This is a genomic window from Serratia sp. CY29653 (assembly GCF_052169255.1).
GTDB classification, from domain to species: domain Bacteria; phylum Pseudomonadota; class Gammaproteobacteria; order Enterobacterales; family Enterobacteriaceae; genus Serratia; species Serratia sarumanii.
In genome coordinates this window covers 2,082,574-2,304,581 of sequence record NZ_JBJNLC010000001.1, presented here as the reverse complement: position 1 = coordinate 2,304,581, position 222,008 = coordinate 2,082,574, and the positions used below count along the sequence as shown (strand labels likewise).

Sequence of the window (222,008 nt, the reverse complement as noted above, 5' to 3'; positions counted from 1 at the left end):
CCCCTGGATGGTGCCCGATCTCAGCGGAAAGCTGGTCGCCGTGCGTAATGAACGGCAGATCCGGGCCATGCCGGGCGTAGTGGAGCTGGTGCTGACCCGGCAGTGGTCGATGAACAACATGGTCGGATTGGATCACGATATGTCGCTCAATACGGTGATCGTGGTGGCGGCGAGCTACTGGCAGGCCAAAAAGGCGGCGGATTTGCTGGAGGTCGACTGGCTGCCGGGCGCTGGACAAGCGCTGTCCCGTAGCGCGATTGCGGCGGAGAATCTGGCGATGCTGGACGGCGATACCTTGGTGCCGGCGGTCAATCGCGGTGAGGCGTCGGCGTTGATCCATGACGCTGAGCAGGGTTCGCGCCTGCATGAGGCGCGTTACAGCGCGCCTTATGTGGCGCATGCCACCCTGGAGCCTTGCAACGCCACCAGCCATTATGAAGAGGGCCGTATCGAAACCTGGGGCCCTTTCCAGGGGCAGGACATGGTGCGCAACGTTCTGGCGAAAATGTTCGGGCTGAAGCCGGCGGATGTGGTGGTGAATACGACCTACCTGGGGGGCAGCTTTGGGCGCAAATATCTGCCGGATGCCGTAATGCATGCTACCGCCGCCTCCCGGGCGGTGGGGAAACCGGTCAAGGTGATCTATCCGCGCGAGATCGACATGCGGCATGAATATTATCGTCCGGCCTGCATCAGCCATTATCGGGCGCTGCTGGATGAAAACGGCTACCCGCAGGCGCTGTGGGCGCGCTATGCCGGGCAGTCGCTATTCTGGCAAATGCGGCGCGAAACGGTACACGAGGCCGGGGGATGGGATGAAAGTATGGTGGAGTGCGTTTACAGCACGCCGTATCGCATCCCTCATCTGAAGGTGGAGGCCGGCATCGTCGAACAGCCGATTTCCCTGAGCTATCTGCGCGGCGTCGGCAGCGTCGCCAGCCTGTTCTTTTTGGAAAGCTTTATCAGCGAACTCAGCCATAAGGCCAAGCGGGACGAGTATCAGTATCGGCGGTATCTGCTGCAGGGCAACCCAGAGGCGTTGCGCGTACTGGAGGCTACCGCGGCGGCGGCGGGTTGGCAGCGCGAACCGCCGCCGGGCGTTTATCGCGGGATGTCGTGCAATATTTGGCTCGGCCGCAATAACGCTTTCACCACTTACGTCGGTTTGGTGGTTGAAATCGCCATTCAGGAAGGGCGGCTGCGGGTGCTCCGCGCGGTATGTGCGATTGACTGCGGCAAGGTGATAAACCCAAATCTGGTGCGCGCCAACGTAGAGGGCGGCATCGGCTTTGCGCTGACCACCTGTCTGCACAGCGAACTGCACTTTGAACGGGGCGGCGTGGTGGAAGGGAATTTCGATCGTTATCCGCTGCTGGCGATCGCCGAAATGCCCAAGGTGGAAGTGGTGGTGCTCGACAGCGCGCGTGCGCCGCAGGGATGCGGAGAAGTGTCGACTGCGGTGGTCGCTCCGGCGATAGCCAGCGCGCTGCATAAGGCCACCGGCAAAACCTATCGTACGATGCCGTTCCCACGCGAGTTCTCCTCGGTGTAACGGCCCGCCGGCGATGGCCAGCCGGCGGCTGCCGCGCGGTCAGAGCTTCTTCAGCAGCGCCAGCAGCTGCGCTTCGCTTTTCTCCGCCAGCCCGTCGATGGCCAGCTTGATGATGTCGGAGCGGGTAATGCGCACGATGCCGCTGCGCGCCGCCTGCACGATCACTTCATCGATGGCTTCAATGTGGCTGTCCGTCAGGCTGACGGAAATCGCCTTATAGGTGCGCTTGCGGCCGGCCGGTTTGGCTTCCGGCGCGGGCGCCGCGACCGGCAGCGTGTGTGAGGTGGCGCTGTTGATGAATTCGTCTTCCGACATGCGGTGGGTGGGGGTGCGCTTCTTCACAGGATCACCTCTTTCACCAGGCATTCAATTTCGCTCTGCGCCTTTTCGTTGTTCGCCTCATGCACGGTGATGGCTTCGCCCCAGGCGTCGCGGTAAATCTTGCGGTCGCACAGGCGGTGGCTCACCAGGGTGAACTCCGGGTATTCGCTCAGCACCTGCGCCGCTTCGTTGGCTTCATTGATGAAGATGTTGGTCGGGCACATGTTCAGCACGATGTAGCCTTTGACCTTCTCGTTGTATTCCTGCGCGGTGGAGAACATCTCCGACAGATAGCCGATGGTGTCGAGATCCATCTGCGAAGGGCGCAGCGGCGAGAGGAACAGATCGGCGGCCAGCAGCCCGGAGCGCAGTTCGGCGCTGTCGCGGCCGGCGGTGTCGACGATCACGTAGTCGTAATGGCGATCCAGTTCCAGCAGCGTTTCCTTGATTTTGCCCGACGCGGCCACCACCGGAATGTGCGGCAGCCCCTCGACGTTCTGACGGTCGTTGTACCAGGTCATGATCGATTTCTGGTCGTCGGCATCGACGATGATCGCCGTCTTGCCTTGCTTAAGAATCAGATACCCGGCGATATTCACCGCTTTCGTCGATTTGCCGACGCCGCCTTTTTGCGAGCCAATCAGAACAATCATGCTGCCATCTCTCAAGTTATTAAGCTGATAACTTATTAAGTTAATGTGCTTATTAGGTTGATAATCAAACAGGTTAACAAGAACAACTCGCGAACAATATGCACCAACTGCGGCGGCTTGCCAAGCCAGTATGTCGTTAACTGCGCAGCTTATTTTGCGCTGGATGGCCCGGATGGGTAAGTAGGAATTCTCTGGGAAGTGGCGATGCGGAGGCGGGGTTTGTTAATTTAACAGCTTAATAAGTTAGTGGCTCATTAAGCTGTCGGTGGCGTTACTTCTTCATCATCGCCTTCAGGTTGACGAACGGGTTATGGGTGGCGACGCCGACATCTTTCTGCGCGTCTTCACCGGCCACCACCGTCGAACCGTATTGATCGGCCTCGGTGTATTTCGAGTGCTCGTGGTCGTGGCAGTACAGGCACAGCATTTCCCAATTGCTGCCGTCTTCGGGGTTGTTGCTGTGATCGTGATCGATGTGGTGCACCGTCAGTTCGCGCAGGTTGGAATAAACGAACTCGCGCGAGCAGCGCCCGCACACCCAGGGGAACAGTTTCAGCGCTTTTTCGCGGTAGCCGGTTTCCAGCTTCGCATAGTTTTTGGGGATATAGGCCATGGTGGTCGTCCGTCGTGAATCACTATGCGGCAAATAATACCACACTGCGTGCGGCGACAACGTGCGGCTCATCCTGTCGCTAGCGAAATGTCTCCACCGCCCAGTCGATAAACGCCCGCAGCTTGCCGCTGAGGTGGCGATTGGACGGGTACACCACGTACATCTGCTCCGGCGGCGGCTGCCAGTCGTGCAGCAGGCTGACCAGCTCGCCGCGCTCGAGGTGCGGCTGCGCCATAAACCGATAGATCTGGATGATGCCCAATCCGGCCAGGCTCGCCGCCAGCAGCGCGTTGCCTTCGTTAATGCTGACCGGGTAGCGCTGTTGAATGGCGATCTCTTTGCCGCGTTCGACATAGCGTTGCGGATGGATGCGGTCGTTGACCGGATGGCGGTAGTGCACCATCGGAAAACTCTGTTCCAGATCGCACGGGTGGCGTGGGGCGCCGTGGCGCGCCAGATAAGCCGGGGTGGCGCAGCTGACCCAATCCAGATCGAACAGACGCCGGGCTATCAGGCTGGAGTCGGCCAACGGGCCGCTGCGGATCACGCAGTCCGCGCTGTCGCTGATCAGATCGATAACGCGATCGCCGATGCTGAGATCGATCTGGATTTGCGGGTAGCGTTCCAAAAAGCCTGGCAGCGCCGGCAACAGCAGCTGGCGGGCGGTGCCGCTGCCGGTATCGATGCGCAGCACGCCCTGCGGAGAATTCTGTGACTCGGTCAGACAGCCCTCCATCTGCTCCAAATCCGCCAGCCATTTCACCGTATTCTGGTAATAGCATTCGCCTTCGCGGGTGACCGACACGCTGCGGGTGGTGCGCTGGAACAGCTTGGTCTGCAGGTGATCCTCCAGATTCTGGATCAGCTTGGTGACCGTCGCTTTCGGCATGCCCAGCGAATCGGCGGCGCGGGTAAAACCGCCGGTTTCCACCACGCGGTTAAATACCCGGATAGCGAGCAAATGATGGTCCATAGGTTCCCAACGTCATGCCCCGGCAGTGGCCGGGGCATGTTTCTGCAGATAGATAATGATTAACACTGTTTAGCGCCAATCGCGCCGGAGCGCAAGCTGAGGCCGAACACCAGCGTGGCGGAGAGGATCAGCGCGCCGCCGAACAGCATGGCGCTGCTGACGCCCTGCCAGTCCACCACCTCGCCGCCCAGCAGTGCGCCGGAGGCCAGTGCGATCTGGATGACGCACACCAGCAGCGCCTGGCCGGCTTCCGGCGCCTGCGGCACCGCGGCGAACATCCAGTTGGTGGCGCATACCGGCACGGCGCCGAACGCCAACCCCCAGACCAACACCATCAGCGTGGCGCCGGCGAGGCCGCTGAGCAGCGGCGAAACGATCAGAATACCCGCCAGCATGGCGGCGATCAGGATAAAGGTGGCGCGCAGGCTGTACTCCCCCAGACGCTCGCCGAGGAAGGTGCCCAGCAGACCGATGGCGCCATAGGCCAGCAGCTGCAGCGAGATCGCCGATGGGCTGAGCACGAACACCTGTTGCAGCAGAGGGCGCAGATAGGTATAGGCGGCGAAGTGGCCGATGAACAGCAGCACGATGGCAATCAGGCCGATGCGCGCCATCGGCAGGCGCAGCGGCAGCACCAGATCGCGCGGCGTAACCGGCCGGGAAGGCGGTACCGACGTGAGTAAACGCAGCTGCGCGAGCAGCACGCCGACCGCCAGCGCCGCCCCGCCGAAGAAGGCGGCTCGCCAGCCGAACAGATCGCCGATCAGCGCCCCCGCCGGCACGCCGCACACCGCGCCGACCGAGATGCCGCTGAGGATCAGCGCGGTGGCGCGGCCCTGGCTGGCTTCCGGCACCAGATGGCGGCCGTAGTTGGCGGCGAACGACCAGAAGCCGCCGACGCAGACGCCCAGCAGCACGCGGCCCAACAGCATCATCGGGAAGTTGACGGCCAGCGCCGCCACCAGGTTGGACACCATCAGCAGCAACGACAGTCCCAGCATTAGCAGGCGTCTGTCCAGCCGGCCGGAAGCCAGGCTCAACACCGGTGCGGCCACCGCCGCCACGATGCCGGGCATGGTGACCATCAGCCCGGCGGTGCCGGTGCTGACGCCGAGCGAAGGGGCGATGTTGGTCAGCAGGCCGATCGGCAGAAACTCGGTGGTGACCATGACAAAACAGGCGACCGTCAGCGAGAAGATCGCCGGCCACGGGGATGATGCAGGTTTATCTTTATTATTCAGCATAATGCCGCTCGTCTCAGGTGAATGCGCAGGCCGCGCTCGGGGCGCGGTGTGACCGAAGTCACAATCTACGGCAGGCCGAAGCCGCGGATAAATCCGTTTGCGGTGGTTACACTGTTTCTGAGGGGAAACAATCGCCGGCGGCGAGTGAAAACGCGGCTTGCGCCGCGCTGCGGGGGAAAGGAATAAAACGGCATAAGGTTATGACCGAATGCCGCTTGCGTTTAAAGCCCCGGCGCTTTCCACAGCGAGGTGGTCAGGCCGTTATCCACCAGCGTCAGCTGATCGGCGTAAACCTGCCGCCAGGTTTCTTTCTGTTCCTGATACAGCGCATGGTGGGTCATGTCGGGTTGATGCTCGCGCTCCCAGCGCACCAAGCGTTCGCCGGTTTCGGCCAGCGACTCGAACAGCCCGGCGCCGACGCCGGCGGCGATCGCGCAGCCCAGCGCGGTGGCTTCTTTCACCACCGGCACCCGCACCGTCAACCCGGTGACGTCGCTGAGGATCTGGCTCCACAGCTTGCCCTTGGCGCCGCCGCCAGCGAACACCAGCGAGCGCGCCTGCACGCCGGAGAAGGCGGCGATCTGCTCCAGGTTGCAGGCGGAGACGATGGCGGCGTTCTCCTCCAGCGCGCGGAACAGCGTCTGTTTATTGCAGCGCTCCGGGTCGATCGACATATTGATGAACGACGGCGCCGCGTGATACCAGGTTTTGAAATGCATGGCGTCGGAGAAAATCGGCATCACGCCGTAGGCGCCCGGCGGTACCCTGGCCGCCATCTCTTCCAGCAGGCTGTAGGCATCGACCCCCAGCCGCTCCGCCAGCAATTTTTCCTCCGCGCAGAAGGCGTCGCGGAACCAGCGCATGGTCAGGCCGGTAAAGAAGCTGATGGATTCCGCCTGCGCCATGCCGGGAATGACGTGGGGGTTGATGCGGATGTTCATCTCCGGATCGATGGCCGGCTCCGGCAGGTTGACGATCTGCTGCCAGAAGGTGCCGCCGAGCACCGCCGTCTGCCCGGCGCGCACGATGCCGAGCCCCAGGCTGCCGAGCTGCACGTCGCCGCCGCCCATCACCACCGGGGTGCCGCGCAGCAGCCCGCTCTCCTGCGCCGCCTGTTCGGTGACGCGCCCCAGCACGCTGCCGGTCTCTTTCACCGGCGACAGAATATCGGCGCGCAGCCCGGCCATGTCGAGCAGCGCCGGCCGCCAGTCGCGGCTGGTCAGATCCAGCATGCCGGTGGTGCCGGCGTTGGAAGGATCGACCGCCAGCTCGCCGCTGAGCATGTTGGCCAGCCAGTCGCTGATCATGGTCAGCGTCGCCGCCTGGCGGTAGATGTCCGGCCGATGGTGCGCCAGCCACAGCAGGCGCGGCATGGCGCTCAGCGCCAGCGTCTGGCCGGAGTATTGATACACCTCGCGTTCGAAGCCGTGGTTATGCAACTCTTTCAGCTCGCTGACTTCGTGGCTGGCGCGCGCGTCGACGTTGGCGCAGGCCCAGATCGGCACGCCGTTGCGGTCGTACAGAACGATGCCTTCACGCATCGAGCAGCAGGCCACCGCGCGTATCGCCTGCGCCGTCAGCCCGGCGCGCTGCAAGGCCTGGCGAATGCACTGGCAGGCCAGCTGCCAGTTGCGGCTGAGGTCAAACTCCATCGAGCCGGGCACGCCCGGCACCGCCAGGTGTTGCCACTCCGCCTGGCCGTGCGCGATCTGATTGCCCGCCAGATCGAAGATCACCGCGCGAATACTGCCCGTTCCTGCGTCCAGCGCCATCAAGTAGTTATCCATAGCCTATGCTCTCAGGGGGAGGAGTGTTAACTATAGATGCCGCCGCCTTACCCCGCCGGGGGAGGAGTGGGCGTCGCCGATGCGATTTGTGAGCCAGGCGGCAAAATTGCCGTTGCGGCAGGGCAATCGACGGGAATAAACCTATGGTTGGAAAGCGCCATGCTACGGCGCGCCGTTCAAACAAGGAGCTGTCATGCACGTCACATTGGTTGAGATCAACGTTAAACAAGACAAAATCGACGAATTTATCGATGTTTTCCGCGCCAATCACCTGGGGGCAATCGAAGAGCCGGGCAACCTGCGCTTCGACGTGCTGCAGGACGAACAGATTCCGACGCGGTTTTACATCTACGAAGCCTATCGCGACGAGCAGGCGGTGGCGGCGCACAAGCAGACCCCGCACTACCTGCAGTGCGTGGAGAAGCTGGAAGCGCTGATGACCGGCCCGCGCAAGAAGACCACCTTTATCGGCCTGATGCCGGAATAATCGCCGGCGTTTGCCGGTGTCCATACGCCCGGTTTGGTTGTAACCTGCAAGCTAAAGCGATTTTCAATGGGATAAGCGGGGCGAGGATGACATTGCGCGATCGGCTGTTGGCGCTGTTGGTGGTGGTGATCTGGGGCGTGAATTTCGTCGTGATCAAGTTCGGTTTACAGGGCATGCCGCCGTTTCTGCTGGCCGGGATGCGTTTTTTGCTGGTGGCGTTGCCGGCGATCTTCTTTATCCCGCGCCCGACGATCCCGTGGAAATGGCTGCTGCTGTACGGCATGACCATGAGCTTCGCGCAGTTTGCCTTCCTGTTTGTCGCCATCAAGGTGGGCATGCCGGCGGGGCTGGCTTCGCTGGTGTTGCAGGCGCAGGTGTTCTTCACCCTGCTGTTGGGTGTCGTGCTGATGGGCGAAAAGCTGCGCGTCAACCATTTCGTCGGCATCGCTATCGCCAGCGGTGGCATGCTGGTGCTGGCGCAGGCCAGCCTGCATAAGCCGGGCAGCGGCGCGGTCCCCCTGGCGGGCCTGCTGCTGACGCTGGCGGCGGCGTTTTCCTGGGCGCTGGGCAACCTGACCAACAAGAAGATCCTGGCCGGTTTCCCGCAGCGCAACATTTTGTCGCTGGTGGTGTGGAGCGCGCCGATCCCGGTCGTGCCGTTCCTGGCCTGCAGCTGGCTGTTCGACGGCCCGCAGGCGGTGCTGAGCAGCCTGGGCCATGTGCAGGTCGGCACCTGGCTGGCGGTTGCCTATCTGGCGTTTGCCGCCACGCTGTTCGGTTATTCGGTGTGGGGCAGCCTGCTGGGGCGCTATGAAACCTGGCGCGTTGCGCCGCTGACGCTGCTGGTGCCGCTGGTCGGGCTGTTCGCCGCCTGGCTGCTGCTGGATGAAGCGCTGTCGCCGGCGCAGTTCGGCGGCGCATTGCTGGTGCTGGGCGGCATGGCGGTCAACACCTTCGGGCTGCCGCGCCGCCGGGCGGCGATCGCGCGTTAAACCGAACAGGGCAATTCTGTTCAATACCTTGTCGACGGCGGTCGGCATTCTGGCGCCTGTGAATACTTTCTCAGGTGACCATCATGAATATCTACCTTTCCATGGCCGCGTTTGCGCTGGCGGCCTCCATCACCCCCGGCCCGGTCAACATCGTCGCATTGAGCGCCGGGGCGCAATTCGGCTTTGGCGCGGCCCAGCGCCACGTGTTCGGCGCCACGCTGGGGTTTACCCTGTTGCTGGTGCTGCTGGGATTGGGCATGCACCAGCTGCTGATCCTGTGGCCGGCGCTGACCCGCTTGATTCAGTGGGCCGGCGTGGCTTTCCTGCTGTTTATGGCCTATCGGTTGGCGTTTGACGACGGCAGGTTGGGCAGCGGCGCGGCGCGGGCGCCTTCCTGCCGCTACGGCGCGCTGATGCAATGGCTGAACCCCAAGGCGTGGCTGGCGTCGGTGGCCAGCCTCGGCGCCTTTGTCGGCGACGGCGACATCCGGCTGCTGTGGCAGTTCGCCGGGCTCTACTTCGTGATTTGCTATGCCTCGGTGGCCTGCTGGGCCTATGTCGGCGCGATGCTGCGCGGCCTGCTCAGGCAGGCGCGCAACGTGCGGCGTTTCAACCGCGTAATGGCGCTGCTGTTGGCGGCCAGCGCCTGCTATCTGCTGGCGGAGGGTTTTTGATACTGCCCCGGCGTGGCGGCCAGCAGCTGCTTGAAGGTGCGCTGGAAGTGCGCCTGATCGGCAAAGCCGCTTTCGCTGGCGGCCGCGGCGATCGGCAGGCCGCTTTTCAACAGCCGATGGCCGTGCTGCACGCGGCGGTTGACCAGATAGGCGTGCGGCGTCATGCCGTAACGCTGGCGGAAGGCGCGGATCAGGTAAGAAGGGGACAGCGCGGCGGCGCGGCAAATGTCGTCCAGCGTTAGCGGCCGGGTGCAGTGCGCGTCGATAAACGCCGCCGCCGCTTCCAGTCGGGTATGCGGCGGTGTCTCCGGTTGGCGGGCATCGCCCAGCCCGAGCTGCAGGGCGCTGAAATACTCCACCATGGCGATCTGTTTTTCCAGCGCGCTGCACAGCGGATCCGTCAGCAGCGCATAAAGCCGGTTCAGGCCGTGGAACAGCGCCGGATCGCGGCTCAGCGGCTGGCTGAACGGAACAAAACGGTCGCCGTCGCCGCCGAGCAGCTCCTGCTGCAGCGCGCCGAGCCAGGCGAGATCGAGATAGAACATGATGTACGACCAACGCCGATCGGCGATGGGGTTGCAGGCATGCGCCTGCTGCGGGTTGATGACAACCAAATCGCCGGCGCTGACCTGCATGCGCCGCTCGCCGTTGACATAGGTGCTGACGCCGCCGGTGATGGCGCCGATGGAAAAGAATTCGTGGCTGTGCAGGCTGTAGCACACCTGGCGGCCATCCGCGATGGCGCGGGCTTCGACGAACGGCAACTGCGGATCGCGCCAGAACTGCGGCGTTTTTTCACTCATACGCTTTCCTTTTCACTGCGGCGGCATCACAGTGTTATAGCCTGAAAGCGACGAGCGGGGGAATGGCGGATGATGATTTTTAACGTATTCGGCCGTCTGCTGGGCGTGAAGCGCATCGGGGACGAATGGCGGCTGTTCCGCGTGACGCTGCCGGAGCGCAAGTATGCTCCCAGCTGCGATATCGTGCTGCCGGCCGACCTGCGCGAAGAGGAGATCGCCGGCTATCTGGGGGATATTTATCACGAGGCGGCGACGCTGCAGCGGCCGGAGGTGTTTCGCGTCGAATAGCGCGGCGCGTTACTCTTCCGCGTTGCGCGCCATCATGCGGCGTTGATGTTCCTCGCCGGCGGCCTGGATCTCTTCCAGTACCGAGCCGACGTCGGCGCGTTTCAGGGTTTCGCTGAACCGGCCGCTGAGGACGCTGTCCGGCGTCAGGTTGCCTTCCTGATACAGCGCCCAAATCTCTTTGGCGTATTGGCTATCGCGCAGCTCCGGCGCGAACTGGCCATAATATTCCGCCAGATTGCCGATATCGCGCTCGAACATGCTTTTGGCGTGGTTGTTGGCGGCGGCGTCCACCACCTGCGGCAGATCGATGATCACCGGCCCGTCTTTATCCATCAGCACGTTGAATTCCGACAGGTCGCCGTGGACCAGGCCGGCGCACAGCATGCGCACCGCGTAGTTCATCATCAGGGCGTGATCGGCGCGCGCCTGTTCCGGCGTCAGGATGACATCGCTCAGGCGCGGCGCCACCAGGCCTTCTTCGTCGGTGATCAGCTCCATCAGCAGCACGCCGTCCAGGCAGATGTCCGGCTGCGGCACCCGCACCCCGGCCTTGGCCAGCAGATACAGCGCGTCCACTTCGGTGTTTTGCCAGGCTTCTTCCTGCTGCTGGCGGCCGAATTTGGAGCCTTTGCTCATGGCGCGCGCGTCGCGGCTATTGCGCACCTTGCGCCCTTCCTGATAGTGAACGGCCTGCTTGAAGTTGCGCTTCTCGGCCTCTTTGTACACTTTGGCGCAGCGGATCTCATCGCCGCAGCGCACGATAAACACGTCGGCTTCTTTGCCGCTTTTCAACCGGCGGATGACGTCGTCGATTAATCCGTCATCAACCAGCGGCTGGAGTCGTTTTGGAATTTTCATGCAGCCTTGTACCCTATTTAGGCTCCGGTGTGAATGGCTTGCGCAGTTGATAGCGTAAGTTAGACCCGAAAGGCAAACATTAGTTTTGCCGCCGCTGCATCATTGCGCGGCGGCGGGCGCTTACAGGCTGGCGGCCGGCACCCAGACGCTGACGCTGCCGGCGTTGACCGGGAAATGGGCGCTGCCCTGGTCGTCGGTGGTGATTTCCTCCTGACGGTTGCCGAGGAAATCGCGCCAGGCGGTGTGCGCCAGATCGGCGCCCAGCGCGACGGTTTTGCCGCTTTCGCCGCCGTTGGTCAGCACCACCACGCAGCCGGGGGCCTCGGCGGTGCCGGCGCGGCTGAAGGCCACGCAGTGGCTGTCGTCGAAGTAGTCGGTTTGCGGGCCGTTGGCGAAACGCTGGCGGGCGGCGATCAGCTTCTCCAGCTCCGGGATCGCCGGCATATCAATCTGGTACTCGCCGCCGTCGAGCCCCTTGTCGCGGTAGCTGGCGCCATACAGGTCGGGGTAAAACACGCAGGGCACGCCCTGTTCGCGCAGCAGGATCAGCGCGTAGGCCAGCGGTTTGAACCAGGGTTCCACCGGCGCTTCCAGCGACTGCAGCGGCTGGGTGTCGTGGTTGGCGACCAGCGTCACCGCGTGGGCCGGATCGGCGGCGGTCAGGGTATCGGTGAAGATTTGCGCCATGTCGAAGCCGTCGCCCTGTTTCGACGCCTGATGAAACTTCAGGTGCAGCGCCACGTCGAACAGCATCACCTTGCCGTCCACCAACTCGATGTATTGCTGCAGCGCGCTCAGATCGTGCGACCAGTATTCGGCAACGATCAGCAGGTCGCGCTGCGCGCTGTCGCGCACGTGATCCGCCCACTCTTTGAAGAACCAGGCGGGAATGTGTTTGGCGGCGTCCAGGCGGAAGCCGTCGCACGGCAGGCTTTCCAACAGCCAGCGCGCCCAGTATTTGAGCTCCTCCGTCACGGCGGTATTGCGGAACTCCACGTCGGCGCCCATCAGATAGTCGTAGTTGCCCTTTTCGTCGTCGACCTGATCGTTCCAGCCGTCGTCGCCATAGTCGTTGGCGATTTTGAAAACCCCTTTGTCGTCCGGTTGCTCAACGTAGTCGACGCCGCTGAAGCATTTGTAATCCCAGATAAACTCGGAATGCACGCCCTGGCGGCCGGGAAAGGTGAAGCGGGTGTAGGCCAGCGCGTCGAAGCCCTGGTCGTCGATGTCGTTGCGGTTGTTGGCGTCCACCTTGAACACGTGTACCTGTTCTTTCTCGTCCGCGCCGAGCTTGTGGTTGAACACCACGTCGTAGAGCACCCCCACGCCGTGTTCGCGCAGCGTATTGGCGGCGTGTTCGAGCGCCGCCTTGTCGCCGTATTTGGTGGCCACGCTGCCTTTCTGGTCAAACTCGCCGAGATCGAACAGATCGTAAGTATCGTAGCCGACGGAGTAGCCGCCGGAAGCGCCCTTGCAGGCGGGCGGCAGCCACAGATCGGTGATGCCCAGTTCGGCGAGGTGCGGCGCGCGCTCGGCGGCCTCCTGCCACAGTTTGCCGCCGTCGGGGTAGTACCAGTGGAAGAATTGCAGCAGGGTGGTTTTTTTCGTCATGAGCCAGCGTCCCGGTTAGCCAGAAGGAGAGGAGCAGTTGCCGTTAAAGCATGGGCTACTTTTGGCAAAAGGGACAAGTTTGGCATAGGCGGCCCGAGAAGGCCGCCCGAGAGACGGCTTAACGCTGGCTGGCGTAATGAGGTGAGCGTGGGCCATAAAGAATGGCGCCGTTCTGACCTGTCGCCGATAGCAGGCGGGTGTTGGCGATGGCGCCAACATCAAATCCTTTGTCGCTGATGGTATCGGCGATTTGCGAAATCGCGGCGCTGATCACCATGCCCAGCAGGCCACCGGAGTTGTTGTTGCCTTCGTTGCTGGATGCGGTGGCGGTGCCGGCCCACAGCTGTTTGCCGTTGCGCAGATCGACCAGACGAGCGGCTACGGTAACGCGGGTTTCGCTGCTGATCACCATGTAACTGGTGCCGTATTGCGTGACATCCAGGTACAGCACGGTGTCGGCGCCGAAAATCTGGTGCAGTTTTTTCGGACTGACGGCGCGGATGTCGTTGGCGTTGGTTAGGCCGTTTTGCAGGAAGGTTTCCTCCACTACAGCGACCGGCAACACATAGTAACCGGCCTCGGCCAGCGGCAAGGTGGCGCTGGCGAGCACGCTGTGGCTGGCTTTGACGTCCGGCGACTGGTTAACCGGCGGCAAGACCAGGATCGACTTCGGCTTGCTCTCATGGAACGCCGCATAGTCATAAGGCGTCTGCTTGGCACAGCCGCTTAGCAACAGGGTGGCGGCAACGGTGAGGAAAGTGAGTACACGTTTCATTTAAAGCTCCCTTTATCCCTGGCCATCAGGAAATTCATAAACGGCGCCGACTCCGGGAACAGCGTTTTTTCCGTGTTGAATTCATTCATGGCTTGTCCGTCGTTGCCGATTTTGCTGTACAGCAGCCCCAGCTGCGCATGCAGACCTGGCGGTACGGCTTTATCCTTGGCGCGGGATTTCTCGACGATCTCTTTCAGCGTGGCGATCTGCTGCTCAGGGCTTTGCCCCTCCTGCTGGTAGTATTGATAGAGAGAAGTCTGGTAGCCATCCCAATTGTAAAGCGTTTTCGGCGCGGCGCAGCCGGCCAGCAGGGTCGCTGCAAACAGCGCCCCGCCCATTCTTTTAGTTATCATCTTTCTGCTTCTATTCCGTTAGTTAGCAGGGCGCCATGCGCCGTTTTCGATACCGGTGACCAGGTTATTGACGGCTTCACGCACGGCCAGATCCAGCACCTTGCCGTTGAGGGTGGAGTCGTAGCTGGCGGTGCCCCCGAAACCGATGATTTCGCGATTGGACAGTTCGTATTCACCGGCGCCCTGAGCGGAATAGACGACTTCTGAGGTCTGTACGTTTACGACGTTCAGATTGACTTTGGCGTAAGCGACCTGTGATTTACCACGGCCCAAAATCCCCCACAGCTGATGATCGCCGACTTCTTTACGGCCGAATTCGGTGACATCGCCGGTAATCACATAGTTGGCGCCTTTCAGCGTTTGCGCCTTCCCTTTAATGCCGGCTTCAGTTTTCAACTCTTCCATGTTGGCGCGATCCAGCACGTTGAAACGGCCAGTCTGCTGCAAATGCGTGATCAGGATAGTCTTGGACTGATTGCCCAGCCGATCGACGCCATCGGAGAAGATGCCGTTCATGTAGCTGGATCGGTTGTCGAATTTGCCGACGGCGATAGGGCTGCGTGGGCCCTGATAAGTGGTGTTGTAGGAAGCCACTTTCGGCACTTCCAAAGAGCGGGAGGATTCGGTCGCGCAGCCCGCCAGCAAAGTGACGGAAAGGGCAACGGAACAGACGGCGAGTGATTTCTTCATTGGCATGCGATCTCTCCATGAGCATAAAACAGCGCGGGAGCAACCCGCGCCCGACGTTGACATAACTAACGTTGCCGCCGTTATGGAAACGCCGCGATCCTGCCATGAATATGTAACAAATTACAACAAGATATCGGCATTAATGTCGTTATTAACATTGTTGTAACCTATTGGAATTCAATGAATTAGTATCGATTTTCTCTTGTCATCACAGCGTTTTCCACGATTGTGCATTTTTTGTCTGGGTTATTGTCTTTTTAATCGCAAACATATGGCCATTAATCCTGAAATATTTTAACTAATCAGTTTGTTGTATTGAGTAATGTTACGTTTTGCATCAACTCCTGTGTTATGCCGGGGTTCATGGCGGCTTGATGATCCGTTAAGGTAGTGAAAATTAGGTAACACTATCAACCAAATGTCATTTTTCATCGGCAGCTAATCGGGGATATCAATTGTGAACATCAGGGATTTCAGAGCATTGGCGCGCAGTTTGGTCAGAGAATTCGGTATGTTGAACAAGCAGAGCAACGGCTCGCGCTTTTCGCCGCTGCAGATCCATCTGATGATCGAAGTCAGCGAGCAGCCGCTGGGCGTCACCGAGCTGGCGGCCCGGCTTTGCATCGACAAGGCCAGCGCCAGCCGGGCGCTGCGCAGCCTGGTGGCCGCCGGCGTGATAGAAACGGTGGATCATCCGGATGACAGGCGGCACAACCTGCATCGGCTGAGTAAAAAGGGCGGCAAGGCGCTGGCCGGCATCGAGAGCGACGCCGACGGTTTTATGCAGGCAGCGCTGGCGCAGTTGGACGACGATGAGCTGGCGAGCACCACGGCGGCGATGAAAAAGATGACCGCGGCGCTGCGCAGCGCGCGCAAACAGCGCGACGCCAACCTGCGGGTGCGGCCGATCGCCGCGCGCGACGATGCGGCGATGGCGGCGATCATTCGCGACGTGTTTCGCGAGTACGGCATGGACAAGATGGAAGGGGTCAGCCTGCACGATCCGGATCTCGATCGGCTGACCGGCTTGTATCGCGACAACGGCGGCCACTACTGGGTGCTGGAGCGGGACGGGCAGGTGGTGGGGGGCGTCGGCATGGCGCCGCTGGCGGGCGAAGAGCCCGGCTATTGCGAGCTGCAGAAACTGTTCTTCAAGCCCGGCGCGCGCGGGCTGGGCATGGCGCGATATATGGTGGTGCAGGCGCTTAAGGCGGCGCGGGCGGCGGGGTATCGCTACTGCTACCTGGAAACCACCGAACAGTTGAAAGAGGCGATCGGGCTGTACTACGCGCTGGGGTTCACGCTGTTGACGGAACGGCGCGGCAACACCGGCCATCACGGCTGCAACGTGTGCATGCTGAAAAATCTGCAGAACGACGATATGTGAGCGGTTTCAAGGTTAGCGCCCGCGCCTTGTGCCACCCTGTTAACCGTTTGATAACAATCACAACGTTTTATCAGGGAGGAAACTATGTTGGGGGATCCGATGGCGCTGTCCGCGCTGGTCACGCTGGTGGTCATCGCGCTATGGGCCAGCGCCCGCTTACCGGAGTATCTGGTCGCGCTGCTGTTCTTCGCGGCGGTGATGGTGTTGCAGCTGGCGCCCGCCGCAGTGACCTTTTCCGGTTTCGCGTCTTCCGCATTCTGGCTGGTGCTCAGCGGTTTCGTGCTGGGCACCGCCATCCGCAGCACCGGCTTGGCGGATCGCCTGGCCAACCGACTCTTGCCGCACCTGGCCGCGCCTGGTGGGCGGCGTGGTGGCGATAAGCTACGCGCTGGCGTTTGTCATGCCTTCCAACATGGGGCGCATTACGCTGTTGATGCCGATCGTCATGGCGTTGGCCGATCGCGCCGGTCTGGCGGAGGGCTCGCGCGGCCGCATCGGTTTGGCGCTGGCGGTGGGATTCGGCACCTTCCAGCTCTCCGCCAGCATCCTGCCGGCCAACGTGCCCAACCTGGTGATGAGCGGCGCGGCGGAAAGCGCCTACGGCAGCCACTTCGCTTATCTCTCTTACCTGCTGTTGCACGCCCCGGTGCTCGGGGTTGCCAAAGGCGCGCTGCTGACGCTGTGCATCTGCGGCCTGTTCCGTGCGCGGCCGCAGCCGGTGGCGGCCGAGGCGGCGCAAACCCCGCTCAGCGCCGCCGAATGGCGGCTGATCGCGCTGTTGGGCGCCACGGTGTTGCTGTGGATGACCGACAGCTGGCACGGCATCGCTCCCGCCTGGATCGGGTTGGCGGCGGCCTGCTTGTGCCTGTTGCCGCGTATCGGGTTTCTCAACGGCGAGCAGTTCGCCGCCGGGGTTAATGTGCGCACCTGCATCTACGTGGCGGGGATCCTGGGGCTGACGGCGCTGGTCAGCCACTCGGGGCTTGGCGATCGGTTGGGCGGTGCGCTGCTGGCGATGATGCCGGATCTGCATGGCAAACCGTTCACCGCATTCGGTTCGCTGGTGGGGATCACCGCGTTGCTGAATTTCGTGGTGACCGCCAACGGCGTGCCGGCGCTGTTTACCCCGCTGGCGCAGGCGCTGTCCGCGGGCAGCGGCCTGCCGCTGCTGACGGTGCTGATGACCCAGGTGATCGGTTATGCCACGCCGCTGCTGCCGTATCAGGCTTCGCCGATCGTGGTGGCGATGGGGATTGGCAAAGTGCCGGCGCGCGAAGGGCTGAAGCTGTGCCTGCTGTTGGCCGCGCTCAGCTTTGCGCTGCTGGTGCCGTTGGACTATCTGTGGTTCAGGCTGCTGGGGTGGATCCCGTAAACAGCCCCGCGCCGCCGGCAAAACAATCTTCGTCCAGCGTCAGGGTGGCGATTTTATGCACCGGTCCGCGCATGCTGACCTGAAAATCGCCGCTGAAGGCGATCTGCAGTTCGCCGCCCGGCATCCGCACGCTAACCCGATCGCCGACTCGTCCCAACTTGCGCATCACGCTGGCGGCGGCGCAGCTGCTGCTGCCGGAGGCGAGGGTAAAACCGGCGCCGCGCTCCCAGATGCCGATGCGCAGCGTCTGGCGATCGACCACTTCCACCAGTTGTACATTGGTGCGTTTCGGGAACAGCGGATGGCGTTCAATCTGCGGTCCGAGCCGATGCACCTGCGCCAGATCCAGTTTCTCCACCGGCACCACGCAGTGCGGGTTGCCCATCGACACCAGCGAAACGCTTAACGTCTCCTCCCTCAGGGGCAGGGGATAGTTCAGCGCCTCCGGCAGATCGATCAAGGCCGGCAGCGCCGCCGGGCTGAAATTGGCGCGCCCCATCTCCACGGTTATCTGATGCGCGTCTTCCGCCACTTGGCAACGCACGTCGCCGCCGGCGGTGTGCACCAGAAACGGCTGATGCCCCACGCGCTCGCTGTCGAACAGATACCGCGCGTAGATACGCAGGCCGTTGCCGCTTTTCTCCGCTTCGGAGCCGTCCGGGTTGATGATGCGCAGGGTGGGATTGACGGCGTCGCCGCTGTCGATCAGCAGGCCGTCGGAACCGATGCCATAATGCGGGTGGCACAGCAGGCGGATCTGTTCCTGGCTCAGACGATCGGCGACCGAACGGTGGCATACCAGGTAGTCGTTGCCCAGGCCGTGATATTTGTGAAACAGCAGGGGAGTCATGTCGTTGCTCGGCTCAGCAAAAAAAGGTTGCTACAGCTTACAACAGAACGTTGGCGTCAAAACAAACAAAAGGCGGCCTGAGCCGCCCTTTTGCACGATTACCTATCTGGCAATTAATTGTAGATGATCGCGGTACCGTGCAGTTTGTTGTCGCCGGTGGTGGCGATGATCTGGAAGGATTTGGCGCCGGCCGCGTCGGCTTTGGCCGCCAGTTTGTTTTCCAGGCTGCTCAGGTCGGAAGCACCGCTGACGGTAACGACGCCGGTTTTTTGCAGATCGGCCGGTTGAGCGTTGACCAGTTCGGCGGCGAAGCTGCCGAAGGAGACGGAGGCCAGTGCGATGGCGGCGATGGTCATTTTCAGGTTTTTCATGGTCTTATTTCCTATCTATGTTCTTTACGATGTTTGTTTTGTAAGGTCGTTAAATTAATTAACGATCGATAATTTAATGTTAGATGCCGGTTTCACGGATTGCAAGTATTTTTTTAATGCTCGTTAATTAGTTTTTTTTGATGCCCTGGCGTCGGGAGCAGAATTTCTCGCGATCCGCTGGATTAATGTCTTGTTATTGATAGATTTCTGCGGTGCCATGCAGCTGGTTGTTACCGCCGGCGCCGATGATGCGGAAGGATTTGGCACCCGCCTGATCGGCTTTGGCGGCCAGGCTGCTTTCCAGCGAGGTCAGATCGGACGCGCCGCTGACGGTGATGACGCCCACTTTCTGCTGGTCTGCCGGTTGGTTCTGGACTAAATCGGCGGCGAAGCTGCCGAAGGAAACGCTGGCCAGAGTGAGAGCTGCTAAGGTTAATTTTAAGTTTTTCATAATGTTAATTCCTTTCCGATAACGGTGAATAGAGGGTTTTAATCCGCTTCGCTAAATTATCTTAACGATCGATAACTAAATGCTAATCGGTTCTCGACGAAGGCGCAATATTTTTTTATAATGATCGTTAATTTATTTGTGCTAACCCTGCCGTGGAGCGGGATAGGAGAGGAACGATGAGCATCAATGAAGAGGTTTGCGGCAAGAAAAGCCGCGGCAGACCGAAACAATTTGATCGCGACCGGGCGCTGGAAAGCGCGCTCGATCTGTTCTGGCGGCACGGTTATGAAGCCACCTCGCTGGCCGATCTGGTGGAAGTGACCGGCGCCAAGGCGCCGACGCTGTATGCGGAATTCGGCAACAAGGAAGGAATGTTCCGCGCGGCGGTGGAACGCTATCTGCAAAAATACACCACCTGCACCAACCAACTGTTGGAGCAGGATCTGCCGGTGGCCGAGATCGTCGAGGCCTACGTACGCTCTTCCGTCGAAGTGTTTACCGACCCCGATACGCCGTCAGGCTGCTTTATGGTGTGCGCCTCGGCCGCGCTGTCGTCGGCGTCCGACGACGTCGCCCAGATGCTGCGCAGGAAACATCATGCGCAGGAAGCGGCGCTGAAGGCCTGCTTCGATCGCAAGGTGCAGCAGGGCGAACTGCTGGCGAAAACCGACACCACGCTGCTGGCGAAATACGTGATTTGCACCATTGAAGGCATGTCGGTGCAGGCGCGCGAAGGGGCAAGCCGGAGCGATCTGCTGCGGTTGCTGGAGGCGTTGATGCTGGTGTGGCCGCGGCTCAGCCAGATTGGCAATAAGGTATAACAACCGGCCCGGCTTTTACCGGGCCGTGTAACCCATTATTGATTGACCGGGATCACCGCGCCCTGATATTTCTCGCGGATAAAGTCCTGAATCGGTTTGGAGTGCAGCACCTTCACCAGCGCCACGATCTCCGGTTTGTTCACGTCGGCCTGGTGCACGGTGATGATGTTGGCGTACGGGTTGTTTTCGCCGCTTTCGACCGCGATCGGATCTTTGGTCGGGTTCAGCCCGGCGTCGATGGCGTAGTTGGCGTTGATCACCACCGCGTCGCCTTCGTCGTTGTTGTACATCTGCGGCAGCAGCGCGCCCTCAACGTTGGCCTGGAATTTCAGATGTTTCGGGTTTTCCACCACGTCGGTGATGCGCGCGTCCACCTTGCTTACCCCCGGCTTCAGCTTGATCACGCCTTCCCGTTCAAAAATAGACAGGATGCGGCCTTCTTCCGCCACCGCGTCGCGCATGATGATTTTGCCGTTTTCCGGCAGATCTTTCAGGCTCTTGTACTTCTTCGAGTAGATGCCGATAGGCTCAATATGGATCGCGCCGGCGCTGACGAAGTCGTAGCTCTTGTCGTCGGCGTGGTCTTTCAGCACCGAGTTCAGATAAGGCACGTGCTGGAAGTAGTTGGCGTCGATGTCGCGGCTGGCCAAGGCGGTGTTCGGCAGGATGTAGTCCTGGAAGCGCTTGATCTGCAGATCGATGCCTTCCTTCGCCAGTATCGGCTTGGCCTGTTCGAGGATCTCGGCGTGCGGCACGTTGGAGGCGCCGACCACCAGCTTGGTCGCCGCGGCGGCGCCGTAAGAGGCGAGGGTGGCGACGGAGGCGAAAGCCAACATCAGTAGGTGCTTTTTCATCATCATTTTCCTTGGTTAATTAACGTTTATCGAGCGTTCTTGTCAGGGTGTCGCCGATGAACTGAATGACGAAAACGATCAGCAGAATCGTCAGCGTCGCCACCAGCGTCACGTCACTGTGGTTGCGTTGAAACCCTTCCAGATAGGCCAGGTTGCCCAGGCCGCCGGCGCCGATCACCCCGGCCATCGCGGTGTAGCTCACCAGCGCGATCAGGGTGACGGTGATGCCGGAAACCAGCGCCGGCGAGCTCTCCGGCAGCAATACGCGGAAAATCAGGGTGCGGTTTTTGGCGCCCATCGAGCGCGCCGCTTCGATCACCCCTTTGTCGACCTCGCGCAGCGCGATCTCTACCAGCCGGGCGTAGAACGGCGCCGCGCCGACGATCAGCGCCGGCAGGGCCGCGTCCGCGCCGAGAATGGTGCCGATCAGCGATTTGGTGAACGGGATCAGCAGCACGATCAGAATGATGAACGGAATGGAGCGGAAGACGTTGACCAGTACGGAGATCAGCGAGTAGACCGCCCGGTTCTGCCACAGCTGGCCTTTCGAGGTTAAAAACAGCAGCACGCCGAGCACGATGCCCAGCACTAGCGTGGCCAAACCGGCGATGCCGGTCATGTACAGCGTTTCCCAGGTGGCGTCCCACAGTTGGTCCAGACGCAGGTGGGGGAACAGGGATTCAATCATGTTGGATAACCTCGACGGCGATGTCTCTTTCGTGCAGCAGGCTGAGCATGTCGGCGACTTGTTGTTCGTTGCCTTCGGCGTGAATGTACAGTTCGCCGAACGAACCGTTGAGGGTGTGGCTGATCTTGCCGTGCAGAATGTTGATGGTCAGGGCGTAGCGCCGGATCACTTCGGCGATCACCGCCTGATGGGTTTGCACGCCCACGAAGGTCAGCTTGAAAATCGCCCCCGGCAGATGGGCGGTGAGCAGCGGGTTGAAGCTCTCTTCGGTATCCGCATACTGCGACACCTGTTTGACGAACTGCCGGGTGATCGGCTGCTGTGGCCGGGTGAACACGTCGAGCACCGGGCCTTCTTCGACGATGCGGCCGTTTTCCATCACCGCTACGCGGTGGCAGATTTTGCGCACCACGTGCATCTAGTGGGTGATCAGCACGATGGTCAATTTCAGCTGGCGGTTGATGTCCAGCAGCAGGTCGAGAATGGCGTCGGTGGTCTGCGGATCGAGCGCCGAGGTGGCCTCGTCGCACAGCAGCACGCTCGGGTTATTGGCCAGCGCGCGGGCGATACCGACGCGCTGTTTCTGGCCGCCGCTGAGCTGCGAAGGGTAGGCGTCTTCACGCCCCTGCAGGCCGACCAGCGCGATCAGTTCCGCCACGCGCGGCGCAATCTGCGCCTTGGGCACGCCGGCGATCTGCATGGAAAATGCGATGTTTTGGCTGACGGTGCGCGACCACAGCAGGTTGAAGTGCTGAAACACCATGCTGACTTTCAGGCGCGCCTGGCGCAGGTGGCTGCCTTTGGCGCGGGCGATATCGAAGCCGCCTACGTCAATGCGGCCGCTGGTGGGCGTCTCCAGGCCGTTAAGCAGGCGGATCAGCGTGCTTTTGCCGGCGCCGCTGTAGCCGATGATGCCGTAAATTTGCCCGGCCTCTACCGCCAGACTGACGTTGTCTACCGCCACGACGCGGCCCTGTGTGCTGTCAAAAGTTTTGCAAACGTTCGAAAGAACGATCATAACGAAGCGGATCCTTATCGATACATCACAGCATTCCGTCCAGAGCGCGGTGCGCCGGACAGGGATCGTTCGGCTTTTCGGCGGGCACAACCCGGCGGGGAGTGGCGGACGGAACCTCTGTTGCGGGTGAATACCGGGCAATCCTACCGAGGGTTTATAGTGACAGGAAGAATGTAAATTCTATTACTTATTCTGATTTGATATATAAAACGGCGGGTGAAACAGGGGGGGAGAAAACCGGCCGCAGGGCGGCCGGCGGGAGGGCTAGCGTTTGTCCAGCTTCATGTGCAGCAACGGGAACGGGTTGCCCTGGCCGTCGAGCGGCGAGCGGCCGGTGATGACAAACCCGTAGTGGCGATAGAAACCGCTGGCCTGCGGATTTTGCTCGTTCACGTCCAGCTGCAGCTCATCGTGCAGCGTTTCCGCATGGGTCAGCAGCGCTTTGCCCACCCCTTTGCCGCGCTGATCGGCGTCGATAAACAGCATCTCCACCTTGTTGCCGTTCAGGCCGATAAAGCCGCAGGGGTGCCCCGGCCGCTCTTCGGCCACCCAGACGTTAACCGCCGGCAGGTAGTCGTTCAGCACCAGCGGGAACAGCTGCGCGATGTTGTCTTCGGTTAAAAAATGGTGAGTGGCGCGTACCGAACGCAGCCAGATATCTGCCAATTGCGCGTTGTCTTCCGCCGCGCGTGCTCTGATGGTAATCATCGAACTCTCTGCTATCTAAGTTGGAGGAAAAAAACTAGATAGAGGTTTTGTGGGGTTAGTGCCGAATTAACGTGGGTTAACGCCCTGCAAAGCGCCTCTGCAGTGGATCGAATAGGCCCGCCTTCTCGCAAGCGGTATAACAACTGTAATTCAGCAAGTTAATGCTTTCAACCGCCGCAGGGCGCAATGAGGCGTTCGTCGCGTGATACACTGGCCGCTGAACCAGCAAGAGGGCGGCAGGATGGAAGCGGTACGGGCAGCGATAGAAAAACAGGTGCTCAGCCTGACCGGGCTGGCGCTCGGCGGCGTCGATTTTGAGAACCCGCCGGGCGATCCGGGCTTGTTCGGCCCGCAGTCTGTCATCTGGCAGGTACATCGCGACTTCACCCCGATGCTGTGCGGCGGCGTCAGCGCCTTGCTGCTGCAAATGCTGCACCCGCTGGCGCTGGCTGGGGTGTGGGATCACTCCAATTTTCGCGAAGATATGATCGGCCGCCTGCGCCGCACCAGCCAGTTCGTGTCGGTCACCACCTTCGGCCCGACCGCCGAGGCGCAGCGGCTGATCGCCAAAGTCAAAGCCATCCATCTGCGGGTGACCGGCGTCGGCAGCGACGGCACGCCTTATGCCGCCAGCGATCCGGCGCTGCTGACCTGGGTGCACGTGGCGGAGAGCAGCCGTTTTCTGGCCAGCCACCTGCGCTACCGCAACCCGCACCTTTCCCGCGATTTGCAGGATCAATACTATCGTGAAGCGGCGCGCGTGGCCGCCGCGCTGGGGGCGACGGCAATTCCTCAGTCCTGCGCGGAGGTCGAAGAATACCTGCAGGCGATGCGGCCGCAGCTGGTGTGCGATGAACGCACGCAAGAGGTGGCGCGCATTCTGCTGAAGGCGCCGGCGCCGAGCGCATTGGCGCGCCCCCTCGGCGGGGTGGTGATGCAGGCGGGCATCGATCTGTTACCCGATTGGGCGCAGCGGCAGTTCGGTTTTCATCCGGGCGCGCTGCGGCGGCGGCTGGTGCGAACGGGCGCCGCCGGTTTGGGCAAGGTGCTGGGCGCGTCGATGCGCAACGGTTCCTATCAGCGTGCGGTGCGGCGCATCACTCAGCCGTCATGAGCCGCAGCCGCTATAATTAGCCTTTGTTTATCTTCGTTTACGGCCGTTTTTGAGACTTTTACGGGTGATCCGGCCAGTAATGCGTTTTACACTTGGGGCAAAGCCACATTCCATTTTTTTGGCGCGCAGCCGATTCTGCCGCGCCCTGACCCTATTGAGGTGATATGAACGAGTCATACGTACTTGCTGAAGTCAGCAATGAGAACCAGACGCTGGTCGCGGTGGTTCAGCAAGATCACCGGGCAGCCTATTTTTACATCTATCCCGCCGAAGCCTACAGCGATCGCTATCAGGTGCGCGCCTGTTGGCTGCGCAATCTGGCCGCCGCGCCGCTGCAGGAGGATCGCGCCGCGCTGGAGCAGGGGCAACCGCCGATGCTGGCGGCGGAATTTTGCCGCAACCTGGAAGGGGAAGCGCCGCTGAACCCGGAAGGGCTGATGGTGGTGTGGAGCGAAAGCGACGACGGCGCGGCCCTGTGGTATTACGGCCAATTGCTGGCGGTGATCCCCGGCTGGAGCCTGTATATCGACCATTCGGTGTGCTATTCGGCCAGCTGCATCAAGGAGAGCCCGTTGGCCTATCCGCTCGGTTCGGCCTCGACCAACACGCAATATGCGCAGGCGGAAAGCACCCGCCAGTTTTGGCGCAGCTGGCAGCGTGAAGAGGGCAATCCGTGGCCGAAGATGCAGCGCGATTTTCAGGCGCGCTATGAGCAGCATTTCGGCCCTTCGGTAAAATACTACGCCATCGATCAGGGCAAGTGGCCGCCGATGGCCATCACCCAGCACGAGCGCGACGGCATCTATTACTTCCTCACCATGGGGGTCAGCATCCGGCCGATGCCGTGGGTGGAGATCCTGTTCAACGACGAGGCTTCGCGCTATCGCCGTATGGAGATGGCGATCGCCATCGACAGCCAATACATGACCGAAGACAACGCGGTGCAGATGGCCAGCGCGCTGGCCGGTTTCGCGCATGCGCCGTGGGCGCGGCTGACCTGGATCGGCGAAGGGCATACGCTGGAGTCGGACGTGGCGCCGCTGGGCTACGAAGGCTATATTTTATCGTCGTCCTTCTATCCGCATAACGCGCACCTGACTCTGCCGCAGCAGTACGGCGATCCGGTGAACCTGTTTTGGGCCAGCCCGGTGTTTACCGCTGAGCGCCAGCTGGCGCACGCCACGCCGAACGGCGGGCACGATCTGGTGAACCGGCTGCGCGAGCAGGGCGTCGACCATATTTTCCGCCCGCGCCAGCCGGTGTGCTGACGCCACTTATCTTCTCTTCGGGAGCCGCCATGACCAGCGCGCTGTTGATTATCGATGTGCAGGAAGGATTGTTTACGCCGCCGCCGGCGGATGCCGCGGGCACCGTTGCGCGTATCAACCAACTGAGCGAGCGCGCCCGCCGGGCGGGCGTGCCGGTTGTCGTGATTCAGCACCATACGCCGGACGACGAACTGCCGCACGGCAGCGCCGCCTGGCAAGTGCTCGCGGCGCTGAAGGTGGCGCCGGGCGATCATCGGGTGGATAAAACCACGCCGGACTCGTTCCTGCGCACTTCGCTCGGCGCGTTACTGATTGCCAACGGCGTATCGCAGCTGGTGGTTTGCGGCTACTCCACGCCGTTTTGCATCGACACCACGGTGCGCAGCGCAGCGGCGCACGGCTATCCGGTGACGCTGGCGGCTGATGCCCACACCTGCCACGACAAACCCTATGCCGACGGTCTGCTGATCCGCACCCACCATAACGAGACGCTGTCGAATATCGACAGCTTCGGCGTGCCGATCCGTGCCGTGCCCACGGCGGACATCGTGTTCTGAGAACGGAAAAACGGGGGCTAACGCCCCCGTTCGTTATTTCAGGCCCGCCCGCCGCGCCGCCACCTTGGCCAGCGCCGCCCAGTCCAGATCCGCATCCCCCTGCGCCATCGCGTCGAGGAAGTTGTCTTTCAGCACCCCGGCGAACGGCATCGGCGTATGGCTGTCGGCGCCGGCGGCCAGCGCCAGCCCGACGTCCTTCAGCCCCAGCGCCAGCCGGAACCCGGCGGGGGAATACTTCTCGGCGGCGATCAGCGCGCCATAGCCCTGATAGGCCGGGGCGGCGAAGACGGTGCCGCCCAGCATCTGCAGGTAGTCGGCGCCGGACACGCCGTAGTTGCGCACCAGCGCGCTGCCTTCCGCCATCGCTTCAATGGCGCTGGCCAGCGTAAAGTTGGTGGCGATTTTGACCACGTTGGCCTGCGCCGGATCGGCGCCGAAGTGCCAGGTTTTCTGGCCGAGGGCATCGAACAGCGGCTGCGCTTGCTTTAGCCGCTCGCTATCGCCGGCCGCCAGAATATTCAGCTTGCCGGCGGCGGCCACGTCGACCCGCCCCAGTACCGGCGCGGCGAGATAGCCGATGCCGTGTTCCGCATGCAGCGCCGTCAAACGCTTGGCGAGTTCGACCGAGATGGTCGCCATATTGATATGCAGCGCGCCCGGTTTCATCCGTTGCAGCAACCCGCTGTCGACCACCACCTGTTGCGTGGCGGCATCGTCGGCCAGCATGGTGATCAGCACGTCGGCATCGGCCAGCTGTTCCGGCCGTTCTGCCTGCCGTGCGCCGGCGCTCACCAGCGGCTGCGCCGCCTGCGGCGAGCGGTTCCATACCGTTAAGGCGAAGCCCGCTTGCAACAGGTTGGCCGCCATGGCGCTGCCCATCCCACCCAGTCCGGCAAATCCGATCTTCATCATGCGCTCCTTTTTCAGGTTGAAGGTTTTACCCTAGCGCGCCAGGCCAGGAACGCAAATGCCGGAGTGTAACGCCGTCTTACGCGCTATTGACGCGTTGCCGCTGCGGGTATACCTTGATGCCATGAATATATCGATGCACTCCACCCACAATCAGTCATGGTGGCGCCTCTTCTGAGGCGGCACGAGTATTCACATCTCTTATTAATGCCGCCGGTTTGGCGGCATTATTTTTTGTGGCGTTGATCCGGCGGTCTACAGACCTTCAGGAGCACTGTCATGAGCTACACCATTCTTACCGGCGATCGCGCCACCGGCCCACTGCATTTAGGCCACTTCGTCGGCTCGCTGCGCCAGCGCGTGGAACTGCAGCACCAGCATAACCAAACGGTGATGGTGGCGGATCTGCAGGGTCTGACCGACAACGGTAACAACCCGCAAAAAATCAGCGCCAACGTGCTCAACGTGGTGGCCGACTATCTGGCGGTGGGCATCGATCCGCATAAGACCACGATCTGCCTGCAGTCGGCGCTGCCGGCGTTGGCCGAGCTGACGATGTACTACCTTAATCTGGTCAGCGTGGCGCGGCTGGAGCGCAACCCGACGGTGAAAAACGAAATCGCCGAGAAGGATTTCGCCCGCAGTTTGCCGGCCGGTTTTTTGATCTATCCGGTCAGCCAGGCGGCGGACATCACCGCCTTTGGCGCCACCCACGTGCCGGTCGGTGAGGATCAACTGCCGATGCTGGAGCAAACTAATGAGATCGTGCGGCGTTTCAACCACATCGTCGGCCAACCGATATTAACGGAGTGCCAGCCGCTGTTGAGCAACGTCGGGCGTCTGCCGGGGCTGGACGGGCAGGGCAAGATGTCGAAATCGCGCGGCAACGCCATCCAGCTTGGCGCCGGCGCCGACGAGGTGCACAAGGCGGTGATGAGCATGTTCACCGACCCCGGCCATCTCAACGTCAGCGATCCCGGCCGGGTGGAGGGCAACATGGTGTTCACCTACCTGGACGCCTTCTGCGAAGACGCCGCGCTGGTGGCGGATCTGAAGGCGCACTATCGGCGCGGCGGGTTGGGGGACGTGAAAATCAAACGGCTGCTGGAGGATTGCCTGCAGAGCCTGCTCGAGCCGATCCGCACCCGCCGCGCCGAATTCATCGCCGATAAAGGCGAGCTGACGCGCATCCTGCAGCACGGCACCCGCCGCGCGCATCAGGTCAGCCAGCAGACGCTGCAACAGGTCAAGACGGCGCTGGGGCTGGACTTCTTCACCCTGGCGTGAGGCGAACGCCGGGGCGGCACGCGTCACGCTCCGGCCATAAAACCATCATCCCACTGTCATAAACTTATCCGTTAATAGGTGCCCATAATGATTAGCCACTGAAACCAGAGAAATCATATGGCTCAGGCACTGTTAAAATTGGCACAGCACGACTTTCCAGGGCAGCACGCCGCCGCATCCCGCAAAGTATTATCGGTAAAGGGACTCGGCAAGGCCTACAAAGCGCAGCAGCGCGTGCTGGATGACATCAATTTCGATCTGCACGCCGGCGAATTCGTGGCGGTGATCGGCCGCTCCGGCGCGGGCAAGTCCACGCTGCTGCACACCCTGAACGGCACCATTCCTTCCAGCTGCGGCGAGATGCTGCACTTCGAAGACGATGGCGCGGCGCAGGATATCGCCCAGCTGGCCGGCCGCCAGATGCGCCAGTGGCGCGCGCGCTGCGGCATGATCTTCCAGGACTTCTGCCTGGTGCCGCGGCTGGACGTGATGACCAACGTGCTGCTGGGCCGCCTGAGCCACACTTCCACTCTGAAATCCTTCTTCAAACTGTTCGATGACGCCGACCGCGCGCGCGCCATCGAGCTGTTGCAGTGGCTCAACATGCTGCCGCACGCGCTGCAGCGCGCCGAGAACCTCTCCGGCGGCCAGATGCAGCGCGTCGCCATCTGCCGCGCGCTGATGCAAAACCCGCAAATCCTGCTGGCCGATGAGCCGGTCGCGTCGCTCGATCCGAAAAACACCCGCCGCATCATGGACGCGCTGCAGAAAATCAGCGAAGACGGCATCGCGGTGATGGTGAACCTGCACTCGGTCGAACTGGTGAAAGAGTATTGCTCGCGGGTGATCGGCATCGCCCACGGGAAGATCGTGTTTGACGGGCATCCTTCGCAACTGAACGAACGGATCCTGCACCAGCTGTATGGCGAAGAAGCCAATCAGATCCATTGAAGCACTTTTGACCTTTACCCTTTACACACAAGGCACACCTAATGAAAAAAGTATTGAGTCTGACCACCCTGATGGCCGGCGCGATGATGGTATTTAATGCTGCCGCAGCGGATGCGCCGAAAGAGCTGAACCTGGGCATTCTCGGCGGCCAGAACGCCACCCAGCAGATCGGCGATAACCAGTGCGTGAAGCAGTTCCTGGACAAAGAGCTGAACGTCGATACCAAGCTGCGCAACTCGTCCGACTATTCCGGCGTGATCCAGGGCCTGCTGGGCGGCAAGATTGACCTGGTGCTGAGCATGTCTCCGTCGTCGTTCGCCTCGGTCTACATCAAGGATCCGAAAGCGGTGGACATCGTCGGCATCGCGGTCGACGACGTCGACCAGTCGCGCGGCTACCACTCGGTGGTGGTGGTGAAGGCCGGCAGCCCCTACCAGAAACTGGAAGATCTGAAGGGCAAGGCCATCGGCTTCGCCGATCCGGATTCCACCTCCGGCTTCCTGATCCCGAACCAGGCGTTTAAAAAGCTGTTCGGCGGCACGGTTGACAACAAATACAACAACACCTTCTCCAGCGTCACCTTCTCCGGCGGCCACGAGCAGGACATCCTCGGCGTGCTGAACGGCCAGTTCGAAGGCGCGGTGACCTGGGCGTCGATGATCGGCGACTACAACACCGGCTACACCAGCGGCGCGTTCACCCGCATGATCCGCATGGATCATCCGGACCTGATGAAGCAGATCCGCATCATCTGGCAGTCGCCGCTGATCCCGAACGGCCCGATCCTGGTGAGCAACTCGCTGCCGGCCGACTTCAAGGCCAAAGTGGTCACCGCCATCAAGAAGCTGGATAAAGACGATCACCAGTGCTTTATCAAAGCGATGGGCGGCAAGCAGCACATCGGCGACACCACCCTGGCGGAATACCAGACCATCATCGATATGAAGCGCGAGCTGACCAAAGGCGACCGTTAATTCCCGGCTGCCTCGGCCGTCCGAATGAAGGGGTTCAGCGTGCTGAGCCCCTTGTTCCATAAAGATGGAAGACCTCTTTTGAATACCGATTTCGCACATTATTACCAACGGATCCGCAGCAAGCAAAAGCGCGAAGCGCTGCTGTGGTCGCTCGGGCTGGTGGCGCTGTACCTGGGCGCCGGCAACCTCGCCGAGTTCAACCTGCACACCGTTTGGGTGTCTATTCCGCACTTCTTCGACTACCTGGCCGAAACCATTCCGACGCTGCACTGGCCTCTGCTGTTCGCCGACGGGCGCACCGAGGGCTCGCTGGCCTACTGGGGTTACCGCCTGAATATCCAGCTGCCGCTGATCTGGGAGACCCTGCAGCTGGCGCTGGCGGCGACCATTTTCTCGGTGCTGGTGGCGACCGTGCTGGCGTTTCTGGCGGCCGGCAACACCTATACCCCGGCTTCGGTGCGGCTGGCGATCCGCACGCTGGTGGCGTTTTTGCGCACCATGCCGGAGCTGGCGTGGGCGGTGATGTTCGTGATGGCGTTCGGCATCGGCGCCATTCCCGGCTTCCTGGCGCTGGCGCTGCACACTATCGGCAGCCTGACCAAGCTGTTCTACGAATCGATCGAAACCGCCTCCAACAAACCGGTGCGCGGGCTGGCGGCCTGCGGCGCCACGCCGCTGCAGCGCATGCGTTTCGGCCTGTGGCCGCAGGTGAAACCGGTGTTTCTTTCCTACAGCTTCATGCGGCTGGAGATCAACTTCCGCCAGTCGACCATTTTGGGGCTGGTGGGGGCGGGCGGCATCGGCCAGGAGCTGATGACCAACATTAAACTCGACCGCTACGATCAGGTCAGCATGACGCTGCTGTTGATTATCGTGGTGGTTTCCGTGCTCGACTACGTGTCGGGCGAGCTGCGCAAGCGCGTGGTGGAGGGGGCAAAATGATAGCGGGCACTCCGGCGTCGGCGGAAACGCTGCGCCAGTTGAAACAGCAGCATCCGGCGATCTTCGCGCAGCAGGGGCGCTACCTGCGCACCGTTGGCCTGATCGCGCTGGCGATCGTGCTGTACTACGTGTTCTTCTTCCTGGTGTTCGGCATTACCTGGCCGCAGTTTATCAACGGCTGTCAGCAGCTGGGGCGCTATTTCCTGCGCATGTTCGTCTGGCACGACTTCGTCAACTGGCCGTTCATGTACTACTTCCAGCAGATCGGCATCACCATCGCCATCGTGTTCGCCGGCACCATTACCGCGTCGCTGATCGCGCTGCCGCTGTCGTTCTTCGCCGCACGCAACGTGATGTCGACGCCGCTGCTGCGGCCGATCTCCGTGCTGGTGCGCCGCTTGCTGGACGTGCTGCGCGGTATCGACATGGCGATCTGGGGGCTTATCTTCGTGCGCGCCGTCGGCATGGGGCCGCTGGCCGGGGTGTTGGCGATCGTGATGCAGGACGTCGGGCTGCTGGGCAAACTGTACGCCGAAGGGCACGAGGCGGTGGACAAGTCCCCCAGCCGTGGCCTGACGGCGGTAGGCGCCAACGGGTTGCAGAAGCACCGCTACGGCATCTTCACTCAATCGTTCCCCACCTTCCTGGCGCTCAGCCTGTACCAGATCGAGTCCAACACCCGCTCTGCGGCGGTGCTGGGCTTCGTCGGCGCCGGCGGCATCGGCCTGGTGTACGCGGAGAACATGCGGCTGTGGAACTGGGACGTGGTGATGTTCATCACCCTGATCCTGGTGGTGGTGGTGATGATCATGGATAAGGTCTCGTCGATGCTGCGCAACAAGTACATCATCGGCGAAGACATCCCGCTGTATCAGCAAAAAAGCCAAATCGATTGAGAAACCCCTTGCCGATCCCTATACTGCCGCACATTCAAGGTGTGTGGCAGTCATTTCGTTTCGCAATGTGCGCACGTCCCCGTTAGACAAATAAGGCAATGCAATCCCATGATGAACAACGACGTGCTGCGCAGCGTGCGCTATATGCTGAGCATTAACAACGCCAAAATGGTCGAGATTATCAAACTGGACGATTTCGAGGTGGCGGTGTCGGCGATGGACGCTTACGTGATCAAAGAAGGCGAGCCGGGCTACGAGAAGTGCCCGGACGAAGTGATGGCGCACTTCCTCAACGGCCTGGTGTTCTTCAAGCGCGGCAAGGACGACAAGTTCCCGGCGCCGGCGGTTGAGCTGCCGATCACCAATAACCTGGTGCTGAAAAAGCTGCGCGTGGCGTTTGAGCTGAAAGACACCGATATGCACCAGATCTTCACCGCGGTGGACTTCCGTATCTCCAAGCCGGAGCTGAGCGCGCTGTTCCGCAAAGAAGGCACCAAGAACTACCGTCCGTGCGGCGATCAGATGCTGCGCTACTTCCTCAAAGGGCTGGCGCAGCGCGTTCGCGGCGAGTAGCGCGCAGCGTTCATCGAACATCGGGCGCAATCGCAAGGTTGCGCCTTTTTTTTTGCCGCTCTCCCGCCCGCCGTTGTTGTACTGGCTCTCAACCATCCGCCATCGATGGAGGGCGGGCCGCCCCTCCGGTTACTTTTTTAGGGTTCGTTCAATGTCGATTGAAACGTCAAATCCAGAGGAGTAATTCAATGGCTCAAATGTCAAAAGAAGATCAGCAGTTCAACGCAGGAAATACCGCCGTTCAGGTCAATGACGGCGGCGAATTCGCTGAATATACCCCTGAACAGTTCGGTGCCGTAGGAGATGGTCTGGCCGATGATCGAGAGGCTGTCAGCGCCATGTTCGCTAAAGTGGCTATTGACGCCGCTAAATCGATAAAAAAACGTCAGGTCAGAATGGCGAATGTTTATAGATTGACGCTGGGTACGGCTTGGCAGCCTTTGCAGATCCCCAGCAACTGCCATGTTTATGGCGGTGGTGAAATTCACCTGGATGACGATACGCCTCAAATCAACATTTTTAATACCGTTGAGCAGTCGAATTTTATCGTAGAAGATCTGAGGATCACGAGAAAGGTGACTCAGAAAGATGCAGATCCTATTTGGTGGTACGCCACTCGCGCGTGTACCGGCATGGCTTTCACCCGTTGTGAAAACTTCACCGTGAGAAATTGCGTCATCAGTATGCATACTGATGCTTTGGGCCTTTCTGACTGTACGTCCGTTACCCTTGAGAACAATTTACTTAAAGATCTGGGAGAGGAACCTATCGCGGTTCGTGGAGGTCGCCATATCACGATCCAGAATAACGAGCTGACGAATCACCAGGGTGATGGGATCCTGCTGAAAACGGGCGTGAACAGAGAGGCTTATGACATATTAATCGTGAACAATCATATTCACGACGGGCACAAGCCTGCGAAACCGGCAGGGGCAGGGCACACGCAAAGAGGGGGCGGGGTGACGCTGAATAACGAGGTGACCGGCACGCCTCATTCATTCACTAACCTGACCGTTGCCAATAACCATATTGTTAATACCAGCTATGGCATCGCGCTGGGTGGAATCAGTGACATTAATATCTCTAATAACTACATCAAAACGATCGAAAGGTTCGGCATTCAGATAGACTATTCCTTAGTAAATAACCCCAGCAAAATCCCTACGAATAATTCCCGAATCATTGGGAATCACGTGGAAGATACCGTTGAGAATGGCATCGACTATCACGGCAATAACGATATTTCTGTCGCGGAGTCTGTTATCGCAGATAACTTTTTAAATTTCTGTGGTACCTCCACGGCGTCGGCCTTCAATGGCATTGCCGCAACGGAGGCGACCCTTTCAGGTAATATTATCAATAACTGTAAGGTCGCCTTGTTCGCCAATAGCTGCGTGATGACCGGTAACAAAATAACCAACTCCGGATGGACCAGTAGCCAGGTGTGGATCAAGCTCTATGGCGACCGCACGGTGTTTTCCGGCAATCGGGTAACGGACTCTGGTTTTGGTTATATCCGCTTTTTGAATGGGAAAAACGCCATTATTGAAGGGAATGTGATTAAGCTTGCCTCGCCTGCTCGTGCACTGGAGTTAGGCGGGGCATTTGACGAAACGACCCTCATTGGCAAGAACGTCTGGGATTGCGCTTTTAAATCGATTCTCTCTACGATTGCTGGGGTGACGGGCAATCGACTCATTCAGTATTCCTTCCCGAATGAAGGCGTGGCACACATTACCCCGCAGATGTTCGGCGCGAAGGGCGATTGGAATGATACAGCTGGTGTTGGTACAGATGATACGCAGGCGTTTAAACAGGCTATCGCTTATGCGATTAATCAAGGCTACAAGAAACTCTATGTTCCCGCTGGCAACTATTACATTACGGATACGTTAAATTTAGGGGGAGAAAACTACATCGGAGATAAAGGCATTGCGATAGAGGGGGAAAATTGGATTAGTACGAAATTCTTCTTTAAGCCGACGTCTAATGATCATGCGTGTTTTGAGTCGAAAGGCGGTTCCGGGATCCATACCAACAGATATATCAGCGACGTGACGATTACGCCGGCCAAGGGCGCGTTATATACGGGCACCGGCTATCGGATCAATGGTTCCTGCTTCATGCGGCATGAAAGACTGCTGATTATGAAGTTTTTTGTGAATCTACATCTGTTAAACGGCTATGCCGGTGCGTTTACCGAGTTCGTAAATTTTCACTCTTGCCGGTTCCACCGCGGCCTGTCCAACATATTGATGGAGAGCAATGGCGGGGATAGCTCCTTCCACGGCGTGGGGTTCCACGAAATTCAATGTCAGATAAAAGTTTCCGGCAATCCGGGCGATGGTGGCACAAATACGGATGCCGGCGTAGGGCTGGAGCTGAGAGGAAACGCCAACAGGGTGCGGTGGTACAACGGTTTCTGCTATATCCACCTGTTCGGCGGCGTCGGCGCTACGGCTATTAAACTCACCCGAACTGACACCGATAACATCTTGGGGCAGTTTACTTGCGAAGGTGAAACCATTCTTCAGAGTGATGGAAGCACTTTTGAATGCCGAGGCGGTTTCTATAATGTGAGTAATACCACTTACAATGTGGCGGCAGAGCCGGTAAACGGCATCGCGGCGGCATTTGTATTTGATAACATGATGAGCAATACGACAAGATTCGCCAACGCGGCAATCGCCGATATGGCTCCGAGGCAGCTTCCGTGGTCCTTGGCGGACAGAGCCAGCACTGGCGCTTATCCAGTCATTTTTCATGGCATCAAGGGTGAATCCGATAACCTGTTCTATGCCGCCAGAGGAGGGAATACCAACTACCATTACTTTGGCGGCATTTCTCCAGGCAAAAACCTTCAGGGATTTGAACCAGGCGTCAGGTTGGCTCAGGACGGGGCTTCTTTCATTAGTTTTGCACCTAAGTTTACGCTCGGCGCTAATAACAATACGACCAGCAGTGGCGTATCCATCTCCCCTGCGGATTTATCGCCGCAGAAGGATATCGCGACCGCCTTAGGACAACCTTCATTCAAATGGAGCGGGTTGTACACTAAGCAGTTAACGGTTGCGGATAATGGCATTTACCCGGCCGGCAACGGTGCTTATCCTATTGGCGGGCCGAATAACCAATTCTCCACTGGCCACATAAAAGTGTTGAATATTTATGATTCAGCGAACGTGAACGGAGATCCCATAGGTGTCAGAGTCGCCGTCCCCGCTTCGGCCGCCGCCCCCGGTAAAGTCGGTCAATGGTCGGCAGATTCCGCATTCTTTTATGTTTGCACGGCGGCCAATACCTGGAGAAGGATCGCGTTAGAAAATTGGTAGCAACCTGGCCTGCAACATATTGCGTATTGATCCACATCCCCCTCCCGGGGCGGCGAGCGTCGTCGCCCCGGTTTTCCTCTGCATCATCCCCTTATTGCACTCTTTTTGTTCTCCCGCTGCGCGCCGCTGGTGCAGGCCGTTCGCCGTCGTCGTCATAAGTTTTAATTATAATTTATTGAAATCATGAGATTAAAAATTGGCACGCCGGTTGCTATGTTGAATCCCATCTTGTGTACCAGATGGAATTCAGCCGATGAGCGACCCTGTTGAAACGTGCGGTTTTACCCTCAGTGAATGGCAGCACCATTATCAAACCCGTCCGGCGGGCGAGCGCCTCGCCTGCGTCAGCGCCACGATCGAAGCGCTGGTCGCCGATTTGGATTCAGACGACAACGCCTGGCTGTATCTCGCCACCCCGGCGCAGCGCGAGCGGCAGTATCGGCAACTGGCACAGAGGCTCGAAGCAGTCGCCGGCGATCTCAGCCGCCTGCCGCTGTTCGGCGTGCCCTTCGCCATCAAAGACAATATCGACGTCGGCGGCTGGCCGACCAGCGCCGCCTGCCCGGCGTTCACCTATCAGGCCGCGGCGGACGCCACCGTGGTTGCCAACCTGCGCGCCGCCGGGGCGATCGCCCTCGGTAAAACCAACCTCGACCAGTTCGCTACCGGGTTGGTGGGCACCCGCTCACCTTATGGCGCAGTGGTCAACAGCTTCGACAGCCGCTACGTCAGCGGCGGCTCCAGCTCCGGCTCCGCCTCGGTGGTGGCGCGCGGCCTGGTGCCGTTTGCGCTGGGCACCGACACCGCCGGTTCGGGCCGCGTGCCCGCCGGGTTCAATAACATCGTCGGGCTGAAGCCGACCAAAGGGCGGTTGTCCAACCGCGGCGTGGTGCCGGCCTGCCGGTTGAACGATACGGTATCGGTCTTCGCGCTGACGGTGGCCGATGCGGCGCAGGTGGCGGAACTGGCGAGTGGCTTTGACGCGGCAGATCCGTATTCCCGCCCCGATCCGCATACCGCGCCGGCGGATATTCCCGCCGCGCCGCGTTTCGCCATCCCCGCCCAGCTGGAGTTTTTCGGTGACGTTCAGGCCGAGCGGGCGTTTCACCGCGCGCTGGCGCAGCTGCAGGCGGGCGGCGCCACGCTGGAACCCCTCGATTTCGCGCCGTTTCGCACCCTGGCAGAGCAGCTGTATTACGGCCCCTGGGTGGCGGAGCGTACGGTGGCGATTGAGCAGGTGCTGGAAGCGAGCCCGCAGGCTATCGACCCGGTGGTGCGCGGCATCGTCGGCAACGGCCTGGGCTACAGCGCCTGCGACGCCTACAAAGCGGAATACCTGCGCGCCGAGCTGGCGCGGCAGATCGCCCAGCGGCTGGCGCCGTTCGACGCGCTGGTGGTGCCGACCGCGCCCACTATTCGCACCCTGGCGGAGATGGCGCAGGAGCCGGTGCTGTTCAATTCGCAGTTCGGCACTTACACCAATTTCACCAACCTGGCCGATCTGAGCGCGCTGGCGCTGCCGGGGCCGCTGCGCGAAGACGGGCTGCCGGCGGGCATCACCCTGATTGCGCCCGCTTGGCATGACCGGGCGCTGGCGGCGTTTGGCCTGCGCTGGCAACGGCAAAGCGCCTTGCCGCTCGGGGCAACCGGCCGGGCATTGCCGCCGCAGCCGGCGCCGGCCCCGTCTTCGGGACACGTGCGTCTGGCGGTAGTGGGCGCTCACCTCAGCGGTATGCCGCTCAACGTCCAGCTGACGCAGCGCGATGCGGTGCGGGTGGAGCAAACCGTCACCGCTCCCTGTTACCGCCTGTACGCGCTGGCCGATACCGAGCCGCCGAAGCCGGGGATGGCGCGTGTGGCGCAGGGAGCGGCGATCCGTCTTGAGCTGTGGGACATCCCGCTGGCCCGTTTCGGCGAGTTTGTGGCGGAAATTCCGGCGCCCTTGGGTATCGGCACGCTGCTGCTGGCGGACGGCCGGCGGGTGAAGGGGTTTATCTGCGAAGCCTGGGCGCTGGAAGGCGCCACGGATATTACCGAGTTTGGCGGCTGGCGCGACTATCTCGCCGGCGTTAAGGGGGCATGAACATGTTTACTACCGTACTGATCGCTAACCGCGGCGAAATCGCCTGCCGCGCCATTCGCACCCTGAAACGCCTGGGCGTCACCAGCGTGGCGGTTTATTCCGACGCCGACCGCAATGCGCCGCACGTCACCGAAGCCGACAGGGCGGTGGCGCTCGGCGGCGACAAGGCCGCCGACAGCTACCTGAGCATCGACAAGATCCTTGCGGCGGCGGCAGCCACCGGCGCGCAGGCGATCTATCCCGGCTACGGCTTTTTGTCCGAGAGCGCCGAGTTTGCCGACGCCTGCGAGGCGGCGGGCATCGCCTTTATCGGCCCGACGGCGGCGCAGATGCGCGAGTTCGGTCTCAAGCACCGGGCGCGCGAGCTGGCGGCGTTGGCCGGGGTGCCGATGACGCCGGGCACCGGCTTGCTGGAGAGCGTGGAGCAGGCGGTTGCCGCCGCCGCGCGCATCGGCTACCCGGTGATGCTGAAAAGCACCGCCGGCGGCGGCGGCATCGGCCTGACGCGCTGTGACGACGAGGCGGCGCTGCGCGAGGCGTACGACAGCGTCAAACGGCTGGGAGAGCAGTTCTTCCGCGACGCCGGCGCCTTTATCGAACGCTTCGTCGATCGGGCGCGTCACGTCGAGGTGCAGATTTTCGGCGACGGCCAGGGGCGGGTGGCGGCGCTCGGCGAGCGCGACTGCTCGCTGCAGCGCCGCAACCAAAAAGTGGTGGAGGAAACCCCGGCGCCACACCTGCCGGCGGCGACCCGCCAGGCGCTGCAGCGGGCGGCGGTGGCGCTGGGCGAATCGGTGAATTACCGCAGCGCCGGCACCGTGGAATTTATTTACGACGCCGCGCGCGACGAGTTTTACTTCCTCGAAGTGAACACCCGCTTACAGGTCGAGCACCCGGTCACCGAGATGGTCACTGGCCTGGATCTGATCGCCTGCATGCTGCAGGTGGCGGCGGGCGATGCGCTGGATTGGGCGGCGTTGCAACGCGCGCCGCAGGGCGCGGCGATCGAAGTGCGCCTCTATGCCGAAGATCCGCTGAAGAACTTCCAGCCCAGCCCCGGCGTGCTGACCGAGGTGCATTTCCCCGCCGACGTGCGCCTCGACGGTTGGGTGGCGACCGGCAGCGAAGTCTCGGCGTTTTACGACCCGATGATCGCCAAGCTGATCGTACACGGCGCTGACCGCGCGCAGGCGCTGGAAAAACTGCGCGTGGCGCTGGCGGCGACCCGTTTGCACGGCATCGCCACCAACCTCGATTATCTGCGGCAGGTGATCGCCACGCCGCAATTTCAGCGCGGCGACGTTTGGACGCGCCTGCTGGACGATTTGCGTTACCAGCCGCACTGCCTCGAAGTGCTGCAACCCGGCACCTACAGCAGCGTGCAGGACTATCCCGGCAGGCTCGGCTATTGGGACATCGGCGTGCCGCCGTCCGGCCCGATGGACGACTTCGCGTTCCGGCTGGCCAACCGCATCGTCGGCAACCACCCGGCGGCCGCCGGGCTGGAGTTTACCCTGCAGGGGCCGACTCTGCGCTTTCATTGCGACGCCATCATCGCGCTGACGGGTGCCAGCTGCCCGGCCGACCTGGACGGCGAAGCGGTCGCTTACTGGCGGCCGATCGCAGTGCGGGCTGGGCAGGTGCTGACGCTGGGGCGCGCCACGCACGGCTGCCGCACCTATCTGGCGGTACGCAACGGCTTTGACGTGCCGGTGTATCTCGGCAGCCGTTCCACCTTTGCGCTGGGCCAGTTCGGCGGCCACGCCGGGCGCACCTTGCGCGTGGCGGACATGCTGGCGATCGCTCAACCGGCGCTGGCCGCGAGCACCACGCCGGCGCCGATCGCCGCGCCGCAGGCGATGGACGACAGCCTGATCCCGCACTACGGCGATCAGTGGCATATCGGCGTGCTGTACGGGCCGCACGGCGCGCCGGACTTTTTCACCGCCGAATCGATAGAGGCCTTCTTCGCCACCGACTGGCAGGTGCATTACAACTCCAACCGTCTCGGCGTGCGCCTGGCGGGGCCGAAGCCCGAGTGGGCGCGGCAGGACGGCGGCGAAGCCGGTTTGCATCCTTCCAACGTGCACGACTGCGAGTACGCCATCGGTGCAATCAACTTCACCGGCGACTTCCCGGTGATCCTGACCCGCGACGGGCCCAGCCTCGGCGGCTTCGTCTGCCCGGTAACCATCGCCAAGGCCGAGCTGTGGAAAGTGGGGCAGGTGAAGCCGGGCGACCGCATCCGGTTCCATCCGATCGGCTTTCGCCAGGCGCAGTCGCTGGAGCAGGCGCAGCTTGGCAGCATCGAAGCGCTGGCGGCGGTGAAGGCCATCACCCTGCCGCCGCCGGATCTGGCCCCGGCGGAGACCGTTTCCGCCGCGGTGCTGGCGGCGCTGCCGGCGGCGGAAGGGCGCCCGGCGGTGGCGTATCGCCAGGCGGGGGACGGTTACCTCCTGATGGAGTACGGCGACAACGTGCTCGATCTGGCGCTGCGGCTGCGCATCCATCTGCTGATGCAGTCGCTGCGGCAGGAGGCGATATCGGGCGTGGCGGAGCTGGCGCCGGGCGTGCGTTCGCTGCAGATCCGCTACGACAGCCGGCTGATAAGCCAGGCCGACCTGTTGCAGCGTCTGCTGGCGCGCGAACGGGCGCTGGGGGACGTCAGCCGCCTGAAGGTGCCGACGCGCACCGTCTGGCTGCCGATGGCGTTCGAGGATTCGGCCACGCTGGGCGCGGTGGATCGCTATCAGCAGACGGTGCGCGCCTCGGCGCCCTGGCTGCCGAACAACGTCGATTTCATTCAGCGCATCAACGGTCTGAGCCAACGCGAGCAGGTGCGCGACATTCTGTTCGACGCCAGCTACCTGATCCTCGGGCTGGGGGACGTCTACCTCGGCGCGCCCTGCGCGGTGCCGCTCGATCCGCGCCATCGCCTGCTGAGCTCCAAATATAACCCGGCGCGCACCCACACCGCCGAAGGGACGGTCGGCATCGGCGGCATGTACATGTGCATCTACGGCATGGACTCGCCGGGCGGTTACCAGCTGGTGGGGCGCACGCTGCCGATCTGGAACAAGTTTCTCAAAAACTCGCAGTTCACCGCCGGTGAACCCTGGCTGCTGCGCTTCTTCGATCAGGTGCGCTTCTATCCGGTCAGCGAGCAAGAACTGGACGAGCAGCGCGAAGCGTTCCGTGAAGGGCGCATGCAGGTGCGCATCGAAGAGAGCGAGTTCGACTTCGCCGCCTACACCCGTTTCCTGGCCGACAACGCCGAGGCGATCGCCGGCTTCCAGCGCCGCCAGCAGCAGGCGTTCAGCGCCGAAGTGGCGCGCTGGCGCAGCGATGACGACGAGGCCGAGGCGCAGCTGTTGCCGCCGGAGGAAGAAGACGCCATCGACGGCGATCTGGTCAGCGCCGATCTGAACGGCAGCGTGTGGAAGATCCTGGTGGAGCCGGGGCAGGCGGTGGCGGCCGGGCAGCCGCTGATCGTGGTCGAGGCGATGAAGATGGAATTGGCGGTCACCGCGCCGCGCGCCGGGATCGTCAAACGCATCAGCTGCCGGCAGGGGCGGCCGGTCGGGCCGGGCGACGCCCTGCTGTGGCTGGAAAAAGCGATCTGAACGGAGGGGCGAAGATGCAAATCACCAACGGAGAGCACAAGGCGCGGCCGGAGGGGCTGGCGGAGCGCATTTATCTGCAGCTCAAGGCCGACATCTTCGAGTTTCGCCTGCTGCCGGGCGATCGCTTCAGCGAAAGCGACGTGGCGCAGCGCATGGCGGCCAGCCGCACGCCGGTGCGTCAGGCGCTGTTTCGACTCGAGCGCGAAGGCTATGTCGAGGTGCTGTTTCGCAGCGGCTGGCAGGTGCGGCCGTTCGATTTTGCCTACTTCGAAGAGCTGTACGACCTGCGCATCGTGCTGGAACAAGAGGCGGTGAAACGGCTGTGCGAATGGCCGGCCGGGGAAACGCCGGCCGCGCTGGCGGCGCTGAACCGTTTTTGGACCGAAGCGCCGCGTCTGGCGGACGGCCAGGTGGTGTCGCAGCACGACGAGCAGTTTCATCAGGCGTTGGTGGCCGCGGCGGGCAACGGCGAAATGGCGCGCATCCACCGCGAGCTGACCGAAAAGATCCGCATCATTCGCCGGCTGGATTTCACCCAGCAGGCGCGGGTGGACGCCACCTACCGCGAACACGCCGCCATTTTGCAGGCGATCCTGCAGCGGCAAAGCGGGGTGGCGCAAGCGCTGCTCGGCGAGCACATCGCCGTCAGCAAGGCAGAGGTACGAAAAATAACGCTGCACATGTTGCACCAGGCGCGGGCCCAGCAGCCGGCGCGCTCGGCGTAACGATTTTGATTTCACACACATCAGGAGTTTGAACTATGCAACGTCGTCGTTTTATCAAAGCTTTTGCGCTGTCCGCCGCCGCTGTCGGCCTGGGCCTGGCCTGGAGCGCGCAGGCCGCCGACACCATCAAGGTCGGCATTCTGAGTTCGCTCTCCGGCACCATGGCGATTTCCGAGACGCCGCTGAAGGATGTGGCGCTGATGACCATCGACGAGATCAACGCCAAAGGCGGGGTGCTCGGCAAAAAGCTGGAGCCGGTGGTGGTGGATCCGGCCTCCAACTGGCCGCTGTTCGCCGAAAAGGCGCGCCAGCTGCTGAGCCAGGACAAGGTGGCGGCGGTGTTCGGCTGCTGGACCTCGGTGTCGCGCAAGTCGGTGCTGCCGGTGTTTGAGGAGCTGAACGGACTGCTGTTCTACCCGGTGCAATACGAAGGCGAAGAGATGTCGCCGAACGTCTTCTACACCGGCGCGGCGCCGAACCAGCAGGCGATCCCGGCGGTGGAATACCTGCTGAGCGAGGACGGCGGCGGCGCCAAGCGCTTCTTCCTGCTGGGCACCGATTACGTCTATCCGCGCACCACCAACAAGATCCTGCGCGCCTTCCTGCACAGCAAAGGCGTGCAGGACAAGGATATCGAAGAGGTCTATACGCCGTTCGGCTACAGCGATTACCAGACCATCGTCGCCAACATCAAGAAGTTCGCCGCCGGCGGCAACACCGCGGTGATCTCCACCATCAACGGCGATTCCAACGTGCCGTTCTACAAAGAACTCGCCAACCAGGGCGTCAAGGCCACCGACGTGCCGGTGATCGCCTTCTCGGTCGGCGAGGAGGAGCTGCGCGGCATCGACACCAAACCGCTGGTGGGCAACCTGGCGGCCTGGAACTACTTCGAATCGCTGGATAACCCGACCAACAAACAGTTTGTCAGCCAGTGGAAAGCCTACGCCAAGGCGCACAATCTGCCGAATTACGCCACCGCGGTGACCAACGACCCGATGGAAGCCACCTACGTCGGCCTCCACATGTGGGCGCAGGCGGTGGAAAAGGCCGGTACCACCGACGTCGATAAGGTGCGCGCCGCGATGGCCGGGCAAACCTTCGCCGCGCCGTCGGGCTTCACGCTGACCATGGACAAGACCAATCACCACCTGCACAAACCGGTGATGATTGGCGAAATCGAGGGCAACGGGCAGTTCAACGTGGTGTGGCAAACCGAAGCGCCGGTGCGCGCGCAGCCGTGGAGTCCCTATATCGCCGGTAACGACAAAAAACCGGATTACCCGGTGAAAGGCGGCAAGTAACGTCACTCAGCGCCGGCGCGGCTCGACGCGCGCCGGCCCAACAGAAGAGGCAGCTGATGCAATCTCCGTTTTTATCCTTTTTGCGCGTCGGGCTGTGGCTGTTGTGCGCCTGGCCCCTGCTGGCGCAGGCCGGGCCGGCCGATGAGTTCGCGGCGGCCAATCGCGCGCAGCAGGCCAAACTGCTGCAGGCGTGGGCGGCCGAGCCGGACGCCGCTCGCCTGCCGTTGCTGCAGGGGCTGCAGCAGGAAACCGTGGCGATCGACGAGGCGAAGCGCGCCTTTATCCGCCAGGGCGACCGCTATCTGCCGCTTGAAGGTGAGGCGGCCCCGGTTGGCGAGCCGAAGAAGGTGTGGCTGAACAACCGGCTGCGCATTCTGATCGCCAACGCGCTGTCGGCGCAGCGGTTGGTCAGTGCGGACGCGGCGGTGCGGCTGCAGGCGGCGACCGCGCTGCAGCGCGAGGCGCAGGGCGAGCAGTTGCCGCTGTTGACCCGGCGGCTGGCGCAGGAGAAAGACCCACAGGTACGCGACGCGCTGAGCATTGCGCTGGCCAACCTGCAATTGGCCGACGCCAGCCCGCAGGTGCGCTTCAATGCGGTGCAACTGCTGGGGGAATCGGGCGAGCCGGAAACCCGCGCGCGGCTGCAGGCCTTGACCGACGCGGCCAATGAGCCGGATGCCGCGGTGCGCGCCGAGGCGCAACGCAGCCTGCAGCGCGTGCAGCACCGCCTGATGATCGGCGATCTGCTCGGCCAGGCGTTCAGCGGCCTGTCGCTCGGTTCGATCCTGCTGTTGGCGGCGCTTGGTCTGGCGATCACCTACGGCCTGCTCGGCGTCATCAATATGGCGCACGGCGAAATGCTGATGCTCGGCGCCTATTCGGCCTATCTGGTGCAGGGGCTGTTTCAGCAGTTTGCGCCGCAGTGGCTGGCGCTCTATCCGTTGGCGGCGCTGCCGGTGGCGTTCGCCATCACCGCCGGGATCGGCATGCTGCTGGAGCGCACGGTGATCCGCCACCTGTACGGCCGGCCGCTGGAAACCCTGCTGGCTACCTGGGGCATCAGCCTGGTACTGATCCAGCTGGTGCGGGTGCTGTTCGGCGCGCAGAACGTCGAGGTCGCCAACCCGGCGTGGCTGTCGGGCGGCGTGCAGCTGTTGCCGAACCTGGTGTTGCCGTGGAACCGCATCGCGGTGATCGCGTTCGTGCTGCTGGTGCTGGCGTTGACCTGGCTGCTGCTGAACAAAACCCGGCTCGGCATGAACGTGCGCGCGGTGACGCAAAACCGCGCGATGGCGGCCTGCTGCGGCGTGCCTACCGGCCGGGTGGACATGCTGGCCTTCGGGCTGGGATCCGGCATCGCCGGGCTCGGCGGGGTGGCGCTGTCGCAGCTGGGCAACGTCGGGCCGGAGCTGGGGCAAGGCTACATCATCGACTCGTTCCTGGTGGTGGTGCTCGGTGGCGTCGGCCAGCTGGCGGGGACGGTGGCTGCGGCCTTTGGCCTCGGCATCGTCAATAAGATCCTCGAACCGCAGATCGGCGCCGTGCTGGGCAAGATCCTGATCCTGGTGCTGATCGTTCTGTTTATTCAAAAGCGTCCGCAGGGGCTGTTCGCCCTTAAGGGCAGGGTGATTGACTGATGAGCCAACCATTGACCGTAACCGGCGTGCAGAAAGCGCCCCGGCTGGCGTTGAGCATCGGCGGGTTGGCGTTGCTGGCGCTGCTGGTGATGCCGTTCATGACGCTGTTGCCGGCGGATCATCCGCTGGCGGTGTCCACCTATACCCTGACGCTGGCGGGCAAGATCCTGTGCTACGCGGTGGTGGCGGTGGCGCTCGATCTGGTGTGGGGCTATGCCGGGCTGCTGTCGCTCGGCCACGGGCTGTTCTTCGCGCTCGGCGGCTACGCCATGGGCATGTACCTGATGCGGCAGGCGGCGGGCGACGGGCTGCCGGCGTTTATGGCATTCCTCTCCTGGAATGAGCTGCCGTGGTTCTGGAGCGGCACCCAGCATTTCGCCTGGGCGCTGTGCCTGATCGTGCTGGTGCCGGGCCTGCTGGCCTTTCTGTTCGGCTATTTCGCCTTTCGCTCGAAAATCAAAGGGGTGTATTTCTCGATCATGACCCAGGCGCTGACCTATGCCGGCATGCTGCTGTTCTTTCGCAACGAAACCGGCTTCGGCGGCAATAACGGCTTTACCGGTTTCACCACGCTGCTCGGCTTTCCCATCACCGCCGCCGGCACGCGGGTGGCGCTGTTCCTGGCGACGGTGCTGCTGCTGGCCGCCAGCCTGGCCATCGGCTTTGCGCTGGCGCGCAGCAAGTTCGGCCGGGTGCTGACCGCGGTGCGCGATGCGGAAAACCGGCTGACCTTCTGCGGCTACGATCCGAAGGGCTTCAAGCTGTTCGTCTGGACGCTGTCGGCGGTGCTGTGCGGGCTGGCCGGCGCGCTCTATGTGCCGCAGGTCGGCATCATCAACCCCGGCGAAATGTCGCCGACCAACTCGATCGAGGCCGCCATCTGGGTGGCGCTCGGCGGGCGCGGCACGCTGGTGGGGCCGCTGCTCGGCGCCGGCATCGTCAACGGCGCCAAGAGCTGGTTCACCATGGCCATTCCCGAATACTGGCAGTTCTTCCTCGGCCTGATGTTTATCGTCGTCACGCTGTTTCTGCCCAAAGGGGTGATCGGCCTGCTGCGCCGGAGGAAAACCTCATGAAAGCGATGCAAGTGACCGACGAGCTGTTTACCCACCCGCTGCCGGCGGATAAATACCGGCAGCAAACCGATCCGGTGCTGCAGCTCGACAACGTCAACGTCAGCTTCGACGGTTTTCGCGCGCTGACCGATCTGTCGCTGCGCATTGGAGTCGGCGAACTGCGCTGCGTGATCGGCCCCAACGGCGCCGGCAAGACCACGCTGATGGATGTGATCACCGGCAAGACCCGGCCGGACAGCGGCAGGGTGTTTTACGATCAGACCGTCGATCTGACCCGGCTGGCGCCGATGCAGATCGCCCACGCCGGCATCGGCCGCAAGTTTCAAAAACCGACGGTGTTCGAGGCGCTGACGGTGTTCGAAAATCTGGAGATCGCGCAGAAAACCCGCAAGTCGGTGTGGGCCTGCCTGCGCGCCCGCCTGAGCAGCGAGCAGCGCGACCGCATCGACGAGATGCTGAAGACCCTGCGGCTGGGGCATGAACGCCACCGGCCCGCCGGGCTGCTGTCCCACGGGCAGAAACAGTTTCTCGAGATCGGCATGCTGCTGGTGCAGGAACCGCACCTGCTGTTGCTCGACGAGCCGGCGGCCGGCATGACCGACGCTGAAACCGACTACACCGCTGAACTGTTCCGCGAGCTGGCGGGCAAGCATTCGCTGATGGTGGTGGAGCACGACATGGGGTTTGTGGAAACCATTGCCGATCGCGTGACGGTGCTGCATCAGGGACAGGTGCTGGCGGAAGGATCGCTGGCGCAGGTGCAGGCCGATGAACGGGTGATTGAGGTATATCTGGGGCGCTGAGGAGGCGTAATCATGCTGCAGGTAGAGGAATTGAATCAGTATTACGGCGGCAGCCACATTCTGCGCGGCCTGTCGTTCGAGGCGCGCATCGGCGAGGTGACCTGCCTGCTGGGGCGCAATGGCGTGGGCAAGACCACGCTGCTGAAATGCCTGATGGGGCTGATCCCGGCGCGCAGCGGCAGCGTCCGTTGGCGGGGCGAAACCATCACCGGTAAAAAGCCGCATCAGCGGGTGCAGGCGGGCATCGCCTATGTGCCGCAGGGGCGGGAGATTTTTCCGCGCCTGACGGTGGAGGAAAATCTGCTGATGGGGCTGGCGCGTTTTTCCGGCGCCGGCGCGCGCACGGTGCCGGATCCGATCTATGAACTGTTTCCGGTGCTGCGGCAAATGAAGGATCGGCGCGGCGGCGATCTCTCCGGCGGGCAGCAGCAGCAGTTGGCGATCGGCCGGGCGCTGGCCTGCCGGCCGCAGCTGCTGATCCTCGACGAGCCGACGGAAGGGATCCAGCCTTCGGTGATCAAGGAGATCGGCGCGGTGATCAAACAGCTGGCGGCGAAGGGCGATATGGCGATCCTGCTGGTGGAACAGTTCTATGACTTTGCCGCCGACCTGGCGGACAGCTATCTGGTGATGTCGCGCGGCAGCATCGTGCAGCGCGGCGCCGGCAGCAATATGGAACAGGACGGCGTACGCGGGCTGGTGGCGATTTGACGTTGGATCAGCTGAAAAAGGATCGGCTGAGCGGATCGCGGGAATGATTCAGCACTCTGATGATATTCACCTCCCGCCTGTGCTGACGAAAAGAAATCAGGTGGTTGGCGACGGGCAATACCCCTAGGCCGGGGCCGATTGCATCGATGTTTCTGCCGAGTTGGGGGTGGCTAAGGTTATCGAAAGCCTGATGCAGGTGGCGCAGATAATCTTCGGCCACCTGTAAGCCAAAGTGCGCCAATCCGTAAAAATAGATCTCTTCCATATCGCCAAGGCTTTTGGGCGGACGGTTACTTTCCTGCGCATCCTTTTGCTTTGCTCCGTATTCTTTCCATGAACACATCACGATCCCATTCGACGGCTTCGCCGCTGTGCTCTCCTTCGGCAATCAGGCGCCTAAGCTCTTCCAGTTTTGAGGCGGCGGTACGTTCGCGCAAAGTGCGCACGGATTCGCGGATGACTTCGCTGGGCGTGCGGTAATCGCCGCTGGCCACCAGGTCTTCGACGAAGCTACGCAGTTCGTCACCCAGATCAACCGTTAATGTTCTGCCCATTGTTCCCCCTCACTTTCGGCTATGCTGCGTCATTGTAAGATTAGTTCTTACATTGTGCACGTCAAACTCTCAGGATCTCGACTGCGGCACCGCCATGAGGGCGGAAGCCGCAAGTTTATTAATTAAGGATAACCCATGAACGAAATCACTGTGTCACGCCTCGGTTGCATCGTCCTGTCCCTGTTTCCGGCCCTGTGGGGGCTGTTCAGCCTGTTGAACAATACGGCGGATTTCGCCGGCACCGCGCGCAACGCGGTGGGTCCGCTGCTCGCCATGCAGGATACCTATCAGACGCCGGGGTTGATGTGGCGCGCGATCGGCGCCGACTGGGCCTGCATGTTGGGGTTGGCTGTCATCACCTCGCTGGAAACGCTGGCAGGCCTATTCGCGGCCGCAGGCGTGGTGCTGATGATCGGGCGATTTAAAGGCCCTTACGCCGCCTTCGCCAAGGGCAAAATCTGGGCGATGCTGGGGGCGCTTTGCGCGATCGCGGTGTGGGGCGTCGGCTTTATGGTGGTCGCCGGCGACTGGTTTATGGCCTGGCAGGCCAAGCAGGATCCGCTGGCGGTGCAGCTGGGGGCACTGATCTACCTGGCGCCCAATGCGTTTGCCTTGCTGTTCCTGATGCTGCAGCGGGAGCCGCGCTAAACGAAGGCGGAGCGGGGCGCGGTTACAGCGCCTTGCTCATATACCAGATGCCTATCGAGCCCTGGGCGCTGGTGTAGCAGGTCTCGCCACAAATGCTCAATCCCTGGCGCTGATAAAAGCGTTGGGCGCCGGTGTTGCGTTGCAGCACCTCCAGCCACAGCGTCTTCTGCCGGCGCTCGATGGCCCGCTGCTGCACCTGTTCGAACAGGCGCTGGCCATAGCCGTTTCCGGCATGGCCCGGCAGGAAATAGATTTTCTGCAGCTCTGCGCCGCAGGTTTGCGTTGGCGCCAGCAAGCTGTCGACGTTGAGCCGCGCATAGCCGACCAGGGCGTCATCCTCATAGGCCAACAGCCAGCACACGTCGGGATCGCGCAGCGTCCGTTCCAGCGCGGAGACGGCAAAATCCTCGGCCAGAAAGGCCTCCAGCTCGTGCGGGTAGCGCCACAGCTCACCGAAGTGCGCGCGATAGGTGCGGATGCCGATATCGCGCACCTGGGTTAAATCTTCCAGCAATGCCTGACGGACGGTGAACATCAGTGCCCCTTTGAGTAAGAAAAGTTACAGCCGTTGTTCCAGATGCCGGTGGGGCACCATCGCCTGATGCAAAATGGCAAGAACGGTGATGCCGGCAGGGCGGCTGCGGTAGTAGATCCTATGGCTGGCGTAAGGAAAACTGCGTATCTCTTCGCCCAGATCGTGAAAGTGGGCTTTACCCGCTTCCGGCATGTCCGCCAGATGATGCATGATCTCTCTCAACTGCTCAAGATAGCGGCGAGATTGCGTTTGGCCCCAGTGCTCGACGGTGAAATGGCGAATAGCCAGCAGATCTTGTTGGGCTTGCGGGGTGAGGCGAAACGCGGGCATATCAGTCGGTTTCATCGGTGAGCAGACGGTTGAAGAAGGCATCACCGTCTACCGCCTTACCGGCGTCTTCCTCGGCGGTAGCCTGCGCGATTTTTTGCTGCAGTGCGCGTAGTTTGAGATCTTCCAGCGCCTGGTAGTCTTCTACCGACATGACGACGGCGACCGGTTTGCCATTGCGATTGATTTGCACCGGCTCACGTTGCGCCTTGAGCAGCAAATCGCCGAATTGGGTTTTGGCCTCGTTCGCGCTGAGTGCGTACATTTAATCGCTCCAGTTAATTAAATCGTTCGATTTAACCATTATACGGTGCGATGAAAAAAGCACCAATGTTATTCCGGAGGGCAGGTTTCGTTGGACAGATGCCGCGGCGTTTCGCGGCGAAAACCCAGGCCGATGATGCGGCCGAACAGGCGCGGCAGCCAGCGGCTGTTGCCGACGCGGGCGATCAGGCGCGAACCGCCCGCTGCGCGGCGTTCGCCCGGCTTGCGCTGGCTCATTTTGATCTGCAAAAACTGGATGGCCCGGGTGGGGAATTCGCGCCGGCGCTGCACGCTCAGCAGATGCTTCAGCTGCAGCCGATGCTGGCGCAGCGGTGGGATCAGGGCGTTGGCGGCGGCCACCGCGTCCTGAATCGCCAGGTTGACGCCCACGCCGCCGATCGGCGACATGGCGTGCGCGGCGTCGCCGATGCACAGCACCCCCGGTTTGGCCCAGCGATCCAGACGATCGATGCGGATGCTCAGCAGCTTCACCTGATCCCACTCGACGATCTCCTGCAGGCGATCGTCCTGGAATGGCGCCACCTCGGCGAGGTGCAGCAAAAATTTCTCCAGGCCGCTGCGGCGGATCGCGTCGAAGCTGCCTTTATCGATCGAGTAGCCGCACTGCCAGTAGTCGCCGCGATCGATCATGATGAAGTTCTGCTTCGGCCCGGTATGGCCCATCGACCAGGCCGGATCGCCCGGCTGCTTGCTGAGCTTCATCCACAAGACGTCGCGCGGGGCGCCGAAGGAGCGGCTGCTGAGCGCCGCCTGCTCGCGCACCACCGAGTTGCGGCCGTCGGTGCCGATCACCAGCTGGCTGCGCACGCGGATCGGGCCTTCCGGCGTGTCGGCCAGCACGCCGCATACCTGGCCGCGGTCGTAGAGCAGCTTATGAACCTGCGTCGAGGTGAGCAGCCTGAAATGGGGGAATGCGGCGGCCTGCTGTGCCAAAAAGTTGAGGAACTCCCACTGCGGCATAAAGGCGATAAATTTGCAGCGCGTCGGCAGGCGGGTGAAATCCGCCAGCTTGATGTCGCGCCCGGCGACTTCGGCGTGCAGGGATTCGGCGCGCTGGTGCGGCAGCGCCAGCAGTTCGTCGAGCAGGCCCAGCTGGTGCATGACTTCCAGCGTCGACGGGTGAATGGTGTCACCGCGAAAATCGCGCAGGAAGTCGGCGTGCTTCTCCAGCACCGTCACGTCGATCCCCGCCCGCGCCAGCAGATAGCCGAGCATCAGCCCGGCGGGGCCGCCCCCCACGATGCAGCAGGTGGTGGCGTAAGGTGTGATCGGTGATGACGGCATGGCGGTTGACCCCGGAGAGCGGCCCGCATCCCGCGAACCGCAAATGAATGTTTAATGTTGATAATGATTATCAATATCAAGTTTGGCTGTCAACCCGCGGCGCAGTGTGGTCAAAGGGGACGGACAGATGGCCGACGCGGAACAGCTGGCCGTTGTGCGGCTGTGCCTGCGGCGGTTCACGCCATAAATCCAGCCGCACTAACCGCCACTTGGCGGGCTGCGTGCATCGCGAGCATAAGGATTCTCCGCAAAGACGTTGACCGGGAGAGCGTGACACGCCATCTTTATCAGTAAAATCGGTATTATTTTTATCGATGGTTCAGAAAATCAGGATGGTCAGCATGAGGCGAATAACGTTCGATCTCGAGGATTTGCGCAGCTTCGTCACCGGCGTCGAGCTGGGCAGCTTCGCCAAGGCGGCTGAACGGCTGGGGCGTTCGACGTCGGCGGTCAGCGCTCACCTGAAAAAGCTGGAACAGCAGGTCGGCGCGCCGATCCTGCGCAAGGCCGGGCGCGGCATGGTGATGACCGAGGCGGGGGAAACGCTGCTCGGTTACGCGCGCCGCCTGCTGGAGCTCAATGACGAAGCCGCCGCCGCGGTGCGCGGGTTGGATTTGCAGGGCACGGTGCGGCTGGGGCTGCAGGAGGATTTCGGCGAGACGTTTCTGCCGCAGGTGTTGGGCAGCTTCGCGCGCGCCAATCCAAAGGTGCGCATCGAGGCGCGCATCGCGCGCAATGCCGAGCTGATCGACTGGGTGCTGAAAGGTCAACTGGATCTGTCGCTGGCGTGGGATGGCGGTTTGAGCACGCCGTTTCATCTGGCGCTGGGGCAGCGGCAGCTGCACTGGATCGCCTCGCCCGGCTTCGCGCTGGCGCCCTGGCGAGAAGGGGATGAGCCGTTGCCGTTGGTGATGTTTGACGCGCCTTGCCTGATGCGCAGCGCGGCGACGCAGGCGCTGGATCGTGCCGGCATACCCTGGCGCATCGCCTTTACCAGCCGCAGCCTGAACGGCGTGTGGGCGGCGGTGAGCGCCGGATTGGGCGTCACGGTGCGCACGGCGGCGGGTTTGCCGCCCGGCCTGGCGCCGCTGGCCCCCGATCTGCTGCCCGCTCTCGGCCAGCTCGGCGTGGTGCTGCACCGCGCCGAGGATCAGCCTTCGGCCGCCGTGCAGCGGCTGGCGCAGATCGTGGTCGAGCGGATCGAAACTTAATCTTGGGCGATCGGCTGCTTGCCGCTCAGCTGGCCCCATTCGCTCCAGGCGCCGTCATACAGCTTGACCTGCGGCGCGCCGAGCGACAGCAGGCCGAACGCCAGCACCGCCGCCGTCACGCCGGAGCCGCAGCTGGTGATGATCGGGCCGTTGATATCCACTCCCTTGTCGTTGAAGGTTTGGCGCAGCGCCTCCAGCGATTTGAAGCGGCCGTTTTCCAGCAGCTCGCCGTACGGAATGTTGATGCTGCCGGGAATATGGCCGCGGTGCAGGCCGGGGCGCGGCTCCGGCGCTTCGGCATAAAAGCGCGGCGCGGCGCGCGCGTCGAGAATTTGCACCGGCGTGCCTAATGCCTGCTCCACTTGCCGCATATCCACCACCGCGTCGGCGTTGAACCGGGCGTTGAACGTCTGCGGGGCAGGCTGCGCCGGGCCGGTTGCCAGCGCCTGGCCCTGCGCGATCCAGCCGTTCAGCCCTTCGTCCAGCACGTAAACGCGCTCGGCGCCGAAATTGCGGAAAGTCCACCAGCCGCGCGGCGCGGAGAACTGGTTGCCCTCGTCGTAAATCACCAGGGTATCGCGTTCGCTGATGCCCAATTGGCCCGCCGCCGCGGCGAATTCCGCCGCTGTCGGCAGCATATGCGGCAGTGCGGTGCTTTTGTCCGCCACCTCGTCGATATCGAAATAGACCGCGCCGGGGATATGGCCGCGTTCGAACTCGGCAAGCATATCTTTCTTCGGCGTCAGCCCCACCGGCGACATCCGGACGTCGATCACCACCAGATTTTCATCGTTGATATGTTGCGCAAGCCATTGAGGGGTCACCAGAAACGGAGAATTCATCGTATTGTTCGCCTGTTGTGAAACGGATTTTCACTATACACCAGGCCGCGCCGGGATGGAGTATGATGTTCAGGCAACGGTATGGGCGGGAGACGGAAAACATGACGGATCGGGCGTTTGGCGGGGCCAAGATCGCGCTGCTGTGCGACGGCCGCCTGCTGGTTTACCAACGGGACGACAAGCCGGGCATTCCGTGGCCCGGGATGTGGGATCTGCCCGGCGGCGGGCGGGAAAACGGCGAGACGCCGCTGCAGTGCGTGCTGCGGGAAACGCAGGAAGAGTTCGGGGTGTTGCTCGCCGAACGCCAGGTTGTCTGGCAGCGGCGTTACGACGGTATTCAACCCGGCTACCCGCCGACCTGGTTTATGGCCGGGGTGATCACCCCGGCGCAGATCGCCGCCATTCGCTTTGGCGATGAAGGGCAGCGCTGGCGAATGATGCCGGTAGAGCAGTTTATTCATCACCCGCAGGGCATCGGTCATCTGCGCCGCCGGGTGGCGGAGTATTGGCTTCAGTCCGCCTGAGGTTGCAGCACGCCGCTCGGCATCAGTGCCTGGATGGTGGCGCCGACCCGCTGCACCGCCTGTTCGATCTCCGCCGTCAGCTTCGGCGCATAGTTGATGCGCAGGCAGTTGCGGTATTTGCCGGCGGCGGAAAAGATGCTGCCGACGGCGATCTGCACGCCCTGCTGCTCGAGATGGCGGTTCAGCCGCAGGGTGTCGAACGCCTCGTCCAGTTCGATCCACAGCATAAAGCCGCCGCGCGGCCGGCTGACGCGGGTGCCGGCCGGGAAGTGTTTCAGGATAAGGTCGGTCATGCGATCGCGGTTCTGCTGGTAGCGGGCGCGCATGCGCCGCAGGTGCTGCAGATAGTGCCCGCCGCGGATGAATTCGGCGATCGCCAGCTGCGGCTGGGTGGCGGTGGCGCCGGAGCCGATGAACTTCATGTGCAGCACCCGTTCCAGGTAGCGGCCGGGTGCGATCCAGCCCACCCGCAGCCCCGGCGCCAGCGTTTTGGAAAACGAGCTGCACAGCAGCACGCGGCCGTCTTCGTCGAACGACTTGATGGTGCGCGGCCGCGGGTAGTGATAGGCGATGTCGCCGTAGACGTCGTCCTCGATGATTGCCGTGTCGTGGCGCTGCGCCAGCGTCAGCAACCGCTGTTTGTGGGCGTCGGGCATGATGTAGCCCAGCGGATTGTTGCAGTTGGGCGTCAGCAGAATCGCTTTGATCGGCCATTGTTCCAGCGCCATCTCCAGCGCCGCCAGGCTGACGCCGGTGAGCGGATCGGTGGGGATTTCCAGCGCCTTGATGCCCAGGCCCTTCAGCGTCTGCATGGTGCCGTGGAAGCAGGGCGAATCGACCGCCACGATGTCGCCGAGTTGGCAAACGGCGCGCAGCCCGGCGGAGATCGCTTCCTGGCAGCCGGTGGTGATCAGCAACTGATCGGGGCCGATTTGGCAGCCGGAATCCAGCAGCAGGCGGGCGACCTGCTCGCGCAGCGCGGCCACGCCCTGAATGCTGTCGTAATACAGGCTGCGCAGATCGCCGTGGCGGGCGGCGTTGCGCAGGGCGACGATCAGCGGTTTCATCGTCGGCTCGGCGATATCCGGCATGCCGCGCCCCAGCTGGATCAGGCCCTCGCGCGGCCGGCTGCGCACCAGCTCCAGCACCTGCTCCCATTGCGAAATGTCCACCGGCCGCTGCACCGGCGCCGTCATGGCGGGCAGCTCGGCCTGCGCGCGCCGCGTATGCACGAAGTAGCCCGACTTCGGCCGCGCCTCCACCAGGCGCTGTTCTTCCAGCAGCCGGTAGGCTTGCTGCACCGTGCTGATGCTGACGCCGTGCTCCTGGCTCAGCGCGCGCACCGAAGGCAGGCGATGGCCGGCGGGATACAGCCCTTGCTGAATGCGTTGGCTGAGAATGGCGGCCAGAGTGGCGTAGCGTGTCATACAGAGGCCTCTTATCGGGATGCAGGATTAAAAAACCGGTACAGATGCTTTCAAAGTAAACCATTCAGCGGTTTTTTTGGCGCAGCTGTATGAAAAAAATAGCGCCAGCGTGAATCTGTATTGTTTTTCTCCCGGCGAGCATGATGACTGCAACGCAAAAACAGCAGGGAGAATAACAACATGGCACTGTTTGATGGCATGACGACGCGGCGACGGGTAGGCTGGTCACGCTGGCGTTGGTATTTGTTGCGCCGCAGTACGCGCAGAGAGTTACTGCTGCTGAACGACAGGCAACTGGCGGATATCGGCCTGACGCGGGCGGATGCGCGGCGCGAAGGCGATAAACCGTTCTGGAGAGGGTAAGGAAAGCGAATGCTGAAATTATTGGGCAAAGCCTCATCGATCAACGTGCGCAAGGTATTGTGGACCTGCCAGGAGCTGGGGTTGCCGCTGGTGCGGGAGGACTGGGGCAGCGGCTTTCGCTCCACGCAGGAGCCGGCGTTTCTGGCGCTGAATCCCAACGGCCTGGTGCCGGTGCTGATCGACGGCGAGCGGGTGCTGTGGGAGTCGAACACTATCTGCCGCTACCTGGCCGGACGGGAAGGGCGCCGCGATCTGCTGCCGCAGGAACCCGGCGCGCGCGCGGCGGTGGAGATGTGGATGGACTGGCAGGCCACCGATCTGAACGGCGCCTGGCGCTATGTGTTCATGTCGCGGGTGCGCGGGCATGCGGATTATCAGGATGCCGCCAGCCTGGCCGCCGCCGAGCGTGAGTGGAATCGGCTGATGGGGCTGCTGGACAAGCATTTGGCGCAGCACGGCCTTTATGCCGCCGGCGCGGCCTTCACGCTGGCGGACGTGGTGCTGGGGCTGTCGCTGAATCGCTGGCTGATGACGCCGTTCGAGCGGCCGAATTATGCGGCGCTGGCGGCCTATCAGCAGCGCCTGCTGCAACGCCCTGGCTACGTGCAGCACGGCGCCAACGGTTTACCTTGATATGAAATAAACGGTTCATTTTACCTCGTCCGGATACGGCAAGCCGTGTCCGGGCTTTCCCCGTTGCATCATCCCGTCAATGTTTCATGAACGGCATCACGAATGTGAACTTTATTTTCCTTTTTTCTTGTTGTTGAAATTTAAATTCCATATAAACCTGTTATCAGCCAGCGCGTTTCATTGAGCGGCGCCTGGTTCTACACAGGATTTCGATCACGGGAGAAAATGATGAAACAGGTACGCGTTGGGTTAATCGGCACCGGCTATATCGGGCGTTGTCACGCCATCGCCTATGCGCAGGCCGCCACGGTCTTTCCTCTGAAAGGGGAGCTGGTGCTGGAGATGCTGGCGGAAGTGACGCCCGAGCTGGCGGCGCAGCGCGCAACCGAGTTCGGCTTTGCGCGCTCGACCGGCGATTGGCGGCAGCTGGTGGCCGATCCGGCGATCGACGTGGTGGACATCTGCGCGCCCAACTTCTTGCACAAAGAGATGGCGCTGGAAGCGATCCGCCACGGCAAGCACGTGTATTCGGAAAAGCCGCTGGCGCTGGACGCCGCCGACGCGGCGGAGATGGTGCAGGCCGCCCGCGCCAAGGGCGTGAAAACGCTGGTCGGTTTCAACTACATGAAGAACCCGACCAGCCAGCTGGCGCGCGAGATCATCGCCAACGGCGAAATCGGCGAAGTGGTGCATTTTTACGGCACCCACAATGAGGATTATCTGGCCGACCCGCGCACGCCGCTCGACTGGCACTGCCGCCGCGCCAGCGCCGGGCTGGGCGCGCTGGGGGATCTGGCGGCGCACATCGTCAATATGGCGCACTACCTGGTGGGCGACATCGTGGCGGTCTGTGGCGATATGCAAACCGTGATCAAACAGCGCCCGGACCCGCAAGACCCGGCGCGCCTGCTGCCGGTGGAAAACGAAGATCAGGCCGGCGCGCTGCTGCGCTTCGCCGGCGGCGCGATGGGCACTATCGAAACCTCGCGCATTGCCTGCGGGCGCAAGATGGGGCTGACCTATGTGGTCACCGGCACCAAGGGCACGCTGAGCTATACCCAGGAGCGGATGGCGGAGCTGAAGCTGTATCGGCACGATGAGCCGGCGGAGCGGCAGGGGTTCAAAACGCTGCTGGTAGGGCCGAAACACCCGGACTACGCGGCGTTCTGCATCAGCGCCGGGCACGGCATCGGCTTTAACGATCAGAAGACGGTGGAGATCCGCGATCTGGTCAACGGCATCGCCGCGGGCGATCGCATGTGGCCGGACTTTGAAGAAGGCTGGAAGGTGTCCTGCGTGCTGGATGCGATAGCCGCCTCCGCCGAGCAGCGGCGCTGGCTGGAGATCAACCGCGATTGAAAATGAAATGGCGCTCTCCCGTGGGCAGCGCCATTAATTTGTTATGTTGCTAGCTTAATACCTTATTAAGCTAGTTGCATAATAAGTTGCTTGCCTGGCAACTTAGAACGAGAAGCATGAACAGCCGAACGCGCCCCAGAAGGCGTTTTCATCCGACACCGGGATGCTGGAGCGGCGCGCGATGTCATGCTGGTGCGCGTGTACGCCGCACGGGCCGCAGCATTGGTGCGCCTGGCTCAGCACGCCGACTTTGGCCGCCGCCGACGGCGGCGCGGAACGGTAGTGGCCCGGCACCTGGGTGACCGGCGACCACTCCGGCAGCACCGGCAGCGGCGGCGGCGCCAGCGGCGAGAAGCTGCCGGCGGCGTAGACCACCTTGCCGTCCACCACCGTCATTACCGACTCAATGCCTTTGATCTGCTCTTCCGGCACGCTGAAATAGTCCTGCGACAGCACCGCCACATCCGCCAGCTGGCCGACCTTGATCTGGCCTTTCTTGCCTTGCTCGGTGGAGAACCAGGCGCTGCCTTGCGTCCACAGCATCAGCGCCGTTTCGCGATCCAGCCGCGCGCTGTCGTCGTACATCGCCATGCCGCCGACGGTGCGGCCGGAGACCAGCCAGTACAGCGCTGTCCACGGGTTGTAGCTGGCGACGCGGGTGGCGTCGGTGCCCAGCCCGACCGGCAGCTCGGCCGCCAGCATTTTCGCCACCGGCGGCGTATGTTTGGTGGCTTCGATGCCGTAGCGCTCGGCGAAATATTCGCCCTGGAATGCCATGCGGTGCTGCACCGCAATGCCGCCGCCCAATGCCTTGACCCGTTCGATATTGCGTTCGGTAATGGTTTCGGCGTGGTCGAACAGCCAGTGCAGCCCGTTGAACGGAATGTCGCGGTTCACCTTCTCGAACACGTCCAGCATGCGGCTGATGGATTCGTCATAGGTGGCGTGCAGGCGGAACGGCCAGCGGTGCTCGACCAGATGGCGCACCACCCGCTCCAGTTCGTCCTCGGTGCCCGGCGGCAGATCCGGGCGCGGCTGCAGGAAGTCTTCGAAGTCGGCGGCGGAGAACACCAGCATCTCGCCGGCGCCGTTGTGGCGATAAAAGTCGGTGCCCTGGCCCGGCTTGAGCATGTCGGTCCACAGCTCGAAGTCTTCCAGCTCCTGCTTCGGCCGCTGGGTGAACAGGTTATAGGCAATGCGAATGGTCAGCTGCTTTTTCTCGTGCAGCTCGGCGATCACCTGATAATCCTCCGGGTAGTTCTGGAAACCGCCGCCGGCGTCGATGGCGCTGGTGAGGCCCAGACGGTTCAGCTCGCGCATAAACTGGCGAGTGGAGTTGACCTGCTGCTCCAGCGGCAGCTTCGGCCCTTTCGCCAGCGTAGCGTACAGGATCATGGCGTTGGGCTTGGCGATCAGCATGCCGGTCGGGTTGCCGTTGGCGTCGCGCTGGATTTCGCCGCCCGGCGGGTTCGGCGTGTCTTTGGTGTAGCCGACCACCTTCAGCGCCGCGCGGTTGAGCAGCGCGCGATCGTAGAGGTGCAGAATGAACACCGGCGTGTCCGGCGCCGCCTGGTTGATTTCGTCGAGCGTCGGCATGCGGCGCTCGGCGAACTGGAATTCGGTCCAGCCGCCGACCACCCGCACCCACTGCGGGTTCGGCGTGCGCAGCGCCTGTTCTTTCAACATGCGCAGCGCGTCGGCCAGCGAAGGCACGCCTTCCCAGCGCAGCTCCAGGTTATAGTTCAGGCCACCGCGGATCAGGTGCAGGTGCGAGTCGTTCAGGCCCGGAATGGCGGTGTGGCCGTGCAGATCGATCACCTGGGTTTCCGGCCCGGCGTGCTGCATGACTTCGCTTTCGCTGCCGACCGCCAGAAACTTGCCGTCGCGGATGGCGACCGCCTGCGCGGTGGGATTTTGGCGATCGACGGTGTGAAACTTGCCGTTGGTGATAATCAATGAAGCGTGGTGGTTCATAACATTCTCCCGGCGAACCGCCTAGCGGCGGGTCAGCCATTGATGAAAAACGCGGGTCACGATAGGCATCCACAGGTACACCACCAGGGCGACCACGGTGGCGTCATTGAGAAAATGGCCGAGCAGCGTGCCGTTCAGCTGCGGCAGTGCCAGCCCCCAAAACCAGGGCACCAGATTGGTGGAAGGGAAGATCACCAGCAGGGTGATGATGAACTGCTTCCACTGGGGCGGCTGGCGCACGCCGGGGCTGGGCGGGGTAAACCAGAACTCTGCGCCGGGGCGGATCTCGATATGGTCGCTCTCCAGCAACAGCGGGGTGACTTCTTCGATGTATTGCTTGCGCAGCGGCGAGTGGATCCAGCGGTACAGATTGTCGAGGTTGTCGAAGCGGACCAGCACCGTATAGGCCTGCTCGTCGCCGGAAGGGCGAATCACGTTGACGCCCAAATGGCCGGTGAAGCCCGCGGCGTCGGGCATGATGCGGTTCAGCCAGGCCTCATAGGCCTGCTCGTTCCCCGGCGCCAAACGGTGGGTGATCACCAGCGTGACATGCTGCGGATGGGCCATAAAACCGACTCCTGAAAATACCCCGGCGCGGGGCCGGGGCAAGGGGAATTATTTCAGCGTGCGGGCCGGTGCGTGGTGCACCATGGTGTAAGCGTAGTCGACGCCCATGCCGTACGCGCCGCTGTGCTCGCGCACCAGCGCCATCACCGCGTCGTAGGTGTCTTTGCGCGCCCAGTCGCGCTGGTACTCCAGCAGCACCTGCTGCCAGGTCACCGGCACGGCGCCGGCCTGCACCATGCGATCGATCGAACGCTCGTGCGCATCGACGGAGGTGCCGCCGGAGGTGTCGGTCACCACATACACTTCATAGCCGGCTTCCAGCGCCATCAGCGCCGGGAAGGTCAGGCACACTTCGGTCCACAGCGCGGAGATCACCAGCTTTTTGCGGCCGGTGGCTTCCACGGCTTTAACGAAGGCCGCGTCTTCCCAGGAGTTCATCGAGGTGCGTTCAATCGGGGTGATTTCCGGGTGTACCGCCAGCAGTTCCGGCCAGATATAGCCGCTGAAGCTTTCGGTTTCTACCGAGGTGAAAAGGGTTGGCACGTTGAAAATCTTGCCCGTCTTCGCCAAACCAACAACGTTGTTTTTCAGTTGCTGACGATCAATATTAGCCACGCCGAAGGCCATTTGCGGTTGATGGTCGATAAAAATCAGTGCGGAGTTGTCTTTATCAAGCAGTTGAAACTTGGACATAATTTACCTTCCCAGTGATATTTCGGTTGAACATCTGATGAGTGTAACGCCGATAAAACGCATGGTAGGCAGAGGGCGATTTCAAAGATACCGCAGAATTTTTGCCGACTTGTTGAGTTTTTTTATACACGGGAGAAAGCATGAGATTAAACCTGGAAGCGCTGCTGATTTTGGACGCGCTGGACCGGCACGGATCTTTCGCCGCCGCGGCCGCCGCACTGTTTAAAACCCCTTCGGCACTCAGCTATATGGTGCAAAAGCTGGAAAACGATCTCGACATCACCCTGCTGGACCGCTCCGGCCACCGGGCGAAGTTCACCGATACCGGCAAGCTGATGCTGGAAAAAGGGCGGGTGTTGCTGCGGGCGGCGCAGGATCTGGAGCAGCAGGCGCGCTACGTGGAGAACGGCTGGGAAAGCGAGATCACGCTCGGGATCGATGCCTCCTTCCCGTTTGCCCGCCTGTTGCCGCTGATCGACGAGTTCTATCGGCAGCATCACCATACTCGGCTGCGTTTCAGCCACGAGGTGCTGGCCGGCTCCTGGGAATCGCTGGTTTACGGCTGCGCCGACATTATCATCGGCGCCATCTGCGAGCCGCCGTCGCGGGTGGGTTATGCGTTCAGCCGCCTGGGGCAGTTGGATTACGTGTTCGCCGTCGCGCCACAGCATCCGCTGGCGGCGCTGCCGGAACCGTTGCCGAAAGATGAGATCCGTCAGCACCGGGCGGTGGTGGTGCGCGATACCTCGCGGGTCAACGCGCCGCAGAGCCTGAACCTGCTGGAAGAACAGGATACGCTGACGGTCTTCGGCTTCGACGCCAAGCTGCAGGCGCAGTTGGCCGGGCTGGGCTGCGGCTATCTACCGCGTTCTCTGGCGGAACCTTACCTGAACAGCGGCGAACTGGTGGCGAAACGCGTTGAATCTGAGCGCTGCAGCGACGTTGCCTATTTCGGCTGGCGGGAAAGCGCCAGCGGTCTGGCAGCCAAGTGGTGGCGCGAGCGGCTGCAGCGTTACGCGGATGACGGCGAGGCTTACCCGGCGGCGCAGTGATCGCCGTCATATAAGGATTAACAACCCAATAAGGATATAGGGAATGAAAAAGACACTAGGCCTGTTGGCGCTGTTGCTGTTAAGCGGCTGCGGTGCCGGGCGTCAGGCCGGCATCCCGTTGCCGCAGCCGCAGGCCGAGGCGCAGGCCACGGCGCCGCTCAGCTATCCGGTGCGGGTGCATAACGCGGTGAGCCGCGAGCTGCGTTTGCCTGAACGCGCGCGCGGCCAACGCTGCACCATCAGCATTCGGCTGCGACCGGACGACGGCAAGCTGGCGAGCAGCAAGATCGTAAGAGGCGACGCGCCACTGTGCGCAGCGGCGAGCGCGGCGGTGCAGCGCGCGCAGTTTCCGCCGATGGCCAACGCCACCGAGTATGCGCTGTTCAACGCCGTGGTGCTCGATTTCGTTCCCTGAAGATGTGACCGACGGGCCGCCTGCGCGGCCCGTTTTTTCGCTTTTACGCGTACGCAACCCGCTGAATTTTCACTTAGCTTTGCCATTTTCGTTATTTTGAATGCCGCTACGGCTCATGGATACTGGGAGAAAATCTCTTACCGCGAGCCGCAGCATGTCCCACGCCCACTATTTGCACCCCGAACAGCGCGAACGAATCAGGCAGCTTTATCGGCGCCGGCATTGGCGGCTGGAGCTGCCCACCTGGGGGATCATGGCGGCGGTGTACGGCGGCTGGTTCGGCGTGGCGCTGGGGTGGCAAACGCTGGGCCCGTGGCTTGGCGCGCCGCTGCTGATCCTGCTGACCACCTGGTACATGTCGTTGCAGCACGAGCTGATCCACGGCCATCCGACGCGCTGGCCGCGCGTCAATCAGCTGTTCGGCCTGTTGCCGCTGGCGGTGTGGTATCCCTACGGGCTGTATCGCGATTCGCATCTGCGCCACCACCGCAACGACCACCTGACCGATCCGCACGAAGATCCCGAAAGCTATTACTTCAGCGCCGCGCAGTGGCGGCGCTATCCCCGGTTGCTGCCGCTGCTGGCCGCCGTGCGCAATACGCTGATAGGCCGGGTGCTCCTTGGCCCGGCGCTGGATATCGCCGCGACCCTGGCCGGGGCGGTGAAAGCGCTTGCCGCCGGGGAGTGGCGCGCCTGGGCGAGGTGGTTGGTGCACCTGTCGCTGTTGGCGATGCTGCTCGACTGGCTGCAGGCGCAGGGTATCGGCGCGGCGTTTTACCTGCTGGCCATCAGCTACCCGGCGCTGGCGCTGACCAAGGTAAGATCGTTTTTTGAGCATCGCGCCGTGGACGCTCCGCAGGCACGTTCTATTATTAATGAGGCGGGTTGGCCGTGGCGGCTGCTGTTTCTCAATCTGAACTACCATTTAGTGCATCACGATCTGCCCGGCCTGCCCTGGTATGGTTTGCGCGAAGTCTATCTGGCGGAGCGTGAGGCGTACCAGCGCCGCAGCCAGGGATTTGTCGCGCAAGGCTACGGCGAGTGGCTGCGCGATTACGCCCTGACGCCGATCGACGTCGGTGTGCATCCGTTGCGCGCCGGTGAACCGCAGGGGGAGGGCGATGCCCTGCCGACGGAAAAATTTATTGCGCGCTGGAAGCGCGTTTCTCAGGATTTTCCAACCTAACCGGCCCATGAGCCGGAAAACGTATAACCAGAGGAAAAGTATGGCAATCACCTTATCACGCGGACGTTCCTTTGCCGTCGCGCTGGCCCTGCTGGCCACCGGCGGTCTGGCGCAGGCGGCCGACTCGGTGCGCGTCGGCTCCAAGATCGACACCGAAGGTTCGCTGCTCGGCAACATCATCGTGCAGGTGCTGGAAGCCAACGGCATCCAGACCACCAACAAGCTGCAGCTCGGCACCACCAAGGTGCTGCGCGGCGCCATCACCTCCGGCGAGATCGACATCTACCCGGAATACACCGGCAACGGCGCGTTTTTCTTCTCCGATGAGAAAGATCCGGCGTGGAAGAACGCCCAGGCCGGTTTCGAGAAGGTGAAGCAACTCGACTACGACAAAAACAAAATCGTCTGGTTGGACGCGGCGCCGGCCAACAACACCTGGACCATCGCCATTCGCCAGGACGTGGCGGAGGCCAATCACCTGAAGACGCTGTCGGATCTCGGCAAGTGGATCAACGGCGGCGGCAAGTTCAAGCTGGCGGCCTCGGCGGAATTTATCGAGCGGCCGGATGCGCTGCCGGCGTTCCAGAATGCCTACGGCTTCAAGCTGAATCAGGATCAGCTGCTGTCCCTGGCCGGCGGCGATACGGCGGTGACCATCAAGGCGGCGGCGGAGCAGACCTCCGGCGTCAACGCGGCGATGGCCTACGGCACCGATGGCCCGGTGGCGGCGCTGGGGCTGCAGACGCTGGCGGATCCGAAAGGCGTACAGCCGATCTACGCGCCGGCGCCGATCGTGCGCGAAGCGGCCCTGAAGGCGCATGCCAATCTGCCTGAGCTGCTGAAGCCGGTGTTCGCCTCGCTGGACGGGCCGACGCTGCAAAAACTCAACGCGCAGATCGCCGTGGAAGGCCAGGACGCCAAACAGGTGGCGGCCGCTTACCTGAAAGAGAAAGGGTTTGTTAAGGGATAATGCCGAGGTGCCCCCTCTGCCGTCGGGAGAGGGGGTAAACCGAGGGAACCGGAGCGTTTCTTTGACTATCGCCGTAAAACATCGCGTCTTGTTGACGCTGTTCATGCTGTTGCTGCTGGCCGCGTTCGGCCTGCCGTTCCTCAGTTATGCCCCCAATCGCCTGTTGTCGGGCAAAAGCCTCTCCTTGTTCTCCCTGCTGCACGGCCCGGCGCTGTGGCTGCTGTTGCCGCTGGCGGCATTGGCGATCCTCAGCCTGTTGCCGCCGACGCGGGGACGGGCGCTGCTGGCGGCGCTGGCCGCCTGCGGGGTGCTGACGCTGGCCTTCTGGATCAGCGGGCAGGCCGCCGGGCGTCTGGCGCAGGAGGGATCGCGCCTGGCGCGCACCTCCTGGGGCAGCGGATGCTGGCTGACGATGGCGCTGAGCCTGCTGATCGCCGCCGACGCCATGGCGCGCATCACCGCGTCGCACCTGTGGCGCATGCTGGGCAACGCGCTGGTGCTGGTGCCGCCGGCGCTGCTGCTGTTCGGGCATCAGCTCGATCAGCTGTCGCTGCTGAAGGAGTACCACAATCGCCAGGAGGTGTTTGACGCCGCGCTGCTGCAGCACCTGACCATTCTGCTGGCGACGATGGCGCCGGCGCTGGCGATCGGCGTGCCGCTCGGGGTGCTGTGTTTTCGCTCCGAGCGCTGGCAGCGGCCGATTTTCTCCGTGCTGAACATTATCCAGACCGTGCCGTCCATCGCGCTGTTCGGCCTGCTGATCGCGCCGTTGGCGGGGCTGGCGACGGCGGTGCCCTGGCTGGCAGAACACGGCGTCAGCGGCATCGGCATGGCACCGGCGATCGTGGCGCTGGTGCTGTACGCATTGTTGCCGCTGGTGCGCAGCGTGGTGGCGGGGCTGCAAAGCGTGCCGGCGGGGGTGATCGAATCCGCCACCGGCATGGGGCTGACGCGCGGGCAGATCTTCCTGCGCGTGCAGCTGCCGTTGGCGCTGCCGCTGTTCCTGACCGGCGTGCGCATTCTGGCGGTGCAAACCGTCGGCATGGCGGTGGTGGCGGCGCTGATCGGCGCCGGCGGTTTTGGCGCCATCGTCTTTCAGGGGCTGCTCAGCAGCGCGCTGGATCTGGTTCTGCTGGGGGTGATCCCGGTGGTCATGATGGCGGTCATCGTCGATTCGCTGTTTAAATTTTGGGTTTCAATCCTGGACGTATCGCGCCGATGATTCACTTTGAGCAAGTCAGCAAAATTTTTCAGGGCAAGCCGGCGGTAGACGATCTCACGCTGCACATCGCCGAGGGCGAATTCACCGTGTTGATCGGCACCTCGGGTTCCGGCAAGTCCACGACGTTAAAAATGATCAATCGCCTGATCGAGCACGATCGGGGCAAGATTCTCTTTGCCGGCGAAGAGATCCAGTCGTTCAAACCGCAGGATCTGCGGCGGCGCATGGGCTATGCGATCCAATCGATCGGCCTGTTTCCGCACTGGACGGTGGAGGAAAACATCGCCACCGTGCCGCAGCTGCTGAAATGGCCGCGCGCGCGTATTCGCGATCGGGTAACCGAACTGCTGGAGCTGTTGCATCTGGAGCCGGATCTGTTTCGCCGTCGCTATCCGCATCAGCTGTCCGGCGGGCAGCAGCAACGGGTAGGGGTGGCGCGCGCGCTGGCCGCCGATCCCGAGGTGTTGCTGATGGACGAACCGTTCGGCGCGCTGGATCCGGTCACCCGCGCGGCGTTGCAGGCGGAGATCGCGCGCATCCATCAGCTCTCCGGCCGCACTATCGTGTTGGTGACGCACGACATCGACGAGGCGCTGGGCTTGGCGGATCGCCTGGTGCTGCTCGATCAGGGGCGGGTGGTGCAACAGGGCACGCCGCTGGCGCTGCTGACCGCGCCGGCCAATGACTTCGTGCGGGACTTCTTCGGGCGCAGCGATCGCGGCATCAAGCTGCTGTCGCTGGGAACGGTGGCGGAGCGAGTGCGGCCCGGCGCCGCCGAGGGCGAACCGATCGCCGCCGCCATGAGCCTGCGCGAGGCGCTGTCGGTGTTTGTGGCGCGCGGCAGCGACTGCCTGCCGGTGGTGGATGAACGGGGCGAAGCGTTGGGGGTCTTGCACTTCAACGATCTGATCGCCGGGCAGGCGCTGTCATGAGCGGGCGCATCTGGCGCCTGCTGCGCGATCCGCTGCCCTGGACGCTGGCGCTGCTGTTGGCGCTGGTGTTCGGCATGGATCATCTGCGCGGCCTGTTTGCCGCCTGGTTCCCCGATCTGGAGCGGCCCATTTATCAGCAGGACAGCTTTATCGCGCTGGTGGGGGCGCATCTGTCGCTGGTGGCAATCTCCAGCCTGATCGCGGTGGCTCTCGGCGTAGCGGCCGGCGTGGCGGTAACCCGGCGCAGCGGCCGGGAGTTTCGTTCGCTGGTGGAAACGGTGGTGGCGGTGGGGCAGACCTTCCCGCCGGTAGCGGTGCTGGCGGTAGCGGTGCCGGTGATGGGCTTCAGCGAACAGCCGGCGATCATTGCGCTGGTGCTGTACGGCCTGCTGCCGATCCTGCAGGGCACGCTGGCGGGCATCGAATCGGTGCCGCCCGCCACGCGCGAGATTGCCCGCGGCGTGGGGATGAGCGCCTGGCAAATTCTGTGGCGGGTCGAATTGCCGCTGGCGGCGCCGGTGATCGTCGCCGGGATCCGCACGTCGGTGATCATCAACATCGGCACGGCGGCCATCGCTTCCACCGTCGGCACCAAGACGCTCGGCTCGCCGATCATCATCGGTCTGAGCGGCTTTAACACCGCCTATGTGATCCAGGGCGCGGCGGTGGTGGCATTGTTGGCTATTATCACCGATATGCTGTTCGAACGTTGGGTGCGTTATCTCACCGCCTGGCGTCAGCAGACGCTGGCGACCACTCCGGCGGGGTAAGGGGGAAATGATGCAGGTGTCTCTACCGATGTACGGCGTTGGCCGGGAGCAGGCCGAATCTTTCTGGCAGGTATTGCGCGACAAGCTGCTGCGCCTGGGGCTGCCGGCGGCGCCGGAGCGGCTCAGTTGGCCGGACGATTTGGCGCAGCACTGGCGGCGCGACGATCTGCTGCTCAGCCAAACCTGCGGTTATCCGTTGGTCAGCACTTTGCCGCAGGTGCAGCTGATCGGCACCTACCATTATCGGGTTGAGGGGTGCGACGGGCCGAATTACCGCAGCTGGCTGGTGGTGCGCGCGGGCGACCCCGGCGAACGGTTGGCGGATTTTCGCGGCCGGACGGCGGCCTATAACAGCACCGATTCCCAATCCGGCTACAACGGCCTGCGCGCGCTGATCGCGCCGCTGGCGCAGGACGGGAAATTCTTTGGTGCGGCGATTGCCTCCGGCGCGCATTATCAGTCGCTGAAGCTGATCCGCAGCGGGCAGGCGGATATCGCCGCCATCGATTCAATCAGCATGGAACTGCTGCGCCGGGCGCAGCCGCAGGCGCTGGAGGGGCTGAAAATCATCGGCCGCACGGCAGCGGTGCCCGGTCTGCCGCTGATCACCGCGGCGGGTACGCCGCCGGAACAGGTGGAAATCCTGCGCGCTGGCGCCCGGGCGATGCTGGATGAGGCGGTCAGCGACCGCCTGCTGATCGGCGATTTCAGCCTGGTGCCGCGTTCGGCCTACCAGATTATCACCGTGCTGGAACAGCAGGCCGCCGCGCAGGGCGTGACGGCGCTCTAGCCGCCGTTACAACAGGCCGCCGCCGTCGATGTCGATCGCGCTGCCGGTGACGAAGCCGTTCTCCAGCGCCAGCAGGTAACCCGCCGCGCGTTGGCCTGTATCAGGCACAGCGCGTCGTTTTTCTCCCCGGCGTGGGGAAAGCGGCTATGGCGTGGTGAGGAACTGCTCGAAGTGCCTGGTGCCCGCATTGCTCGCAGGTGTCGGAACGCGTCAGGCGGCTGCAGCGCTTTTTACAGCTGCGCTGCCAGCGCTGGCTGGACGATCACTTGGCCTGAAGGGTTTCGGTTTGCGCCGGCGTGGCGGCGGCATCCCCGGCAGGCGCGCTTTCTTCGTGCGGGGTGGTGGAACGGGTGTAGATGTTCAGCCCGGCGAGGAATACGCCGCCCAAAGAACCGAAGGCGCACAGGGCGATGACGATGACGAACGCTTTTTTCAGCATAGGAATAATTTCGCAGGTTGCTTGGAACAGCGGGAATTATAGCCCCTTCGCCGGGTGAAACAAGAATCGTTTTTAACGGCGGCCCGCAGACCGCCCTTTGCGATCGCTACCGTTCGCTGTCGATGGCCTGCACGCGGGCCGGGCGGGCGAACAGGTATTTTCCCAGCGTCACCAGCACCACCGCCGCCACGATGATCACCAGCGCCAGCCACTCGCGCGGCGCCAGCGATTCGCCGGCAAAGCCGATGCCGAGCAGCACCGCCACCACCGGGTTGACGTAGGCGTAGCTGGTGGCGACCGCCGGGCGCACGTTCTTCAACAAGAACATATAGGCGCTGATCGCCAGCATCGAGCCGAAGACGATCAGATAGCCCAGCGCCAGAAAGCCGCCGGTGCTCGGCATCTGAGTCAGACGCTCGCCGCTCAGCTGACTGGCTGCCAATAACACCACGCCGGCGACCAGCATTTCCGCCGCGCCGGCCATCGGCCCGGCCGGCAGCGAGATGCGCGATCCCAGTACCGACCCGAAGGCCCAGCTGGCCGACGCCAGCAAAATCAGCAGCGCGCCGGTCGGGTTGCCCACCAGGTTGTTGCCGGTATTAAGCAGCACGATGCCCACCAGACCGAGCGCGATGCCGGCCCATTCCAGTTTGGTGTTGCGCATCCCCCACAGCAGGCTGAAGCAGAGGGTGAACAGCGGCACCGTCGCCACCATCACCGCGGCGATGCCGGACGGCACGTGTTGGTGCTCCGCCATCGTCACCAGGCCGTTGCCCACCGCCAGCAGCAGAATGCCGATGGCGCCGGCGGCCAGCCACTGCTTCGGCGTCGGCAGCGCGTGGCCGCGCCAGGCCAGGAAACTGAACAGCACGATGCCGGCAACCAGAAAGCGAATGCCGGCCATCATCAGCGGCGGCCACTGCGCGACGCCGAGGCGAATGACGAAATAGGTGGAACCCCAAACGATATATAACGTGAACAACGCCCCGATCAACGGCAGGACGCTACGGCTTTGTTGGCTAAGCATAGGGATATGTTTTTGCAGGGGTGATTATTATTAGAACGCTCAGTAAACCCGATCGGGCAACCGATAAGCAATGGCTTTCGGCATTATTTTTCCCGGCCGCCGCCCGCCGTTCAGCTGTCCCGCCGCTTCCACTGCAGCCAGCTGACGGCCGGCAGGTAAATCGACCAGCCGACGGCTAGCAGCAGCAGCATGAACTCCGGCGGCACGCCGGGCAGCAACGCGTCCAGCTTCCAGGACACGGCGTAGGCGAAGGGGCCGACGGCGGCGCCCAGCACCGCCAGCGGCCAGGGGGCCGCTCTGACCACGTCCAGCAGCCAATACCACCAGCAGCCGAAGCCGATCCACAGCGCGATGGTCCAGAGCGGCAGGCCGTGTTGCCCGCTGTAGTGCAGCACGCCGCTGTAGCTCCACAGCCCATCCATGCCGATACCGCCCAGGGCGGCCAGGGCCGCGCCTTTGCGGCGGGCGGCCGGGGTAAAGATCAGCGCCAGCGCCGCGCCGGCCAGCAGGATGCCGTTGAGCCGATCGCGAGTCAGCAGCGCCAGCAGCCAGCAGACGCCCAGTCCCAGCGTCGCCAGCCAGAATCCGGCATGCGGCTTCTTCATCGTTCAACTCCCGTGGGGTTACTCTGCCGCTGCGCGCCAGGCGCCGACGGATTTGCCAGAGCGAGCGCGAGGCCCGCTGTTGGTCTGAATATGCGTTAATTCAACCTTAGAAGGGAAGGTGCGGGATGCACAAGCAGAATAATCTGTACCGGTTGAAAACGTGGGCAAAAACCGGTGTTAAAGGAGCGAAATCCGGTAGGCGCAGCGGCGCGAGCCGGCCAGAATGTGTTCGGCGCGCTCCACCTGCGCCTGCAGCACTTCGGTGAAGATGCTCAGCTCCGCCCGGCAGAAGCCCTGGCAGACGGTGGCGGCGGCGCAGATCGGGCAGTGGTTTTCCACCAGCAGATAGGAACCGTCTTCCTCCTGACGCCATTCGGCCATATAGCCTTCGCGGCAGCGGATTTCGGTCAGGCGCGCCACGCGCTCCTGCAGATCGGCGGCGCCGATCATCGCCTGCTTGTAGTTGATGCGGTTTTCCTGCTCGCGGGTCTCGATCAGCACGTCGAGCGCCTGTTCGCCCAGCTTGTCGCGCACGGTGCGCAGCAGCTGCACCGTCAGATCCGCATGGGTGTCGGGAAAGCGCGCGTTGCCGGCCGAGGTCAAATGCCACAGCTGCACCGGGCGGCCCACGCCGCGCGTTTCCGCCACCGCTTCGACCAGCCCCTCTTTCGCCAGCTTGACGAACTGCTGGCGGGCCGCCTCACCGGTGGTGCCGAGCACCTTTCCTGCGTCAGAAGCTTGCTGCGGGCCGCGGGTTTTCAATAGCGTCAGCAAGCGGTCACTGACCGATTGTGCGGTGCTGCCGCTATTTTCCAAGTTTATTCTTGACATATTTCTCCGCCTCGCCCTAACTTATTCCAAGATAACTCTTGTTAAATTTAACGCAATCTTATGACCAACTCAATGCCATTCCTCTGAAAACAGGACGACAACCGTGATAACCCATGACGATAGCCGCTGGAGCGACCTTTTCTCCGGCAAAAATGCGGCCAGTGCGATCGCGCTTTCGCTCGGCGTGGCGCTGCATGCCATCAATATTCTGGTCGCCACCACCATTCTGCCCTCGGTGGTGCAGGATATCGGCGGTCTGGATCTCTACGCCTGGAACACCACGCTGTTCGTGGTGGCGTCGATCCTCGGTTCCGCGCTGTCGGCCCGGCTGCTCAGCGGCTACGGCGCGCGCAGCGCCTATCTGGTGGCTTCGCTGTTCTTCATCGCCGGGGCGGCGCTGTGCGCGCTGGCGCCGAGCATGCCGGTGATGCTGATCGGCCGTACGGTGCAGGGCTTCGGCGGTGGGCTGATCTTTGCGCTCTCCTACGCGATGATCAACCTGGTGTTCGAGCAGCGTTTGTGGCCGCGCGCCATGGCGCTCATCTCGGCGATGTGGGGCATCGCCACCCTGGTGGGGCCGGCGGTGGGCGGCATTTTCGCCGAGTTGAACGCCTGGCGTTGGGCCTTCGGCATTCTGCTGCCGATCATGGTGCTGTACGCCGCATTTACCTTCCTGATCCTGCCCAAGGGTAAAGCGCAGCAGGCGGCCGCGCCGTTGCCGACCGCGCAGCTGCTGTTGCTGACCGTGGCGGTGCTGGCGGTGTCCGCCGGCAGTCTGGCGCACAGCGCCTGGATCAACCTGGCGGGCATCGCGCTCTCGCTGGTGCTGATGGCCTGGCTGCTGAAGCGCGAAGCGCACTCGCGCGCCCGCCTGTTGCCGCACGGCGCGCTGCGGCGCGGCTCATCGCTGGCGGCGCTCTACATCACGACCGCGTTGCTGGTGATCGGCATGACCAGCGAGATCTTCGTGCCCTATTTTCTGCAGCTGCTGCACGGCCAGTCGCCGCTGATCTCCGGCTATATTGCCGCCGCCATGGCCGCCGGCTGGACGCTGTCCGAGATCCTCAGCTCCGGTTGGCGCGGGGCGGGCATTCGCCGGGCGATCGTCAGCGGGCCGCTGTTTGTGCTGGTGGGGCTGCTGGCGCTGGCGATCCTGATGCCGGTGCCGTCCGGCGGCCACTGGCAGGCGCTGGCGCCGATCGTCATTGCGCTGTTGCTGGTGGGGTTCGGCATCGGCTTCGGCTGGCCGCACCTGCTGACGCGCATTTTGCAGGTGGCGCCCGAAGCGGACAAAGATATCGCCGGCGCTTCGATTACCACGGTGCAGCTGTTCGCCACCGCATTCGGTGCGGCGCTGGCCGGGATGATCGCCAATCTGGCGGGGCTGAACGATCCGGGCGGCGCGGCGGGCGCGGCGTCGGCGGCGCGCTGGCTGTTCCTGGCGTTCGCGCTGGCGCCGCTGCTGGCGGTATTCAGCGCCTGGCGCTGCGCGGCGATCGCGCCGCCGGGCGCCGAGACGGGCAATCTTGTACAAAACCCGCCCTCGCGCGAGTGCTAGAACGCTCCTCCTTCTTCGATAGTGTTTGCCGGTGATAGTGGCGTTCTTGCTGCGCAGTATGCTGGCGGTGGTGTTGCTGAGCATGCTGATATTCATCGCGCTGCGCGGCATTTTTTAAAATCCGCTTGCCATATCTCTAATTTGAGATTATTTCTCTTATATGGGATTTCAAGGCGGAGTGTGAGCGATGGATAACGGTTTGGAGACTGCCGACCTGAGGTTGGCGCAGCGGCTGGCGGATTTGCGCCAGCAGCAGGGGTGGTCGCTGGAGGAGCTGGCGCAGCGCACCGGCCTCAGCCGGGCGACGCTCTCGCGGGTGGAGCGCGCCGAAACCAGCCCGACGGCGTCGCTGCTGAACCGGCTGTGCGCCGCCTACGGGTTGACCATGTCGCGCCTGTTGAGCGACATCGAAGACGAACCGCCGGAGCTGTTGCGGCCACAGCAACAGCCAGTATGGGTCGATCGCGTCAGCGGTTTCCACCGTCGCTCCGTTTCTCCTCCCGCCGCGCTGTATAAGGCCGAGTTTATCGAAGCCCGGCTCGATGCCGGCGCGCAGATTGATTACGACCTGCCGTCGATACCGGCGCTGGAGCATCACCTCTGGTTGCTGTCCGGGCAGCTGGAATTGACGCTGGAAGGGCGCGTTTTCCGGCTGTCGCCCGGCGACTGCCTGCGCTACCGCCTGTTCGGCGCGTCCCGTTTCCATGTCCCCGGCGATGAGCCGGCTCATTACACGCTCGTTATCTGCAGGCCATAGCCATGATTGAATTGCAACAGTGGGGCGCCGACGCGGCGCAAAGCGCCATGGCCGACTTGGCCGAGATGCTGCACGCCAGCGTGGCGCACGGCGCCAGCATCGGTTTTGTCATGCCCTTTACGGTGGAGCAGGCGCGGGCATTTTGGCAGGGGCTGCTGCCGGCCCTGGCGAGGGGAGAGCGTGCGATGCTGGTGGCGCTGGCGAACGGTCGGCCGGTCGGCACCGTGCAGCTGCTGTTGGCGATGCCGGACAACGGCCGCCACCGGGCGGAAGTGGCCAAGCTGATGGTGCACCCGCAGGCGCGGCGGCAGGGCGTCGCCCGGCAGTTGATGCAGGAAGTGCAGGCGCTGGCGGCGCGTCATCGCCGCAGCCTGTTGGTGCTGGACACCCTGAGCGGCAGCGCGGCGCAGGGGTTGTACCGCCAATTGGGGTTCGAGGCGGCGGGCGACATTCCGCATTACGCCCGCGCCAGCGACGGCGGGGCGTTGGAAGCCACCTGCTATATGTACAAACTGCTGTGACTCTTCGGATACTATTAAGTGAAGTTGATAGCTCAGACGCGCTGACACTGATGGCGGAATTGTCGGTGCAACTGGCTGAGATCACCGGTGATAGCGGTACATCCTCGTTTGATCCTGCTGCTATACAAGCGGATGGAGGTTGTTTTATGTTGGTACGCAATGCTGCCGATGAAGCCGTAGCTTGTGGGGCGCTGCGTCGATTAACTTCTGGCGTTGCGGAGTTAAAACGGATGTATGTACGTGAGCCTGGCAATGGTATTGGTCGTAAATTATTACATGCTCTGGAACAACAGGCTCGATGGTTGGGGTATCGCCAACTGTGGCTGGAAACTCGAAGAGTGAACCTGCGTGCCATCAAGTTTTATCTGGCTCAGGGGTATCGGATACGCGAAAACTATGGCCGTTATCGAGGTAACCCGCAGGCGGTCTGTTTCGAAAAAGTTCTGGAATGATGTTGTAAGTCCCCATAGCCATTTGACCTTGAAATCCGTGCCTTGCTGCTTAGGTTACGGCCAGATTAAAGCAAAGAACGGATGCCGCTACGGTTTTCGGACGGTTAAAATCGAGAGGGTTAAGGGATGAACTACTCTGATATTGCTGAAAGGATAGTGAAAGTGCTTGCTTCACCGGGAAGCGTTGTGGGATTGGCTTCACAGGGCAGTGCCGATACCGATTTCTCACATTTCTTATACCCGCAATCAAAAATTTGAGCATACGCATTTCTTTATGTTCATGCCGCCGAGCCAATATCCCCATTGGTTCGGCGGCATGCTCCGTTAATCCCTTTTTGACAAAATATTAGGTTATATGGTTTTTTTCTCCCTATTCCTGAATCAGCGCCCGCGCCAGGCTTTGATCGCCTGTTGGCGCACCTGCAGCTTCTGCTGCGGCGTCAGCTTGTTGTAGTCGCGGGCCAGCCCGCTTTCCCAATCGCCGTACAGCGGGTTGGGCAGCACGATGAATTCGGTGCCGAACTTGTTCTGGTTCTCGCTGACGAACGCCCGGCGCTGCGCGTTGTCCTGGTGGTAAGTCGCGGCGCCGAAGTCGTTCAGGTTGTCGCCCGCGTACACCACGATGTCGTAGCCGTCTTGTTTGATGGCGTCGAAGCGCGCCTGCTTATTGGAGGTATCGGTGCTGAGCAGCACGGTCTTTTCCGACATGCCGGTGAAACCGAGCTTCTGCATGTTGGCCACCGTGGCGGCGTATTCACTCTGCTTGCGGTTCGACACGTAGAACATCGTGCCCTGATGGGCGTTGACGTAGCGGGCGAACGACACCGCGCCCGGCACCGCGCCGGCCTGTTCGGCCTGCGTCCATTTGGCCCAGGTGGCGCCGTCGTATGGCTGGCCCTGCTGCGCCTGCCAGCCGGAGTAGGCGCTGTTGTCCAGCATGGTTTCATCCAGATCGACCACCACCGCCTTTTTACGGCCCGGCGCGGCCCTGGCCTGATCGAAGGCGCGCTGCGCACTGTTGAACGCCTGATGCGCCAGCGCGCGGTATTCGCCGGACTGTTGGAACCAGTTCACCGCCAGCACCGACTGATCCGCCAGCCGCTGCTGGGCCTGCGCGTCGGTGTGCGGCGGCTGCGCGCAACCGGCCAGCGTCAGCAGCGCGACGCCAATCGCCGCGCCGAGGGTGAGTGTCCTTGCCTGTTTTCCTGCCATTGTTATCTCTCTCGGTTTTATTCTTGTGGGCTGTCCAGCAGCATATCCATCTCGAACTGGCGCAGGGGATCCTGCCGCCAGCCAAGATGCGTAAAGAAGGGGGCGGCCACCTCGGGCACAACGACGTTGGCAGTCAGCGGCAAAGGGGCGAACCTTGTTTGCAGGGCGGCCAGCAAGGCGCGCGCATGCCCCTGGCCGCGGTGCTGCGGCGGCACGTAGATCAGGCGCAGCCAGCAGTGCTCGGCGCCGGGCATCACCACGGCGTAGGCCTGACGATTGAGCGTATAGGCTTGCGGTTTGCCCGGCAGCTTGAACAGCGATTCGGGGGCGATCAGCCAGGGCAGATCGGTGGCGCCTTCCGCCGTCAGGCGATGGCTGACGGTCAGCGGATCGACCGCCTGCAGTTCCGCCGTGCCTGGCGGCGCTTCCGCCGGCGCCTGATGGCCGGTCAGGGTGCGCACGATGCGCAGCCCGGCGCGGTGGTACAGCGCCAGCGCGGCGTCGTTGCCTTCGATCACTTCCAGCGACAGCCGCCGGTCGCCGCGGTGGCGGGCGTCCGCCACCAGCCGCTGCATCAGCGCCTTGCCCAGGCCCTGGCCGCGCATCTCCGGGCGCACGGAAAAGGCCGCGACCCGGCTGTGCCGGCCGCGGCGGGCGATCAGCGCCACCGCCACCGGTTCATGGCGGTGGGTGACGATCAGGCTGTCGTTCAGGCTGAGATCTTCGGCGCCGAAACGGGCGGCGAAGGTCGGCCCGTCGACAACGAAGCGCACGATGTAGTTTTCAAAGCAGTGGCTGAGGATGTTCGCCAGTTCGTCGCTGCTGTAGCGCAGGGCGTTGTGGAAGTCGAAGCGTCCGTCGTTATGCATGGCTGATTTCGCTCGGGGAGAAAGCTATACATGTAGACCCGTTTTTTTTGCAAGGCAAGCGGGGGGATTGGACAGGGGGAAAATAAAAACAAAAAAGCCGGACGCAGCCGCCCGGCGAAATAAAACTCTGGGTATCAAGTGACGCTAAAGTTTGCAGTGGTGGTTATTCATTCATCACATCAGAACTGGTAGGTCAGGGCGACAACAACCACGTCGTCGTTTTTCAGACCCAGCTTGTTGTCGTCATCGAGCTGGTTGATTTTATATTCGACATAAGTGGACATGTTTTTGTTGAAGTAATAGGTTGCCGCTACGTCGAAATATTTCACCAGATCGACGTCGCCGATGCCTTCAATATCTTTGCCTTTCTGCTGAACGTAACCCAGCGATGGGCGCAGACCGAAGTCGAACTGATATTGTGCGACCAATTCAATCCCTTCCGCTTTATTGGCGAAGCCGCTAACGGAAGTGGCATTGTTATTGATGGTGGCGGTGCCGGAAATAGGCGCGATATTGCGGCTCTGCGAATAAGTCGCGGCCAGGTAGACGTTGTTGTTGTCGTATTTCAGACCACCGGCCCAGATATCGGCCTTGTCGCCTTTACCGAAGGTGCCCGCTTTTTGCGTGGTGGTGCGGTTGGAAGAGGCATAGGCGGCGCCCACGCTCAGGCCGTCGATGATTTCGTAGCTGGAGGAGAGGCCCCAGCCGTCGCCGTTCGCCTTGCTGGCGGAGCGGCCGTCGTTTTCGTTCTTGCCCTGGTACTGCACGGCAAATTTCAAGCCGTCGACCAGTCCGAAGAAGTTGTTATTACGGTAGGTGGCGACGCCGTTGGTACGGCCGTTCATAAAGTTGTCGGTCTTGATATAAGCATCGTCGCCGAATTCAGGGATCATATCCGTCCAGGCGCCGACGTCGTAAATGATGCCGTAGTTGCGGCCGTAGTCGAAGGAACCGAGATCCTTATATTTCAGACCGGCGAAGCCCAGACGCGTTTTGGTGTCTTTAGTGCCGTCGGATTCCGTGTGGTTGGCGGCGATCTGATATTCCCACTGGCCGTAGCCGGTCAGCATATCGTTAATCTGAGTCGCGCCTTTAAAGCCGATACGCACGTAGGTTTTATCACCGTCGTTGCCGGCATCATCGGAGAAATAATGCAGGGCCTTTACACGACCGTAAAAATCGAGTTTGTTGCCGTCTTTATTGTAGATTTCTGCTGCCTGTGCCGCTTGCGCAAGTAAAAGTGCCGGAATAATAACGGCCAGAAGATTACGTTTCATGGGTTACCCTGCTTTATTCGATTGAAAGACGCTTATCATCAGTTGCATTGCTGTTTTACTGTGCCGCCTGATTGTTGGCGGCGGAGAATTTTTACCGTAGTAATGTGATCTATTTATGACAAAAAATTCATTTTCATGTCGAACGATTAAAAAAGTCGCGTAAAGAGTGAATTTTTTCTTCGGCCGACGGTCGGCGGCTGGTCTACAGTTATCGATACCTTGTTCCGCTGCGGGAGGAATCATGCACGATACTTATACTTTGTTCGGCACGCAGGGCTGCGGCTCGACGATCGTGGCCGCCGCGTTGGTGTTGACCGCTTTCCCCTGGGGCTATGAGGAGGTGGACTACACGCAGGACGGCCCGGAGCGCGATCGCCTGCTGGCGCTGAACCCGTTGGGCCAGGTGCCCACCTTAGTGTTGCCCAATGACGAAGTGATGACGGAGAGTGCGGCGATCATTCTGTTGCTGCACGATCGCGCGCCGCACGCCGAACTGGCGCCGCCCGGCGGCTCGCCGCTGTTGCCGCGTTTTCTGCGCTGGCTGCTGTTCATCAACGCGGAGATTTACCCCACCTGCACCTATGCCGACCATCCGCATCGCTGGCAGCCGCAGGCGGCGGGGGCGGAACAGCTGAAAAACGCGGTAATGGATTATCGCGAGCGCTTATTGCGGCAGCTGAACGCCGCCGCCGGCGCTGCGGGCCCGTGGTTTCTCGGCAAGAGCTTCAGCGCGTTGGATCTGTACGTGGCGGTGATGTGCAACTGGCGGCCGGGCCGCGCGTGGTTCCGGCAACACTGCCCGCGGCTGTACGCCATCGCAGAGCGGGTGGAACAGCGGCCGGAGCTGAATGCGTTGCTGAGCGCCCATTTCGACGGTGTTGCCCCGCTGGAATCGTGATGCCTCCCCGCCGCCCGGCGGGGAACCCTCCCGTTTTTCTGAACCGAGACTGCTGAAAATCCCGATTTTCACTCGCTGCGGCGGCGGGTAGCGTAAGGCTATCCGCAACTGACAGGAGAGTGTGATGCCATCAGAATCCCAGGCCGGGCAGCAGGCGTTCGGCGATATTGCCCCCAAGCTGGCGCAGCTCAGCGACAGCGTTTTGTTTGACGATATTTGGCAGCGGCCGGCGCTGAGCCCGCGCGAGCGCAGCCTGATTACCGTCGCCGCGCTGGTGGCGCTCAACCGCGTGGAACAGCTGCCGTTTCACCTGCAGCTGGCGCAGCGCAACGGCGTGACGCGCCAGCAGCTGGCCGAGCTCATCACCCATCTGGCGTTCTACGCCGGCTGGCCCGCGGCGGCGTCGGCCGTGGCGCGCCTGCGTGAACTGGAACAGGAGGACAACCATGCCGTTTAGCCGCATCGCCCTGCATCAGGGCAAGTCCGCCGACTATCTGCAAACCTTGTCCGACAGCCTGCATCAGGCGCTGGTGGAGGCCTTCGAGGTGCCGCCGACGGATAAATTTCAGGTGATCGATCAATACCGCCCCGGTGAGCTTATCTACGATCGCGACTATCTCGGCGGGCCGCGCAGCGCGGATTTCGTGCTGTTTTACATCACCGCCGGGCGGCCGCGCGACACCGACACCAAGCGGCGCTTCTACGGGCGGCTGGCGGCGCTGCTGGCGGAAAACCTGCGGCTGCGCCCCGAGGATGTGATGGTGGTGATCACCACCACCCAGTTGGACGAGTGGTCGTTCAGCGCCGGGCGCGCCTCGATGATCGATCCGCAGGCGTAACTCGGGCTGACGCCGCGGGCGGTCTGTGGGACAATGGCGCCATCATTTCGTTTAGATAAGAGTTGAATGGCGCTCTCCTCCGCAGTTAAAGATCAGATTGGCCAGTGGTACAAAGCCCTGCAGCAGCAAATACCGGATTTCATTTCCCGTGCGCCCCAGCGCCAGATGATCGCCGAGGTGGCGAAGACGCTGGCCGGCGACTACCCGCGCCATCTGGCGATCGAGGCGCCGACCGGCGTCGGCAAAACGCTGTCATACCTGATCCCGGGCATCGCCGTCGGGCGGGCGGAGAGTAAACCGCTGGTGGTCAGCACCGCCAACGTGGCGCTGCAGGACCAGATCTACAGCAAGGATTTGCCGCTGCTGAAAAAGATTATCCCCGATCTGAAATTTACCGGCGCCTTTGGCCGCGGGCGTTACGTGTGCCCGCGCAATCTGGCGGCGATGAGCACCGACGTTAGCCAACAGGGCGATCTGACGCTGTTCCTCGACGACGAGCTGGCGCCGTCCAGCGGCGAAGAGCAAGCGCTGTGCCAGAAGCTGACCAAGGCGCTGGCCCGCTTCGAGTGGGACGGGCTGCGCGATCACTATCAGCAGAGCATCGACGATCCGCTGTGGGCCAAGCTGAGCACCGACAAGGCCAACTGCCTGGGGCGCAACTGCCACTACATTCGCGAATGCCCGTTCTATATCGCCCGCAAAGAGATCGAGAGCGCCGACGTGGTGGTGGCCAACCACGCCCTGGTGATGGCGGCGCTGGAGACGGAATCGGTGCTGCCGAACCCGAAAGAGCTGCTGCTGGTGCTGGACGAAGGCCACCATTTGCCGGAGGTGGCGCGCGACGCGCTGGAGATCGACGGGGAAATCACCGCGCTGTCGACCAACCTGCAGCTGGACATGATCGTGCGCCAGGTCGAGCAGTGCATGACGCAGTACCGGCCGAAGAATCCGCCGGGGCTGGCCAACAGCGAGCGGCTGAAAAACCATTGCGAGGAGCTGCGCGAGCTGGTGCAGATCTTCGAGCATCAGGTCAGTGCCTATCTGCCCGGTGACAGCGTGGCGGCCGAGCACCGTTTTGAAATGGGCGAGCTGCCGGCGGAGATGGTGGAGAGCTGCGCACGGCTGTTCAAACTGACCGATGCGCTGCGCGGGCTGGCGGAGTTCGTGCTTAACGATCTCACCGAGCAGACCGGCAAGCATGACATCGTGCGCCTGCACCGGTCGATCATTCAGATGAGCCGCACGCTGGGTTATCTGGAGGCGATGAGCAAGCTGTGGCGGCTGGCGGCGCTCGACAAATCCTCCAACGCGCCGATCTCCAAATGGGTCACGCGCGAGCTGCGCGATAACGTCACTCATCTTTACCTGCACTGCGTCGGCATCCGCGTCAGCGACCAGCTGGAGAAGCTGCTGTGGCGCAAGGTGCCGCACGTGGTGGTCACCTCGGCCACGCTGCGTTCGCTGAACAGCTTCGCGCGTTTGCAGGAGATGAGCGGGCTGAGCGAGAAGGCCGGCGATCGTTTCGAAACGCTCTCTTCGCCGTTCAATCACGTCGAACAGGGCAAGATTGTCATTCCGCAGATGCGCTACGAACCGGCTCTCGCCAACGAGGCGGAGCACCTTGAGGAGATGGCGCGATGTTTCCGCGCTGAGCAGGCGAGCGGCAAACACAAAGGCATGCTGATCCTGTTCAGCAGCCACCGGGCGATGCAGACTTTCCTCAGCTACGTGACCGATCTGCGGCTGATGCTGCTGGTGCAGGGCGACCAGCCGCGCTACCGGCTGGTGGAAGAGCACCGCAAGCGGGTGGAGAAGGGCGTCGCCAGCGTGCTGGTGGGGCTGCAATCGTTCGCCGAAGGGCTGGATCTGAAAGGCGAGCTGCTGACCCAGGTACACATTCACAAAATTGCGTTCCCGCCGATCGACAGCCCGGTGATCATTACCGAAGGCGAGTGGCTGAAATCGCTGAAGCGCTATCCGTTCGAAGTGCAGAGCCTGCCGAGCGCCTCGTTCAACCTGATCCAGCAGGTCGGTCGCCTGATCCGCAGCAACCAATGCTACGGCGAGATCGTGATCTACGATCGCCGGCTGTTGACCAAAAACTACGGTTCGCGGCTGTTGGCGTCGCTGCCGGTGTTCCCGATCGAACAGCGCGCGGTGCCGGAGGCCGACAAGGCGCATCTGGCGGCGTTGAAATCCGCCGCCGACGCGGCCAAAAAAGAGAAGAAGCGCGGCAACCCGTTCGCCCGCAAGCGGCGGCGTTAATCAGAGCAGCGGCGGCAGGCGGCGCTTGACCGGCGTGGTTTTCACGATCGAGGTGTTGCTCTGCGCATGCTCGGCCAGCCGATCGAGGGTGTGATCGAGCTGCGCCATCGAGTGCGCCACCAGCCGCACGATAAAGCAGTCTTCGCCGGTCACCTTATCGCACTCGACCACTTCCGGAATCGCCTGAATCAGCTGTTCAACCTTCTTCAGCATGCCCGGCAGCGGCTTGATGCGCACCAGTGACTCGAAGGCGTAGCCCACCGCCTGCAGATTGACGTTCAGGGTATAGCCCTGGATCACGCCGCTTTCCTCCAGCCGCCGCAGCCTTTCCGACGTGCTCGGCGACGACAGCCCCACCTGCGCGCTCAGCGTCTTCAACGACGCGCGCGCGTCCTGCGCCAAAAGAGTCAGGATCTGGCGATCGATATCATCCATAACGCCTCCGTTAGGTATTTTCTTTATTATAACTACGAGAAAAAGGCAGTTAAGCATATCTGCCTTTTTTATGCTATGGAAAGCCGCTCGGCGAAGCCGCAAGCTATGCCTCTGGGCAAGTTTGGAGGAACGCAGAATGAATGCAGAGATAAAACGCGGCTCGCTGGAGATGACGGCGGCGATGCTGATTTCCGGCTCCATCGGCTGGTTTGTGCTGATGTCCGGCCAGCCGGTGGTCAACGTGGTGTTTTGGCGCTGCGCGGTGGGGGCGCTGGTGCTGCTGGCGGTGTGCGGCGCGCTGGGGCAGCTGCGGCGCGATGTGCTGACGCGCGCCACGCTGCTGCTGGCGATCGCCGGTGGGGTGGCGCTGGTGATCAACTGGCTGCTGCTGTTTGCCGCCTATTCCTATGCCTCTATCTCCATCGCCACGGCGGTGTACAACACCCAGCCGTTTATGCTGGTGGGGCTGGGGGCGCTGTTTCTGGGGGAACGGCTGACCGCCCGCAAGCTGCTGTGGCTGGGGCTGGCGTTCGGCGGCATGATGCTGGTGGTGCTGGCGCAGCCGCGGCAGGCGGGGGAACAGAGTCATTATTTGGCGGGCATCGCGCTGGCGCTCGGCGCGGCGTTTTTCTACGCCCTGATGGCGCTGGCGGCCAAGCGGCTGAAGGGCACGCCGCCGCATCTTATTGCGCTGATCCAGGTGGCGGTAGGGGCGGTGATGCTGTTGCCGCTGGTGGATTTCCACGTTTCGGCCAGCGCTGGGCAGTGGGGCATGCTGGCGACGCTCGGCGTGCTGCACACCGGCCTGATGTACGTGCTGATGTACGGCGCGCTGCAGAAGCTGCCGACCAACCTGATCGGCTCGCTGTCGTTCATCTACCCGATCGCCGCCATGCTGGTGGATCGCCTGGCGTTTGGCCACCGGCTGTCGGCCTGGCAGCTGTTGGGCGCGGCGATCATCCTGCTGGCGGCGGCGGGCATGAACCTGCTGGGCGAGCGGCGAGCGCAACTGCTGCCGGCCTCGGACGGCCGGCGCGCTGGCTGATGCTCAGTTCGTTTTTTTCAGCCGGCGCCACAAGGTGGTGCGGCTGATCCCGAGCAATCGGGCGGCGGCGGCGTGGTCGCCCCTGCACCGCGCCAGCGCTTCGTGGGCGGAGACGGGCGCTGGCGGCGTCTCGGGCGGCGTGGCCGCCGCCAGCTCCGGCAGCAGCCAGCGCAGCGTCTCGCCGTTCGGCGCGGTGCCGGTGCTCAGCATCAGCGCCACCCGCTCCATCATGTTGCGCAGTTCGCGCAGGTTGCCGGGCCAGGCGTAATGACTCAGCGCGGCGTAACAACCGGCCAGGGCGGCGCGCAGCGGCTCCGTCAGCGGCACGTCGAGCGCCGCCAGCGACCGCTTCAGAAAGTGTTCCGCCAGCATCGCGATATCGTCGCCGCGCGCCCGCAATGGCGGCAGCTGCAGCCGCAGGGCGCTCAGGCGGTAGAACAGATCGGCGCGAAAACCGCCCCGTTGAATCGCCTGCTCCAGGTGGTTGTGGGTGGCGCTGATGACGCGAAAGTCGACCGCCATCGGCTGCTGCCCGCCGACCCGGGTGACGGCCTTCTCTTCCAGCGCGCGCAGCAGCCGGGTTTGCAGGTGCAGCGGCATTTCGCCGATCTCATCCAGAAACAGGGTGCCGCCGTTGGCGGTTTCCAACAGCCCGCGCCGGCCGCCGCGCCGTGAGCCGGTAAAGGCGCCTTCCTCATAGCCGAACAGCTCCGCCTCCAGCAGCGATTCGGCGATGGCGCCGCAGTTGATGGCGACGAACGGCGGCGTCGCGCCTCTGGCCGGCGCGCCGCGCCGGGAAAAGTATTCCCGGTGGATCGCCTGCGCCGCCAGCTCCTTGCCGGTGCCGGTTTCTCCCTCAATTAATACCGCCGCCGGCGAGCGGGCGTACAGCATGATGGTGCGCCGCGTCTGCTCCATCTGCGGGGAGTCGCCTTGCAAATCGCTCAGCCCGTAGCGCGGCTGCAGGGTATTGCGCGCGGCGTAATCGCCGCCGCGTTTGCCGCCGCCCAGCATCAGGCGCGTCACGTCCAGCGCATCGCTGAAGGCGGCGCGCAGGGTGGCGGCGGAATAGAGAAAAATGGCGGTGAGCCCGGCCTCTTCCGCCAACTCGCTGATGAGGCCCGCTCCAACCACGGCCTGAATGCCGGCGGCTTTCAGCTCGGCGATCTGGCCGCGCGCGTCCTCTTCGGTGACGTAGCTGCGCTGCTCCAGCCGCAGATCGAAGGTCTGCTGGAACTCCAGCAGCGCGGGCAGAGGGGTTTTATAGGTGATGACGCCGATCCGATCGGCGGTTCTGCGCGCCTTGCTCAGCGCCTGCAGCAGGTCGAAGCCGCCGGGCTTGACCAGGATGACCGGCACCGACAGGCGGCTTTTCAGGTAGGCGCCGTTGGAGCCGGCGGCGATGATGGCGTCGCAAGGCTCGGTAGCCAGGCGGGCGCGGATGTGCTGCACCGCCTCCTCAAAGCCGAGGTGGATCGGGATGATGGTTGCCAGATGGTCGAACTCGAGGCTGATGTCTCGGAACAGATCGAACAGGCGGGTGATGGAGACGGTCCAGATCACCGGTTTGTCCGGCGTGACGTGATCGCTCATGGTGGGTTACCGAATGGAAGTGGCTGCATTAGGTGTAGCCCGGTTTCAGTTATGTTTCAAATTTACTGCGTGAAACAGCGATTGAAACGTTAGCTGAAACGTTTTTTACCCCTTTGCCAGGCTAATGGCGCTGAATATGTTGTAACTCACTTATTTTTATCGATTTTAATTTTTCCCCTCACCGAAGCACAACCTGGCCCGCCCCTTGCTCTGTCTGTTTCATCTGGCTAATCGGAGAAAACGTCATGACGCTGCGCTCACCCGGGCTCGCCTTTCGTCAGGCCCTGAGTAAAGAAAAACCCCTGCAAATCGCCGGCGCGATCAACGCCAACCATGCGCTGCTGGCCCAGCGGGCCGGATTCCAGGCCATCTACCTTTCCGGCGGCGGCGTGGCGGCCGGTTCGCTGGGGCTGCCGGATCTGGGCATTTCGACCTTGGACGATGTGCTGACCGACATTCGCCGCATCACCGACGTTTGCCCGCTGCCGCTGCTGGTGGATGTGGACAGCGGTTTCGGCGCTTCGGCGTTCAACGTCGCCCGCACGGTGCGATCGGTGAGCAAGGCCGGGGCGGCGGCGCTGCATATCGAAGATCAGGTCGGCGCCAAGCGCTGCGGCCATCGCCCCAATAAGGCCATCGTTTCCACCGGAGAGATGGTGGATCGCATCAAGGCGGCGGTGGATGCGCGCAGCGATCCAGACTTCGTGATCATGGCGCGCACCGATGCGCTGGCGGTGGAGGGGCTGGAGGCGGCCATCGAGCGCGCTCAGGCTTACGTGGCGGCCGGAGCCGACATGCTGTTTCCGGAAGCGATCACCGAGCTGGGCATGTACCGCCGCTTCGCCGAAGCGACGCAGGTGCCGATCCTGGCCAATATCACCGAATTCGGCGCGACGCCGCTGTTTACCACCGACGAACTGCGCAGCGCCCAGGTGGATATGGCGCTGTATCCGCTGTCGGCCTTCCGGGCGATGAACCGCGCGGCGGAGCGGGTGTACCGCGCTTTGCGCGAGGAGGGCACGCAGAAAAGCGTCATCGACACCATGCAGACCCGCAACGAGCTGTACGAAAGCATCAACTACTATTTGTTCGAAGAGAAACTCGACGCCCTGTTCGCTCGCCAACGCGACGAATAGGCGCCATTCACGCACAAGCCAAACGAGGACGGTATGAGCCAAGCGATCCCCCCGCAAAGCCCGACTGGCGTTAAGCCGAAAAAATCCGTGGCGTTATCCGGCGTGCCCGCCGGGAATACCGCGCTGTGCTCCGTAGGGCGCAGCGGCAACGATCTGCACTATCGCGGTTACGACATTCTCGATCTCGCGCGCCACTGCGAGTTTGAAGAGGTCGCCCACCTGCTGATCCACGGCAAGTTGCCCAACCGCGATGAGCTACAGGCCTACAAACACCGTCTCAAAGCCCTGCGCGGCCTGCCCGCCAGCGTGCGCACGGTGCTCGAGGCGTTGCCTGCGGCGTCTCACCCGATGGACGTGATGCGTACCGGCGTCTCGGCCCTTGGCTGCACGCTGCCGGAAAAAGAGCAGCACGGCGCGGCCGGCGCGCGCGACATCGCCGACCGGCTGCTGGCGTCGCTGGGATCGATGCTGCTGTATTGGTATCACTACAGCCACAACGGCGAGCGCATTCAGCCGGAGACCGACGACGACTCCATCGGCGGCCACTTCCTGCACCTGCTGCACGGCGAAGCGCCTTCCGCCAGTTGGGAGCAGGCGATGCACGCGTCATTGATCCTGTACGCCGAGCATGAGTTCAACGCCTCGACCTTCGCCGGCCGGGTGATCGCCGGCACCGGATCCGACGTCTATTCGGCGATCGTCGGCGCCATTGGCGCGCTGCGTGGGCCGAAGCACGGCGGCGCCAACGAGGTGTCGCTGGAGATCCAGCAACGCTATGAAACGCCGGACGAAGCGGAGGCCGACATTCGCCGCCGCATCGACAACAAAGAGGTGGTGATCGGCTTCGGGCACCCGGTGTACACCGTCTCCGATCCGCGCCATCAGGTGATCAAAGAGATCGCGCTGCGCCTGTCGCGGGAGGCGGGGGCGATGAAGCTGTATGACATCGCCGATCGGCTGGAAAGCGTGATGCGCGACACCAAAAAGATGTTCCCCAACCTCGACTGGTTCTCGGCGGTGTCTTATCACCAGCTGGGGGTGCCCACCGAAATGTTCACGCCGCTGTTTGTCATGGCGCGGGTGAGCGGCTGGTCGGCGCACATCATCGAGCAACGGCAGGACAACAAAATCATTCGCCCGTCCGCCAACTATACCGGGCCGGAAGCGCGGGCGTTCGTACCGCTGGATCAGCGCTGAGCGCCGATCGCTATCGTGTCGTTTTCACTATGGAGCCTTTGGGAATCATGATGCTTGAGTCTGCCAATACCCGCCGTCCGCCGTTCGATCGCGAAATGGTCGATATCGTCGATTATGTGATGAAAGAGGCCGTCGATACCCCGGCGGCGTACCGCACCGCCCACTATTGCCTGCTCGATACCCTCGGCTGCGGGCTGGAGGCGCTGAGCTATCCGGCCTGCAAGAAACTGCTGGGGCCGGTGGTGCCGGGCGCCGAGGTGCTGAACGGCAGCCGGGTGCCGGGCACCCGCTTCCAGCTGGATCCGGTGCAGGCGGCGTTCAATATCGGCGCCATGATCCGCTGGCTCGACTTCAACGATACCTGGCTGGCGGCGGAGTGGGGGCACCCGTCGGACAACCTGGGCGGGATCCTGGCGGTGGCCGACTGGCTCTCGCGCCAGGCGGTGGCGGCGGGCAAAGCGCCGCTGACCATGCGGCAGGTGCTGATCGCCATGATCAAGGCGCATGAGATCCAGGGCTGCCTGGCGCTGGAAAATGCCTTTAACCGGGTGGGGTTGGATCACGTGCTGCTGGTGAAGGTGGCGTCCACCGCGGTGGTGGCGCAGATGCTCGGCCTGAGCCGGGCGGAGATCCTGAACGCGGTGTCGCTGGCGTGGGTGGACGGGCAGTCGCTGCGTACCTATCGCCATGCGCCGAACGCCGGCACCCGCAAATCCTGGGCGGCGGGGGATGCGACCGCGCGCGCGGTGCGGCTGGCGCTGATGGCCGCCACCGGCGAGATGGGCTATCCCTCGGCGCTGACGGCGCCGACCTGGGGATTCTACGACGTCTTGTTCAACGGCAAACCTTTCCGCTTCCAGCGGCCGTACGGCGCGTATGTGATGGAGAACGTGCTGTTTAAAATTTCGTTCCCGGCGGAGTTCCATGCCCAGACCGCCGTGGAAGCGGCCATGACGCTGCATCGTCAGATGCAGGCCGCCGGCAAAACCGCCGCCGACATCGCCGCAGTGAGCATCCGCACTCATGAGGCCTGCTTGCGTATTATCGACAAGCAGGGGCCGCTGGATAACCCGGCGGATCGCGATCACTGCATTCAGTATATGGTGGCGATCCCGCTGCTGTTCGGCCGGCTGACGGCCGCGGACTACGAGGATCGGGTGGCCGAGGATCCGCGCATCGATGCGTTGCGCGGCAAGATCCGCTGCCATGAAGATCCCGCCTTCACCCACGATTATCACGATCCGGAAAAACGATCGATCGCCAATGCGCTGACGGTGGAGTTTACCGACGGCAGCCGTCTGGATGAGGTGGCGGTGGAGTATCCTATCGGCCATGCGCGGCGGCGCGAAGAGGGCATCCCACTGCTGGTCGAGAAGTTCAAAACCAACCTGGCGCGCCAGTTCCCGGCTCTGCAGCAGCAGCGCATTCTCGAGGTGTCGCTGGACCGGCAGCGGCTGGCGCAGATGCCGGTCAACGAGTATCTCGATCTGTGGGTGATCTGACGCGAGCGGCGCTGACAAGCCACGTCGGCGCCGCTATGATGGACGCTCCATTCCCGTCCCTCTTCTTATCAGCTGATTCATGATTGATGCCGCAACGCTGTTGTTGTTTTCCGGTGCCTGCGTGGCGCTGGCGCTGACCCCCGGCCCGGATATGCTGCTGATCGCTTCGCGCAGCGTCAGCCAGGGGCGGCGCGCCGGTTTCGCTTCGCTGGCGGGCATTCAGCTCGGCACGTATTGTCACGCGCTGGCGGCGGCGCTGGGGTTGTCGCAACTGTTCGTCGCGGTGCCGCTGGCTTACGACGCGGTGAGAATGCTGGGCGCCGCCTATCTGCTCTATCTGGCGTGGAAAACGCTGCGATCCGGCAGCAGTTTGCAGGCTTCCGCCGGGTTGCAGGCGGTGCCGACGGCGCGCATCTTCCGCCAGGGGCTGTTCACCAATATCCTCAACCCGAAAATGGCGCTGTTCGTGCTGGCGCTGTTTCCGCAGTTTATCGATCCGCGTTCAGGCTCGGTGGTGGTGCAGATGCTGGCGCTGGCGACGGTGCTGAATCTGGTGGGCTTGCTGATTAACGGCGGGGTGATCCTGGCGGTCAGCGGCATGAAAAGCCGCTTTGCCGGCCGCCGCTTCAGCGCCCGCTGGCCGAACTATCTGCTGAGCGGGGTGTTCGCCGGGCTGGCCTGCAAGCTCATTTTCGACAGCCGCCGCTAACCCTCGTGCAGCAGTGCTTCAAACGCCGCGCTGGCCGGTTCGTCCGGCAGCGCGCTGTACATCACCAGCCGCAGGTGATTCTCTTCGTCGACGATGAAAGAGGCGTGGTCAAAGGTGACCGGGCCGATTTCCGGGATGGCGAAGCTGCGCCGTCCCTGGCAGCGCCCGTGAATGTCGTGCTGCCGCCAGAGCTGGCGGAACTGCGGCGACACCCGCTCCAGCGCCTGTACCCGTTGGCGCATCACCTCATCCTCCGGCGCGCGAGCGTAGTCGCGGCGGAAGCTGGCCAGGATTTGCGGCGCCTGCGCCCGCCACTCCAGCAGGCGTGCATTGAGCTGCGGATCGGCAAACAGCATCCACAACATGTTGCGCTCTTCCGGCGGGCGTTCGGCGATGGCGAACAGCCGCTGCGCCGCCGGGTTCCAGGCGATGATGTCCCAACTCAGGTTCATGACGTAGGCCGGCCGCAGCGCTAAATCGTCCAGCAGCCGCCGCACCAGCGGCGAGACCTGACACCACTGATGGCCGACCGGCACCGGCGGGCGCTGATGCGCCAATAAAAACAGGTGGTAGCGGCCGGCGGCGTCGAGCTGCAGCACCCGCGCCAGGTTTTCCAAAAACGCCACCGACGCATTGATTTCCCTGCCTTGTTCCAGCCAGGTGTACCAGGTAAGGCCGACGCCGGCCAGCGCCGCGACCTCCTCGCGCCGCAATCCCGGCGTGCGGCGGCGGCTGCCGCTCGGCAAACCGACCGCCTGTGGCGACAGCTGTTCTCGCTTTTGACGTAGAAAATCCGCCAGTTCGTGGCGAGTGCGCTCGAGGGTGCGTGGGGGCATGGCGGCCGTCCTGTTGCTGTTAGTAATAGTATAATTGGCTATATAGTAACAGTTTAAAACATGTTTCATACTGCGGCCATCATAATCTCTGGAGGTGGTATGGAACATTCATTATCTCGTGAACGGCGAGGGTTGGCCGGCCTGCCGGTGCTGCTGTTGGGCGGTTTTGTCACGGTGTTCGATCTGTTTGTGGTCAACGTGGCGGCGCCGGTGATCCAGCGAGAATTCGCCGCCGATTTTGCCGGCGTCGGGTTGATCGTCGCCGGTTATGAACTGGCGTTCGGGGTGCTGCTGATCGCCGGCGGGCGTCTGGGCGATCGCTTCGGACGTCGGCGTCTGTTCAGCCTCGGCATGCTGGGATTCACGCTGACTTCATTGCTTTGCGGGTTGGCGGGATCGCTCAGCCTGCTGATCGCCGCGCGTATTCTGCAGGGGGCGGCGGCGGCGCTGCTGTTTCCGCAAATTTACGCCTTGATGCGGGTGCTGTACGAGCCGCAACAGCGGCGGCGCGCCTTCGCCTGGCTGGGCATGACGCTGGGGCTGGCGGCAATCTTCGGCCAGATCCTCGGTGGTTTTATCATCGAGGCCAACCTGTTCGGCAGCGGCTGGCGCATGATCTTTCTGATTAATCTGCCGATCGGCGCGCTGGCGCTGTGGGCGGCGCGGCGCATTCCCGAATCGCGGATGGCGCAGGCGCAGCGGCTGGACGGCGTTGGCCTGGGGCTTGCGGCGACCGGCCTGTCGCTGTTGCTGCTGCCGCTGCTGGAAGGGCCGGCGCGCGGCTGGCCGTGGTGGATCGCGCCGATGTTGGCGCTGGCAATGCTGACGCTGTGGGGCTTCCTGCGTTGGGAGCGCCGTCTGGCGCAGCGCGGCGACGATGCGGTGCTCGATCCGGCGCTGTTCCGCCAGGCGGGCTTCGCGCCGGGTATGGCGGTGGTGCTGGCGATTTATGCCACCGCTTCCTCGTTTTTCTTGTGTTTCGCGCTGCTGCTGCAGGCGGGGGCGGGGCTGACGCCTTTTCAGGCGGGCAGCCTGTTCGCCCCGGCCAGCGCGGCCTTTATGCTGGCGTCGATGTTGGCGCCCCGGCTGGCGCTGCGTTGGGGCAACCGTGCGTTGAGCGCGGGCGTGGCGATTTACGCCGCCGGGCTGGCGCTGCTGATGGCGCAGGCGCTGTGGGGCGCGGCGCTGGCGCATCCGCTGCGGCTGCTGCCGGGGTTGGTGGTGCTGGGATTCGGCCAGGCGCTGAGCATGACGCCGCTGCTGAATCTGGTGCTCGGTTTGGCGCACGAGCGGCAGGCGGGCATGGCGGCGGGGCTGGTTGCCACCGTGCAGCAGGTGGGGGGCGCGCTGGGCATCGTGGTCAGCGGCGTCGGTTTCGTGCCGCTGCTGGCGCACGGCGGCGCGGCGGAGCGCTATGCCGAGGCCTTTGCCGGCGCCATGGTATTTAATCTGTTGGCGATGGGCGTCGCCCTGATCTTGTTAAACCGGATCACGCGAAATAGTCAGAAAGCGGATCTTAAGTAGGCCGCCGGCGGGTGCTTTACTGTCGTCATGATGAGAGAGCGTAAGGAGCCACACTGATGTTTCAACCCGCCGCATTTCGCGAAGACGATCTGGATGCCCAACTGGCGCTGGTGCGCGCCCACCCGTTGGGGCTGCTGGTCAGCCACGGCGAGCAGGGATTGACGGCCGATCCGCTGCCGTTTCTGGCCGATGTCGAACAGGGGCAGATCCGGCTGCGGGCGCACCTGGCGCGCGCCAACGAGCACTGGCGGCGGCTGCAGCACGCGGCGGAATGCCTGGTGATTTTTCAGGGGTTGGAGGGCTATGTGTCGCCCGGCTGGTATCCGAGCAAGCGCCAGACCGGCAAAGTGGTGCCGACCTGGAATTACAGCGTGGTACAGCTGTATGGCGTACCGACGGTAACGGACGACCCGGCCTGGCTGCGGCGCCAGATGATCGATCTGACCGCGCAGCAGGAAGGAGGGCGCCTGGCGCCCTGGCGGCTCGACGACGCGCCGGCCAACTACATCGCCGCGCAGCTTAAAGGCATCGTCGGTATCGAGATCGCCGTCACCCGGCTCGAAGGCAAATGGAAGATGAGCCAAAACCGCAGCGCCGACGATGCCGATGGGGTGATCGCCGGGCTGCGCGACGGCGATGAAACGCAGCGGCGGCTGGCGGAGGAGGTTGAGCGGCGGCGCGGATAGGGTATGCTAACCGAAGAGTGAGCAAGGGGAACCTTCGGATGGATTACACCAAAATTATCAAAGAAATAGGCCGCGGCAAAAACCATGCGCGCGACCTGGATCGGCAGACCGCATTTCAGCTGTATCAGGCGATGCTGGCCGGGGCGGTCCCCGAGCTGGAGCTGGGCGGCATTCTGATCGCGCTGCGCATCAAGGGTGAGGCCGAAGAGGAGATGCTGGGCTTCTACCAGGCGATGCAGCAGCAGGTGTTGCCGCTGCAGGCGCCGCAGGGGCGGCCGCTGCCGGTGGTGCTGCCGAGCTACAACGGCGCGCGCAAGCAGGCCAACCTGACGCCGCTGCTGGCGTTGCTGCTCGCGAAAGTGGGCCTGCCGGTGGTGGTGCACGGCGTGCTGGACGACAGCACCCGCGTGACCAGCGCCGAGATTTTCCGCGCCCTGGGGTTGCCGTGGTCGGAACAGGCCGTTCACGCCCAGCAGCGTCTCGATAACGGCGAGGCAGTGTTCATGCCGGTTTCCACGCTGTCGGCGCCGCTGGCGCGGCAGCTCGGGCTGCGTTGGCGCATGGGGGTGCGCAACAGCGCCCATACGCTGGCCAAGCTGGCGACGCCGTTCGGCGAACAGGATGCGCTGCGCCTCGCCAGCGTCTCACACCCGGAGTATGTCGGCCGGGTGGCGTCGTTTTTCCGCCAGATCGGCGCCCGCGGGCTGTTGATGCACGGCACCGAAGGCGAAGCCTACGCCAACCCGCTGCGCTGCCCGCAGATTCACTATATTGCCGGCGGCGAACAGCGCGTGTTGCTGGAGCGCACCTTGCAGGATGAAACGCCGACGTTGCCGGCGGCGAAAGACGCGGAAACCACCGCGCGCTGGATCGAGCGCTGCCTGGCGGGCGAGGTGGCGATCCCGCAGGCCATCCAGCGGCAGGTCGCCTGTTGCCTGGTGGCCGCCGGCGAGAGCGAAACGCTGGAGCAGGGGCTGCAGCGCCTGCATCAGGCCTGAGCGCGACTATACTGGGATATTTCCTCATCGGCTGAGAAGGACGGTTATGCAACAGGCTCTCGATTACTTCAATCAATTGAACCAGGATTACCTCGACGTACACCGCGCCAAAGAAGAGCTGTTCTGGCAAAACTACATGGGCACCGGCGGTGAAGAGGTGTCGGCGCGCTTTGCCGCCGCGGAAAGCGCCTATAAGCGCTTTATCGCCGAACCGCGCCGGCTGGCGGAGATCCGCAATCTGCTGGCCGGATTGGAAACGCTGCCGCAGACGGCGCAGCGCGAGGCGCTGATCCACGGCCTGCAAGGTTGGCTGCGTTTCTTCGACTGCAACGCCATTGAAGATCCGCAGGCGCAGGCGCTGTTGGATCGGATCATCCACGCTGAGTCCGATCTCTACGCGCGCCGCAAGGGCTATCAGGTTACGCATCTGAACACCGAAGGCCGGCGGGTGGCGGCCTCGCTCGGCGAGCTGTTGACCAACCAGGCGACCAACCCGAACGAAGACTACCGCCGCAGCTCGCAGCAGGCGCTGCGCGATCTGGAGCAATGGCTGCTGCATAACGGCCTGCCGGAACTGATTGGCCTGCGCAACCGCTTTGCGCGCCAGATGGGCTATCGCAACTATTTCGACTACAAGGTGAACAAAACCGAGCGCATGACGCCGGAGCAGCTGTTCGCCATTCTGGATCGCTTCGAGCGGGAAACCCGCGAGGCCAACGCGCGCAGCCTGCAGCAACTGGCGGCCGACAAGGGCAGCCAGGCGCTGGAGCCGTGGAACGTGCGCTTTGCCAGCGCCGGCGACGTCACCCGCCAACTGGATCCTTACTTCCCGTTTTCTCGTTCGCTGGAGCGCTGGGTCGACAGCTTCAAACGCCTGCACATCGGCTTTGGCGGCGCCGAGATGAACCTCGATCTGCTGGTGCGCAAAGGCAAGTATGAGAACGGCTTTATGCACGGCCCGGTGCCGCCGTTTGTGCGCCAGGGGGAATGGGTGCCGGCGCGCATCAACTTCACCAGCCTGGCGCAGCCGGGGCAGGTGGGCAGCGGGGCTTACGGGCTCAACACCCTGTTCCACGAGGGCGGCCACGCGGCGCATTTCGCCAACATTCGCCAGAATGCGCCGTGCTTCTCGCAGGAATTCCCGCCGACCTCGATGGCCTATGCCGAAACCCAGTCGATGTTCTGCGACAGCCTGCTGGACGACGCCGACTGGTTGAAACGCTATGCGAAAAACGCCGCCGGCGAAGCGGTGCCCGATGCGCTGATCGAAGCCGGTATCGCGGCGCGCCAGCCGATGCGCGCGTTCAACGAACGCCATATCCTGCTGGTACCGTACTTCGAGTGGGCGCTGTATCAGTGGGATGACGAGCAGCGCACGCCGGAAGCCATCACCGCGCTGGCGCGCGAGGTCGAGCAGAAGATCCTCGGTATCAGCGGCAGCCCGCGCCCGACGCTGGCGATCCCGCACCTGCTGTCGCTGGAGTCCGCCTGCTCTTATCAGGGTTATCTGCTGGCGATGATGGCGGTGGAACAAACCCGCCAGTTCTTCCTGCAGCGCGACGGTTACCTGACGGACAACCCGGCCATCGGCCCGGATCTGGCGCAACACTATTGGTTGCCGGGCAACAGCGTCAGCCATGATGACACGCTGCGCAGCCTGACCGGTGAAGGGTTCAACCCGGACTCTCTGGCGCAGGCCTGTAACCAGACGGTGGCGCAGGCGTGGCGCGAGGCGCAGCAGACGATGGCCGCCGCCGCCGCGCGCCCGCAGCCGCCGGCGGATTTCGATTTGGAGGCGCATATTCGGGTGGTGGACGGTGAGACGGTATTGGCGGACAATGCCGACGGCGACGAACGGATGTGTCGCGATTTCGCCGCGGCGATAGAGGCGCGTTTGGTTTAAGGCTGACAATAAAAAAATCCACGCGGCAGCGTGGATTTTATTTAATGATAAAATCTGGGCGTTATTTTATTCGAAATAGACGTCGGGATTATCGGCCAGGGAAACGAAGCTCTTGGTGTTTCTATCCAGCGTACGAATTTCGCCGCTTTCGATGTCGTACACCCAGCCGTGCAGGCGCAGCCCGCTGTTGCGCAGACCCACCGCCACAGAAGGGTGGGTTTTGATATTATTTAGCTGGGCGATAACGTTCTCTTCTACCATAGCGTTAACTTTGTCTGTTTCGCTATTCCAGGTTTTCTTCTCGACCACCGCTTTGGCCGCATCCGCGTAGTGCAGCCAGTGGGCTACCGCAGGCATGGGATCGAGGCATTGGCAGGACGCGATAGCCTTCATGGCGCCACAGTTCGAGTGGCCACAAATCACGATATCAGTGACGCCCAGCGCCACTACCGCGTATTCGATAGTCGCAGAAACCCCACCCGGCTCCGGGCCGAAGGAAGGGACGATGTTACCGGCGTTGCGGATAACGAACAGTTGCCCAGGCTCTTGCTGCGTCACCAGCTCCGGCACCAGGCGGCTGTCAGAACAGGAGATAAACAGCGCTTTGGGATTTTGGCTGGAGGCCAGGCTGCGAAAGAGTTCCTTACGCTGCGGGAAAATCTCTTTCTGGAAACTGAGGAAACCTTCAATGATATGTTGCATACAACGCTCTCTGCATCTGTAGTCTGCGTAATATGATAATCATCCTCTCCCGTTAGTCCAGCAATGGGGTGGTAAAAAAATGTGTGCTCATCCCCCCTGCAAACCCCATTAAATACGGGGTTTCTACCTATTTCCGGCAGCATTGTCCGGTTCGTTTACGCGTGGGTTGCTGACAAAGCAGACGGTAAGAAACTCGCTGTCGTACCCATTCGGCGCTAATACACTTGAACATGAAAAAGCCCGCCGGGGTGATAGCCGGCGGGCTTTTTGGCGTCTGGGGCGGTGATTATTTGTAGATAACCGCGGTGGCGTGCATCAGGTTGTTACCGCTGGTGGAAGTGATGGTGAAGGCCTTGGCGCCTGCCGCATCGGCTTTGGCGGCCAGTTGAGACTTCAGGCTACTCAGGTCGGTCGCGCCGCTGGCGACGATCACGCCGGCTTTTTCGAATTGGGCGGCATCCTGGGCGCTGACGTGTTCAGCGGCGAAAGTGGTGAAAGAAACGGTGGCCAGGGCGATAGCGGCAGCAAAAGTTTTGATGGTTTTCATGTTCGTCATTCCTGTCAAAGTGAATTAGGGAGAAAGGGGTTTGCCTTTCGATGGGAAAATTATTGCGCAGTGACAGGCGGGATGAAATCGGAGAGTGTTGATGGTTTTGTTCAGATTTTTTGATTATTTATTCCCCCGTTCATCTTCTGCCTAAACGGGGGAGACGATCAGCGCGTCGGGCGCGCCAGATCGAAACGGTGCTGTTCGGAAATGCCGTAGTAGGCGGTCGGGCCGCCGGCGCGCAGAATAGGTTCGGCAGCGGCGGTCTGGTAGACGCCGTGTTCGTCCAGCAGCGCCGGATCGAGGTGCACCGCCACCACTTCGCCCAATACCAGCCAGGTTTCCACCTGTTCGCCGGCGGCGGTTTGCAGCTGAATGCATTGGGTCAGCCGGCATTCGAAGTTAACCGGGCTTTCGGCCACGCGCTCGGCTTTGACCCGGCGCCCGGGCAGCGGCGTGACGCCGGCGAAGGCGAATTCATCCTCGCCGCGCGGCAGGGGGATGGAACTGTTGTTCATCGCTTCCGCCAGCGGGCGTGTCGCCAGGTTCCAGACGAATTCGCCGGTTTCCACGATATTCGCCACGCTGTCTTTCCAGCCGGTGCTGGCGAAACCGACGATCGGCGGACGGTAGTTGAAGCAGTTGAAAAAGCTGTAGGGCGCCAGATTGCGCAAGCCGGCGGCGCTGCGGGAAGAGATCCAGCCGATGGGGCGCGGGCCGACGATGGCGTTCAGCGGATCGTGCGGCAGGCCGTGGCCGGCGGCGGGTTCATAATAATAACGAGATTCACGGCTCATGGGGGATCCTGTGGTAATCGATGAGGTTTTCATTGTGCCGGGTTTCCCGCCGCTGCGCCATTGCGGGCGGGATGTGTTATCTTACGCGCCGGAAATACCTTCAAGAGAGCCCGTCACGGTGGAAAAAAAGAAAACCTTCCCGCAGCAGAAAAGCGGCCTGCATCCGCGCAACCGTCATCGTTCACGCTATGACTTCCCGGCGCTGATCGCCAGCTGCCCGGCGTTGGCGCCGTTCGTAAAACCGAACGCCTGGGGCAATGTTTCGGTGGACTTCGCCGATCCGGCGGCGGTGAAAATGCTCAACCGTGCGTTGCTTCAGCACTTTTACGGCATCGAACACTGGGATATTCCGGCGGACTACCTGTGCCCGCCGATCCCCGGCCGCGCCGATTATCTGCACCACCTGGCGGATCTGCTGGCGACCAGCAACGGCGGCGAGATCCCGCGCGGCAAGGGCGTGGCGATCCTCGACGTCGGCGTCGGCGCCAACTGCATTTACCCGATCGTCGGCCTGCGCGAATACGGCTGGCGTTTCACCGGGTCTGAAATCGATTCGGTGTCGCTCAACGCGGCCAAAATGATCGTCGAGATGAACCCGACGCTGCGCAACAGCGTGCGTCTGCGGTTGCAAAAACAGCCTGAGCTGATTTTTAGCGGCATCATCGGCGCGGCCGAGAAATTTGACGCCACCCTGTGCAACCCGCCGTTCCACGCGTCCGAGCAGGAAGCGCGCGCCAGCACCCGCCGCAAGCTGCATAAATTGGGCAAAGGGGAAGTGGCCGACAAGCCGGTGCAAAACTTCGGCGGCAAGAACAACGAACTGTGGTGTGAAGGCGGCGAAGAAGCCTTCGTGAGCAAGATGGTGGAAGAGAGCGTCGGCAAGGCCAACAACTGCCTGTGGTTCACTTCGCTCATCTCGAAAAACACCACGCTGCCGGCCATCTACCATGCGTTGAAGGTGGCGGGCGCGGCCGAGGTGCGCACCATCGAGATGGCGCAAGGGCAGAAGATCAGCCGCTTTGTCGCCTGGACCTTCCACGACGCCGAGCAACAGGCCGCCTGGGCAGCCGAACGCTGGCGCTAATCCTTCCGGCGCCGGTTATCCTGCCGGCGCCGACAAAAATCCGCATTTTGCCTTTCAATTTTCATCACTTACGTTATTCTCAATACGGAATTAATAATAAAAATCTTAGGCTGTTAGTTTATTTAAATTCGAATAATTACTTTACTGAATAAATAAATTCAATCCGGTTAATAGCAATAACCAGAAGGAACGGCGCTGCCCGTTCCTTCCGCGATGGCACGTCTGCGTGTGGGCGCGGCATGTGGCCAGGCAAAAATAAGAAAAGCGCCATCATCTGCCACAAGGACTACACCTTATGCTGTTACGATTCAGTCAGTTAACTACCCACAAAGGCGCCGAACTGAGCGCGATAGAACACGCCGTTCCGATGATCGTATTCTCGCCCGATGGCACGGTATTGCGTGCCAACGATCTTTTCCTCAACACGCTGGGATTTCAACGCGATGACGTGATTGGCCGGCATCACCGTATTTTCTGCGATCCGAACTATGTTGCCAGCCCGCTATACCGCAAACATTGGGAGACGCTGAATAAGGGCCAACCCATTACGGACACCATAAAGCGCATCGCGAAAAACGGCGAGGCGGTGTGGCTGCAAGGCACCTATGCGCCGGTGCTGAATAAACAGGGTAAGGTGGTGGAGATCGTCAAGATCGCCAGCGAAGTGACCGAGCGAGTGACCCAGGCGCAGGAGCATCGCAGCCTGCTGGCGGCGCTGAATCGATCGATGGCGATGATCGCTTTCACGCCGCAGGGCACCATCGTCAGCGCCAACGACAATATGCTGGCGCTGATGGGCTATCGGCTGGAAGAGGCGTGCGGGCAGTCGCATGCGGTGCTGTGCCCGCCGGAGTTCGCCAATTCCGACGATTATCGGCGGCATTGGCAGCGCCTGGCGCGCGGCGAGTTCATCACCGGGCGTTTTGAGCGCCTCAACCGGCGCGGCGAACGGGTATGGCTGGAGGCCAGTTACAACCCGATCCTCGACAACGAAGGCCAGGTGGTGAAGGTGGTGAAGATTGCCCAGGACATCACCCGGCTGATGCAACAGCAGCAGCATGAAGAAGAGATGGTGCGCAACGCGCATCATCTGTCGCTCGATACCGATCGGCAGGCGGCGCAGGGCGCGATCATCGTGCAGCAGGCGGTGAAAGGCATGCAGCAGGTCGAAGCGGCGGCGCGCGAAACCTCGGACGTGGTCACCGAGCTGGGCAAGTGTTCTCAGCAGATCGGCACCATCGTCGAAGCCATTCGTAAAATCGCTTCCCAAACCAACCTGCTGGCGATTAACGCCTCGATCGAAGCCGCCCACGCCGGCGAGCACGGGCGCGGTTTTGCGGTGGTGGCCAACGAAGTGCGCACGCTGGCGGAACAGTCGCGCAAGGCGGCGACCGAGATCGAACGCATGACCAAGTCTATCCAGCAAGGCGTGGCGGCGGCGATTGCCGGCATGGCGACCTGTGTGGAGCAGGCCGGCGGCGGCGTGGCGCTGACCCACGATGCCGGGGAAGTGATCAATCAGGTCAACATCGGCATGCACGACGTCGTGAAACTGATGCAGGCGTTTACGTCGGTGAAGCAGGGCGACGCGCTGCACTGAGTTTTCATCGCGCCGCCCGCCGAAAATGAGGGCGGCGTTTTTATCTTCCCACCGATTCACACGCCGTTGAGCCGCGGTTCAATTTTTCCAGCCTATGCTATTCTTAAATATGAACGAACGTTCGTTCATTAATTAATATTCATTCGATGGCGCCAGGCGCCCCCTTCACCGTTTCGGGAGTTGCCGATGGGAAACCGAGAAAAGATTGTCGAGGCTGCGCTGCACAGCTTTACCCACAGGGGATTTCACCAGACCAGCATGCGGGATATCGCGCAGGCGGCGGGCGTCAGCGTCGGCAACCTCTATAACCACTTTACCGGCAAGGAGGCGTTGATCGGCGAAATTGCGCTGCTGGAAAACGGCGTATTCGCCGAGTTTGCCGCCGGGCTGCGGGCCGACAGAACGCGGCCGAAACAGGCGCTGTCGGCCTTTTTCACCGCCTATCATGCCTTTGTCGCCGAACCGGCCAATGTGCAGCTGTCGGCGGAGATCGTGGCGGAGGTGGCACGCAACCCGGCGTTGGCCGAGCCGTTCAGCGCCAACCAGCGGCAGCTGATTGAGGCGCTGGCGACGGTTATCGCCGAGGCGCAGCAAACCGGTGAGATCGCACCGGCGATAGCGCCGTTGCCGCTCGCGCAGCTGGTGCTGGACGTGCTCGAAAGTCAGGCCTGGCGGCAGGCGATCTTTGCGTCGTCCGCGCCGGAGGAGACCACGCCGGTGCGGCTGTTGGAACAACTGCTCTACCGGCATCCCTAGTCGAGGTGGATATGCTGCACATTGAGCCGTACCGCGATGCTGACCGCCGGCAAACGGCGGCGCTGATCTACGCCGCGTTCTGCGACAAGTTCCAGCGCGCACGCCGTCTGAGCGCCCGCCTTCAGTGGCGTTTGTTCTATCGGCTATGGCGTTGGAAGCAAGGCGGCAGCCGGGAGCGCAGCTTCGTGGTGAAGCAGGATGAACAGGTGGTGGCGACCTTTGCCCTCAATGCGGCCGCTGGCGAGAACAACGCCAGGCGGCGTCCGCATGCCTTGCCGATTTGGCGGCTGTGCCGCCGCTATGGCTGGCTGAACGTTTGGCGCATGTATCTGCAAATGGCGGTGTTGCAGCACACCCCGGCGGCCAATGAGCTGTATCTCTCCTACCTGGCGGTGGCCGAGAGTCAGCGTGGCAAAGGGGTGGGCAAGCGGCTGCTGCAGTGGATGAACGACTATGCTGCTGAACAAGGCGCGGGCCGGCGTCTGAGTCTGCACGTCAGCCGGCGCAACGTGGATGCGCAGCGCCTGTACCGGCGCTGCGGTTTTCAGGTGCGGCGCGAAGAGCATTACGCTTCGTTAGGATGGCTGTTCGGTCAGGCCGACTGGGTGTTGATGGAGAGACGCTGCGGGGAGGCGACGTGCGCAAAATAGGACTGTGCTGCGTGGCGCTGCTCCTGCTGGCGCTCGGGTGGGTCATTTACGTCAACGACTTTCGTTTTGTCACCGAACCGGTCACGGTGACCGCCGGCGGCAACCGGCTGACCGGCACGCTGGTGTTGCCGCAGCATGCGCCGATCAAGCCCGGCGTCGTGGTGTTCGTGCACGGCGATGGGCCGGCCAACGCCAGCCGCGACGAAGGCTATTACGGCATTTGGGAGGCGATGGCGCAGCAGGGCTACGCGGTTTTATCCTTCGATAAGCCGGGCGTTGGCGGCTCCGGCGGCAACTGGCTGCATCAGACCATGGCGGATCGCGCGCGGGAAACCGCCGATATCATCGACTGGGCACGGCGGGACGGGCGCTTTGATGCGCGCTGCGTGGGGCTGTGGGGCACCAACCAGGCGGGATGGGTGATGCCGGAGGTGGCGCGTTTGCGCCCCGACATCGCCTTCACGCTGGCGCTGGCGCCGGCGATCAACTGGCTGCGGCAGGGGCGCTATAACACCCGGGCGGCGATGGCGGCGGCGGGGAACGATGAAGCGCAAATCCAGGCGCGCGAGGCGCATTGGCGCCATATCCAGACGCTGCTCGAGCAACCGGACGGCTACGCGCAGTACCGCCGCGAGTATGGCGCCGCCGCTGCATTGAGCGCCGACCGCTGGCGCTTTATCCGCGCTAACATGGCCAGCGACGCGACGGCGGGATTGCGGTATTTCACTACGCCAGTGCACCTGATCCTGGGCGGGCGCGACGTCAACGTGGACGCGGACGAAACCGAGCGCGTGTATCGGCAAACGATCCCGGCCTCGCTGCTGACGGTGACGCGCATCGACGAGGCCGATCATGTGATGATCAAACCGCTGTTCGCCCGCCATCCGTGGCTGATCAACGTGGTTGGCCTGTTTGCGCCGCGCTCGGTGCAATACGACGCCTACCGACAGGACGTGGCGGCCTTTCTGGCCGCTCAGCCCTGCGGGCGCTAACCGCCGGGGACCGAGGGCGGCGCCTGTTCTTCGTGCGGCTGCGGCGCGCGGGAGATCTGCATCGCCTGCTGCGGCATGCCGATGCCGGCCCGATCGAAATGGATTTTCACCAGCCGATCGAGGGCGTACTGGACCACCCACTGTTTCAGCGCCTGCGTGCGCACCGTCACGCGGGTGGTGAACGAGCGGTCGCCCAGCGCCACCACGCCGTTGAAGACCGGCTCGCCAATCAGGAAATGCTTCACCTGTTCATCTTGCTTCAGCGCCGCGATGGCCTGATGCAGCACTTCATTGACCCGATCGATATCCTCGTCGCGGCTGACGGTGTAGTTGGCGCGGTATACCCCGAATTCGCGCGCATAGTTGGCCAGCGTAGTGATCGAGGAGTACGGCACGATGTGGTAGACGCCGTAGTCGTCGCGCAGGCCGATCGAGCGAATGGTCATGCGCTCCACGGTGCCGGTGATGCCGCTGACGGTGACGTATTCGCCGGTGTTCATGCCGTTTTCGAACTGGATGAACACGCCGGTGATCACGTCTTTCACCAGCGTCTGGGCGCCGAAGCTGATAGCCAGCCCCAGCGCGCCGGCGCCCGCCAGCAGCGGCGCGATGTTCAGCCCCACCTGCGACAGCACGATCATCACGGTAATGGTGCTGATAACGATGGCCAGCACGTTGCGAAACAGCGTCAGCAGCGTGCGTTCGCGTGCGCTCGGCCGCACGCCGTTGCTCAGTTCCAGCGCCAGGCGGTGCTCGATGATGCTGGCCATCAGCGTCCAGCTGAAGACGGCGATCAGCAGGATCAGCAGGATATGCACCAGCCCGCCGAGCGTTCGCTGGCCATTTTCGCTGCCCGCCCACTGGTACAGGTTGATCAGGTGCCAGGCATCGAGCAGGAACAGCGTCACCGCCAGCACCACCATCACCCGCAGTATCTTCAGCCCGTTGGGGATGTAGGAGTTGATGCGCCGCTCGAGCATCGGATAGCGCAGATTAACGTCGGTCGGCAGCGAAATGCGGCGGAAAATCCAGCGGGTCAGCATGCCGGACAGCAGAGCGCCGACGCCGACCACCAGCAGGCTTTTCACCGTGGCGCTCATCATAAAGCGCAGGCTGTTGCCGATGTCGAACTGGGACAGCACGAACAACACCAGAAAATAGGCGATCGCCAGCAGATGCCAGATATGCCCCAGGCCGCGCAGGATCGCGCTGAAAAACGCCATCGACCGTTCGGCCAGCAGGTTGATCTGTTGCTGTATCGGCTTGCGGTTGTGCAGGATCAGCCAGATGGCGTACAGCGTCAGCGCCAGCATCACCACCAGATTGACGGCGGCGGCGGCCGGGTAGCTGATCTGCACCGCCACCACCGGCACCACCACCATCAGGCCGTAGCCGATCAGGCCGCTGAGCCAGGCGAGGCGCGTGTTCCAGTAGCGCGCGCTCTGGTCGCTGAAGGGGAAGGGGCGCAGGTAGTCGAAGTTGGGGGCGAAAATCAGCCGCAGCACCGCTTTGAAAAACTCAATCACCGCGAAGGCGCTGAGAAACAGGGTCTGCAGCCGCAGAATGGTGGCGCTGTCGGCGTGGACGTGGCGGGCGAACAGGTTGCCCGCCGCCAGCGCCAGCAGCAGCACCAGCAGATCGACGGCGAAAGCGCCGAGAATGGCGGCGGGGCGCTTATACCACGGGCCGCGCTGTAGCCGCGCGTTGTGCCCCCAACTGCCCATGCGTTTGTACAACGGCGCGATCAGCCGCCGGATCAGGTGGAACAGCGCAAAGGTGACCGCCACCGTCAGCAGAAAGTAACCCAGCGCGCGGAAAAAGCCGGCGGGATTGAAAACGCGCTTCGGACCGGAGTCGATCAGCTTTTGCAGCGCGCCGAGCTTCTGGTTAAAGGTGCCGATGCCCTCCTGCGCCAGCGAGTTCAGGCTGTCGCTCAGCGTGGCCGGCGTTGATTCCTCCGGCGTTGTTGGGGCGGCGGCGGGGGCGTCGCCGGCGGCCTGTTTCAGGTGGTTGATGAGTGCCGCGCGCGCTTTGTCGTCTTGCAGCAGATCGGCCAGCGCGGCGTAGGCGGCCTTCTGCTGCTCGCTCTTGTCGGCGGGCGCGGGCGGCGCGTTTTGCGCCAGCGCCGGTGGCGCGAAGACGTTCAGGGTCAGCAACAGCAGCAGGAAAAGCAGGTGTTCTCGCAGATGAGAACCTCGTCGGGAGTCTGCGTTTGGCGGCATTGTTCCTCTCTTTGGCGTTCTGTGATCGGCGGATGTCAGAGCAATACGATGAAAAACAATGAATATAGTAGGAAAGGTGGCGCGATGTGGCGTGGGAACGCGTGCGGAATGAAAGCGGCGGGCGCGTGGCGCGCCCGCCGTGAAACCGCCAGGATCAGGATACGTGCTGCAGGAACTCCTGCAGACGCGGGCTTGGCGGATGGTTGATCAGGTCGTGCGGGTTGCCGTCTTCGGCAATCCGGCCCTTATCGATAAAGATCAGGCGCGACGCCACTTTTTCGGCAAAGCCGACTTCGTGGGTGACGATGACCATCGTCATGCCTTCCTCGGCCAGATCCTGCATCACCTTCAGCACTTCGTGGCGCAATTCCGGATCGAGCGCGGAGGTCGGCTCGTCGAACAGCATCATTTTCGGCTTCACCGCCAGCGCGCGCGCAATCGCCACGCGCTGCTGCTGCCCGCCCGACAGTTCGGACGGATAGTGGTGGGCACGCTCCGCCAGACCGACCTTGGCCAGCAGCTCGCGCGCCAGCTTTTCCGCATCGGACTTCTTCGCGCCGCGCACGCGGATCGGGCCGAAGGCGACGTTTTCCAGCGCCGTCAGGTGTGGGAACAGGTAGAACTGCTGGAACACCATGCCGGCTTCCTGGCGGATCAACCGATCGTCCACTTTCGGATCGTTGGCTTTCAGGCCGTCGACGATCAGATCGCCGCTGGTGACCTCTTCCAGCTTGTTGATGCAGCGCAGCAGGGTGGATTTGCCGGAGCCGGACGGCCCGATGATCACCACCACTTCGCCTTTGTCGATCTTCAAATCGATGTTATGCAGCACCTGGGTTTGGCCAAAATGCTTGGAGACGTTTTTAAATTCAATCACAGGATTTTCATCCTTCTTTCCAGACGACGCAGCACGAAGCTCAGCACCAGGGTAATAATCAGATAGATAACCGCCACGGCGCTCCAGATTTCCAGCGCGCGGAAGTTACCGGCAATAATTTCCTGACCCTGACGGGTCAGCTCCGCCACGCCGATCACGATGAACAGCGAGGTGTCTTTGATGCTGATGATCCACTGGTTGCCCAGCGGCGGCAGCATGCGGCGCAGCGCCAGCGGCATAATGACGTAGCGGATGGTTTCGCGGCGCGACAGGCCGAGCGCCAGGCCGGCCTCGCGGAAACCGTTATGAATCGACAGCACCGCGCCGCGGGTGATTTCCGCAATGTAGGCGCCGGAGTTGATCATGATGGTCACCACCGCCGCGGTGAACGGATCGATGCGCAAATCGGTGAACGCCATCGGCAGGGCGAAGTAGATGAACATCACCTGCACCACGATCGGCGTGCCGCGGATCACTTCGATAAACACCAACGCGATGTGGTTGGCGATCCAACCGCCGTAGGTGCGGGCAAAGCCGGCGACGAGGCCGATGATCAGGCCGCCAATCAGACCGAGGACCGAAATCCACAGGGTCATTTTGGCGCCCTCTAACAAGATAGGAATGGCGGGCCAGATGGCGCTCCAGTCGAACTGCATGATATTTCTCCCGGTGATCCCGAACGTGGGTATCAGATACAACGAAGCGCAGGGGGGTAAGCGCCCCCTGTGCTTAAGTTAATAGCTTGCCAAATTCACAGCTTACTTAGGTTCGGTGCCGAACCACTTCTTGTAGATCTCGTTATAGGTGCCGTTCTCACGCAGGGTTTTCAGCGCGCCGTTCACCTTCTCGCGCAGCTCGTCGCTGCCTTTAGGGAAGGCGATGCCATACTGCTGTGCTTCCAGCGAATCGCCCACGGTTTTGAACTTGCCGGCGCCGGCCGTCTTGATGAAGTACAGGATGTTTGGCGTGTCGTGCAGCACCGCATCGGCGCGCTTGGTGCCCAGCTCCATGTAGGCGTTGTCGATGTTAGGGAACTGACGCAGATCCTTGGTTTTGATGTGCTGCTTGGCGTAATCCACCGAGCCGGTGCCGCTCTTCACCGCCACCACTTTGCCGTTCAGATCGTCGATGCTTTTCACGCTGTTGTTGTCGGCGTTGACCATCACCAGCAGGCCGCTCTTGTAGTAGCCGTCGGAGAAGTCGATGGCTTTCTTGCGCTCATCGGTGATGGTGATGCCGGCCAGCGCCAGATCGACGTTTTTGGTCTGCAGCGCCGGAATGATGCCGCCGAAGTCCATTGGCTTCAGGGTGTAGTCCAGCTTCAGCTCTTTGGCGACGGCGGCCCACAGGTCGATGTCGAAGCCGACGTATTTGTCGCCTTGTTTGAACTCAAAAGGAACGAAAGCGGTGTCGGTGGCGACCACCAGTTTGTCTGCTGCGTGGGAACTTACGGCAAAGGCCAGAGAGAGTGTGGCCAGGGAGACTTTAAAAATCGACTTCATGAGAGGAATTCCTGTACAGGTTGCGGATTACCCATTTTTTATATTGCAGTTGGTGCCATGAAAAAATCGTGCCATGTTTTCAACTACTATAAAAACAAAGAGTTATTGCGTGATGTTGTGCCGTAAAGGCGAATTGTTATGGTTATGCACCAACGTGAGGCACCAAAATGGTGCGTAAGAATTATCTTGGTGCACGGGGCTATCATTAACCAAACTTTGGCTGTGAAACAACCGTTCTTTAACGTTTTTGCTTCAATATTGATAACTAACTCTAACTTTCATGATGCACTGACGGTGCAAGCGGAGCCGCGAGCGGCGAAAAGGGGGGGCAGATAATGCTAGCGCAACTGGCTGTCTTTGCTGCCGCGCCGGTTATACAGGCTGGCGGCCGCGTGTTTTTTGTCTTGTTCGGTCTGGCAGGCGAGGCAAAAACGCACGCCGGTTAACGCTTTGCGGCGCGCCTCGGGGATCGGCTCTCCACATTCCTGGCAATAGCGCTCGCTCTCGCCGTGCCCGAGCGCTTCACGCGCGCGCTGCACCGCATCGTCGACGGTGGAATCAATCTGATCTTGTACGGCGCCGTCCGCCGCCCAGCCGCTGGCCATCGTTACCTCCTGACAAAGGAACCTTACCGTTTAATATGGGCCGTTTTTTGTACAATGCAACGGCCGCGCAAAAGAAAACAGGCCGGGCGAAGCCCAGCCTGTTCTGCCCGGAACGACGGGCGCTCTGCAACTTTTTAGCGTTATTCGATGTTGGATTCGATGAACCACAGGAACTTGTCCAGATCGCGCGAGGCGGCGGTGAACATGTCGGCAGTATCTTCGTCTTCCACTTCGGTAATGGCTTTACGGATGTCATTCGCGACCGCGCCGTAGCGATCGGCCAGCGCTTTCAGGTGCTCTTGCACGCTGTGGATATTGGTCGGATAGCTTTTCAGCGGCGTGCGATCGTTAACCACCTGTACGGTGCCCAGCGCCACGCCGCCCAGTTGCACCACGCGTTCGGCGAAGGTGTCCTGATGCTCGATGATGGCGGTGCGGAAGCCGTCCAGCATTTCATGGACCGCGATGAAGTTTGCGCCGCGCATGTTCCAGTGCGCCTGCTTGGTGATCAACGAAAGATCGATGAATTGCACGACCTGATGGTTCAGCGCCTTGATGGCGGCCAGTTTGACTTTTTCGTCCAGATCGTTACGGGTATACAGCAGATCAGAAGATTTCGTTTTCACCAGTTTAGCGGTACTCATATCAGATATCCTCTTGATTAGTCGTTGTCCTATTTCGTTACGGGATCAATTATAGCAGGGGTATTTATTTTTGCCGCACGAAAATGGCTATTGCACAAATAGGAATGGCCGAATGGCACTATTTTTATTTGTTTTTTGTTTTTGTGTAACTTTATGAAAGTTATTGTTATTTCAATTTAAGTTATTATTTATGTCAGTGAAGATTTACCCCTGTTATTTTATTTTCTGGCGGCATGCGGGTTCGGCTAAATATTTGCTTTGTTATCGGGGTGTTAATTTCAAGCCTATTCATATTGATAGCCGTAATTGATGCGGATAAAGTAAGGGAATTAACCCCGGTCTTTATTGGCGAATGATGAAAATTAACGTCGTCGGCACCAGCGGCAGCGGTAAAAGCACCCTGGCGCGTCAACTGGCGGAACGGCTTGACGTTCCCTATATCGAGATGGACAGGCTCTATTGGCGGCCCGAGTGGCAGGGGACGCCCGATGATGCGTTTCTGGCGCGGCTTGAGCAGACGCTGGCCGAAGCGGGAGGAGGCTGGGTGCTGGACGGCAACTACAGCCGCACGCAGGCGATCAAGTGGCGCGAGGTCGACTATATCCTGTGGCTGGACTACGGCTTCTGCCGCACGCTGTGGCAGGCCGTGCGCCGCGCGTGCCGGCGCGCGGCCAGCAAACGCGAGCTGTGGCCGGGCACCGGCAATCGGGAAAGTTTCCGCCGTTCTTTCTTCAGCCGCGAGTCGATCGTGCTGTGGACGATCCGCACTTACTCGAAGAACCGGCGAAAATACCTGGCGGAGATGGCCCGTACCGATGCAGGGCGCCGTTTCAAGCGCTTGCGCTCTCCCCGCCAGGCCGCCGATTTTCTACGGACGCTGCCGCAGGTTCACAGCAGCAGGCGGTGATGGATCCTCACCACCGCTTTCTTGATGTGCTGCGGCCGCTGCCACAGGCAGCCGGTTTTGTGCGCTTCCATCTGGAAAAAGATCGCGAACATGCCGTGCGTCATGTGCAGCGTTTGCGGGTGGCGTTTGATGTCCAGCAGCAGAAGGTCGCTATTTTCCGCGTGGGGATGTTCGCGGTGCCAGTCGCCCGCCAGGCCGTATTCGATGCGTTCTTCGCCGCTGATCAGCAGATGCAGCGCGATGTACTCCTGATGCATTTCGGCGCGCTTTTCCGCCGCCGGCACGGTGGTCAGCGTCATCACGTCCATAAAGATGTTGTCGCCGTCGATCGGGTGATGGCCCAGCGCCAGTTCGGGCAGGTCGCATCGGCGTAACTCGGTCAGGGTTGAAACCAGCGCCGGCGCGAGTCCGCGGCCGAAGCGGGGGTTGAACAGGCTGTTGTGAATCACTGTTATTCTCCATGTGAGCGAAAGTCCAAAGAGCCTGCGATACAGGCTAAGGGGAAGTATGCCGATTTGTCACGAGGAAAACAGTTAACCCGCCTGCATTCCGACGTTGCGGTCGGCAGGCGAGTCAGGCGATCAGGAAAGGCTTTCGAGGCGCGGCTTGGGGCGAATGGTCAGGGCGGAGCCCATGGAGGCGGCGATAATCGCCGCCAGCGCCAGCCATTGCACGCCGCTCAGGTGTTCGCCGAGGAACAGCATGCCGGACAGCGCCGCCATCGCCGGTTCGAGGCTCATTAAGGTGCCGAAGGTGCGCGCCGGAATTTTGGGCAGCGCGATGATCTCCAGCGAATATGGCAGCGCGGTGGAGAGGATCGCCACCGCCAGCGCCACCGGCAGAATATCGAGATTGAACAGCACGCTGCCGGTTTGCCAGGCGCCGATCGGGCAGAACACCAGCGCGGCGATCAAGGAGCCGAGCGCCACCGTACCGGGGCCGTGATCGCCGCCGGCTTTCTGGCCGAAGATGATATAGACCGCCCAGCAGGCGCCGGCGCCGAGCGCACAGGCGGCACCGAACGGATCGATCCCGCCCACGCCGTGGCCAAGCGGCAACAGGAACCACAACCCGGCGATCGCCAGTGCCACCCAAAGAAAGTCGATCGGCCGGCGCGACGAGAACATGGCCACCGCCAACGGGCCGGTAAACTCCAGCGCCACGGCGATGCCGAGCGGCACGGTGCGCAGCGACAGGTAGAACAGGTAGTTCATCGCGCCGAGCGACAGGCCGTAAATCAGCAGTGGCAAGCGGCTGCCGGCGACGATGCGCATACGCCACGGGCGGAAGATAATGAACAGAATCAGGGTGCCGATGAAAAGGCGCAGCGTCGTAATGCCTTCTGCGCCCACGATCGGGAACAGGCTTTTGGCCAACGAGGCGCCGCTCTGGATAGACACCATGGCGATGATTAACAGACAGATGGGCAGCAGCGCGGAGGGCGCTCTGCCGGAAGTAGATAACGACATCCTTAACGAGCCTTTTTTGCGCCGTTCCTCAGCCTTGAGAAAACGGTCGAAACGGAGATGCGAGCAGTGTAAATGAAATGGCGAAAATCTGTCTGAGAAAAGCGCGCATCGCGGTGAAATCCGCCGATCCTCGGATGAGATGTGGCGAATTTGGTCAAAAAGTGCGCTTTTTCTTAAGAATTATCTGGATATTAAATTGGTGATTTTTGTCACAGAAAGCCGTAGAATACGGCCGAAAATAGAGCGAAAAGAAGCAGATACACTGTTCTTGAAATCTTCTGTTACACGATATAAAGCTTTAGACACTCATTTCAAGGCAGAGTTTCACGCTAATTTTTGTTATATTTTCAAAGCATGAACAAATGGATGTACTTAATAATAAAACGCGTTTGAGGTGGTTATGAAAAAAATTGCATGTCTTTCCGCAGTAGCAGCTTGCGTATTAGCAGTTAGCGCAGGTACCGCATTCGCTGGTCAGAGCACCGTATCCGCTGGCTATGCGCAGGGTGATCTCCAAGGCGTTGCTAACAAGGCCGACGGTTTCAACCTGAAATACCGTTACGAGTTCGACAACAACCCACTGGGTGTGATCGGCTCCTTCACCCACCTGGAAAAAAATCGTTCTGAAAACGGTTTCTACAAGAAATCTCAGTACGATTCCATCACCGCAGGTCCAGCTTACCGCTTCAACGACTGGGCGAGCATCTACGGTGTGATCGGTGTTGGCTACGGCAAAAACATCGACAACGCCCAGGCTGGTGGTAACAAAGGTGGCAACAGCGACTACGGCTTCACCTACGGTGCCGGTCTGCAGTTCAACCCAATCGAAAACGTTGCCCTGGACGTTGGCTACGAGCAGAGCCGCATCCGCAGCGTGGACGTTGGCAGCTGGAACGTTGGCGTAGGCTACCGCTTCTAAGATTTCTTCATGCCTGCGGGCGTGAATGCGCGGCACAGGTTGCCGCGCGGATAAAAAATCCGCCTTCGGGCGGATTTTTTTTATCTGTCATTGGCCGCCGCGCCCCGTCGGCTGCGTCGAAAAGCGTGCGCTGCGGGCATCGCGCTCATAGCCTTGCGGTTCGGTCAGTAAACCGTACAGCTCGGGGCGGCGTCCGTAAATCCAGCGGCGGCCGGTGCTGAGCGGGATCAGCGTCAGATCGAGATCGGCGCTGACCATCCGGTCTTCCGCCGCCCATGTCTCCGCCACGATGCGGCCGTAGGGATCGAGGATCATCGCATTGCCGGTGCGTACCTCATCGTCATCGCGGCCCACGCCGTTGCTGAACAGCAAAAACAGCCCGTTGTCGTGAGCGCGCGAGGGCAGCCAGCGCATCAGCCAGCCGCGGCCGTGTTCGCCGCGAAAGGCGGCTTCTATCGCCTGCGGATCTTCCGCCCGCCGCTGCCACAGCGCCTGTGGGATCGGCTTCATGCCGTGCGGGCTGCGCGAATGGGTGCCGCCGGTCTGGTGCGGGGCCATCAACACCTCCGCGCCCAGCAGCGCCGTTGCGCGCACATTCTCCACCAGATTATTGTCCCAGCAGATCAATACGCCCACGCGCACGCCCCAGGGGGTGTCGAATACGGTATAGCGATCGCCGCTGGCGATAGCCGGGTGTTCGAAGGCGTGCAGTTTACGGTGCACATGCAGCGCGCCGTCCGGCAGGCATACGGCGTAGGCGTTGTAGCAACGGCCGTCGTCGCCCAGCTCGATCAGCCCGACGCCGATCGCCATGTTGTATCGCTCCGCCAGCGGGCGAATGCGCGCCAGCGAAGGGCTGGCGGCGATCGGTTCCGCTAGCGCCCGCACTTCGGCGTCGGACAGATGGCGCACGTGCCAATAGCCGGTGATGCACATTTCCGGGAAGGCCAGCAGCTGTACCTGCTGCTCGGCCGCCTGAGCGATAAAGCGCTCAATGATCGACAGGTTGTAATTCTTATCGTTGGCGCGATGCTGGAACTGCACCGTGGCGGCGCGCAATGAGATGGTCATGGTGTCTCTCCGGTTAGGGTCTGCGTTGATTACAGCAGGTGGATTGATTACTGTATAATCAATTAAATTCCCTATTTGATAACCTGATGGAATGGATATAAAACAACTGCGCGCCCTGGTGGCGCTGGCCGAGCAGGGCAACTATCGACAGGCGGCGAGCCGGCTGTGCATCAGCCAGCCGGCGCTGAGCAAGCAGATTCAGGCGCTGGAAACCCAGCTCGGCGTTCGATTGTTCGAGCGTGGCCGACAGGGCGCGGTGCTCACCGCCGGCGGGCAGCGGCTCTACCCGGAGGCGCAGGCGCTGGTGGAACAGTACCAGCAGTTTCAGCGGCGCGCCCGGCGGGTGGCGCTCGGGGAAGCGGGGCGGCTGGCGCTGGGATTTGGCCTCTCCAGCTTTCATCTGGCGCCGCAGCTGGTGGCGGCTTTTCGCCAACGGTTTCCCGAGGTGGCGATCGGCCTGGAGGACATCCCGTCGGAACGGCAGTATCAGTTGCTGTTACAGGGGGAGTTGCAGGCGGGGTTCGTGCGTTTGCCGGTCAATACGCCGCTGTGCGGCGTGGCAATGCTGAGTGACCGGTTGGTGCTGGCCGCGCCGGGCGCGCTGGCGCTGCGCGCCGACGATCTGATGGCGCGTTTCAATCAGCTGCCGCTGTTGCAGTTGACTCCGAAGCGCGGGCGCGGGCTGAGCGATCAGTCGCTGCGGTTTATCGCCGCTCACCGCTTGACGCCGAACGTGGTGCAGCAGGCTGGCGATATTCAGACGCTGTTGGCGCTGGTCGCCGCCGGCGTCGGCGTTGCGCTGCTGCCGCACAGCATCACGCATATCGCGCCGGCCGGCATCGACATTTTACCGCTGAGCGGCGAGGAAACGGAGTGGCAGGTCGGTATCGCCTGGGACCCGCAGCGCGCCGACGCGCTGCGGGACAACTTTGTTCAGACGGCGTTGGCGATGCAACGCGGTTAGGTTTTAGAGCGGGCAATGCATCACGACGATCGGGCTCTGGTGATACTCGCTGCGGCGGCTTTCGCTAAAGCCGACTTTTTTCGCCAGCGCCAGCGAAGCCTGGTTTTCCGGCGAGATGATGCAGACGGTTTTCTCCCCCGGCAGGTGCGTTTTACCCCAGGCCAGCGCCGCCCGCAGTGCCTCGGTGGCGTAGCCTTTGCCGTGCGCAGAACTCACCAGCGTCCAGCCCATTTCCGGCGCGTCGAGCGCCGGGGTGATATCGCACAGGCCGTCGAAGAAGCCGATGCTGCCGAGGTACTCGCCGCTCTGTTTGTCACGCACCGCCCAATTTCCATACCCCAACAGCGCCCAGTGGCCGGCGTAGCGCATCAGGCGCCCCCAGGAGTCTTCCAGGTCGCGCGGCGTGCCGCCGATATAGCGTACCACCAGCGGATCGGCCCACAATGCGGCCAGCGACTCGAAGTCGTCCAGCCTGTGCGCGTCCAGCCGCAGGCGTTCGGTGACAAGCGTTGGCGCGGTGTTGATTACGGTCATGTTGCTGCTCCTGCACAGGGTGAAAGGCGATGAAAAACAACGGCGTTCAGTATGCCAGAGAAATCACACCGCCAGCCACAACAGCCAGGTGAACAGAAAGCCGCTCAGGCCGAGCAGGGTGGTCAGCACCGTCCAGGTTTTCAGGCCGTCGGCCACCGACAGCCCCAGATAGCGCGTGACGATCCAAAAACCGGAGTCGTTGACGTGGGAAAGCCCCAGCCCGCCGAAACAGGTCGCCAGCGTCACCAGCACCAGCTGCAGCTGATTCAAGCCGCTGACCGCCTCCGACAACAGGCCGCCGGTGGTCAGGATCGCCACGGTGGCGGATCCCTGCGAAGCGCGCAGCGCCAGCGAAATGATAAAGGCGGCGGGCACCAGCGGCAGGCCGATGGCCGTCAGCACCTCCGCCAGCGCCTTGCCGACGCCGGATTCCACCAGCACCTTGCCGAACACGCCGCCCGCGCCGGTCACCAGGATCACCACCGCGGCGGTCGGCAGCGCAGCGCCCATCACATCGCTGGCGTGTTGCAGGCTCCAGCCGCGGCGCAGCGCCAGGAAGTAGAAGGCCAGCAGCAGGGCGATCATCAGCGCCACCGCCGGCGAGCCCAGCAGCGACAGCGTATCGCGCAGCGCCGAGCCGGCAGGCAACAGCGTGGCGGAGACGGTGCCGAGCATGATGATGGCGATCGGGATGACGATCAGCGCTGCCACCAGCCCGGCGCCGGGCGGGTTGATGCGATCGCTGAGCGGCGCTTGCCCTTCCGGACGCGGTTCCGGCGCCGCCAGCTGCAGCTGTTCCAGCACCTCTATCGATAACGGATAGGTTTTGCGGTTGAGGTAGTTGGCGGCGAAATAGCCGATCGCGCCGACCGGAATACAGATCGCGAGGCCGATGATAGTCAGCCAACCGATGTCGGCGTTGAGCAAACCGGCGGCGGCCACCGGGCCGGGGTGCGGCGGCAGCGCGACGTGAACCGTCAACATCACGCCGGCCATCGGCAGGCCGAACTTCAGCGGCGACACTTTGGCGACCTTGGCGAAGCCGTAGATAATCGGCGCCAGAATGATAAAGCCGACGTCGAAGAACACCGGAATGCCGAGGATAAACGCGGCGAGGGTCAGCGCGGCGACGGTGCGTTTCGGCCCCAGCCCCTGGCTGAAGCGCTGCGCCAGCGACTCGGCGCCGCCCGAGTGTTCGATCATGCGGCCAAGCATCGCCCCCAGGCCGATGATGATGGTCACCGAGCCGAGCACGCCGCCCATCCCGGCGGTCATCACTTTCATCACTTCACCGGTCGGAATGCCGCTGGCCAACGCCACCAGCAGACTGACCACCAACAGCGCGACAAAGGGTTGCACCTTCGCCTTGATGACCATCAATAACAGCAGCACCACGCCGAGTACGGCAATCAGCAACAGCAGAGAGGTAGACATGAAAAAAGCCTTTCGTTGGGTAAGCGTTGGGCACCGCGATCGCCGCGTGGCGATACGGGTGCGTTTCATTGTTATAAAATCGATTTCCTGGTGTCGGCGGCGGCGTTAGCGGTAAGGTTTCAGCCAGCCGAGCCCGGCGGCGGTGTCGCCGCGCGGCCGGTATTCGCAACCTACCCAGCCTTGATAACCGAGCGCATCCAGCCTGTCGAACAGCCACGGGTAATTCAGTTCGCCGTCATCCGGCTCATGGCGATCCGGCACCGAGGCTATCTGGATATGCGCGTAGCGCCCGGCCAGCGTTTCCAGCAACCCGCTGATATTGCCATCTACTAACTGCGCGTGGAAAAAGTCGAACTGAATGAACACGTTCGGTCTCTCGATAGCCGCCACCGCCTCCGCCGCCTGATATTGACTGGCGAACAGGTAGTCGGGCTTGACCGGTGGGCTGAGCGCTTCGATCAGCACCTTGACGCCGTGCGGGGCGAAGGCGTCGGCGGCATAGCGCGCATTGGCGATAAAGGTGTCGAGATAACGCTGCCGGTCCGCGCCCGCGGGCACCACGCCGGCCATCAGGTGCACACAGGGGCAGGCGAGGGCGATGGCGTAGGCCAGCGCGCGATCGATATCGGCGCGCGCATCCTGCTCGCGGCCCGGCAGCGCCGCCAGCCCCCATTCGCCGGCGGCGACATCGCCGGGCGCGGTGTTGAACAGCACCTGTTGCAGGCCGTGTTCGCGCAGTTTTTCCGCCAACAGCTCGGCGGGATGCTCGTAAGGGAACAGGAACTCCACCGCGTTGAAGCCTTGTTCGGCAGCGGCGGCGAAGCGCTCGAGGAACGGCACTTCGTTAAACATCATCGATAAATTGGCGGCAAATTTAGGCATGGGTCAGCTCCGTAATTCGGCAATTTCATCATCGGTCAAATAGCGGATCGGACGATCGCCGAGGGTGAAGATCAGCCGCGCCGCATCTTCCATCTCTTCGGTATTGTCCGCCGCCGCTCGCAGGTCTTTACCCGTCACCACCGGCCCGTGGTTGGCCAGCAAAAAGGCGCGGTGGGTGGGCGCCAGGCGGGCCAGATCCTGCGCCAGCCTTTCGTCGCCGGGGCGATAGTAGGGCACCACCGGCACCTTGCCGACGCGCATCACCACATAGGGGGTGAACGGTTTGATGGCGTTGTCGACGTCCAGCCCCTGCAGGCAAGAGAGCGCCGTGAGGTAGGTGCAATGCAGGTGCACCACCGCTTTGCATTCCGGGTTGTTCAGATACAGCGCGCGGTGAAAGCTGATCTCTTTCGACGGCTTGTCGCCGGACAGCCAGTCGCCGTTCAGGCTCACTTTAGACAGACGATCGGCCTGCAGCTCGCCGAGACAGGAGCCGGTCGGCGTCGCCAGCAGCGCGCCGTCCGGCAGCAACAGCGAGAGGTTGCCGGCTGAGCCGGTGGCGTAACCGCGTTGGAAAAACGAGGCGCCCAGGCGCACCATCTCTTCTCGTGCCTGCTGTTCGATGGTCGTGGTCATACTGGAAACTCCGTTTGCGCGCGCGCGAAGAAGGCTTCATCGCCAAAATTGCCTGATTTCAATGCCAGGGAAATGGCCCGATCGCTGGCGCGCACCCAGGGAACGCCGGGGGAAATGCTGGGGCCGATATGGAAGCCGCGAATGCCCAGCGCCTGCGTGACCACGCCGGAGGTTTCGCCGCCGGCGACGATAAAGCGGCTGAATCCCAACTGGCGCAGTTGCACTACCAGCTCGGCGAACAACGCCTCCACCGCCTCGCTGGCGGCGCTACCGTACTGCCGTTGCGTTTGCTGCAGCGCTTCCGGCGCTGCGGTGGCGTAGATCAGCGGGGCAAGCGCCTCCCCGGCGTGACGCTGCGCCCAATGCGCCAGCTCGGCGGCGTAGGCGGCGCGCGCCTGCGGATCGAGACAGCGGCCGATATCGATGGCCTGCGCCGCCGCGCGTTCGCGGTAGTGCGCCACCTGCCGGTTAGTCATGACGGAGCAAGAACCGGACAGCACCGCCGCTTTCTCGCCCTGCGGCGCGCCGGCCGCCTCTGCCGAACGCTCGCCGTTCTGCGCCCACTGCCGCGCCAGGCCGATCGCCAGGCCCGAACCGCCGGTCACCAGCTTCATCGTTTTCAACGCTTCGCCCTGGCTGAGCAGATGCCGTTCGTTGAGCGTATCCAGCACCGCGTAGCGCACGCCTTCCTGCGCCAATTGCCGCAGTTTCTCGCTGATCGCCCCGGCGCCGCGATCCATTTCCGCCGCCGTCACCAGCCCGCAGCGCCCGGTGGCCTGGGATTCCATCAGGCGCAGCAGGTTGCTGTCGGTCATCGGCGTGACCGGGTGATGACGCATGCCGGATTCGGACAGCAGCTGTTCCCCGACGAACAGGTGGCCCTGATAGACCGTGCGGCCGTTTATCGGCAACGCCGGAGATACCACAGTGAAACTTTCCCCCAGCGCGGCGAGCAGGGCGTCGGTCACCGGGCCGATATTGCCCTGCGCGGTGCTGTCGAAAGTGGAGCAGTATTTGAAGTAGAACTGGCGGCAGCCCTGTTTTTGCAGCCAGGCCAGCGCCTGCAACGACAGTTCGACCGCCTGCTCTGCCGAGCAGGAGCGCGATTTCAGGCTGATGACCGCCGCCTGCGCGCTGACCGGCGTTTCGTCTTGCGGCACGCCGTTCAACTGCACCGTCGGCAGGCCGTTTTGCACCAGAAAACTGGCGATATCGGTCGCGCCGGTAAAATCATCCGCGATTACGCCGAGCAGCATCAGATTGCCTCCTTTTTCTGCGGCAAATCGATGCCGGCAAAGATTTTGATTACCGCACTGTCGTCTTCTTTACCGTAACCGGCGTTGCTGGCGGCGGTAAACATGGTGAAGGCGGTGGAGGCCAGCGGCAGCGGGAAGTGCAGCGCCTTGGCGGTATCGGCCACCAGCCCCAGATCCTTGACGAAGATATCCACCGCCGATTTGGGCGCATAGTCGCCGTCGACCACGTGGCGCATGCGATTTTCGAACATCCAGGAGTTGCCGGCGGCGTGGGTGACCACGTCGTACATCACGTCCAGCGGGATGCCGACGCGGGCGGCCAGCGCCATGGCTTCCGCTCCGGCGGCGATGTGCACCCCGGCCAACAGCTGGTGGATGATTTTAACCGTCGCGCCCAGGCCGATCGCCTCGCCGATGCGGTAAACCTTGCCGGCGATGGCGTCCAGCACGGGTTGCAGGCGCTCGAAGGTGGCGTCGGCGCCGGCGGCCATCACCGTCATCTGGCCTTCCTCCGCCTTGGCCGCTCCGCCGGAAACCGGCGCATCCAGCATCGGCAGCCCGTAGTCCAGCAGCCGTTGCTCGATCTGTTTGGCGTCATCGGCGGAAATGGTCGAAGAGACCATCACCGCGGTGCCCGGCTTGAGCTTTGGCGCCAGGCCTTGTTCGCCGAACAGGATCTGCTTCACCTGGGCGGCGTTTACCACCAGCAGCAGCACGGCGTCCAGTTCGGCGGCGAAATCGCGCGCGCTGGTAGACGCGTGTTTTGCGCCGGCCTGTTGCAGCGCCGCCAGCGCCTGCGGATTCAGATCCGCCCCGTAGGTGGTCAATCCGGCGCGGAGGCACGAGCGCGCCGCGCCCATGCCCATCGCGCCCAGCCCAATGACGCAGACGGCATAATTCCCTGGGTGTGTCATACTGCACTCCTGTTAATTTTAGTGATAATTTGTTTTGTTGTGTTAAATGTAAGCGCTTGATGGCCGTTTATCCGCGATCGATATCACAATAATTAACAATGTGTGAGACGAATTCTTCGTACGGTTTCTGGCCTGCATCAACATTATTGTTATGTTTTTAAATAAGTTTATGTTTTTCTGGCGTCTCTGCGCGCGCCGTCACGCCGCGAAAAATTAGGGCTATCGGCGAACGAAAATTGACGTAAAATCACAATTATTATCACCGCAGCAACGAGAGGGAACCGTGATACCTGTAGAACGCCATCAACAAATTCTTGCGCTGGTATCCGAACGCGGCGTCGTCAGCATTGCCGAGCTGACCGAACGGCTGGGGGTGTCGCATATGACGATCCGCCGCGATTTGCAAAAGCTGGAGGAACAGGGCGCGGTGCAGTCGGTCTCGGGCGGCGTGCAGGCGCCCGAGCGGGTGGCGAGCGAACCTTCGCATCAGGCCAAAGAGGGGATGTTCAGCCGGCAGAAAATCGCCATCGGCCGGCTGGCGGCGCGGCAAATTCCCGCCAATAGCTGTATTTATCTGGATGCCGGCACCACCACGCTGGCGCTGGCGAAGCAGATCGGTGAGCGTGACGATTTGACGGTGGTGACCAACGATTTTGTCATCGCCGGCTTTCTGATCGAACACAGCCAGTGCAGAATCATCCACACCGGCGGCACCGTGTGCCGGGAGAATCGCTCCTGCGTCGGCGAAGCGGCGGCGCAGGCGCTGCGTGGTCTGTTTATCGATCTGGCGTTTATCTCCGCCTCTTCGTGGAGCATGCGCGGCCTGTCGACGCCGAACGAAGACAAGGTGATGGTAAAGAAGGCCATCGTCGAGGCCAGCCGCCGCTGCATTCTGCTCAGCGACACCTCGAAATACGGCAAGATCGCGACCTACCTGGCGCTGCCGATCGCCGCCTTTGACGCCGTCATTACCGACGAGGGGCTGCCCGCCGCCGCGCGGGAGGCAATCGAGCAAGCGGGGCTTGCGTTGCTGACGGCAGGGGAAGAAGAGTAAGAACGAACCGGAGTCAGGATGAAAGTTCGGTATCGATGCCACGTGCGGGCGGTTCACTTGCTTCAACGCCGCCGCGTTCACGCCATTCGCGGCGCCTTTGTTCCCACCACTCTTCGTGGAAGGCTTGCATCTCTTTCAGGCGTTGTTCCTTAACGTGCTGCTGGTAAGTATGGGGTGTTATGGGGGTTACGCGGGATTTCGATGACATAGAGGCCGTCCTTTATAAACTCTATTTTGTATGAATAATGCCCTTTTTCAGCGTGTTTTTTCAACAGGAAATCATAAATTTTAGCTAATGCTGGCCTTAACGGTGCACTGAAGATGATCCTGGCATGATACTGATAAGCAAACTTGAGAAGGGTTTCCCCGATGCCAACGACGAATAAACGTTCGCGTTGGAGAAGGGTGTAATGCATTGCGGTATAGGTATCGAAAGCTGAGCGCTGGTGCTTGCTTGCGTCGCTCAGCGCCTTAACATCATAAAACTCCAGAGAGAAAGCATTATCGAGGAGAGTAGTGTCCACATACACTGGGGCAAACCAATGGTGCATGTTTTGCCCAATTTTCTTGAAATCCAAATGATAGATGGCCGTTTTACCATCACTTTTTCTTACAGTAATCTGATACCTGTATGTGTCTGCTATCCCTGTGTGTGACTCCCTCACATCAATCTCCATGATGAAATCCTTTTTACTATTATTTTTCCTATAGTTATCCCCTTTGTGACGAACCGATTATTAACTGCGGCGGAGAAGATCCTCCAGCCGCCGATGGAGCTTATGCGCAGCGCCGCGCAAAACTAAATGCCGCTGAACCAGTTGTAGCCCTGATCTTCCCAATAGCCGCCCGGATTGACGTCGCTGACGAAGATGGCGGCGATATGTTTGGCGTTTTTGAACCCCAGCTTGGTGGGCACCCGCAGCCGCAGCGGGTAGCCATAGTCCGCCGGCAGCGCCTTGCCGCCGAAATCCAGCGCCAGAATGGTCTGCGGGTGCAGCGCGGTGGCCATGTCGAGGCTGGAGTAGTAGCGATCGGCGCATTTGAAGCCGACGTAACCGGCATTCAGATCCGCCCCGACGTGCTGCAGAAAGGTGCGCAGCGGCACGCCGCCCCATTGGCCGATGGCGCTCCAGCCCTCAATGCAGATCAGACGCGTGATCTGGCTTTGCTGCGGCAGCCGCTGCAGCTGTTCCAGCGTCCAGGGCGCTTTTTTCTCCACTTTCCCCGCGACCTCTAGCCGGTAGCCGGCCAGATCGATCTCGGGGACGTTGTATTCCGGGTAAAACGCGTTGAAGGGGAAAGGCTGGGTAATCTGATCGGGCCGGTAAGTTTGCGCCAGCCGCTGGCCGCTGAACAGCCAGGCCTGCACCCGGTCGTTCCAGCGCGACATGGCCCACAGCACCTTATCCACCCGATCGCCGTCTTGCAGGTTGCAACCGGTGAGCATGGCGATGCCGCCCAGCGTCAGGCCGGAGCGCAGCATCAGGCGGCGCTGCAGATTGACCAGCTGTTTTTTTTGGTCCGGTTCCAGTTTTGGCGCGGTTGCCCGCGGCTTTTTCTCATTCATGTTTGCCACCCGTTATCATCGCCCACAGCGTTTTGGGCACGACGATCACCATAAAGACGTGGATCGCCACGAACAGGCCGATGCCGACCATGGCGAAGAAATGCACGTAGCGCGCGAAATCGAAGCCGCCAAACAGGGCGACCAATCCCTGCAGCTGAACCGGCTTCCAAATCGCCAGGCCGGACAGCACCAGCAATAGGCCCAGCGCCAGCACGCCGAGATACATCAGCTTCTGAATGGCGTTGTAGTGGCCATGCCGGTGGCGCAGGCGCAGCGTCAACGCCAGCCAGATATCCTGCCGCAGCGCGCCGACGCGAAGCGGCAACAGATCGCGGCGAAAATGGCCGCTGAACAGGCTCCACAGCAGATAGCAGGCGGCGTTGAGCGCCAATAGCCACATCACCGCCAAATGCCAACCAATCGCGCCGCCCAGCCAACCGCCCAGCGTCATCTGCGGCGGAAAGCGGAAATCGAACAGCGGCGAGGCGTTATAGATCTCCCAGCCGCTCATAAACATGCACACCATGGCGAACAGGTTGATCCAATGAGTGATTCGAACCGGCCAGCGATGCACCGGCCGCGACGCGTTGGTTTTCATGGCTTTCTCCGGTTACATCGGCGGTACGGTGCCGTCTTTGCCGGCGGATATGCGGGTGGCGACGCGCTCGCCCTTATCGTTGGCGGCGGAGAACAGCACGATGTGCACGCCCGGTTTCAGCAGGCTCAGATCGTCCGGATCCAGCGTCACGATCGGCACGTCTTCCGGCACGACGACGGTTTTCTGCTGGTTGCCGTAGGTGACGGTCAGGGTGCGGCCGTTGGATTTCACCAGTTTGCCGACGGTGCCGTTGGTCATGGTGTCCACTTTGCCGTCGGCGGATTCCCAGGCCGAGTGTCCTTCGCCGGTGCCGCGCAGGCTGGCGGCGAACACGTGCACTTCCAGCGCTTTGAGCGTGCCGTCCGGCTGCGGCACGGCGGCGGTGCCGATAAAGCTGTCCGGTTTGATGTCGTCCAGCGTAGCTTTGGAAACGCTGAGCACTTTGGTCTGATCGTTCAGCTTGACGCTGAGTGTCTCGCCTTTGCGATCGGTCAGTTGCAGATTGCCGTCGGCAACCTGGCTGATGGTACCGCGCAGCGGCGCGATAACCTTGCCCGGCGTTTGGGCGGCGGCGGCCAAGCCGCTGGACAGCAGCAAGGTGGACAACAGTAAACCGGCTATGCGATGACGGGTAATCATAACGTTCTCCTGAAATGAGTTTGCCGGTTAAGCATGGTTGAGCTATTGGGTCAGCGCCATGGCCGTTTGATGACATTAATGTCATCAAGTTTGTCCGCCGAAGCTGCTAGTATTTTTGCAGACGTAACGAGGTGGCGAGCATGCGAATACTGGTAGTTGAAGACGATATCGGCACAGGGGATTACCTGAAGAAAGGGCTGGGGGAAGCGGGCTACGGCGTCGATTTGGCGCGCACCGGCACCGACGGGCTGTTTCGCGCGTTGGAGCAGGATTACGATGCGATCGTGCTCGATGTGATGCTGCCGGGGCTGGATGGCTGGCAGATCATCGAGGTATTGCGCAAGAAAAGCGACGTGCCGATTCTGTTTCTCACCGCCCGCGACGGCGTGCAGGATCGCATCCACGGTCTGGAGCTGGGCGCGGACGACTATCTTATCAAACCTTTTTCCTTTACTGAGTTGGTGTTGCGTTTGCGCACCTTGCTGCGCCGCGGGCCGGCGCGCGAAGCCGATCATTACGTCATCGCCGATTTGCAACTGGACGTGCTGCGCCGCAGGGCGGTGCGCCAGGATCAGGTGATCCCATTGACCAACAAGGAGTTCATGCTGTTGCATCTGCTGGTGCGGCGCGAGGGCGAAGTGCTGTCGCGCACGCAGATCGCCTCTCAGGTGTGGGACATGAATTTCGACAGCGACACCAATGTGGTTGACGTGGCGATCAAACGCCTGCGCGCCAAAATCGACCGGCCGTTCGACGTCAAGTTGATCCACAGCGTGCGCGGCATCGGCTATGTTTGCGAGCCGCGCTCGTGAGCGGGCGCACGTCACGTCGGCCGGTATCGCTGACGCTGCGCACCGCCACGCTGTTCGCGCTGGTGGCTGCTTTGGTGGTGAGCGGGACGGGCGGGTATTTGTTTAGCGCCATGCGCCAGGAAATGACGCTGCGCAGCGATCTGCAGGTGACCGGGCGCGTAGAGTATTTTCGCCATTTACTGGGGCAGCGCTTTCCTTTGGCGCGCCTGACCGCCAATAACGGCCTGTTTGAAAACATGCTGGGCAATGAACAGGACGTGCTGATTTTCCAAATCCCGGGGCAAAAACCGCTCATCAACGTGAACCCCGCCAGGGTGGCCCTGCCGCCGATCGCGCCGACGCCGCCTGAACAGGCGCAGACGCTGGCCGCCGTGCGCGGCGGGGAGACGGCGCAAGGGGTGCCGCTGCGCGCCGCTTCGGCGATGGTGCGTCTGGAAGACGGCAGCCTGTTGCAGATCTCCGCCGCGCACGTGATGGTCAACGAGCAGAAGATGCTGGCGCGTTACCTATGGCGCATCGTCGCGGCGGTGGCGGTGGCTTTCCTGTTGATTGCGCTGCTGGGGTATGGGGTCATGCGCAGGGGATTGAAGCCGTTATGGCGCATGGCGGCGCAGGCGTCGGAGATTGCGCCCAATACGTTGTCGACACGTCTCAGCGAGCAGGGGGCGCCGAAGGAGTTGCAGCAGCTGACCCGTTCGTTCAATGCGATGCTCGATCGGTTGAATGAAGGCTATCAGCGGCTGACGCAGTTTTCCGCCGATCTGGCCCATGAGATCCGCACCCCGGTAGGGGCGCTGATGGGCCAGTGCCAGGTGGCGCTTTACCAGCCCCGCAGCGTGGAGGAGTACGAAACCCTGCTGTCGAACAATATGGATGAGCTGGAGCGCATTTCCCGCATGGTGGAAAACATCCTGTTCCTGGCGCGCGCCGGGGAGGCGCAGTCTGCGCTGAACTACGGCCGTCTGGATGTGGCGCTGGAACTGCGGCGGGTGGCGGATTACTTCGAAGGGCTGGCGGAAGAACGCGGCATCGCGCTGAGCTGCGAAGGGGAAGGCGAGCTGAAGGCGGACGCGATGTTGTTCCAGCGGGCGCTGAGCAACCTGGTGGCCAACGCGGTGCGCTATGCCGATGAAAACAGCCTGATCGCGTTGCGGGCTGAACGGCGCGCCGATGCCTGGTGGGTGCAGGTTATCAATCAGGGGCCGCCGATCGCGCCGGCACAGCTGGAAAAACTGTTCGATCGTTTCTACCGCGCCGATCCCGCGCGCAGCGCCGGCAATCATGCCAGTGGGCTGGGGCTGTCTATCGTGCGCGCCATCATGACGCTGCACGGCGGTGAGGTGCGCGCGCAGTGTTCCGCTGGCCAGGATGCTGCTTGCTTGACCTTTAGCCTGATATTCCCTTCATCAGTTCAATGAACTGCGCGAATGTTTTCGCCTGTTGCGAATAATGCGACAGGCGTCATTCGTAAGCTTTTCCTTTCATTATTATTTCCCCAGCGCCTTGGCTGAACCTAAATTTTAACATTTGCGTCGCGGCAAGCGTGTTAATTCATCAGGCTAATGCGTATGCCGGCTATATGTGATTGCGCTCAACATTCACGTGTTATTATTTTTTTATTAAAATTTAGTTCTGCGACCATTTTTTGAGATGATTTTCCTTAAAGTTTGTAATCTGCGATATAAAAAACTAACTTTGTGGTTTTTATCGCGTCAATATATCAATGGGCGTGGTGATTGGTTAACCTTTGGTTATGGTTTGCAAGAAAAATCCTATATAACGGTGGTGAGGTGAAAAAGCGTATTTCGTGGCGTTGATTGCGTGGTTTTTCTTGCCTGCATTTGGGTGTTTTTGCGAATTAACCCGATTTAATATTTCATTAACATTTGACGCCAAACTATAAATTATCGCTATAGTGAAAACATGTGAATAAAATGAAATATAGATTTAATGACCATATTCTCTTTGACGCAGACACCAGAACCCTTAGCCCAACTGATTTTTCTGACGATCCCATATCCATATCCAGTCCTTCCAAGCGGTTGTTGCTGCTGCTGATTGCCCACCATGGCGAGGCCGTGGGGCGTGAATTGATATTCAAGAAGGTCTGGGACGATTACGGCATGGTTTCCAGCAATAATAATCTTAATCAGTGCGTCAGCAAATTACGTCGGGTGATTAAAAATCTGGGCGTCGAGGAAGAGGTTATTGTCACTGTCCCTAAAGTGGGTTTTATGCTGCGTGATGAGATTACCATCGAGTCTTATGAGGAAGCGGAAGATAGACACGATGCAGAACCCACCGCCTCTTTGCCGGAGCCTGCGCCCGAAGCGGCGATAAACCCGCCATCCGCAACCGTCATCAACCGGGCCACCTCTTTTTTCGGTGATTCCCGCCGCGGCTGGCTGATGATCTGTGCATTGGTCCTGGGGGGCATCCTCATGGCCATTGCTGTCACCGCCTATTTCAGCGGCTCGGAGGCCCGGCAGGAGAGCTACCTGGGAAAGTCCGGCAATTGTAAGGTTTTCATGTCATTGCCTGCCGCCTCGGCGTCGGTCAACGCCAGCCTGAATCGGGACATTCTGGCTTACGCCGCTCACCAAACGGGAGAATGCAGCGGCGATGAGTTTTTGCTGGTGGTGCGCAGCAATCAGGTCAGGGCTTACATTTCCGGCATTTCCCGCTTATTCCTGCTGCGCTGCAAGATTTTGCGTGAACATAAAATGGAGATCTGTTCCGGTTTGGAAAGCGACAATGCCGAGTTTATTAATTGACCATCGATAGCCGTCGGCCCAACGTGATTGAAAGGACGGTGGATATGACAAAAATATTACAGCATTGAAATTGAACGTTTGATTTTCATTTGGCGGGGTGCCGTGTGGCGTTTATCGAGAGGTATTTCCCTTTCTCTACCGCTTTCTACCTCATTATGGTGATTATGTATGGTTAAAGCCGATTTCGGTGATGCGCTGCTATTTTTTGAACCCAGCTATTTAGTGAGAACAGGAATGGAAGTATTTCTCGTTACCCGATCAAGTGACAGGTATTTTATCGATACCTTGAGCGAGCTGGAGGGAGCATTGAAAGGGGGGAAGCCGCGCGCGCTTATTATGGAGTTATATCATCAGAACGAATATTTGTATGATGTATTGCGGTTCGTTCTGACGGCAAAAAATGTCTGGCCGGAACTTCCCTTGGTGATTTTCACCGCGGTAGAACACCCCGGTATATTAGCGCTGTTAGCGACGGATGCGCGCATAGCTATAGTGGCAAAGGAGGAACCTTTGCATTGCCTGCGTGATGCCATTGCGGCTGCGGGTGAGTTCTCCGGCTATCGTTCCCCGCATATTCGCGCCCGGTTGGCCCATTCGCCTGTCGCATTATCTGACGGTGAATGGCGAGTTTTGGCCATGATGGCTGCCGGCGCATCTCCACGAAGCATTGCCAACCTGACCCGGCGAAGTTACAAAACCATCAGCTCCCATAAACTGAATATTATGCGAAAACTGGGTCTTAATCAGGCCGGTTTTATGCGGCTTATTCTTACCCTGAGAACCCGCTATCCTTCCTGAAATGTGGCAAGAGTCACCTCTTCTCTGCAGCAGTCGATCTTCATTGGCTGCTGCTCTCCTGAGTTAATCCAATCAATCTTCTCTCCTCAACGAATGATGCGGCGCTGAAATTCTGTACGGACATGGCAAGGATAAACAGGGCTGCTTTGTGGTTAAACAACAACCGCTTTGATGGGGGTAAACCACAATATGATTGTGCTTTCATCAAAGGCTTAATCCGTGTTTTAACGTGACTGGAGGTGGTTAAAACCTTAATTGCGGTATTTAAATCTAAATATTTGAACTTTAATAGTTAATGATTCTTTTTTGATCGGCTAGGGATATTCTTGTGGCGTCAAGCAGACTGGCTAAACGCAGTGATGCAAACGGCTGGCTGAGAATGGACGAAAGAAAGAAAACATATTCAACATTGAAGGGAGTTATACCATGAAGAAAATGACACTGGCTCTGGCGATCGTTTCCGCCTTTGCAGCGGTCAGCACTGCTCAAGCCGCCGACGTTACCGCTCAGGCGTTGGCAACCTGGTCTGCGACCGCCAAGAAAGACACCACCAGCAAACTGGTTGTGACGCCGATTGGCAGCCTGACCTTCAACTATGCAGAAGGCATTAAGGGTTTCAACAGTCAGAAAGGCCTGTTTGACGTCACCGTGGAAGGCGATACCACGGCCACCGCTTTCAAACTGACCTCAAAACTGGTCTCCAATACGCTGACTCAGCTGGATACTTCCGGTTCTACGCTGGAAGTCGGGGTGAACTACAACGGTGCTGCGGTAGAGAAAACGGCTGAAACCACCATGATCGACACCACCGCCGGCATTTTGGGCGGCAATCTGAGCGCCCTGTCCAACGCCTACAACCAGGCCGGCCGCACCAGCGCGCAGGATCAATTCACCTTCAGCATCATCGGCGCGACGTCAAACGGCACCACCGCCGTCACGGATTTCAGTACGTTGCCGGAAGGTATCTGGAGCGGCGACGTCAGCGTCGAGTTCAACGCGACCTGGACTTCCTAATCCCCCGAACGATCTGCACCTGGCAGGGGGGAGACCTCCTGCTATTTATCGCTCATCAACGCCAGTGGAATACCGCAATGACACGCTTTTCTCTCGCCGTCACCCTGATGTTAATGCTGCTGCGGCCGGCTTTGGCTCTCGATGTGGGTGAGATCAGCTCCTTCATGCCTGGTGACAGCGCGCGCCTGAGCAAGGAAATCAAAAACACCACCGACAGCGGCCGGCTGGTGAACATCAAGATCGAACGCATTTCCAGCCCTCTGGCCTCCGGTACGGCGATCCCGATGAGCAGCCGGGATGAAATGCTGCTGTCGCCTGCCAGCCTGATCTTGCCGGCCAACGCCAGCGACGTGATCCGCTTTTACTACAAGGGGCCGAACGATGCTCAGGAGCGCTACTACCGCATCGTTTGGTTCGATCAGGCGCTGAGCGAGGCGGGGCAAAACTCCGCTCGGCGTAATGCCATGGCCACCACGTCGGCGCGCATCGGCACCATTTTGGTGGTGGCGCCTCGGCAGGATCGCTTCGCCTATCAGTTCGCCAACGGACGGATCAAAAACACCGGCAACGCCACGTTCAAAGTGGTGGCCTACGGCAATTGCAGGAACAAGCAAGACGGCAGCGACTGCAAGGAGAACTATTTCGTGATGCCGGGCAAGGATCGCGCCTTCAGCAAGGTTGACGTCAACGATAAAAAAGGGCGCGTCGCGCTGTGGCACGGCGAACAGTTTATCCCGGTGAAGTAATGCGCGCGTTATCCACGATGGATGCAAAACAATCACGCAAGGAGTGGCATGTGAACGCTGTGCTGTTGAAAACGCTTCTGGCTGCCGGTGCGCTGGCGCTGCCGACGCTGTTGCCTGGCCGTATGGCGATGGCGGCCGGTTTGACGCAGATTAACGGCGTGCTGATCCCGCAAACCTTCAGCCTGGCGTTGCGCGAGGGGATGAGTATTCCGCTGTTGTTGCATTATGAAAAGAGCGATGGCGTCAAAGACGACAGCCGCATCGGCCATGCCTTTCTCTACCTGGATCAGGACAGGCTAACGATTCGTCGGGTGACGCTGGAGGATAACGACGATGGCGCCCGGCTGACGGCGGCGATTGCAGGCCAGCTGCAGGCTTTGCAGGATGCGCCATTCGATCGGCAGCAGCATATCCGGGTCGCGGACGACGCCTGGCTGGCGCTGGATTTCCGGCAGCTCAACCTGCAGTTGGTGGTGAAAGAATCCGCGCTCGGAACGGTGCTGCGCGCTCGCTCCAGCGACATCGGCGCGTCCAGCGTGGATGCCGTAAGCAGCACGCTGGATTATAACCTCGGGGTCTACGATAACCGGGCCCGCGCCAGCGAAGGCAATACCTCCAGTTATTTATCGCTCAACAGCGTTACCGCGTTGCGTGAACACCACGTGGAGTTGAACGGTTCCATCTACGGTATCGGCAGCGGCGATGAAAACGCCACGCTGTACAAAGCGATGTACGAGCGTGATTTCGCCGGCCGCCGTTTCGCTGCCGGCATGCTGGACAGCTGGAATCTGCAGTCGCTGGGGCCGGTCACCACCATCAACTCGAGCAAGATTTATGGTCTGTCCTACGGCAACCGCGCCAACTCGACGGTATTCGATAATTCCCAATCGCTGACGCCGATCGTGGTTTTTTTCCCCTCGGCCGGCGAGGTGCATTTGTCGCGCGATGGGCGGCTGCTCAGCGTGCAAAACTTCACGATGGGCAACCATGAAGTGGACACCGGCAGCCTGCCCTACGGCATTTATGACGTCGAGGTGGAGATCGTGGTCAACGGCAAAGTGGTCGATAAACGCATGCAGCGAGTGAATAAACTGTTCAGCCCCAATCGCGGCGCCAATGCGCCGCTGGCCTGGCAATTCTGGGGCGGGATGCTGCGCATGGACGACTGGCGCGGCGAACGGGAACGCCACCGCCCGGCAAAGGACTCTTATTTGCTTGGCGCTTCGGCTACCGGCAATCTGCAAACGCTTAATTGGGCGCTGTCGGGGTATTCGTTTGACGGCAACGCCGTCGGCGAGAGCCGCGTCAGCCTGCCGGTGACCGAGTCGATTCAGATCAACCTGCAAAATATGGCGGCCTCCGATCGCTCCTGGAGCCTGGTCAACAGCGTCAGCGCCGCGTTGCCCGGCGGCTTCAGCAGCGTATGGATCAATCAGGAGAAAACGCAGATTGGCGATCGTCTGTTGCAAAATGACGCCTATAACCGCGCCGTTGGCGGCAGCCTTAATCTGGGGGCGCTGTGGTCCCCGCTGGGCACCCTGAGCGCCAGCTACAACGACGATAAGAAGAACGACAGCCACTATTACAACGCCGACTATTACCAGAACATCTTTACCGGCCGCTTCGGCACGCTGGGCGTGCGTGCGGGCGTGCAACGCTACAACAACGGCAGCAGCAACGCCAATACCGGCAAGTACATCGCGCTCGATTTTTCACTGCCGATGGGCAACTGGCTAAGCGCCGGCGTTTCCAATCAAAACGGCTACACCACCGCCAACCTGGCGGCGCGCAAGGACATCAAGGACGGGCCGATCCGCACCCTGGGCGCCAACCTGTCGCGGGCGATTTCCGGTGATACCCGCGGCGACAACCGCTTCAACGGCGGTGGCTATGCGCGCTTCGACACCAAGTATTCTGCCGGCACGCTCAACGTCAGCAGCTCCGCCGACGGCTACGTTAACAGCAGCCTGACCGCGAGCGGCAGCATGGGCTGGCAAGGGCGTGATATTGCCATCAGCGGCCGCAACGAAGGCAACGCCGGGATTATCTTCAATACCGGCATTGAAAACGACGGCCTGCTGACCGCACGGGTTGACGGCCGGATGGTGAAGCTGAGCGGCAATAAGAATTACCTGCCGTTGTCGCCTTACGGTCAGTACGACGTTGAGCTGATGAACAACAAAAACTCGGCGGAGAGCTTCGACATCGTCACCAGGCGCAAGAGCAGGCTCACCCTGTATCCGGGCAACGTGGCGGTGATCTCGCCGGAGATAAAACAGATGGTGACGGTGTTCGGCCGCATCAAGGCGGAGGACGGCACGCTGCTGGCCAACGCCTATATCAAGAACCATATCGGCCGCACCCGCACCGATGAGAAAGGCGAATTTATCATGGACGTCGACAAAAAATTCCCGGTTATCGATTTTACCCACAGCGGCAATCAGACGTGCGAAGTGGATTTGGATCTCAGCAAGGCGCAAGGCGCGGTGTGGGTCGGCGACGTGATCTGCACCGGGCTGAAAACCTATGCGGGCAATCTGTCATCCGGGGAGTCTGACCATGAGAGCTAACGTTGCGTTGTTGTTGTTGGCGCTGGTCGCCCCCGCGCTGCAGGCGGCGGTCAGCCAGACCAACTGGCCGGATGCGGCGGTAATGAAATTTGTCTTCGTGGAGAACAACGCCGCCGACAACTTTTTCGTTACGCCGGCCGGCGGGCTGGATCCGCGCATGACCGGCGCCAACAAGTGGACCGGGCTGAAATACGGCGGTTCCGGCACTATTTATCAGCAAAGCCTGGGGTACGTGGATAATGGCTACAACACGGTGCTGAATGCCAACTGGCGCTATGACATGTGGCTGGAAAATGCGCCGATAAAGAATCCGTTCCTCGGCTTGCGTTGCATCAACTGGTATGCCGGTTGCAATATGGATACCAGCTTGATTCTGCCGCAGACCACCGACGAAAAGGGATTTTACGGCGCCGTGGTCACGCCCGGCGGCGCAAAATGGATGCACGGCATGATGTCGCCGAGCTTCTATCAGTATCTGAAGCAGATGGCGGCGGGTGACGCTTTCAGCATGCAGATCAACGGTTGCCAAACGTCGGTGGCTTACGACGCCGCGGCCGGCGGCCGCTGCCAGGATCAGGCCAGCGGCAGCTGGTACAAGCGCACCGTCACGCACAGCAAGGCCGCCCACCTGCGCTTTATCAATACCAACGCCGTATCGGAGGTGTTCGTCAACAGCGATGGGATGCCGATCATCGGCGAGGGCAATGCCGATTGCAAGAACCAGACTATCGGCGCCCGCTCGGGCATCATGTGCAAGATGGTCAGCTATGATTTGCAGACCGACGGCAGCGTCAGCAATACCTCGATTCATGTTTTCCCGGCGATTAACCATGCGGCGCTGTCATCCGCGGTGAACGCCGCCGACCTGCAGTTCAGTCTGAACGGCAACACCTGGAAAAACACGTCGGGCACCGGCAGCTACTATACCTTTAACGAACTGAAGAGCAGCAATGCCGTCTATGTGTTCTTCTCCAGTAACTTCTTCAAACAGATGGTTGCGCTGGGGATTTCCGACAGCGGCACCCGCGATCTGATCAATTTCCGTTTTCAGAACACCACCTCGCCGGAGTCGGGATGGTATGAGTTTTCCACCTCAAACCAGCTGATTATCAAGCCGCGTGATTTTAGCATCAGCATTATTTCCGATGATTACGACAACAGCCCACATCGTGAAGGTTATGTCGGCCCGGCGGAGCCGGCGCTGGAGTTCGGCTACCTGGTGACTACCAGCGGCAAAACCGCCGCCGATCAGGTGAGGGTGATGGCGACCGGGCCGACTCAGGCGATCAACGGGGTGAACTATTGCCTCTTTTCTTCCGCGGATAACAGTACCCAGGTGCCGTTTCCCGCCATCCTCGGCATCACCACCAGTACCAACGGCCAGCAGAGCTTCGCCGCCGGCTGCGATGGCCAGTGGCACGATATGACCAATGCGCTCTGGAGCAGCACCCCGTGGAATGATATCTCCGGCGAAGTGGGGGTGCTGAACAAGACCCGCGTGACCTTTAGCATTCCGATGAATAATCCGATCTCGCTGAGAACCGTCGACGGCAACGGTTGGTATGGCGACGTCAGCGCCGCCGGTGAAATTCATGTCGAAGCCACCTGGCGCAACATTAATTGAGGGCAGAGCGTGAAACTTGTGCTGATAGGGTTGCTGTGTCTGTCCTTCCCCTTTACTGCCGCCGCGATCAATGTCGGCACCCTGACGTTTGCCATGGATCAGGATCGCTCATTCACCGCCAAGCGGGTGTTGAATAACAACCGCAGCGCGCGCCTGTATCAGGTGAGCATTCGCGCCATCGATCGGCCGGGAGAGCGCGAGGTGCGCAGCCGGCCGGCGGATGGCGAGCTGCTGTTCGCGCCGCGCCAGCTGACGCTGCAGGCAGGGCAGGCGGAGTACTACAAGTTTTTCTACCGAGGGCCGCAGGATAATCGCGAGCGTTATTACCGGGTATCATTTCGCGAAGTGCCGACCCGATTGTTCGAGCCGGGGCCGCGTCGGGGCGCCGGCGTCAACCTGGAGCCGATCGTGGTGATGGACACCATTCTGGTGGTGCGCCCGCGTCAGGTAAACTTTGCCTATCGGCTCGATACCCAGCGCGGTACGCTCACCAACACCGGCAACACCTACTTCAAGTTCCTGCTCAAGCCGGGCTGCAACAGCACGGATGAAGAGGGCGTCACCGAATACCTGCGCCCCGGCGATACGCTGACCCATGCCGGTATTCGGCTGAAGGGGCAGAAATTCATTATTTATAACGACAAATTTATCAGCGTCGATCGCAGCTGCCTCGATTAACGCGGCGGAATGGCAAAGCGGAAGCAGGCGCCGCTTTGCGCTTGTTCGATCAGCTGAATATCGCTGTCGTGCAGCTGCAGAATGCGCCGCACGATCATCAGGCCCAGTCCGCCGGAAGGGCGCCGGGCGCCGCTCAGGACAGACGGGCGCACGAACAGATCGGCGCGCAGCGTCTGCGGAATGCCGGGGCCGCTGTCGCTGACCTGCACCATCACCCGATCGTCCTGCCGCCACAGCCGCACGCCGATGTCGCCGCCGGGCGGCGTATGGCGAATGGCGTTGTCCAGCAGGTTGGTCAGCACCCGTTCAATCATGCTGAGATCGGCGAACACCGGCGGAATGCCGGGAGCGATGTCGGCATGCAGCCGCTGGTTGCGCGCCTCCGCCGCCAGCTCGAACTTTTGGAACACGTCCTGCAACAGCTCGCTGAGGGAAAAAGGCTCTTTCTGTGGTTTCACCACGCCGTACTCCAGCCGCGCCAGCTCGAACAGCTCCTGCGCCAGCTTGCCCACCTTACGGCTCTGCGCCAGCGCGATCTCCAGATAGCGCCGCCGATCGGTGTCGCTCAGGGTGGCGGCCTTGACCGACAGCGTTTCCAGGTAGCCGTGCAGCGAGGTGAGCGGGGTGCGCAGATCGTGCGAGACGTTGGCGATGAATTCACGCCGCAGCCGATCCTGCTGCGCCAGCGTTTGCCACTGATCGGCAAGGCGCTGCGCCATGCGGTGGAAAGCCTGCTGCAGCTGGCTGACTTCGTCGCGCCCGGCCCGTACCGCCGGCAGCGCCGCGTAGGCCTGCACCGCCTCGATGCCGCCGCTGTCCAGCGCGCTGACCTGCCGGGTCAGGCGACGGATAGGGCGCGTTACCCAATAAAACGCGAAGCCGCCGGCCAGCAGGCTGAACAGCACCATCAGCCCGGAGGTCCACAGCGCCATCCTGACCGCCGAGTTGAACTGGGCGTTGCTGGCCAGCGCCGTGTACTCTTCGCCGAGCAGCACCACGTACAGATAGCCTTCGATCCTGCCATCGACCTTAAGCGGCGCGACGCTGAACACCTTGCGCCCGTCCACGCTGCGCGGATCGTCGCCATACACCGGCATCGGCGCGCCACCGAGCAGCGCCTGCAGCGGCGGCAACGCGACCCGCTGCCGCTTCAGATGCCCGGCCGGCGCGGCGTTGCCGATAATCGCGCCCTGCTTGTCGAGCAGGTAAACCTCAACGCTGGGGTTCACCGCCATCAGTTGATCGAACAGGGTATGTACCGCCTGCGGATCCGGCCCGTTCACCCCCAGCAGCGGGTTGCTGTCGGCGATATGCTGCGCCAGGTTGCCGGACAGGCGCTGGATCACCGCCTGGCTGTACTGGGTGCTGCTGCGCACCTGCATCCAGCCGGAAAAGGCGCAGCCGATGACGATCAGCAGCGCGAAGATCAGCGTGAGGCGTTGCGCTAACGTCAGGTTTTTCATGGCTCACTCTTGCGGCGCGGCCGCGAATTTATAGCCCATGCCCCACACCGTGAGGATGCGCTCGGGTTCCGCCGGGTTATGCTCGATCTTGATGCGCAGCCGGTTGATATGGGTGTTGACGGTGTGCTCATATCCCTCGTGCTGATAGCCCCAAACCTGATTCAGCAGGCTCAGGCGCGAGAACACCTGGCCCGGGTGGCGAGCGAAAAAGTACAGCAGATCGAATTCGCGCGGCGTCAGTTCGACCGGCTGCTGGTGCAGGTGCACTTCGCGGGCGATGGGGTCGATGGTCAGATCGTTGAAGCTGAGCACGCCGGCGTCCATGCGCAGGTTGCGGCTCATCGCTTCCTGGCGGCGAAACAGCGCCTTGACCCGCGCCACCAGCTCCAGCATGGAGAAGGGCTTGGCCAGATAGTCGTCGGCGCCCAGTTCCAGCCCCAGCACGCGGTGCACCTCGCTGGAGCGCGCGCTGGTGATGATGATCGGCGTGTAACGCGTCATGGTGCGCGCCCGGCGGCAAATCTCCAATCCGTCCACGCCCGGCAGCATCAGATCGAGGATGAGGGCGTCCCAGCCGCCCTGTTCCAGCATCGCCATGCCCCGGTTGCCGTCGGCGGCGTGGCTGATGGCGTAACCCTCGTCGCGCAGATGCAGCTGCAGCAGTTCGGCGATGTCGCCGTCGTCCTCGACGATCAAAATTCGTTTTGGCTTGTCCATTCTCATTACCGCTGATTGCCCGTTTCTCTCTGAAGTCTACACAACCCCCACCGGCGGAGTTATCACATTTTATTTAACTTTGCGTGAGGTCTTGGGGAACACATCCGGGGAATACTCGGCTCATCGCCTCATTGGTCGCCAGGAGTTCGCATGAGCCTCACTCTCACCCCGGAACAACGACAGACGGTGCATCCGCTGTGGCTGCGGTTGACGCATTGGCTGAATGCGCTGGCGATGCTGATCATGGTGACCAGCGGCTGGCGCATCTACAACGCCTCGCCGCTGTTCAACTTCAGCTTTCTCAATGAGCTGACGCTCGGCGGCTGGCTGGGCGGCGCGCTGCAGTGGCACTTCGCCGGCATGTGGCTGTTCGGCGTCAACGGGCTGTGCTACCTGCTGATCAACCTGGCCAGCGGGCGTTTCAAACGCAAGTATTGGCCGCTCAGCCCACGGCAGTTTCTCGCCGATGCAGGCGCCGCGCTGCGCGGCAGGCTGCAACACGCCGACCTGCGCCACTACAACATGGTGCAACGTGTGGCCTATCTGTCGGTGATGATCCTCGGCGTGATGAGCGCGCTGTCCGGGCTGGTGCTGTGGAAATCGGTGCAGTTTCCGCTGCTGCGCACGCTGCTCGGCGGTTATGAGGCGGCGCGCTATATCCACTTTTTTGCCATGTCGGCGCTGGTGGCCTTCGTCGCGATCCACCTGGTGATGGTGGCGCTGGTGCCGCGGACGCTGCTGGCCATGCTGCGCGGACGCTAAGGAGTGAATGATGGAAAAGGATAAACAGACCATGACGATCGGTGAAGGGCAGGCGATCGTCAAAGAAGTGCAGCGCTTGCTGACCGCGTCTTCGCGCCGCCGCTTTCTGCGCAATGGCTTGACGCTGGGCGGCATCGCCATGCTCACCGGTTGCGATCTCAGCGACAATGCCAACGTCGAGCAAGCGCTAAGCCGCATGTCGCGCTTCAACGATCGGGTGCAGGGCTGGCTGTTCAATGGCGATCGCCTGGCGCCGGTCTACCCGGAATCGATGATCACCCGGCCGTTCCCGTTCAACGCTTTCTACGCCGAGGAGAACGCGCCGGACATCAACGGCGACGACTACCGGCTGGAGGTGGCCGGATTGGTGCAGGACAAACGCGCCTGGAGCCTGCCGCAGCTGCACCGGATGGCGCAGGTCAGCCAGGTGACGCGCCATATTTGCGTCGAGGGTTGGAGCGCCATCGGCAAGTGGGGCGGCGTGCCGTTCGCAACCTTTCTCAAGGCGATTGGCGCGGATCTGAGCGCCCGCTACGTCAGCTTTACCTGCGCCGACGACTACTACACCAGCATCGACATGGCCACCGCGCTGCATCCGCAGACGATTATCGCGCTGACCTATGACGGGCAGATCTTGCCGCGCAAGTACGGCTACCCGATGAAGCTGCGCATGCCGACCAAGCTGGGCTACAAGAATCCGAAACACATTCAGGTGATCGAGGTCACCAACCGCTTCCCGGGCGGTTACTGGGAAGACCAGGGCTACAACTGGTTTGGCGGCAGCTGAGGTGGCCGCCGGCCATTCTCCGGCACTCCGGTGCCTTTGACATGACGGAAGGAAATACCATGAAAAAGTTATTCGCAATGATGATGTGCAGCGCGCTGATGCTGGGCGTAGCCGGCGCCAACGCCGCGGACGGCATGAGCAAAGACGCGATGAAAAAGGACGGCATGAGCCAGATGTCGCACGACGGCATGGCGAAAGATGGGATGAAGAAAGAATGCATGGGCAAGGAGTGCATGAAGAAAGACAAGATGGGCAAAGACGCCATGAAAAAGGATGGCATGGCGAAAGACGGTATGGCCAAAGACGGCATGAAGAAAGACGAAATGAAGAAGGACGCGATGGGGCACTAAGCCGCCGCACTCCGCGGCCGCCAGCGGGCGATCCGCGGCGGCCGTGGGCAACATAAGGAGAGAGGATGATGCTGGCGACATGGCTGCGGCGCTTTCAGCGCTCGAACGGGGACGTTATCTTTATGCGCGCGGCGCTGGTGGTGATCTTCGCCGCCTTCGGCTACGCCAAATGGTTTGATTACGAGGCGCAGGGGCTGGTGCCGCTGATCGGCAACAGCCCGCTGCTGAGCTGGATGCATCAGGCGTTCGGCATCCGCGGCGCCAGCTATGCGCTGGGCGTCGCTGAGTGGAGCTTCGGTTTGCTGCTGCTGGCGGGATTCTGGTCGCGGCGGCTGGGGTTGCTGGGGGCGATCGGTTCGACGGTGACCTACCTGACCACGCTGACGCTGATCTTTTCCACGCCGGGTGCCTGGGAGCCTTCCGCCGGCGGTTTTCCGGCCATGGCCGGCGCCACCAGCTTTTTGATCAAGGATCTGGTGTTGCTGGCCGGTTCCCTGGTGCTGCTGAAAGCCGATTTGCCGGCCGAGCAGGCATAAAAAAGGGCGTAGCCTGGCTACGCCCTCTGGTTATTGATCGACCGTCACATATCCGGGAAGGTCAGGGTGCCCCCCGGCGCTTCGCGATGAATGTGCAGGAAGTTCAGGTGCTTCTCGTACTGGTCGAGGATATCGCCAATCACCTGTTCTTTGCTGTAGTCCATCAGGTCGTTGCCCTGGGTGCCTTCCATCAGGAAGGTTTCCAGCCGGTAGTAGTGCGATTTACCGGAGCGGGCGCGGTAGGTGAAGCCCGGCACCGAGTAGCGCATCGGCCAGATCTGATAGATGAAGTTCTGTTCCTCGCCCAGGTGCACCAGCAGCTCCAGATGGTTCAGGCGCTCGTCTTCGGTCGGCGGCACTTCACTGAACTCCACTTTCGCGCCGCGCAGCTCCAGCTCGCGCGCCACGTCCTGCATCGCCGGGCGGCAGACTTTATCCAACATTTTCTGCGTGTACTGGGTGCCCGGGTAGTTCATCACCCGCGACAGGCGCTGTTTCCAGTTGAGCACGTCGTGGCTGGAGACCGGCACCGGCGCCAGGGTGCTGAGCGCGCTGGCCTTGCGGTAGTCTTCCACCCGCAGCGATTTATACAGCCCGGCCATCACGAAGAAGATCACGAAGCTGAACGGCAGGCCCATGATCACCGTGGTTTTCTGCAGCGCCGGCACGCCGTCGGTCATCAGCATGCCGATGGTCAGCAGGCCGATGGCCACCGACCAGAAAATCCGCAGCCAGTTTGGCGCATCATTATTGATGTCGGCCAGGCGCGAGGTGAAGTTGCCCAGCACCAGCGAGCCGGAGTCCGCCGAGGTGACGTAGAACAGCAGGCCGGTGATGGTGGCCACCGAGGCGCTGAAGGTGAAGCCGGGGTATTGCGCCAGCAGGCTGTAGAAGCCGCGCTCCGGGAACTGCATCACTTCCTGCGCAAACTCGGCGTTGCCGTGAATGATCTGGTACAGCGCGCTGTTGCCGAAGATAGACAGCCACAGCAGGGTGAACACGAACGGAATGATCAGCGTGCCGACCACGAACTGGCGAATGGTGCGCCCGCGCGAGATGCGCGCCAGGAACAGGCCGACGAACGGCGACCACGCCACCCACCAGGCCCAGAAGAACAGCGTCCAGTTGTTCATCCACTCCACCGGCCGATCGAAGGCGAAGCTGTTGAGCGTCATGCCCATAAAGCGGTTGATGTAATCGCCGACGTTGAGCACCAGCGCATTGAGCAGGAACTCGGTGTCGCCGAAGAACAGCACGAACAGGATCAGGCCCAGCGCCAGCAGCACGTTCAGCTCAGACAGGATGCGGATGCCCTTGTTGACGCCCGAGGTGACCGAGATGGTGGCCATGATCACCGACAGCAGGATCAGCGAGCCCTGCACCGTCAGGTTTTCCGGGATCTCGAACAGCACCTTGAGGCCGTAGTTGAGCTGCACCACGCCAATGCCCAGCGTGGTGGCGATGCCGAAGATGGTGCCGAGCACCGCGGCGATGTCCACGCTGTGGCCGATCGGGCCATTGATGCGCTTACCGAAGATCGGGTACAGCGCCGAGCGGATGGTCAGCGGCAGATTGTAGCGATAGCTGAAGTAGCCGAGGGCGATGCCCATCAGCGCATACATCGACCAGCCGGTCAGGCCGTAGTGGAACAGCGTCCAGACCATCGCCTGGCGCGCGGCCTCCAGCGTTTGCGCGTCGCCTTCCGGCGGCATCATGTACTGGGTCACCGGCTCAGCAACCGAGAAGAACATCAGGTCGATGCCGATGCCGGCGGCGAACAGCATCGCCGCCCAGCTCATCAGGCTGAACTCCGGCTTGGACTGCTCCGGCCCGAGCTTGATCGAACCGAAGCGCGAAGCGGCGATAAACACCACGAACACGATGTACAGCGTCGCCGCCAGCAGGTAGTACCAACCGAAGGTGGTCGACACCCAATTCAGCGTGCGGGTGATCCACTGCCCGGAGAAGTCGGTGAAAAAGATGGTCATCAGCGAGAAGGCCAGGATCAGCCCCGCCGAGGTGAAGAAAACCACAGGGTTGAGGCGGTCCTGCTGTGGTTTGGAGGAGGTTTCGCGTGTTGTCATCGTCATCCTCTGAACTGAGTAAAATCGTGCCGCTCCGCATTTCGGGGCGCGTTGGCGCCGCCGGAAAACGGGCGAATGAAGGCGGCGGCCACCCCATCAGGAGGGCCTGAGTGACGCCGCTTTCGCCTGTTAACGAAGCGCCGGCGCGCTTCGCGGCGGGAACCGCTTACAGCCACTGATTTTGGTCAGATTCGTTAATTACCTCACAAAAATCAGCCAGTTCCACAACCAGATAGTACAAATTTTTAACCAGGCGGCAATAAAATATATGCAATTTTTATTGAACGTTCAATCAAAAAAAAGTTTAATAGTCCCCATGATGACCTGAATCACGGGCGAAACGGCAGTGAAATTTGCCCGCTGAGATAAGGCCGAAGTCGGTTTTGTGAGAGTCGAAATATGCCAAAGGTAGGAATGCAGCCAATCAGAAGGCAGCAGTTGATTGATGCCACGCTCGCCGCGGTAAACGAAGTGGGAATGCATGACGCCACCATCGCGCAGATCGCGCGGCGGGCCGGCGTTTCCAACGGCATCATCAGCCATTATTTCAAGGACAAGAACGGCCTGCTGGAAGCCACGATGCGCTATCTGATCAGCCATCTGGGCGAGGCGGTGAAGCTGCGTTTGCAGGCGCTGACCGATAACAGCCCGGCGGCGCGGCTGCAGGCGATCGTCGCCGGCAACTTCGACGACAGCCAGATCAACAGCGCGGCGATGAAGACCTGGCTGGCCTTTTGGGCCAGCAGTCTGCACCAACCGCAGCTCAACCGGCTGCAGCAGGTGAACGGCCGCCGGCTCTATTCCAACCTGTGCGCCGAGTTTCGCCGCGTCATGCCGCAGCCGCAGGCGCGGTTGGCGGCCAAGGGGCTGGCGGCGTTGATCGACGGACTGTGGCTGCGCAGCGCGCTGCGCGGCTCGGCGTTCAATCAGGCGCAGGCGCTGGCGCTCACGACCGAATACATCACGTTCCAACTCCGGGGGCAGACGCCGCCCGGAGGATAACTCAAGGAGATCCTATGTCCCGTTTTGGCTTGCAGAAGCTCTATATTCATGGCGCCTATGTAGACAGCACCGCTGGAAAAACCTTCAACGCCATCAACCCGGCGAACGGCGAAGTTCTGGCGGAAGTCCAGGCCGCCGGCGCTGAAGACGTCGATCGTGCGGTGGCCAGCGCGGCCAGCGGGCAGAAGGTGTGGGCGGCGATGACGGCGATGGCGCGTTCGCGCATCCTGCGCCGCGCGGTGGATATTCTGCGCGAGCGCAACGATGAGCTGGCGGCGCTGGAAACGCTGGATACCGGCAAAGCGATGTCGGAAACCACCGCGGTGGACATCGTCACCGGCGCCGACGTGCTGGAGTATTACGCCGGCCTGATCCCGGCCATTGAAGGCGAACAGATCCCGCTGCGCGAAACCTCATTCGTCTACACCCGCCGCGAACCGCTGGGCGTGGTGGCCGGCATCGGCGCCTGGAACTACCCGATTCAAATCGCGCTGTGGAAGTCCGCGCCGGCGCTGGCGGCGGGCAATGCGATGATCTTCAAGCCGAGCGAAGTCACCTCGTTGACGGCGTTGAAGCTGGCGGAAATTTACACCGAAGCCGGCCTGCCGGACGGCGTCTTCAACGTGGTGACCGGCAGCGGCGCGGAAGTTGGGCAGTACCTGACTGACCATCCGGGCATCGCCAAAGTCTCTTTCACCGGCGGGGTGAAAACCGGCAAGAAGGTGATGGCCAACGCGTCGGGGTCGACGCTGAAAGAAGTCACCATGGAGCTGGGCGGCAAGTCGCCGCTGATTATCTTCGACGACGCCGATCTGGATCGCGCCGCCGATATCGCCATGATGGCCAACTTCTACAGCTCCGGCCAGGTGTGCACCAACGGCACCCGCGTCTTCGTGCCGGCGGCGCTGCAGGCGCAGTTTGAGGCGAAAATCCTCGAGCGGGTGAAGCGCATTCGCCTCGGCGATCCGACCGATCCGCAGACCAACTTCGGGCCGCTGGTCAGCTTCGCGCACATGGAATCGGTGCTGCGCTTTATCGAAAGCGGCAAGAACAGCGGCGCGCGTCTGCTGTGCGGCGGCGAACGCGTCACCCACGGCGAATTCGGCAAGGGCGCTTACGTGGCGCCGACGGTATTCAGCGACTGCCGCGACGACATGGAAATCGTGCGCGAGGAGATCTTCGGGCCGGTGATGAGCATTCTCAGCTACCAGAGCGAAGAGGAAGTGGTGCGCCGCGCCAACGATACCACCTTCGGCCTGGCCGCGGGCGTGGTGACCAACGATCTGGCGCGCGCGCACCGCGTGATCCACCAGCTGGAAGCCGGCATTTGCTGGATCAACACCTGGGGCGAGTCGGCGGCGGAAATGCCGGTCGGCGGCTACAAGCAGTCCGGCGTTGGCCGCGAGAACGGCCTGACTACGCTGGAACACTACACCCAGATCAAATCGGTGCAGGTTGAGCTGGGCGAATACGCCTCGGTATTCTGATCTTCCCGCCGTCTTTCAAGCCGCAGCCGCGTTGGCTGCGGCCGGCAATCTCTAGAGAGCCAAAATACACCGCCTGTTGCGGAGCCGCGCCTCGCGTTTTCGCATCGTGCAGGCCTATAAAAGTAAGGAGATAATGAATGGAATTTGACTACATCATTATCGGTGCCGGTTCCGCCGGCAACGTGTTAGCCACCCGATTGACCGAAGACGCCGACGTCAGCGTCTTGCTGCTGGAAGCCGGCGGCCCGGATTACCGGATGGATTTCCGTACCCAGATGCCGGCCGCGCTGGCGTTTCCGCTGCAGGGCCGCCGCTATAACTGGGCGTATGAGACCGATCCTGAGCCGCACATGAACAATCGCCGGATGGAATGCGGCCGCGGCAAAGGGCTGGGCGGTTCGTCCCTGATCAACGGCATGTGTTACATTCGCGGCAACGCGATGGACTTCGATAACTGGGCCAAGGCGCCGGGTCTGGAAGACTGGACCTATCTGGACTGCCTGCCGTATTTCCGCAAGGCGGAAACCCGCGATATCGGCCCGAACGACTATCACGGCGGCGAGGGTCCGGTGAGCGTCACCACGCCGAAAGCCGGTAACAACGAACTGTTCCACGCCATGGTGGAAGCCGGCGTGCAGGCGGGTTACCCGCGCACCGACGATCTGAACGGTTACCAACAAGAAGGCTTCGGCCCGATGGATCGCACCGTGACGCCGAAAGGGCGCCGCGCCAGCACCGCCCGCGGCTATCTGGATCAGGCGCGTTCGCGGCCGAACCTGAAGATCGTCACCCATGCGCTGACCGACCACATTGTGTTCGACGGCAAGCGTGCGGTGGGCGTCAACTATTTGCAGGGCGACAGCAATCAGCTGACCCACGCCAAAGCGCGGCGCGAAGTGCTGCTGTGCGCCGGCGCCATCGCCTCGCCGCAGATCCTGCAGCGTTCGGGCGTCGGCCCGGCTGCGCTGCTGAACAGCCTGGATATCAAGGTGGTGCACGATCTGCCGGGCGTCGGGGAAAACCTGCAGGATCACCTGGAGATGTACCTGCAGTACGCCTGTAAGAAACCGGTGTCACTGTACCCGGCGCTGCAATGGTTCAACCAGCCGAAGATCGGCGCGGAATGGCTGTTCAACGGTACCGGCGTTGGCGCCAGCAACCAGTTCGAGGCCGGCGGTTTCATCCGCAGCCGCGCAGAATTCGCCTGGCCGAACATTCAGTATCACTTCCTGCCGGTGGCGATTAACTACAACGGCAGCAACGCGGTAAAAGAGCACGGCTTCCAGGCGCACGTCGGCTCGATGCGTTCGCCGAGCCGCGGCCGGGTGCAGGTGAAGTCGAAAGATCCGCGCCAGCACCCGAGCATTCTGTTCAACTACATGTCGACCGAACAGGATTGGCAGGAGTTCCGCGACGCTATTCGCATCACGCGCGAGATCATGGCGCAGCCGGCTTTGGACGAATACCGCGGCCGCGAGATAAGCCCGGGGCCGGAGGTGCAGACCGACGAGCAGCTGGACGCCTTCGTGCGCGAGCACGCCGAAACCGCCTTCCACCCGTCCTGCTCGTGCAAGATGGGCGAGGATGAGATGGCGGTGGTCGATGGGCAGGGCCGGGTGCATGGCATGGAAGGATTGCGGGTGGTGGATGCGTCAATCATGCCGCTGATCATCACCGGCAACCTGAACGCCACCACCATCATGATCGCCGAGAAGTTAGCCGATCGCATTCGCCAGCGCGCGCCGCTGCCGCGCAGTACCGCCGACTATTACGTCGCCGGCGATGCGCCGGTGCGCAAACAGTAACCGACACGCCCTCTCGCCGTTGAGGGGGAGGGCCGCCGTAGCAAGCAACCCCTCTCCATATGCTCTTCCCCAAGGCGAGGGGGCAACTCTCTTTTTATTCCTTATCCCATCATGCCGCCGGCAGCGAGATCGCCTGATCGAAACTGGTGGGCGTCGCCATGCGCCACATGCGGGCGTAGAACTCGCTTTTGATCTCCGGCTGCAGCAGCGCGCCCGGCTCCAGGTAGTAATAGATATCGGCGTACACCTTGATCTCGGTCGGCGTGATGCGGCGCAGCATATGGTGCGAGGTCAGCTGCTCCGGGCGGCTGACGCCGGCCGCCGCCAGCATGTCCGCCAGCGCTTTCACCGTATTTTGATGGAAGTGGTAGACGCGTTCCGCCTTGTTCGGCACCACCAGCGCCTTTTGCCGCAGCGGATCTTGCGTCGCTACGCCGGTCGGGCAGTGGTTGGTGTGGCAGCTCTGCGACTGGATGCAGCCGACGGCGAACATAAAGCCGCGCGCCGAGTTTACCCAGTCGGCGCCGAGCACCAGCACGCTGGCGATGTCGAAGGCGCTGATGATCTTGCCGCTGGCGCCTATCTTGATCTGGTCGCGCAGGCCGCAGCCTACCAGCGTGTTATGCACGAACAGCAGCCCTTCGCGCAGCGGCATGCCCATATAGTTGGAAAGCTCAAGCGGCGCGGCGCCGGTGCCGCCTTCCTTGCCGTCCACCACGATGAAATCCGGCAGGATGCGGGTGTGCAGCATCGCCTTGACGATGGCGACGAACTCCCACGGGTGGCCGATGCACAGCTTGAAACCGACCGGTTTGCCGCCTGACAGCTCGCGCAGCTGTTGGATGAAATGCATCATTTCCAGCGGGGTGGTGAAGGCGCTGTGCGACGCCGGCGAGATGCAATCGACCCCTTCCGGCACGCCGCGGGTGGCGGCGATTTCCGCATCCACCTTTTTCGCCGGCAGAATGCCGCCGTGGCCGGGTTTGGCGCCCTGGCTGAGCTTGATTTCAATCATTTTCACCTGCGGGCTTTGCGCCTGTTCGGCAAAGCGCCGTGGATCGAAATGGCCGTCGGCGGTGCGGCAGCCGAAATAGCCGCTGCCCAGCTCCCACACCAGATCGCCGTTGTTTTCGCGGTGATAGCGGCTGATGCTGCCCTCGCCGGTGTCGTGGTAGAAATTGCCCTTGGCCGCGCCGAGGTTGAGCGCGCGAATGGCGTTGGCGGAGAGCGCGCCGAAACTCATGGCAGAAATGTTGAAGATCGACGCGGAGTAAGGCTGGCGGCAGTCGGCGCCGCCGATGGTGATGCGGAAACTGGTCGGGTCGGCGGCTTCCACCGGCCGCATGGAGTGGCCGATGCACTCATAGCCGGTTTGGTAGACGTCCAGCAGGGTGCCGAACGGTTTGTCGCCCATCTCGTTTTTCGCCCGGCGATACACCAGCGTGCGCTGGGTGCGCGAAAACGGGATCTCTTCATTATCCTGCTCGAGGAAATACTGGCGCAGTTCCGGGCGGATGAACTCGAAGAAGAAGCGCATGCGGCCGATGATCGGGTAGTTGCGGCAGATGGCGTGGCGCTGCTGGGTGAGATCGTAGATACCCAACACCATCAGGCAACCGCAGGCCAGGGCCGGCAGCCAGAACCACGGATAGTTGTGCATCATGATCAAGAAAGCCAGGGTGAGCAAGATGCTCAGTACAAAGCAGGTATAGCGGCTGAATAAGGACGACTTCATAACATCTCCTGATGTTTATTTTAATCCACACGACATGACTCACGGATAATCCGTGTGCGAATCGTAGCCAACAGGAGGAGATGTTGTGTGTCTGTTGCTGCTTTGTCGCCGGTTGTTACATTAATTTAACGTGGCGGCAGGGGAGACGGGTTGCCGCGCGGCGTACCGCGCAACAAGCCAGGATGTTTATTTGCCGGCGACGAAGATGGTGCTCATGCTGCGCAGCCGCAGCTTTTTCATCGCGCTGTATTTCTGCGAAAAGATGGTTTTTGGGTGCGTGCCGCGCTTTTCCGCAATGTGCAGCAGGCTGTCGCCGCGCAGCAGATTGAAGATCACGTCGCTTTCCGCCGGGCTGAGCTCGCGGGTTTTCTGCACTCTGATGCCGCCCGGCTCCTTGCTTTCCAGCAGCCGCTGGATTTTTTCCTGCAGCGAATAAAGCGGAATGCGGGTGGAGACCAACTCAACGGAAATCCCCAGGATCGACAGCAGTTTCACCACGCGCTCGTCGTCGTAGAACACCAACAGGCGCGTTTTGCTGTTGTACTGCTGGTGCAGGGACACCAGGCTTTCGATCACGTTAACGCTCTGCTCCAGGTTTTGCGAGGTGAAAATCAGCGCGATATCGTGCTTGGTGATCTTCTCTGCTTTGGCGCCGCCGTGCATGAAATCGGAAAACAGGCGGATATCGTACGCGCCGTAGTGTTTCTTCAGCAGCACCGACAGGCCAACATAGCTGTACTTACACTCACTAATCACAAGAACGTTGTTTTTAGACATAGGGCAAACACCAATACCGAGTTAAAAGTATTCAGCTGTAAGAAGCGAGTTCAAATCCTTGATGCTGGATTCCTTCCACAGCTTTCCCTGCAGTGCGTAATATGGCATTTCATCCAGCCATTTCTTGTGTTCGGGAGTTTCAACTCCTTCGATAATTACCTTGTAATGATTAAGGTAAAAGAAGCGCAGTAATGCGCGCATCAAGCCCTCGCCGCCGGACTTTTTCATGAAGTCCCAGAGCAGAAAACGGTCGAGCTTAACGAAGCGGAACTGGCTGTTGTACAACGCGGAAAAACCCGCATAGCCAGAACCAAAATCATCGAGCCAAAATGAATAACTATTCAATGACGGATCGCCGTGCACGCGATCTTTCACCAGCCGGGTTGAATTCTCGCTGATCTCGAAATGAATACAGCGCATGGCATTAATTCTTTCGGCAAAGTGAGTATTCGCCAGCGATTGCAGAGAATAATCGTCAACATTCAAAGTGGCTATCACTTGGTTTTCATGAAACCAGTGTTTGTATTTATCGATCAGATTGATCTGATCCATCAAAATCTCAATCCGGGTGGCGCTATCGGCGTGGCGAAAGAACTGTTCAGGAGAAAAATGAGCGTATTCGCTATTAAACGTAAAGCGAGACAGACATTCAACGGCCAGCAATTGTCCCGATTTCGCGAACATTGGCTGAAAAACATAATTAATGCCGTTATTTTTCTCTCTGAAAGAACCGCTCATTTCCCAATCCTTGGATTGATATTTAACTTGTTGATTTTAAATGGTTAAAAAGAAAGTTACTCCAGGTTTATTGGTAAATTTCTTATTTAAAGCGCCAGAATGGCCGAAGCGTGTCGACAGACCATTTAACGCGTAATTCGTGCCAAAGTCCAAATGTCGCAATCTGTTACTAAATGTAAATATTCGGGATAATATGCTGATTTTCAGACCTTAATGCAAAATCTTGAACTCTGCAGCTTTCCCAAACACAGATTATTCCTATTCATATGAATCGTCAACATCGATCGATAGGTATTCGCCGATAGTTTATTCCTATCAAGAGGGGGCTTATGAATGTTTTAAACGATTTAACATTAAGAATATGCTTAGTCTATATTTCGTCCGGCAATGAGTTCATCGAGGCAACGCTCCTTTTCAGCAAGGGAGTGCTATCGCTGAGTGTATGCTCAGTGGCGGCAATATATATAAGCCCGCCACTGAATCGATTATTTTATTGTTCTATGGAGCTGGAAATGAAAAAAGTATTATTGCCTTTGGCTGCCCTGGTATTGTCTGCAACTGCTTCCAACGCAATGGCAGCAAACGGCACTGTTAAATTCACCGGTGAAATCAAACAGTCTACCTGCCAGGTAACTAGCGATACTCAGAATAAAGAAGTTTACCTGGGTACTTACCCAACTTCTGCTTTCCCAACCGTGGGTTCTAAATCCGCTTCTAAAGCTTTCCAGATCTCTCTGGAAAAATGTGATGCCGGTGATTACAGCCTGCGTTTCGACGGTAACACCGTTGCCGGCAACCCAGACCTGCTGTCCGTAAGCAACGTTGGCGGCACCGGCGCTGCAGCTACCGGCGTGGGTATCGAAATCACCGATAACAACGGCAAGCCATTCGCTATCGGCGACGGTTCCAACATCAACGACGACGTAGCGAAAGTCACCATCGCTGCTGACGGTAAAGCGACCTTCAACCTGCAGGCTCGTTACCGTTCATTCGACAGCAACGTAACTGCAGGTCTGGCTAACGCCACCAGCCCGTTCACTATCGAATACAAATAATCGTCTTTCAGGACACACACGGCCAAGGATGGCCCGTAGAGGAAACCGATGAAAAAGTTCTTTGCTGCTCTGCTGATGCTGGGCACCTTTAACAGCTACGCCGGTATCCAGGTAGATGCCACTCGCGTGATCTATAAAGGCGACGACAAATCCGCCTCTCTGCCGATTCATAACGATGCTTCAGAAGCTTATATGGTGCAGACCTGGCTGGACACCGGTGACAGAAACCAAGTGCCGAAAAATCTGCCTGTCGTTGTCGTTCCACCGATTCTGAAATTGGACGCTGCCAAAACTGCAGTTCTGCGCTTTATCTATTCCGGTAATGGCTTACCTCAGGATAAAGAAACCCTGCTGTGGATTAACGTGCAGGAAATTCCGCCGGCGCCGAAGCAAGAAAACGTGCTGCAGGTTGCGGTGCGTACTCGAATCAAACTTTTTTACCGGCCGGTGGCGTTGAAAACGACGCTGGACGAGCAAGTACAAAACTTGCGTTGGCAGCGTGAAGGTTCACGTCTGCAAGTGATTAACGATGGCCCGCTGCATATTACCTTTGGGGCGCTGCATTTGAAAAACAGCGCGGGCAAGACCGTGGATGTGGACGCCAACATGGTGAGCCCGAAAGATCGCTTATCGATCAGCATCCCGGCGGGCGTCAGCGTCGGCAACAAGATTGCTTTCAGTTATATCAACGATTTTGGCGGTAGAACGGAAGTCAAGGACGTTCCAGTACAATAAGAGAGACAGGGAATGGCAAATCAACGAAAAGTAGCAGGCGGAACGACGCGGCTGACACAGCTGATCCGAATTGCAATCATTGCCGCCAGTGCGCCGATGTTCTGGAGTGAAGCGGCGCTGGCAGAGTTTAACATGTCGTTTATTCACGGCGATGAAAACCTGAGCAATGCGGAAGCGGTCGCTCAGGGCGATGCTTTGCAACCGGGCGTTTACCCATTCGACATCTACGTCAACCTGACTCAGGTCGATCATAAGGATGTTACTTTTCGTCAGGTTAAAGGCCAGACCGCGTCTCAACCCTGCCTGAAAGTTGAAGACCTGCGCAACTACGGCATCAAACTGCCGGAAACGCTGCAGGCCGGCAGCTGCGTTGATCTGCCTGCGTTGGTTAAAGACGCCACCGTCAGCTATGACGCGGCGGTGCAGCAGATCAACATTTCCGTACCTCAGACCATGATGGATCTGAGCGCTATCGGCGCGATCCCGCCAAGCATGTACGATGAAGGCATCAACGCGCTGTTCGCCAACTATAACTTCAACTACAACAAGAACAGCTATCGCAAAGATGACGCTGACGACAGCGAGTACATGTTCCTCGCGCTGAACAGCGGCCTTAACCTGGGCAGATGGCGCCTGCGCAACAACTCCACCTGGGACAAACAGAGTGGCAGCAGCAGCAACTGGACCAACGTCTCTTCCTGGGCCGAGACCGACATCGTGCCATGGCGCAGCCGTTTGGTGATGGGGCAGGCGAGCACCAACAACAGCGTGTTCAACAGCTTCCAGTTCCGCGGGGTACAACTCTCCAGTGTTGACGACATGCTGCCGGACAGCCTGCGCGGTTATGCGCCGGTGGTGCGCGGCGTGGCGGCGACCAACGCCCGCGTCGAGATTCGCCAGAACGGTTACGTCATTTACAGCACCAACGTCGCGCCGGGTCCTTTCGAGATCCACGACGTCTATCCGCATACCAACAACGGTGACCTGCAGGTGACCGTCAACGAGGCCGACGGTTCGCATAAAACGTTCAGCGTCGCCTACTCTTCCGTGGCCAACATGCTGCGCGAAGGCATTTGGAACTTCCAGCTGACCGCCGGTAAATACCACAACGGTAACGGTGGCTATCAGCCGAAGCTGATTCAGGGTACTGCGGCATACGGCATGAACTATGGCCTGACGCCGTTCGGCGGCGCCATCATTGCCGAGCACTACCGTTCCGCTGCCGTGGGTATCGGTAAGAGCCTGGGATCGTGGGGTGCCATCTCCGTGGACGGTTCGATCTCCGATACCGAGCTGGCGAACGGCGATCGCAAGCAGGGGCAGAGCTTCCGTTTCCTGTACTCCAAATCGCTCAACCAGATGGGCACCAACTTCCAGTTGGCGGGCTATCGCTATGCGACTTCCGGTTACTATGATCTCAGCGATGCGGTCCAGGAGCGCAACAGCTGGCGCAACGGCATTTATGCCAATGATTACTGGGATCCGAACGATCTGCAGCCGGGCCAGCCTTCCTGGAGCAACAATCAGAAACGCACTCGATACACCGCGCGCTACGGCAACAAGCGCGAACGCGTCGAGCTGTCGCTCAGCCAGCAGCTGTGGGCGGGGGCCAGCCTGTACGCCAACGTGAGCCATCAGAACTACTGGGGCGTATCCGGTAACGATCGCACGATTCAGTTGGGTTACAACGACGGCTTCAAGCGCATTTCCTACGGCGTTTATCTACAGGATACGCGCGGCCAGTACGGCTATTCCGATCGCAGCGTGAACTTCACGATGTCGATCCCGTTGGATTGGGGCCAGAGCAACAATTCGACCACTGCCAACTTCAGCGCGGCGCACAGCAAACAGAGCGGCGACAGCTACTCGACCGGCATCAGCGGCACCATGCTGGACGATCGTCGCATGAACTATTCGGTTTCCACCGGGCATACGCAGTCCTCCGGTCAGAGCAGCAACCTGAACCTGGGCTACAGCAGCAGCATCGGTAACATCGACGGTAGCTATGCCTACAGCTCGAAATACCGTCAGGAAGGGGTGGGCCTCTCCGGCGGCCTGCTGGTGCACTCCGGCGGCGCAACGCTGACGCAGCCGTTGCAGAACACTATCTTGCTGGTGGAAGCGAAAGACGCCAAAGGTGTGCGTCTGGAAAACCAGCCGGGCGTGACCATCGATCGCTTCGGTTATGCGGTTGTGCCGTCGGCTAACCCGTACCGCTACAACTATGTGGCGCTGCGCACCGAAGATTTCGGCCCGGGCCTGGATGTGCCGGTGGCCAGTAAGCAAGTGGTGCCGACCGAGAAATCGGTGGTGAAGGTGAGTTTCGATACCTTCAAGGGCGTCAGCCTGCTGATTCATGCTCGTCTGGGTGACAACGGTTATCCGGCCATCGGCGCCGGCGTGTTCAACGAGTCCGGCCGCAACAGCGGCACCGTGGGCCTGGAAGGCGCAACCTATGTTTCCGGCGTGAAAGCGGGTGAGAAACTGACGATCAAATGGGGTCCGAAAGCCGACCAGCAATGCGTACTGCCGATCCCGGCGGACGTGGGCGATAAACAAGCGGCCATGGGATATCAGGAACTGACCCTGCAATGCCAAAAACTGTAAGGTACACCATGAACTTGAGCAAATTAGCACGTAACACACTTCTGTCAGTGGTGGGGCTGGCGGGGTTGGCGATGGCGCAACAGGCGGCGGCGATGCAGTGCCGTTTCGGCAACTCGACCGGCAGTAGCAGGCCAACCGGCAGCGTGACGCAGGATATCGACGTCGGCCGCCCGATCGTGTTGGCTGCCAGCGACTTTGTTAAAGGCAACCTGATTTGGCGTTCGCAGAACTTTACCTCCACCTTTACCTGCTGGGATACCGACAACTACCCGCGTGGAGAGAACGCTTACATCTATTGGAACCCGCAGAACTCGTTCGGCGCACTGGATAAGTCGTTGGAGATTGGGGTGTCGATCAACGGGCGTGATTATGATGCGATCAACCTGAAGCAAAGTTCCAACCGGCCGACGGGCCCTGATTTGGGGCCGGGTACCAAACCGGGCAGTAATAGAAGGAAAGCCGATCCTCAGGCGGTGACCGCCACTTATTCGGTGTATATCAAAGCCACCGGGGTGAAACCGCCGGCGGGTAACTTCCCGCCGTTGGCGCGCGCGTCGCTGTTCCAAATCGATGGTGAGTTGGGCCTTAACGCCACCAAAGACAGCAACTTTAACGCCTATATTAAAGGGTTGGACAAGATCCGCGTGATCCAGTGCAATCCGCAGATCACCGTGTTGGCCAACAACGGTGCCAGCGTCGATTTCGGTGTGTTGACGACGTCCAGCGCCAAAACCGGCACTATCGCCAAGCAGGTGCCGTTCGATATCAAGGCGACCTTGAGCGGCGGCGAGTGTGCTGGCCAGTCTCTGCAGGCCAGTTTCAGCAGCACCAACGCCGATCCGTCAGATAACACGCAGATCCTGCCGACCACCAAACCGGGCGTGGCGATCTTCCTGACTCAGCAACGCGACACCAACAAAACGCCGATCCCACTGCAAACCAACGTGGATTTCGGCGGCGTGCTGCAGGATAAGCAGAACGAAGTGAAAGAGACCTTTATCGCGAACCTGAAGTGGTTGACCAATACGCCGAAGACCGGGGTGTTCAACGCCACCGCCAACGTTGACGTCACCTTCAAATAATCCGGTGTCGCTTCAATTAAAAAGGGTTCAGTTCGCGAGAACTGAACCCTTTTTACGTGTTATGCCGCGTTTATCAGCGCAGCCCCATCCAGGTGGTGCAAACGCCTTCCGGCGGTTTGCCTGCATACCAACGAGGCAGCGTGGGGGCATCGTGGCGCGCCTCCACTTCCACCGGCTGCGCCGGCCATTCCGCCACGTCCCAGCGGGTGGTGCGGCGATACACCGCCGGGGTTTTGCCGAACTGTTTCTTGAAGGCGCGTGAGAACGAAGGCTGAGAATCGAAATGGTATTGCAGGGCGATATCCAGGATCGGACGCGGGGTGGAGCGCAGCGCCTGCGCCGCCTGCGACAGGCGCCGCTCGCGGATATAGCTGCCGAGCGCGTGGCCGGTGGTGCTGCGGAACATGCGCTGCAGGTGCCATTTGGAGTAGCCCGACTTGGCGGCGACGTTATCCAGCAGCAGCGGCTGGTCCAGATGAGTTTCAATCCAGTCTAGTAAATCGTGAATGATATTGACGCGATCCATGGTTTTAGTTCTCCCGCAAAAACGACATTCAGGTCACAGTGACTTAGCTTAATTATCCAAGAATATACTTTGATAATAGGCGCGAGTGCGCCGTTACGCAAGGGTAAACCGGGGGGAAAAAGGTGACCAAAAATGCTCTTTGAATCGCAGGGGATAAAAGAAAGGCCGCATAAAGCGGCCTTTCCAGCAGGAAACGAGTGGAAAATCAGTTGGTTTCCGGTTTCACTTCAATGTAGTTCAGACCCAGCACGCTGCTGGTGTAGCCGCGGATCTTGTTGGTCATCTCGATATCGCCGTTCAGCTTGTGGCCGTAGGACGGGATGATCTCTTTCAGTTTGCTCTGCCATTCCGGCGTCGCCACTTTGTCTTTGAACACGGTTTCCATCAGGTGCAGCATGATTGGCGCAGCGGTGGAAGCACCCGGTGACGCGCCCAGCAGAGCGGCGATGCTGCCGTCTTCAGAGCTGACGACTTCGGTGCCGAACTGCAGCACGCCGCCTTTATCCGCGTCTTTCTTGATGATCTGCACGCGCTGGCCTGCGGTCCACAGCTTCCAGTCTTCCTGCTTGGCGTCCGGGAAGTACTCTTTCAGTGCGGCGAAGCGATCGTCGTCGTTCATCATCAGCTGGCCGACCAGGTATTTCACCAGATCGAAGTTATCCAGACCGACGTGGGTCATCGGCATCAGGTTCGAGGTGCTCAGCGAGTGCAGCAGATCGAACAGCGAACCGTTCTTCAGGAACTTGCTGGAGAAGGTGGCGAATGGCCCGAATAGCAGTACGCGCTTGCCGTCCAGCATGCGGGTATCCAGGTGCGGCACGGACATCGGCGGCGAACCTACGCTGGCCAGGCCATACACTTTGGCCAGGTGCTGGTTGGCGATCGCCGGGTTGGTGGTGACCAGGAACTGGCCGCCGACCGGGAAGCCGCCATAGCCGTCGGCTTCAGGGATGCCGGATTTCTGCAGCAGGGTCAGGGAGGCGCCGCCTGCGCCGATGAACACGAACTTGGCGTTAACGGTGGTTTCTTTACCGTCGCGGTTCAGATCGGCAACGGTCACGCTCCAGGTCTGATCGGCGTTGCGCTTGATGTCGCGCACTTCGTGGCTCAGGTTCAGCTTGAACTTGTCGCTGGTGCTCAGCGCGTCAACCAGCTGATGGGTGATCACGCCGAAGTTGACGTCGGTACCCAGCGGCATGCGGGTCGCGGCGATTTTCTGCGCCGGATCGCGGCCGTTCATCACCAGCGGCGCCCACTGTTTGATTTGCGCAGGATCTTCGGAGTATTCCATGCCGCGGAACAGGGTGCTGTGCTGCAGCGCCGCGTAGCGTTTACGCAGGAAGTTGACGTTGTCGTCGCCCCACACGAAGCTCATGTGCGGCACGCTGTTAATGAAGGATTTCGGATCTTTCAGGACATTGTTTTTCACCTGATAAGACCAGAACTGGCGAGAGATTTCGAAAGACTCGTTGACCTTCACCGCCTTGCTGATGTCGATGGTGCCATCGGCTTTTTCCGGCGTGTAGTTCATTTCGCTGAAGGCGGAGTGGCCGGTGCCGGCGTTGTTCCAGCCGTTGGAGCTCTCTTCCGCCACGCCGTTCATGCGCTCGTACATGTCGATGGTCCAGGTCGGCTCCAGCTCATGCAGATAGGTGCCCAAGGTGGCGCTCATAATGCCGCCGCCGATCAACACCACGTCGACGGTTTTATTCTTCTCTTCAGCCGCCGCCTGCTGCGTAACGCTAAACAGGCTGAGACTGAAAATCAGGACGAGTAATTTTCTCATTGAATTAAATCTCTTGTGTGTAAATTCTACTCATTGCAGGTGAAAGAATTTAGCGGGAGTTACCCTGGAAAATAGTGAAGCCGACCGCCCGGCGTGAGCCGATAGGCAGCGCTAATGCCTTTTTGTTAATAGGGTTTTTAACGAAAAGTGAACTATTGCAGGCCGTCCGGATGCAAATTGATCGGTTCACGTTACTGGCGGGGTATTATTGTTTGCGAGAATGTTAAAAACTACTTTTGTAACTAAAAAAAATGAATATAAGCAAAAATAGGCCGGTTGCTGTCGCAGGAATAAACAGAGAGGGGAGTAAGGCCATATAACCGCGTTATTTTCAGGGATTAATTGTCGCGTAATTAAACGTTATTTCGTTATCACACAATAATTGCGGTTAAATTGCAAATACGCATCGGTAACCAATAATAAACGGCCGCCGTTGCGGGCGGCCAGGATTCACAAGGCGGTTACTTGATGCCCATCGCATCGCGCATGGTGAAGAACAGATCGGTCTGATCGGTCAACCCCACCACGTTGGCGGCGTGCGGGCCGTAGGCCGCGACGCGCAGCTGGGTGCCGGTGTGCCCCTGCGATTCCTCTTCCGAGTTGCCGTAGCTGAGGGTCATCGGCGCGCCGTCTTTGGTGGTCAGTGTCTGGGTCAGGCCCGGCGCTTTGGCGTCGGCGGCGACGATCTGGCTGGAGTGCGCGTGGTCGGCGGTGACGATCACCAGCGTGTTGCCGTCGGCGCGGGCGAAGGCCAGCGCTTTTTGCACCGCCTCGTCCAGATCGACGGTCTCACCAATCTGCCCGCACGGGTTGGCGGCGTGATCCTGCTTATCGATCGACGCGCCCTCTACCTGCAGGAAGAAGCCGTTCGTGTTGTCTTTCAGCAGCGCGATCGCTTTTTCGGTCATCGCCGCCAGCGTTGGCGTGGCCGCGGTGCGAGCCGGGTTGTTTTCGCAGGTCACCGCCGGTTTGTCGAGGTTGCCGTGATAGCTGGCTTTCGGCCCCAGCCAGCGCACCGGCATGTTGCCGTCGGCGAACAGGCCCAGCAGCGGTTTTTGCTGATTGGCCAGGGTAACGGCCTGCAGTTCATCCGCGTTGCTCACCCACTGATAACCTTGCGTCGCCGCTTGATCTTTCAGCGATTTTCCTTGCCATTCGCCGCTTTTCGCCAGTTGGTTGAAGGATTTCGCGCCGCCGCCCAGCGTGACGTCGGCACGGGTTTTCAGCAACTGCTCGGTGATGGAACCGCGGCCGCCCTTTTCCAGCGCGTTAGCGGCGCATTTCTCGCTGGTTTCCTCCGGGCCGTAGCATTTGCGCGAGGTAACGTGCGACACCAGCGCCGCCGGCGTGGCGTCCTGCAGTTCGGCGGTGGAGACGTTGCCGGTGGCCTTGCCGGCCGCCTTGGCGATCTCCAGCAGCGTCGGCTGGTCTTTGCCGTTCACGTCCACGCCGAGCGCGCCGTTATAGGTTTTCACCCCGGTGGCCCAGGCGGTGGCGGAAGCGGCGGAGTCGGTTACGTAATCCGGTTTGTGGGTTTTCTTGTCCAGCGAGTAGTGGGTGTATTGCCCGGTCAGCGGCAGGGCGTCGATGCCCTTGAAGTAACCGCCTGCGCCCTCGGCATAGTTACGCGCGGCGGTGATCTCGGAATCTCCCATGCCGTCGCCAATCAGCAGGATCACGTTTTTCACCGTTTTGTCCGACAGCGACGCCTTCAGCGCGGCGGTCTGATCGCCGGCCAGACGACGGGCGCCGCCCGGTTCGGTGAGGGTGCCGCGCGCGGCGCGCTCGGTCAGGCCATCGGCATTGGCCGAGGTTTCCGCCGCGATGGCGGAGGAACAGAGCAGGGCGGACAGCACGGCGCCGGCGATCAGGGATACAGCAGGTTGCATGGGGCAAGCTCCTTGTCGTAATACAACAATGTAAATAACATCAAATTGTTACGTAAGGAGAGTAGAGCAGAGGGATGACAATTTTATGACAGCGGAATGCGGGACGGCCCGGCGGCCATCCCGTTTGACGATCAGGCCGCGCGCGCCGGTATAGTGAGCCCACGCTGCACCGCCGGCCGCGCCAGACCGCGCTCCAGCCACTGCGCGACGCGGGGGAAACTGTCGAACTCTACCAGTTCGCGCGCCTCATAGAAGCCGATCAGGTTGCGCACCCAGCCCAGCAGCGAGATATCGGCGATGGTGTAGTCCGAGCCCATGATCCAGTCGCGGCCTTCCAGGCGCGTTTCCAGCACGCCGAGCAGGCGTTTCGATTCGTTTTTGTAGCGCTCCAGCGGCCGCTTATCTTCATACTCGCGCCCGGCGAATTTGTGGAAGAAACCGAGCTGGCCGAACATCGGGCCGACGGCGGCCATCTGGAAGAACACCCACTGAATGGTTTCGTAACGCTGCGCCGGATCCTGCGGCAGGAAACGGCCGCTCTTTTCCGCCAGGTAGAGCAGAATGGCGCCGGATTCGAACAGCGGCAGCGGCCGGCCGCCGGGGCCGTCGGGATCGATGATCGACGGGATCTTGCCGTTCGGGTTCAGCGCCAGGAATTCCGGCGTCCAGGTTTCGTTGTTGCCGATGTCGATCAGGTGCGCCTCATAGGGCAGGCCGATCTCTTCCAGCATGATGGACACTTTGACGCCGTTCGGCGTCGGCAGGGAATAGAGCTGCAGCCGTTCCGGGTGCTGAGCCGGCCAGCGTTTGACGATCGGGAATTGGGTGGAATCGAGCATGGAAACTCCTCGGGTTGGCGGGGTGGCCTAAGCGTACCCCTTGAGTATTGCAGTAAAACTACCCCGCCGCCGGGTTACACCGTGAGCTCAAAATGTGCTGCCAGCGCTTTTTTACCGGCAGGGGTCAGCTGCAACTCGCGGCTGTCGAGCCGGCGGACGATCCAGCCGCGGTGGATAAAGGCGGCCAACAGCGCGGCGCCCAGCGCGCCGCCGAGGTGAGAGCGACGTTCGCTCCAGTCCAGGCAGCCGCAGGCGAAGCGGCGGCGGGTGGGGGCGGGGGAGCAATCGACGCCCAGCCGCGTCAGCGCGGCCTGACCGGCGTCGCTTAAGCGGTAGTCTTCCTCACCGCTCAGCCAGTTCAGCGCATGCAGCCGATCGTGCAGTTTCACCGCCACCTCGCCCGCCATATGGTCGTAGCAGGTGCGGGCATATTGCAGCGTGGTGGGCGTGCTGCTTTTCACCGACGTGCGCGGCACGCCCGCCAGCGCCATCAGGCCTTCCAGCGCCTCGGCCACCGGCTGACCGGCCAGCCGAAAATAGCGGTAGCGCCCCTGTTTGACGCAGGCGATCAGCCGCTGCTCCAGCAGTTTCGCCAGATGCGCGCTGGCGGTGGACGGGGCGACCTCGACCGCCGCGCTGAGCTCGGTGGCGGTGTAGGCGCGCCCATCCATCAACAGGCACAGCATGCGCGCCCGGGTGCGGTCGGCGATGGCGGCGCTCAGCGCCGCCAAACGATCTTCTAAGTTGATGTTATGCATACTTCGAGGTTAGACGAAGTATGACTGCGCGTCCATTGCTAACCTGTGGCTGTCGCATTCTGGTGCTGTGCGTCTGTGTTCGCTGGATATTGATGAGTGGGCGTTGGAATCGGTGCGGTGGCGCCATTCCTACAATGCGCGCGTACCTGAGTTTTACCGTTGAGAGGAGACGATAATGATCGCCGTGATTTTTGAACTGCAGGCCGCCGACGGGCAGCGCGATACCTATCTGGCGCTGGCGGCGGAGCTGAAGCCGCTGCTGGCGCAGATCGACGGATTCATCTCCATCGAGCGCTTTCAAAGCCTGGCCGATCCTGCGCGCCTGCTGTCGCTCTCCTTCTGGCGTGACGAGGCGGCGGTGCAGCAGTGGCGCAATCTCGAGCAGCACCGGGCGGCGCAGGCGCGCGGCCGTGGCGAGGTGTTGGCGCACTATCGGCTGCGGGTGGCGGAGGTGGTGCGGGACTACGGGCTGGAGAGTCGCGACCAGGCGCCGCAGGATAGCCGTTGTTATCACCGCACCTGAAGAAAGCCCGCCGGCGGCGGGCTTTCGTCCGTTATTTCGCTTCGCTGCCCACCTTCATTGCCCCGGCGTAGCTGGCGCCCATCCCCCAGGCGGCGCCGTGGTCGCGGGCGATCTGCAATACGCCTCCCGCCGTGGCTTTGCGGCTCCAGTCCTGCTGCCATTCCAGCATCAACGCCACCCAGTTGATGGGCGTGGCGCCCGCCTGTACCAAACGCTGCATGGCGTTGTTTTGGCTGTCTGGCGTAATGTCGCCGGTGACGTCCGACAGGATATAAACCTCATAACCCTCGCCCAGGGCGGACAGCGCCGGCAGCATCACGCAGTTGGCGGTCCACAGCCCGCCGATGATGATTTTCTTGCGGCCGGATTGTTTGATCAGATCCACCACGCGCCGGTCCTGCCAGACGTTGATGGCGGTGCGATCGTACACCTGCAGGTCCGGGCGTGCCTGCGTCACCGGCTGGAATACCGGCCCGGCGAAGCTTTTGGCGTTGGCCGAGGCCAGAATGGTCGGCACGTTGAACACCTTGGCGGCCTTGGCGATGCCGGTGGCGTTGTTGACCAGGTTGGTTTGATCGATAGAGGAAATGGTCATGCCGAACATGTCCTGCAGATCGACCAACAGCAACAGGCTGTTCTCGGCGGTCAGCGGCTGCACATAACCCGCCTGGCGGCTGTCGGCGGCGGGGGATTGCGCCAGCGCGGCGACGGGGGCGGCGGCGGCGCTCAGGCCGAGCATCAGGGCGAACAGGGTCTTTTTCATTATTAACTCCATGATTATCAGTAGATTAAATTCACCTCTCACTCAGGGAGGCGGTTGAATAAAGTCTACTGAGGTTGTTGAAGTTAATAATCTGTGTTTTATTGAATTTATAATTAACCATCAGGACATAATATGGACGTGCTACTGACGATGCGCGCCTTTCGTCGCGTGGTTGAGCGCAACAGTTTTTATAAGGCGGCGGAGGATCTGGCGATCACGCCGGCGGCGTTGAGCAAGCAGATTAAGCAGTTGGAAAACCGGTTGGGGACGCTGTTGCTGGTGCGCACCACCCGTAGCATGAGCCTGACCGAAGCCGGGCAGCTCTATTACCAGGAAGCCTGTCGGTTGCTCGGCGAGTTCGACGCGCTGGAGCAGACGGTTGCCGCCAGCGCGCAGCAGGTCTCCGGCACGCTGCGGGTCAATGCGCCGCTTTCGTTCGGCCTGACGGTGTTGTCGCCACTGCTGCCGCCGTTTATGCAACGTTACCCGCAGCTGCAGGTGGAGCTGACGTTGGACGACAGGGTATTGGACGTGGTGGCGGCCGGTTTCGATATTTCCTTGCGCATTCGCCGACGGCTGCCGGATTCTTCCCTCAGCGCCCGGGCGCTGGGTGAAGTGCACCAGCGAATTTGCGCCGCGCCCGGCTATTTGGCGCAGCACGGCGTGCCGCAAACGCCGAATGAATTGCAGCGACACAGCTGTCTGGCCTATTCCCTGGCGGAAAGGCCAGGGCAGTGGCAGTTCACCGCCGGCGAGGAGAGTCTGAGCGTGACGTTCACTCCCCGGTTGATCGCCAACAACAGCCTGATGCTGCGGGATATGCTGGTGGCGGGACTGGGCATCGGTTCGCTGCCGTCGTTCGTGGCGGATCCCGAAATCACCGCCGGCAGGCTGGTGCGGCTGTTCCCTGAACAGATTGCCGACGTGCATCAGGTTTTCGCGGTTTACCCGACGCGCCGGCATGTGCAGCAGAAAGTGAGTTTATTCACCGAATTTGTGCGAGAACAGGGATTGATGACGGCGAATTGACAACGGCGCACGATTGTCATATTCATTAGCTATGAAAAAATCCTACCGCCCATTCGCGCAAATTATTATCACCCTTCTCCAAAGGGTGGGATAGCGCGTGTGTCGCCAATAAAAACCCGCCGGCAGGCGGGTTTTTTTATCCCCTTCCGGCAACGACCGGAGAACGTCATGAAAACCTACCCTGCAGTTTTACACCTGATGTGTGGCAAGGTCGGCGCAGGCAAATCGACGCTGGCGCAGCGTTTGGCGCAGCAACCGCAAACGCTGTTGCTGGTCGAAGATGCGTGGCTGGCGACGCTGTATGAGCAGGAGATGACCAGCCTGCAAGACTATGCGCGCTGTTCCGACCGGTTGCGGCGGGCGCTGGGCGGGCACCTCGTTCAGCTGCTGCGCGGCGGCTGGTCCGTGGCGCTCGATTTCCCGATGAATACGCCGGACAGGCGGCGCTGGGCCAAAGCGTTGGCGGAGGAGGCCGGCGTTGCGCACTGTCTGCATTTTCTCGACGTCAGCCATGCGCAATGCCTGAGCCGGATAACGCTGAGAAACGCGCGCGGCGAGCACCCGTTTACACTGAGCGAAGCGGAGTTTGAGCGCCTGGCGCAGTACTTTGTTCCCCCGGCGGAAGAGGAAGGGATGACAGTCTTGCGTTATGGCGAACAGGACTGAAAACCGGCGCCATGACGGCGCCGGCAATAGGGTTAGGCTTCGGCGTTAAACGCGTTGTGGAAGGCGACTTCCGCGCACGGCAGCGCGGCCTGGAAGGCGATGGCGCGGAAGTAGATTAGAAAGGCTTGGTCGGCAGGTATTTGCCGTCCAGGGTGATCACCGCGCGTTCGCCGCCTTCCGGATCGGCCACCTTCTTGATATCCAGCTTGAAGTTGATGGCGCTGATGATGCCGTCGCCGAACTGCTCGTGCACCAGCGCTTTCAGCGTGGAGCCGTAAACCTGCAGCATTTCATAGAAGCGATAAATGGTCGGATCGGTCGGCACGCCGCCGGGAATGCTGCCGCGTAGCGGGATGGTTTGCAGCAGCTGTACCGCCTCTTCGTCCAGCCCGAGCTTGGCTGCCACGGTGCGTGCCGCTTGTTCCGGCAGCGCATGCTGCCCCAGCAGCGCGGCGGTGACGAACGCCAGGCTGAGTCCGGTGCCCTCAGCCAGCGCGTCGAAAGTCAGGTTATGGCGGATCTTGGCGGCCATGATGGTGTCGGTGAGCGCTGCGCGCGGGGCGGCGTTGTGCAGAGAGTGTGTCATGTTAGCTCCTTTTGTTGACTTAAAAACGGGCGTTCGCCGGAGTGGCGGTCACCTCGGGATGGGTGGCGAGCGGCACGAAGCGGCGGGTTTCGCCGTCCAGCGCGTCGATAGCGCCGCTGGCGATGTCATAGACCCAACCGTGCAGCGTCAGGCGTCCCTGATCCAGCGCCAGGGCGACGGAAGGGTGCGTTTTGATGTTGTTGAGCTGGGCGATGACGTTTTCGCGCACCATCGATGCGACCCGCGCCTTGTCCGAGGCGTGCGGATAAGCCTGATTGACCGCCTTCGCGGAATCGGCGTAACGCAGCCAGCCGGCGACCGTGGGCAGGTGATCCAGACACTGGCAGGTGGCGATGGCGGTCATTGCGCCGCAGTCGGAATGGCCGCAGATCACGATATCCTCCACGCCCAGCGCGGCGACGGCGTACTCGACCGAGGCGGTAACCCCGCCGGGTTCTGGGCCGAAAGAAGGCACGATGTTACCGGCGTTGCGGATCACGAACAGATCCCCCGGCTCGCGCTGGGTGACCAGCTCCGGCACCAGGCGGCTGTCGGAACATGAGATAAACAGGGTGCGCGGGTTTTGGCGGGTCGCCAACTGCTGAAACAGCGCCGTGCGTTCAACAAAGGCTTCGCGCTGGAACTTCAGGAAGCCTTCAATCACCTCTTTCATCCGTTTCTCCATTGGGTGTCGTTATGCGATGGCGGCATGATGAACGCTTCTGGCTATAGGGTCTAAGACCCATTTATAATGCCAGCTATAGGTTTTACTAATAACTGGGGCGTTATGCTGCTGCGACACATCCGTTATTTTCTGGCCGTTGCCGAACAGGGCAACTTCACCCGCGCCGCCGAAGCGCTGCACGTGTCGCAACCGACGCTGTCGCAACAGATCAAGCAGCTGGAAGACACATTGGGAGCGCCGCTGTTCGATCGCAGCGGCAGAGCCGTGCGTCTGACCGACGCCGGTGAGGCGTGGATGCGCTATGCGCGGCTGGCGCTGCAGGATCTGGATGCCGGCGCGCGGGCGATCCATGACGTGGCGACGCTGGCGCGCGGCCATTTGCGGCTGGCGATGACCCCCACGTTCACCGCCTATCTGGTGGGGCCGGCGATCGATGCCTTCTACCGCCGCTATCCGGGGATTACGCTGAGCATTGAGGAGATGGCGCAAGAGCGAATGGAGGCGTTGCTGGCGCAGGATAGGCTGGATTTGGGCATTGCCTTCGAGATGGCGCAGTCGGCGGAGGTGGAAGCGGCGCCGTTGTTCAGCGAGACGCTGGAGCTGATGGTCGGCGCCGATCATCCCCTGGCGTCTCATCGCCGGCCGCTGACGCTGGCGGAGTGGCAACATCTGCCGCTGGCCTTGCTGAGCGGCGACTTCGCCACGCGTCAGTTTATCGATCGCTACTGCACGCAGCTGGGTTTCCGGCCGCAGGTGGCGGTGGAGGCCAATGCGCTGGGCGCCATCGTCGAGATCGTGCGGCGCGGGCAGCTCGCCACGCTGTTGCCGGCCGCCATTGCGCGCGAGAACCGGCAGTTGAAAAAAGTGGCTTTGGCCAACGCCATGCCGGTGCGGCAGGCGGTATGGCTGCAGCGCAAAGGCGCTTACCGCAGCGCCGCCGCGCAGGCGTTTATTGCCCTCTTGCAGGAACAGGGCATTACGCCGGTGCCGGGCAGCCGATAGCCGCACGGCCCGGCAGCAGGCGCTATTCTTTATGACGTTCGCGGAACAGCAGAGTGGCGATCAGGCTGACGGTCAACATGCCGGTGACGTACCACGCCGGCGCCATCGGATTGCCGCTGACGTCCAGCAGCCAGGTGACGACCAACTGCGCCGAGCCGCCGAACAGCGTCACGCCAAAGGCGTAAATCATCGAGGTGCCGGTGGCGCGCACGTGGCGCGGCAGCGCCGAAACGATCAGCATGGTGCTCGACAGCATGTTGATGCCCAGCGCGCAGATCAGCAGGATGCGGAAAACGATCGCCAGCCACAGGGTTTGCGTGGCGCTGAGGAACCAGAAGGTCGGGTAAATCAGGAGCAACGCCGCAAAAATGGAGAACAGTAGCGGCCTTTTGTAGTTCTGCACCCGATCGACGTAACGGCCTGCGCAATAGACCGCGATGATCTGTACCACAGAGGCGATACAGCTGAACAGGTAGGCGGTCGGGCCGGCGATGTGATAGGTCTGCATCATGTAGGTCGGCATATACAGCAGCACCACGTAGACCATCACGGTGCCGGACATGATGATCAATACGCCCAGCAACAGATCTTTGGCATGATTGCTCACCAGATCCCATACCGGATTCAGCGGCGGCCGCGCGTGAGCCGGCGCTTCTCCACTGTAGGTCTCTTCCAGATGTTTGCGAATATAGATGCCGACGGGAATGATCAACAAACCGATGATGAACGGCACGCGCCAGCCCCAGGCATACAGTGCCTGCTCCGGCAGAAAATAGGTGAGAGCCAGGCCTAAAGAGGCGCCAAGCAGGGCGCTGATGCCCTGGCTTATCGCCTGCCAGCTGACGAAGAAGCCGCGTTGGTTGGCCCCTGCCGACTCCAGCAGCAGCGTGGTGGCCGAGCCCACTTCACCGCCGGCGGCAAACCCCTGAATCAGGCGGCCAATCACGATCAGCACCGGCGCCAGAACGCCGATTTGCGCATGGGTGGGCGCGAAGGCGATCAGGGCGGTGCCGACGCCCATCAGCACGATGGTCATCAGCATGGCAGCCTTGCGGCCGACCCGATCGGCATAGGCACCCAGCACCATGCTGCCCAGCGGGCGCATGATAAAGCCGACGCCGAACACCGCCACCGACATCAACAAGGAGCCGTAGGCGCTGTCGCTGGGAAAATAGAGTTTGCCGATAATGGCGGCAAAGAAGCTGTAGACGGTGAAGTCGAAAATCTCCAGGCCGTTGCCCAGGCTGGCGCCGACAATGACTTTGTAATTTACCGCGCCCTTCTCCGCCGTTTGGCTTTTGGGCAATGCGTTTTCAGCAGTGTTCATCGTTGTCTCTCGCGATAGGTGGACGGTGTGTTGTTATTATTTTCTGGCCGGGGTGGTGTTATCCGGGGCGGCGATAACCGAGCCCCGAAACGCCAACAAAACGGCAACGTCACGTTTACATATACTTGTATGTACAATCATATGCAATATGAGAGTAGTTAGCGCGATAACGGTGGTTTGATTTTTAAATCTTCCTGTATTTAATTGTTTTTATTTGGTTTTTCCTGTTATCTGAACGAATGTGCCATGTCGGTTTAGTGAGCTGTAACGCATTAATCCTCTAAAAAACCTTGGTATTTAAGAAGGCGGTCACAAAATGTCGCGTATAGCAGAATGTGTGGCGATAGTCGGAAAAAACTAGAATTAAATAGAGACGTATTGGCTGTATTAATGATTTTCATAAGGTGAACAGATACGATTTATTCGTGCCTGGGGCAGTTCTGAGGAGAATAAATGTCATTTTTAAGTTTAATTAATATATTTGGCGAATTGGTTTCAAATATTGTACGGCTTGCTGCGTGAAATCTCGCCGTGAATTTTATCGGTGTTATTCAACCCAACTATGACTCATTCGTCGTCACCGCTCAAAATGTCACCAAAACTTCCCGCGATCTCTTAACCCCGTTGTGGCATAATGCGCGCCAAATCACATTCCCTATGTATAAAGAGCGAGCGCTGTGTTAAGCACCAACAACATCACCATGCAGTTCGGCAGCAAGCCGTTGTTTGAAAACATCTCTGTTAAATTCGGCGGCGGCAACCGTTATGGCCTGATCGGCGCCAACGGCTGCGGCAAGTCCACCTTTATGAAAATCCTCGGCGGCGATTTGGCGCCGACCGGCGGCAACGTGTTCCTCGATCCGAACGAGCGCCTGGGTAAACTGCGTCAGGATCAGTTCGCCTTCGAACAGTACAGCGTGCTGGACACCGTGATCATGGGCCACACCGAGCTGTGGGCTGTGAAGGAAGAGCGCGACCGCATCTACGCCATGGCGGAGATGAGCGAAGAAGACGGCTATAAAGTGGCCGATCTGGAAGTCGCCTACGGCGAGATGGACGGTTACACCGCCGAAGCGCGCGCCGGTGAACTGCTGCTTGGCGTTGGCATTCCGGTGGAACAGCACTATGGCCCGATGAGCGAAATCGCGCCGGGCTGGAAGCTGCGCGTGTTGCTGGCGCAGGCGCTGTTCTCCGATCCGGAAATCCTGCTGCTCGACGAACCGACCAACAACCTGGACATCGATACCATTCGCTGGCTGGAGCAGGTGCTGAATGAACGCAACAGCACCATGATCATCATCTCGCACGACCGTCACTTCCTGAACATGGTCTGCACCCACATGGCGGATCTGGATTACGGCGAACTGCGCGTTTATCCTGGCAACTACGACGAATACATGACCGCCGCCACCCAGGCGCGTGAACGTCTGCTGGCCGACAACGCCAAGAAGAAGGCGCAGATCAACGAGCTGCAATCGTTCGTCAGCCGTTTCAGCGCCAACGCCTCCAAATCCAAGCAGGCCACCTCGCGCGCCCGCCAGATCGACAAGATCCAGCTGGAAGAAGTGAAGGCCTCCAGCCGCCAGAACCCGTTCATCCGTTTCGATCAGGACAAGAAGCTGTTCCGTAACGCGCTGGAAGTGGAAGCGCTCACCAAGGGCTTCGACAACGGTCCGCTGTTCAGCAAGCTGAACCTGATGGTGGAAGTGGGTGAGAAGGTTGCGGTGCTGGGCGCCAACGGCATCGGTAAAACCACCCTGCTGAAAACGCTGGTGGGCGACGCGCAGCCGGACACCGGCACCGTGAAGTGGTCGGAAAACGCCCGTATCGGTTACTACGCGCAGGATCACGAATACGAGTTTGACGATACCCTGACCGTGTTCGACTGGATGAGCCAGTGGAAGCAGGAAAAAGACGACGAGCAGGCGGTGCGCAGCGTGCTGGGCCGTTTACTGTTCAGCCAGGACGACATCAAGAAGAAAGTGAAGGTGCTGTCCGGCGGTGAGAAGGGCCGCATGTTGTTCGGCAAGCTGATGATGCAGCGCCCAAATATTCTGGTGATGGACGAACCGACCAACCACCTGGATATGGAATCCATCGAATCGCTGAACATGGCGCTGGAGATGTACGAAGGCACGCTGATCTTCGTCTCCCACGACCGTGAGTTCGTCAGCTCGCTGGCGACGCGCATTCTGGAAATCACTCCGAACAAGGTGATCGACTTTACCGGCAACTACGAAGACTATCTGCGCAGCCAGGGCATCGTCTAATCCTCGCGGCAACGAATCAGGGCGGGAATTATCCCGCCCTTTTTTATTCGTCATTCCCCGCCGCACACCGCGCAGTGCGGATCCTTCGGCAGCTTCATCTCGCGGAACTGCATGCTCATCGCATCGAACATCAACAGCTTGCCGCGCAGCGGCTGACCATAGTCGGCCAGCAGCTTGATGGCTTCCATCGCCTGCAGGGTGCCGATAGTGCCGACCAGCGGCGCCATCACGCCCGCTTCGACGCAGGTGAGGGCGCTGTCGCCGAACAGCCGGCTCAGGCAGCGGTAGCAGGGCTCGCCCGGCTGATAGGTGAACACGCTGAGCTGGCCTTCCATGCGGATCGCCGCGCCGGAAACCAGCGGCCTCTGCTGCGCGTGGCACAGGCGATTCAGGGCATCGCGCGCCGCCACGTTGTCGGTGCAGTCCAGCACCAGATCGCAGGCGGCGATCTCTGCTGCGACCGCGTCATCTTCCAAATGGCCGTCGATCGCGTCGATGCGGATATGCGGGTTGATGGCGCTCAGTTCCTGCCTGGCGGAGGCGACTTTGCTCTGGCCGATGCGATCGTCGCGGTGCAGGATCTGGCGCTGCAGGTTGGAGAGCGAGACGGTGTCGAAATCCACCAGCACCAGATGGCCGACGCCGGCCGCTGCCAGATATGGCGCGGCGGCGCAGCCCAGCCCGCCCAACCCGGCGATCAGCACGCGGGCGGCCTTCAGCTTCTCCTGGCCGTCGAAGTCAAAGCCGCGCAGCACGATCTGGCGGTTGTAGCGCAGCGCTTCGGCGTCGGTCAATTCCGGCAGCATGCTCAGCTCCTCAGCAGGGCGTTGAACGGCTCGATCTCCACCGTTTCGCCTACCGCCACCGAACCGCGTTCGCGCTCCAGCACGATGAAACAGTTGCCCTGGCTGTAGGAGCTGAAGACGTGCGAGCCCTGGTGGCCGGTGGTGCTGACCTCCAGTTCGCCCGCGGCGTTGCTGCTGAACACGCCGCGCTGGAAATCGAGGCGGCCCGGCGATTTCTTCAACGGGGTCAGCGCCCGTGCGCGCAGGCGCGGCGGCAGGCGCCAGTCGCTGTGGCCGGCCAGCTTCGCCAGCAGCGGTTGCACCAGTTGGTAGAAGGTCAGGGCGGCGGAAACCGGGTTGCCCGGCAGGCCGCAGAACCAGGCGTGGCCCAGTTTGCCGAAGGCGAAGGGTTTGCCGGGTTTGATCGCCAGCTTCCAGAAGCTGACCTGGCCCAGTTCGTCGAGCATTTGTTTGGTGTAGTCGGCCTCGCCGACCGAGACGCCGCCGCTGCTGATGACCACGTCGGCCTGGCTGGCTGCCTGTGTGAAGGCGGCGCGCAGCGCATCGCGATCGTCGCGGATAATGCCGAGATCGAGCACCTCGCAGCCCATCTGCTCCAGCATCAGGCGCACCGCGAAGCGGTTGGTGTCGTAGATTTGGCCCGCCTGCAGCGGCTGGCCGACCGGCTGCAGTTCGTCGCCGGTGGAGAACACCACCACCTTCAGCTTACGCATCACCTGCACCTCGGTGACGCCAAGCGAAGCCAGCAGCGGCAGCTGCGCGGCGCCCAGCTTCACGCCGGCCGGCAACACGCTCGCGCCCCGGCGAATGTCTTCACCCGCCAGACGGATATTCTGTCCGGCTTCAACCGGCGCGGTAAAATACACGCCCTGGTCGCTCACCTCGGCCTGCTCCTGCATCACTACCGCGTCCGCTCCGGCCGGGATCGGCGCGCCGGTCATGATGCGCACGCAGCTGTTGGCCGGCCATTGGCCGTCGAACGGCGCGCCGGCGAAGGCCTTACCGGCGACCGGCAGCGGCGCATTGGCCGCCAGATCGGCGAGGCGCAGCGCATAGCCGTCCATCGCCGAGTTGGCGAACGGCGGCACGTCGAGCGGTGAGACCACCGGCGCGGCGGTGATGCGGCCGGCGGCGGCGGTCAGGGCGATGGATTCGGTCTGCTGCAGCGGGGCGATCTGCCCGAGCATTTTTTCCAGCGCTTGCTCCAGGGAAATGAGATCGGAAGTATGGCAATGATCCATAAAGGGAACTCCGTAATCAGGGTGCGCTAAAATAGCGACAAAGTGCGGGTATTATGGCAGAGAACGCCGGGGGGGAGAACGGGTTATGCCCGCCATCTTTCGCACTGCGGCGCTGGGACGATCGGGTATAAACTGCGTAAAACAGAGGAGAATCATGATGCATAAACAGGTTATCGACTTCTGGTTCGACGAGATCGAACCGATCATGTGGTTCAAAAAGGACGACGATTTCGATCGTCTGCTGCACAGCCGTTTCGGCGAAATCTGGCGCGCGGCGGCGGCGGGGGAGTTGGCGCACTGGCGCGACACCATCGAGGGGCGGCTGGCGGAGGTGATCGTGCTCGATCAGTTCAGCCGCAACCTGTTCCGCGGCACACCGCAGTCGTTCGCCTGCGACGGCATGGCGTTGATCCTGGCGCAGGAGGCGATCCGCAGCGGCGAGTGCGAACGGCTGAGCCGCGAGCAGCGCGGTTTCCTTTATCTGCCGTTCATGCATTCGGAATCGCCGCTAATCCACCAGCAGGCGCTGGTGCTGTACACCGAGCTCAATAACGGCGACCAGCTGGAGTTCGAGCTTCGGCACAAGGCGATCATCGATCGTTTCGGCCGCTACCCGCATCGCAATGCGATATTGGGGCGCACCAGCACGCCGGAAGAAGAGGCTTTTTTACAGCAGCCCGGATCGGGTTTTTAATCTCGGATCATCTGCGCCCGGCCGGGGAAAAAACAGCAGGCCGGGCGCCGCAATAAGCGTTATTCAGCGCGAACGTTTATTTCCTTACGCCATGCCGCTATTTCCGCACGCGGAATTACCAATAATCTCGGCCGTACGATCGGCGGTTTACGGCTTTTTATAACCTGCTGTTTTTATTCCAATAAGCTATTTCAAGGTGCGAAACGGTCTAAGCGGACTACGCTAAAAGCGGGACGTGGACGTTATGCTGTACTTCCACTGTAGGACTAAATAGAGTCGAAAAAGACTGAATAATAATGATACCGCGCTCAGCTTATTCGCTGCGCAACGGCGGGATTAACACAGGGTGTCAGGCAAATGAGCAAACCAGTGATTGCCATTCATGGCGGCGCGGGCGCAATTACCCGGGCGGCGCTGAGTGCGGAAAAAGAACGGCAGTATATCCAGGCGTTGTCCGAGATCGTGACCGCCGGGCAGGCGATACTGGCGCAGGGCGGCAGCGCGCTGGACGCGGTGACCGAAGCGGTGCGGCTACTCGAAGAGTGCCCGCTGTTCAACGCCGGCAAAGGCTCGGTGTTTACCCATCAGGGCACTCACGAGCTTGATGCCTGCGTGATGGACGGCCGCACCTGCGATGCCGGCGCTGTCGCCGGCGTCAGCCGTATCCGCAACCCGGTGCTGGCGGCGCGCGCGGTGCTGGAAAACAGCGAACACGTGCTGTTTGCCGCCGAAGGCGCCGAGAAGTTTGCCGCCGCCCACGGCCTGGAAATGGTCGCTCCCGATTTCTTTTTTACCCAGGAACGTTTCGATCAGCTGCACCGCGCCCAGGCGGAGCAGGGACGGGTATTGCTCGATCACGACGGCGCGGCGCAGGCCGGCGATCCGCTCGATCCCGATCGCAAATTCGGCACCGTCGGGGCGGTGGCGCTGGATGCGCTGGGCAACCTCGCCGCCGCCACTTCGACCGGCGGCATGACCAACAAGCAGGCCGGGCGGGTAGGCGACACGCCGATTATCGGCGCCGGCTGCTATGCCAACAACGCCACCGTGGCGGTTTCCAGCACCGGCACCGGCGAAATCTTCATGCGCGGCGTGGCGGCCTATGATGTTTCCGCCCTGATCGAATACGGCGATCTGAGCCTGCAGGCGGCCAGCGATCGGGTGGTGATGGAGAAGCTGCCGGCCCTCGGTGGCAGCGGCGGCATGATCGCCGTCGATCGCCACGGCAATATCGCGCTGCCGTTCAACTGCGAGGGGATGTATCGCGGTTTTGGCTATGTCGGCGATGCGCCGTCCGTCGGGATTTACCGCTAAGCGTTCACCGGGAGGGTGCATGACCGACGTTTTACTTCGACCCGCCGCCAGCGGCGGGCCGTCATTGCCGCCGCAGCGGGTGCTGACGGTGCGCGATCTGAGCATCAGCTTTCCTCAACCGGACGGCGCCGTGGAAGCGGTGCGCAACCTGTCGTTCGATCTCGATCGCGGCGAGACGCTGGCGATCGTCGGTGAGTCCGGCTCCGGCAAATCGGTCACTTCGCTGGGGCTGATGCGGCTGGTGGAGCAGGGCGGCGGGCGCATCGTCGGCGGCGTCATGACGCTGCGCCGGCGCGACGGCGCGCTGCTCGATCTGGCGCAGGCCTCGCAGAGCACGCTGCGCACGGTGCGCGGCGCCGACATGGCGATGATCTTCCAGGAGCCGATGACCTCGCTCAACCCGGTATTTCCGGTCGGCGAGCAGATCGCCGAATCGCTGCGCCTGCATCAGGGCATGGATCGCCGCAGCGCGCGCCAGGAGGCGCTGCGCATGCTCGATCTGGTGCGTATTCCGGAGGCCAAAGAGGTGCTGGGGCGCTACCCGCACCAGCTTTCCGGCGGCATGCGCCAGCGGGTGATGATCGCCATGGCGCTCTCCTGCAAACCGGCGCTGCTGATTGCCGATGAACCCACCACCGCCCTCGACGTCACCATTCAGGCGCAGATCCTGCAGCTGATCCGCGTGCTGCAACAGGAGATGCAGATGGGGGTGATCTTCATCACTCACGACATGGGCGTGGTGGCGGAGATCGCCGATCGGGTGCTGGTGATGCGCCGCGGCGAGCAGGTGGAACAAAATCGGGTGCGCGAGCTGTTTGCCGCGCCGCAGCAGGCCTATACCCGGGCGCTGTTGGCGGCGGTGCCGAAGCTGGGGGCGATGGCCGATCGGCCGTTGCCGGCGAAGTTTCCGTTGCCGGGCGGCGAGGGGGATACGGCGCCGCAGGATACCGTGCCGCCCGGTGCCGCGCCGATCCTGCAGGTGGAGCATCTGGTTACGCGCTTTGATCTGCGCGGCGGGTTGTTCAATCGGGTCACTCGCCGGGTGCACGCGGTGGAAAACGTCAGTTTCGATCTTTACCCCGGCGAGACGCTGGGGCTGGTGGGCGAGTCCGGCTGCGGCAAGTCCACCACCGGGCGCTCTTTGCTGAAGCTGGTGGACAGCCAGAGCGGCACCATCACCTTCGCCGGGCGGCGGATAGATCAGTTGAAGGGGCCGGCCCTGCAGCACCTGCGGCGCGATATTCAGTTCATTTTTCAGGATCCCTACGCTTCGCTTGATCCGCGTCTGACGGTCGGTTTTTCCATCATGGAGCCGCTGCTGGTGCACAACGTGATGCGCGGCCGCGAGGCGGAGCAACGGGTGGCCTGGCTGCTGGAACGCGTCGGCCTGCTGCCGGAGCATGCGCGCCGCTACCCGCACGAATTTTCCGGCGGCCAGCGCCAGCGCATCTGCATCGCGCGCGCGCTGGCGCTGAACCCGAAAGTGGTGATCGCCGACGAGGCGGTGTCGGCGCTGGACGTGTCGATTCAGGCGCAGATCGTCAATCTGCTGCTCGACCTGCAGCGCGAGTTCGGCATCGCTTTTCTGTTTATTTCACACGACATGGCGGTGGTGGAGCGCATCAGCCACCGGGTGGCGGTGATGTACCTCGGGCAGATCGTCGAGATCGGCCCACGGCAGGCGGTGTTCGACAACCCGCAGCACCCTTACACCCGCAAACTGATGGCGGCGGTGCCGGTGGCCGATCCCGCCCATGCCCACAAACGGCAGCCGCTGCCGGCCGATGAGATCCCGAGCCCGGTGCGCGCGCTGGGCGATGAACCCGTTACCGCACCGCTGGTGCAGGTTGGCGCCGGGCACTTTGTCGCCCGCCACCCGATCGCCGGTGCTTTTTAAAGACCTCAGGAGAGACAAGCGACATGAAGCACACATTCAAACGCAATGCGCTGTTGGCCGCCGTACTGCTGGCGGCGGGAACCGGCCCGGTCTGGGCGGCGAAGGACGCGGTGATCGCCGTGGCCTCCAACTTCACCACCCTCGATCCTTACGACGCCAACGATACGCTGTCGCAGGCGGTGGCCAAGTCTTTCTATCAGGGGCTGTTCGGCTTCGACAAGGACATGAAGCTGGTGAACGTGCTGGCGGACAGCTATGAGGTCAGCAAAGACGGCCTGACCTACACCGTCAAACTGCGCCAGGGAATTAAATTCCACGACGGTACCGCGTTCAACGCCGAGGCGGTGAAGGTAAACCTCGATCGCGCCAGCAACCCGGACAGCCACCTCAAGCGCTACAACCTGTTCAAGATGATCGACAAAACCGAAGCGGTGGACGCCAATACGGTGAAGATCGTGCTGAAAGCGCCGTTCTCGGCGTTCGTCAACAACCTGGCGCACCCGGCGGCGGCGATCATCTCGCCGGCGGCGCTGAAGCAATACGGCAAGGAGATCGGTTTCCACCCGGTCGGCACCGGGCCGTATCAATTCGTCACCTGGAACCAGACCGATTTCGTCAAGGTGAAGAAGTTCGACGGCTACTGGCAGCCGGGGCTGCCGAAGCTCGACAGCATCACCTGGCGCCCGGTGGTGGATAACAACACCCGCGCGGCGATGCTGCAAACCGGCGAGGCGACCTTCGCCTTCCCGATCCCTTACGAGCAGGCCAAGGTGCTGGAAGGCAACGCCAAGCTGGACGTGGTGGCCGCGCCGTCGATCCTGCAGCGTTACATCAGCATGAACGTCACTCAGAAGCCGTTCGACAACCCGAAGGTGCGCCAGGCGCTGAACTATGCCATCAACAAGGACGCGCTGATCAAAGTGGCGTTCGCCGGGTACGCGGTGCCGGCGGAAGGGCCGGTGCCGCCGGCCATTGACTTCGCTGCCCGCTATAAGCCGTGGCCGTACGATCCGGCCAAGGCGCGCGAGCTGCTGAAAGAGGCCGGCTACCCGAACGGCTTCACCACCACCCTGTGGTCTTCCCACAACCACAGCACCGCGCAGAAGGTGCTGCAGTTCACCCAGCAGCAGCTGGCGCAGGTGGGGGTGAAAGTGACGGTGACGGCGATGGATGCCGGGCAGCGTGCGGCGCAGGTGGAGAGCGTCGGGGTGAAAGACACCGGCGTGCGGCTGTTCTACACCGGCTGGTCGGCCTCGACCGGGGAAGCGGACTGGGCGCTGTCGCCGCTGTTCTCCACCCAGGCGGCGCCGCCGAAGCAGTTCAACACCGCGTTCTACAGCAACCCGCAGGTGGACAAGGATCTGACCGACGCGCTGGCGACCACCGATCGCGCCGAGAAGCAGAAACTGTATCAGGACGTGCAGGATCGCATCTGGGCCGATGCGCCCTGGATCTTCCTGGCGACCGAACGTCTGTTGTCGGCCAACAGCAAACAGCTGAGCGGTTTCTACGTGATGCCGGATACCTCGTTCAACTTTGATAACGCCGATCTGAAATAAGGCGCCCATCCCCGCCTGCGGCCAAGCGTCGGCGGGCGGGGGAAGGAATGAGATGCTCAATTATTTTCTGAAACGACTGCTGGGCCTGATCCCGACGCTGCTGATCGTGGCGGTGCTGGTGTTCCTGTTCGTCCACCTGCTGCCGGGCGATCCGGCGCGGCTGGCGGCGGGGCCGGAGGCCGACGAGGCGGTGGTGCAGCTGGTGCGCAAGGATTTGGGGCTGGATCAGCCGCTGCCGCAGCAGTTCGCACACTTCTTCGTCAACGCGCTGCGGGGCGACTTTGGCATCTCGATGGTGTCCAAGCGCCCGGTGAGCGAAGAGATCGCCTCGCGCTTTATGCCGACCTTTTGGCTGACCGTCACCAGCATGCTGTGGGCGGTGGCGTTCGGCCTAGCGATCGGCGTGGTGTCGGCGGTGTGGCGCAACCGCTGGCCGGATCGCCTCGGCATGACGCTGGCGGTGTCGGGGATCTCGTTCCCGGCCTTTGCGCTCGGTATGCTGCTGATGCAGGTGTTCTCGGTCGAACTGGGGTGGCTACCAACGGTGGGCGCCGACAGCTGGCGACACTACATTCTGCCTTCGATCACCCTGGGGGCGGCGGTGGCAGCGGTGATGGCGCGTTTCACCCGCGCTTCGTTCGTCGAGGTGCTGCAGGAAGACTACATGCGCACCGCGCGCGCCAAGGGCGTGCGGGAAAGCGTGGTGGTGATGAAACACGGCCTGCGCAACGCGATGATCCCGGTGGTGACCATGATGGGGCTGCAGTTCGGCTTCCTGCTCGGCGGTTCGATCGTGGTGGAGAAGGTGTTCAACTGGCCGGGGTTGGGGCGGTTGCTGGTGGACTCGGTGGAGATGCGCGATTACCCGGTGATCCAGGCCGAGGTGCTGCTGTTCTCGCTGGAATTCATCCTGATCAACCTGCTGGTGGATATGCTGTACGCGGCGATCAACCCGGCGATTCGTTATCAATGAGGACGCGGCATGATTAAGCATTGGCGGCGCAACGCCGCACTGAAGGCGATGCCGCTTATCGATCCCAACGCGGTACGCACGCCGTGGAGCGAGTTTTGGCGGCGTTTTCGCCGCCAGCGGGCGGCGCTGGTCGCCGGTCTGTTGGTGCTGCTGCTGATTGCGGCGGCGCTGCTGGCGCCTTATCTGGCACCGTTCGATGCGGAAAACTATTTCGATTACGATCGGCTGAACGAGGGGCCTTCGCTGATGCACTGGCTGGGCGTGGATTCTCTCGGGCGCGATATCTTCAGCCGCATCCTGATGGGCACGCGCATTTCGCTGGCGGCCGGGGTGTTCTCGGTGCTGGCGGGCGGGGCGATCGGCACCCTGCTGGGGCTGCTGGCCGGCTACTATGAGGGCTGGTGGGATCGCCTCACCATGCGCGTCTGCGATGTGCTGTTCGCGTTTCCCGGTATTCTGCTGGCGATCGGCGTGGTGGCGATCATGGGCAGCGGCATGGCCAACGTGATCGTCGCGGTGGCGATCTTCAGCATTCCGGCCTTCGCCCGCCTGGTGCGCGGCAATACGCTGGTGCTGAAGCACCTGACCTATATCGAATCGGCGCGCAGCATCGGCGCCTCGGACTGGACCATCATCCTGCGGCACATTCTGCCGGGCACTCTGTCTTCGATCGTGGTCTATTTTACCCTGCGCATCGGCACCTCGATCATCACCGCCGCCAGCCTGTCGTTTCTGGGCCTGGGCGCCCAGCCGCCGACACCGGAGTGGGGGGCGATGCTCAACGAAGCGCGCGCCGATATGGTGATCGCGCCGCACGTGGCGATCTTCCCCAGCCTGGCGATATTCATCACCGTGCTGGCGTTCAACCTGTTGGGCGACGGACTGCGCGACGCGCTGGATCCTAAGCTGAAGGGGTGATGCTTTAACGTATGGCGCATATTTGAACGGGCTCAAATGACGTCTCAATGCTACTATCGTTCAATAAACCGTGTTGTTTGCACGAAAATGAGTGAGAGAGGTGCCGATGCCAGTAAAACAACGAACGACGCAAAGTGTGACCATGACGCTGGAACGCAGTTTGTTGAGCCGTGCGCGTGAGGCGGGGATTAATCTCAGCGCGACGCTAACTGCTGCTTTAGATGCTGAGTTACGTCAGCATGAGAGGATAAAATGGCAGGAAGAAAACCGAGAGGCGCTTGAAGCGCTTAACCGATTTAATGATGAGCATGGTTGCTTTAGCGACGAATACAGGACGTTTTAGCGATGCAATTTACGGTGTATGCGAATAGGGGGAACAGCGCGGTTTATCCCCTGCTGCTTGATGTGACGAGCGATATCATTGGGCAATTAAATCGTCGAGTTGTGATCCCTTTGTTGCCCGTTGAAAAATACCCGGGGAGTACGCGACCGGAACGCTTGATCCCGTTGATCAGATTGATTGATGACAACGAGTACGCCGTGATGACATATGAAATGGCCAGCATCCCGGTTCGGGCTTTGGGGGCCGAGTTTTGTGATGTTTCCCAGTATCGGACCAGGATAAAAGCCGCCATCGACTTTCTTCTTGACGGTATTTGAAGAAATCCGGGCGCTTTAATAACCGCCCGGATTTTTTTATCAGCGGAACAGGTGCTCGGCGTGGAAGCGCAGGTGATCTTCCACGAAGGTGGCGATGGTGAAGTAGCTGTGATCGTACCCCGGCTGAATGCGCAGCGTCAGCGGCCAGTCGCGCTGGCGCGCCAGCTCCGCCAACCGCGCCGGCTGCAGCTGGTCGGCCAGGAACTGGTCGTCGTCGCCCTGGTCGATAAGGACCGGCATTTTTTCCGCGCCGCTGGCCAGCAGATGGCAACTGTCGTACTGCAGCCACTGGCTTTCGTCGCTGCCCAGATAGGCGGTGAACGCCTTACGGCCCCACGGCACCTGGCACGGGTTAACGATCGGCGCGAACGCCGATACCGAGCGGAAGCGCTGCGGATTGCGAAACGCCATCATCAGCGCGCCGTGGCCGCCCATCGAGTGGCCGAAGATCGACTGACGATCGCTGACGCTGAAGTGCTGTTCGATCAGCGCCGGCAGTTCGGCGCTGATGTAGTCGTACATGCGGAAATGGCGATCCCACGGCGCCTGGGTGGCGTTCAGGTAGAACCCGGCGCCCTGGCCCAGATCGTAGCCTTCGTCGTTCGGCACTTCGTCGCCACGCGGGCTGGTGTCCGGCATCACCAGCACCAGGCCCAGCTCGGCGGCGATGCGCTGCGCGCCGGCTTTCAACGTGAAGTTCTCGTCGTTGCAGGTCAGCCCCGACAGCCAGTACAGCACCGGCGGCGGGTTGTCATCGCGCGGCGGCGGCAGGTAGATGCTGAATGTCATGTTGCAATTCAGGCTCTGCGCCGCGTGGCGATAGCGCTGCTGCCAGCCGCCGAACATGCGGTGCTCTTCGAGAAGTTCCAATGACAACGTCATCTCTGCCTCCTGGCTTATTGGTCGAAGTGGATGACGGAACGGATCGATTTGCCTTCGTGCATCAAATCGAACGCTTCGTTGATCTGCTCCAGCCCCATGGTATGGGTGATAAAGTCGTTCAGCGCGAATTCACCGTCCAGATAGCGTTCGACGATGCCCGGCAACTGCGAACGGCCCTTGACGCCGCCGAACGCCGAACCGCGCCAGACGCGGCCGGTGACCAGCTGGAACGGACGGGTCGAGATCTCTTCGCCAGCGCCCGCGACGCCGATGATCACCGATTCACCCCAGCCCTTGTGGCAGCACTCCAGCGCGGAACGCATCACGTTGACGTTGCCGATGCACTCGAAGGAGAAATCGACGCCGCCGTCGGTCAGCTCGACGATCACGTCCTGAATCGGCTTGTCATAGTCTTTCGGGTTGATCAGATCGGTAGCGCCCAGCTTGCGTGCCAGATCGAACTTGCTGGTGTTGATGTCGATGCCGATGATGCGGCCCGCGCCGGCCATCTGCGCGCCGATGATCGCCGACAGGCCGATGCCGCCCAGGCCGAAGATTGCCACGGTGTCGCCCGGCTGCACTTTGGCGGTGTTCATCACCGCGCCCATGCCGGTGGTCACGCCGCAGCCCAGCAGGCACACTTCTTCCAGCGGCGCTTCCTTGTTGATTTTCGCCAGTGAGATTTCCGGCACCACGGTGTACTCGGAGAAGGTGGAGGTGCCCATGTAGTGGAAGATCGGCTTGCCATCCTTGAAGAAGCGGGTGGTGCCGTCCGGCATCAGCCCTTTGCCCTGGGTGGAGCGGATCGCCTGGCACAGGTTGGTCTTGCCGGATTTACAGAATTTGCACTCGCCGCACTCCGGGGTGTAGAGCGGGATCACGTGATCGCCGACCGCCACGCTGGTGACGCCTTCACCGACCGCTTCCACCACGCCGCCGCCCTCGTGGCCGAGGATCGCCGGGAACACGCCTTCCGGATCTTTGCCGGACAGGGTGTAGGCGTCAGTGTGACAAACGCCGGTGGCGACGATCCGCACCAGCACTTCGCCTTTTTGCGGTGGCATCAGCTCGACTTCTTCGATCTTCAGCGGCTGGTTCGGGCCCCAGGCAACGGCGGCGCGGGTTTTGATCATCTCCATCATAGTCTCCTCAGTGGTTTTCTTTTTAAATCAGGCGATATCGACAACGTCTGATAAATCGTTGGGGGTGCTTTCATCAACAGCGGCGGTTTCCGTCTGTTCAATAATCAACTCTTTCAGCGCGCGCACGTTCGGCCCGAACGCGTCGCGGCGCCACAGCAACCAGGTGGCGGTGTCGGCCACGTCCGGCGGCAGGGGGTGAACCCGGACCCGCTCATGGCCCGGCAGCAGGCTCAGCACCGAATGCGGGATCATCGCCAGCCCGGCGCCGCTGGCGACGCAGGCCAGCATGGCGTGATAGGACTGGATCTCCATAATTTGCCCTGGCCGCGCGCCTTCGCGCTTGAACCAGGCCTCCAGCCGCAGGCGGTAGGAGCAGCTGGCGCGAAAGGCGAACAGCGTTTCGCCGTTGGCGTCTTTGGCGCTGTGGATCGGCGCGTGATCGAGACAGGAGATCACCACCATATGTTCAGGATAGGCGATACAGCCGTTCAACTCGTCATAGGGTACCGGGCCGTCGACCAGCGCCGCGGCCAGCGTGCCGGCGCGCACCCGATCGGCGATTTCGCCGGAGGTGCCGGTGGTCAGCGACAGCGAAACCTGCGAGAAGCGCTGGTGGTAAGCCGCCAGCAGCGAGGGCAGGCGGGTAGCGGCGGTGCTCTCCATCGAGCCGAGGGCGAAGTTGCCCGCCGGTTCGCCGGCGTGGGTGATGCTCATCGCCTCGTCGCTCAGCGCCAGGATGCGGTTGGCGTAGCACAGAAAGTTATGGCCCATCGGCGACAGGCGCAGGCGCTGTTTTTCGCGGATAAACAGATCGGCGCCCAGCTCCTGTTCGAGCTGGCGCAGCCGGGTGGTCAGATTCGACGGCACGCGGTGCAACTGCTCGGCGGCGCGGGCGACCGAGCCGGTTTCCGCCACGCAGCAGAACATGCGAAGCTGGGTCAGATCCATAATATTCTCGTTTCGTGATGAACTTGATTAGTATTATTCAGTTTTTGTGAGTTTAATACTGCGGCATGATACTGGCAACTTTCTTTTAACCTTTTGGATGCCGATATGGCTTTACGTATTGCCTTGAGCGGTTTTGCCGCGCTGATCGTTGCGATGGGCATCGGCCGCTTCGCTTTCACCCCCCAGGTGCCGCTGATGATCGCGGAACACCAGTTCACACTGACCGGCGCCGGGCTGGTGGCGGCGATCAATTATTTGGGCTACCTGTGCGGCGCCTACGACGCGATGCGCGCCACGCGCCACGTCGAGCGGCGCCTGTGGCTTGGCGTGTGGGGCGCGGTGGCGCTGACGCTGCTGTCGGCGCTGGCGCAGGATGAATGGACGCACGGTGCGCTGCGCTTCGTCATCGGCTGGGCCAGCGGCTGGGCGATGGTGCTGGTGGCGGCCTGGACCAACGAGCGGTTGGCGCACTACGGCCGGCCGGCGCTGAGCGCGGCGGTGTTCGCCGGGCCGGGCGCCGGTATCTTCCTCAGCGGCATGCTGGCGGTGGGCATCAACACGCTGGGGCTGACGGCGGCGCAGGCCTGGCTGGTGTATGGCGTGCCGGCGCTGGCGTTGGTGGGGGCGATTAGCGCCTTTCTGCCGCGCAGCGGCGAGCTGCATCGCCCGGACGTGGCCCCGGAACCGCTACTGCTGACGCCGGCGCTCAAACGCCTGGTGTGGAGCTACAGCCTGGCCGGGTTCGGCTACATCCTGCCGGCGACGTTCTTGTCGCAGATGGCGGCGGCACGTTTTCCCGGCAGCCTGTTCGCGCAGTTTGTCTGGCCGGTGTTCGGTGGCGCGGCGGTGTTGGGGATCGTTATCGGCATTTTGACTCGCCATCGGCTCACTACCCAGACCCGGTTGGCGATCACGCTGTGGATACAGGCGCTGGGCGTGCTGAGCGCCGAAGTGGTGCCGGGCGTGGCCGGCCTGGCGCTCGGGGCGTTGCTGACCGGCGGCGGTTTCCTCTGTGTGGTGCAGCTCGCCCTTCAACACGGCCGAGAACTGGCACCGCGCCATGCGCGCTACATGGCCGGGTTGCTGACCACCGGTTATGCGATCGGCCAACTGGTCGGGCCGATGCTGTCGGCGCTGTCGACCGCCTTGACCCATCGACTGGAGCCGGCGCTGTACGTGGCGGTGGCGGCGCTGTTGGTGGCCGGTGCGCTGGTGGTGAATACCCCGGCGCGGCGGTTGGCGCAAAAAACGGCGATGCGGTGATTGAAATCCATACAAAAAGCGTGGAATCCCGCAGCCGGCCTGATTGTGCTAAATGCGAATATTTCACCTGCGGATGAAGCACTATCACTGGATAATCGCCGCGCTCTCATCTACAGTGGGGGCAAAATCTTGACCGGGTTCACGTTATCCACCACGAAAACTCTGCCGTCACGAGAGCAAGCAATTCGCCGGCCGCACGCCCTACCAGGCCGCCGGCGGGTTCCGTCCGCAGGAGAACAAATACATGACATCATTAAGTAAAGAAGCCGCGCTGGTGCATGCGGCGCTGGAAGAGCGTGGTCTGGAGACGCCGCTGCGCGGGGAAGTGCTGGATCGCGAAACGCGCAAGCGCCGCATCAAAGAGCACATGACCGAAATCATGCAGCTGCTGAACCTCGATCTGTCCGATGACAGCCTGGCGGAGACGCCACATCGCATCGCCAAAATGTATGTCGACGAGATCTTCTCCGGGCTGGACTACGCCAACTTCCCGAAAATCACCGTTATCGAGAACAAGATGAAGGTGGATGAGATGGTGACGGTGCGCGATATCACGCTGACCAGCACCTGCGAACACCACTTCGTGACCATCGACGGCAAGGCCACCGTGGCCTATATCCCGAAAGACTCGGTGATCGGCCTGTCGAAGATTAACCGCATCGTGCAGTTCTTCTCCCAGCGTCCGCAGGTGCAAGAGCGCCTGACCCAGCAGATCCTGGTGGCGCTGCAGACCCTGCTCGGCACCAATAACGTGGCGGTATCGATCGATGCGGTCCATTATTGTGTCAAGGCGCGCGGCATCCGCGACGCGACCAGCGCCACCACCACCACTTCGTTGGGGGGGCTGTTCAAGTCCAGCCAGAATACCCGCCAGGAGTTCCTGCGCGCGGTGCGTCATCACCAGGGGTGATGGCGTTGCGGGGCGACCCGCACGACGACAACAGGCGCCTGCGGGCGCCTTTTTCATGAGCGGAAGACAGCGATAAAAAATGAACAGTCATCCTCTGCCGCGCATCGCCACGCTGGACTGCGTGCGCGGCATCGCCATCCTCGGCATTTTATTGCTGAACATCAGCGCCTTCGGCTTGCCGAAGGCCGCCTACCTCAACCCGGCCTATTTGGGCATGCCGTCATCGCGCGACGCCTGGACCTGGGCGCTGCTCGATCTGTTCGCCCAGGCCAAGTTCCTGGCGATGTTCGCGCTGCTGTTCGGCGCCGGGCTGCAAATGCTGCTGCGGCGCGGCAAAAGCTGGATCCGCGCGCGGCTGTCGTGGCTGCTGCTGTTCGGCCTTGCGCACGCCATCTTCCTGTGGGACGGCGACATTCTGCTGGCCTACGGGCTGATCGGCCTGGTGTGCTGGCGCATGATCCGCGAAGCCAAAGAAACCTTCCAACTGCTGAAAACCGGCGTGGTGCTGTATTTGATCGGCGTGGCGGTGCTGCTTTTGCTCGGCTTCGTCTCGCACGGTGAACCGGGCAGCTTCTGGCAGCCGGGCGCGGCGGAGCTGCAGTACGAGAAGTTCTGGAAGCTGCAGGGCGGTTTCGAAGCCTGGCGCAGCCGCGCCGATCTGCTCTCTTCCAGCCTGCTGGCCATCGGCGCGCAGTATGGCTGGGAGCTGGCGGGGCTGATGCTGTTCGGCGCCGGGCTGATGCGCAGTGGCTGGCTGCGCGGCAGTTATTCCTCCGGTTATTATTTGCGGCAGGCGGCGTGGCTGCTGCCGCTTTCGGTGCTGATCCAACTGCCGGCGGTGGCGCTGCAATGGCAGGTGCATTGGGACTATCGCTGGAGCGGTTTCCTGCTGCAGGTGCCGCGCGAGCTGGGCGCCCCGCTGCAGGCGATGGGCTATCTGGCGCTGTGTTACGGTTTCTGGCCCGCGCTGTCGCGCATGCGCATCGCCCACTGGCTGACCCTGGTGGGGCGCATGGCGTTGAGCAACTACCTGCTGCAAACGCTGATCTGCACCACGCTGTTTTATCGCTTTGGCCTCTATGAGCAGTTCGACCGGCTGCAGCTGTTGGCGTTCGTGCCGCTGGTCTGGCTGGCCAACCTGGCGTTTTCCGCACTGTGGCTGCGTTACTTCGAACAGGGGCCGATGGAGTGGCTGTGGCGCAAGCTGACGCAGCTGGCCGCCGGCGAAGCGGAACCCAAAACGCTGAAGTGAGCGCCCGCCGGCAGGTTAAAAAAATGTATGTAAACGTTTTCTTTCCTGTGACGTAATTCACGCAGAGCAGCGGGCCAATCGGGGTAGGATAGCGCCACCGGCCACTACCCCGATTTCAGGATCCCGCATGCCTCCAGTTCATCCGATCACCATCCGCGACGTGGCGAAACGCGCCGGGGTCTCCGTGGCGACCGTCTCCCGCGTGCTGAATCACAGCGCGCTGACCAGCAAGGAGACGCGCGAGCAGGTGCTGCAGGCGGTGGCAGAGCTGGGCTATCGCCCCAACGCCAACGCGCAGGCGCTGGCGACCCAAAGCAGCGATACCCTGGGCGTGGTGGTGATGGACGTCTCCGATCCGTTCTTCGGCGCGCTGGTGAAAGCGGTAGACACGGTGGCGCAGAAACACCACAAATACTTGCTGATCGGCAACAGCTATCATCAGGCGGACAAAGAGCGCCACGCGATCGAAGTGCTGATTCGCCAGCGCTGTAACGCCCTGATTGTTCACGCCAAAGCCCTGAGTGACGCCGAGCTGATCGGCTTTCTGGAGCAGGTGCCGGGCATGGTGCTGATCAACCGGATTATTCCCGGCTATGAGCCGCGCTGCGTCGGGCTGGATAACATCTGCGGCGCGGAAATGGCGATGCGTCTTTTGCTGTCGCAGGGCCATCGGCGCATCGGCTATCTGGGCTCCAATCACCCGATCGAAGACGGGCCGCTGCGCCAGCAGGGTTATGCGCAGGAGATGGCCGCCGCCGGGCTGGCCACGCCCGACAACTGGCGCGCCTACGGTTCGCCGGATCTGCAGGGCGGCGAGGCGGCGATGGTGGAGCTGCTGGGGCGTAACCTGCAGCTGAGCGCGGTGTTCGCCTACAACGACGCCATGGCCGCCGGCGCCATGGCGGTGCTGAAAGAAAACGGTATCACGGTGCCGCAGCATTTCTCGCTGATCGGCTTCGACGACATCCCCATCGCGCGTTACACCAGCCCCAAGCTTACCACGGTGCGCTACCCGATCGTCTCGATGGCCACGCTGGCCACCGAGCTGGCGTTGCAGGGCGCGGCAGGCCTGACTGAGCCGCAGGCCGCTCATCTGTTCATGCCGACGCTGGTGCGGCGCCATTCTGTCGCCCCCTGGCAAAGTGAGGCGACGGTCACTCTCTGACGATTTAATCTTGTGTAACCGTTTTCAATCTGTGAGAAAATTCACAGAATATTAACATCGCGCCGTCTATGCTCTAGGCGTTTTCCGGCGCAAAGGCCCTTGCCGCTGCAACCTTTACCTCGCGCTGACACAGCATTTCTCGGAAATAACAAAATCCACGGACGGCAGGTGTTGAGTGGAAATCGCCTGGCCTGGGGTGTGCGCACTGCCGGTGACCATTGGCTCAAAGACGAGTAATACCCTACACAGAACCGGAGACTGACAATGAATAAGAAGGTTTTCACCCTGGCCGCCATGGCCGCAGCCATGATGTTTGGCGCCGCAGCCCATGCTGACACCCGTATTGGCGTCACGATTTACAAGTACGACGACAACTTCATGTCGGTGGTGCGCAAGGCGATCGAGAAGGACGCCAAGGCTTCACCGGACGTCACCCTGCTGATGAATGACTCGCAGAACGACCAGTCCAAGCAGAACGATCAGATCGACGTGCTGCTGGCCAAGGGCGTGAAAGCGCTGGCGATCAACCTGGTCGACCCGGCCGCGGCGCCGGTGGTTATCGATAAGGCGCGCGCAAACGATATCCCGGTGGTGTTCTACAACAAAGAGCCTTCCCGCAAGGCGTTGGACAGCTATGAGAAGGCGTATTACGTCGGCACCGACTCCAAAGAATCCGGCGTGATCCAGGGCGAGCTGATCGCCAAACACTGGCAAGCCAACCCGGCCTGGGATCTGAACAAAGACGGCCAGATCCAGTTCGTGCTGCTGAAAGGCGAGCCGGGCCACCCGGATGCCGAAGCGCGCACCACCTACGTGGTGAAAACGCTGAACGAAAAAGGCATCAAGACCCAGCAGCTACAGATGGATACCGCGATGTGGGATACCGCGCAGGCGAAAGACAAGATGGATGCCTGGCTCTCCGGCCCGAACGCCAACAAGATTGAAGTGGTGATCGCCAACAACGACGCCATGGCGATGGGCGCGGTGGAAGCGCTGAAGGCGCATAACAAGACCACTATCCCGGTGTTTGGCGTCGATGCGTTGCCTGAGGCGCTGGCGCTGGTGAAATCCGGCGCGATGGCGGGCACGGTGCTGAACGACGCCGACAACCAGGCGAAAGCCACCTTCGAGCTGGCGAAGAACCTGGCGGCGGGCAAACCGGCCACCGAAGGCACCCAATATAAAATCGAAAATAAAGTCGTGCGTATTCCTTACGTCGGCGTAGATAAAGACAACCTGTCTCAGTTTGTTAAATAAGAATTGAGATCCCGCTAAGACCCCGCCTGCGGCGCCAACACCAGGAATACCGCCGGCGGGGATGTTTACGACTGCAAGACAGTTAAGCCAGGTGTATTTATGGCCGATAGCTCACGCGAATTTCTGCTGGAAATGACGGATATCTGTAAGTCATTTCCCGGCGTCAAAGCCTTGGACAATGTCAATTTACGCGTCCGCCCGCACTCGATTCACGCCCTGATGGGGGAGAACGGCGCGGGTAAATCGACGTTGCTGAAATGCCTGTTCGGCATTTATAAAAAAGACAGCGGCAGCATTGTATTTCAGGGCCGGGAAATCGATTTCAAGAGTTCGAAGGAAGCGCTGGAACACGGCGTTTCCATGGTGCACCAGGAGCTGAACCTGGTGCTGCAGCGCACCGTGATGGACAACATGTGGCTGGGGCGCTACCCGACCAAAGGCCTGTTCGTCGATCAGGAAAAAATGCTCAAAGACACCCAGGCGATCTTCGACGAGCTGGATATCGACATCAACCCGCGCGAAAAGGTGGGCAACCTGTCGGTGTCGCAGATGCAGATGATCGAGATCGCCAAGGCGTTCTCGTACGACGCCAAAATCGTCATCATGGATGAACCGACCTCCTCGCTGACGGAAAAAGAGGTCAATCACCTGTTCACCATCATCCGCAAGTTGAAAGAGCGGGGCTGCGGCATCGTCTATATCTCGCACAAGATGGAAGAGATCTTCCAACTGTGCGATGAGATAACGGTGCTGCGCGACGGCCAGTGGATAGCCACCCAGCCGCTGGAAGGGCTGGATATGGACAAGATCATCGCCATGATGGTCGGCCGCTCGCTCAGCCAGCGCTTCCCCGACAGGCAGAACACGCCGGGTGAGGTGATCCTCGAGGTGAAAAACCTGACGTCGTTGCGCCAGCCCTCGATCCGCGATGTGTCCTTCGATCTGCACCAAGGCGAGATCCTCGGCATCGCCGGGCTGGTGGGCGCCAAACGCACCGATATCGTCGAGACGCTGTTCGGCATTCGCGAAAAGGTGGCGGGCACCATCAAGCTGCACGGCAAAGCGATCGATAACCATAGCGCCAACGAAGCGATCAACCACGGTTTTGCGCTGGTGACCGAAGAGCGCCGATCCACCGGGATTTACGCCTACCTCGACGTGGGCTTCAACTCGCTGATCTCCAATATCCGCAATTATAAAAACAAGCTCGGCCTGCTGGATAACGCGCGGATGAAGAGCGACACCCAGTGGGTGATCGACGCCATGCGGGTGAAAACGCCGGGGCATCACACCCATATCGGCTCGCTGTCCGGCGGCAATCAGCAGAAGGTGATCATCGGCCGCTGGCTGCTGACGCAGCCGGAGATCCTGATGCTGGATGAACCGACGCGCGGCATCGACGTGGGCGCCAAGTTCGAGATTTATCAGCTGATGACCGAACTGGCGAAGAAGGGCAAGGGGATCATTATCGTCTCGTCCGAAATGCCGGAGCTTTTGGGGATCACCGACCGTATTTTGGTGATGAGCAATGGTCAGGTTGCGGGCATCGTTAACACCAAACAGACCTCGCAAAATGAAATCTTACGTCTCGCCTCCCTGCACCTTTAAGGATCGGAATTATGAACGCGCTAAATAAAAAAACCTTATTTACCTATTTCAAGGAAGGCGGCATTTACGTGGTGTTGCTGGTGCTGTTGGCCATCATCATCATTCAGGATCCGACTTTCCTCAGCCTGATGAACCTGAGCAACATCCTGACGCAGTCTTCGGTGCGCATCATCATCGCGCTGGGCGTGGCGGGGCTGATCGTGACCCAGGGCACCGACCTGTCCGCCGGGCGGCAGGTGGGGCTGGCGGCGGTGGTGGCGGCCACGCTGCTGCAGTCGATGGATAACGTCAACAAGGTGTTCCCGCACATGGAAACCTGGTCGATTCCCCTGGTTATCCTGCTGGTGTGTGCGGTCGGCGCGGTGATCGGCCTGGTTAACGGCCTGATTATCGCCTATCTCAACGTGACGCCGTTCATCACCACCCTGGGCACGATGATCATCGTCTACGGCATCAACTCGCTGTATTACGACTCGGTCGGCGCTTCGCCGGTGGCGGGCTTCGATCCGAAGTTCTCCACCTTTGCCCAGGGCTTCTTGCGCTTCGGCGACTTTAAGCTGTCGTACATTACCTTCTATGCGCTGATCGCCATCATATTCGTCTGGATCCTGTGGACCAAGACCCGCTTCGGCAAGAACATTTTCGCCATCGGCGGCAACCCGGAAGCGGCCAAGGTGTCCGGGGTCAACGTGCCGTTGAACCTGATCATGATCTATGCGCTGTCCGGCGTGTTCTACGCCTTCGGCGGCCTGCTGGAAGCGGGGCGCATCGGCAGCGCCACCAATAACCTCGGCTTTATGTACGAGCTGGACGCCATCGCCGCCTGCGTGGTGGGGGGCGTCTCCTTCGCCGGCGGGGTGGGTACGGTGTGGGGCGTGGTGACCGGGGTGATCATCTTTACCGTCATCAACTACGGCCTGACCTATATCGGCATCAACCCGTACTGGCAGTACATCATCAAGGGCAGCATCATCATCTTCGCCGTGGCGCTGGACTCGTTGAAATACGCCAAGAAGAAGTAGATTTACCGCAGTACAGACGACAAGGCCGGCAAAATATGCCGGCCTTTCTGTTGGGCGTTTGCCGCGTCAGGGCTGTTTGGCTTTCTGCTTCTCTTCTTTCAGCTTGTGCTCCAGCTCGACCAGCTGTTCCGGCGAAACGGCGGGATAGCCCTGGGCGTCTTCCGGTACGGTGTGCATGGCGGAAATCGGGATCAGCGGGCCGAGGAAGCGCGGTTCGCGCTTGAGGATATAGAGATCGGTCAGTGCGCCCAGGCGGGCGAAGATCTCGCGGGCGCGCACCGTCATCATGTCTTTCGGCGACGGCACCGCGTAGCACTGCGCCTGAATGCCCATGTGCAGGGCGATGAACAGCGCGCGCTCGCAGTGGAAGCGCTGGGTGATGATGATGAAATCGTTGGTGTCGAACACCTTGCGGGTGCGCACGATGGAGTCCAGGGTGCGGAAGCCGGCGTAGTCCAGCACGATATCGCTCGGCGCCACGCCGGCGGCGATCAGATCGCGGCGCATGGTCATCGGCTCATTATAGCTTTGCTGGGCGTTGTCGCCGCTCAGCAGCAGGTATTTCACCTTGCCGCTGTTATAGGCGTTGATCGCTCCCTGAATGCGGTAACGGTAGTACTGGTTGATCACCCCGGTGCGGTAATACTTGGCGGTGCCGAGCACCACGCCGACCTGGCGGTGCGGCAATGCCTGCAGTTCGTCGTAGACGTAAGGCGCGGTTTTCCAGCTGATCCAGCGATCGAGCGCAATAGCCGAACCCATCAACACCGCAATGAAGATGAACAGGCTGATGATCAGGCGTTTCCACATGTTGTTGCCTTACGCGCGCCGGGCTGAAAAAGATGGATCAAGGCTACTTTACCTGACCGACCTACGCAAGACGTGAACCGCCTGAAGCACGCGCGCCGCCGCATTTTTCGGCGTTTTTGTCGCACAAAAAAGCCCGGCGGAGCCGGGCTGGGTCATTTCAGCGCGCCATTCAGAACGAGGTGCGCTTGTAGCTGCGGTATTGCGGCCGCCAGAAGTTGTGTTCGATGGCTTTCGACAGCGCGTCTTCGGAGGTGACGATCGCCACGCCCTGCAGCTGCGCGGCTTTACCCACTTCCATGGCGATGCACTTCGACACGCCCTGAATATCGTCGATATTCGGCAGCAGCGCGCCGTGGCCGTCGGTGGCCAGCGGCGAGCAGTCCGCCAGCGCGCGGCTGGCGGCCATCAGCATGGCGTCGGTGACGCGGGTGGCGCCGGAGGCCAGCACGCCGAGGCCGATCCCGGGGAAGATATAGGAGTTGTTGCACTGGGCGATCGGGTACAGCTGATCTTTATAGCTCACCGGCGCGAACGGGCTGCCGGTCGCCACCAGGGCGGCGCCGTCGGTCCAGTTGATGATGTCTTCCGGACGGGCTTCCACGCGCGAGGTCGGGTTGGACAGCGGCATCACGATAGGGCGTTCACAGTGTTTGTGCATCTCGCGGATCAGCTCTTCGGTAAACAGCCCCGGCTGGCCGGACACGCCGATCAGAATGGTCGGCTTGGCGTTGCGCACCACGTCCAGCAGCGAGATGGCGTCGCTGGCGGTTTCCCAGCCGGCCAGGTTGTCGCTCTTCTGCACCAGCTTGCTCTGGAAGTCGAGCAGGTTCGGCAGTTTGTCGGTCAGCAGGCCAAAGCGGTCGACCATGAACACGCGGGCGCGCGCTTCGTCTTCGCTCAACCCTTCGGACTTCATCTGCGCGATGATCTGCTCGGCGATGCCGCAGCCGGCGGAACCGGCGCCGAGGAAGGTGACGGTCTGATCGCGCAGCTGGCTGCCGGCGGCGCGGCTGGCGGCGATCAGGCTGCCGAGGGTGACCGCGGCGGTGCCCTGGATGTCATCGTTGAAGCAGCAGATCTCATCGCGGTAGCGATTCAACAGCGGGGTGGCGTTGTTCTGCGCGAAGTCTTCGAACTGCAGCAGCACGTTCGGCCAGCGGCGTTTGACCGCCTGAATAAACTCTTCGACGAAGGCGTGGTACTCCTCGCCGGAGATGCGCGGATGGCGCCAGCCCATGTACAGCGGATCGTTGAGGCGCTGCGGGTTGTTGGTGCCGACGTCCAGCACTACCGGCAGGGTATAGGCCGGGCTGATGCCGCCGCAGGCGGTATACAGCGACAGCTTGCCGATCGGGATGCCCATGCCGCCGATGCCCTGATCGCCCAGACCGAGAATGCGCTCACCGTCGGTGACCACGATCACCTTGACGTTCTGCTTGGTGGCGTTTTGCAGCATGTCATCGATGCGATCGCGGTTCGGGTAGGAGATGAACAGCCCGCGCGCGCGGCGATAGATATCGGAGAAGTGCTCGCAGGCCTCGCCGACGGTCGGGGTGTAGATGATCGGCATCATCTCGCTCAGGTGCGAGTCCAACAGGCGGTAGAACAGGGTTTCGTTGGTGTCCTGGATGTTGCGCAGGTAGATGTGCTTGTCGTTATCGTTCTTGAAATCCTGATACTGACGGTAGGCGCGTTCCACCTGTTCTTCGATGGTTTCCACCGCTTCCGGCAGCAGGCCGTGCAGATTGAAGTGGCTACGTTCTTCCTCGGTGAAAGCGCTGCCTTTGTTCAGCAGCGGAAATTCCAGCAGAATCGGGCCGGCGTAAGGGATGTAGAGCGGGCGTTTGCTTTCGTATTCTAGTTCCATCAGTTTTACTCTTCACGTATCAGATAACTTTATTGCCGACGATCCTAAGAGATAAAGAGCAGATGTACAGCATTTGTTGCCAGATGATGAACCAGGTTGGCGTAATTATCGACAATCAAATGATTTTTTAACTAAAGAAAGTGTCTCCGGCGGCGTCGGGGCATTGTACTTGGCGGGCGGGGCTGTTAGCGGCGGAACCGGATGGCTCCGCCGTTGAGCGCTTAGAACGCGGCGCGGCTGACGTTTTGGCAGCCCAGCGCCGCCAGGGTGACGCGGGTGGCGTCCCATTGGCTGATGATCGCCTCCTGCGGTTCGGCCAGCACGGCGCGGCGGATGTTCAGGCAGTCGCCGCCGGAGATGTTCAGCAGGATCAGCGCGGCCTGCAGCGGCGGCAGGCTCGGGTTGAAGGCGGCGTTTTCCGCATAGCGGCCAGCGTAGATGATGCCGTCCGCCGTTTCCAGCGCCACGCCGCTGTGGGCGTTGCTGTACGGCGCGTGGCTTCGGTTGGCCGCCGCCAGCGCCGCTTGTGCCAGCGCATCGTTCAGCGCCAGCTGATGGCCATGATCGACCTCGTCCATCAGCAGCGAGGCGACATCCAGATCTTTCGGGCCGAAGGCGTCCGGCAGATAGTCCGCCAGCGTGGCCGGCGCGCGGCCCGGCAGACGGATCTGCAGCTCGCCGCCGCTGTTCAGTTCATTCATAAACTGGCGGCAATGGCCGCACGGCGTGTAGTTGACGGTGACCGAGGCCAGCGCTTTTTCGCCGCGCAGCCAGGCGTGCGTTACCGCACTCTGTTCCGCATGCACGGATTGCTGCAGCGGCGCGCCGCTGAATTCCATATTGGCGCCGAAATAGAGGTTGCCGCTTTGCCCGCGCGCGATGGCGCCGACGTGGAAGTGCGATATCGGGGTTAACGAGCAGGCCGCCGCCAGCGGCAGCAGCGCGAATGCCAGCGCATCATCGTCCAGCCCGCAGCTTGTGCGGATCGCCGCCGCTTGCTCGGCCGTGAACATCGCCGGAAAGTCAGGCGCGTCCAGATAGGGCTGCAGGGCGGATTGCAGTGTCGCGGGCAGTGCGCTGAACGCGGTGTGAAAACGCGGGTGCATAGAAAGTCTCTCTACAGGTTAACGGGATAACATTCTAGGCAGGCCAGAGACATTAAAGTGTGATTAATGTCTCTTAATTGATGAAATTAGTGCAATGAGATACATAAATGCGAGATGTATCGCAAGTTTTACCCTATTCAACTGAACAGGTGCAGCAGCACCGGGAACAGGAACGGTGCCAGCAGCGAGGTGATGATGCCGCAGATCACCAGCGCCAGCGAGCCGAAAGCGCCTTCCTGGTAGTCCATCTCCGCGCAGCGTGCGGTGCCCAGCGCGTGGGACGCGGTGCCCATCGCCAGGCCGCGCGCCGAGTGGGTGGTGATTTTCAACAGGTTGAACAGCGTATGGCCGAACACGGCGCCGAGGATACCGACGAAAATGACGCAGACCGCGCTGATCGCCGGAATGCCGCCGAGTGAGTCCGCGACGGCCATGGCGATCGGCGTAGTGACCGATTTCGGCAGGATAGAGGCGGCGATTTCCGGCGTGGCGCCCAGCCACAGGGCGATGGCGCCGCCGCTGATCATGGCGGTCAGGCTGCCGATGAAGCACACCGCGATAATCGATTTCCAGCGCGCGCGGATCTGGTGCAACTGCTCATACAGCGGGAAGGCCAGCGCGACGACCGCCGGCTGCAGCAGATCGTTGAGGATTTTGCTGCCCAGGAAGTAACGCTCATAGGGGATGCCGGTGAGCAGCAGCAGCGGGATGATCACCGCCATGGAAACCAGCAGCGGGTTGAGCAGCGGCATATTCAGCTTGCGCGCCAGCCAGCGCGCGGCGAAATAGACCGCCAGCGTCAGCGGCAGCGACCACCAGATTTCATGGATCATGAGTTACCCTCCGTGTCGTCGGGTTTGCCGGCGATGCGGCGCTCGCGATGAAAATAATGTGAGGTATAGCCGACCACCACCAGCACCATCAGCGTACTGATCAGGCAAGAGATAACCAGCGGGCCCAGATGCGCGACGATCTGGTCGTAGTATTTCATCACCCCGACGCCGATCGGCACGAACAGCAGCACCATGTAGCGGATCAGCAGATGGCAGCCGGGTTTAACCCATTTGGCCGGCATAATCTGGGTAGAGAGCAGGGCGAACAGCAGCAGCATGCCGAGAATGCTGCCGGGAATGGCGAACGGCAGCAGCGCCGCCAGCGCGTTGCCAACGAACAGACAAAGGTAGATGAGGAGCAGAGCCCTCAGGTATTTCCAGCATAGTGTGAGCACGTTGGCCATTGTCTTTTCCCGTTTAACCGATGCATTCATCATACAATTAAACTGTGAGCCATGCCACAGATCGCGCCATGAATTCTCGCTATGGGCGCCATGCCCGATCGGCGGGTTGACAGCCCGGAATGGCCGCTACGCGCGGATTCAGCGCGCGTCTTCGGCGGTTGCCGCAGCCTGTTCTGCCAGCCGATGGCCAAGGAAGAAAAACAGCAGGCTAAGCAGCGCGCAAACGATCAACATCACGAACATCAACGGCGGCGCGGCATAGCTGAGCAGCATACCGCTCAGAACCGGGTTGATGGCGCCGCCCAGCGCGCTGAGGTTCTGTACCCCATAGTAGCTGCCTTTCAGATGCGGCGGCGCGATAAAGTCGATGAACATGTATTCCACCGGAATGACGATGATTTCGCCGAGGGTAAACACCGCCATCGCCACCATCCACAGCCAGACCGCCTGGCCGGCCATCATGAAACCGAGCAGCCCGACGATGAAAAACAGCGTGCCCAGCACCAGCCAGCGCAGCATGTTTTCCTGGCGCATGCCGCGGCTGAGCAAGTATTGCAGGGCGATAACGATGCCGGCGTTGACGATCATTACCAGCCCGATGATTTTGTAGGCGAACTCGGCGCTGGAGACGGTGATCAGGTACTGCGACAGATAGCCGGTGAACTGACCGAACACCACGGCGCCCAGGGTGCTGCCGAGAGTGAAGTAGATAAGCCGCCGATCGCTGCGCAGGATAGTCACCGTCTGGCGGAAGTTGGGGAGCGCCGCCGGTGCGGCGGCGGTTGGCGCCGGGCGCTGTTCCCGGCCGCGCAAGCGCAGGCTCAGCGCCGCCACCGTCGCCAGCGCCAACCCGCCCGACAGATAAAATGGCAGCAGCGGGCTAAGCCCGGCCACCAGCACGCCGAGCGCAGAGCCGATCGCCCAGCCGACGTTGACCAACGTGTAGTTGATAGAGAAAGCCTTGATGCGCTGCTCGACCGGCAGCCAGTCGGCGAAACAGGCCTTGATGGTGATACTCAGCACCGAATAGCAGGTATGCAGGATCGCCAGCACCACGATGACGCCGCCGGGGCGCGGGATCCAGGGAATGGCGAAGAAGCTCAGCGCAAACAAGACAATCGACAGCAGGATCAGGCGGTTTTTGCTGAATTTGTCCACCAGATAGCCGCCGTACAGGCTGGCAAGGATGCCGAGGGTCAGGCTGACGCCCAGGATCACGCCCACGCTCTTCGGCAGCAGATGGAAATGCTCGGTGAGGTAGATGGTGATGAACGGCAGCGTCACGCCGCGGCCGATGGTCAACACCAGTGAACTGGCCAGCAGTACGTTGATCAGCGAGGGGAATCCCTTCATTCGAAGCCTGTTTATGCATACAGTTATGGGCGATGCAGATAACATAGCGTATTTTGGCGAGGACGGAAGGGGAAAGCCGATAATTAGGTTAAAAACAGAGGCTGCGTCGCCAGCCTCGTCAAAAACAGCACTATTTACCGTGTTCGGCCTGCAGCGTGGCGAACCACGGCTGGACGAAATCGCTGCTGCTGCCCCAGCCGGGGATGATCTTCGCCAGCCCGGCGACGTTGACCGGCCCCGGCTGCGCCAGCAGCAGCGCTTGCGGAATGACCGTCGCTTTGAACTGATAGCTGTCCGGCGTGCTTTCCCCGGCGATCTTGTTGGCCACCAGGCGCAGGTTGACTGCGCCGATAAGCTTCGGATCCACCGCCACGCTGACCTGCCACGGGCTGCCGGCCTCGCGCATCAGCTGCAAGTCCTGGTTGGAGATATCGATGCTGTACAGCTTGATTTCGGTGCGGCCGTTCTCTTTCAGCGCCTTGTAAGCGCCCTGGGTGAAGGCATCCCAGGTGCCCCAGATGGCGTCAATCTTGCCTTTCGGGTATTTCGCCAGCACCGCGCCCACCTTGTTGGCGGTATCGCCCTGCACGTCGGAGGAGACCGCGCCGATCGATTCCAGCTCGTGAATGCCCGGATGCTGTTTCAGCAGCTGCTGATAGGCGGCCTGGCGGCGTTCCATCGGCGGGAAGCCGGCTACCCAGAGTTTGATGATGTTGGCCTGGCCGTTGAAATCCTTCACCAACTGGCCGAAGGAGGCATTGGCCAGCGAAGCGTCGTCCTGTTGCGAGACGGTGACGCCGGGAACGCTGCCGCTGACGTCGGTATCGAAAGCCGCGACGGCGATGCCGGCCGCCGCGATGCGTTTGACCAGCTCGGTGGAATAGGGGGCTCGCCCCTGCGAGAGAATGATGCCGTCATATTTCTGGCTGATAGCCTGGTTGACGAAGTCCTGGAAGCGCGCGTCGTCGCCGTTGCTGAGGAAAGTGTCCACCTTGAAGCCAAGCTTGCGCCCTTCCTGAATGGTGCCCGCCAAGAATTGCGTGGTGTTGTCGTCGGAGCCGAGGTTGCGGATCACCGCGATGCGCACCGGCCCCTGATGCTGAGCGATGGCGGCAGGCACGGCGGCGGTTTCCGCCGCCTGCAGCGGCAGGGCGGCCAGCAGGCTGAGGGCGAGCAGTGAAGTCTTGAGGTTTTTCATTATTATAGGCTCCAAAAAAGCGGGTAAAGGGTCCCGGTGAAGGTCTGTTATAGCAGTCTTTCTGTCTGGACGTCTATTTGTTGTTGCTGAGCATCATAGCGGGATACGGCGGGCGAGGGAATCAGAGCGGTTATGACGTTTTCTTACTGTTTATAACCTTGGGTTTGAGGCATTAAAAAGGGCCGAGCAAGCTCGACCCTTGATGTAACGCGCCGGCGCGGTTACTTGACCTGCATGCCTGGCTGCGCGCCGCTGTCCGGGCTCAGCAGGAAGATCTCTTTCCCGCCGGGGCCCGCCGCCATCACCATGCCTTCCGAAACGCCGAAGCGCATTTTGCGCGGCGCCAGGTTGGCGACCATGATGGTCAGGCGGCCTTCCAGCGCTTTCGGATCCGGGTACGCGGAGCGAATGCCGGAGAAGATCTGGCGCGATTCGCCACCCAGATCCAACTGCAGCTTCAGCAGTTTGTCGGAGCCTTCGACAAAGTCGGCGCTCTTGATCAGGGCGATGCGCATGTCCACCTTGGCGAAGTCGTCAAAGGTGATGGTTTCCTGAATAGGATCATCGGCCAATGGACCGGTCACCGGCTTGGCGGCGGCCATGTCTTCTTTTGAGGCGTTGACCATCTCGCTGACCTTGTCCAGATCGATGCGGTTGAACAGCGCTTTGAAGGCGTTCACCTGATGGCCCAGCAGCGGTTGCGGGATTGCGTCCCAGCTCAGCTCGGCGTTGAGGAACGCTTCGGCGCGCTCGGTCAGCGAAGGCAGCACCGGCTTCAGGTAAGTCATCAGCACGCGGAACAGGTTGATGCCCATCGAGCAGATGGCCTGCAGATCGGCGTCGCGGCCTTCTTCCTTCGCCACCACCCAAGGTGCCTGCTCATCCACGTAGCGGTTGGCCAGATCGGCCAGCGCCATGATTTCGCGGATCGCGCGGCTGAACTCGCGGCCGGCGTAAGCTTCGGCAATGCTCTGCGCCGCGTCGACGAAGGTCTGGTACAGCGCCGGATCGGCCAGGCTGTCGGCCAGCTTGCCGCCGAAGCGCTTGTTGATAAAGCCGGCGTTGCGCGACGCCAGGTTCACCACCTTGTTGACGATATCGGCGTTTACGCGCTGCACGAAGTCTTCCAGATTGAGATCGATGTCATCAATGCGTGAAGAGAGCTTGGCGGCGTAGTAATAGCGCAGGCAGTCGGCGTCCAGATGCTGCAGGTAGGTGCCGGCCTTGATGAAGGTGCCGCGCGATTTGGACATTTTGGCGCCGTTCACCGTCACGTAGCCGTGCACGAACAGGTTGGTCGGTTTGCGGAAGTTGCTGCCTTCCAGCATCGCCGGCCAGAACAGGCTGTGGAAGTAGACGATGTCCTTGCCGATAAAGTGATACAGCTCGGTGGTGGAGTCTTTGCGCCAGAACTCGTCGAAGTCCAGATCGCCGCGCTTGTCGCACAGGTTCTTGAAGGAGCCCATGTAGCCGATCGGCGCGTCCAGCCAGACGTAGAAGTATTTGCCCGGCGCATCCGGGATCTCGAAGCCGAAGTAAGGCGCATCGCGGGAGATGTCCCACTGCTGCAGGCCGGATTCGAACCACTCCTGCATTTTGTTCGCCACCTGCTCTTGCAGCGCGCCGGAGCGCGTCCACGCCTGCAGCATTTCGCTGAAGGCCGGCAGGTCGAAGAAGAAGTGCTCGGAGTCGCGCATCACCGGTGTCGCGCCGGAAACCACGGACTTCGGATCGATCAGTTCCGTCGGGCTGTAGGTGGCGCCGCACACTTCGCAGTTATCGCCGTACTGATCCGGCGATTTGCATTTCGGGCAGGTGCCTTTCACGAAACGATCCGGCAGGAACATGCCTTTCTCCGGATCGTACAGCTGAGAAATGGTGCGGTTCTTGATAAAACCGTTTTCTTTCAGGCGGCTGTAAATCAGGGTGGACAGCTCGCGGTTTTCATCGCTATGGGTCGAATGGTAGTTGTCATAGCTGATGCCAAAGCCGGCGAAATCCTGTTGGTGCTCCTGGCTCATCTCCGCGATCATTTCTTCCGGTTTCACGCCCAGCTGCTGCGCTTTCAGCATGATCGGCGTGCCGTGCGCGTCGTCCGCGCAGATGAAATGCACTTCGTGGCCGCGCATTCGTTGGTAACGCACCCAGATATCCGCCTGGATGTGCTCGAGCATGTGGCCGAGATGGATGGAACCATTTGCGTACGGTAGCGCGCACGTCACCAATAATTTTTTCGCGACTTGAGCCATAGTGAGAACTTGCTTTCTGTAATGAATAAAAGGGCCTTCGATGTTAACCGATCGCGCCCTTCGCTGCTAGGGCGGTTTCTTGCAGGTTATATGCGTCAGCGGCAGCGCAGTTCTGATATGCTTAGCCGGAAGCTACCCATTCAAAATCAAGGAGCCGGGATGAACGCAAAATCCCCTGAGCAGACCAACCCCGAAGTTCTGCGCGCCCTGGTGACCGGTGTACTGGCCGCCTTTGAACACCCGACGTTGAAAAACAACCTGACCGCATTGAAGGCCATTCATCACTGCGCGTTGCTGGACGATGTGCTGCATATAGAACTGACGATGCCGTTTGCCTGGCAGAGCGGTTTTGAGGCGCTGCAGGCGAGCGTCGGCCCCGAATTGCTGCGCGTGACCGGCGCTTCCGCCATCGACTGGAAGCTGAAACACGACATCACGACGCTGAAACGCGCCAACGGCCAGGCCGGCATCAAAGGCGTGCGCAACATCGTCGCCGTCAGCTCCGGCAAAGGTGGGGTGGGCAAATCCAGCACCGCCGTCAACCTGGCGCTGGCGCTGGCCGCCGAGGGTGCCAAGGTCGGCATTCTGGACGCCGACATTTACGGCCCGTCGATCCCCAACATGCTGGGCACCGAACATGAGCGGCCGACTTCGCCGGACGGTCAGCACATGGCGCCAATCATGGCGCACGGCCTGGCGACCAACTCCATCGGCTATCTGGTGACCGACGACAACGCCATGGTGTGGCGCGGCCCGATGGCCAGCAAGGCGCTGATGCAGCTGCTGCAGGATACGCTGTGGCCGGATCTGGATTATCTGGTGCTGGATATGCCGCCGGGCACCGGCGACATCCAGCTGACGCTGTCGCAGAACATTCCGGTAACCGGCGCGCTGGTGGTCACCACGCCGCAGGATATCGCCTTGCTGGATGCCGCCAAGGGCATCGTGATGTTCGAGAAAGTGCATGTGCCGGTGCTGGGCATCGTGGAGAACATGAGCGTGCATATCTGCAGCAACTGCGGCCACCATGAGCCGATCTTTGGCACCGGCGGCGCCGAGAAGCTGGTGCAGAAATACCACAGCCGTCTGCTGGGGCAGATGCCGCTGCATATTTCGCTGCGCGAAGACCTGGATCGCGGTACGCCGACGGTGATCAGCCGCCCGGACAGCGAATTCGCCGAGATGTATCGTCAACTGGCCGGCCGCGTGGCCGCGCAGATGTATTGGCAGGGCGAGGCGATCCCGACGGAGATCGCGTTCCGCGCGCTGTAATCTGCCTATCGCACTGCAAGAACCCGGCTCAAGCGCCGGGTTTTTTTATGGGATGCGGGTGGGGTTGTGCAAATCTGCCCGGGTATAAGGGCGTTCGATCTGCGCCAGCGTTTTGGCGATATGCTCCAGCAATCCCTGGGTGGGGGCCGGCTGCCGCTGCCCCATCAGCGCCAAGGGCAAGGCCAGCGCGATGGCGAAGTGCGGCCAGGAGAGATGCGGGCGCGCTTTGTTCCGTTGCAGCCGCAGGAACAGTGCGCTGGCCAGGTAGCCTAAAATCAGCCCGCTGATCACCTCTGATACCGAGTGCACGCGAATTTCCAGCCGCGACACGCCGATGGTAAAAGGCAATATCCACCCGGTCAGCAAAGCGATGCTGCGTATCGGGTGGGAAAATCGGCCGCTCAACGTCCAGAGCAGTGGCGGCCAGATGCTGGCCGCGAGGGCTGAATGGCCGCTGAATCCGGTGAAATCAAAGCGCTCGCTGCCGATGCCCCAGCCCATAAAGGCCAGTTTGGACAGGCAGACCACCCCGCCGGTGAATCCGAAGATCAGCGCCCACTGCCAACCCGCCGCGCGGGTGGCGGGAGACATGAGCAGCAATAAAAACAGAATCAGCGCGCAGGGCAGCAACAACATGCTGTCGCCGAAAAAAGTCAGAAAATACCAATCCAGCACATCAATCTCCGATGAAAGGGGGGCGGGGAGCAAAAGTCAGCGCCGGGGAGTGTAACCCGTTACGGCGCGTTGCCCTAGCCGCGAGATTCTTAAAATGCCGCGTGCCCGTGGCGTGGCAGCCCGAATTCGCTCGCCGCCGCGCAATATACAGTGGCGCAATCCCCGGCGACTCCCTATAATTGTCGCGTTTTAGTTCCCCCCCTTCACAATACGAAATCAGGTCTTTAATTTTATGACTGACAATCCGCATCAGTGCGTCATTATTGGTATAGCTGGCGCATCTGCCTCCGGAAAAAGCCTTATCGCCAGCACGTTGTACCGCGAACTCCGCGAGCAGGTCGGCGATGAGCACATCGGCGTTATTCCAGAAGACAGTTACTATAAAGACCAGACTCACCTGACCATGGAAGAACGGGTCAAAACCAACTATGACCACCCGAGCGCCATGGATCACAACCTGCTGTTCCAGCATCTGCAAATGCTGAAAGCCGGCAAGGCGATCGAGCTGCCGCTGTACAGCTACACCGAGCATACGCGCAAGAAAGAAACCGTCCATCTCGAACCTAAAAAAGTGATCATTCTGGAAGGCATCTTGCTGCTGACGGATATCCGCCTGCGCCAGGAGATGAACTTCTCGATCTTTGTCGACACGCCGCTCGATATTTGCCTGATGCGCCGCATGAAGCGCGACGTCAATGAGCGCGGCCGCTCGATGGATTCGGTGATGGCGCAATACCAGAAAACCGTGCGCCCGATGTTCCTGCAGTTTATCGAACCTTCCAAACAATACGCCGATATCATTGTCCCGCGCGGCGGCAAAAACCGCATCGCGATCGATATTCTGAAAGCCAAAATCAGCCAATTCTTTGAATAATGCCGCTTACATGGCCGGAAATGCGCATTTCCGGCCGGCGGCCAACTATTTGCACCCCGACGTAGACCTTTCGCCCGTTGTGTGGCAATTTTTGTTTAGTTACGCGTTTTGATGGAGAAGAAAGACATGAGACTGTGCGACCGCGATATAGAAGCCTGGCTGGATAGCGAGAAACTGGTGATTTCCCCGCGCCCGCCGCTCGAACGCATCAACGGGGCCACAGTAGATGTCCGTTTGGGCAATCAGTTCCGCGTGTTCCGCGGCCATACCGCGCCTTTTATCGATCTTAGCGGGCCGAAAGATGAAGTCAGCGCCGCGCTGGATCGCGTGATGAGCGACGAGATTGTCCTGCCGGAAGGCGAGGCGTTCTTCCTTCATCCCGGCGAACTGGCCCTGGCGGTGACGTTCGAATCCGTGACGCTGCCGAACGATCTCGTGGGCTGGCTCGACGGCCGTTCTTCTCTGGCGCGTCTGGGGCTGATGGTGCACGTGACCGCGCACCGTATCGATCCGGGCTGGCACGGGCGCATCGTGCTGGAGTTTTACAACTCCGGCAAGCTGCCGCTGGCGCTGCGGCCGGGGATGCTGATTGGCGCCTTGAGCTTTGAGCCGTTGTCCGGCCCGGCGGCCCGGCCATACAACAGCCGGCAGGACGCAAAATATCGCGATCAGCAGGGCGCAGTAGCCAGTCGAATCGACAAGGACTAACGGCGCGGGATGCACCGTCGGTGTGGCGCTGACAAGAGGGTGGCATGAGAAGATTACTGACGACATTGGCGATTTTACTGGTGGTCGTGGTGGCGGGGATGTCCGCGCTGGTACTGCTGGTCAATCCGAATGATTTTCGCGGTTACATGGTCAAAAAGGTCGAGCAGAAGAGCGGCTACCAGCTGACGCTCGAAGGCGACCTGCGTTGGCATATCTGGCCGCAGCTCAGCATTTTGGCCGGGCGCATGACGCTGACCGCGCCGGGCGCCAAGGCGCCGGTGGTGAGCGCGGAAAACATGCGCCTTGACGTCAAACTGTTGCCGCTGCTGTCGCATCAGCTGTTTGTGAAACAGGTGATGTTGAAAAACGCCGTCATTCGCCTCACCCCCGACAGTGAAGAGCACTCGCAAGTGGACGCCCCGATTGCGCCGGCCGGCAGCGGCGCTGATGCGGCAGACGCGGCCTGGAAATTCGATATCGATAACCTGCGCGTCGTGGACAGCCTGTTGATTTGGCAGCGCGCCGACAACGAGCAAATCAATGTCCGGGACATCAATCTTACCCTGCAGCAAACGGAGAAACGGCAGGCGCGGCTGGACATCTCCAGTCGGGTCAACCGCGATCAGCGCGACCTGGCCTTCAGCATGGCGGCCGATATCGATCTGCAGCAGTTCCCGCACCAGATCGGCGCCAAGGTGACCCAGTTCAATTACCAATTGGCGGGGGCGGATATTCCGAACGGCGGTATTCAAGGCGAGGGCAATGCTCAGGTGGTCTATCAGCAGACGCCGGCGCAGATTGCCGTCAGCCAGCTGAACGTCAGTGCCAATAACAGCCAGTTGACCGGCGATATCAGCGCCAGCCTGGGGGCGGTGCCCGGCTATGTGGTGAACCTGAATTCGGCTAATCTCGATCTCGACGCGCTTTCCGGTTGGCAATCCAGCACCAATACCGCCGAGCAGCCCGCCGTGACCGCCGCGCCGGTGATCGCCAGCCAGGTTGACGATCGGCAGCAGAACCTGGAAGCGCTGCGCGATTTCAATGCACAGCTGAATCTGCAGGCGGCGCAGTTGACCTACCGCGGTATGAACGTTACCCAGTTGGCCGTCGCGGCGGATAATCAACGCGGCCTGCTGACGCTGCATAAACTTGCCGGGCAATTGGCCGGCGGCGATTTTTCCTTGCCGGGAACGCTCGACGCTCGCGGCAATAAACCGGTGATAAACGTGCAGCCGACCCTGAACCAGGTTGAGCTCGGCACGGTGCTCAAAGCCTTCGACATGCCGCAGATGCTGACCGGCAAATTCAGCATGAAAGGAGATTTGACCGGCGATCGCCTTTCTTCACAGTCATTTGAGCACCGTTGGCGCGGTACGGCGCAGTTGGCAATGCAGGATGCGCAGTTGCACGGCCTGAACATTCAGCAATTGATCCAACAGGCGGTGGCGCGCAACGATAACAGCGTGCGCGGGCAAGACAGCTATCAGCGCTATACCGAAGTCAAAAGCGTCTCGGCGCGGGCCAGCCTGAGCCAGGGCACTGTCAAGCTCAGCAGCCTGACGGCGGATTCGCCTTTGCTGGCGTTGACCGGCGCCGGCAGTATCGATATGCCGGCAAAACAGTGCGATATGGCGCTTAACGTGCGCGTCACAGGCGGCTGGCAAGGGCGCGGCGAACTGATCGAGCAACTGCAAAAAACGCCGATCCCGCTGCGGGTTTACGGGCCGTGGCAACGGCTGAATTACCAACTGCAGGTCGATCAGGTGCTGCGCAAAACGCTGCAGGATCGGGCTAAAGATGCGCTGAACAAATGGGCTGAAAAGAACAAGGATTCGCGCGAAGGCCAGGATCTGAAAAAGCTGCTCGACAAGCTGTAATCCCTCCTGACGCGGGCCGTTTTACGGCTCGCGTCAATATCGGCGTTTCCCGCGATAATTTCCCTCCGTTACCTTGATGAAGGTCATGAAGACTCACGCTCGATTTGTGCAGAGTAAGAGCATATTTTGCTATGACTATGCGCCTGAGCGCGAAAACATAACGAGTTGAGGAAACATGATAGAGCTTCTTATTGGCGCGGCGGTGGCGGCGGGCGTGGGCCGTTACATCATCAAAGGATATTCCGCCACCGGCGTCTTGATGGTGGGCGGGTTGCTGCTGCTTGGCATCAGCGCCCTGATGGGGAAAACGCTGTTGCCGTCCGGCGCCGCGTCTACCGGCTGGCGCACGACCGATATTATCGAATACGTCAAGATCTTGCTGATGAGCCGCGGTGGCGATCTGGGCATGATGATCATGATGCTGTGCGGTTTCGCCGCCTACATGACGCATATCGGCGCCAACGACGTGGTCGTCAAGCTGGCCTCGCGCCCGTTGCAGATGATCAACTCGCCTTATCTGCTGATGGTGGCGGCCTATTTTGTCGCTTGCCTGATGTCATTGGCGGTCTCTTCCGCCACTGGTCTCGGCGTATTGCTGATGGCGACGCTGTTCCCATTGATGGTGAACGTTGGCATCAGCCGCGGGGCGGCGGCGGCCATTTGCGCTTCGCCGGCGGCGATTATCCTGGCGCCGACCTCCGGCGACGTGGTGCTGGCGGCCAAGGCGGCGGAGATGCCGCTGGTGGACTTCGCGTTCAAAACCACGCTGCCTATCTCGATTGCCGCCATCGTCTGCATGGCCGTGGCGCACTTTTTCTGGCAGCGTTATCTCGACAGGAAGAGTGATGAACAGCATCACATCGTGGACGTCAGCGAAATCAAAACGCATGCGCCGGGGTTCTACGCGATACTGCCGTTTACGCCGATCCTCGGCGTGCTGATCTTCGACGGCAAATGGGGGCCGGAGCTGCACATCATTACCGTGCTGGTAGGGTGCATACTGTTGGCGGCATTGATTGAGTTCGTGCGCAGCTTCAGCGCCAAACAGGTATTCAGCGGCCTGGAAGTGGCGTATCGCGGCATGGCGGACGCATTCGCCAGCGTAGTGATGCTGTTGGTGGCCGCGGGCGTCTTCGCGCAGGGGTTGAGCACCGTCGGCTTTATCAGCGGATTGATCGGGTTGGCGCAGTCGTTCGGCACCGGCGGTTTGATCATGATGCTGGTGTTGGTGGTGATTACCATGCTGGCGGCCATGACCACCGGCTCCGGCAATGCGCCGTTCTATGCGTTTGTCGAACTGATCCCGAAACTGGCGGCGCAGATGGGCGTGAATCCGGCCTACCTGGTGATCCCGATGCTGCAGGCGTCTAATCTCGGCCGCACGCTGTCGCCGGTCTCCGGTGTGGTGGTGGCGGTCTCCGGCATGGCGAAAATCTCGCCGTTCGACGTGGTGAAGCGCACTTCGGTGCCGGTGATTGTCGGGCTGGTGGTGGTGATCGTGGCGACGGAGCTGCTGGTTCCCCAGTAACACAAAGGCCGGGCAATGCCCGGCCTTTGTGTTAAACCTCGTAGTCCTCCGCTGGGAGAGGCGGGGTGATCTTCACTTTAAGGATGCGGTGGCTGTTGACCTCCAACGGCTCGAACAGGTAGTCACCGATCCTGATTTGTTCGCCTTCTTGCGGCACGCGCTGGCTGTGTTCCATCAATAGCCCCGCCAGCGTGTGGTATTCGCGCTTTTCTTCCAGCGGCATCGGCAAGTACAACACCAGATCTTCCAGCGGCATATAGCCGTTGGCGATCCAGCTGCCGTCCTCGTTTTGCTGAATGTCGTGGCGTGCGTCCACCTCTTCGCCGGCCTCCGGCAGGTTGCCGGCGATGGTTTCCATCACGTCCGTCAGGGTGACGACGCCTTCGACGGAGCCGAACTCATCGACCACAAAGGCAAAGTGCGTCTGCGCCTGGCGGAATTGTTCCAGGGCGCTTAACAGCGTGAGCTGTTCCGGGAAGATCAACGGTTGGCGTATCAGCGCACGCAGATCCAGCGGCGCTTGCGCCAGCTGCTGTTTGAGGACGTCGATGGTGTGGATCACGCCCAGCGGCTCATCGCTGGCGCTGCTTTCCACCACCACGATGCGCGTGTGCTGATTACGCTCCAGCAACTGCGTCAGCTTTTCCTGCGGATCGTTCAGCTCAAGGTATTCGACGTCGTGACGCGAGGTCATGATGCTGCTGACGGTGCGCTGCGCCATGCCCAGCACGCGTTCGATCATGCGCCGCTCTTGCTGGTTGAAGATCTCGCCGTTTTCGCTGTCGCTGTCCGCCAGCAGGTTGGCGGAATGGCTGTCGACCTCCGCTTCTTCATGTTTGCCGCTCAGCATGCGCAGCACAGCCTCGGCGGTGCGCTCGCGCAGTGGCCGCACCTTTGACAGGAAACGACGGCGGTTGAACTGCGCCAGTTGGTTCAATGCCTCGATCATTACCGAGAAGCCGATCGCCGCGTAGAGATAGCCTTTCGGAATGTGGTAGCCGAAGCCCTCCGCCACCAGGCTGAAACCGATCATCAGCAGGAAGCTCAGGCATAGAATAACGATAGTCGGGTGAGCGTTGACGAAACGCGTCAGCGGTTTGCTGGCCAGCAGCATCAGGCCGATGGCGATACAGACCGCGATCATCATCACCGCCAGGTGATCGACCATCCCAACGGCGGTGATCACCGAGTCGAGCGAGAAAACGGCGTCCAGCACCACGATTTGCGCCACCACCAGCCAGAAACGTGCGCCTTTGCGCGCGCCGTGCTGCTCTTCATCCTTGCCTTCCAGCCGCTCATTAAGCTCCATGGTGGCTTTGAACAGCAGGAATATCCCGCCGACCAGCATGATCAGATCGCGGCCGCTGAAGGGGTGCTCCGCGACGATGAACATCGGTTTGGTCAGCGTCGCCAGCCACGAGATGGAGGCGAGCAGCGCCAGACGCATGACCAGCGCCAGCAACAGACCGACGACACGGGCCTTATCTCTTTGTTGTTTTGGTAGTTTGTCCGCCAGAATGGCGATGAAGACAAGGTTGTCTATACCCAGCACGATTTCCAGCACGACCAACGTGGCCAGGCCGGCCCAAATTGTTGGATCAGCGATCCATTCCATACGCCCAATTTCACCTGTAAGTTCTACGGCTTATGCCGCTCGGGAATGATGGGCGTTGAGGCGGCAAAATTCAACTTTAATCGGGAGGACGTGGATCAGAACAGGAGGATTGCCGCAAACATCGATCGGCGCCGAGTGGCCAACGGAGCCAGGGGCCGGAGGGCGCAAATATCTACCGGGATGTATGCGCTCAGAAAAGAAACGCCTTATTAAATTTATTTAAATCAAAACATTAAAACAATTTTCCTTGACTATGATTCTTATCGGTATCAGGCATGAGTAGTCTTATTCTGAAAACGGCTGGCTGGGGGGATCTAAGGCTTGTATCACTTAGACATTAGTATAAGAATCTTAGTCATATAACGGCAGTAACTAGCATTGTTTGGTTATAAAGGCACCGGTTTTTTTACTTTTTTGTGAACGGCATGGCAGTTCAAACGAAGAATGAGAGCCGTTTTGCATAAAAATTGTTTGGCTCATGCAATGACGTGGTGGATACGTCATAACAGTACTTTGGTAGCTGCAAGCCAAGGGCGGTAGCGTGCCCGATTGAATCCCTTTGTTCACGCTGCGCAGGTGAATGCAGCGCTACGATGAATTGGAATGAAAATGCAAACAAGACTCAAGGCAGTGATCCCCGTTGCGGGGTTGGGAACCCGTATGTTGCCGGCGACCAAGGCGATTCCTAAAGAAATGTTGCCCGTGGTCGATAAGCCCTTAATCCAGTACATTGTTGCTGAATGCGTGGCGGCGGGGATTAAAGATATCGTATTGGTTACGCACTCATCGAAAAACGCGATTGAAAACCATTTTGACACTTCGTTTGAGCTGGAGGCCATGCTCGAAGCGCGTGTGAAACGCCAGCTCCTGAGTGAAGTGCAAAGTATTTGCCCGCCGGACGTTACCGTGATGCAGGTGCGTCAGGGACAGGCGAAAGGGTTGGGGCATGCGGTGCTGTGCGCCAAGCCAATGGTGGGTGATTCTCCTTTCGTTGTGCTGTTGCCCGATGTTTTATTGGATGATTCTACGGCGGATTTGCGTAAGGAAAATCTGGCTAAAATGATCCAGCGTTTTGGTGATACGGGTTACAGCCAAATCATGGTTGAACCGGTGCCGGAACAAGATGTGTCCAAATACGGTGTGGTAGATTGCGCTGGCGCGACGATCGCGGCAGGAGAAAGCGCGCCGATGACGGCGGTGGTTGAGAAGCCGGCCCGCGAGGATGCGCCTTCCAATCTGGCCGTCGTCGGCCGATATGTGCTTGCCGCCGATATTTGGCCGTTACTTGAGAAAACCCCTCCCGGCGCGGGCGATGAGATTCAACTGACCGATGCGATTGCGATGTTGATGGATGAGCAAACGGTGGAAGCATTCCATATGAGCGGCAAGTCCCACGATTGCGGCGACAAGTTTGGCTATATGAAGGCGTTTGTGCAGTATGGTCTGCGTCACGGTACGGAAGGTGAGAATTTCAGCCGCTGGTTGAAGCAGACGTTAGGAAAGTAACAGGTTGTCGCCACCGCGGCTGAAAGCGATCACGAGATTGAATGAGGTCTACCATGACGAAGTTGAAAGCGGTTATTCCCGTTGCCGGATTGGGCATGCGTATGCTGCCGGCGACCAAAGCGATTCCGAAAGAGATGTTGCCAATCGTTGATAAGCCGTTGATTCAATACATTGTCAACGAATGCGTCGCGGCGGGGATTAAAGAGATCATCCTGGTGACGCATTCTTCCAAGAACGCCATTGAAAACCATTTCGATACCTCATTCGAGCTGGAGGCGATGTTGGAGGCGCGCGTGAAACGGCAATTGCTGGATGAGGTGCAGTCGATAACGCCAAAAGGCGTGACGCTGATGCACATTCGCCAAGGGCAGCCTAAAGGACTGGGACATGCCGTTCTCTGCGCTAAGCCGTTGGTCGGTGATTCGCCGTTTGTTGTTCTGTTACCGGATGTATTGCTTGATGATGCTAAGGCTGATCTGAGAAAAGATAATTTGTCGCATCTTATTTCTCGTTTCGAAGAAACGGGCCATAGCCAGATACTGGTTCAAACTGTCGACGAGTATACTCTGCGTGAATATTCTGTTGTCGAGTGTGAGAATAACGCACTGCAACCTGGCGATTCTTCGCGTATCAGTTCAATAATCGAGAAGCCGGGACGCGATGTTCCGCTAAAATCAAACTACTCAGCCGTTGGGCGATATGCGCTATCTGCGGATATTTGGCCTATTCTCGAGAAAATTGAGCCGGGCGCTTGGGGACGCATTCAGCTGACAGATGCTATTGCTGAGCTGACTCAGCAGCAAATAGTAGAGGCCACTGAATTGGTTGGTGAGTCGTTCAATTGCGGTGAGAAAATGGGCTATCTGCGGGCGTTCGTGACTTACGGGTTGCGCCATCCTACGCAGGGAAAAGCCTTCCGTGAGTGGGCAGAAAAGTTGGCATTTTAAGAGGTTATAAATCATGATACTGAGGGTTGAGTCTTAAACGCCAGCATTTCGCATGATTGATTTTTATATTAAAATCTTCCAATGGTCGGTATTGTTTAGATTCTTTCCACCCTGAGTTTGTAGCAGATTGAAAGAGATATCGACCAAACGGCAGTTCGTAGACTTCAGATGCGAATGCCAGTGTTAGACGTAGTACTTGATTTGCCAGGATGGCCACCTGTCTTCCCATACCATCCTAATACTACCTTCTGACACTTCAACGATAGCTCAATGACGAGAGAGTGCACGTCTTGATGAATGTTACAGAGCAAGAGCAGAATTCACATGACTTTGTGCTTGGAATTTTCGTTAGATTGCAAATCAGCTGCCAAGGTTAGATAGGATTATCTTGTCAGCTTTGCTGAAACACATACTTGAAAGTGATGATAACTCGATGGCAAAAAGAAAATTGAAAATTATATCGATACTTGTATCCGTCGGTATCCTCAGTGGCTGTACTATCCTTCCCGGACAGCATTTACACACCTCAGGAAAAGAAACGGTAAAACAAGAGGATAGTGATTTTAATATCGATGAACTGGTGAATGTGTATCCGGTTACGCCAAAGTTGATTGACAAGCTTCGTGCCCCACGAGTAGTCGCTCAGCCGAACGCGTTGCTTGAACAAGCACTTCGTAGTTACGAATATCATATCGGTATTGGTGATGTCCTTAATGTAACCGTGTGGGATCACCCGGAGTTGACTACACCAGCAGGCCAATACCGAAGCGCAAGCGATACGGGGAACTGGGTCCAATCGGATGGTACAATTTTTTATCCTTATATTGGTAAAGTTCGTGTAGCGGGAAAAACTGCGACCCAGGTTCGTTCAGAAATAGCAAGTCGGCTTTCTCAATATATTGAAAGCCCTCAGGTCGATGTCAATATAGCTGCGTTTCGTTCGCAGAAAGCATACATTACTGGTGAGGTATCGAAGTCAGGGCAACAAGCTATCACTAATGTTCCCTTGACGGTACTTGATGCAATTAACGTCGCGGGCGGCCTGACGGAAAATGCCGATTGGCGCAATATCGTGCTCACCCACAATGGTAAAGAAGAGCGCCTATCGTTGCAGAAAATGATGCAAAACGGCGATCTTACACAGAACAGATTATTGTACCCGGGTGATATTCTTTATATTCCTCGAAATGACGATCTTAAGATATTTGTTATGGGTGAGGTTAAAACACCAGCGACACTGAAAATGGATCGGAGTGGTATGACACTCACGGAAGCCTTAGGCAATACCAATGGGATAAGCCAAACGACCGCAGATGCAACCGGTGTGTTTGTCATCCGACCTCTCCATGGTAGACAGGGTAGCAAATTAGCTGATATCTATCAGTTGAACATGGCTGATGCGACAGCCATGGTTATGGGGGCAGAATTCCAACTTCAGCCTTATGATATCGTCTATGTCACTGCTGCACCAATTGTCCGTTGGAATCGTGTTATCAGTCAGCTGGCACCTACAATATCGAGCTTCAATGACCTGACTGAAGGTACATTGCGCATTCGTAATTGGCCATAGGGCATAGAGTATGTTTGATTCCATTTTGGTAGTTTGTGTAGGCAACATCTGCCGTTCACCGACGGCCGAGGCTTTGCTTAAAAAACTGTGTCCGGCTAAAAATATTGCCTCCGCAGGTATACATGCTTTAGCTGGGCACAGTGCTGATAATCAAGCGGCACTGATAGCCAGTAAGAACGGTATTTCTCTTGAGGGTCATGTGGCACGGCAGCTTACAAAGAGTATGTGTCAAGAATATTCTCTCATTCTTGTAATGGAAAGGGGACATGTAGATGCTGTATGTAGGCTCATTCCTGAAGTAAGAGGGAAGACAATGCTTTTTGCACACTGGCAAGGGCAAAAAGATATTCCTGATCCTTACAGGAAAAGTCCTGAGGCATTTGAATATGCCTACAATTTGCTTGCAGAATCAGCTCAGAAATGGGCTGATGCTTTAAACCGTTGAATAGAGAACAACATGACTAACAACAGTAAAGCTGGCCAGCTTCCAGCTAGCCAAAGCAATGATGAGATAGATTTAGCCAGATTGATTAGCATCCTTTTTGATCATCGCTGGTTGATTTTAGGGTTCACAACGTTGTTTTGTGTGTTGGGGCTCCTATATAGTCTTTTTGCCACTCCAATATATAGAGCCGACGCATTAATTCAGGTGGAAAGGAGCGATGGTAATTCGCTTGTTAATGACCTGACTCAAATGCTTCCTGATGCACAGCCTGCGTCGTCAACCGAAATCGAGCTGATAACTTCACGGATGATTTTGGGTAAAACGGTAAGTGATCTGCATCTAGATACGATCGCGAATCAGAAATATTTTCCTATATTCGGACGCGGTTGGGCTAGACTGATGGGAGAAGAACCTGGGCAGATCGCATTATCGCGGTTAAATGTACCACCTGAGCTATCTGATGCTAATCTCGAATTGACAGTAGTCGATAAAGAAAACTATACCATTTCAAAGAATGGTGATTTTTTATTTAAAGGACAAGTGGGACAGTTGGCGTCAGGTGATAATATATCTCTACTTGTCAGTGGAATAGAGTCCGCTCCAGGAGTTGTTTTTGAAATTGAAAAATTGTCAAAACTGTCCGCAACATTAAACCTTTTAGATAATCTGACAGTTGAGGATAAAGGAAAAGACACAGGTGTTTTATCTATAAGTTATAATGGTGATGATCCTGTTCAAATTAAAAAAATTGTAGATAGCATAAGCCGTAATTATCTTGAGCAAAACGTAGAAAGAAAATCAGAAGAAGCCGCTCGTAGTTTGGCATTTCTGAAAGATCAATTGCCATTAGTCAGAGAGTCTTTAAATTCTGCGGAGGATAAGCTTAATAGTTTTCGCCAAAAGAATGATTCTGTCGATTTATCTTTAGAGGCAAAATCTGTTCTTGATACAATTGTTGGTGTGGAAGCTCAATTAAATGAGCTTACTTTCAAAGAGGCTGAAATATCCAAGCTTTATACGAAAGAGCACCCAGCATATCGAGCATTAATGGAGAAACGCTCGACATTGCAGCAAGAAAAAGATAAGTTGAATAAACGTGTTAGCAAGATGCCTCAAACCCAGCAGGAAATACTTCGTTTAACACGAGATGTTGATGCTGGGAAAGAAATCTATATGCAATTGTTGAATAAACAGCAAGAGCTCTCGATCACTAAAGCCAGTACCGTTGGTAACGTCCGCATTATTGACTCTGCTGAGGCTGCCCCTAAACCGGTAAAACCGAGAAAAGTGCTAATCATAATTATTGCTACTTTATTTGGCGGTGTGCTTTCAGTTGTTGTAGTAGTCTTGAAAAATATGCTTCACAGAGGGATAGAAAGTCCTGAGGAACTTGAACAGCAAGGCATTAATGTGTATGCGAGTATTCCTCTCTCTGAATGGCAACAGAAGAAAGATAGCTCTATCCTTAATAAGGGACAAAGAAAGAATCAAGCTAATGTTGACTCGTTGCTTGCTGTAGGCAACCCAGCAGACCTTGCTATTGAGGCTGTACGTAGTCTACGTACCAGCCTGCATTTTGCGATGATTGAAGCTAAAAATAATGTGCTGATGATATGTGGCGCTAGCCCGAATATCGGTAAGACGTTTGTAAGTTTAAACTTAGCCGCTGTTGTTTCACAGGCTGGGCAAAAAGTCCTCCTTATAGATGCTGATATGCGTAAAGGGTATGCGCATAGCCTGTTAGGTTGTGAGTTAGGTATGGGGCTATCAGATTTCTTATCCGGTCAAACGTCTGTCGAGAGCGTAATTAAAAAGACAGAGTTGTCTAGTCTAGACTTTATTTCTCGGGGTAAAGTCCCACCAAACCCATCTGAGCTATTGATGCATAAACGGTTAACCGATCTCTTAACATGGGCAAGCGAACACTATGACATAGTGCTTGTTGATACGCCGCCTATCCTTGCGGTTACGGATGCAGCTATTGTTGGGCGAAACATAGGCACAACATTACTTGTTGCGCGTCATGGTATAAATTCATTGAAAGAAATTGAAGTGAGTATTCGTCGTTTCGAACAGAATGGTACCGAGATTAAAGGTGTTATTCTTAATGCCGTTGAAAATAAATCCGGTGACGCTTACGGCTACTACGCTTACGAGTATAAGTAATTTTTTCCTCTCTTAAAGTAATAAAGCTCCTCGATATCTCGATATAGAGGAGCTTTTAGTTCAATAAAGAATTAATAATACAGGATATTTGGAGAAAAAATGAGTAATCTTGCAATTATTCCGGCAAGGGGTGGGTCGAAAGGTATTCCCAAAAAAAATATTAAAGAAATTGCAGGTAAACCATTAATCGCTTGGAGCATAGAGCAGGCATTAAATTCTTCGAGTATTGATCGTGTTATTGTTTCTACAGATTGTGAAGATATCGCTGCCGTAGCCAGAGAATATGGCGCGGAAGTCCCGTTCATGCGTCCGGCCCATCTGGCGAACGATACCGCTGCGACTGAGCCCGCGCTTTTGCATACGCTGGAGTGGTTGGCTGAACATGAGAGTTACCACCCTGAGTATACCGTCCTGTTGCAGGCTACTTCTCCTGTTCGCAAAGATGATGCGATTGATTCTGCAATCAGAAAGATTATTGAAAAGAAAGCCGATTCACTGCTGAGCGTATGTGAGTTTTGGCATTTCTTGTGGGAAAATGAAGATAATCCGAAAGCCTATTACGACTACTTAAACCGTCCGCGTCGGCAAGATATTAAGCCTGAAAATATCAAACTTAAAGAAAATGGTTCAATTTACGTTACGAAAAGCGAAATTCTCCTCAGTACCGGTAATCGTCTTGGTGGCAAAGTTGTAGCGCATAAGATGTCGGAAGAGGAAAGCTTTGAAATTGACACCATGCTGGACTGGGCGGTTGTTGAAGTAATTTTGAAAAATTGGAGTGGGAGATAATTTATGTTAATTCAGAAAAAAATATCTGACTTTTTAGTGTTTGAAACCGAATCAATCATTAAAGCCTTAGAAAAAATCAACTCGAATAAAAAACGCATTATTTTTGTTGTCACCGAAGACGGCAAGCTGTGCGGTTCTTTCTCAGACGGTGATTTCCGTCGTTGGATCACTAACGGCGACTTCGATCTGAGCCGCGAAATGTCGGAAGTGATGAATCAGAACGTCCGCTATAAAAAAGTGGATGCGCCACGCAATGAGATTGAATCGCTGTTTTCGAATGGCGTTGACGTTCTGCCGCTGGTTGATGATTATCGTCGTTTGGTCGCCGTTGCGCTGCAAAGCGAAAAAGGCCTGACGATTGGCAAACACACTATCACGGAAACCTCGCCGACTTACATTATTGCTGAAATTGGCAACAACCATAATGGCGATATTAAGCTGGCTAAGCATCTGGTTGACCTGGCGGTTGACGCGGGCGCCGATTGCGTCAAGTTCCAAATGCGCGATCTGAGCTCTTTGTATAAGGGCGGCAACGATAAAGACAAATCCGCCGATCTTGGCGCACAGTACACGCTGGATCTGCTGAGAAAATTCCAGCTCAGCAATGAAGAACTGATTGAAGTGTTCGATTATTGCAAGGAGAAGGGGCTGACCCCGCTGTGTACTCCTTGGGATCTGAAGAGCCTGGAAGTGTTGGAAAACTACGGCATGGAAGGTTATAAGGTCGCTTCCGCTGACTTCACTAACCACGAAATGTTGGCCGCGTTGGCCGCTACGGGCAAACCGCTGATTTGTTCTACCGGTATGTGCAGCGAAGCAGAAATCAAAAGCTCGGTAGATTTCTTGAAATCGAAAGGTGCCGAGTTTGTGATCCTGCATTGCAACTCTACGTATCCGACGCCGTTCAAAGACGTCAACCTGGCCTATATCAAACGTCTGCAGCAGGTGACGGGCTGCTTGGTCGGCTATTCTGGCCATGAGCGTGGCATTTCAGTGCCGATCGCCGTGACCGCGCTGGGCGCAAGAGTAATCGAAAAACACTTCACCATCGACAAATCCATGGAAGGCAACGACCACAAGGTGTCGTTGTTACCCCCTGAGTTCAAAGAGATGGTCGTACGTATCCGCGAAGTTGAAGAGTCCATGGGCAACGCCGGCGAACGTACTATCACCCAAGGGGAAATGATCAACCGCGAAACTCTGGCAAAAAGTTTGATTATCAATCGCGATCTGAAAAAAGGTGAAATCATCACTCGCGAGATGGTTGAAGTGAAGAGTCCGGGGCAGGGTCTGCAGCCTCTTTATCTGGAGCAATTGGTCGGTAAGAAAGCCAATCGTGACCACGAAAAAGGCGGGTATTTCTATGAGTCGGATCTAAATGATGTGGCGATAGAAGCCAAGGACTATGATTTCAATCGTCCGTTCGGCATTCCAGTGCGCTACCACGATTACGGCAAGTTGAAGAATAAATCCAATCTGGACTTCGTCGAGTTCCATCTGAGCTATCAGGATATGGAACTCGATTTGACAGAATTCTTCTCCGGCGCTGAAAATATCGGTTTTGCGGTACATAGCCCCGAGCTGTTCGCCAACGATCATATTTTGGATCTGGCGACGGATGATCCCGTTTATCTTGCTCATTCGATCAAACAGCTGCAGCGTGTCTGCGATGTGACTCGCGCGTTGAAGCAATATTTCCCGAAAACTGAGCGTCCGGTCATCGTGGTGAATGCAGGCGGTTTTAATACCACCGGTTTCTTGCCAAAAGAATCACGTCAGGCGATGTACGAACGCATTGGCGCCGCTCTGGGTGAAATCAATCAAGAAGGCGTTGAAATCATCATCCAGACGATGCCTCCGTTCCCATGGCACTTTGGTGGTCAAAGCTACCATAACCTGTTTGTCGATCCGGACGAGATTAAAGCGTTCTGTGAGAAATACGGCTACCGCATCTGCTATGACACGTCGCATTCCATGATGGCTTGTAATTACTACCAATGGGATCTTCATGAGTTTACCCAGAAGGTCGGCCCTTACACCGCACATATGCATATTGTTGATGCTTTGGGAGTGGATGGTGAAGGGGTACAGATCGGTAAAGGCGATGTGAACTTTGACGAGCTGGCTGATGATCTGCGGCGTCATGCGCCGGAAGCGCAGTTTATTCCTGAAGTGTGGCAGGGGCACAAAAACCAAGGGGAAGGGTTCTGGCATGCGCTTAACTTCCTGGAAAAGTATCTGTAAATGAGTAAAGCCATTATGGGGGCTGCGGCCTTGTCGGTAGGGGACATTCTCGGCAAGGTCATCGGCTTCATCATATTGCCTTATTTGACAGCACACCTAGGCGCGTCGGGGTACGGCGCGCTGACTCTTTATTTGTCCGTTATTCAGATCTTGATCATTTTCATTTCGTTCAGTGGTCAAGGTCTGTTGCCGGTCAAATACATGCAGGAGGGGGAAGGGAGCTCCCTGGTGTTCCGCAGAGATAACATCGCCTTGGCTTTCGCGTCGAGCGCGCTACTGGTGGCTATATTCTACATTGTCACACTGGTCACCAAGATCTCTGTTTCTTTCAGCGACGGTTTTCTGGTTGTTTTGGCATCTCTGGCGCAGGCGCTGAACTTTATCAATTTATCGCATTTGCGCATTAGTCAGACCTATAAAGTTGCCGCTATCGGCCAATTTTTGCTTTCCGCATTCAACGTTTTATTCACTATCGCTCTTTTTGAAATGATAGCGTCGACGCCAGGACAACGTTTGATAGCGATCGCGGCATCATTTTTCAGCATTCAGCTGGCCTACGAGTTCTTTGTTTACAGAAAAATAGCGGTTGAACGCAGCGTGCTCCAACAGTTGCGTAAGCGTTATAAGGAAATCATTAGCTACGGGGTATCCCTATTGCCACATCATGGCAGTTATTGGATTAAATCCTCGGTGGATAGATTCTTCATAGCGCATTACATGAGTACGGCGGTAGTCGGGGTTTATGGCTTGGCGTTTCAGCTAACCTCTATCGTTATGCTCTTTTTCGGCGTAATCAACCAGGCGTTCCAACCTTTCATTTATCGCAAGCTTAAAGCGAACGATTTTAGAGGGGTCGAGCTCATTCAATATGGTTACACAGCTCTGGTTATCGTTTCGTGCATTATTTACTTCTTTATTTTGCCATTTGCTTTCCCGTATCTGTTTAATGCTGAGTTCAATCGCGCTATTTATTACTTCAACATTCTTTTGCCTGGAACTGCATTTTTATCGATTTATTATATTTTTACGCACTCACTGTTTTACTATCGTAAAAATAAATTAATCTCAATTATTACCATGGGTTCGATGATAACGCATTTGATTGGTATATTTGTCATCACCATGACAGAAATCAAAGTTGAGTATTTCTGCCTGGTTTATGCAATTTCCAGTTTTTATGCGTGTGCAGTGACTTTTTATTGTGGCAAGCGACAGTTCAGTATTGAGAGGAAAAGATGATAGCAAGTCTTAAACGATGGTTGCGAAACTTACGTAAGCAGCGTTATCGTTCAAAAGTTATCAGAATGGCTGAAAGATGTGGTCAAGATCCGAAAATTAACTTTTTAACTATCGTTAATAATAAAACCCGACTTGGTGATAACTTTAACTCCAATGGTTTGACGGTGGTTGGAAAGGGCGGTGTTACTATCGGCGATAATTTTCACTGTGGTTTTGGTTGTGTATTGATCACAGAAAATCACAATCATCATGGGAATGCGATTCCCTACGATAACACTTATGTGATTAAGGATACGCATATCGGGGATAATGTTTGGCTTGGGATCAATGTGATTGTTCTGCCCGGGGTTACAATTGGTGAGGGTGCAATCATACAGGCAGGTAGCGTCGTAATTAAGCATGTTCCGGCGTTTGCTATTGCTGGAGGACATCCGGCAAAAGTGTTTTCTCAACGAGATGTTGAACATTATATAAAGTTGCGTGATGAGAAAAAATTCCACTGATATATCTGAAGGCTTTAAATAACAATTGAATGAGTGCTATGGTGAAATAATTATGGATACTTATATTGCGTATATCGAATCGCCATTGCAGGCGTTTAATTTAATAGAGTTTTTGGATGTTAAAAACATAAGTCTGGAGATCTTGATCATCAATAAAAAAACAGAAAATTCTGCGCTTAATTATAATCAGATCATGAACATAGTGGATATGATTAAGTACAAGAAATTGGTTGTTATTGATGTCGAAGGAACTCTAAAAAACTCATTAAAGATCAAAAGTGCTCTTAAAGGGATTGGTGGTGGAGGAATAAATAAAAACAGAGTCACTCTTATTGCGGGCGAATATCGTGCGCGCGTTTTCTGGATGCTAGCCGGAAAATTTAAAAAAAGAAGCATTGTTCTTCTTGATGATGGGACGGCGACGCTAAGAATAAATCGAGAGGAGGGAATTAGTCCGCGAAAAATCATTAAGTCTTTATTCTTGAAATCCATTGGCATGGTTAACAATGAGTTCGAAAAAATCACATTTTTTTCCGTATATAACATTGGGGAAAAAGTCAAAAAGAGTGATACTGTCATAAGGCACTGTTACGAAAATTATAAAAAAAAGCTAGCAAGCTTACCCAGTGACAATAATAAAGTGTTCATTATTGGGGCGCCGCTTTTTGAGGCAGGAGTAACATCGGTTGATGATATTCAATTAACATTAAATATGATAAAAGACTTATTAAAATCAAAACCTGAATCTGTTTTTTATTATGTGCCACATCGCAGAGAAAGGACTGAAAAAATAAAAATAATATCAGAGCTTGTTAAAGTTAAAAGATTAGATTTTCCTTTCGAAGTATATCCTTTAATGGAAAAAGAAAACGTGTCTTCCATTGCTGGATTTTACTCTTCTTTATACGACAATTTGATCATGATCTATGGGGATAAGATAAAAATAACGTCTTACGTAATCAATGAGGCTAATTTATCGCCAGAGTGGAAATCTTTTGTCGGCTGTATATACGATAATTATTCGCGATATAATAATGCCAATATTGAACTGATTAACAAGGTGCTTTGATTAAACACTTCCACGCTTAAATAGGTAGGCTATGAAAATTGTCATGATCAATACACTTTATGCTCCTTATAAAGTCGGTGGTGCTGAAGTTTCTGTTCAACTGCTGGCAGAGGAGTTAATCAGTAATGGTCACGATGTGACTGTCTTTTGTTTGCACAATCATAGTGAGATGTTAGAAGAGACACTAAATGGTGTTCGCATTTTTTATTTCCCTCTAAAAAATATTTACTGGCCATTCGCTAATGGTAGGAAAGGGCGATTGAAGAAGCTTGTATGGCATCTCATTGACATGTACAACCCCTGGATGATGTCACTTGTTGGTAAAGAGTTGGCAAGGATAAAACCCGATGTTGTACATACAAATAACTTAAGTGGCTTTTCAGTTTCTGTTTGGAAAGCAGCTAAAAAAGAAAACATAAAAATAGTCCATACAACGCGAGATTACTATCTTTTTCATCCTAATAGTACATTGTTTAAGTCGGGAAATAATATTGATGTTAATAGTATTGGTGTAAAGCTTCTTTCTGCTGTGAAAAAAAATTGCAGCAGAAATGTTGATTGTTTTGTAGGTATCAGTGAATATATCTCTAAACTTCATAAGTCAAATAAATTTGGCATTAGCGCTGCTCATGCATATATCTATAATCCTATTTCACATATTGATTTTAAAAAAGATGATAGTGGTCATGAAAATGTACGAGTGGGCTTCATTGGACGATTGACTAGAGACAAAGGGTTTGATGATTATTGTTTGTTAGCTGAAAAATATAGAAATACAAAAGGTATCGATTTCTATGCTGCAGGG

The 222,008-nt window shown here is 60.3% G+C and carries 213 protein-coding genes and 4 pseudogenes (2 of these 217 only partly in view); 122 read left to right on the top strand and 95 right to left on the bottom strand.

The window, feature by feature from the left end; translation table 11 throughout:
* A protein-coding gene (locus ACJ8HN_RS11090) for a molybdopterin cofactor-binding domain-containing protein (RefSeq protein ID WP_442523423.1) crosses the window boundary here: on the top strand, nt 1-1,552 show its 3' portion. It extends 692 nt beyond the left edge of the window; 1,552 of the gene's 2,244 nt are visible here — the last part of the coding sequence; the start codon falls outside the window, past its left edge; its stop codon occupies nt 1,550-1,552.
* Nucleotides 1,553-1,591: 39 nt separating this feature from the next.
* On the opposite strand, the gene ACJ8HN_RS11085 is transcribed toward ACJ8HN_RS11090, so the two are convergent.
* The 6 genes from ACJ8HN_RS11085 to lsrK all read right to left on the bottom strand — a co-directional run bounded on the left by ACJ8HN_RS11085 (nt 1,592) and on the right by lsrK (nt 7,143).
* A complete protein-coding gene (locus tag ACJ8HN_RS11085; protein WP_033637563.1) occupies nt 1,592-1,894 on the bottom strand; it encodes a hypothetical protein in 303 nt (100 codons plus the stop codon).
* Nucleotides 1,891-2,526, bottom strand: coding sequence for an AAA family ATPase (locus tag ACJ8HN_RS11080; protein WP_033637564.1), 636 nt, complete (start codon nt 2,524-2,526; stop codon nt 1,891-1,893). Before ACJ8HN_RS11080 ends, ACJ8HN_RS11085 begins: the two co-directional genes overlap by 4 nt.
* A gap of 271 nt (nt 2,527-2,797) precedes the next feature.
* Nucleotides 2,798-3,139 (bottom strand): HNH nuclease YajD, encoded by a 342-nt coding sequence (yajD, locus tag ACJ8HN_RS11075; RefSeq protein ID WP_442523422.1) that lies wholly within the window; start codon nt 3,137-3,139, stop codon nt 2,798-2,800.
* A gap of 79 nt (nt 3,140-3,218) precedes the next feature.
* Nucleotides 3,219-4,112: a LysR family transcriptional regulator gene (locus ACJ8HN_RS11070; RefSeq protein WP_060438968.1), complete on the bottom strand. Its 894-nt coding sequence runs from the start codon at nt 4,110-4,112 to the stop codon at nt 3,219-3,221.
* Nucleotides 4,113-4,171: 59 nt separating this feature from the next.
* Nucleotides 4,172-5,356, bottom strand: coding sequence for an MFS transporter (locus tag ACJ8HN_RS11065; protein ID WP_033647027.1), 1,185 nt, complete (start codon nt 5,354-5,356; stop codon nt 4,172-4,174).
* Nucleotides 5,357-5,577: 221 nt separating this feature from the next.
* A complete protein-coding gene (gene lsrK / locus ACJ8HN_RS11060; protein WP_033637567.1) occupies nt 5,578-7,143 on the bottom strand; it encodes an autoinducer-2 kinase in 1,566 nt (521 codons plus the stop codon).
* 193 nt (nt 7,144-7,336) lie between these two features.
* On the opposite strand from lsrK, the gene lsrG reads away from it, so the two are divergent.
* The 3 genes from lsrG (at nt 7,337) to ACJ8HN_RS11045 (ending at nt 9,296) form a co-directional block, all read left to right on the top strand.
* Nucleotides 7,337-7,630: a (4S)-4-hydroxy-5-phosphonooxypentane-2,3-dione isomerase gene (lsrG, locus tag ACJ8HN_RS11055; RefSeq protein WP_004939559.1), complete on the top strand. Its 294-nt coding sequence runs from the start codon at nt 7,337-7,339 to the stop codon at nt 7,628-7,630.
* Between the two features lie 86 nt (nt 7,631-7,716).
* Nucleotides 7,717-8,622, top strand: a complete 906-nt coding sequence (locus tag ACJ8HN_RS11050) for an EamA family transporter (protein WP_033647025.1) — start codon at nt 7,717-7,719, stop codon at nt 8,620-8,622.
* Nucleotides 8,623-8,705: 83 nt separating this feature from the next.
* Nucleotides 8,706-9,296 (top strand): LysE family translocator, encoded by a 591-nt coding sequence (locus tag ACJ8HN_RS11045; RefSeq protein ID WP_033647484.1) that lies wholly within the window; start codon nt 8,706-8,708, stop codon nt 9,294-9,296.
* Here the strand turns inward: ACJ8HN_RS11045 and ACJ8HN_RS11040 are convergent.
* Complete coding sequence (locus ACJ8HN_RS11040) at nt 9,272-10,099, bottom strand: AraC family transcriptional regulator (RefSeq protein WP_047568720.1); 828 nt, start codon at nt 10,097-10,099, stop codon at nt 9,272-9,274. The two genes, ACJ8HN_RS11045 and ACJ8HN_RS11040, sit on opposite strands and share 25 nt — an antisense overlap.
* Nucleotides 10,100-10,168: 69 nt before the next feature.
* On the opposite strand from ACJ8HN_RS11040, the gene ACJ8HN_RS11035 reads away from it, so the two are divergent.
* The gene (locus ACJ8HN_RS11035) at nt 10,169-10,387 is read left to right on the top strand and encodes a DUF7661 family protein (RefSeq protein WP_060420028.1); all 219 of its coding nucleotides are present in this window, start codon (nt 10,169-10,171) and stop codon (nt 10,385-10,387) included.
* A gap of 9 nt (nt 10,388-10,396) precedes the next feature.
* Here the strand turns inward: ACJ8HN_RS11035 and ACJ8HN_RS11030 are convergent, their stop codons facing one another.
* The 5 genes from ACJ8HN_RS11030 to ACJ8HN_RS11010 form a co-directional block, all read right to left on the bottom strand.
* Nucleotides 10,397-11,245, bottom strand: a complete 849-nt coding sequence (locus tag ACJ8HN_RS11030; RefSeq protein WP_033637570.1) for a PA4780 family RIO1-like protein kinase — start codon at nt 11,243-11,245, stop codon at nt 10,397-10,399.
* A 120-nt stretch (nt 11,246-11,365) separates the two neighbouring features.
* Complete coding sequence (amyA, locus tag ACJ8HN_RS11025; protein ID WP_432504587.1) at nt 11,366-12,856, bottom strand: alpha-amylase; 1,491 nt, start codon at nt 12,854-12,856, stop codon at nt 11,366-11,368.
* 118 nt (nt 12,857-12,974) lie between these two features.
* Complete coding sequence (locus tag ACJ8HN_RS11020; RefSeq protein ID WP_086579422.1) at nt 12,975-13,631, bottom strand: DUF799 domain-containing protein; 657 nt, start codon at nt 13,629-13,631, stop codon at nt 12,975-12,977.
* Entirely contained in the window at nt 13,628-13,984 is a 357-nt protein-coding gene (locus ACJ8HN_RS11015; RefSeq protein ID WP_103798818.1) for a DUF4810 domain-containing protein, read from the bottom strand. The genes ACJ8HN_RS11020 and ACJ8HN_RS11015 overlap by 4 nt, the downstream gene beginning before the upstream one ends.
* Nucleotides 13,985-14,002: 18 nt before the next feature.
* Nucleotides 14,003-14,674 (bottom strand): CsgG/HfaB family protein, encoded by a 672-nt coding sequence (locus ACJ8HN_RS11010; RefSeq protein ID WP_033647014.1) that lies wholly within the window; start codon nt 14,672-14,674, stop codon nt 14,003-14,005.
* 481 nt (nt 14,675-15,155) lie between these two features.
* On the opposite strand from ACJ8HN_RS11010, the gene ACJ8HN_RS11005 reads away from it, so the two are divergent.
* Together ACJ8HN_RS11005 and ACJ8HN_RS11000 are read left to right on the top strand one after the other, a co-directional pair.
* The gene (locus ACJ8HN_RS11005) at nt 15,156-16,061 is read left to right on the top strand and encodes a bifunctional helix-turn-helix transcriptional regulator/GNAT family N-acetyltransferase (RefSeq protein WP_033647012.1); all 906 of its coding nucleotides are present in this window, start codon (nt 15,156-15,158) and stop codon (nt 16,059-16,061) included.
* Between the two features lie 84 nt (nt 16,062-16,145).
* Nucleotides 16,146-17,433, top strand: a pseudogene (locus ACJ8HN_RS11000) (SLC13 family permease).
* Here ACJ8HN_RS11000 and dapF read toward each other — a convergent pair.
* From dapF to bhsA (ACJ8HN_RS10985), 3 genes are all read right to left on the bottom strand, one after another.
* On the bottom strand, nt 17,408-18,283 hold the full coding sequence (dapF, locus tag ACJ8HN_RS10995; RefSeq protein ID WP_033647009.1) for a diaminopimelate epimerase: 876 nt from the start codon (nt 18,281-18,283) through the stop codon (nt 17,408-17,410). The pseudogene ACJ8HN_RS11000 and the gene dapF sit on opposite strands and share 26 nt — an antisense overlap.
* Before the next feature lie 113 nt (nt 18,284-18,396).
* Nucleotides 18,397-18,654: a multiple stress resistance protein BhsA gene (bhsA, locus tag ACJ8HN_RS10990; protein WP_033637577.1), complete on the bottom strand. Its 258-nt coding sequence runs from the start codon at nt 18,652-18,654 to the stop codon at nt 18,397-18,399.
* A gap of 193 nt (nt 18,655-18,847) precedes the next feature.
* Nucleotides 18,848-19,105 (bottom strand): multiple stress resistance protein BhsA, encoded by a 258-nt coding sequence (gene bhsA, locus ACJ8HN_RS10985; RefSeq protein ID WP_033637578.1) that lies wholly within the window; start codon nt 19,103-19,105, stop codon nt 18,848-18,850.
* 176 nt (nt 19,106-19,281) lie between these two features.
* On the opposite strand from bhsA (ACJ8HN_RS10985), the gene ACJ8HN_RS10980 reads away from it, so the two are divergent.
* Complete coding sequence (locus ACJ8HN_RS10980; protein ID WP_033637579.1) at nt 19,282-19,926, top strand: TetR/AcrR family transcriptional regulator; 645 nt, start codon at nt 19,282-19,284, stop codon at nt 19,924-19,926.
* A 35-nt stretch (nt 19,927-19,961) separates the two neighbouring features.
* On the opposite strand, the gene ACJ8HN_RS10975 is transcribed toward ACJ8HN_RS10980, so the two are convergent.
* From ACJ8HN_RS10975 to ACJ8HN_RS10960, 4 genes and pseudogenes are all read right to left on the bottom strand, one after another.
* Nucleotides 19,962-20,780: a MetQ/NlpA family ABC transporter substrate-binding protein gene (locus ACJ8HN_RS10975; protein WP_033653453.1), complete on the bottom strand. Its 819-nt coding sequence runs from the start codon at nt 20,778-20,780 to the stop codon at nt 19,962-19,964.
* A gap of 19 nt (nt 20,781-20,799) precedes the next feature.
* Nucleotides 20,800-21,468 carry a methionine ABC transporter permease gene (locus tag ACJ8HN_RS10970; RefSeq protein ID WP_033637581.1) on the bottom strand — a complete coding sequence of 223 codons (669 nt, stop codon included), beginning with the start codon at nt 21,466-21,468 and terminating at the stop codon, nt 20,800-20,802.
* A pseudogene (locus ACJ8HN_RS10965) lies at nt 21,461-22,486 on the bottom strand (methionine ABC transporter ATP-binding protein). The gene ACJ8HN_RS10970 and the pseudogene ACJ8HN_RS10965 overlap by 8 nt, the downstream one beginning before the upstream one ends.
* Before the next feature lie 264 nt (nt 22,487-22,750).
* Nucleotides 22,751-23,194, bottom strand: coding sequence for an acetyltransferase (locus ACJ8HN_RS10960; protein ID WP_015377088.1), 444 nt, complete (start codon nt 23,192-23,194; stop codon nt 22,751-22,753).
* A gap of 241 nt (nt 23,195-23,435) precedes the next feature.
* Between ACJ8HN_RS10960 and ACJ8HN_RS10955 the strand changes: the two genes are divergently transcribed.
* The 3 genes from ACJ8HN_RS10955 (at nt 23,436) to ACJ8HN_RS10945 (ending at nt 26,133) form a co-directional block, all read left to right on the top strand.
* On the top strand, nt 23,436-24,308 hold the full coding sequence (locus ACJ8HN_RS10955; RefSeq protein WP_004939498.1) for an oxygenase MpaB family protein: 873 nt from the start codon (nt 23,436-23,438) through the stop codon (nt 24,306-24,308).
* Between the two features lie 164 nt (nt 24,309-24,472).
* A complete protein-coding gene (locus tag ACJ8HN_RS10950; RefSeq protein ID WP_308414472.1) occupies nt 24,473-25,576 on the top strand; it encodes a suppressor of fused domain protein in 1,104 nt (367 codons plus the stop codon).
* A gap of 29 nt (nt 25,577-25,605) precedes the next feature.
* Nucleotides 25,606-26,133, top strand: a complete 528-nt coding sequence (locus ACJ8HN_RS10945) for a cysteine hydrolase family protein (protein ID WP_060426465.1) — start codon at nt 25,606-25,608, stop codon at nt 26,131-26,133.
* Nucleotides 26,134-26,166: 33 nt separating this feature from the next.
* Here ACJ8HN_RS10945 and ACJ8HN_RS10940 read toward each other — a convergent pair whose 3' ends face one another.
* Nucleotides 26,167-27,042 (bottom strand): NAD(P)-dependent oxidoreductase, encoded by an 876-nt coding sequence (locus ACJ8HN_RS10940; RefSeq protein WP_049212844.1) that lies wholly within the window; start codon nt 27,040-27,042, stop codon nt 26,167-26,169.
* 279 nt (nt 27,043-27,321) lie between these two features.
* Here ACJ8HN_RS10940 and trpS point away from each other — a divergent pair, with 279 nt between their 5' ends.
* The 15 genes from trpS to urtE all read left to right on the top strand — a co-directional run bounded on the left by trpS (nt 27,322) and on the right by urtE (nt 47,959).
* Complete coding sequence (gene trpS, locus ACJ8HN_RS10935; RefSeq protein ID WP_046686640.1) at nt 27,322-28,329, top strand: tryptophan--tRNA ligase; 1,008 nt, start codon at nt 27,322-27,324, stop codon at nt 28,327-28,329.
* A 117-nt stretch (nt 28,330-28,446) separates the two neighbouring features.
* Nucleotides 28,447-29,280, top strand: coding sequence for a phosphonate ABC transporter ATP-binding protein (gene phnC, locus ACJ8HN_RS10930; protein WP_038880081.1), 834 nt, complete (start codon nt 28,447-28,449; stop codon nt 29,278-29,280).
* A gap of 41 nt (nt 29,281-29,321) precedes the next feature.
* The gene (phnD, locus tag ACJ8HN_RS10925; protein ID WP_025302014.1) at nt 29,322-30,254 is read left to right on the top strand and encodes a phosphonate ABC transporter substrate-binding protein; all 933 of its coding nucleotides are present in this window, start codon (nt 29,322-29,324) and stop codon (nt 30,252-30,254) included.
* 78 nt (nt 30,255-30,332) lie between these two features.
* Nucleotides 30,333-31,196, top strand: coding sequence for a phosphonate ABC transporter, permease protein PhnE (gene phnE, locus ACJ8HN_RS10920; protein WP_033637590.1), 864 nt, complete (start codon nt 30,333-30,335; stop codon nt 31,194-31,196).
* Complete coding sequence (gene phnE / locus ACJ8HN_RS10915) at nt 31,193-32,092, top strand: phosphonate ABC transporter, permease protein PhnE (protein WP_033637591.1); 900 nt, start codon at nt 31,193-31,195, stop codon at nt 32,090-32,092. Before phnE (ACJ8HN_RS10920) ends, phnE (ACJ8HN_RS10915) begins: the two co-directional genes overlap by 4 nt.
* Nucleotides 32,093-32,200: 108 nt before the next feature.
* Nucleotides 32,201-32,665 carry a DUF1456 family protein gene (locus ACJ8HN_RS10910; RefSeq protein ID WP_004939471.1) on the top strand — a complete coding sequence of 155 codons (465 nt, stop codon included), beginning with the start codon at nt 32,201-32,203 and terminating at the stop codon, nt 32,663-32,665.
* Nucleotides 32,666-32,853: 188 nt separating this feature from the next.
* Complete coding sequence (locus ACJ8HN_RS10905) at nt 32,854-35,997, top strand: right-handed parallel beta-helix repeat-containing protein (protein ID WP_442523420.1); 3,144 nt, start codon at nt 32,854-32,856, stop codon at nt 35,995-35,997.
* A 253-nt stretch (nt 35,998-36,250) separates the two neighbouring features.
* Entirely contained in the window at nt 36,251-38,080 is a 1,830-nt protein-coding gene (atzF, locus tag ACJ8HN_RS10900) for an allophanate hydrolase (RefSeq protein ID WP_442523419.1), read from the top strand.
* 2 nt (nt 38,081-38,082) lie between these two features.
* Nucleotides 38,083-41,703: an urea carboxylase gene (uca, locus tag ACJ8HN_RS10895; RefSeq protein WP_442523418.1), complete on the top strand. Its 3,621-nt coding sequence runs from the start codon at nt 38,083-38,085 to the stop codon at nt 41,701-41,703.
* 14 nt (nt 41,704-41,717) lie between these two features.
* A complete protein-coding gene (locus ACJ8HN_RS10890) occupies nt 41,718-42,428 on the top strand; it encodes a GntR family transcriptional regulator (protein WP_033646979.1) in 711 nt (236 codons plus the stop codon).
* A gap of 35 nt (nt 42,429-42,463) precedes the next feature.
* Nucleotides 42,464-43,732, top strand: a complete 1,269-nt coding sequence (gene urtA, locus ACJ8HN_RS10885) for an urea ABC transporter substrate-binding protein (protein ID WP_025302020.1) — start codon at nt 42,464-42,466, stop codon at nt 43,730-43,732.
* Nucleotides 43,733-43,788: 56 nt separating this feature from the next.
* Complete coding sequence (gene urtB, locus ACJ8HN_RS10880; protein ID WP_197668482.1) at nt 43,789-45,369, top strand: urea ABC transporter permease subunit UrtB; 1,581 nt, start codon at nt 43,789-43,791, stop codon at nt 45,367-45,369.
* Complete coding sequence (gene urtC, locus ACJ8HN_RS10875) at nt 45,369-46,445, top strand: urea ABC transporter permease subunit UrtC (RefSeq protein WP_016928582.1); 1,077 nt, start codon at nt 45,369-45,371, stop codon at nt 46,443-46,445. Before urtB ends, urtC begins: the two co-directional genes overlap by 1 nt.
* Entirely contained in the window at nt 46,442-47,248 is an 807-nt protein-coding gene (urtD, locus tag ACJ8HN_RS10870; RefSeq protein ID WP_015377102.1) for an urea ABC transporter ATP-binding protein UrtD, read from the top strand. Before urtC ends, urtD begins: the two co-directional genes overlap by 4 nt.
* A gap of 12 nt (nt 47,249-47,260) precedes the next feature.
* Nucleotides 47,261-47,959, top strand: a complete 699-nt coding sequence (gene urtE, locus ACJ8HN_RS10865; protein ID WP_442523417.1) for an urea ABC transporter ATP-binding subunit UrtE — start codon at nt 47,261-47,263, stop codon at nt 47,957-47,959.
* Nucleotides 47,960-47,966: 7 nt separating this feature from the next.
* Here urtE and ACJ8HN_RS10860 read toward each other — a convergent pair whose 3' ends face one another.
* Together ACJ8HN_RS10860 and ACJ8HN_RS10855 are read right to left on the bottom strand one after the other, a co-directional pair.
* Nucleotides 47,967-48,302 carry a type II toxin-antitoxin system RelE/ParE family toxin gene (locus tag ACJ8HN_RS10860; protein ID WP_442523416.1) on the bottom strand — a complete coding sequence of 112 codons (336 nt, stop codon included), beginning with the start codon at nt 48,300-48,302 and terminating at the stop codon, nt 47,967-47,969.
* On the bottom strand, nt 48,250-48,513 hold the full coding sequence (locus ACJ8HN_RS10855; protein WP_033646967.1) for a type II toxin-antitoxin system ParD family antitoxin: 264 nt from the start codon (nt 48,511-48,513) through the stop codon (nt 48,250-48,252). The genes ACJ8HN_RS10860 and ACJ8HN_RS10855 overlap by 53 nt, the downstream gene beginning before the upstream one ends.
* Nucleotides 48,514-48,648: 135 nt before the next feature.
* On the opposite strand from ACJ8HN_RS10855, the gene ACJ8HN_RS10850 reads away from it, so the two are divergent.
* Nucleotides 48,649-49,161, top strand: coding sequence for a DUF2165 family protein (locus ACJ8HN_RS10850; RefSeq protein ID WP_442523415.1), 513 nt, complete (start codon nt 48,649-48,651; stop codon nt 49,159-49,161).
* Nucleotides 49,162-49,183: 22 nt separating this feature from the next.
* Here ACJ8HN_RS10850 and ACJ8HN_RS10845 read toward each other — a convergent pair whose 3' ends face one another.
* The 5 genes and pseudogenes from ACJ8HN_RS10845 to ACJ8HN_RS10825 form a co-directional block, all read right to left on the bottom strand.
* Nucleotides 49,184-49,696 (bottom strand): GNAT family N-acetyltransferase, encoded by a 513-nt coding sequence (locus ACJ8HN_RS10845; protein ID WP_442523414.1) that lies wholly within the window; start codon nt 49,694-49,696, stop codon nt 49,184-49,186.
* Between the two features lie 24 nt (nt 49,697-49,720).
* Nucleotides 49,721-50,026, bottom strand: coding sequence for a type II toxin-antitoxin system RelE/ParE family toxin (locus ACJ8HN_RS10840; protein ID WP_033637605.1), 306 nt, complete (start codon nt 50,024-50,026; stop codon nt 49,721-49,723).
* 1 nt (nt 50,027) lies between these two features.
* Nucleotides 50,028-50,288 (bottom strand): type II toxin-antitoxin system Phd/YefM family antitoxin, encoded by a 261-nt coding sequence (locus tag ACJ8HN_RS10835; RefSeq protein WP_033637606.1) that lies wholly within the window; start codon nt 50,286-50,288, stop codon nt 50,028-50,030.
* Between the two features lie 68 nt (nt 50,289-50,356).
* Nucleotides 50,357-51,592 (bottom strand): FAD-dependent oxidoreductase, encoded by a 1,236-nt coding sequence (locus ACJ8HN_RS10830; protein ID WP_041034061.1) that lies wholly within the window; start codon nt 51,590-51,592, stop codon nt 50,357-50,359.
* A 76-nt stretch (nt 51,593-51,668) separates the two neighbouring features.
* A pseudogene (locus ACJ8HN_RS10825) lies at nt 51,669-51,809 on the bottom strand (DUF4865 family protein); the annotation flags it as partial.
* Nucleotides 51,810-51,933: 124 nt separating this feature from the next.
* Here ACJ8HN_RS10825 and ACJ8HN_RS10820 point away from each other — a divergent pair.
* On the top strand, nt 51,934-52,803 hold the full coding sequence (locus ACJ8HN_RS10820; RefSeq protein WP_033637609.1) for a LysR substrate-binding domain-containing protein: 870 nt from the start codon (nt 51,934-51,936) through the stop codon (nt 52,801-52,803).
* Here ACJ8HN_RS10820 and sseA read toward each other — a convergent pair.
* Nucleotides 52,800-53,645, bottom strand: coding sequence for a 3-mercaptopyruvate sulfurtransferase (gene sseA, locus ACJ8HN_RS10815; protein WP_193145956.1), 846 nt, complete (start codon nt 53,643-53,645; stop codon nt 52,800-52,802). The genes ACJ8HN_RS10820 and sseA overlap by 4 nt on opposite strands.
* 101 nt (nt 53,646-53,746) lie before the next feature.
* Between sseA and ACJ8HN_RS10810 the strand changes: the two genes are divergently transcribed.
* Complete coding sequence (locus ACJ8HN_RS10810; protein WP_033646950.1) at nt 53,747-54,169, top strand: NUDIX hydrolase; 423 nt, start codon at nt 53,747-53,749, stop codon at nt 54,167-54,169.
* On the opposite strand, the gene ACJ8HN_RS10805 is transcribed toward ACJ8HN_RS10810, so the two are convergent.
* Nucleotides 54,157-55,596 (bottom strand): aminotransferase-like domain-containing protein, encoded by a 1,440-nt coding sequence (locus ACJ8HN_RS10805; protein WP_442523413.1) that lies wholly within the window; start codon nt 55,594-55,596, stop codon nt 54,157-54,159. The two genes, ACJ8HN_RS10810 and ACJ8HN_RS10805, sit on opposite strands and share 13 nt — an antisense overlap.
* A 180-nt stretch (nt 55,597-55,776) precedes the next feature.
* Here ACJ8HN_RS10805 and ACJ8HN_RS10800 point away from each other — a divergent pair, with 180 nt between their 5' ends.
* The 3 genes from ACJ8HN_RS10800 (at nt 55,777) to ACJ8HN_RS10790 (ending at nt 57,951) form a co-directional block, all read left to right on the top strand.
* A complete protein-coding gene (locus ACJ8HN_RS10800; RefSeq protein WP_072265259.1) occupies nt 55,777-55,959 on the top strand; it encodes a DUF1127 domain-containing protein in 183 nt (60 codons plus the stop codon).
* Nucleotides 55,960-55,968: 9 nt separating this feature from the next.
* The gene (locus ACJ8HN_RS10795; RefSeq protein ID WP_442523412.1) at nt 55,969-56,592 is read left to right on the top strand and encodes a glutathione S-transferase family protein; all 624 of its coding nucleotides are present in this window, start codon (nt 55,969-55,971) and stop codon (nt 56,590-56,592) included.
* 228 nt (nt 56,593-56,820) lie between these two features.
* Entirely contained in the window at nt 56,821-57,951 is a 1,131-nt protein-coding gene (locus ACJ8HN_RS10790) for a Gfo/Idh/MocA family protein (protein ID WP_041034068.1), read from the top strand.
* A gap of 102 nt (nt 57,952-58,053) precedes the next feature.
* Here ACJ8HN_RS10790 and ACJ8HN_RS10785 read toward each other — a convergent pair whose 3' ends face one another.
* Genes ACJ8HN_RS10785 through ACJ8HN_RS10775 form a run of 3 tightly spaced genes read right to left on the bottom strand, consistent with a single transcriptional unit; the run spans nt 58,054 to nt 61,185 of the window.
* The gene (locus ACJ8HN_RS10785; RefSeq protein WP_033653428.1) at nt 58,054-59,925 is read right to left on the bottom strand and encodes an amidohydrolase; all 1,872 of its coding nucleotides are present in this window, start codon (nt 59,923-59,925) and stop codon (nt 58,054-58,056) included.
* Between the two features lie 21 nt (nt 59,926-59,946).
* Nucleotides 59,947-60,492, bottom strand: coding sequence for an antibiotic biosynthesis monooxygenase (locus ACJ8HN_RS10780; protein ID WP_033637617.1), 546 nt, complete (start codon nt 60,490-60,492; stop codon nt 59,947-59,949).
* A gap of 48 nt (nt 60,493-60,540) precedes the next feature.
* Complete coding sequence (locus ACJ8HN_RS10775; RefSeq protein WP_442523411.1) at nt 60,541-61,185, bottom strand: hydrolase; 645 nt, start codon at nt 61,183-61,185, stop codon at nt 60,541-60,543.
* Nucleotides 61,186-61,325: 140 nt separating this feature from the next.
* Here ACJ8HN_RS10775 and ACJ8HN_RS10770 point away from each other — a divergent pair, with 140 nt between their 5' ends.
* The 8 genes from ACJ8HN_RS10770 (at nt 61,326) to ACJ8HN_RS10735 (ending at nt 68,522) form a co-directional block, all read left to right on the top strand.
* Entirely contained in the window at nt 61,326-62,237 is a 912-nt protein-coding gene (locus tag ACJ8HN_RS10770) for a LysR substrate-binding domain-containing protein (protein WP_033646934.1), read from the top strand.
* A 43-nt stretch (nt 62,238-62,280) separates the two neighbouring features.
* Entirely contained in the window at nt 62,281-62,652 is a 372-nt protein-coding gene (locus ACJ8HN_RS10765) for a cell envelope integrity protein TolA (protein ID WP_060438953.1), read from the top strand.
* Between the two features lie 154 nt (nt 62,653-62,806).
* Nucleotides 62,807-63,838, top strand: coding sequence for a fatty acid desaturase (locus ACJ8HN_RS10760; RefSeq protein WP_094859701.1), 1,032 nt, complete (start codon nt 62,807-62,809; stop codon nt 63,836-63,838).
* A 40-nt stretch (nt 63,839-63,878) separates the two neighbouring features.
* Nucleotides 63,879-64,808 carry a glycine betaine ABC transporter substrate-binding protein OsmF gene (gene osmF, locus ACJ8HN_RS10755; RefSeq protein WP_033637621.1) on the top strand — a complete coding sequence of 310 codons (930 nt, stop codon included), beginning with the start codon at nt 63,879-63,881 and terminating at the stop codon, nt 64,806-64,808.
* A 61-nt stretch (nt 64,809-64,869) separates the two neighbouring features.
* Nucleotides 64,870-66,030, top strand: a complete 1,161-nt coding sequence (locus ACJ8HN_RS10750) for an ABC transporter permease (protein ID WP_060425540.1) — start codon at nt 64,870-64,872, stop codon at nt 66,028-66,030.
* Nucleotides 66,027-66,962 carry an ABC transporter ATP-binding protein gene (locus ACJ8HN_RS10745; protein ID WP_033637623.1) on the top strand — a complete coding sequence of 312 codons (936 nt, stop codon included), beginning with the start codon at nt 66,027-66,029 and terminating at the stop codon, nt 66,960-66,962. Before ACJ8HN_RS10750 ends, ACJ8HN_RS10745 begins: the two co-directional genes overlap by 4 nt.
* A complete protein-coding gene (locus ACJ8HN_RS10740; RefSeq protein ID WP_033637624.1) occupies nt 66,959-67,732 on the top strand; it encodes an ABC transporter permease in 774 nt (257 codons plus the stop codon). The genes ACJ8HN_RS10745 and ACJ8HN_RS10740 overlap by 4 nt, the downstream gene beginning before the upstream one ends.
* Before the next feature lie 28 nt (nt 67,733-67,760).
* Entirely contained in the window at nt 67,761-68,522 is a 762-nt protein-coding gene (locus ACJ8HN_RS10735) for a phosphate/phosphite/phosphonate ABC transporter substrate-binding protein (protein ID WP_080289897.1), read from the top strand.
* 6 nt (nt 68,523-68,528) lie between these two features.
* Here ACJ8HN_RS10735 and ACJ8HN_RS10730 read toward each other — a convergent pair.
* The 5 genes and pseudogenes from ACJ8HN_RS10730 to ACJ8HN_RS10710 all read right to left on the bottom strand — a co-directional run.
* Nucleotides 68,529-68,609: pseudogene (locus tag ACJ8HN_RS10730) on the bottom strand (SDR family oxidoreductase); the annotation flags it as partial.
* Between the two features lie 175 nt (nt 68,610-68,784).
* Complete coding sequence (locus tag ACJ8HN_RS10725) at nt 68,785-68,961, bottom strand: hypothetical protein (protein WP_016928550.1); 177 nt, start codon at nt 68,959-68,961, stop codon at nt 68,785-68,787.
* Between the two features lie 106 nt (nt 68,962-69,067).
* Nucleotides 69,068-69,988: a drug/metabolite exporter YedA gene (yedA, locus tag ACJ8HN_RS10720; protein ID WP_442523410.1), complete on the bottom strand. Its 921-nt coding sequence runs from the start codon at nt 69,986-69,988 to the stop codon at nt 69,068-69,070.
* Between the two features lie 110 nt (nt 69,989-70,098).
* A complete protein-coding gene (locus ACJ8HN_RS10715) occupies nt 70,099-70,593 on the bottom strand; it encodes a DUF2878 domain-containing protein (protein ID WP_033637629.1) in 495 nt (164 codons plus the stop codon).
* A 177-nt stretch (nt 70,594-70,770) separates the two neighbouring features.
* Nucleotides 70,771-71,424, bottom strand: a complete 654-nt coding sequence (locus tag ACJ8HN_RS10710; protein WP_033653420.1) for a helix-turn-helix transcriptional regulator — start codon at nt 71,422-71,424, stop codon at nt 70,771-70,773.
* Nucleotides 71,425-71,527: 103 nt separating this feature from the next.
* Between ACJ8HN_RS10710 and ACJ8HN_RS10705 the strand changes: the two genes are divergently transcribed.
* The 4 genes from ACJ8HN_RS10705 to ACJ8HN_RS10690 all read left to right on the top strand — a co-directional run bounded on the left by ACJ8HN_RS10705 (nt 71,528) and on the right by ACJ8HN_RS10690 (nt 74,712).
* On the top strand, nt 71,528-72,982 hold the full coding sequence (locus ACJ8HN_RS10705; protein ID WP_442523409.1) for an MFS transporter: 1,455 nt from the start codon (nt 71,528-71,530) through the stop codon (nt 72,980-72,982).
* A 187-nt stretch (nt 72,983-73,169) separates the two neighbouring features.
* Nucleotides 73,170-73,739, top strand: a complete 570-nt coding sequence (locus ACJ8HN_RS10700) for a helix-turn-helix domain-containing protein (protein ID WP_126192624.1) — start codon at nt 73,170-73,172, stop codon at nt 73,737-73,739.
* A gap of 2 nt (nt 73,740-73,741) precedes the next feature.
* Entirely contained in the window at nt 73,742-74,260 is a 519-nt protein-coding gene (locus ACJ8HN_RS10695) for a GNAT family N-acetyltransferase (RefSeq protein WP_049212860.1), read from the top strand.
* Between the two features lie 50 nt (nt 74,261-74,310).
* Nucleotides 74,311-74,712 (top strand): GNAT family N-acetyltransferase, encoded by a 402-nt coding sequence (locus ACJ8HN_RS10690; RefSeq protein ID WP_050498665.1) that lies wholly within the window; start codon nt 74,311-74,313, stop codon nt 74,710-74,712.
* A 381-nt stretch (nt 74,713-75,093) separates the two neighbouring features.
* Here ACJ8HN_RS10690 and ACJ8HN_RS10685 read toward each other — a convergent pair whose 3' ends face one another.
* The 3 genes from ACJ8HN_RS10685 to ompC form a co-directional block, all read right to left on the bottom strand.
* The gene (locus ACJ8HN_RS10685) at nt 75,094-75,924 is read right to left on the bottom strand and encodes a 5'-nucleotidase, lipoprotein e(P4) family (protein ID WP_442523408.1); all 831 of its coding nucleotides are present in this window, start codon (nt 75,922-75,924) and stop codon (nt 75,094-75,096) included.
* Nucleotides 75,925-75,941: 17 nt separating this feature from the next.
* The gene (locus ACJ8HN_RS10680; RefSeq protein WP_043146974.1) at nt 75,942-76,793 is read right to left on the bottom strand and encodes a GNAT family N-acetyltransferase; all 852 of its coding nucleotides are present in this window, start codon (nt 76,791-76,793) and stop codon (nt 75,942-75,944) included.
* A gap of 179 nt (nt 76,794-76,972) precedes the next feature.
* On the bottom strand, nt 76,973-78,070 hold the full coding sequence (gene ompC, locus ACJ8HN_RS10675; RefSeq protein WP_033646909.1) for a porin OmpC: 1,098 nt from the start codon (nt 78,068-78,070) through the stop codon (nt 76,973-76,975).
* A 241-nt stretch (nt 78,071-78,311) separates the two neighbouring features.
* Between ompC and ACJ8HN_RS10670 the strand changes: the two genes are divergently transcribed.
* From ACJ8HN_RS10670 to dinG, 4 genes are all read left to right on the top strand, one after another.
* The gene (locus tag ACJ8HN_RS10670) at nt 78,312-78,968 is read left to right on the top strand and encodes a glutathione S-transferase family protein (RefSeq protein WP_060419984.1); all 657 of its coding nucleotides are present in this window, start codon (nt 78,312-78,314) and stop codon (nt 78,966-78,968) included.
* Nucleotides 78,969-79,092: 124 nt separating this feature from the next.
* The gene (locus ACJ8HN_RS10665; protein WP_033653414.1) at nt 79,093-79,425 is read left to right on the top strand and encodes a carboxymuconolactone decarboxylase family protein; all 333 of its coding nucleotides are present in this window, start codon (nt 79,093-79,095) and stop codon (nt 79,423-79,425) included.
* Nucleotides 79,415-79,807 (top strand): tautomerase family protein, encoded by a 393-nt coding sequence (locus ACJ8HN_RS10660; RefSeq protein ID WP_033646903.1) that lies wholly within the window; start codon nt 79,415-79,417, stop codon nt 79,805-79,807. Before ACJ8HN_RS10665 ends, ACJ8HN_RS10660 begins: the two co-directional genes overlap by 11 nt.
* 66 nt (nt 79,808-79,873) lie before the next feature.
* The gene (gene dinG, locus ACJ8HN_RS10655) at nt 79,874-82,072 is read left to right on the top strand and encodes an ATP-dependent DNA helicase DinG (protein ID WP_033637643.1); all 2,199 of its coding nucleotides are present in this window, start codon (nt 79,874-79,876) and stop codon (nt 82,070-82,072) included.
* Here dinG and ACJ8HN_RS10650 read toward each other — a convergent pair whose 3' ends face one another.
* Complete coding sequence (locus tag ACJ8HN_RS10650) at nt 82,073-82,507, bottom strand: Lrp/AsnC family transcriptional regulator (RefSeq protein ID WP_033646897.1); 435 nt, start codon at nt 82,505-82,507, stop codon at nt 82,073-82,075.
* A 136-nt stretch (nt 82,508-82,643) separates the two neighbouring features.
* Between ACJ8HN_RS10650 and ACJ8HN_RS10645 the strand changes: the two genes are divergently transcribed.
* The gene (locus ACJ8HN_RS10645; protein ID WP_041034093.1) at nt 82,644-83,552 is read left to right on the top strand and encodes a DMT family transporter; all 909 of its coding nucleotides are present in this window, start codon (nt 82,644-82,646) and stop codon (nt 83,550-83,552) included.
* Nucleotides 83,553-83,555: 3 nt separating this feature from the next.
* On the opposite strand, the gene prpR is transcribed toward ACJ8HN_RS10645, so the two are convergent.
* Nucleotides 83,556-85,145: a propionate catabolism operon regulatory protein PrpR gene (prpR, locus tag ACJ8HN_RS10640; protein ID WP_442523406.1), complete on the bottom strand. Its 1,590-nt coding sequence runs from the start codon at nt 85,143-85,145 to the stop codon at nt 83,556-83,558.
* Between the two features lie 245 nt (nt 85,146-85,390).
* On the opposite strand from prpR, the gene prpB reads away from it, so the two are divergent.
* From prpB to ACJ8HN_RS10620, 4 genes are all read left to right on the top strand, one after another.
* Nucleotides 85,391-86,281, top strand: a complete 891-nt coding sequence (gene prpB, locus ACJ8HN_RS10635; protein WP_033646893.1) for a methylisocitrate lyase — start codon at nt 85,391-85,393, stop codon at nt 86,279-86,281.
* A gap of 33 nt (nt 86,282-86,314) precedes the next feature.
* Nucleotides 86,315-87,478 carry a bifunctional 2-methylcitrate synthase/citrate synthase gene (gene prpC / locus ACJ8HN_RS10630; protein WP_033646891.1) on the top strand — a complete coding sequence of 388 codons (1,164 nt, stop codon included), beginning with the start codon at nt 86,315-86,317 and terminating at the stop codon, nt 87,476-87,478.
* Nucleotides 87,479-87,528: 50 nt separating this feature from the next.
* Nucleotides 87,529-88,980, top strand: coding sequence for a bifunctional 2-methylcitrate dehydratase/aconitate hydratase (locus tag ACJ8HN_RS10625; RefSeq protein WP_308365672.1), 1,452 nt, complete (start codon nt 87,529-87,531; stop codon nt 88,978-88,980).
* A gap of 79 nt (nt 88,981-89,059) precedes the next feature.
* A complete protein-coding gene (locus ACJ8HN_RS10620) occupies nt 89,060-89,689 on the top strand; it encodes a LysE family translocator (protein ID WP_048321374.1) in 630 nt (209 codons plus the stop codon).
* Here ACJ8HN_RS10620 and ACJ8HN_RS10615 read toward each other — a convergent pair.
* Nucleotides 89,686-90,525 carry a helix-turn-helix transcriptional regulator gene (locus ACJ8HN_RS10615; RefSeq protein WP_033646888.1) on the bottom strand — a complete coding sequence of 280 codons (840 nt, stop codon included), beginning with the start codon at nt 90,523-90,525 and terminating at the stop codon, nt 89,686-89,688. The genes ACJ8HN_RS10620 and ACJ8HN_RS10615 overlap by 4 nt on opposite strands.
* 99 nt (nt 90,526-90,624) lie before the next feature.
* Here ACJ8HN_RS10615 and ACJ8HN_RS10610 point away from each other — a divergent pair, with 99 nt between their 5' ends.
* The 4 genes from ACJ8HN_RS10610 to ACJ8HN_RS10595 are packed head-to-tail and all read left to right on the top strand — an operon-like array spanning nt 90,625 to nt 95,636.
* A complete protein-coding gene (locus ACJ8HN_RS10610) occupies nt 90,625-92,049 on the top strand; it encodes an MFS transporter (protein WP_103773800.1) in 1,425 nt (474 codons plus the stop codon).
* Nucleotides 92,050-92,105: 56 nt separating this feature from the next.
* The gene (locus ACJ8HN_RS10605) at nt 92,106-92,735 is read left to right on the top strand and encodes an FMN-binding negative transcriptional regulator (RefSeq protein ID WP_442523405.1); all 630 of its coding nucleotides are present in this window, start codon (nt 92,106-92,108) and stop codon (nt 92,733-92,735) included.
* A 38-nt stretch (nt 92,736-92,773) separates the two neighbouring features.
* Nucleotides 92,774-93,733 carry a DNA-binding protein YbiB gene (gene ybiB, locus ACJ8HN_RS10600; protein WP_043146986.1) on the top strand — a complete coding sequence of 320 codons (960 nt, stop codon included), beginning with the start codon at nt 92,774-92,776 and terminating at the stop codon, nt 93,731-93,733.
* Nucleotides 93,734-93,779: 46 nt separating this feature from the next.
* Nucleotides 93,780-95,636 (top strand): M3 family metallopeptidase, encoded by a 1,857-nt coding sequence (locus tag ACJ8HN_RS10595; protein WP_442523404.1) that lies wholly within the window; start codon nt 93,780-93,782, stop codon nt 95,634-95,636.
* Nucleotides 95,637-95,702: 66 nt separating this feature from the next.
* On the opposite strand, the gene ACJ8HN_RS10590 is transcribed toward ACJ8HN_RS10595, so the two are convergent.
* The 3 genes from ACJ8HN_RS10590 to ACJ8HN_RS10580 form a co-directional block, all read right to left on the bottom strand.
* A complete protein-coding gene (locus tag ACJ8HN_RS10590) occupies nt 95,703-96,338 on the bottom strand; it encodes a carbonic anhydrase (protein ID WP_004939270.1) in 636 nt (211 codons plus the stop codon).
* A 286-nt stretch (nt 96,339-96,624) separates the two neighbouring features.
* Entirely contained in the window at nt 96,625-96,885 is a 261-nt protein-coding gene (bhsA, locus tag ACJ8HN_RS10585) for a multiple stress resistance protein BhsA (RefSeq protein WP_015377148.1), read from the bottom strand.
* A 167-nt stretch (nt 96,886-97,052) separates the two neighbouring features.
* Nucleotides 97,053-97,682, bottom strand: coding sequence for a flavin reductase family protein (locus ACJ8HN_RS10580; RefSeq protein WP_033646882.1), 630 nt, complete (start codon nt 97,680-97,682; stop codon nt 97,053-97,055).
* A 118-nt stretch (nt 97,683-97,800) separates the two neighbouring features.
* Between ACJ8HN_RS10580 and rlmF the strand changes: the two genes are divergently transcribed.
* From rlmF to ACJ8HN_RS10555, 5 genes are all read left to right on the top strand, one after another.
* Nucleotides 97,801-98,766, top strand: a complete 966-nt coding sequence (gene rlmF, locus ACJ8HN_RS10575; protein ID WP_442523403.1) for a 23S rRNA (adenine(1618)-N(6))-methyltransferase RlmF — start codon at nt 97,801-97,803, stop codon at nt 98,764-98,766.
* Nucleotides 98,767-99,061: 295 nt separating this feature from the next.
* Nucleotides 99,062-100,366 carry a methyl-accepting chemotaxis protein gene (locus ACJ8HN_RS10570; protein WP_033653405.1) on the top strand — a complete coding sequence of 435 codons (1,305 nt, stop codon included), beginning with the start codon at nt 99,062-99,064 and terminating at the stop codon, nt 100,364-100,366.
* Between the two features lie 186 nt (nt 100,367-100,552).
* Complete coding sequence (locus ACJ8HN_RS10565; RefSeq protein WP_439927519.1) at nt 100,553-101,122, top strand: TetR/AcrR family transcriptional regulator; 570 nt, start codon at nt 100,553-100,555, stop codon at nt 101,120-101,122.
* A gap of 11 nt (nt 101,123-101,133) precedes the next feature.
* Nucleotides 101,134-101,772: a GNAT family N-acetyltransferase gene (locus tag ACJ8HN_RS10560; protein WP_442523402.1), complete on the top strand. Its 639-nt coding sequence runs from the start codon at nt 101,134-101,136 to the stop codon at nt 101,770-101,772.
* Nucleotides 101,760-102,764: an alpha/beta hydrolase family protein gene (locus ACJ8HN_RS10555; protein ID WP_442523401.1), complete on the top strand. Its 1,005-nt coding sequence runs from the start codon at nt 101,760-101,762 to the stop codon at nt 102,762-102,764. Before ACJ8HN_RS10560 ends, ACJ8HN_RS10555 begins: the two co-directional genes overlap by 13 nt.
* Here the strand turns inward: ACJ8HN_RS10555 and ybiO are convergent.
* The 6 genes from ybiO to dps all read right to left on the bottom strand — a co-directional run bounded on the left by ybiO (nt 102,761) and on the right by dps (nt 108,614).
* Complete coding sequence (gene ybiO, locus ACJ8HN_RS10550; RefSeq protein WP_039566892.1) at nt 102,761-104,986, bottom strand: mechanosensitive channel protein; 2,226 nt, start codon at nt 104,984-104,986, stop codon at nt 102,761-102,763. The genes ACJ8HN_RS10555 and ybiO overlap by 4 nt on opposite strands.
* A 154-nt stretch (nt 104,987-105,140) precedes the next feature.
* Entirely contained in the window at nt 105,141-105,863 is a 723-nt protein-coding gene (gene glnQ, locus ACJ8HN_RS10545; protein ID WP_004939230.1) for a glutamine ABC transporter ATP-binding protein GlnQ, read from the bottom strand.
* A complete protein-coding gene (glnP, locus tag ACJ8HN_RS10540) occupies nt 105,860-106,519 on the bottom strand; it encodes a glutamine ABC transporter permease GlnP (protein WP_004939229.1) in 660 nt (219 codons plus the stop codon). The genes glnQ and glnP overlap by 4 nt, the downstream gene beginning before the upstream one ends.
* A gap of 102 nt (nt 106,520-106,621) precedes the next feature.
* Complete coding sequence (gene glnH, locus ACJ8HN_RS10535; protein WP_442523400.1) at nt 106,622-107,365, bottom strand: glutamine ABC transporter substrate-binding protein GlnH; 744 nt, start codon at nt 107,363-107,365, stop codon at nt 106,622-106,624.
* Nucleotides 107,366-107,703: 338 nt separating this feature from the next.
* On the bottom strand, nt 107,704-107,970 hold the full coding sequence (locus tag ACJ8HN_RS10530) for a DksA/TraR family C4-type zinc finger protein (RefSeq protein WP_033637659.1): 267 nt from the start codon (nt 107,968-107,970) through the stop codon (nt 107,704-107,706).
* A gap of 140 nt (nt 107,971-108,110) precedes the next feature.
* The gene (gene dps / locus ACJ8HN_RS10525; RefSeq protein ID WP_004939215.1) at nt 108,111-108,614 is read right to left on the bottom strand and encodes a DNA starvation/stationary phase protection protein Dps; all 504 of its coding nucleotides are present in this window, start codon (nt 108,612-108,614) and stop codon (nt 108,111-108,113) included.
* 355 nt (nt 108,615-108,969) lie between these two features.
* On the opposite strand from dps, the gene ACJ8HN_RS10520 reads away from it, so the two are divergent.
* Entirely contained in the window at nt 108,970-109,521 is a 552-nt protein-coding gene (locus tag ACJ8HN_RS10520) for an AAA family ATPase (protein ID WP_033647478.1), read from the top strand.
* Here the strand turns inward: ACJ8HN_RS10520 and ACJ8HN_RS10515 are convergent.
* Together ACJ8HN_RS10515 and rhtA are read right to left on the bottom strand one after the other, a co-directional pair.
* Entirely contained in the window at nt 109,503-109,970 is a 468-nt protein-coding gene (locus ACJ8HN_RS10515; RefSeq protein ID WP_033646871.1) for a YhcH/YjgK/YiaL family protein, read from the bottom strand. The two genes, ACJ8HN_RS10520 and ACJ8HN_RS10515, sit on opposite strands and share 19 nt — an antisense overlap.
* A gap of 132 nt (nt 109,971-110,102) precedes the next feature.
* Nucleotides 110,103-110,990, bottom strand: coding sequence for a threonine/homoserine exporter RhtA (rhtA, locus tag ACJ8HN_RS10510; protein WP_004939202.1), 888 nt, complete (start codon nt 110,988-110,990; stop codon nt 110,103-110,105).
* Nucleotides 110,991-111,390: 400 nt separating this feature from the next.
* Between rhtA and ompX the strand changes: the two genes are divergently transcribed.
* Nucleotides 111,391-111,909, top strand: a complete 519-nt coding sequence (ompX, locus tag ACJ8HN_RS10505) for an outer membrane protein OmpX (protein ID WP_033637662.1) — start codon at nt 111,391-111,393, stop codon at nt 111,907-111,909.
* 87 nt (nt 111,910-111,996) lie between these two features.
* Here the strand turns inward: ompX and ACJ8HN_RS10500 are convergent, their stop codons facing one another.
* Nucleotides 111,997-112,980, bottom strand: coding sequence for a nitrilase family protein (locus ACJ8HN_RS10500; protein ID WP_033637663.1), 984 nt, complete (start codon nt 112,978-112,980; stop codon nt 111,997-111,999).
* Nucleotides 112,981-113,071: 91 nt separating this feature from the next.
* Here ACJ8HN_RS10500 and ACJ8HN_RS10495 point away from each other — a divergent pair, with 91 nt between their 5' ends.
* Nucleotides 113,072-113,944 carry a LysR family transcriptional regulator gene (locus ACJ8HN_RS10495; RefSeq protein WP_060428004.1) on the top strand — a complete coding sequence of 291 codons (873 nt, stop codon included), beginning with the start codon at nt 113,072-113,074 and terminating at the stop codon, nt 113,942-113,944.
* A gap of 3 nt (nt 113,945-113,947) precedes the next feature.
* Here the strand turns inward: ACJ8HN_RS10495 and ACJ8HN_RS10490 are convergent, their stop codons facing one another.
* The 6 genes from ACJ8HN_RS10490 to ltnD form a co-directional block, all read right to left on the bottom strand.
* Nucleotides 113,948-114,478: a GNAT family N-acetyltransferase gene (locus tag ACJ8HN_RS10490; RefSeq protein ID WP_442523399.1), complete on the bottom strand. Its 531-nt coding sequence runs from the start codon at nt 114,476-114,478 to the stop codon at nt 113,948-113,950.
* Between the two features lie 63 nt (nt 114,479-114,541).
* Complete coding sequence (locus ACJ8HN_RS10485) at nt 114,542-115,912, bottom strand: GntP family transporter (RefSeq protein ID WP_033646865.1); 1,371 nt, start codon at nt 115,910-115,912, stop codon at nt 114,542-114,544.
* 105 nt (nt 115,913-116,017) lie between these two features.
* A complete protein-coding gene (locus ACJ8HN_RS10480) occupies nt 116,018-116,794 on the bottom strand; it encodes an HPr family phosphocarrier protein (RefSeq protein WP_047568602.1) in 777 nt (258 codons plus the stop codon).
* A 3-nt stretch (nt 116,795-116,797) separates the two neighbouring features.
* A complete protein-coding gene (gene otnC, locus ACJ8HN_RS10475) occupies nt 116,798-117,430 on the bottom strand; it encodes a 3-oxo-tetronate 4-phosphate decarboxylase (RefSeq protein ID WP_033637668.1) in 633 nt (210 codons plus the stop codon).
* Nucleotides 117,427-118,686 (bottom strand): 3-oxo-tetronate kinase, encoded by a 1,260-nt coding sequence (otnK, locus tag ACJ8HN_RS10470; RefSeq protein WP_442523398.1) that lies wholly within the window; start codon nt 118,684-118,686, stop codon nt 117,427-117,429. The genes otnC and otnK overlap by 4 nt, the downstream gene beginning before the upstream one ends.
* Complete coding sequence (gene ltnD, locus ACJ8HN_RS10465; RefSeq protein ID WP_442523397.1) at nt 118,686-119,600, bottom strand: L-threonate dehydrogenase; 915 nt, start codon at nt 119,598-119,600, stop codon at nt 118,686-118,688. Before ltnD ends, otnK begins: the two co-directional genes overlap by 1 nt.
* Nucleotides 119,601-119,883: 283 nt before the next feature.
* Here ltnD and ygbI point away from each other — a divergent pair, with 283 nt between their 5' ends.
* Nucleotides 119,884-120,654 carry a DNA-binding transcriptional repressor YgbI gene (gene ygbI, locus ACJ8HN_RS10460; protein ID WP_033637671.1) on the top strand — a complete coding sequence of 257 codons (771 nt, stop codon included), beginning with the start codon at nt 119,884-119,886 and terminating at the stop codon, nt 120,652-120,654.
* 149 nt (nt 120,655-120,803) lie between these two features.
* Here ygbI and ACJ8HN_RS10455 read toward each other — a convergent pair whose 3' ends face one another.
* From ACJ8HN_RS10455 to ACJ8HN_RS10440, 4 genes are all read right to left on the bottom strand, one after another.
* Entirely contained in the window at nt 120,804-121,331 is a 528-nt protein-coding gene (locus ACJ8HN_RS10455; protein ID WP_342181085.1) for a hypothetical protein, read from the bottom strand.
* A gap of 122 nt (nt 121,332-121,453) precedes the next feature.
* Nucleotides 121,454-122,221, bottom strand: a complete 768-nt coding sequence (locus ACJ8HN_RS10450) for a molybdopterin-dependent oxidoreductase (RefSeq protein WP_033637672.1) — start codon at nt 122,219-122,221, stop codon at nt 121,454-121,456.
* Complete coding sequence (locus ACJ8HN_RS10445; RefSeq protein ID WP_033637673.1) at nt 122,214-122,819, bottom strand: cytochrome b/b6 domain-containing protein; 606 nt, start codon at nt 122,817-122,819, stop codon at nt 122,214-122,216. Before ACJ8HN_RS10445 ends, ACJ8HN_RS10450 begins: the two co-directional genes overlap by 8 nt.
* 12 nt (nt 122,820-122,831) lie before the next feature.
* Nucleotides 122,832-123,458 (bottom strand): hypothetical protein, encoded by a 627-nt coding sequence (locus tag ACJ8HN_RS10440; RefSeq protein ID WP_442523396.1) that lies wholly within the window; start codon nt 123,456-123,458, stop codon nt 122,832-122,834.
* Between the two features lie 140 nt (nt 123,459-123,598).
* Here ACJ8HN_RS10440 and ACJ8HN_RS10435 point away from each other — a divergent pair, with 140 nt between their 5' ends.
* The 9 genes from ACJ8HN_RS10435 to ACJ8HN_RS10395 all read left to right on the top strand — a co-directional run bounded on the left by ACJ8HN_RS10435 (nt 123,599) and on the right by ACJ8HN_RS10395 (nt 134,474).
* Nucleotides 123,599-124,270 (top strand): heavy metal response regulator transcription factor, encoded by a 672-nt coding sequence (locus ACJ8HN_RS10435; RefSeq protein ID WP_442523395.1) that lies wholly within the window; start codon nt 123,599-123,601, stop codon nt 124,268-124,270.
* Nucleotides 124,267-125,688 carry a heavy metal sensor histidine kinase gene (locus tag ACJ8HN_RS10430; RefSeq protein ID WP_442523394.1) on the top strand — a complete coding sequence of 474 codons (1,422 nt, stop codon included), beginning with the start codon at nt 124,267-124,269 and terminating at the stop codon, nt 125,686-125,688. The genes ACJ8HN_RS10435 and ACJ8HN_RS10430 overlap by 4 nt, the downstream gene beginning before the upstream one ends.
* Nucleotides 125,689-126,204: 516 nt before the next feature.
* On the top strand, nt 126,205-127,044 hold the full coding sequence (locus tag ACJ8HN_RS10425) for a winged helix-turn-helix domain-containing protein (RefSeq protein ID WP_442523563.1): 840 nt from the start codon (nt 126,205-126,207) through the stop codon (nt 127,042-127,044).
* Between the two features lie 168 nt (nt 127,045-127,212).
* Nucleotides 127,213-127,842: a helix-turn-helix transcriptional regulator gene (locus ACJ8HN_RS10420; RefSeq protein ID WP_442523393.1), complete on the top strand. Its 630-nt coding sequence runs from the start codon at nt 127,213-127,215 to the stop codon at nt 127,840-127,842.
* Nucleotides 127,843-128,268: 426 nt separating this feature from the next.
* Entirely contained in the window at nt 128,269-128,856 is a 588-nt protein-coding gene (gene ecpA / locus ACJ8HN_RS10415; protein ID WP_033646847.1) for a common pilus major fimbrillin subunit EcpA, read from the top strand.
* Nucleotides 128,857-128,933: 77 nt separating this feature from the next.
* Nucleotides 128,934-129,602, top strand: a complete 669-nt coding sequence (locus ACJ8HN_RS10410; protein ID WP_047568587.1) for a hypothetical protein — start codon at nt 128,934-128,936, stop codon at nt 129,600-129,602.
* 50 nt (nt 129,603-129,652) lie between these two features.
* Nucleotides 129,653-132,172, top strand: a complete 2,520-nt coding sequence (locus tag ACJ8HN_RS10405) for a CS1-pili formation C-terminal domain-containing protein (RefSeq protein WP_442523391.1) — start codon at nt 129,653-129,655, stop codon at nt 132,170-132,172.
* Entirely contained in the window at nt 132,162-133,796 is a 1,635-nt protein-coding gene (gene ecpD / locus ACJ8HN_RS10400; protein WP_442523390.1) for a fimbrial adhesin EcpD, read from the top strand. Before ACJ8HN_RS10405 ends, ecpD begins: the two co-directional genes overlap by 11 nt.
* 9 nt (nt 133,797-133,805) lie before the next feature.
* Nucleotides 133,806-134,474 carry a fimbria/pilus periplasmic chaperone gene (locus ACJ8HN_RS10395; RefSeq protein WP_060438937.1) on the top strand — a complete coding sequence of 223 codons (669 nt, stop codon included), beginning with the start codon at nt 133,806-133,808 and terminating at the stop codon, nt 134,472-134,474.
* Here ACJ8HN_RS10395 and ACJ8HN_RS10390 read toward each other — a convergent pair.
* Both ACJ8HN_RS10390 and ACJ8HN_RS10385 read right to left on the bottom strand, forming a co-directional pair.
* Complete coding sequence (locus tag ACJ8HN_RS10390) at nt 134,471-135,937, bottom strand: HAMP domain-containing sensor histidine kinase (protein ID WP_442523388.1); 1,467 nt, start codon at nt 135,935-135,937, stop codon at nt 134,471-134,473. The genes ACJ8HN_RS10395 and ACJ8HN_RS10390 overlap by 4 nt on opposite strands.
* Nucleotides 135,938-135,940: 3 nt before the next feature.
* A complete protein-coding gene (locus ACJ8HN_RS10385) occupies nt 135,941-136,654 on the bottom strand; it encodes a winged helix-turn-helix domain-containing protein (protein ID WP_442523387.1) in 714 nt (237 codons plus the stop codon).
* Nucleotides 136,655-136,804: 150 nt separating this feature from the next.
* Between ACJ8HN_RS10385 and ACJ8HN_RS10380 the strand changes: the two genes are divergently transcribed.
* From ACJ8HN_RS10380 to ACJ8HN_RS10365, 4 genes are all read left to right on the top strand, one after another.
* The gene (locus tag ACJ8HN_RS10380) at nt 136,805-137,416 is read left to right on the top strand and encodes a cytochrome b/b6 domain-containing protein (RefSeq protein WP_038880891.1); all 612 of its coding nucleotides are present in this window, start codon (nt 136,805-136,807) and stop codon (nt 137,414-137,416) included.
* Between the two features lie 10 nt (nt 137,417-137,426).
* The gene (locus ACJ8HN_RS10375) at nt 137,427-138,203 is read left to right on the top strand and encodes a molybdopterin-dependent oxidoreductase (RefSeq protein ID WP_442523385.1); all 777 of its coding nucleotides are present in this window, start codon (nt 137,427-137,429) and stop codon (nt 138,201-138,203) included.
* A 59-nt stretch (nt 138,204-138,262) separates the two neighbouring features.
* Nucleotides 138,263-138,553, top strand: coding sequence for a pentapeptide MXKDX repeat protein (locus tag ACJ8HN_RS10370; RefSeq protein WP_060436890.1), 291 nt, complete (start codon nt 138,263-138,265; stop codon nt 138,551-138,553).
* Between the two features lie 65 nt (nt 138,554-138,618).
* Complete coding sequence (locus ACJ8HN_RS10365) at nt 138,619-139,089, top strand: YkgB family protein (protein ID WP_033637683.1); 471 nt, start codon at nt 138,619-138,621, stop codon at nt 139,087-139,089.
* A gap of 44 nt (nt 139,090-139,133) precedes the next feature.
* Here the strand turns inward: ACJ8HN_RS10365 and ACJ8HN_RS10360 are convergent, their stop codons facing one another.
* Entirely contained in the window at nt 139,134-141,173 is a 2,040-nt protein-coding gene (locus ACJ8HN_RS10360) for a choline transporter (RefSeq protein ID WP_033653535.1), read from the bottom strand.
* Nucleotides 141,174-141,572: 399 nt separating this feature from the next.
* Here ACJ8HN_RS10360 and betI point away from each other — a divergent pair, with 399 nt between their 5' ends.
* From betI to betA, 3 genes are all read left to right on the top strand, one after another.
* Nucleotides 141,573-142,175 (top strand): transcriptional regulator BetI, encoded by a 603-nt coding sequence (gene betI, locus ACJ8HN_RS10355; protein ID WP_004939107.1) that lies wholly within the window; start codon nt 141,573-141,575, stop codon nt 142,173-142,175.
* A 14-nt stretch (nt 142,176-142,189) separates the two neighbouring features.
* The gene (gene betB / locus ACJ8HN_RS10350) at nt 142,190-143,662 is read left to right on the top strand and encodes a betaine-aldehyde dehydrogenase (protein WP_033653381.1); all 1,473 of its coding nucleotides are present in this window, start codon (nt 142,190-142,192) and stop codon (nt 143,660-143,662) included.
* A gap of 137 nt (nt 143,663-143,799) precedes the next feature.
* A complete protein-coding gene (gene betA / locus ACJ8HN_RS10345; RefSeq protein ID WP_033646828.1) occupies nt 143,800-145,467 on the top strand; it encodes a choline dehydrogenase in 1,668 nt (555 codons plus the stop codon).
* A gap of 109 nt (nt 145,468-145,576) precedes the next feature.
* On the opposite strand, the gene ACJ8HN_RS10340 is transcribed toward betA, so the two are convergent.
* From ACJ8HN_RS10340 to ACJ8HN_RS10330, 3 genes are all read right to left on the bottom strand, one after another.
* A complete protein-coding gene (locus tag ACJ8HN_RS10340) occupies nt 145,577-147,202 on the bottom strand; it encodes an FMN-binding glutamate synthase family protein (RefSeq protein WP_049196260.1) in 1,626 nt (541 codons plus the stop codon).
* A gap of 186 nt (nt 147,203-147,388) precedes the next feature.
* Nucleotides 147,389-147,979 carry a LuxR family transcriptional regulator gene (locus tag ACJ8HN_RS10335; RefSeq protein WP_004939094.1) on the bottom strand — a complete coding sequence of 197 codons (591 nt, stop codon included), beginning with the start codon at nt 147,977-147,979 and terminating at the stop codon, nt 147,389-147,391.
* Between the two features lie 21 nt (nt 147,980-148,000).
* Nucleotides 148,001-148,717, bottom strand: coding sequence for an EAL domain-containing protein (locus tag ACJ8HN_RS10330; RefSeq protein ID WP_033637688.1), 717 nt, complete (start codon nt 148,715-148,717; stop codon nt 148,001-148,003).
* 512 nt (nt 148,718-149,229) lie between these two features.
* Here ACJ8HN_RS10330 and ACJ8HN_RS10325 point away from each other — a divergent pair.
* The 4 genes from ACJ8HN_RS10325 to ACJ8HN_RS10310 are packed head-to-tail and all read left to right on the top strand — an operon-like array spanning nt 149,230 to nt 154,196.
* Entirely contained in the window at nt 149,230-149,772 is a 543-nt protein-coding gene (locus ACJ8HN_RS10325; RefSeq protein WP_033647475.1) for a fimbrial protein, read from the top strand.
* A 48-nt stretch (nt 149,773-149,820) separates the two neighbouring features.
* Nucleotides 149,821-150,507 carry a fimbrial biogenesis chaperone gene (locus tag ACJ8HN_RS10320; RefSeq protein WP_033646826.1) on the top strand — a complete coding sequence of 229 codons (687 nt, stop codon included), beginning with the start codon at nt 149,821-149,823 and terminating at the stop codon, nt 150,505-150,507.
* Nucleotides 150,508-150,519: 12 nt separating this feature from the next.
* Nucleotides 150,520-153,114 carry a fimbria/pilus outer membrane usher protein gene (locus ACJ8HN_RS10315; RefSeq protein WP_033646825.1) on the top strand — a complete coding sequence of 865 codons (2,595 nt, stop codon included), beginning with the start codon at nt 150,520-150,522 and terminating at the stop codon, nt 153,112-153,114.
* A gap of 14 nt (nt 153,115-153,128) precedes the next feature.
* Nucleotides 153,129-154,196, top strand: a complete 1,068-nt coding sequence (locus ACJ8HN_RS10310; protein ID WP_033647471.1) for a fimbrial protein — start codon at nt 153,129-153,131, stop codon at nt 154,194-154,196.
* A 73-nt stretch (nt 154,197-154,269) separates the two neighbouring features.
* On the opposite strand, the gene ACJ8HN_RS10305 is transcribed toward ACJ8HN_RS10310, so the two are convergent.
* From ACJ8HN_RS10305 to ACJ8HN_RS10285, 5 genes are all read right to left on the bottom strand, one after another.
* Nucleotides 154,270-154,722, bottom strand: a complete 453-nt coding sequence (locus tag ACJ8HN_RS10305) for a helix-turn-helix domain-containing protein (protein ID WP_049233496.1) — start codon at nt 154,720-154,722, stop codon at nt 154,270-154,272.
* A 205-nt stretch (nt 154,723-154,927) separates the two neighbouring features.
* Nucleotides 154,928-156,508 (bottom strand): malate:quinone oxidoreductase, encoded by a 1,581-nt coding sequence (locus tag ACJ8HN_RS10300; protein ID WP_033637693.1) that lies wholly within the window; start codon nt 156,506-156,508, stop codon nt 154,928-154,930.
* A gap of 461 nt (nt 156,509-156,969) precedes the next feature.
* On the bottom strand, nt 156,970-158,397 hold the full coding sequence (phoA, locus tag ACJ8HN_RS10295; RefSeq protein WP_442523383.1) for an alkaline phosphatase: 1,428 nt from the start codon (nt 158,395-158,397) through the stop codon (nt 156,970-156,972).
* Between the two features lie 131 nt (nt 158,398-158,528).
* Nucleotides 158,529-159,236 carry a glutathione S-transferase N-terminal domain-containing protein gene (locus tag ACJ8HN_RS10290; protein ID WP_103829692.1) on the bottom strand — a complete coding sequence of 236 codons (708 nt, stop codon included), beginning with the start codon at nt 159,234-159,236 and terminating at the stop codon, nt 158,529-158,531.
* Nucleotides 159,237-159,310: 74 nt separating this feature from the next.
* Nucleotides 159,311-159,994, bottom strand: coding sequence for an ArsR/SmtB family transcription factor (locus ACJ8HN_RS10285; RefSeq protein WP_442523381.1), 684 nt, complete (start codon nt 159,992-159,994; stop codon nt 159,311-159,313).
* Nucleotides 159,995-160,169: 175 nt separating this feature from the next.
* Between ACJ8HN_RS10285 and ACJ8HN_RS10280 the strand changes: the two genes are divergently transcribed.
* Nucleotides 160,170-160,517, top strand: coding sequence for an antibiotic biosynthesis monooxygenase family protein (locus ACJ8HN_RS10280; protein ID WP_033637697.1), 348 nt, complete (start codon nt 160,170-160,172; stop codon nt 160,515-160,517).
* Between the two features lie 31 nt (nt 160,518-160,548).
* Here the strand turns inward: ACJ8HN_RS10280 and ACJ8HN_RS10275 are convergent, their stop codons facing one another.
* Nucleotides 160,549-161,280 carry an isochorismatase family protein gene (locus ACJ8HN_RS10275; RefSeq protein ID WP_442523379.1) on the bottom strand — a complete coding sequence of 244 codons (732 nt, stop codon included), beginning with the start codon at nt 161,278-161,280 and terminating at the stop codon, nt 160,549-160,551.
* Nucleotides 161,281-161,412: 132 nt separating this feature from the next.
* Between ACJ8HN_RS10275 and ACJ8HN_RS10270 the strand changes: the two genes are divergently transcribed.
* On the top strand, nt 161,413-162,309 hold the full coding sequence (locus ACJ8HN_RS10270; protein ID WP_442523377.1) for a LysR substrate-binding domain-containing protein: 897 nt from the start codon (nt 161,413-161,415) through the stop codon (nt 162,307-162,309).
* Between the two features lie 168 nt (nt 162,310-162,477).
* Nucleotides 162,478-162,975 carry an AAA family ATPase gene (locus ACJ8HN_RS10265; RefSeq protein ID WP_442523376.1) on the top strand — a complete coding sequence of 166 codons (498 nt, stop codon included), beginning with the start codon at nt 162,478-162,480 and terminating at the stop codon, nt 162,973-162,975.
* A gap of 115 nt (nt 162,976-163,090) precedes the next feature.
* Here ACJ8HN_RS10265 and cynS read toward each other — a convergent pair whose 3' ends face one another.
* Nucleotides 163,091-163,561 (bottom strand): cyanase, encoded by a 471-nt coding sequence (gene cynS, locus ACJ8HN_RS10260; RefSeq protein ID WP_033637703.1) that lies wholly within the window; start codon nt 163,559-163,561, stop codon nt 163,091-163,093.
* Between the two features lie 19 nt (nt 163,562-163,580).
* On the bottom strand, nt 163,581-164,234 hold the full coding sequence (locus tag ACJ8HN_RS10255) for a carbonic anhydrase (RefSeq protein ID WP_342176122.1): 654 nt from the start codon (nt 164,232-164,234) through the stop codon (nt 163,581-163,583).
* 114 nt (nt 164,235-164,348) lie between these two features.
* On the opposite strand from ACJ8HN_RS10255, the gene cynR reads away from it, so the two are divergent.
* Entirely contained in the window at nt 164,349-165,248 is a 900-nt protein-coding gene (cynR, locus tag ACJ8HN_RS10250) for a transcriptional regulator CynR (protein WP_442523374.1), read from the top strand.
* Nucleotides 165,249-165,270: 22 nt separating this feature from the next.
* Here the strand turns inward: cynR and ACJ8HN_RS10245 are convergent, their stop codons facing one another.
* Nucleotides 165,271-166,575: an MFS transporter gene (locus tag ACJ8HN_RS10245; RefSeq protein ID WP_342176121.1), complete on the bottom strand. Its 1,305-nt coding sequence runs from the start codon at nt 166,573-166,575 to the stop codon at nt 165,271-165,273.
* Nucleotides 166,576-167,252: 677 nt separating this feature from the next.
* Between ACJ8HN_RS10245 and ACJ8HN_RS10240 the strand changes: the two genes are divergently transcribed.
* Nucleotides 167,253-168,845, top strand: coding sequence for an ABC-F family ATPase (locus ACJ8HN_RS10240; RefSeq protein ID WP_049233478.1), 1,593 nt, complete (start codon nt 167,253-167,255; stop codon nt 168,843-168,845).
* Nucleotides 168,846-168,895: 50 nt separating this feature from the next.
* Here ACJ8HN_RS10240 and moeB read toward each other — a convergent pair whose 3' ends face one another.
* Nucleotides 168,896-169,651, bottom strand: a complete 756-nt coding sequence (gene moeB / locus ACJ8HN_RS10235) for a molybdopterin-synthase adenylyltransferase MoeB (RefSeq protein ID WP_442523373.1) — start codon at nt 169,649-169,651, stop codon at nt 168,896-168,898.
* Between the two features lie 2 nt (nt 169,652-169,653).
* Complete coding sequence (gene moeA, locus ACJ8HN_RS10230; RefSeq protein ID WP_442523372.1) at nt 169,654-170,892, bottom strand: molybdopterin molybdotransferase MoeA; 1,239 nt, start codon at nt 170,890-170,892, stop codon at nt 169,654-169,656.
* Between the two features lie 157 nt (nt 170,893-171,049).
* Here moeA and ACJ8HN_RS10225 point away from each other — a divergent pair, with 157 nt between their 5' ends.
* The 8 genes from ACJ8HN_RS10225 (at nt 171,050) to ACJ8HN_RS10190 (ending at nt 178,907) form a co-directional block, all read left to right on the top strand.
* The gene (locus ACJ8HN_RS10225; protein ID WP_033646798.1) at nt 171,050-171,586 is read left to right on the top strand and encodes a DUF924 family protein; all 537 of its coding nucleotides are present in this window, start codon (nt 171,050-171,052) and stop codon (nt 171,584-171,586) included.
* Between the two features lie 357 nt (nt 171,587-171,943).
* Nucleotides 171,944-172,900 carry an isoaspartyl peptidase/L-asparaginase family protein gene (locus ACJ8HN_RS10220; RefSeq protein WP_033646796.1) on the top strand — a complete coding sequence of 319 codons (957 nt, stop codon included), beginning with the start codon at nt 171,944-171,946 and terminating at the stop codon, nt 172,898-172,900.
* 19 nt (nt 172,901-172,919) lie between these two features.
* The gene (locus ACJ8HN_RS10215; protein WP_442523370.1) at nt 172,920-174,797 is read left to right on the top strand and encodes a dipeptide ABC transporter ATP-binding protein; all 1,878 of its coding nucleotides are present in this window, start codon (nt 172,920-172,922) and stop codon (nt 174,795-174,797) included.
* Between the two features lie 23 nt (nt 174,798-174,820).
* The gene (gsiB, locus tag ACJ8HN_RS10210; protein ID WP_442523369.1) at nt 174,821-176,356 is read left to right on the top strand and encodes a glutathione ABC transporter substrate-binding protein GsiB; all 1,536 of its coding nucleotides are present in this window, start codon (nt 174,821-174,823) and stop codon (nt 176,354-176,356) included.
* A 52-nt stretch (nt 176,357-176,408) separates the two neighbouring features.
* A complete protein-coding gene (gene gsiC / locus ACJ8HN_RS10205) occupies nt 176,409-177,329 on the top strand; it encodes a glutathione ABC transporter permease GsiC (RefSeq protein WP_033637716.1) in 921 nt (306 codons plus the stop codon).
* Nucleotides 177,330-177,338: 9 nt separating this feature from the next.
* Nucleotides 177,339-178,247: a glutathione ABC transporter permease GsiD gene (gene gsiD, locus ACJ8HN_RS10200; protein WP_049233469.1), complete on the top strand. Its 909-nt coding sequence runs from the start codon at nt 177,339-177,341 to the stop codon at nt 178,245-178,247.
* Between the two features lie 106 nt (nt 178,248-178,353).
* Nucleotides 178,354-178,590, top strand: coding sequence for a type II toxin-antitoxin system CcdA family antitoxin (locus tag ACJ8HN_RS10195; RefSeq protein WP_029988820.1), 237 nt, complete (start codon nt 178,354-178,356; stop codon nt 178,588-178,590).
* Nucleotides 178,591-178,592: 2 nt separating this feature from the next.
* On the top strand, nt 178,593-178,907 hold the full coding sequence (locus ACJ8HN_RS10190; RefSeq protein WP_019454426.1) for a CcdB family protein: 315 nt from the start codon (nt 178,593-178,595) through the stop codon (nt 178,905-178,907).
* Between the two features lie 39 nt (nt 178,908-178,946).
* Here the strand turns inward: ACJ8HN_RS10190 and fghA are convergent, their stop codons facing one another.
* The 3 genes from fghA to ptrR are packed head-to-tail and all read right to left on the bottom strand — an operon-like array spanning nt 178,947 to nt 181,879.
* On the bottom strand, nt 178,947-179,789 hold the full coding sequence (fghA, locus tag ACJ8HN_RS10185) for an S-formylglutathione hydrolase (RefSeq protein WP_015377214.1): 843 nt from the start codon (nt 179,787-179,789) through the stop codon (nt 178,947-178,949).
* Nucleotides 179,790-179,803: 14 nt separating this feature from the next.
* A complete protein-coding gene (locus ACJ8HN_RS10180) occupies nt 179,804-180,928 on the bottom strand; it encodes an S-(hydroxymethyl)glutathione dehydrogenase/class III alcohol dehydrogenase (RefSeq protein ID WP_060436884.1) in 1,125 nt (374 codons plus the stop codon).
* 30 nt (nt 180,929-180,958) lie between these two features.
* The gene (gene ptrR, locus ACJ8HN_RS10175) at nt 180,959-181,879 is read right to left on the bottom strand and encodes a putrescine utilization regulator PtrR (protein WP_033654969.1); all 921 of its coding nucleotides are present in this window, start codon (nt 181,877-181,879) and stop codon (nt 180,959-180,961) included.
* Nucleotides 181,880-181,984: 105 nt separating this feature from the next.
* Between ptrR and ACJ8HN_RS10170 the strand changes: the two genes are divergently transcribed.
* The 7 genes from ACJ8HN_RS10170 to mglC all read left to right on the top strand — a co-directional run bounded on the left by ACJ8HN_RS10170 (nt 181,985) and on the right by mglC (nt 190,356).
* Complete coding sequence (locus ACJ8HN_RS10170; RefSeq protein ID WP_033654978.1) at nt 181,985-183,142, top strand: YbfB/YjiJ family MFS transporter; 1,158 nt, start codon at nt 181,985-181,987, stop codon at nt 183,140-183,142.
* 244 nt (nt 183,143-183,386) lie between these two features.
* On the top strand, nt 183,387-184,052 hold the full coding sequence (folE, locus tag ACJ8HN_RS10165; RefSeq protein ID WP_004938969.1) for a GTP cyclohydrolase I FolE: 666 nt from the start codon (nt 183,387-183,389) through the stop codon (nt 184,050-184,052).
* A gap of 79 nt (nt 184,053-184,131) precedes the next feature.
* On the top strand, nt 184,132-185,304 hold the full coding sequence (yeiB, locus tag ACJ8HN_RS10160; RefSeq protein ID WP_074026871.1) for a DUF418 domain-containing protein YeiB: 1,173 nt from the start codon (nt 184,132-184,134) through the stop codon (nt 185,302-185,304).
* Between the two features lie 127 nt (nt 185,305-185,431).
* Entirely contained in the window at nt 185,432-186,469 is a 1,038-nt protein-coding gene (gene galS, locus ACJ8HN_RS10155; protein WP_442523367.1) for an HTH-type transcriptional regulator GalS, read from the top strand.
* Nucleotides 186,470-186,733: 264 nt separating this feature from the next.
* The gene (gene mglB, locus ACJ8HN_RS10150) at nt 186,734-187,726 is read left to right on the top strand and encodes a galactose/glucose ABC transporter substrate-binding protein MglB (RefSeq protein WP_033637723.1); all 993 of its coding nucleotides are present in this window, start codon (nt 186,734-186,736) and stop codon (nt 187,724-187,726) included.
* A 99-nt stretch (nt 187,727-187,825) separates the two neighbouring features.
* Nucleotides 187,826-189,334 carry a galactose/methyl galactoside ABC transporter ATP-binding protein MglA gene (mglA, locus tag ACJ8HN_RS10145; protein ID WP_033637724.1) on the top strand — a complete coding sequence of 503 codons (1,509 nt, stop codon included), beginning with the start codon at nt 187,826-187,828 and terminating at the stop codon, nt 189,332-189,334.
* Nucleotides 189,335-189,345: 11 nt separating this feature from the next.
* On the top strand, nt 189,346-190,356 hold the full coding sequence (gene mglC, locus ACJ8HN_RS10140) for a galactose/methyl galactoside ABC transporter permease MglC (RefSeq protein WP_004938953.1): 1,011 nt from the start codon (nt 189,346-189,348) through the stop codon (nt 190,354-190,356).
* 66 nt (nt 190,357-190,422) lie between these two features.
* Here mglC and sanA read toward each other — a convergent pair whose 3' ends face one another.
* From sanA to metG, 8 genes are all read right to left on the bottom strand, one after another.
* Complete coding sequence (gene sanA / locus ACJ8HN_RS10135) at nt 190,423-191,166, bottom strand: outer membrane permeability protein SanA (RefSeq protein WP_033637725.1); 744 nt, start codon at nt 191,164-191,166, stop codon at nt 190,423-190,425.
* 169 nt (nt 191,167-191,335) lie between these two features.
* Entirely contained in the window at nt 191,336-193,033 is a 1,698-nt protein-coding gene (locus ACJ8HN_RS10130) for an NAD-dependent malic enzyme (RefSeq protein WP_033637726.1), read from the bottom strand.
* Between the two features lie 221 nt (nt 193,034-193,254).
* A complete protein-coding gene (cdd, locus tag ACJ8HN_RS10125; protein ID WP_442523365.1) occupies nt 193,255-194,139 on the bottom strand; it encodes a cytidine deaminase in 885 nt (294 codons plus the stop codon).
* 137 nt (nt 194,140-194,276) lie between these two features.
* Nucleotides 194,277-194,972, bottom strand: a complete 696-nt coding sequence (locus ACJ8HN_RS10120) for a CidB/LrgB family autolysis modulator (protein WP_033646779.1) — start codon at nt 194,970-194,972, stop codon at nt 194,277-194,279.
* Nucleotides 194,969-195,376: a CidA/LrgA family protein gene (locus ACJ8HN_RS10115; RefSeq protein ID WP_033654965.1), complete on the bottom strand. Its 408-nt coding sequence runs from the start codon at nt 195,374-195,376 to the stop codon at nt 194,969-194,971. Before ACJ8HN_RS10115 ends, ACJ8HN_RS10120 begins: the two co-directional genes overlap by 4 nt.
* 138 nt (nt 195,377-195,514) lie before the next feature.
* Nucleotides 195,515-196,729 (bottom strand): MFS transporter, encoded by a 1,215-nt coding sequence (locus ACJ8HN_RS10110; RefSeq protein ID WP_033646776.1) that lies wholly within the window; start codon nt 196,727-196,729, stop codon nt 195,515-195,517.
* 130 nt (nt 196,730-196,859) lie between these two features.
* A complete protein-coding gene (locus ACJ8HN_RS10105) occupies nt 196,860-197,927 on the bottom strand; it encodes a sugar ABC transporter substrate-binding protein (RefSeq protein WP_442523364.1) in 1,068 nt (355 codons plus the stop codon).
* A 221-nt stretch (nt 197,928-198,148) separates the two neighbouring features.
* Nucleotides 198,149-200,176, bottom strand: coding sequence for a methionine--tRNA ligase (metG, locus tag ACJ8HN_RS10100; RefSeq protein ID WP_033637732.1), 2,028 nt, complete (start codon nt 200,174-200,176; stop codon nt 198,149-198,151).
* A gap of 159 nt (nt 200,177-200,335) precedes the next feature.
* On the opposite strand from metG, the gene apbC reads away from it, so the two are divergent.
* On the top strand, nt 200,336-201,448 hold the full coding sequence (apbC, locus tag ACJ8HN_RS10095) for an iron-sulfur cluster carrier protein ApbC (RefSeq protein WP_033646773.1): 1,113 nt from the start codon (nt 200,336-200,338) through the stop codon (nt 201,446-201,448).
* A gap of 45 nt (nt 201,449-201,493) precedes the next feature.
* Here apbC and ACJ8HN_RS10090 read toward each other — a convergent pair whose 3' ends face one another.
* On the bottom strand, nt 201,494-202,123 hold the full coding sequence (locus ACJ8HN_RS10090) for a phosphatase PAP2 family protein (protein WP_060451424.1): 630 nt from the start codon (nt 202,121-202,123) through the stop codon (nt 201,494-201,496).
* Between the two features lie 232 nt (nt 202,124-202,355).
* Here ACJ8HN_RS10090 and udk point away from each other — a divergent pair, with 232 nt between their 5' ends.
* The 4 genes from udk (at nt 202,356) to dcuC (ending at nt 207,110) form a co-directional block, all read left to right on the top strand.
* The gene (gene udk, locus ACJ8HN_RS10085) at nt 202,356-202,997 is read left to right on the top strand and encodes a uridine kinase (protein WP_004938922.1); all 642 of its coding nucleotides are present in this window, start codon (nt 202,356-202,358) and stop codon (nt 202,995-202,997) included.
* Nucleotides 202,998-203,123: 126 nt separating this feature from the next.
* Nucleotides 203,124-203,705, top strand: coding sequence for a dCTP deaminase (gene dcd, locus ACJ8HN_RS10080; protein WP_004938917.1), 582 nt, complete (start codon nt 203,124-203,126; stop codon nt 203,703-203,705).
* A 44-nt stretch (nt 203,706-203,749) separates the two neighbouring features.
* Nucleotides 203,750-205,582, top strand: coding sequence for an outer membrane assembly protein AsmA (gene asmA, locus ACJ8HN_RS10075; protein WP_442523363.1), 1,833 nt, complete (start codon nt 203,750-203,752; stop codon nt 205,580-205,582).
* A 175-nt stretch (nt 205,583-205,757) separates the two neighbouring features.
* Nucleotides 205,758-207,110, top strand: a complete 1,353-nt coding sequence (gene dcuC, locus ACJ8HN_RS10070; protein WP_442523362.1) for an anaerobic C4-dicarboxylate transporter DcuC — start codon at nt 205,758-205,760, stop codon at nt 207,108-207,110.
* A gap of 31 nt (nt 207,111-207,141) precedes the next feature.
* Here the strand turns inward: dcuC and ACJ8HN_RS10065 are convergent, their stop codons facing one another.
* Nucleotides 207,142-208,725 (bottom strand): TerC family protein, encoded by a 1,584-nt coding sequence (locus ACJ8HN_RS10065; RefSeq protein WP_033654958.1) that lies wholly within the window; start codon nt 208,723-208,725, stop codon nt 207,142-207,144.
* A 609-nt stretch (nt 208,726-209,334) separates the two neighbouring features.
* Between ACJ8HN_RS10065 and galU the strand changes: the two genes are divergently transcribed.
* The 11 genes from galU to ACJ8HN_RS10010 form a co-directional block, all read left to right on the top strand.
* Nucleotides 209,335-210,231: a UTP--glucose-1-phosphate uridylyltransferase GalU gene (galU, locus tag ACJ8HN_RS10060; RefSeq protein ID WP_033638708.1), complete on the top strand. Its 897-nt coding sequence runs from the start codon at nt 209,335-209,337 to the stop codon at nt 210,229-210,231.
* Nucleotides 210,232-210,284: 53 nt separating this feature from the next.
* Nucleotides 210,285-211,178 (top strand): sugar phosphate nucleotidyltransferase, encoded by an 894-nt coding sequence (locus ACJ8HN_RS10055; RefSeq protein WP_033654957.1) that lies wholly within the window; start codon nt 210,285-210,287, stop codon nt 211,176-211,178.
* A 433-nt stretch (nt 211,179-211,611) separates the two neighbouring features.
* On the top strand, nt 211,612-212,748 hold the full coding sequence (locus ACJ8HN_RS10050) for a polysaccharide export protein (RefSeq protein WP_442523562.1): 1,137 nt from the start codon (nt 211,612-211,614) through the stop codon (nt 212,746-212,748).
* A gap of 10 nt (nt 212,749-212,758) precedes the next feature.
* Nucleotides 212,759-213,193 carry an arsenate reductase/protein-tyrosine-phosphatase family protein gene (locus ACJ8HN_RS10045; RefSeq protein WP_072008443.1) on the top strand — a complete coding sequence of 145 codons (435 nt, stop codon included), beginning with the start codon at nt 212,759-212,761 and terminating at the stop codon, nt 213,191-213,193.
* A 12-nt stretch (nt 213,194-213,205) separates the two neighbouring features.
* The gene (wzc, locus tag ACJ8HN_RS10040; RefSeq protein ID WP_342181062.1) at nt 213,206-215,359 is read left to right on the top strand and encodes a tyrosine-protein kinase Wzc; all 2,154 of its coding nucleotides are present in this window, start codon (nt 213,206-213,208) and stop codon (nt 215,357-215,359) included.
* A gap of 99 nt (nt 215,360-215,458) precedes the next feature.
* Nucleotides 215,459-216,148 carry an acylneuraminate cytidylyltransferase family protein gene (locus tag ACJ8HN_RS10035; protein ID WP_033637742.1) on the top strand — a complete coding sequence of 230 codons (690 nt, stop codon included), beginning with the start codon at nt 215,459-215,461 and terminating at the stop codon, nt 216,146-216,148.
* Nucleotides 216,149-216,151: 3 nt separating this feature from the next.
* On the top strand, nt 216,152-218,392 hold the full coding sequence (locus ACJ8HN_RS10030; RefSeq protein WP_164025168.1) for an N-acetylneuraminate synthase family protein: 2,241 nt from the start codon (nt 216,152-216,154) through the stop codon (nt 218,390-218,392).
* Nucleotides 218,393-219,631, top strand: coding sequence for an oligosaccharide flippase family protein (locus tag ACJ8HN_RS10025; protein WP_442523360.1), 1,239 nt, complete (start codon nt 218,393-218,395; stop codon nt 219,629-219,631). It abuts the gene before it with no gap.
* The gene (locus tag ACJ8HN_RS10020; RefSeq protein WP_072008442.1) at nt 219,628-220,134 is read left to right on the top strand and encodes an acyltransferase; all 507 of its coding nucleotides are present in this window, start codon (nt 219,628-219,630) and stop codon (nt 220,132-220,134) included. The genes ACJ8HN_RS10025 and ACJ8HN_RS10020 overlap by 4 nt, the downstream gene beginning before the upstream one ends.
* Nucleotides 220,135-220,186: 52 nt before the next feature.
* Nucleotides 220,187-221,203: a polysialyltransferase family glycosyltransferase gene (locus ACJ8HN_RS10015; RefSeq protein WP_442523359.1), complete on the top strand. Its 1,017-nt coding sequence runs from the start codon at nt 220,187-220,189 to the stop codon at nt 221,201-221,203.
* Nucleotides 221,204-221,246: 43 nt separating this feature from the next.
* Nucleotides 221,247-222,008 carry the 5' portion of a glycosyltransferase gene (locus tag ACJ8HN_RS10010; protein ID WP_442523357.1) on the top strand. It continues 357 nt past the right edge of the window, so only the first 762 of its 1,119 coding nucleotides appear in the window; its start codon is at nt 221,247-221,249; its stop codon lies beyond the right edge, outside the window.

What these genes read in the sequence shown, in the direction of transcription:
- ACJ8HN_RS11080 (WP_033637564.1), bottom strand. Translation starts at nt 2,526, where the DNA reads ATGATTGTTCTGATTGGCTCGCAAAAAGGCGGCGTCGGCAAATCGACG.
- yajD (WP_442523422.1), bottom strand. Translation starts at nt 3,139, where the DNA reads ATGGCCTATATCCCCAAAAACTATGCGAAGCTGGAAACCGGCTACCGC.
- ACJ8HN_RS11070 (WP_060438968.1), bottom strand. Translation starts at nt 4,112, where the DNA reads ATGGACCATCATTTGCTCGCTATCCGGGTATTTAACCGCGTGGTGGAA.
- ACJ8HN_RS11065 (WP_033647027.1), bottom strand. Translation starts at nt 5,356, where the DNA reads ATGCTGAATAATAAAGATAAACCTGCATCATCCCCGTGGCCGGCGATC.
- lsrK (WP_033637567.1), bottom strand. Translation starts at nt 7,143, where the DNA reads ATGGATAACTACTTGATGGCGCTGGACGCAGGAACGGGCAGTATTCGC.
- lsrG (WP_004939559.1), top strand. Translation starts at nt 7,337, where the DNA reads ATGCACGTCACATTGGTTGAGATCAACGTTAAACAAGACAAAATCGAC.
- ACJ8HN_RS11050 (WP_033647025.1), top strand. Translation starts at nt 7,717, where the DNA reads ATGACATTGCGCGATCGGCTGTTGGCGCTGTTGGTGGTGGTGATCTGG.
- ACJ8HN_RS11045 (WP_033647484.1), top strand. Translation starts at nt 8,706, where the DNA reads ATGAATATCTACCTTTCCATGGCCGCGTTTGCGCTGGCGGCCTCCATC.
- ACJ8HN_RS11040 (WP_047568720.1), bottom strand. Translation starts at nt 10,099, where the DNA reads ATGAGTGAAAAAACGCCGCAGTTCTGGCGCGATCCGCAGTTGCCGTTC.
- ACJ8HN_RS11035 (WP_060420028.1), top strand. Translation starts at nt 10,169, where the DNA reads ATGATGATTTTTAACGTATTCGGCCGTCTGCTGGGCGTGAAGCGCATC.
- ACJ8HN_RS11030 (WP_033637570.1), bottom strand. Translation starts at nt 11,245, where the DNA reads ATGAAAATTCCAAAACGACTCCAGCCGCTGGTTGATGACGGATTAATC.
- amyA (WP_432504587.1), bottom strand. Translation starts at nt 12,856, where the DNA reads ATGACGAAAAAAACCACCCTGCTGCAATTCTTCCACTGGTACTACCCC.
- ACJ8HN_RS11020 (WP_086579422.1), bottom strand. Translation starts at nt 13,631, where the DNA reads ATGAAACGTGTACTCACTTTCCTCACCGTTGCCGCCACCCTGTTGCTA.
- ACJ8HN_RS11015 (WP_103798818.1), bottom strand. Translation starts at nt 13,984, where the DNA reads ATGATAACTAAAAGAATGGGCGGGGCGCTGTTTGCAGCGACCCTGCTG.
- ACJ8HN_RS11010 (WP_033647014.1), bottom strand. Translation starts at nt 14,674, where the DNA reads ATGAAGAAATCACTCGCCGTCTGTTCCGTTGCCCTTTCCGTCACTTTG.
- dapF (WP_033647009.1), bottom strand. Translation starts at nt 18,283, where the DNA reads ATGACTCCCCTGCTGTTTCACAAATATCACGGCCTGGGCAACGACTAC.
- bhsA (WP_033637577.1), bottom strand. Translation starts at nt 18,654, where the DNA reads ATGAAAAACCTGAAAATGACCATCGCCGCCATCGCACTGGCCTCCGTC.
- bhsA (WP_033637578.1), bottom strand. Translation starts at nt 19,105, where the DNA reads ATGAAAAACTTAAAATTAACCTTAGCAGCTCTCACTCTGGCCAGCGTT.
- ACJ8HN_RS10980 (WP_033637579.1), top strand. Translation starts at nt 19,282, where the DNA reads ATGAGCATCAATGAAGAGGTTTGCGGCAAGAAAAGCCGCGGCAGACCG.
- ACJ8HN_RS10975 (WP_033653453.1), bottom strand. Translation starts at nt 20,780, where the DNA reads ATGAAAAAGCACCTACTGATGTTGGCTTTCGCCTCCGTCGCCACCCTC.
- ACJ8HN_RS10970 (WP_033637581.1), bottom strand. Translation starts at nt 21,468, where the DNA reads ATGATTGAATCCCTGTTCCCCCACCTGCGTCTGGACCAACTGTGGGAC.
- ACJ8HN_RS10960 (WP_015377088.1), bottom strand. Translation starts at nt 23,194, where the DNA reads ATGATTACCATCAGAGCACGCGCGGCGGAAGACAACGCGCAATTGGCA.
- ACJ8HN_RS10955 (WP_004939498.1), top strand. Translation starts at nt 23,436, where the DNA reads ATGGAAGCGGTACGGGCAGCGATAGAAAAACAGGTGCTCAGCCTGACC.
- ACJ8HN_RS10950 (WP_308414472.1), top strand. Translation starts at nt 24,473, where the DNA reads ATGAACGAGTCATACGTACTTGCTGAAGTCAGCAATGAGAACCAGACG.
- ACJ8HN_RS10945 (WP_060426465.1), top strand. Translation starts at nt 25,606, where the DNA reads ATGACCAGCGCGCTGTTGATTATCGATGTGCAGGAAGGATTGTTTACG.
- ACJ8HN_RS10940 (WP_049212844.1), bottom strand. Translation starts at nt 27,042, where the DNA reads ATGAAGATCGGATTTGCCGGACTGGGTGGGATGGGCAGCGCCATGGCG.
- trpS (WP_046686640.1), top strand. Translation starts at nt 27,322, where the DNA reads ATGAGCTACACCATTCTTACCGGCGATCGCGCCACCGGCCCACTGCAT.
- phnC (WP_038880081.1), top strand. Translation starts at nt 28,447, where the DNA reads ATGGCTCAGGCACTGTTAAAATTGGCACAGCACGACTTTCCAGGGCAG.
- phnD (WP_025302014.1), top strand. Translation starts at nt 29,322, where the DNA reads ATGAAAAAAGTATTGAGTCTGACCACCCTGATGGCCGGCGCGATGATG.
- phnE (WP_033637591.1), top strand. Translation starts at nt 31,193, where the DNA reads ATGATAGCGGGCACTCCGGCGTCGGCGGAAACGCTGCGCCAGTTGAAA.
- ACJ8HN_RS10910 (WP_004939471.1), top strand. Translation starts at nt 32,201, where the DNA reads ATGATGAACAACGACGTGCTGCGCAGCGTGCGCTATATGCTGAGCATT.
- ACJ8HN_RS10905 (WP_442523420.1), top strand. Translation starts at nt 32,854, where the DNA reads ATGGCTCAAATGTCAAAAGAAGATCAGCAGTTCAACGCAGGAAATACC.
- atzF (WP_442523419.1), top strand. Translation starts at nt 36,251, where the DNA reads ATGAGCGACCCTGTTGAAACGTGCGGTTTTACCCTCAGTGAATGGCAG.
- uca (WP_442523418.1), top strand. Translation starts at nt 38,083, where the DNA reads ATGTTTACTACCGTACTGATCGCTAACCGCGGCGAAATCGCCTGCCGC.
- ACJ8HN_RS10890 (WP_033646979.1), top strand. Translation starts at nt 41,718, where the DNA reads ATGCAAATCACCAACGGAGAGCACAAGGCGCGGCCGGAGGGGCTGGCG.
- urtA (WP_025302020.1), top strand. Translation starts at nt 42,464, where the DNA reads ATGCAACGTCGTCGTTTTATCAAAGCTTTTGCGCTGTCCGCCGCCGCT.
- urtB (WP_197668482.1), top strand. Translation starts at nt 43,789, where the DNA reads ATGCAATCTCCGTTTTTATCCTTTTTGCGCGTCGGGCTGTGGCTGTTG.
- urtC (WP_016928582.1), top strand. Translation starts at nt 45,369, where the DNA reads ATGAGCCAACCATTGACCGTAACCGGCGTGCAGAAAGCGCCCCGGCTG.
- urtD (WP_015377102.1), top strand. Translation starts at nt 46,442, where the DNA reads ATGAAAGCGATGCAAGTGACCGACGAGCTGTTTACCCACCCGCTGCCG.
- urtE (WP_442523417.1), top strand. Translation starts at nt 47,261, where the DNA reads ATGCTGCAGGTAGAGGAATTGAATCAGTATTACGGCGGCAGCCACATT.
- ACJ8HN_RS10860 (WP_442523416.1), bottom strand. Translation starts at nt 48,302, where the DNA reads ATGTGTTCATGGAAAGAATACGGAGCAAAGCAAAAGGATGCGCAGGAA.
- ACJ8HN_RS10855 (WP_033646967.1), bottom strand. Translation starts at nt 48,513, where the DNA reads ATGGGCAGAACATTAACGGTTGATCTGGGTGACGAACTGCGTAGCTTC.
- ACJ8HN_RS10850 (WP_442523415.1), top strand. Translation starts at nt 48,649, where the DNA reads ATGAACGAAATCACTGTGTCACGCCTCGGTTGCATCGTCCTGTCCCTG.
- ACJ8HN_RS10845 (WP_442523414.1), bottom strand. Translation starts at nt 49,696, where the DNA reads ATGTTCACCGTCCGTCAGGCATTGCTGGAAGATTTAACCCAGGTGCGC.
- ACJ8HN_RS10840 (WP_033637605.1), bottom strand. Translation starts at nt 50,026, where the DNA reads ATGCCCGCGTTTCGCCTCACCCCGCAAGCCCAACAAGATCTGCTGGCT.
- ACJ8HN_RS10835 (WP_033637606.1), bottom strand. Translation starts at nt 50,288, where the DNA reads ATGTACGCACTCAGCGCGAACGAGGCCAAAACCCAATTCGGCGATTTG.
- ACJ8HN_RS10830 (WP_041034061.1), bottom strand. Translation starts at nt 51,592, where the DNA reads ATGCCGTCATCACCGATCACACCTTACGCCACCACCTGCTGCATCGTG.
- ACJ8HN_RS10820 (WP_033637609.1), top strand. Translation starts at nt 51,934, where the DNA reads ATGAGGCGAATAACGTTCGATCTCGAGGATTTGCGCAGCTTCGTCACC.
- sseA (WP_193145956.1), bottom strand. Translation starts at nt 53,645, where the DNA reads ATGAATTCTCCGTTTCTGGTGACCCCTCAATGGCTTGCGCAACATATC.
- ACJ8HN_RS10810 (WP_033646950.1), top strand. Translation starts at nt 53,747, where the DNA reads ATGACGGATCGGGCGTTTGGCGGGGCCAAGATCGCGCTGCTGTGCGAC.
- ACJ8HN_RS10805 (WP_442523413.1), bottom strand. Translation starts at nt 55,596, where the DNA reads ATGACACGCTACGCCACTCTGGCCGCCATTCTCAGCCAACGCATTCAG.
- ACJ8HN_RS10800 (WP_072265259.1), top strand. Translation starts at nt 55,777, where the DNA reads ATGGCACTGTTTGATGGCATGACGACGCGGCGACGGGTAGGCTGGTCA.
- ACJ8HN_RS10795 (WP_442523412.1), top strand. Translation starts at nt 55,969, where the DNA reads ATGCTGAAATTATTGGGCAAAGCCTCATCGATCAACGTGCGCAAGGTA.
- ACJ8HN_RS10790 (WP_041034068.1), top strand. Translation starts at nt 56,821, where the DNA reads ATGAAACAGGTACGCGTTGGGTTAATCGGCACCGGCTATATCGGGCGT.
- ACJ8HN_RS10785 (WP_033653428.1), bottom strand. Translation starts at nt 59,925, where the DNA reads ATGAACCACCACGCTTCATTGATTATCACCAACGGCAAGTTTCACACC.
- ACJ8HN_RS10780 (WP_033637617.1), bottom strand. Translation starts at nt 60,492, where the DNA reads ATGGCCCATCCGCAGCATGTCACGCTGGTGATCACCCACCGTTTGGCG.
- ACJ8HN_RS10775 (WP_442523411.1), bottom strand. Translation starts at nt 61,185, where the DNA reads ATGTCCAAGTTTCAACTGCTTGATAAAGACAACTCCGCACTGATTTTT.
- ACJ8HN_RS10770 (WP_033646934.1), top strand. Translation starts at nt 61,326, where the DNA reads ATGAGATTAAACCTGGAAGCGCTGCTGATTTTGGACGCGCTGGACCGG.
- ACJ8HN_RS10765 (WP_060438953.1), top strand. Translation starts at nt 62,281, where the DNA reads ATGAAAAAGACACTAGGCCTGTTGGCGCTGTTGCTGTTAAGCGGCTGC.
- ACJ8HN_RS10760 (WP_094859701.1), top strand. Translation starts at nt 62,807, where the DNA reads ATGTCCCACGCCCACTATTTGCACCCCGAACAGCGCGAACGAATCAGG.
- osmF (WP_033637621.1), top strand. Translation starts at nt 63,879, where the DNA reads ATGGCAATCACCTTATCACGCGGACGTTCCTTTGCCGTCGCGCTGGCC.
- ACJ8HN_RS10745 (WP_033637623.1), top strand. Translation starts at nt 66,027, where the DNA reads ATGATTCACTTTGAGCAAGTCAGCAAAATTTTTCAGGGCAAGCCGGCG.
- ACJ8HN_RS10740 (WP_033637624.1), top strand. Translation starts at nt 66,959, where the DNA reads ATGAGCGGGCGCATCTGGCGCCTGCTGCGCGATCCGCTGCCCTGGACG.
- ACJ8HN_RS10735 (WP_080289897.1), top strand. Translation starts at nt 67,761, where the DNA reads ATGTACGGCGTTGGCCGGGAGCAGGCCGAATCTTTCTGGCAGGTATTG.
- ACJ8HN_RS10725 (WP_016928550.1), bottom strand. Translation starts at nt 68,961, where the DNA reads ATGCTGAAAAAAGCGTTCGTCATCGTCATCGCCCTGTGCGCCTTCGGT.
- yedA (WP_442523410.1), bottom strand. Translation starts at nt 69,988, where the DNA reads ATGCTTAGCCAACAAAGCCGTAGCGTCCTGCCGTTGATCGGGGCGTTG.
- ACJ8HN_RS10715 (WP_033637629.1), bottom strand. Translation starts at nt 70,593, where the DNA reads ATGAAGAAGCCGCATGCCGGATTCTGGCTGGCGACGCTGGGACTGGGC.
- ACJ8HN_RS10710 (WP_033653420.1), bottom strand. Translation starts at nt 71,424, where the DNA reads ATGTCAAGAATAAACTTGGAAAATAGCGGCAGCACCGCACAATCGGTC.
- ACJ8HN_RS10700 (WP_126192624.1), top strand. Translation starts at nt 73,170, where the DNA reads ATGGATAACGGTTTGGAGACTGCCGACCTGAGGTTGGCGCAGCGGCTG.
- ACJ8HN_RS10695 (WP_049212860.1), top strand. Translation starts at nt 73,742, where the DNA reads ATGATTGAATTGCAACAGTGGGGCGCCGACGCGGCGCAAAGCGCCATG.
- ACJ8HN_RS10690 (WP_050498665.1), top strand. Translation starts at nt 74,311, where the DNA reads ATGGCGGAATTGTCGGTGCAACTGGCTGAGATCACCGGTGATAGCGGT.
- ACJ8HN_RS10685 (WP_442523408.1), bottom strand. Translation starts at nt 75,924, where the DNA reads ATGGCAGGAAAACAGGCAAGGACACTCACCCTCGGCGCGGCGATTGGC.
- ACJ8HN_RS10680 (WP_043146974.1), bottom strand. Translation starts at nt 76,793, where the DNA reads ATGCATAACGACGGACGCTTCGACTTCCACAACGCCCTGCGCTACAGC.
- ompC (WP_033646909.1), bottom strand. Translation starts at nt 78,070, where the DNA reads ATGAAACGTAATCTTCTGGCCGTTATTATTCCGGCACTTTTACTTGCG.
- ACJ8HN_RS10670 (WP_060419984.1), top strand. Translation starts at nt 78,312, where the DNA reads ATGCACGATACTTATACTTTGTTCGGCACGCAGGGCTGCGGCTCGACG.
- ACJ8HN_RS10665 (WP_033653414.1), top strand. Translation starts at nt 79,093, where the DNA reads ATGCCATCAGAATCCCAGGCCGGGCAGCAGGCGTTCGGCGATATTGCC.
- ACJ8HN_RS10660 (WP_033646903.1), top strand. Translation starts at nt 79,415, where the DNA reads ATGCCGTTTAGCCGCATCGCCCTGCATCAGGGCAAGTCCGCCGACTAT.
- dinG (WP_033637643.1), top strand. Translation starts at nt 79,874, where the DNA reads ATGGCGCTCTCCTCCGCAGTTAAAGATCAGATTGGCCAGTGGTACAAA.
- ACJ8HN_RS10650 (WP_033646897.1), bottom strand. Translation starts at nt 82,507, where the DNA reads ATGGATGATATCGATCGCCAGATCCTGACTCTTTTGGCGCAGGACGCG.
- ACJ8HN_RS10645 (WP_041034093.1), top strand. Translation starts at nt 82,644, where the DNA reads ATGAATGCAGAGATAAAACGCGGCTCGCTGGAGATGACGGCGGCGATG.
- prpR (WP_442523406.1), bottom strand. Translation starts at nt 85,145, where the DNA reads ATGAGCGATCACGTCACGCCGGACAAACCGGTGATCTGGACCGTCTCC.
- prpB (WP_033646893.1), top strand. Translation starts at nt 85,391, where the DNA reads ATGACGCTGCGCTCACCCGGGCTCGCCTTTCGTCAGGCCCTGAGTAAA.
- prpC (WP_033646891.1), top strand. Translation starts at nt 86,315, where the DNA reads ATGAGCCAAGCGATCCCCCCGCAAAGCCCGACTGGCGTTAAGCCGAAA.
- ACJ8HN_RS10625 (WP_308365672.1), top strand. Translation starts at nt 87,529, where the DNA reads ATGCTTGAGTCTGCCAATACCCGCCGTCCGCCGTTCGATCGCGAAATG.
- ACJ8HN_RS10620 (WP_048321374.1), top strand. Translation starts at nt 89,060, where the DNA reads ATGATTGATGCCGCAACGCTGTTGTTGTTTTCCGGTGCCTGCGTGGCG.
- ACJ8HN_RS10615 (WP_033646888.1), bottom strand. Translation starts at nt 90,525, where the DNA reads ATGCCCCCACGCACCCTCGAGCGCACTCGCCACGAACTGGCGGATTTT.
- ACJ8HN_RS10610 (WP_103773800.1), top strand. Translation starts at nt 90,625, where the DNA reads ATGGAACATTCATTATCTCGTGAACGGCGAGGGTTGGCCGGCCTGCCG.
- ACJ8HN_RS10605 (WP_442523405.1), top strand. Translation starts at nt 92,106, where the DNA reads ATGTTTCAACCCGCCGCATTTCGCGAAGACGATCTGGATGCCCAACTG.
- ybiB (WP_043146986.1), top strand. Translation starts at nt 92,774, where the DNA reads ATGGATTACACCAAAATTATCAAAGAAATAGGCCGCGGCAAAAACCAT.
- ACJ8HN_RS10595 (WP_442523404.1), top strand. Translation starts at nt 93,780, where the DNA reads ATGCAACAGGCTCTCGATTACTTCAATCAATTGAACCAGGATTACCTC.
- ACJ8HN_RS10590 (WP_004939270.1), bottom strand. Translation starts at nt 96,338, where the DNA reads ATGCAACATATCATTGAAGGTTTCCTCAGTTTCCAGAAAGAGATTTTC.
- bhsA (WP_015377148.1), bottom strand. Translation starts at nt 96,885, where the DNA reads ATGAAAACCATCAAAACTTTTGCTGCCGCTATCGCCCTGGCCACCGTT.
- ACJ8HN_RS10580 (WP_033646882.1), bottom strand. Translation starts at nt 97,682, where the DNA reads ATGAGCCGTGAATCTCGTTATTATTATGAACCCGCCGCCGGCCACGGC.
- ACJ8HN_RS10570 (WP_033653405.1), top strand. Translation starts at nt 99,062, where the DNA reads ATGCTGTTACGATTCAGTCAGTTAACTACCCACAAAGGCGCCGAACTG.
- ACJ8HN_RS10565 (WP_439927519.1), top strand. Translation starts at nt 100,553, where the DNA reads ATGGGAAACCGAGAAAAGATTGTCGAGGCTGCGCTGCACAGCTTTACC.
- ACJ8HN_RS10560 (WP_442523402.1), top strand. Translation starts at nt 101,134, where the DNA reads ATGCTGCACATTGAGCCGTACCGCGATGCTGACCGCCGGCAAACGGCG.
- ybiO (WP_039566892.1), bottom strand. Translation starts at nt 104,986, where the DNA reads ATGCCGCCAAACGCAGACTCCCGACGAGGTTCTCATCTGCGAGAACAC.
- glnP (WP_004939229.1), bottom strand. Translation starts at nt 106,519, where the DNA reads ATGCAGTTCGACTGGAGCGCCATCTGGCCCGCCATTCCTATCTTGTTA.
- glnH (WP_442523400.1), bottom strand. Translation starts at nt 107,365, where the DNA reads ATGAAGTCGATTTTTAAAGTCTCCCTGGCCACACTCTCTCTGGCCTTT.
- ACJ8HN_RS10530 (WP_033637659.1), bottom strand. Translation starts at nt 107,970, where the DNA reads ATGGCCAGCGGCTGGGCGGCGGACGGCGCCGTACAAGATCAGATTGAT.
- dps (WP_004939215.1), bottom strand. Translation starts at nt 108,614, where the DNA reads ATGAGTACCGCTAAACTGGTGAAAACGAAATCTTCTGATCTGCTGTAT.
- ACJ8HN_RS10520 (WP_033647478.1), top strand. Translation starts at nt 108,970, where the DNA reads ATGAAAATTAACGTCGTCGGCACCAGCGGCAGCGGTAAAAGCACCCTG.
- rhtA (WP_004939202.1), bottom strand. Translation starts at nt 110,990, where the DNA reads ATGTCGTTATCTACTTCCGGCAGAGCGCCCTCCGCGCTGCTGCCCATC.
- ompX (WP_033637662.1), top strand. Translation starts at nt 111,391, where the DNA reads ATGAAAAAAATTGCATGTCTTTCCGCAGTAGCAGCTTGCGTATTAGCA.
- ACJ8HN_RS10500 (WP_033637663.1), bottom strand. Translation starts at nt 112,980, where the DNA reads ATGACCATCTCATTGCGCGCCGCCACGGTGCAGTTCCAGCATCGCGCC.
- ACJ8HN_RS10495 (WP_060428004.1), top strand. Translation starts at nt 113,072, where the DNA reads ATGGATATAAAACAACTGCGCGCCCTGGTGGCGCTGGCCGAGCAGGGC.
- ACJ8HN_RS10490 (WP_442523399.1), bottom strand. Translation starts at nt 114,478, where the DNA reads ATGACCGTAATCAACACCGCGCCAACGCTTGTCACCGAACGCCTGCGG.
- ACJ8HN_RS10485 (WP_033646865.1), bottom strand. Translation starts at nt 115,912, where the DNA reads ATGTCTACCTCTCTGCTGTTGCTGATTGCCGTACTCGGCGTGGTGCTG.
- ACJ8HN_RS10480 (WP_047568602.1), bottom strand. Translation starts at nt 116,794, where the DNA reads ATGCCTAAATTTGCCGCCAATTTATCGATGATGTTTAACGAAGTGCCG.
- otnC (WP_033637668.1), bottom strand. Translation starts at nt 117,430, where the DNA reads ATGACCACGACCATCGAACAGCAGGCACGAGAAGAGATGGTGCGCCTG.
- otnK (WP_442523398.1), bottom strand. Translation starts at nt 118,686, where the DNA reads ATGCTGCTCGGCGTAATCGCGGATGATTTTACCGGCGCGACCGATATC.
- ltnD (WP_442523397.1), bottom strand. Translation starts at nt 119,600, where the DNA reads ATGACACACCCAGGGAATTATGCCGTCTGCGTCATTGGGCTGGGCGCG.
- ACJ8HN_RS10455 (WP_342181085.1), bottom strand. Translation starts at nt 121,331, where the DNA reads ATGGAGATTGATGTGAGGGAGTCACACACAGGGATAGCAGACACATAC.
- ACJ8HN_RS10450 (WP_033637672.1), bottom strand. Translation starts at nt 122,221, where the DNA reads ATGAATGAGAAAAAGCCGCGGGCAACCGCGCCAAAACTGGAACCGGAC.
- ACJ8HN_RS10445 (WP_033637673.1), bottom strand. Translation starts at nt 122,819, where the DNA reads ATGAAAACCAACGCGTCGCGGCCGGTGCATCGCTGGCCGGTTCGAATC.
- ACJ8HN_RS10440 (WP_442523396.1), bottom strand. Translation starts at nt 123,458, where the DNA reads ATGATTACCCGTCATCGCATAGCCGGTTTACTGTTGTCCACCTTGCTG.
- ACJ8HN_RS10435 (WP_442523395.1), top strand. Translation starts at nt 123,599, where the DNA reads ATGCGAATACTGGTAGTTGAAGACGATATCGGCACAGGGGATTACCTG.
- ACJ8HN_RS10425 (WP_442523563.1), top strand. Translation starts at nt 126,205, where the DNA reads ATGAAATATAGATTTAATGACCATATTCTCTTTGACGCAGACACCAGA.
- ACJ8HN_RS10420 (WP_442523393.1), top strand. Translation starts at nt 127,213, where the DNA reads ATGGTTAAAGCCGATTTCGGTGATGCGCTGCTATTTTTTGAACCCAGC.
- ecpA (WP_033646847.1), top strand. Translation starts at nt 128,269, where the DNA reads ATGAAGAAAATGACACTGGCTCTGGCGATCGTTTCCGCCTTTGCAGCG.
- ACJ8HN_RS10410 (WP_047568587.1), top strand. Translation starts at nt 128,934, where the DNA reads ATGACACGCTTTTCTCTCGCCGTCACCCTGATGTTAATGCTGCTGCGG.
- ecpD (WP_442523390.1), top strand. Translation starts at nt 132,162, where the DNA reads ATGAGAGCTAACGTTGCGTTGTTGTTGTTGGCGCTGGTCGCCCCCGCG.
- ACJ8HN_RS10390 (WP_442523388.1), bottom strand. Translation starts at nt 135,937, where the DNA reads ATGAAAAACCTGACGTTAGCGCAACGCCTCACGCTGATCTTCGCGCTG.
- ACJ8HN_RS10385 (WP_442523387.1), bottom strand. Translation starts at nt 136,654, where the DNA reads ATGGACAAGCCAAAACGAATTTTGATCGTCGAGGACGACGGCGACATC.
- ACJ8HN_RS10380 (WP_038880891.1), top strand. Translation starts at nt 136,805, where the DNA reads ATGAGCCTCACTCTCACCCCGGAACAACGACAGACGGTGCATCCGCTG.
- ACJ8HN_RS10375 (WP_442523385.1), top strand. Translation starts at nt 137,427, where the DNA reads ATGGAAAAGGATAAACAGACCATGACGATCGGTGAAGGGCAGGCGATC.
- ACJ8HN_RS10370 (WP_060436890.1), top strand. Translation starts at nt 138,263, where the DNA reads ATGAAAAAGTTATTCGCAATGATGATGTGCAGCGCGCTGATGCTGGGC.
- ACJ8HN_RS10365 (WP_033637683.1), top strand. Translation starts at nt 138,619, where the DNA reads ATGATGCTGGCGACATGGCTGCGGCGCTTTCAGCGCTCGAACGGGGAC.
- ACJ8HN_RS10360 (WP_033653535.1), bottom strand. Translation starts at nt 141,173, where the DNA reads ATGACAACACGCGAAACCTCCTCCAAACCACAGCAGGACCGCCTCAAC.
- betI (WP_004939107.1), top strand. Translation starts at nt 141,573, where the DNA reads ATGCCAAAGGTAGGAATGCAGCCAATCAGAAGGCAGCAGTTGATTGAT.
- betB (WP_033653381.1), top strand. Translation starts at nt 142,190, where the DNA reads ATGTCCCGTTTTGGCTTGCAGAAGCTCTATATTCATGGCGCCTATGTA.
- betA (WP_033646828.1), top strand. Translation starts at nt 143,800, where the DNA reads ATGGAATTTGACTACATCATTATCGGTGCCGGTTCCGCCGGCAACGTG.
- ACJ8HN_RS10340 (WP_049196260.1), bottom strand. Translation starts at nt 147,202, where the DNA reads ATGAAGTCGTCCTTATTCAGCCGCTATACCTGCTTTGTACTGAGCATC.
- ACJ8HN_RS10335 (WP_004939094.1), bottom strand. Translation starts at nt 147,979, where the DNA reads ATGTCTAAAAACAACGTTCTTGTGATTAGTGAGTGTAAGTACAGCTAT.
- ACJ8HN_RS10330 (WP_033637688.1), bottom strand. Translation starts at nt 148,717, where the DNA reads ATGAGCGGTTCTTTCAGAGAGAAAAATAACGGCATTAATTATGTTTTT.
- ACJ8HN_RS10325 (WP_033647475.1), top strand. Translation starts at nt 149,230, where the DNA reads ATGAAAAAAGTATTATTGCCTTTGGCTGCCCTGGTATTGTCTGCAACT.
- ACJ8HN_RS10320 (WP_033646826.1), top strand. Translation starts at nt 149,821, where the DNA reads ATGAAAAAGTTCTTTGCTGCTCTGCTGATGCTGGGCACCTTTAACAGC.
- ACJ8HN_RS10315 (WP_033646825.1), top strand. Translation starts at nt 150,520, where the DNA reads ATGGCAAATCAACGAAAAGTAGCAGGCGGAACGACGCGGCTGACACAG.
- ACJ8HN_RS10305 (WP_049233496.1), bottom strand. Translation starts at nt 154,722, where the DNA reads ATGGATCGCGTCAATATCATTCACGATTTACTAGACTGGATTGAAACT.
- ACJ8HN_RS10300 (WP_033637693.1), bottom strand. Translation starts at nt 156,508, where the DNA reads ATGAGAAAATTACTCGTCCTGATTTTCAGTCTCAGCCTGTTTAGCGTT.
- phoA (WP_442523383.1), bottom strand. Translation starts at nt 158,397, where the DNA reads ATGCAACCTGCTGTATCCCTGATCGCCGGCGCCGTGCTGTCCGCCCTG.
- ACJ8HN_RS10290 (WP_103829692.1), bottom strand. Translation starts at nt 159,236, where the DNA reads ATGCTCGATTCCACCCAATTCCCGATCGTCAAACGCTGGCCGGCTCAG.
- ACJ8HN_RS10285 (WP_442523381.1), bottom strand. Translation starts at nt 159,994, where the DNA reads ATGCATAACATCAACTTAGAAGATCGTTTGGCGGCGCTGAGCGCCGCC.
- ACJ8HN_RS10280 (WP_033637697.1), top strand. Translation starts at nt 160,170, where the DNA reads ATGATCGCCGTGATTTTTGAACTGCAGGCCGCCGACGGGCAGCGCGAT.
- ACJ8HN_RS10275 (WP_442523379.1), bottom strand. Translation starts at nt 161,280, where the DNA reads ATGAAAAAGACCCTGTTCGCCCTGATGCTCGGCCTGAGCGCCGCCGCC.
- ACJ8HN_RS10270 (WP_442523377.1), top strand. Translation starts at nt 161,413, where the DNA reads ATGGACGTGCTACTGACGATGCGCGCCTTTCGTCGCGTGGTTGAGCGC.
- ACJ8HN_RS10265 (WP_442523376.1), top strand. Translation starts at nt 162,478, where the DNA reads ATGAAAACCTACCCTGCAGTTTTACACCTGATGTGTGGCAAGGTCGGC.
- cynS (WP_033637703.1), bottom strand. Translation starts at nt 163,561, where the DNA reads ATGACACACTCTCTGCACAACGCCGCCCCGCGCGCAGCGCTCACCGAC.
- ACJ8HN_RS10255 (WP_342176122.1), bottom strand. Translation starts at nt 164,234, where the DNA reads ATGAAAGAGGTGATTGAAGGCTTCCTGAAGTTCCAGCGCGAAGCCTTT.
- cynR (WP_442523374.1), top strand. Translation starts at nt 164,349, where the DNA reads ATGCTGCTGCGACACATCCGTTATTTTCTGGCCGTTGCCGAACAGGGC.
- ACJ8HN_RS10245 (WP_342176121.1), bottom strand. Translation starts at nt 166,575, where the DNA reads ATGAACACTGCTGAAAACGCATTGCCCAAAAGCCAAACGGCGGAGAAG.
- moeB (WP_442523373.1), bottom strand. Translation starts at nt 169,651, where the DNA reads ATGCTGCCGGAATTGACCGACGCCGAAGCGCTGCGCTACAACCGCCAG.
- moeA (WP_442523372.1), bottom strand. Translation starts at nt 170,892, where the DNA reads ATGGATCATTGCCATACTTCCGATCTCATTTCCCTGGAGCAAGCGCTG.
- ACJ8HN_RS10225 (WP_033646798.1), top strand. Translation starts at nt 171,050, where the DNA reads ATGCATAAACAGGTTATCGACTTCTGGTTCGACGAGATCGAACCGATC.
- ACJ8HN_RS10220 (WP_033646796.1), top strand. Translation starts at nt 171,944, where the DNA reads ATGAGCAAACCAGTGATTGCCATTCATGGCGGCGCGGGCGCAATTACC.
- ACJ8HN_RS10215 (WP_442523370.1), top strand. Translation starts at nt 172,920, where the DNA reads ATGACCGACGTTTTACTTCGACCCGCCGCCAGCGGCGGGCCGTCATTG.
- gsiB (WP_442523369.1), top strand. Translation starts at nt 174,821, where the DNA reads ATGAAGCACACATTCAAACGCAATGCGCTGTTGGCCGCCGTACTGCTG.
- gsiC (WP_033637716.1), top strand. Translation starts at nt 176,409, where the DNA reads ATGCTCAATTATTTTCTGAAACGACTGCTGGGCCTGATCCCGACGCTG.
- gsiD (WP_049233469.1), top strand. Translation starts at nt 177,339, where the DNA reads ATGATTAAGCATTGGCGGCGCAACGCCGCACTGAAGGCGATGCCGCTT.
- ACJ8HN_RS10195 (WP_029988820.1), top strand. Translation starts at nt 178,354, where the DNA reads ATGCCAGTAAAACAACGAACGACGCAAAGTGTGACCATGACGCTGGAA.
- ACJ8HN_RS10190 (WP_019454426.1), top strand. Translation starts at nt 178,593, where the DNA reads ATGCAATTTACGGTGTATGCGAATAGGGGGAACAGCGCGGTTTATCCC.
- fghA (WP_015377214.1), bottom strand. Translation starts at nt 179,789, where the DNA reads ATGACGTTGTCATTGGAACTTCTCGAAGAGCACCGCATGTTCGGCGGC.
- ACJ8HN_RS10180 (WP_060436884.1), bottom strand. Translation starts at nt 180,928, where the DNA reads ATGGAGATGATCAAAACCCGCGCCGCCGTTGCCTGGGGCCCGAACCAG.
- ptrR (WP_033654969.1), bottom strand. Translation starts at nt 181,879, where the DNA reads ATGGATCTGACCCAGCTTCGCATGTTCTGCTGCGTGGCGGAAACCGGC.
- ACJ8HN_RS10170 (WP_033654978.1), top strand. Translation starts at nt 181,985, where the DNA reads ATGGCTTTACGTATTGCCTTGAGCGGTTTTGCCGCGCTGATCGTTGCG.
- folE (WP_004938969.1), top strand. Translation starts at nt 183,387, where the DNA reads ATGACATCATTAAGTAAAGAAGCCGCGCTGGTGCATGCGGCGCTGGAA.
- yeiB (WP_074026871.1), top strand. Translation starts at nt 184,132, where the DNA reads ATGAACAGTCATCCTCTGCCGCGCATCGCCACGCTGGACTGCGTGCGC.
- galS (WP_442523367.1), top strand. Translation starts at nt 185,432, where the DNA reads ATGCCTCCAGTTCATCCGATCACCATCCGCGACGTGGCGAAACGCGCC.
- mglB (WP_033637723.1), top strand. Translation starts at nt 186,734, where the DNA reads ATGAATAAGAAGGTTTTCACCCTGGCCGCCATGGCCGCAGCCATGATG.
- mglA (WP_033637724.1), top strand. Translation starts at nt 187,826, where the DNA reads ATGGCCGATAGCTCACGCGAATTTCTGCTGGAAATGACGGATATCTGT.
- mglC (WP_004938953.1), top strand. Translation starts at nt 189,346, where the DNA reads ATGAACGCGCTAAATAAAAAAACCTTATTTACCTATTTCAAGGAAGGC.
- sanA (WP_033637725.1), bottom strand. Translation starts at nt 191,166, where the DNA reads ATGTGGAAACGCCTGATCATCAGCCTGTTCATCTTCATTGCGGTGTTG.
- ACJ8HN_RS10130 (WP_033637726.1), bottom strand. Translation starts at nt 193,033, where the DNA reads ATGGAACTAGAATACGAAAGCAAACGCCCGCTCTACATCCCTTACGCC.
- cdd (WP_442523365.1), bottom strand. Translation starts at nt 194,139, where the DNA reads ATGCACCCGCGTTTTCACACCGCGTTCAGCGCACTGCCCGCGACACTG.
- ACJ8HN_RS10120 (WP_033646779.1), bottom strand. Translation starts at nt 194,972, where the DNA reads ATGATCCATGAAATCTGGTGGTCGCTGCCGCTGACGCTGGCGGTCTAT.
- ACJ8HN_RS10115 (WP_033654965.1), bottom strand. Translation starts at nt 195,376, where the DNA reads ATGGCCAACGTGCTCACACTATGCTGGAAATACCTGAGGGCTCTGCTC.
- ACJ8HN_RS10110 (WP_033646776.1), bottom strand. Translation starts at nt 196,729, where the DNA reads ATGAAGGGATTCCCCTCGCTGATCAACGTACTGCTGGCCAGTTCACTG.
- ACJ8HN_RS10105 (WP_442523364.1), bottom strand. Translation starts at nt 197,927, where the DNA reads ATGAAAAACCTCAAGACTTCACTGCTCGCCCTCAGCCTGCTGGCCGCC.
- metG (WP_033637732.1), bottom strand. Translation starts at nt 200,176, where the DNA reads ATGGCTCAAGTCGCGAAAAAATTATTGGTGACGTGCGCGCTACCGTAC.
- apbC (WP_033646773.1), top strand. Translation starts at nt 200,336, where the DNA reads ATGAACGCAAAATCCCCTGAGCAGACCAACCCCGAAGTTCTGCGCGCC.
- udk (WP_004938922.1), top strand. Translation starts at nt 202,356, where the DNA reads ATGACTGACAATCCGCATCAGTGCGTCATTATTGGTATAGCTGGCGCA.
- dcd (WP_004938917.1), top strand. Translation starts at nt 203,124, where the DNA reads ATGAGACTGTGCGACCGCGATATAGAAGCCTGGCTGGATAGCGAGAAA.
- asmA (WP_442523363.1), top strand. Translation starts at nt 203,750, where the DNA reads ATGAGAAGATTACTGACGACATTGGCGATTTTACTGGTGGTCGTGGTG.
- dcuC (WP_442523362.1), top strand. Translation starts at nt 205,758, where the DNA reads ATGATAGAGCTTCTTATTGGCGCGGCGGTGGCGGCGGGCGTGGGCCGT.
- ACJ8HN_RS10065 (WP_033654958.1), bottom strand. Translation starts at nt 208,725, where the DNA reads ATGGAATGGATCGCTGATCCAACAATTTGGGCCGGCCTGGCCACGTTG.
- galU (WP_033638708.1), top strand. Translation starts at nt 209,335, where the DNA reads ATGCAAACAAGACTCAAGGCAGTGATCCCCGTTGCGGGGTTGGGAACC.
- ACJ8HN_RS10055 (WP_033654957.1), top strand. Translation starts at nt 210,285, where the DNA reads ATGACGAAGTTGAAAGCGGTTATTCCCGTTGCCGGATTGGGCATGCGT.
- ACJ8HN_RS10050 (WP_442523562.1), top strand. Translation starts at nt 211,612, where the DNA reads ATGGCAAAAAGAAAATTGAAAATTATATCGATACTTGTATCCGTCGGT.
- ACJ8HN_RS10045 (WP_072008443.1), top strand. Translation starts at nt 212,759, where the DNA reads ATGTTTGATTCCATTTTGGTAGTTTGTGTAGGCAACATCTGCCGTTCA.
- wzc (WP_342181062.1), top strand. Translation starts at nt 213,206, where the DNA reads ATGACTAACAACAGTAAAGCTGGCCAGCTTCCAGCTAGCCAAAGCAAT.
- ACJ8HN_RS10035 (WP_033637742.1), top strand. Translation starts at nt 215,459, where the DNA reads ATGAGTAATCTTGCAATTATTCCGGCAAGGGGTGGGTCGAAAGGTATT.
- ACJ8HN_RS10030 (WP_164025168.1), top strand. Translation starts at nt 216,152, where the DNA reads ATGTTAATTCAGAAAAAAATATCTGACTTTTTAGTGTTTGAAACCGAA.
- ACJ8HN_RS10025 (WP_442523360.1), top strand. Translation starts at nt 218,393, where the DNA reads ATGAGTAAAGCCATTATGGGGGCTGCGGCCTTGTCGGTAGGGGACATT.
- ACJ8HN_RS10020 (WP_072008442.1), top strand. Translation starts at nt 219,628, where the DNA reads ATGATAGCAAGTCTTAAACGATGGTTGCGAAACTTACGTAAGCAGCGT.
- ACJ8HN_RS10015 (WP_442523359.1), top strand. Translation starts at nt 220,187, where the DNA reads ATGGATACTTATATTGCGTATATCGAATCGCCATTGCAGGCGTTTAAT.